Origin of the sequence: Burkholderia mycopellens (assembly GCF_964265025.1) — a bacterium.
Lineage (GTDB): Bacteria > Pseudomonadota > Gammaproteobacteria > Burkholderiales > Burkholderiaceae > Burkholderia.
This window is the reverse complement of sequence record NZ_OZ183804.1, coordinates 403,701-628,074: the sequence shown is the minus strand read 5'-3', so window position 1 is coordinate 628,074 and position 224,374 is coordinate 403,701. Positions and strand designations below refer to the sequence as shown.

General features: G+C 65.1%; 226 protein-coding genes and 7 pseudogenes (1 of these 233 running past the window's edge). 114 read left to right on the top strand and 119 right to left on the bottom strand.

All coding sequences use genetic code 11. The annotated features are described in order from the left end of the window. The 9 genes and pseudogenes from ACPTTC_RS36790 to ACPTTC_RS36750 form a co-directional block, all read left to right on the top strand. Nucleotides 1–81: the end of a TagK domain-containing protein gene (locus ACPTTC_RS36790; protein ID WP_423396209.1), read on the top strand. Its footprint begins 582 nt before the window's first position; only the last 81 of its 663 coding nucleotides appear in the window; its start codon lies off the left edge, out of view; the stop codon is at nt 79–81. Continuing rightward, entirely contained in the window at nt 78–929 is an 852-nt protein-coding gene (locus tag ACPTTC_RS36785) for a type VI secretion system accessory protein TagJ (protein WP_423396208.1), read from the top strand. Before ACPTTC_RS36790 ends, ACPTTC_RS36785 begins: the two co-directional genes overlap by 4 nt. Further along, on the top strand, nt 922–1,479 hold the full coding sequence (tssE, locus tag ACPTTC_RS36780) for a type VI secretion system baseplate subunit TssE (protein ID WP_423396207.1): 558 nt from the start codon (nt 922–924) through the stop codon (nt 1,477–1,479). The genes ACPTTC_RS36785 and tssE overlap by 8 nt, the downstream gene beginning before the upstream one ends. Nucleotides 1,480–1,517: 38 nt before the next feature. Then, complete coding sequence (gene tssF, locus ACPTTC_RS36775; RefSeq protein ID WP_423396206.1) at nt 1,518–3,407, top strand: type VI secretion system baseplate subunit TssF; 1,890 nt, start codon at nt 1,518–1,520, stop codon at nt 3,405–3,407. Further along, nucleotides 3,407–4,474, top strand: coding sequence for a type VI secretion system baseplate subunit TssG (gene tssG / locus ACPTTC_RS36770; RefSeq protein ID WP_423396205.1), 1,068 nt, complete (start codon nt 3,407–3,409; stop codon nt 4,472–4,474). Before tssF ends, tssG begins: the two co-directional genes overlap by 1 nt. Nucleotides 4,475–4,476: 2 nt before the next feature. Further along, nucleotides 4,477–5,595, top strand: coding sequence for an ImpA family type VI secretion system protein (locus ACPTTC_RS36765; RefSeq protein ID WP_423396204.1), 1,119 nt, complete (start codon nt 4,477–4,479; stop codon nt 5,593–5,595). 30 nt (nt 5,596–5,625) lie between these two features. After that, nucleotides 5,626–5,853: a hypothetical protein gene (locus ACPTTC_RS36760; protein ID WP_423396203.1), complete on the top strand. Its 228-nt coding sequence runs from the start codon at nt 5,626–5,628 to the stop codon at nt 5,851–5,853. A gap of 106 nt (nt 5,854–5,959) precedes the next feature. Beyond that, complete coding sequence (locus ACPTTC_RS36755) at nt 5,960–6,997, top strand: hypothetical protein (protein ID WP_423396202.1); 1,038 nt, start codon at nt 5,960–5,962, stop codon at nt 6,995–6,997. Nucleotides 6,998–7,166: 169 nt separating this feature from the next. Beyond that, a pseudogene (locus ACPTTC_RS36750) lies at nt 7,167–7,373 on the top strand (IS110 family transposase); the annotation flags it as partial. A 72-nt stretch (nt 7,374–7,445) separates the two neighbouring features. Here the strand turns inward: ACPTTC_RS36750 and ACPTTC_RS36745 are convergent. The 3 genes from ACPTTC_RS36745 to ACPTTC_RS36735 form a co-directional block, all read right to left on the bottom strand. Next, the gene (locus ACPTTC_RS36745) at nt 7,446–7,646 is read right to left on the bottom strand and encodes an H-NS family nucleoid-associated regulatory protein (protein ID WP_423396570.1); all 201 of its coding nucleotides are present in this window, start codon (nt 7,644–7,646) and stop codon (nt 7,446–7,448) included. Between the two features lie 747 nt (nt 7,647–8,393). Then, nucleotides 8,394–9,866: a M81 family metallopeptidase gene (locus ACPTTC_RS36740; protein ID WP_423396201.1), complete on the bottom strand. Its 1,473-nt coding sequence runs from the start codon at nt 9,864–9,866 to the stop codon at nt 8,394–8,396. Further along, nucleotides 9,863–11,167, bottom strand: a complete 1,305-nt coding sequence (locus tag ACPTTC_RS36735; RefSeq protein ID WP_423396200.1) for an MFS transporter — start codon at nt 11,165–11,167, stop codon at nt 9,863–9,865. Before ACPTTC_RS36735 ends, ACPTTC_RS36740 begins: the two co-directional genes overlap by 4 nt. Before the next feature lie 163 nt (nt 11,168–11,330). Between ACPTTC_RS36735 and ACPTTC_RS36730 the strand changes: the two genes are divergently transcribed. Then, the gene (locus tag ACPTTC_RS36730; RefSeq protein ID WP_423396199.1) at nt 11,331–12,251 is read left to right on the top strand and encodes a LysR family transcriptional regulator; all 921 of its coding nucleotides are present in this window, start codon (nt 11,331–11,333) and stop codon (nt 12,249–12,251) included. A gap of 188 nt (nt 12,252–12,439) precedes the next feature. Here ACPTTC_RS36730 and ACPTTC_RS36725 read toward each other — a convergent pair whose 3' ends face one another. Next, nucleotides 12,440–12,799: a hypothetical protein gene (locus ACPTTC_RS36725; protein ID WP_423396198.1), complete on the bottom strand. Its 360-nt coding sequence runs from the start codon at nt 12,797–12,799 to the stop codon at nt 12,440–12,442. A gap of 200 nt (nt 12,800–12,999) precedes the next feature. On the opposite strand from ACPTTC_RS36725, the gene ACPTTC_RS36720 reads away from it, so the two are divergent. Beyond that, nucleotides 13,000–14,442 carry a sensor histidine kinase gene (locus tag ACPTTC_RS36720; protein ID WP_226198178.1) on the top strand — a complete coding sequence of 481 codons (1,443 nt, stop codon included), beginning with the start codon at nt 13,000–13,002 and terminating at the stop codon, nt 14,440–14,442. A gap of 13 nt (nt 14,443–14,455) precedes the next feature. Here ACPTTC_RS36720 and ACPTTC_RS36715 read toward each other — a convergent pair whose 3' ends face one another. Next, nucleotides 14,456–14,929 carry an acyl-CoA thioesterase gene (locus ACPTTC_RS36715; protein WP_226198179.1) on the bottom strand — a complete coding sequence of 158 codons (474 nt, stop codon included), beginning with the start codon at nt 14,927–14,929 and terminating at the stop codon, nt 14,456–14,458. A gap of 244 nt (nt 14,930–15,173) precedes the next feature. Between ACPTTC_RS36715 and ACPTTC_RS36710 the strand changes: the two genes are divergently transcribed. Beyond that, entirely contained in the window at nt 15,174–16,112 is a 939-nt protein-coding gene (locus ACPTTC_RS36710; RefSeq protein WP_423396197.1) for a response regulator, read from the top strand. A gap of 164 nt (nt 16,113–16,276) precedes the next feature. Here ACPTTC_RS36710 and ACPTTC_RS36705 read toward each other — a convergent pair whose 3' ends face one another. Further along, entirely contained in the window at nt 16,277–16,426 is a 150-nt protein-coding gene (locus ACPTTC_RS36705) for a hypothetical protein (protein ID WP_423396196.1), read from the bottom strand. Nucleotides 16,427–16,534: 108 nt separating this feature from the next. Beyond that, nucleotides 16,535–17,371: an FkbM family methyltransferase gene (locus tag ACPTTC_RS36700; protein WP_423396195.1), complete on the bottom strand. Its 837-nt coding sequence runs from the start codon at nt 17,369–17,371 to the stop codon at nt 16,535–16,537. Between the two features lie 278 nt (nt 17,372–17,649). Here ACPTTC_RS36700 and ACPTTC_RS36695 point away from each other — a divergent pair. Next, nucleotides 17,650–17,793, top strand: a pseudogene (locus ACPTTC_RS36695) (IS3 family transposase); the annotation flags it as partial. A gap of 133 nt (nt 17,794–17,926) precedes the next feature. Here the strand turns inward: ACPTTC_RS36695 and ACPTTC_RS36690 are convergent. The 4 genes from ACPTTC_RS36690 to ACPTTC_RS36675 all read right to left on the bottom strand — a co-directional run bounded on the left by ACPTTC_RS36690 (nt 17,927) and on the right by ACPTTC_RS36675 (nt 21,310). Further along, entirely contained in the window at nt 17,927–18,373 is a 447-nt protein-coding gene (locus ACPTTC_RS36690) for a DoxX family protein (protein ID WP_226198182.1), read from the bottom strand. A gap of 1 nt (nt 18,374) precedes the next feature. Beyond that, entirely contained in the window at nt 18,375–20,267 is a 1,893-nt protein-coding gene (locus tag ACPTTC_RS36685; RefSeq protein WP_423396194.1) for an amidohydrolase, read from the bottom strand. A gap of 19 nt (nt 20,268–20,286) precedes the next feature. Beyond that, nucleotides 20,287–20,454: a DUF1427 family protein gene (locus ACPTTC_RS36680; RefSeq protein ID WP_175969361.1), complete on the bottom strand. Its 168-nt coding sequence runs from the start codon at nt 20,452–20,454 to the stop codon at nt 20,287–20,289. Between the two features lie 169 nt (nt 20,455–20,623). After that, on the bottom strand, nt 20,624–21,310 hold the full coding sequence (locus tag ACPTTC_RS36675; protein ID WP_423396193.1) for a hydrolase: 687 nt from the start codon (nt 21,308–21,310) through the stop codon (nt 20,624–20,626). Nucleotides 21,311–21,620: 310 nt separating this feature from the next. On the opposite strand from ACPTTC_RS36675, the gene ACPTTC_RS36670 reads away from it, so the two are divergent. Together ACPTTC_RS36670 and ACPTTC_RS36665 are read left to right on the top strand one after the other, a co-directional pair. Next, a complete protein-coding gene (locus tag ACPTTC_RS36670; protein ID WP_175958485.1) occupies nt 21,621–21,902 on the top strand; it encodes a XapX domain-containing protein in 282 nt (93 codons plus the stop codon). A 294-nt stretch (nt 21,903–22,196) separates the two neighbouring features. Further along, entirely contained in the window at nt 22,197–23,105 is a 909-nt protein-coding gene (locus ACPTTC_RS36665) for a LysR family transcriptional regulator (protein ID WP_423396192.1), read from the top strand. A 59-nt stretch (nt 23,106–23,164) separates the two neighbouring features. Here ACPTTC_RS36665 and ACPTTC_RS36660 read toward each other — a convergent pair whose 3' ends face one another. Next, nucleotides 23,165–24,628 (bottom strand): mechanosensitive ion channel domain-containing protein, encoded by a 1,464-nt coding sequence (locus tag ACPTTC_RS36660; RefSeq protein WP_423396191.1) that lies wholly within the window; start codon nt 24,626–24,628, stop codon nt 23,165–23,167. A 432-nt stretch (nt 24,629–25,060) separates the two neighbouring features. Next, a pseudogene (locus ACPTTC_RS36655) lies at nt 25,061–26,794 on the bottom strand (winged helix-turn-helix domain-containing protein); the annotation flags it as partial. A gap of 504 nt (nt 26,795–27,298) precedes the next feature. Here ACPTTC_RS36655 and ACPTTC_RS36650 point away from each other — a divergent pair. Beyond that, entirely contained in the window at nt 27,299–27,940 is a 642-nt protein-coding gene (locus tag ACPTTC_RS36650; protein ID WP_423396190.1) for an HD domain-containing protein, read from the top strand. A gap of 146 nt (nt 27,941–28,086) precedes the next feature. On the opposite strand, the gene ACPTTC_RS36645 is transcribed toward ACPTTC_RS36650, so the two are convergent. Further along, nucleotides 28,087–28,512 (bottom strand): DUF3331 domain-containing protein, encoded by a 426-nt coding sequence (locus ACPTTC_RS36645; protein ID WP_175969354.1) that lies wholly within the window; start codon nt 28,510–28,512, stop codon nt 28,087–28,089. Between the two features lie 555 nt (nt 28,513–29,067). Here ACPTTC_RS36645 and ACPTTC_RS36640 point away from each other — a divergent pair. The 8 genes from ACPTTC_RS36640 (at nt 29,068) to ACPTTC_RS36605 (ending at nt 39,893) form a co-directional block, all read left to right on the top strand. Continuing rightward, nucleotides 29,068–29,889, top strand: coding sequence for an alpha/beta fold hydrolase (locus ACPTTC_RS36640; RefSeq protein ID WP_175969353.1), 822 nt, complete (start codon nt 29,068–29,070; stop codon nt 29,887–29,889). Between the two features lie 95 nt (nt 29,890–29,984). Then, nucleotides 29,985–31,484 carry an FAD-dependent monooxygenase gene (locus ACPTTC_RS36635; RefSeq protein WP_423396189.1) on the top strand — a complete coding sequence of 500 codons (1,500 nt, stop codon included), beginning with the start codon at nt 29,985–29,987 and terminating at the stop codon, nt 31,482–31,484. Between the two features lie 424 nt (nt 31,485–31,908). Next, nucleotides 31,909–33,189, top strand: coding sequence for a c-type cytochrome (locus tag ACPTTC_RS36630; protein WP_423396188.1), 1,281 nt, complete (start codon nt 31,909–31,911; stop codon nt 33,187–33,189). Continuing rightward, nucleotides 33,186–33,686, top strand: coding sequence for a (2Fe-2S)-binding protein (locus ACPTTC_RS36625; protein WP_226198193.1), 501 nt, complete (start codon nt 33,186–33,188; stop codon nt 33,684–33,686). The genes ACPTTC_RS36630 and ACPTTC_RS36625 overlap by 4 nt, the downstream gene beginning before the upstream one ends. Then, the gene (locus ACPTTC_RS36620) at nt 33,686–35,947 is read left to right on the top strand and encodes a molybdopterin cofactor-binding domain-containing protein (protein WP_423396187.1); all 2,262 of its coding nucleotides are present in this window, start codon (nt 33,686–33,688) and stop codon (nt 35,945–35,947) included. Before ACPTTC_RS36625 ends, ACPTTC_RS36620 begins: the two co-directional genes overlap by 1 nt. Before the next feature lie 76 nt (nt 35,948–36,023). Continuing rightward, a complete protein-coding gene (locus tag ACPTTC_RS36615; protein ID WP_423396186.1) occupies nt 36,024–36,941 on the top strand; it encodes a LysR family transcriptional regulator in 918 nt (305 codons plus the stop codon). 468 nt (nt 36,942–37,409) lie between these two features. Next, nucleotides 37,410–38,627: an MFS transporter gene (locus tag ACPTTC_RS36610; protein WP_423396185.1), complete on the top strand. Its 1,218-nt coding sequence runs from the start codon at nt 37,410–37,412 to the stop codon at nt 38,625–38,627. Nucleotides 38,628–38,780: 153 nt separating this feature from the next. After that, the gene (locus tag ACPTTC_RS36605; protein ID WP_423396184.1) at nt 38,781–39,893 is read left to right on the top strand and encodes an alkene reductase; all 1,113 of its coding nucleotides are present in this window, start codon (nt 38,781–38,783) and stop codon (nt 39,891–39,893) included. Between the two features lie 86 nt (nt 39,894–39,979). Here ACPTTC_RS36605 and ACPTTC_RS36600 read toward each other — a convergent pair whose 3' ends face one another. The 3 genes from ACPTTC_RS36600 to ACPTTC_RS36590 all read right to left on the bottom strand — a co-directional run bounded on the left by ACPTTC_RS36600 (nt 39,980) and on the right by ACPTTC_RS36590 (nt 45,687). Then, entirely contained in the window at nt 39,980–40,651 is a 672-nt protein-coding gene (locus ACPTTC_RS36600; RefSeq protein ID WP_423396183.1) for a phosphohydrolase, read from the bottom strand. A gap of 96 nt (nt 40,652–40,747) precedes the next feature. Next, on the bottom strand, nt 40,748–42,637 hold the full coding sequence (locus ACPTTC_RS36595; RefSeq protein WP_423396182.1) for an amidohydrolase: 1,890 nt from the start codon (nt 42,635–42,637) through the stop codon (nt 40,748–40,750). Nucleotides 42,638–42,801: 164 nt separating this feature from the next. Continuing rightward, nucleotides 42,802–45,687 (bottom strand): ATP-binding protein, encoded by a 2,886-nt coding sequence (locus tag ACPTTC_RS36590; RefSeq protein ID WP_423396181.1) that lies wholly within the window; start codon nt 45,685–45,687, stop codon nt 42,802–42,804. 397 nt (nt 45,688–46,084) lie between these two features. Here ACPTTC_RS36590 and ACPTTC_RS36585 point away from each other — a divergent pair, with 397 nt between their 5' ends. Then, the gene (locus tag ACPTTC_RS36585) at nt 46,085–46,993 is read left to right on the top strand and encodes a helix-turn-helix domain-containing protein (RefSeq protein ID WP_423396180.1); all 909 of its coding nucleotides are present in this window, start codon (nt 46,085–46,087) and stop codon (nt 46,991–46,993) included. Between the two features lie 213 nt (nt 46,994–47,206). On the opposite strand, the gene ACPTTC_RS36580 is transcribed toward ACPTTC_RS36585, so the two are convergent. Further along, the gene (locus ACPTTC_RS36580; RefSeq protein ID WP_423396179.1) at nt 47,207–47,857 is read right to left on the bottom strand and encodes a DsbA family oxidoreductase; all 651 of its coding nucleotides are present in this window, start codon (nt 47,855–47,857) and stop codon (nt 47,207–47,209) included. A 133-nt stretch (nt 47,858–47,990) separates the two neighbouring features. Here ACPTTC_RS36580 and ACPTTC_RS36575 point away from each other — a divergent pair, with 133 nt between their 5' ends. After that, nucleotides 47,991–48,896 (top strand): LysR family transcriptional regulator, encoded by a 906-nt coding sequence (locus ACPTTC_RS36575; protein WP_423396178.1) that lies wholly within the window; start codon nt 47,991–47,993, stop codon nt 48,894–48,896. Between the two features lie 18 nt (nt 48,897–48,914). Here the strand turns inward: ACPTTC_RS36575 and ACPTTC_RS36570 are convergent, their stop codons facing one another. The 3 genes from ACPTTC_RS36570 to ACPTTC_RS36560 are packed head-to-tail and all read right to left on the bottom strand — an operon-like array spanning nt 48,915 to nt 52,096. Further along, nucleotides 48,915–50,354: an alginate export family protein gene (locus ACPTTC_RS36570; protein ID WP_423396177.1), complete on the bottom strand. Its 1,440-nt coding sequence runs from the start codon at nt 50,352–50,354 to the stop codon at nt 48,915–48,917. Nucleotides 50,355–50,368: 14 nt separating this feature from the next. Further along, on the bottom strand, nt 50,369–51,310 hold the full coding sequence (locus tag ACPTTC_RS36565) for a glyoxalase (RefSeq protein ID WP_423396176.1): 942 nt from the start codon (nt 51,308–51,310) through the stop codon (nt 50,369–50,371). 48 nt (nt 51,311–51,358) lie between these two features. Next, nucleotides 51,359–52,096, bottom strand: a complete 738-nt coding sequence (locus tag ACPTTC_RS36560; protein ID WP_423396175.1) for a YoaK family protein — start codon at nt 52,094–52,096, stop codon at nt 51,359–51,361. Nucleotides 52,097–52,460: 364 nt separating this feature from the next. On the opposite strand from ACPTTC_RS36560, the gene ACPTTC_RS36555 reads away from it, so the two are divergent. After that, complete coding sequence (locus ACPTTC_RS36555) at nt 52,461–53,180, top strand: TetR/AcrR family transcriptional regulator (RefSeq protein WP_423396174.1); 720 nt, start codon at nt 52,461–52,463, stop codon at nt 53,178–53,180. A 114-nt stretch (nt 53,181–53,294) separates the two neighbouring features. Here the strand turns inward: ACPTTC_RS36555 and ACPTTC_RS36550 are convergent, their stop codons facing one another. Continuing rightward, nucleotides 53,295–53,444 (bottom strand): fumarylacetoacetate hydrolase family protein, encoded by a 150-nt coding sequence (locus ACPTTC_RS36550; protein ID WP_423396173.1) that lies wholly within the window; start codon nt 53,442–53,444, stop codon nt 53,295–53,297. On the opposite strand from ACPTTC_RS36550, the gene ACPTTC_RS36545 reads away from it, so the two are divergent. From ACPTTC_RS36545 to ACPTTC_RS36510, 8 genes are all read left to right on the top strand, one after another. Continuing rightward, on the top strand, nt 53,419–53,697 hold the full coding sequence (locus tag ACPTTC_RS36545; RefSeq protein WP_423396172.1) for a hypothetical protein: 279 nt from the start codon (nt 53,419–53,421) through the stop codon (nt 53,695–53,697). The two genes, ACPTTC_RS36550 and ACPTTC_RS36545, sit on opposite strands and share 26 nt — an antisense overlap. A gap of 23 nt (nt 53,698–53,720) precedes the next feature. Then, nucleotides 53,721–53,939 carry a hypothetical protein gene (locus ACPTTC_RS36540; RefSeq protein WP_423396171.1) on the top strand — a complete coding sequence of 73 codons (219 nt, stop codon included), beginning with the start codon at nt 53,721–53,723 and terminating at the stop codon, nt 53,937–53,939. Nucleotides 53,940–54,019: 80 nt separating this feature from the next. After that, nucleotides 54,020–55,162 carry an FAD binding domain-containing protein gene (locus ACPTTC_RS36535; protein WP_423396170.1) on the top strand — a complete coding sequence of 381 codons (1,143 nt, stop codon included), beginning with the start codon at nt 54,020–54,022 and terminating at the stop codon, nt 55,160–55,162. A 225-nt stretch (nt 55,163–55,387) separates the two neighbouring features. Continuing rightward, entirely contained in the window at nt 55,388–55,636 is a 249-nt protein-coding gene (locus ACPTTC_RS36530; RefSeq protein ID WP_423396169.1) for a CsbD family protein, read from the top strand. A gap of 52 nt (nt 55,637–55,688) precedes the next feature. Next, nucleotides 55,689–56,060 carry a hypothetical protein gene (locus ACPTTC_RS36525; RefSeq protein WP_423396168.1) on the top strand — a complete coding sequence of 124 codons (372 nt, stop codon included), beginning with the start codon at nt 55,689–55,691 and terminating at the stop codon, nt 56,058–56,060. A 35-nt stretch (nt 56,061–56,095) separates the two neighbouring features. Further along, a complete protein-coding gene (locus ACPTTC_RS36520) occupies nt 56,096–56,371 on the top strand; it encodes a hypothetical protein (protein WP_423396167.1) in 276 nt (91 codons plus the stop codon). Between the two features lie 221 nt (nt 56,372–56,592). Next, entirely contained in the window at nt 56,593–56,847 is a 255-nt protein-coding gene (locus ACPTTC_RS36515; RefSeq protein WP_226198212.1) for a GlsB/YeaQ/YmgE family stress response membrane protein, read from the top strand. A 130-nt stretch (nt 56,848–56,977) separates the two neighbouring features. Then, nucleotides 56,978–57,955, top strand: coding sequence for a PHB depolymerase family esterase (locus tag ACPTTC_RS36510; RefSeq protein WP_226198213.1), 978 nt, complete (start codon nt 56,978–56,980; stop codon nt 57,953–57,955). 130 nt (nt 57,956–58,085) lie between these two features. On the opposite strand, the gene ACPTTC_RS36505 is transcribed toward ACPTTC_RS36510, so the two are convergent. The 4 genes from ACPTTC_RS36505 to ACPTTC_RS36490 form a co-directional block, all read right to left on the bottom strand. Then, nucleotides 58,086–58,307 carry a hypothetical protein gene (locus ACPTTC_RS36505; protein ID WP_226198214.1) on the bottom strand — a complete coding sequence of 74 codons (222 nt, stop codon included), beginning with the start codon at nt 58,305–58,307 and terminating at the stop codon, nt 58,086–58,088. A 157-nt stretch (nt 58,308–58,464) separates the two neighbouring features. Beyond that, entirely contained in the window at nt 58,465–59,589 is a 1,125-nt protein-coding gene (locus ACPTTC_RS36500; protein ID WP_423396166.1) for a zinc-binding metallopeptidase family protein, read from the bottom strand. Nucleotides 59,590–59,626: 37 nt separating this feature from the next. Next, a complete protein-coding gene (locus ACPTTC_RS36495) occupies nt 59,627–60,082 on the bottom strand; it encodes a hemerythrin domain-containing protein (protein WP_226198216.1) in 456 nt (151 codons plus the stop codon). Nucleotides 60,083–60,508: 426 nt separating this feature from the next. Further along, nucleotides 60,509–61,459 (bottom strand): LysR family transcriptional regulator, encoded by a 951-nt coding sequence (locus ACPTTC_RS36490; protein WP_226198476.1) that lies wholly within the window; start codon nt 61,457–61,459, stop codon nt 60,509–60,511. An 81-nt stretch (nt 61,460–61,540) separates the two neighbouring features. Between ACPTTC_RS36490 and ACPTTC_RS36485 the strand changes: the two genes are divergently transcribed. From ACPTTC_RS36485 to aroE, 5 genes are read left to right on the top strand one after another with little or no spacing between them, the layout of a single operon-like run. Continuing rightward, nucleotides 61,541–62,491: a ketopantoate reductase family protein gene (locus ACPTTC_RS36485; protein WP_226198217.1), complete on the top strand. Its 951-nt coding sequence runs from the start codon at nt 61,541–61,543 to the stop codon at nt 62,489–62,491. Continuing rightward, nucleotides 62,488–62,880, top strand: a complete 393-nt coding sequence (locus tag ACPTTC_RS36480) for a VOC family protein (RefSeq protein ID WP_423396165.1) — start codon at nt 62,488–62,490, stop codon at nt 62,878–62,880. Before ACPTTC_RS36485 ends, ACPTTC_RS36480 begins: the two co-directional genes overlap by 4 nt. Before the next feature lie 2 nt (nt 62,881–62,882). Beyond that, nucleotides 62,883–63,341, top strand: a complete 459-nt coding sequence (locus ACPTTC_RS36475) for a MaoC family dehydratase (RefSeq protein WP_226198477.1) — start codon at nt 62,883–62,885, stop codon at nt 63,339–63,341. Beyond that, on the top strand, nt 63,341–64,561 hold the full coding sequence (locus tag ACPTTC_RS36470) for a CaiB/BaiF CoA transferase family protein (RefSeq protein ID WP_423396164.1): 1,221 nt from the start codon (nt 63,341–63,343) through the stop codon (nt 64,559–64,561). Before ACPTTC_RS36475 ends, ACPTTC_RS36470 begins: the two co-directional genes overlap by 1 nt. Next, nucleotides 64,561–65,403 carry a shikimate dehydrogenase gene (gene aroE, locus ACPTTC_RS36465; protein ID WP_423396569.1) on the top strand — a complete coding sequence of 281 codons (843 nt, stop codon included), beginning with the start codon at nt 64,561–64,563 and terminating at the stop codon, nt 65,401–65,403. The genes ACPTTC_RS36470 and aroE overlap by 1 nt, the downstream gene beginning before the upstream one ends. Before the next feature lie 228 nt (nt 65,404–65,631). On the opposite strand, the gene ACPTTC_RS36460 is transcribed toward aroE, so the two are convergent. Beyond that, entirely contained in the window at nt 65,632–67,092 is a 1,461-nt protein-coding gene (locus ACPTTC_RS36460; protein ID WP_423396163.1) for an efflux transporter outer membrane subunit, read from the bottom strand. 77 nt (nt 67,093–67,169) lie between these two features. Between ACPTTC_RS36460 and ACPTTC_RS36455 the strand changes: the two genes are divergently transcribed. The 3 genes from ACPTTC_RS36455 (at nt 67,170) to ACPTTC_RS36445 (ending at nt 72,125) form a co-directional block, all read left to right on the top strand. Further along, nucleotides 67,170–67,787: a TetR/AcrR family transcriptional regulator gene (locus ACPTTC_RS36455; RefSeq protein WP_423396162.1), complete on the top strand. Its 618-nt coding sequence runs from the start codon at nt 67,170–67,172 to the stop codon at nt 67,785–67,787. Between the two features lie 82 nt (nt 67,788–67,869). Then, nucleotides 67,870–68,988 (top strand): efflux RND transporter periplasmic adaptor subunit, encoded by a 1,119-nt coding sequence (locus ACPTTC_RS36450; protein WP_423396161.1) that lies wholly within the window; start codon nt 67,870–67,872, stop codon nt 68,986–68,988. After that, on the top strand, nt 68,985–72,125 hold the full coding sequence (locus ACPTTC_RS36445; RefSeq protein WP_423396160.1) for an efflux RND transporter permease subunit: 3,141 nt from the start codon (nt 68,985–68,987) through the stop codon (nt 72,123–72,125). Before ACPTTC_RS36450 ends, ACPTTC_RS36445 begins: the two co-directional genes overlap by 4 nt. A gap of 73 nt (nt 72,126–72,198) precedes the next feature. On the opposite strand, the gene ACPTTC_RS36440 is transcribed toward ACPTTC_RS36445, so the two are convergent. Both ACPTTC_RS36440 and ACPTTC_RS36435 read right to left on the bottom strand, forming a co-directional pair. Further along, nucleotides 72,199–72,747, bottom strand: coding sequence for a type 1 glutamine amidotransferase domain-containing protein (locus ACPTTC_RS36440; RefSeq protein WP_423396159.1), 549 nt, complete (start codon nt 72,745–72,747; stop codon nt 72,199–72,201). Between the two features lie 425 nt (nt 72,748–73,172). Then, nucleotides 73,173–73,478, bottom strand: a complete 306-nt coding sequence (locus ACPTTC_RS36435) for a hypothetical protein (protein ID WP_423396158.1) — start codon at nt 73,476–73,478, stop codon at nt 73,173–73,175. A gap of 168 nt (nt 73,479–73,646) precedes the next feature. Here ACPTTC_RS36435 and ACPTTC_RS36430 point away from each other — a divergent pair, with 168 nt between their 5' ends. From ACPTTC_RS36430 to ACPTTC_RS36420, 3 genes and pseudogenes are all read left to right on the top strand, one after another. Further along, nucleotides 73,647–73,901 carry a hypothetical protein gene (locus ACPTTC_RS36430; protein WP_423396157.1) on the top strand — a complete coding sequence of 85 codons (255 nt, stop codon included), beginning with the start codon at nt 73,647–73,649 and terminating at the stop codon, nt 73,899–73,901. Between the two features lie 59 nt (nt 73,902–73,960). After that, a pseudogene (locus ACPTTC_RS36425) lies at nt 73,961–74,110 on the top strand (CBS domain-containing protein); the annotation flags it as partial. A 91-nt stretch (nt 74,111–74,201) separates the two neighbouring features. After that, nucleotides 74,202–74,684, top strand: coding sequence for a PRC-barrel domain-containing protein (locus ACPTTC_RS36420; protein ID WP_423396156.1), 483 nt, complete (start codon nt 74,202–74,204; stop codon nt 74,682–74,684). Nucleotides 74,685–74,791: 107 nt separating this feature from the next. Here ACPTTC_RS36420 and ACPTTC_RS36415 read toward each other — a convergent pair whose 3' ends face one another. Beyond that, nucleotides 74,792–75,685, bottom strand: a complete 894-nt coding sequence (locus ACPTTC_RS36415; protein WP_423396155.1) for a LysR family transcriptional regulator — start codon at nt 75,683–75,685, stop codon at nt 74,792–74,794. A 194-nt stretch (nt 75,686–75,879) separates the two neighbouring features. On the opposite strand from ACPTTC_RS36415, the gene ACPTTC_RS36410 reads away from it, so the two are divergent. Together ACPTTC_RS36410 and ACPTTC_RS36405 are read left to right on the top strand one after the other, a co-directional pair. Next, on the top strand, nt 75,880–76,140 hold the full coding sequence (locus tag ACPTTC_RS36410; protein ID WP_423396154.1) for a DUF4148 domain-containing protein: 261 nt from the start codon (nt 75,880–75,882) through the stop codon (nt 76,138–76,140). 37 nt (nt 76,141–76,177) lie between these two features. Beyond that, a complete protein-coding gene (locus tag ACPTTC_RS36405) occupies nt 76,178–77,389 on the top strand; it encodes an MFS transporter (protein ID WP_423396153.1) in 1,212 nt (403 codons plus the stop codon). Nucleotides 77,390–77,597: 208 nt separating this feature from the next. Here the strand turns inward: ACPTTC_RS36405 and ACPTTC_RS36400 are convergent, their stop codons facing one another. The 5 genes from ACPTTC_RS36400 to ACPTTC_RS36380 form a co-directional block, all read right to left on the bottom strand. Next, complete coding sequence (locus ACPTTC_RS36400) at nt 77,598–78,206, bottom strand: DUF892 family protein (protein WP_423396152.1); 609 nt, start codon at nt 78,204–78,206, stop codon at nt 77,598–77,600. Nucleotides 78,207–78,263: 57 nt separating this feature from the next. Further along, a complete protein-coding gene (locus ACPTTC_RS36395; RefSeq protein WP_226198239.1) occupies nt 78,264–78,419 on the bottom strand; it encodes a hypothetical protein in 156 nt (51 codons plus the stop codon). A gap of 108 nt (nt 78,420–78,527) precedes the next feature. Continuing rightward, on the bottom strand, nt 78,528–79,097 hold the full coding sequence (locus ACPTTC_RS36390; protein WP_226198240.1) for a hypothetical protein: 570 nt from the start codon (nt 79,095–79,097) through the stop codon (nt 78,528–78,530). Between the two features lie 253 nt (nt 79,098–79,350). After that, the gene (locus ACPTTC_RS36385; RefSeq protein WP_423396151.1) at nt 79,351–80,226 is read right to left on the bottom strand and encodes a BON domain-containing protein; all 876 of its coding nucleotides are present in this window, start codon (nt 80,224–80,226) and stop codon (nt 79,351–79,353) included. Between the two features lie 187 nt (nt 80,227–80,413). After that, nucleotides 80,414–80,770, bottom strand: a complete 357-nt coding sequence (locus ACPTTC_RS36380) for a chemotaxis protein (protein ID WP_423396568.1) — start codon at nt 80,768–80,770, stop codon at nt 80,414–80,416. A 287-nt stretch (nt 80,771–81,057) separates the two neighbouring features. On the opposite strand from ACPTTC_RS36380, the gene ACPTTC_RS36375 reads away from it, so the two are divergent. Both ACPTTC_RS36375 and ACPTTC_RS36370 read left to right on the top strand, forming a co-directional pair. Beyond that, nucleotides 81,058–82,656 carry a PAS domain-containing hybrid sensor histidine kinase/response regulator gene (locus ACPTTC_RS36375; RefSeq protein WP_423396150.1) on the top strand — a complete coding sequence of 533 codons (1,599 nt, stop codon included), beginning with the start codon at nt 81,058–81,060 and terminating at the stop codon, nt 82,654–82,656. A 179-nt stretch (nt 82,657–82,835) separates the two neighbouring features. Next, nucleotides 82,836–83,150 carry a helicase gene (locus ACPTTC_RS36370; protein ID WP_175952454.1) on the top strand — a complete coding sequence of 105 codons (315 nt, stop codon included), beginning with the start codon at nt 82,836–82,838 and terminating at the stop codon, nt 83,148–83,150. A gap of 234 nt (nt 83,151–83,384) precedes the next feature. Here the strand turns inward: ACPTTC_RS36370 and ACPTTC_RS36365 are convergent, their stop codons facing one another. The 4 genes from ACPTTC_RS36365 to ACPTTC_RS36350 all read right to left on the bottom strand — a co-directional run bounded on the left by ACPTTC_RS36365 (nt 83,385) and on the right by ACPTTC_RS36350 (nt 90,805). Then, nucleotides 83,385–83,573 (bottom strand): hypothetical protein, encoded by a 189-nt coding sequence (locus ACPTTC_RS36365; protein WP_175952452.1) that lies wholly within the window; start codon nt 83,571–83,573, stop codon nt 83,385–83,387. Nucleotides 83,574–84,016: 443 nt separating this feature from the next. Beyond that, nucleotides 84,017–86,347 carry a putative bifunctional diguanylate cyclase/phosphodiesterase gene (locus ACPTTC_RS36360; RefSeq protein ID WP_423396149.1) on the bottom strand — a complete coding sequence of 777 codons (2,331 nt, stop codon included), beginning with the start codon at nt 86,345–86,347 and terminating at the stop codon, nt 84,017–84,019. A 53-nt stretch (nt 86,348–86,400) separates the two neighbouring features. After that, nucleotides 86,401–88,500, bottom strand: coding sequence for a putative bifunctional diguanylate cyclase/phosphodiesterase (locus ACPTTC_RS36355; protein ID WP_423396148.1), 2,100 nt, complete (start codon nt 88,498–88,500; stop codon nt 86,401–86,403). Nucleotides 88,501–89,107: 607 nt separating this feature from the next. Then, on the bottom strand, nt 89,108–90,805 hold the full coding sequence (locus tag ACPTTC_RS36350) for a M4 family metallopeptidase (protein WP_423396147.1): 1,698 nt from the start codon (nt 90,803–90,805) through the stop codon (nt 89,108–89,110). Nucleotides 90,806–91,579: 774 nt separating this feature from the next. Between ACPTTC_RS36350 and ACPTTC_RS36345 the strand changes: the two genes are divergently transcribed. Then, nucleotides 91,580–92,110: a toxin gene (locus ACPTTC_RS36345; RefSeq protein WP_423396146.1), complete on the top strand. Its 531-nt coding sequence runs from the start codon at nt 91,580–91,582 to the stop codon at nt 92,108–92,110. Between the two features lie 33 nt (nt 92,111–92,143). Here the strand turns inward: ACPTTC_RS36345 and ACPTTC_RS36340 are convergent, their stop codons facing one another. The 3 genes from ACPTTC_RS36340 to ACPTTC_RS36330 all read right to left on the bottom strand — a co-directional run bounded on the left by ACPTTC_RS36340 (nt 92,144) and on the right by ACPTTC_RS36330 (nt 98,342). Next, a complete protein-coding gene (locus ACPTTC_RS36340; protein ID WP_423396145.1) occupies nt 92,144–92,893 on the bottom strand; it encodes an SDR family oxidoreductase in 750 nt (249 codons plus the stop codon). Between the two features lie 253 nt (nt 92,894–93,146). After that, nucleotides 93,147–93,554, bottom strand: coding sequence for a VOC family protein (locus tag ACPTTC_RS36335; protein WP_423396144.1), 408 nt, complete (start codon nt 93,552–93,554; stop codon nt 93,147–93,149). Between the two features lie 432 nt (nt 93,555–93,986). After that, nucleotides 93,987–98,342, bottom strand: coding sequence for a YadA family autotransporter adhesin (locus ACPTTC_RS36330; RefSeq protein WP_423396143.1), 4,356 nt, complete (start codon nt 98,340–98,342; stop codon nt 93,987–93,989). Between the two features lie 1,133 nt (nt 98,343–99,475). On the opposite strand from ACPTTC_RS36330, the gene ACPTTC_RS36325 reads away from it, so the two are divergent. Beyond that, nucleotides 99,476–100,282 (top strand): response regulator, encoded by an 807-nt coding sequence (locus ACPTTC_RS36325; RefSeq protein WP_423396142.1) that lies wholly within the window; start codon nt 99,476–99,478, stop codon nt 100,280–100,282. Nucleotides 100,283–100,303: 21 nt separating this feature from the next. Here ACPTTC_RS36325 and ACPTTC_RS36320 read toward each other — a convergent pair whose 3' ends face one another. Then, nucleotides 100,304–102,496, bottom strand: a complete 2,193-nt coding sequence (locus ACPTTC_RS36320) for a TonB-dependent siderophore receptor (protein WP_423396141.1) — start codon at nt 102,494–102,496, stop codon at nt 100,304–100,306. A 446-nt stretch (nt 102,497–102,942) separates the two neighbouring features. On the opposite strand from ACPTTC_RS36320, the gene ACPTTC_RS36315 reads away from it, so the two are divergent. Beyond that, complete coding sequence (locus ACPTTC_RS36315) at nt 102,943–103,890, top strand: mannuronate-specific alginate lyase (protein ID WP_423396140.1); 948 nt, start codon at nt 102,943–102,945, stop codon at nt 103,888–103,890. Between the two features lie 31 nt (nt 103,891–103,921). Here ACPTTC_RS36315 and ACPTTC_RS36310 read toward each other — a convergent pair whose 3' ends face one another. After that, nucleotides 103,922–104,947 carry an AraC family transcriptional regulator gene (locus ACPTTC_RS36310; protein ID WP_423396139.1) on the bottom strand — a complete coding sequence of 342 codons (1,026 nt, stop codon included), beginning with the start codon at nt 104,945–104,947 and terminating at the stop codon, nt 103,922–103,924. Nucleotides 104,948–105,299: 352 nt separating this feature from the next. Between ACPTTC_RS36310 and ACPTTC_RS36305 the strand changes: the two genes are divergently transcribed. From ACPTTC_RS36305 to ACPTTC_RS36275, 7 genes are all read left to right on the top strand, one after another. Continuing rightward, nucleotides 105,300–106,547, top strand: a complete 1,248-nt coding sequence (locus tag ACPTTC_RS36305; RefSeq protein WP_423396138.1) for a dienelactone hydrolase family protein — start codon at nt 105,300–105,302, stop codon at nt 106,545–106,547. 40 nt (nt 106,548–106,587) lie between these two features. Beyond that, on the top strand, nt 106,588–107,376 hold the full coding sequence (locus ACPTTC_RS36300) for an SDR family oxidoreductase (RefSeq protein ID WP_423396137.1): 789 nt from the start codon (nt 106,588–106,590) through the stop codon (nt 107,374–107,376). Nucleotides 107,377–107,446: 70 nt separating this feature from the next. Then, nucleotides 107,447–108,685 (top strand): styrene monooxygenase/indole monooxygenase family protein, encoded by a 1,239-nt coding sequence (locus ACPTTC_RS36295; RefSeq protein ID WP_423396136.1) that lies wholly within the window; start codon nt 107,447–107,449, stop codon nt 108,683–108,685. A 5-nt stretch (nt 108,686–108,690) separates the two neighbouring features. Next, entirely contained in the window at nt 108,691–109,218 is a 528-nt protein-coding gene (locus ACPTTC_RS36290) for a flavin reductase family protein (protein WP_423396135.1), read from the top strand. 36 nt (nt 109,219–109,254) lie between these two features. Beyond that, on the top strand, nt 109,255–110,211 hold the full coding sequence (locus ACPTTC_RS36285; protein ID WP_423396134.1) for a SphA family protein: 957 nt from the start codon (nt 109,255–109,257) through the stop codon (nt 110,209–110,211). 28 nt (nt 110,212–110,239) lie between these two features. After that, nucleotides 110,240–110,620, top strand: coding sequence for a hypothetical protein (locus tag ACPTTC_RS36280; RefSeq protein WP_423396133.1), 381 nt, complete (start codon nt 110,240–110,242; stop codon nt 110,618–110,620). A gap of 65 nt (nt 110,621–110,685) precedes the next feature. Then, the gene (locus ACPTTC_RS36275) at nt 110,686–111,282 is read left to right on the top strand and encodes a flavin reductase family protein (protein WP_423396132.1); all 597 of its coding nucleotides are present in this window, start codon (nt 110,686–110,688) and stop codon (nt 111,280–111,282) included. Between the two features lie 140 nt (nt 111,283–111,422). Here the strand turns inward: ACPTTC_RS36275 and ACPTTC_RS36270 are convergent, their stop codons facing one another. The 20 genes from ACPTTC_RS36270 to ACPTTC_RS36175 form a co-directional block, all read right to left on the bottom strand. Next, nucleotides 111,423–113,366 (bottom strand): heavy metal translocating P-type ATPase, encoded by a 1,944-nt coding sequence (locus ACPTTC_RS36270; RefSeq protein ID WP_423396131.1) that lies wholly within the window; start codon nt 113,364–113,366, stop codon nt 111,423–111,425. Beyond that, a complete protein-coding gene (gene hflK / locus ACPTTC_RS36265; RefSeq protein WP_423396130.1) occupies nt 113,363–114,406 on the bottom strand; it encodes a protease modulator HflK in 1,044 nt (347 codons plus the stop codon). The genes ACPTTC_RS36270 and hflK (ACPTTC_RS36265) overlap by 4 nt, the downstream gene beginning before the upstream one ends. Continuing rightward, complete coding sequence (hflC, locus tag ACPTTC_RS36260) at nt 114,403–115,440, bottom strand: protease modulator HflC (protein WP_423396129.1); 1,038 nt, start codon at nt 115,438–115,440, stop codon at nt 114,403–114,405. The genes hflK (ACPTTC_RS36265) and hflC overlap by 4 nt, the downstream gene beginning before the upstream one ends. Before the next feature lie 93 nt (nt 115,441–115,533). Further along, the gene (gene hflK, locus ACPTTC_RS36255) at nt 115,534–117,429 is read right to left on the bottom strand and encodes a protease modulator HflK (protein WP_423396128.1); all 1,896 of its coding nucleotides are present in this window, start codon (nt 117,427–117,429) and stop codon (nt 115,534–115,536) included. Between the two features lie 216 nt (nt 117,430–117,645). Beyond that, complete coding sequence (locus ACPTTC_RS36250) at nt 117,646–117,822, bottom strand: hypothetical protein (RefSeq protein ID WP_423396127.1); 177 nt, start codon at nt 117,820–117,822, stop codon at nt 117,646–117,648. Between the two features lie 337 nt (nt 117,823–118,159). After that, entirely contained in the window at nt 118,160–119,122 is a 963-nt protein-coding gene (locus ACPTTC_RS36245; protein WP_423396126.1) for a type II secretion system F family protein, read from the bottom strand. A gap of 36 nt (nt 119,123–119,158) precedes the next feature. Continuing rightward, complete coding sequence (locus ACPTTC_RS36240) at nt 119,159–120,136, bottom strand: type II secretion system F family protein (RefSeq protein WP_423396125.1); 978 nt, start codon at nt 120,134–120,136, stop codon at nt 119,159–119,161. Nucleotides 120,137–120,169: 33 nt separating this feature from the next. Beyond that, a complete protein-coding gene (locus tag ACPTTC_RS36235; protein ID WP_423396124.1) occupies nt 120,170–121,537 on the bottom strand; it encodes a CpaF family protein in 1,368 nt (455 codons plus the stop codon). A 19-nt stretch (nt 121,538–121,556) separates the two neighbouring features. Continuing rightward, nucleotides 121,557–122,765, bottom strand: a complete 1,209-nt coding sequence (locus ACPTTC_RS36230) for an AAA family ATPase (protein WP_423396123.1) — start codon at nt 122,763–122,765, stop codon at nt 121,557–121,559. A 22-nt stretch (nt 122,766–122,787) separates the two neighbouring features. Next, nucleotides 122,788–123,231, bottom strand: coding sequence for a TadE/TadG family type IV pilus assembly protein (locus tag ACPTTC_RS36225; RefSeq protein WP_423396122.1), 444 nt, complete (start codon nt 123,229–123,231; stop codon nt 122,788–122,790). Further along, nucleotides 123,228–123,761, bottom strand: coding sequence for a TadE/TadG family type IV pilus assembly protein (locus ACPTTC_RS36220; RefSeq protein WP_423396121.1), 534 nt, complete (start codon nt 123,759–123,761; stop codon nt 123,228–123,230). Before ACPTTC_RS36220 ends, ACPTTC_RS36225 begins: the two co-directional genes overlap by 4 nt. Before the next feature lie 13 nt (nt 123,762–123,774). Then, the gene (locus ACPTTC_RS36215; RefSeq protein ID WP_423396120.1) at nt 123,775–125,046 is read right to left on the bottom strand and encodes a pilus assembly protein TadG-related protein; all 1,272 of its coding nucleotides are present in this window, start codon (nt 125,044–125,046) and stop codon (nt 123,775–123,777) included. Nucleotides 125,047–125,071: 25 nt separating this feature from the next. Beyond that, complete coding sequence (locus ACPTTC_RS36210) at nt 125,072–125,368, bottom strand: hypothetical protein (RefSeq protein WP_423396119.1); 297 nt, start codon at nt 125,366–125,368, stop codon at nt 125,072–125,074. A 21-nt stretch (nt 125,369–125,389) separates the two neighbouring features. Further along, nucleotides 125,390–127,327, bottom strand: a complete 1,938-nt coding sequence (locus ACPTTC_RS36205) for a type II and III secretion system protein family protein (RefSeq protein ID WP_423396118.1) — start codon at nt 127,325–127,327, stop codon at nt 125,390–125,392. A 104-nt stretch (nt 127,328–127,431) separates the two neighbouring features. After that, nucleotides 127,432–128,271, bottom strand: coding sequence for a Flp pilus assembly protein CpaB (gene cpaB, locus ACPTTC_RS36200; RefSeq protein ID WP_423396117.1), 840 nt, complete (start codon nt 128,269–128,271; stop codon nt 127,432–127,434). 35 nt (nt 128,272–128,306) lie between these two features. Further along, a complete protein-coding gene (locus ACPTTC_RS36195) occupies nt 128,307–129,707 on the bottom strand; it encodes an ATP-binding protein (RefSeq protein WP_423396116.1) in 1,401 nt (466 codons plus the stop codon). Nucleotides 129,708–129,739: 32 nt separating this feature from the next. Then, nucleotides 129,740–130,279 carry an A24 family peptidase gene (locus ACPTTC_RS36190; protein WP_423396115.1) on the bottom strand — a complete coding sequence of 180 codons (540 nt, stop codon included), beginning with the start codon at nt 130,277–130,279 and terminating at the stop codon, nt 129,740–129,742. Nucleotides 130,280–130,307: 28 nt separating this feature from the next. Then, complete coding sequence (locus tag ACPTTC_RS36185; RefSeq protein ID WP_423396114.1) at nt 130,308–130,514, bottom strand: Flp family type IVb pilin; 207 nt, start codon at nt 130,512–130,514, stop codon at nt 130,308–130,310. Nucleotides 130,515–130,605: 91 nt separating this feature from the next. Beyond that, the gene (locus tag ACPTTC_RS36180) at nt 130,606–130,788 is read right to left on the bottom strand and encodes a Flp family type IVb pilin (RefSeq protein WP_089444318.1); all 183 of its coding nucleotides are present in this window, start codon (nt 130,786–130,788) and stop codon (nt 130,606–130,608) included. A 140-nt stretch (nt 130,789–130,928) separates the two neighbouring features. Then, nucleotides 130,929–131,120, bottom strand: a complete 192-nt coding sequence (locus ACPTTC_RS36175) for a Flp family type IVb pilin (RefSeq protein ID WP_423396113.1) — start codon at nt 131,118–131,120, stop codon at nt 130,929–130,931. A gap of 691 nt (nt 131,121–131,811) precedes the next feature. Between ACPTTC_RS36175 and ACPTTC_RS36170 the strand changes: the two genes are divergently transcribed. The 5 genes from ACPTTC_RS36170 (at nt 131,812) to ACPTTC_RS36150 (ending at nt 136,287) form a co-directional block, all read left to right on the top strand. Further along, the gene (locus ACPTTC_RS36170) at nt 131,812–132,093 is read left to right on the top strand and encodes a hypothetical protein (protein ID WP_423396112.1); all 282 of its coding nucleotides are present in this window, start codon (nt 131,812–131,814) and stop codon (nt 132,091–132,093) included. A 78-nt stretch (nt 132,094–132,171) separates the two neighbouring features. Continuing rightward, on the top strand, nt 132,172–133,413 hold the full coding sequence (locus ACPTTC_RS36165; RefSeq protein ID WP_423396111.1) for a glycosyltransferase family 87 protein: 1,242 nt from the start codon (nt 132,172–132,174) through the stop codon (nt 133,411–133,413). Then, nucleotides 133,410–134,789, top strand: a complete 1,380-nt coding sequence (locus tag ACPTTC_RS36160) for a glycosyltransferase family 87 protein (RefSeq protein ID WP_423396110.1) — start codon at nt 133,410–133,412, stop codon at nt 134,787–134,789. The genes ACPTTC_RS36165 and ACPTTC_RS36160 overlap by 4 nt, the downstream gene beginning before the upstream one ends. A 25-nt stretch (nt 134,790–134,814) precedes the next feature. Beyond that, nucleotides 134,815–135,858 (top strand): glycosyltransferase family 2 protein, encoded by a 1,044-nt coding sequence (locus tag ACPTTC_RS36155; RefSeq protein ID WP_423396109.1) that lies wholly within the window; start codon nt 134,815–134,817, stop codon nt 135,856–135,858. 15 nt (nt 135,859–135,873) lie between these two features. Continuing rightward, a complete protein-coding gene (locus ACPTTC_RS36150) occupies nt 135,874–136,287 on the top strand; it encodes a GtrA family protein (protein ID WP_423396108.1) in 414 nt (137 codons plus the stop codon). Between the two features lie 8 nt (nt 136,288–136,295). Here ACPTTC_RS36150 and ACPTTC_RS36145 read toward each other — a convergent pair whose 3' ends face one another. After that, nucleotides 136,296–136,535, bottom strand: a complete 240-nt coding sequence (locus ACPTTC_RS36145; protein WP_423396107.1) for a hypothetical protein — start codon at nt 136,533–136,535, stop codon at nt 136,296–136,298. A 20-nt stretch (nt 136,536–136,555) separates the two neighbouring features. Between ACPTTC_RS36145 and ACPTTC_RS36140 the strand changes: the two genes are divergently transcribed. Both ACPTTC_RS36140 and ACPTTC_RS36135 read left to right on the top strand, forming a co-directional pair. Further along, entirely contained in the window at nt 136,556–137,059 is a 504-nt protein-coding gene (locus ACPTTC_RS36140) for an inclusion body family protein (RefSeq protein WP_175952420.1), read from the top strand. 65 nt (nt 137,060–137,124) lie between these two features. Beyond that, complete coding sequence (locus ACPTTC_RS36135; RefSeq protein ID WP_423396106.1) at nt 137,125–137,646, top strand: AidA/PixA family protein; 522 nt, start codon at nt 137,125–137,127, stop codon at nt 137,644–137,646. A gap of 231 nt (nt 137,647–137,877) precedes the next feature. Here ACPTTC_RS36135 and ACPTTC_RS36130 read toward each other — a convergent pair whose 3' ends face one another. Next, nucleotides 137,878–138,402 carry a GNAT family N-acetyltransferase gene (locus ACPTTC_RS36130; protein ID WP_423396105.1) on the bottom strand — a complete coding sequence of 175 codons (525 nt, stop codon included), beginning with the start codon at nt 138,400–138,402 and terminating at the stop codon, nt 137,878–137,880. Between the two features lie 398 nt (nt 138,403–138,800). On the opposite strand from ACPTTC_RS36130, the gene ACPTTC_RS36125 reads away from it, so the two are divergent. Beyond that, nucleotides 138,801–140,003: an AAA family ATPase gene (locus ACPTTC_RS36125; protein WP_423396104.1), complete on the top strand. Its 1,203-nt coding sequence runs from the start codon at nt 138,801–138,803 to the stop codon at nt 140,001–140,003. A gap of 4 nt (nt 140,004–140,007) precedes the next feature. Continuing rightward, nucleotides 140,008–141,711 (top strand): cobaltochelatase CobT-related protein, encoded by a 1,704-nt coding sequence (locus tag ACPTTC_RS36120; protein WP_423396103.1) that lies wholly within the window; start codon nt 140,008–140,010, stop codon nt 141,709–141,711. Here ACPTTC_RS36120 and ACPTTC_RS36115 read toward each other — a convergent pair. From ACPTTC_RS36115 to ACPTTC_RS36100, 4 genes are all read right to left on the bottom strand, one after another. Beyond that, nucleotides 141,674–143,488: a histidine kinase gene (locus tag ACPTTC_RS36115; protein WP_423396102.1), complete on the bottom strand. Its 1,815-nt coding sequence runs from the start codon at nt 143,486–143,488 to the stop codon at nt 141,674–141,676. The genes ACPTTC_RS36120 and ACPTTC_RS36115 overlap by 38 nt on opposite strands. Nucleotides 143,489–143,568: 80 nt before the next feature. Continuing rightward, nucleotides 143,569–144,981 (bottom strand): HD domain-containing phosphohydrolase, encoded by a 1,413-nt coding sequence (locus ACPTTC_RS36110; protein ID WP_423396101.1) that lies wholly within the window; start codon nt 144,979–144,981, stop codon nt 143,569–143,571. A 137-nt stretch (nt 144,982–145,118) separates the two neighbouring features. Further along, on the bottom strand, nt 145,119–145,568 hold the full coding sequence (locus ACPTTC_RS36105; RefSeq protein ID WP_423396100.1) for a GNAT family N-acetyltransferase: 450 nt from the start codon (nt 145,566–145,568) through the stop codon (nt 145,119–145,121). Between the two features lie 93 nt (nt 145,569–145,661). Further along, nucleotides 145,662–146,099, bottom strand: a complete 438-nt coding sequence (locus ACPTTC_RS36100; protein ID WP_423396099.1) for a tetratricopeptide repeat protein — start codon at nt 146,097–146,099, stop codon at nt 145,662–145,664. Nucleotides 146,100–146,404: 305 nt separating this feature from the next. On the opposite strand from ACPTTC_RS36100, the gene ACPTTC_RS36095 reads away from it, so the two are divergent. Next, a complete protein-coding gene (locus tag ACPTTC_RS36095; protein WP_423396098.1) occupies nt 146,405–147,028 on the top strand; it encodes an ABC transporter ATP-binding protein in 624 nt (207 codons plus the stop codon). A 102-nt stretch (nt 147,029–147,130) separates the two neighbouring features. Here the strand turns inward: ACPTTC_RS36095 and ACPTTC_RS36090 are convergent, their stop codons facing one another. The 4 genes and pseudogenes from ACPTTC_RS36090 to ACPTTC_RS36075 form a co-directional block, all read right to left on the bottom strand. Continuing rightward, nucleotides 147,131–147,304 carry a hypothetical protein gene (locus ACPTTC_RS36090; protein ID WP_423396097.1) on the bottom strand — a complete coding sequence of 58 codons (174 nt, stop codon included), beginning with the start codon at nt 147,302–147,304 and terminating at the stop codon, nt 147,131–147,133. A gap of 176 nt (nt 147,305–147,480) precedes the next feature. Then, a complete protein-coding gene (gene pntB / locus ACPTTC_RS36085; protein ID WP_423396096.1) occupies nt 147,481–148,893 on the bottom strand; it encodes a Re/Si-specific NAD(P)(+) transhydrogenase subunit beta in 1,413 nt (470 codons plus the stop codon). A 13-nt stretch (nt 148,894–148,906) separates the two neighbouring features. Next, nucleotides 148,907–150,499 carry a Re/Si-specific NAD(P)(+) transhydrogenase subunit alpha gene (locus ACPTTC_RS36080; RefSeq protein ID WP_423396095.1) on the bottom strand — a complete coding sequence of 531 codons (1,593 nt, stop codon included), beginning with the start codon at nt 150,497–150,499 and terminating at the stop codon, nt 148,907–148,909. Nucleotides 150,500–151,188: 689 nt separating this feature from the next. Next, nucleotides 151,189–151,989, bottom strand: a pseudogene (locus ACPTTC_RS36075) (IS5 family transposase); the annotation flags it as partial. Nucleotides 151,990–152,214: 225 nt separating this feature from the next. Between ACPTTC_RS36075 and ACPTTC_RS36070 the strand changes: the two are divergent. After that, on the top strand, nt 152,215–153,234 hold the full coding sequence (locus ACPTTC_RS36070) for an AraC family transcriptional regulator (RefSeq protein WP_423396094.1): 1,020 nt from the start codon (nt 152,215–152,217) through the stop codon (nt 153,232–153,234). Between the two features lie 25 nt (nt 153,235–153,259). Here ACPTTC_RS36070 and ACPTTC_RS36065 read toward each other — a convergent pair whose 3' ends face one another. Beyond that, nucleotides 153,260–155,410, bottom strand: coding sequence for a hypothetical protein (locus ACPTTC_RS36065; protein WP_423396093.1), 2,151 nt, complete (start codon nt 155,408–155,410; stop codon nt 153,260–153,262). A gap of 161 nt (nt 155,411–155,571) precedes the next feature. Between ACPTTC_RS36065 and ACPTTC_RS36060 the strand changes: the two genes are divergently transcribed. Continuing rightward, nucleotides 155,572–156,372, top strand: a complete 801-nt coding sequence (locus ACPTTC_RS36060) for an IS5 family transposase (protein WP_423396092.1) — start codon at nt 155,572–155,574, stop codon at nt 156,370–156,372. Here ACPTTC_RS36060 and ACPTTC_RS36055 read toward each other — a convergent pair. From ACPTTC_RS36055 to ACPTTC_RS36045, 3 genes are all read right to left on the bottom strand, one after another. Beyond that, complete coding sequence (locus ACPTTC_RS36055) at nt 156,369–156,764, bottom strand: phosphotransferase-like protein (RefSeq protein ID WP_423396091.1); 396 nt, start codon at nt 156,762–156,764, stop codon at nt 156,369–156,371. The two genes, ACPTTC_RS36060 and ACPTTC_RS36055, sit on opposite strands and share 4 nt — an antisense overlap. A 62-nt stretch (nt 156,765–156,826) precedes the next feature. Then, entirely contained in the window at nt 156,827–157,630 is an 804-nt protein-coding gene (locus ACPTTC_RS36050) for a lipid II flippase Amj family protein (RefSeq protein WP_175952408.1), read from the bottom strand. A gap of 110 nt (nt 157,631–157,740) precedes the next feature. Continuing rightward, nucleotides 157,741–158,646 (bottom strand): LysR substrate-binding domain-containing protein, encoded by a 906-nt coding sequence (locus ACPTTC_RS36045; protein ID WP_423396090.1) that lies wholly within the window; start codon nt 158,644–158,646, stop codon nt 157,741–157,743. A 166-nt stretch (nt 158,647–158,812) separates the two neighbouring features. Here ACPTTC_RS36045 and ACPTTC_RS36040 point away from each other — a divergent pair, with 166 nt between their 5' ends. From ACPTTC_RS36040 to ACPTTC_RS36015, 6 genes are all read left to right on the top strand, one after another. Beyond that, nucleotides 158,813–159,355 (top strand): sugar ABC transporter, encoded by a 543-nt coding sequence (locus ACPTTC_RS36040; protein ID WP_423396089.1) that lies wholly within the window; start codon nt 158,813–158,815, stop codon nt 159,353–159,355. Nucleotides 159,356–159,361: 6 nt separating this feature from the next. Then, on the top strand, nt 159,362–159,688 hold the full coding sequence (locus tag ACPTTC_RS36035) for a hypothetical protein (protein WP_423396088.1): 327 nt from the start codon (nt 159,362–159,364) through the stop codon (nt 159,686–159,688). An 18-nt stretch (nt 159,689–159,706) separates the two neighbouring features. Continuing rightward, nucleotides 159,707–160,552, top strand: coding sequence for an MBL fold metallo-hydrolase (locus tag ACPTTC_RS36030; protein WP_423396087.1), 846 nt, complete (start codon nt 159,707–159,709; stop codon nt 160,550–160,552). A gap of 216 nt (nt 160,553–160,768) precedes the next feature. After that, the gene (locus tag ACPTTC_RS36025) at nt 160,769–161,515 is read left to right on the top strand and encodes an SDR family oxidoreductase (RefSeq protein ID WP_423396086.1); all 747 of its coding nucleotides are present in this window, start codon (nt 160,769–160,771) and stop codon (nt 161,513–161,515) included. Between the two features lie 153 nt (nt 161,516–161,668). Next, a complete protein-coding gene (locus tag ACPTTC_RS36020; RefSeq protein ID WP_423396085.1) occupies nt 161,669–162,523 on the top strand; it encodes a DJ-1/PfpI family protein in 855 nt (284 codons plus the stop codon). A 125-nt stretch (nt 162,524–162,648) separates the two neighbouring features. Continuing rightward, nucleotides 162,649–163,131 (top strand): YybH family protein, encoded by a 483-nt coding sequence (locus tag ACPTTC_RS36015; protein WP_423396084.1) that lies wholly within the window; start codon nt 162,649–162,651, stop codon nt 163,129–163,131. A 100-nt stretch (nt 163,132–163,231) separates the two neighbouring features. Here ACPTTC_RS36015 and ACPTTC_RS36010 read toward each other — a convergent pair whose 3' ends face one another. Both ACPTTC_RS36010 and ACPTTC_RS36005 read right to left on the bottom strand, forming a co-directional pair. After that, nucleotides 163,232–164,179 (bottom strand): GlxA family transcriptional regulator, encoded by a 948-nt coding sequence (locus tag ACPTTC_RS36010; protein ID WP_423396083.1) that lies wholly within the window; start codon nt 164,177–164,179, stop codon nt 163,232–163,234. A gap of 189 nt (nt 164,180–164,368) precedes the next feature. After that, nucleotides 164,369–164,833: a GNAT family N-acetyltransferase gene (locus ACPTTC_RS36005; protein WP_423396082.1), complete on the bottom strand. Its 465-nt coding sequence runs from the start codon at nt 164,831–164,833 to the stop codon at nt 164,369–164,371. Nucleotides 164,834–164,983: 150 nt separating this feature from the next. Here ACPTTC_RS36005 and ACPTTC_RS36000 point away from each other — a divergent pair, with 150 nt between their 5' ends. From ACPTTC_RS36000 to ACPTTC_RS35990, 3 genes are all read left to right on the top strand, one after another. Then, nucleotides 164,984–165,646, top strand: coding sequence for a GntR family transcriptional regulator (locus ACPTTC_RS36000; RefSeq protein WP_423396081.1), 663 nt, complete (start codon nt 164,984–164,986; stop codon nt 165,644–165,646). After that, nucleotides 165,630–166,868 (top strand): dicarboxylate/amino acid:cation symporter, encoded by a 1,239-nt coding sequence (locus tag ACPTTC_RS35995; RefSeq protein WP_226198301.1) that lies wholly within the window; start codon nt 165,630–165,632, stop codon nt 166,866–166,868. The genes ACPTTC_RS36000 and ACPTTC_RS35995 overlap by 17 nt, the downstream gene beginning before the upstream one ends. A gap of 173 nt (nt 166,869–167,041) precedes the next feature. Continuing rightward, nucleotides 167,042–167,446, top strand: a complete 405-nt coding sequence (locus ACPTTC_RS35990) for a hypothetical protein (RefSeq protein WP_423396080.1) — start codon at nt 167,042–167,044, stop codon at nt 167,444–167,446. Nucleotides 167,447–167,649: 203 nt separating this feature from the next. On the opposite strand, the gene ACPTTC_RS35985 is transcribed toward ACPTTC_RS35990, so the two are convergent. Beyond that, entirely contained in the window at nt 167,650–167,964 is a 315-nt protein-coding gene (locus ACPTTC_RS35985) for a hypothetical protein (protein WP_423396079.1), read from the bottom strand. Nucleotides 167,965–168,166: 202 nt separating this feature from the next. On the opposite strand from ACPTTC_RS35985, the gene ACPTTC_RS35980 reads away from it, so the two are divergent. Next, entirely contained in the window at nt 168,167–168,382 is a 216-nt protein-coding gene (locus ACPTTC_RS35980) for a hypothetical protein (protein ID WP_226198304.1), read from the top strand. 108 nt (nt 168,383–168,490) lie between these two features. Here ACPTTC_RS35980 and ACPTTC_RS35975 read toward each other — a convergent pair whose 3' ends face one another. Then, nucleotides 168,491–169,936 carry a DEAD/DEAH box helicase gene (locus ACPTTC_RS35975; protein WP_423396078.1) on the bottom strand — a complete coding sequence of 482 codons (1,446 nt, stop codon included), beginning with the start codon at nt 169,934–169,936 and terminating at the stop codon, nt 168,491–168,493. A gap of 388 nt (nt 169,937–170,324) precedes the next feature. On the opposite strand from ACPTTC_RS35975, the gene ACPTTC_RS35970 reads away from it, so the two are divergent. Further along, nucleotides 170,325–171,059: an ABC transporter substrate-binding protein gene (locus tag ACPTTC_RS35970; protein ID WP_423396077.1), complete on the top strand. Its 735-nt coding sequence runs from the start codon at nt 170,325–170,327 to the stop codon at nt 171,057–171,059. On the opposite strand, the gene ACPTTC_RS35965 is transcribed toward ACPTTC_RS35970, so the two are convergent. Together ACPTTC_RS35965 and ACPTTC_RS35960 are read right to left on the bottom strand one after the other, a co-directional pair. Beyond that, nucleotides 171,028–171,321 (bottom strand): hypothetical protein, encoded by a 294-nt coding sequence (locus ACPTTC_RS35965; RefSeq protein ID WP_423396076.1) that lies wholly within the window; start codon nt 171,319–171,321, stop codon nt 171,028–171,030. The two genes, ACPTTC_RS35970 and ACPTTC_RS35965, sit on opposite strands and share 32 nt — an antisense overlap. 110 nt (nt 171,322–171,431) lie before the next feature. Further along, nucleotides 171,432–174,629: pseudogene (locus ACPTTC_RS35960) on the bottom strand (excinuclease ABC subunit A); the annotation flags it as partial. Between the two features lie 165 nt (nt 174,630–174,794). Here ACPTTC_RS35960 and ACPTTC_RS35955 point away from each other — a divergent pair. Next, nucleotides 174,795–175,865 carry a site-specific integrase gene (locus tag ACPTTC_RS35955; RefSeq protein ID WP_423396075.1) on the top strand — a complete coding sequence of 357 codons (1,071 nt, stop codon included), beginning with the start codon at nt 174,795–174,797 and terminating at the stop codon, nt 175,863–175,865. Nucleotides 175,866–175,926: 61 nt separating this feature from the next. Here ACPTTC_RS35955 and ACPTTC_RS35950 read toward each other — a convergent pair whose 3' ends face one another. From ACPTTC_RS35950 to ACPTTC_RS35885, 14 genes are all read right to left on the bottom strand, one after another. Then, nucleotides 175,927–176,238, bottom strand: coding sequence for a hypothetical protein (locus ACPTTC_RS35950; protein ID WP_423396074.1), 312 nt, complete (start codon nt 176,236–176,238; stop codon nt 175,927–175,929). Between the two features lie 14 nt (nt 176,239–176,252). Continuing rightward, complete coding sequence (locus ACPTTC_RS35945) at nt 176,253–176,645, bottom strand: hypothetical protein (RefSeq protein ID WP_423396073.1); 393 nt, start codon at nt 176,643–176,645, stop codon at nt 176,253–176,255. A 9-nt stretch (nt 176,646–176,654) separates the two neighbouring features. Next, nucleotides 176,655–177,029, bottom strand: a complete 375-nt coding sequence (locus ACPTTC_RS35940) for a hypothetical protein (RefSeq protein WP_423396072.1) — start codon at nt 177,027–177,029, stop codon at nt 176,655–176,657. Continuing rightward, on the bottom strand, nt 177,004–177,276 hold the full coding sequence (locus ACPTTC_RS35935; RefSeq protein WP_423396071.1) for a hypothetical protein: 273 nt from the start codon (nt 177,274–177,276) through the stop codon (nt 177,004–177,006). The genes ACPTTC_RS35940 and ACPTTC_RS35935 overlap by 26 nt, the downstream gene beginning before the upstream one ends. 73 nt (nt 177,277–177,349) lie before the next feature. Continuing rightward, complete coding sequence (locus tag ACPTTC_RS35930) at nt 177,350–177,574, bottom strand: hypothetical protein (RefSeq protein ID WP_423396070.1); 225 nt, start codon at nt 177,572–177,574, stop codon at nt 177,350–177,352. A 3-nt stretch (nt 177,575–177,577) separates the two neighbouring features. Next, nucleotides 177,578–179,017, bottom strand: coding sequence for a hypothetical protein (locus ACPTTC_RS35925; RefSeq protein WP_423396069.1), 1,440 nt, complete (start codon nt 179,015–179,017; stop codon nt 177,578–177,580). Further along, on the bottom strand, nt 179,018–179,674 hold the full coding sequence (locus ACPTTC_RS35920) for a hypothetical protein (RefSeq protein WP_423396068.1): 657 nt from the start codon (nt 179,672–179,674) through the stop codon (nt 179,018–179,020). Nucleotides 179,675–179,842: 168 nt separating this feature from the next. Continuing rightward, nucleotides 179,843–180,064: a hypothetical protein gene (locus ACPTTC_RS35915; RefSeq protein ID WP_423396067.1), complete on the bottom strand. Its 222-nt coding sequence runs from the start codon at nt 180,062–180,064 to the stop codon at nt 179,843–179,845. Continuing rightward, nucleotides 180,061–180,465, bottom strand: a complete 405-nt coding sequence (locus tag ACPTTC_RS35910; protein ID WP_423396066.1) for a hypothetical protein — start codon at nt 180,463–180,465, stop codon at nt 180,061–180,063. The genes ACPTTC_RS35915 and ACPTTC_RS35910 overlap by 4 nt, the downstream gene beginning before the upstream one ends. Next, on the bottom strand, nt 180,462–181,928 hold the full coding sequence (locus ACPTTC_RS35905; RefSeq protein WP_423396065.1) for an AAA family ATPase: 1,467 nt from the start codon (nt 181,926–181,928) through the stop codon (nt 180,462–180,464). Before ACPTTC_RS35905 ends, ACPTTC_RS35910 begins: the two co-directional genes overlap by 4 nt. After that, complete coding sequence (locus ACPTTC_RS35900; protein WP_423396064.1) at nt 181,928–182,464, bottom strand: hypothetical protein; 537 nt, start codon at nt 182,462–182,464, stop codon at nt 181,928–181,930. Before ACPTTC_RS35900 ends, ACPTTC_RS35905 begins: the two co-directional genes overlap by 1 nt. Nucleotides 182,465–182,537: 73 nt before the next feature. After that, complete coding sequence (locus ACPTTC_RS35895) at nt 182,538–183,623, bottom strand: recombinase RecT (protein WP_423396063.1); 1,086 nt, start codon at nt 183,621–183,623, stop codon at nt 182,538–182,540. Between the two features lie 335 nt (nt 183,624–183,958). Beyond that, nucleotides 183,959–184,768, bottom strand: a complete 810-nt coding sequence (locus ACPTTC_RS35890) for a PD-(D/E)XK nuclease family protein (protein WP_423396062.1) — start codon at nt 184,766–184,768, stop codon at nt 183,959–183,961. Nucleotides 184,769–184,823: 55 nt separating this feature from the next. Next, nucleotides 184,824–184,988, bottom strand: a complete 165-nt coding sequence (locus ACPTTC_RS35885) for a hypothetical protein (protein ID WP_423396061.1) — start codon at nt 184,986–184,988, stop codon at nt 184,824–184,826. Nucleotides 184,989–185,168: 180 nt separating this feature from the next. Between ACPTTC_RS35885 and ACPTTC_RS35880 the strand changes: the two genes are divergently transcribed. Genes ACPTTC_RS35880 through ACPTTC_RS35860 form a run of 5 tightly spaced genes read left to right on the top strand, consistent with a single transcriptional unit; the run spans nt 185,169 to nt 188,193 of the window. After that, complete coding sequence (locus ACPTTC_RS35880; RefSeq protein WP_423396060.1) at nt 185,169–185,489, top strand: hypothetical protein; 321 nt, start codon at nt 185,169–185,171, stop codon at nt 185,487–185,489. 22 nt (nt 185,490–185,511) lie between these two features. Further along, complete coding sequence (locus ACPTTC_RS35875) at nt 185,512–186,600, top strand: hypothetical protein (RefSeq protein ID WP_423396059.1); 1,089 nt, start codon at nt 185,512–185,514, stop codon at nt 186,598–186,600. Further along, nucleotides 186,597–187,142: a hypothetical protein gene (locus tag ACPTTC_RS35870; RefSeq protein ID WP_423396058.1), complete on the top strand. Its 546-nt coding sequence runs from the start codon at nt 186,597–186,599 to the stop codon at nt 187,140–187,142. Before ACPTTC_RS35875 ends, ACPTTC_RS35870 begins: the two co-directional genes overlap by 4 nt. Beyond that, nucleotides 187,139–187,591 (top strand): RusA family crossover junction endodeoxyribonuclease, encoded by a 453-nt coding sequence (locus ACPTTC_RS35865; RefSeq protein ID WP_423396057.1) that lies wholly within the window; start codon nt 187,139–187,141, stop codon nt 187,589–187,591. Before ACPTTC_RS35870 ends, ACPTTC_RS35865 begins: the two co-directional genes overlap by 4 nt. Next, the gene (locus tag ACPTTC_RS35860; protein WP_423396056.1) at nt 187,588–188,193 is read left to right on the top strand and encodes a hypothetical protein; all 606 of its coding nucleotides are present in this window, start codon (nt 187,588–187,590) and stop codon (nt 188,191–188,193) included. The genes ACPTTC_RS35865 and ACPTTC_RS35860 overlap by 4 nt, the downstream gene beginning before the upstream one ends. Here the strand turns inward: ACPTTC_RS35860 and ACPTTC_RS35855 are convergent. From ACPTTC_RS35855 to ACPTTC_RS35800, 12 genes are all read right to left on the bottom strand, one after another. Next, nucleotides 188,159–188,521: a hypothetical protein gene (locus ACPTTC_RS35855; RefSeq protein ID WP_423396055.1), complete on the bottom strand. Its 363-nt coding sequence runs from the start codon at nt 188,519–188,521 to the stop codon at nt 188,159–188,161. The genes ACPTTC_RS35860 and ACPTTC_RS35855 overlap by 35 nt on opposite strands. Beyond that, on the bottom strand, nt 188,518–188,697 hold the full coding sequence (locus ACPTTC_RS35850; RefSeq protein ID WP_423396054.1) for a hypothetical protein: 180 nt from the start codon (nt 188,695–188,697) through the stop codon (nt 188,518–188,520). The genes ACPTTC_RS35855 and ACPTTC_RS35850 overlap by 4 nt, the downstream gene beginning before the upstream one ends. Before the next feature lie 13 nt (nt 188,698–188,710). Further along, nucleotides 188,711–188,929: an H-NS histone family protein gene (locus ACPTTC_RS35845; RefSeq protein ID WP_423396053.1), complete on the bottom strand. Its 219-nt coding sequence runs from the start codon at nt 188,927–188,929 to the stop codon at nt 188,711–188,713. A gap of 14 nt (nt 188,930–188,943) precedes the next feature. Beyond that, entirely contained in the window at nt 188,944–189,234 is a 291-nt protein-coding gene (locus ACPTTC_RS35840; protein WP_423396052.1) for a hypothetical protein, read from the bottom strand. After that, nucleotides 189,231–189,467: a hypothetical protein gene (locus ACPTTC_RS35835; protein ID WP_423396051.1), complete on the bottom strand. Its 237-nt coding sequence runs from the start codon at nt 189,465–189,467 to the stop codon at nt 189,231–189,233. Before ACPTTC_RS35835 ends, ACPTTC_RS35840 begins: the two co-directional genes overlap by 4 nt. Then, nucleotides 189,467–189,736, bottom strand: coding sequence for a hypothetical protein (locus tag ACPTTC_RS35830; protein WP_423396050.1), 270 nt, complete (start codon nt 189,734–189,736; stop codon nt 189,467–189,469). Before ACPTTC_RS35830 ends, ACPTTC_RS35835 begins: the two co-directional genes overlap by 1 nt. Further along, on the bottom strand, nt 189,729–190,016 hold the full coding sequence (locus ACPTTC_RS35825; RefSeq protein ID WP_423396049.1) for a hypothetical protein: 288 nt from the start codon (nt 190,014–190,016) through the stop codon (nt 189,729–189,731). The genes ACPTTC_RS35830 and ACPTTC_RS35825 overlap by 8 nt, the downstream gene beginning before the upstream one ends. Next, nucleotides 190,004–190,525, bottom strand: coding sequence for a hypothetical protein (locus tag ACPTTC_RS35820; RefSeq protein ID WP_423396048.1), 522 nt, complete (start codon nt 190,523–190,525; stop codon nt 190,004–190,006). Before ACPTTC_RS35820 ends, ACPTTC_RS35825 begins: the two co-directional genes overlap by 13 nt. Beyond that, on the bottom strand, nt 190,522–190,779 hold the full coding sequence (locus ACPTTC_RS35815; protein WP_423396047.1) for a hypothetical protein: 258 nt from the start codon (nt 190,777–190,779) through the stop codon (nt 190,522–190,524). The genes ACPTTC_RS35820 and ACPTTC_RS35815 overlap by 4 nt, the downstream gene beginning before the upstream one ends. Beyond that, nucleotides 190,776–191,090 (bottom strand): hypothetical protein, encoded by a 315-nt coding sequence (locus ACPTTC_RS35810; RefSeq protein ID WP_423396046.1) that lies wholly within the window; start codon nt 191,088–191,090, stop codon nt 190,776–190,778. Before ACPTTC_RS35810 ends, ACPTTC_RS35815 begins: the two co-directional genes overlap by 4 nt. Beyond that, nucleotides 191,087–191,614 carry a hypothetical protein gene (locus ACPTTC_RS35805; RefSeq protein ID WP_423396045.1) on the bottom strand — a complete coding sequence of 176 codons (528 nt, stop codon included), beginning with the start codon at nt 191,612–191,614 and terminating at the stop codon, nt 191,087–191,089. The genes ACPTTC_RS35810 and ACPTTC_RS35805 overlap by 4 nt, the downstream gene beginning before the upstream one ends. 299 nt (nt 191,615–191,913) lie before the next feature. Continuing rightward, the gene (locus ACPTTC_RS35800; RefSeq protein ID WP_423396044.1) at nt 191,914–192,210 is read right to left on the bottom strand and encodes a hypothetical protein; all 297 of its coding nucleotides are present in this window, start codon (nt 192,208–192,210) and stop codon (nt 191,914–191,916) included. Nucleotides 192,211–193,027: 817 nt separating this feature from the next. Here ACPTTC_RS35800 and ACPTTC_RS35795 point away from each other — a divergent pair. The 5 genes from ACPTTC_RS35795 to ACPTTC_RS35775 all read left to right on the top strand — a co-directional run bounded on the left by ACPTTC_RS35795 (nt 193,028) and on the right by ACPTTC_RS35775 (nt 196,348). Further along, nucleotides 193,028–193,519: a ParB/Srx family N-terminal domain-containing protein gene (locus ACPTTC_RS35795; RefSeq protein WP_423396043.1), complete on the top strand. Its 492-nt coding sequence runs from the start codon at nt 193,028–193,030 to the stop codon at nt 193,517–193,519. A gap of 100 nt (nt 193,520–193,619) precedes the next feature. After that, nucleotides 193,620–194,159 carry a hypothetical protein gene (locus tag ACPTTC_RS35790; protein WP_423396042.1) on the top strand — a complete coding sequence of 180 codons (540 nt, stop codon included), beginning with the start codon at nt 193,620–193,622 and terminating at the stop codon, nt 194,157–194,159. Next, nucleotides 194,156–194,731 carry a hypothetical protein gene (locus tag ACPTTC_RS35785; protein ID WP_423396041.1) on the top strand — a complete coding sequence of 192 codons (576 nt, stop codon included), beginning with the start codon at nt 194,156–194,158 and terminating at the stop codon, nt 194,729–194,731. Before ACPTTC_RS35790 ends, ACPTTC_RS35785 begins: the two co-directional genes overlap by 4 nt. A 7-nt stretch (nt 194,732–194,738) precedes the next feature. Next, complete coding sequence (terL, locus tag ACPTTC_RS35780; RefSeq protein WP_423396040.1) at nt 194,739–196,154, top strand: phage terminase large subunit; 1,416 nt, start codon at nt 194,739–194,741, stop codon at nt 196,152–196,154. Next, a complete protein-coding gene (locus tag ACPTTC_RS35775) occupies nt 196,154–196,348 on the top strand; it encodes a hypothetical protein (RefSeq protein ID WP_423396039.1) in 195 nt (64 codons plus the stop codon). The genes terL and ACPTTC_RS35775 overlap by 1 nt, the downstream gene beginning before the upstream one ends. Nucleotides 196,349–196,401: 53 nt before the next feature. Here ACPTTC_RS35775 and ACPTTC_RS35770 read toward each other — a convergent pair whose 3' ends face one another. From ACPTTC_RS35770 to ACPTTC_RS35755, 4 genes are read right to left on the bottom strand one after another with little or no spacing between them, the layout of a single operon-like run. After that, the gene (locus tag ACPTTC_RS35770; protein WP_423396038.1) at nt 196,402–196,551 is read right to left on the bottom strand and encodes a hypothetical protein; all 150 of its coding nucleotides are present in this window, start codon (nt 196,549–196,551) and stop codon (nt 196,402–196,404) included. Nucleotide 196,552: 1 nt separating this feature from the next. Then, on the bottom strand, nt 196,553–196,930 hold the full coding sequence (locus tag ACPTTC_RS35765; RefSeq protein WP_423396037.1) for a helix-turn-helix domain-containing protein: 378 nt from the start codon (nt 196,928–196,930) through the stop codon (nt 196,553–196,555). 12 nt (nt 196,931–196,942) lie between these two features. Continuing rightward, the gene (locus ACPTTC_RS35760; protein WP_423396036.1) at nt 196,943–197,176 is read right to left on the bottom strand and encodes a hypothetical protein; all 234 of its coding nucleotides are present in this window, start codon (nt 197,174–197,176) and stop codon (nt 196,943–196,945) included. 12 nt (nt 197,177–197,188) lie between these two features. Next, a complete protein-coding gene (locus ACPTTC_RS35755) occupies nt 197,189–197,404 on the bottom strand; it encodes a hypothetical protein (protein WP_423396035.1) in 216 nt (71 codons plus the stop codon). 118 nt (nt 197,405–197,522) lie between these two features. On the opposite strand from ACPTTC_RS35755, the gene ACPTTC_RS35750 reads away from it, so the two are divergent. The 19 genes from ACPTTC_RS35750 (at nt 197,523) to ACPTTC_RS35660 (ending at nt 217,524) form a co-directional block, all read left to right on the top strand. Continuing rightward, a complete protein-coding gene (locus ACPTTC_RS35750) occupies nt 197,523–199,028 on the top strand; it encodes a phage portal protein (protein WP_423396034.1) in 1,506 nt (501 codons plus the stop codon). Between the two features lie 11 nt (nt 199,029–199,039). Then, nucleotides 199,040–199,924, top strand: a complete 885-nt coding sequence (locus ACPTTC_RS35745; protein ID WP_423396033.1) for a phage minor head protein — start codon at nt 199,040–199,042, stop codon at nt 199,922–199,924. Next, nucleotides 199,921–201,417, top strand: a complete 1,497-nt coding sequence (locus tag ACPTTC_RS35740; protein ID WP_423396032.1) for a hypothetical protein — start codon at nt 199,921–199,923, stop codon at nt 201,415–201,417. Before ACPTTC_RS35745 ends, ACPTTC_RS35740 begins: the two co-directional genes overlap by 4 nt. 76 nt (nt 201,418–201,493) lie before the next feature. Then, a complete protein-coding gene (locus tag ACPTTC_RS35735) occupies nt 201,494–202,996 on the top strand; it encodes a hypothetical protein (protein WP_423396031.1) in 1,503 nt (500 codons plus the stop codon). Nucleotides 202,997–203,067: 71 nt separating this feature from the next. After that, the gene (locus ACPTTC_RS35730) at nt 203,068–203,280 is read left to right on the top strand and encodes a hypothetical protein (protein ID WP_423396030.1); all 213 of its coding nucleotides are present in this window, start codon (nt 203,068–203,070) and stop codon (nt 203,278–203,280) included. 12 nt (nt 203,281–203,292) lie between these two features. After that, the gene (locus ACPTTC_RS35725; RefSeq protein WP_423396029.1) at nt 203,293–203,865 is read left to right on the top strand and encodes a head-tail connector protein; all 573 of its coding nucleotides are present in this window, start codon (nt 203,293–203,295) and stop codon (nt 203,863–203,865) included. Continuing rightward, nucleotides 203,862–204,362 carry a hypothetical protein gene (locus ACPTTC_RS35720; RefSeq protein ID WP_423396028.1) on the top strand — a complete coding sequence of 167 codons (501 nt, stop codon included), beginning with the start codon at nt 203,862–203,864 and terminating at the stop codon, nt 204,360–204,362. The genes ACPTTC_RS35725 and ACPTTC_RS35720 overlap by 4 nt, the downstream gene beginning before the upstream one ends. A 1-nt stretch (nt 204,363) precedes the next feature. Further along, entirely contained in the window at nt 204,364–204,810 is a 447-nt protein-coding gene (locus ACPTTC_RS35715) for a hypothetical protein (RefSeq protein WP_423396027.1), read from the top strand. A 34-nt stretch (nt 204,811–204,844) separates the two neighbouring features. Continuing rightward, nucleotides 204,845–205,606, top strand: a complete 762-nt coding sequence (locus ACPTTC_RS35710; protein WP_423396026.1) for a hypothetical protein — start codon at nt 204,845–204,847, stop codon at nt 205,604–205,606. An 11-nt stretch (nt 205,607–205,617) separates the two neighbouring features. Beyond that, the gene (locus ACPTTC_RS35705) at nt 205,618–205,971 is read left to right on the top strand and encodes a hypothetical protein (protein WP_423396025.1); all 354 of its coding nucleotides are present in this window, start codon (nt 205,618–205,620) and stop codon (nt 205,969–205,971) included. A gap of 207 nt (nt 205,972–206,178) precedes the next feature. After that, nucleotides 206,179–208,935, top strand: a complete 2,757-nt coding sequence (locus tag ACPTTC_RS35700) for a hypothetical protein (protein WP_423396024.1) — start codon at nt 206,179–206,181, stop codon at nt 208,933–208,935. Beyond that, nucleotides 208,932–209,831, top strand: coding sequence for a DUF2460 domain-containing protein (locus tag ACPTTC_RS35695; protein ID WP_423396023.1), 900 nt, complete (start codon nt 208,932–208,934; stop codon nt 209,829–209,831). The genes ACPTTC_RS35700 and ACPTTC_RS35695 overlap by 4 nt, the downstream gene beginning before the upstream one ends. Next, nucleotides 209,828–210,934, top strand: coding sequence for a DUF2163 domain-containing protein (locus ACPTTC_RS35690; protein WP_423396022.1), 1,107 nt, complete (start codon nt 209,828–209,830; stop codon nt 210,932–210,934). The genes ACPTTC_RS35695 and ACPTTC_RS35690 overlap by 4 nt, the downstream gene beginning before the upstream one ends. Next, nucleotides 210,934–211,344 carry an NlpC/P60 family protein gene (locus ACPTTC_RS35685; RefSeq protein ID WP_423396021.1) on the top strand — a complete coding sequence of 137 codons (411 nt, stop codon included), beginning with the start codon at nt 210,934–210,936 and terminating at the stop codon, nt 211,342–211,344. Before ACPTTC_RS35690 ends, ACPTTC_RS35685 begins: the two co-directional genes overlap by 1 nt. Further along, a complete protein-coding gene (locus ACPTTC_RS35680) occupies nt 211,345–214,509 on the top strand; it encodes a phage tail protein (protein ID WP_423396020.1) in 3,165 nt (1,054 codons plus the stop codon). A 4-nt stretch (nt 214,510–214,513) separates the two neighbouring features. Continuing rightward, nucleotides 214,514–215,872 carry a hypothetical protein gene (locus tag ACPTTC_RS35675; RefSeq protein WP_423396019.1) on the top strand — a complete coding sequence of 453 codons (1,359 nt, stop codon included), beginning with the start codon at nt 214,514–214,516 and terminating at the stop codon, nt 215,870–215,872. Between the two features lie 20 nt (nt 215,873–215,892). Further along, complete coding sequence (locus ACPTTC_RS35670) at nt 215,893–216,402, top strand: glycoside hydrolase family 108 protein (protein WP_423396018.1); 510 nt, start codon at nt 215,893–215,895, stop codon at nt 216,400–216,402. A 2-nt stretch (nt 216,403–216,404) separates the two neighbouring features. Beyond that, a complete protein-coding gene (locus tag ACPTTC_RS35665; protein WP_423396017.1) occupies nt 216,405–217,076 on the top strand; it encodes a hypothetical protein in 672 nt (223 codons plus the stop codon). Nucleotides 217,077–217,107: 31 nt separating this feature from the next. Continuing rightward, a complete protein-coding gene (locus ACPTTC_RS35660) occupies nt 217,108–217,524 on the top strand; it encodes a hypothetical protein (RefSeq protein WP_423396016.1) in 417 nt (138 codons plus the stop codon). A gap of 4 nt (nt 217,525–217,528) precedes the next feature. Here the strand turns inward: ACPTTC_RS35660 and ACPTTC_RS35655 are convergent, their stop codons facing one another. The 4 genes and pseudogenes from ACPTTC_RS35655 to ACPTTC_RS35640 form a co-directional block, all read right to left on the bottom strand. Next, nucleotides 217,529–217,840 (bottom strand): hypothetical protein, encoded by a 312-nt coding sequence (locus ACPTTC_RS35655; protein ID WP_423396015.1) that lies wholly within the window; start codon nt 217,838–217,840, stop codon nt 217,529–217,531. Between the two features lies 1 nt (nt 217,841). Further along, the gene (locus ACPTTC_RS35650; RefSeq protein ID WP_423396014.1) at nt 217,842–218,546 is read right to left on the bottom strand and encodes a hypothetical protein; all 705 of its coding nucleotides are present in this window, start codon (nt 218,544–218,546) and stop codon (nt 217,842–217,844) included. A gap of 259 nt (nt 218,547–218,805) precedes the next feature. Then, nucleotides 218,806–221,520: pseudogene (gene uvrA / locus ACPTTC_RS35645) on the bottom strand (excinuclease ABC subunit UvrA); the annotation flags it as partial. A 579-nt stretch (nt 221,521–222,099) separates the two neighbouring features. After that, nucleotides 222,100–222,621 (bottom strand): GNAT family N-acetyltransferase, encoded by a 522-nt coding sequence (locus ACPTTC_RS35640; RefSeq protein WP_423396013.1) that lies wholly within the window; start codon nt 222,619–222,621, stop codon nt 222,100–222,102. Between the two features lie 327 nt (nt 222,622–222,948). Here ACPTTC_RS35640 and ACPTTC_RS35635 point away from each other — a divergent pair, with 327 nt between their 5' ends. After that, a complete protein-coding gene (locus tag ACPTTC_RS35635; RefSeq protein ID WP_423396012.1) occupies nt 222,949–223,575 on the top strand; it encodes a GNAT family N-acetyltransferase in 627 nt (208 codons plus the stop codon). Nucleotides 223,576–223,852: 277 nt separating this feature from the next. Here ACPTTC_RS35635 and ACPTTC_RS35630 read toward each other — a convergent pair whose 3' ends face one another. Continuing rightward, nucleotides 223,853–224,362 (bottom strand): hypothetical protein, encoded by a 510-nt coding sequence (locus ACPTTC_RS35630; protein WP_423396011.1) that lies wholly within the window; start codon nt 224,360–224,362, stop codon nt 223,853–223,855. Between the last annotated feature and the right edge of the window lie 12 nt (nt 224,363–224,374).

Sequence of the window (224,374 nt, the reverse complement as noted above, 5' to 3'; positions counted from 1 at the left end):
CCCGCGCTCACCCGGCGCGAACACCACGCGCTGACCGTGGACAGTCCGCTATCCGCCCCCTCACGCAAGGACGAAGGATGACCCGGCTCACCGCCTCCGACACGCCCCACACCCATCGTTTGGGTGAGGCTCCCCTCAGCGAGCAAATCGAGCACGTCTCGGCACGCCTGCGGGCTCAGCCGACCACCGCCTCCCATCGTTGGGCGCTGTTTCAGCTGTTGTGCATCACCGGTGAGTGGACGCGCGCGATCCAGCAATTGCAGACGTGGGCGAAGCTCGAGCCCGGCCACGCGTCAACCGCGCAGGTTTATCGCGACTTGATTCGGGCCGAGCGCTGGCGAAAACTCGTAGTCGAGGGAAGCGAGCGCCCCGGCTTCGTGCTCGAGCCTCCAGCGTGGGTCGATGGGTTGCTGAATGCGCTCCACTTGAATGCCGGCGGACAGATTGAACCAGCCGACGACGCCCGCGAGACCGCGCTCGACACTGCGCCGAGCGTCTCGGTCAGGATCCCTCAAGGAAAGGCCGCCTGGATTGTCGATAGCGATTCCAGTTTCGGTCCCGTCTGCGAAGTCATCACCGCCGGACACTACCGGTGGGTACCGTTCAGCGATCTCGCAGCATGGCGCGTGTCGCCACCGGCAAAGCTTGTCGACTTGGTGTGGGCGCCCTGTACGCTCACGCTCGTCGACGGCGCGCTCGTCCACGGCTTCATGCCGGCACGGTATCCAAGTTCCGAAACGGGGAGCGACGCCATGCGCCTTGGGCGTGAAACGGTCTGGCTGGAGAACGGACGAACCGGCATCACTGCACTTGGGCAAAAGACCTGGGCAACGGATCAAGGCGACTTCAGTCTGTTCGAGCTGGCGAACACCGAATTCGGCGCGCGTATTGCTGACGGCGCGACCATTGGCGAGCGCGTCGATGGTTGAGCGCAAAAAGCTCTCGGCGATGGATGCGATCGCGGTCCGGACACCTCGGCGGGTCAACGCGCATCTGATGCCCACCCTGCTCGACCGGCTGCGCGACGACGCGCCGCATCGGCAGGTCGAAGCGCCAGAGGAATACACGGTCACGCGCAAACAGATGCGGGACATTGTGCAGCGTGACCTCGCCTATCTGCTCAACACGACGAGCATCGAGGACCAGATCGATCGCGCACGCCATCCGCATGCAGCAGCCTCGACCGTGAACTTTGGCGTGCCGCCGCTCGCGGGAGCCTTTATCGCGTCGCGCCAGTGGAACGACGTCGAGCGCATGGTCCGGCAGGCCATCACGGATTTCGAGCCGAGGTTGATTCCTGACTCCCTTGTGGTGTCCCCTCGCCCCTGCAATGACGCCGCCGGCGAACATCACAACGTCCTCGCATTCGAAGTTCGCGGGCTGATTCACATGGATCCGTATCCGCTCGAGTTCATGGTCCAAAGCTCGCTGGATCTCGAAACGAGCGAGATTCGAATCACCGGCATGCGCACCAGCTGAGCGCGGCGCGGCACAACGACAACAACGAGAACACTCCGATGGACCCGCGACTGCTCGACTACTACAACCAAGAACTCATCTACATGCGCGAGCTCGCCGCTGAATTCGCCCATGCTCACCCGAAGATCGCACGGCGCCTCGGCATGCAGGCCGGCGAAGTGGCCGACCCCTACGTCGAGCGCCTGATCGAGTCGTTCAGCTTCATGGCTGCACGCATGCAGATCAAGCTCGACGCGGAGTTTCCGCGCTTTACCGAGCGACTGCTCGAGGTGATCTACCCGAACTACGTTGCGCCCACACCGTCGATTGCCGTTGCGCGCCTGTATCCCGGCCGGACCGAAGGCAACCTCGCCAAAGGGTATCGCATTGCGCGCGGCACTTCGTTCACCGCACGCATTCCCGATGGAGAGAGAACGGCGTGCCAGTTCACGAGCGGACAGGACGTGACGCTGTGGCCGCTCACGATCACCGAAGCGCGCCTTACCGGTATCCCCCCGGACATTCCGGGACTCGCGCGGTACGTCCCGCCCGATACACAGGTACGCGGCGCCTTGCGACTCCGGCTGGCGACGACGGGTGACGTCCGGATCGCTGATCTGCAGGGACTCGACCGGCTCCCGATCTATCTGGCCGGTGATGAGCAGGTCGCTTCCCACCTGTTCGAGCTGCTGCATGTCGGCGCAATCGCCTCCGTGATTGGCGTGCCCGGAGCGTTCGGCGCGCCGGGCCGTCCGCCCGCGGCGGTCACCCAAAACGCGGTGGATCACGAAGGCCTGCGCACCGATCAGAACCTCTTGCCGCTGACGTGGACGAAATTTCACGGGCACAACCTGTTGCACGAGTACTTCGCGTGCCCTGCACGGTTCTGGTTCTTCGCGTTGACCGGCCTGGCCGAGGGCTTTTCGAGGGTGGATGGTCGCGAAGTGGAGATCGTCGTGCTGCTCGACCGCGCACCGGCCGAGCTCGCGAACCTCGTCGACGCGTCACGCTTCGCCCTGTTCTGCACGCCTGTCATCAACCTCTTCAGCAAGCATACCGACCGGATCGAGCTCTCGCCGCGCGAAACCGAATTTCATCTGGTGCCGGCACGGCTTGCGCCCCTCGACTACGAGGTGTTCTCGGTGGAGACCGTGTACGGTCGCGTGGCCGCGACGTCCGCCGAGCTCGAGTTCCGCCCGCTCTACCAGACGCTGAACAACGATGAGGGCAACCACGGGCGCTACTTTTCGACCCGTCGCGAACGAAGGCTCGTGTCCGATTCGGCGCGCCGCTACGGTACGCGCACGCCCTACGTCGGCACAGAAGTATTTCTCTCGCTTGTCGACCAGAACGAGGCGCCTTATAACGAGAACATCCGTTTTTTGTCGGTCGACGCGCTCCTGACTAATCGCGATCTCGCCACGCTCGTGCCGCGCGATGGGGTACACGACCTGGAGACCGCCGAGTCCGCGCCGGTCGAGAGCATTGGCCTTGTCCGAGCGCCAAGTCCGCCGTTGCCGCCGTATGCCGAGCGCGAGATGGCCTGGCGTCTGATCCGCCAACTCAATTTCAACTACCTGCCGCTCGACGATCTTGATCACCGTGAAGGTGGCCAGGGTCTGCGTGATCTGCTTCGCCTATACCTTGCAGACGGCGATTCCGGACAAGGCCGGCAAGTGGAAAGCCTCGTCGGCGTAAAGACGCGCCCGGTGACGCGCAAACTTCCGGGGGCCGGCCCAATGACGTTTGGACGCGGCATCGAGTGCGCGCTGACGGTCGATGAAACAGGCTTCTCCGGCGTGAGCCCCTATCTCTTTGGGGTCGTTCTCGAGCACTGGCTCGCACGGCACGTCTCGATCAACAGCTTTACGCAAACCGAATTGCATTCGATGCAGCGCGGCCGTATTGCGCGCTGGCCCGTGCGCACCGGTACGCGTGGAGTCCTGTGATGAAGCGCGCCACGCTACCCGCGCTGCTGCGCGATAGCACGCTGTCGCCTGAGCTGCTCGAACGGCTGCAGGCCGAACCGTGGCGCTTCGGGTTCCTGTCTCTATTGCGACGTATCGGCGCGAACCCGGCGATCGATCCGATCGGCACCGCACGCCGGCCGCGCTCCGAGCCGTTCCGGCTCGGCCAGCAGCCGAGCCTTGCCTTTGCACCGCGTGAAGTCGCGAGTGCACAAGAAGCCGAAGGGCGACTGAAAGTGCGCCTGTTCGGTCTCGGCATGCTCGGCCCCAATGGTCCACTGCCGATCCACGTCACCGAGATCGCGAAGGATCGTGAAGACAGCCGGCGGGACATGACGACGGTCGATTTCTTCGACATCTTCCATCACCGCTTCTTCACGCTGTTCTATCGCGCATGGGCGTCGGCCCAGTCGGCCGCCGGACTTGACCGACCAGACGAAGAGCACTTTTCGTTTTACGTCGCAAGCCTCACCGGACAGGACGTTGGTGAGTGTCACCGGCGCCCCCTTCCATCACACGCACGTCTGGCCGCGGCGCCGCACCTCGTGCGCGAATCGCGCAATCCGGACGGTTTGCGCGCGACGCTCGAACGCTACTTTGGCGTGCCGGTCGCGATCGAGGAGCACGTGTTTCACTGGATCGAAATCGATGCAGCCGACCGTGGCCGCATGGGACGTCCTGGCGCGGCGGCGACGATGGGACAAGGCGCGATGCTCGGCCGCGTCGCCCCGGATCGTCAGCATCGGTTTCGGATCGTCATTGGGCCAGTCGATCTCGACGCCTATCTGCGCTTTACACCCCAGGGCGAGGATCTGCCGCGGCTTGTCGAATGGGTCCGAGCATTCGTGGGATACGAGCTGGAATGGGAGCTCGAGCTGCGCATCAAGCCTGAGAGTGCGCCGCCGGCAGTGATGGGTGGCCGGCAGCGCATGGGCTGGTCCGGATGGCTGGGACGTCCGGATCCGCATAAACCCATTACCGGCATGCGTTTCGAGCCCGAGCGTTACATGCGCCATCTCGATCGCCGTGCCACTGACTCCGAAATTTGACCATGAGCAAGCAGCAATCCGCCACCCACGGCAAACTCGGCCACGCCCCCGTCACGGGCGCGTCGCACTTCGACTGGCTCACGCCCGTGAGCGACAGCGCGCCTTGCGGCCCGGATCTTGAATACGACCATGATTTCGTGGTCCTCTTCGCGGGCATTGCACCCAGGCAGGACGTGCAATACGGCGCGTTCGTCGGTGGGCCCGATCCGCTCAACTGGAGCGAGATCGAACGCGACTGCCGGCGCCTGATGCTGCGCACGAAGGACATGCGTGTGGCAGCGCTCTACACGCGTTGCCGCACCCGCTTGGGCGGTGCGGTCGGACTCGCGGAAGGTACGGGACTGCTCGCGACATGGCTGCAGACGTTTCCGGACAACATCCATCCACAGGCAGGCGTTGACAATGATCGCGAGGCCGCGCTGGACATGCGGATGAATGCGTTGCAGGGGCTCGCGGACCCAGATGGGCTGCTAGCCGACGTGCGGGAAATCGCGCTGATGAAGTCGACCGCCACGCGGCTGCAGGTGCGGGATGTCGAGCGCGCCTTCGCGCATCCACGCCCGGCCGACGCCATCGCACCCGACTCGGTCGAGCAGCAGCTGCAGGATCTACGTCTGCAGCAGCCGGCGACCATGGCCGCCTTTGACGAGACGATCTCGAACCTCGCTGCGATCAACACGTGGTGCGCCGCCCATCTGGAGTCGTTCCTGCCCGACTTCTCGCCCCTGGTCCGCCTCCTCCAGCTGCTGCAGCAAGGCGACCAACACAACGAATCCGCACCGGCTGATACATCTCCCCTCGACGCCGCCGATCACGACGGCAGCATGACGCCGGGAACGCATGCGACCGAATCCCCGCCGGTGCAGCACAACGGCGAGCGCCTCGACACTGCCGAGCCGCCGTCCGCCGCGGCGCGCACGGATGTCGCGCCCACCGACCGACAAGCGGCGCTGGCATTGATCAGTGCGGCACGTCACTGGTTCGAGACACATGAGCCCAGCAGCCCGGTTCCGGTATTGCTCAAGCGCGCCGAGCAGTTTGTCGGTAAGCGCTACGCGGAAGCGGTCAAGGCAATTCCTGGCGACCTTCTGGCGCAATGGGACGAGGCCGAAGGTCCGTGATAGCGAAAAACTTCGAACGGATCATACAGAATGAAAAACGACAGCTCTTCCGAGTTCCAATTTTCGACGGGCATCGGCGACCTCAAGCGAGTCATCTGGGAACACCCGCCGAAGCCATGTGAGAACGAACCGCGTCAATCGCGAACGAATTCGCGAATGCTCATGCTCACGGCCGCGATTGCGGTTTCAGCATTGCTCACGTGGGTGTGTCTGGATGAGATATTGATTCAGGACAGGCCGGTTCCGGCCCGCCGCTGACATAGGGATTGCGTGTTCGCACGACGCCGGATACGACCGCTGTTCCGCCTGTGTCAATTTTGGATGGGGATGCGGACAAAATCTTGGACTACTTTGGAGGTAGTCCATGTATTCATACCAAGAACGCGTTCGGGCGGCTGAGTTGTACCTGAAACTCGGGAAGCGCAGCAAGGCGACCATTCGCCCGTTGGGTTACCCGACGAAGAATTCTCTCAAGGCGTGGTGTAAGGAATTCGAGAAGCGTGGCGATCTGCAGAGGGGGTATGTTCGCGTAAAGCCGAAGTACTCGGAAGAACAGAGGAACGTAGCAGTCGTCTATTACGTAAAGAAGCGCTCGGAGACGGCGGGCAAAGGCGTCACGCAGTTTGGCCGAGCTCTCTACGAGCTCAACATCGACGCGTTCTGTGCTAACACGAGCCAGGCCAAAGGGCGTGTGGAGCGGGCGAACCTGACGCTGCAGGACCGGCTGGTCAAGGAACTCCGATTGCGCGGAATCAGTACGCGGGAGGCCGCCAATGCGTATGCGCCCTTCTTCATCGCTGACTTCAATCGGCGCTTCGGCAAACCGCCGAGGAGCGACCACGACGCGCACCGATCGCTGCGCGCTGATGAGGATCTGAGGCAGATCTTGTCCTATCGCGTGCCACGCAGGGTATCCAATGCGTTGACGGTGCAGTACGACCGCGTGATGTACCTGCTGGCCGATTCGGCGGTCAATCGGAACCTCGTGCACGAATATGTCGAAGTTGTTGAGTATCCCGATGGCTTGATTGAGGTCCAGGCAAATGGTGTGGCGCTGTCATGCCGGCAATACGATCGCATCACGCGCATCGATCAGGGCGCAGAGGTCGAGAACAAGCGGCTGTCCAGCGCACTGGAAGTCGCGCGGCGCGTCCAGACCATGCGTGACGATCGCCGCGCAGCCGGCTCACCGTCGCGCACTCATTGCGGTGCAGAAGTCCAGGCTAAGAAGGCGCTAATCGGGCTGAAGAAACAGCGTGCGCTCAAGCTTGCTGACCTGAATCAAGCCATTCTTGAGGTCAGCGTCGAAGGAATCAGGGGACGGGGGGCGGCTTCGCCGCCCCACCCCAACCCCATAAACAAAGACAAGGAAAAACCCAAACACCGCGACATTTCAATTTAGCTGGAAGCCCGACAATTTAACTTGGCGTGGACATTGGTTGTAGTGGCTAGATAGATGGAATGGTCGCCTCCCGCCACAACGACCGCTCCAGCGCCTGATCGTGCTTTCTCAGCTCCTGGTGTGGATGTGCGACAGTGCTTTGTCCGTTCTTCCGTTCAGGAAAGATTCCATGGAGCCCACGACGATAGCCATCGACCTGGCCAAGCGCGTTTTCCAGATTCACTTTGTCGATCCGGATGGCAGAATTCACGGCAAGGTGCTCAAGCGTGACCAGATGCTGCCATTCTTCGCCAACCGGCCTGCAGCCCGGATCGTCATGGAAGCTTGCGGCAGCGCCCATCACTGGGCCCGGCAACTGACAGCGCTCGGGCACGAGCGGGTGAAATCGAATGGCGGCATGGTGAGCCAATCGAGACTCCGGTTGCCGCCTGTGCCAAAGCGTCCTCGATTACGTTGGCTCGTCGATCAGGAACTTGTCCCTTTCGCGGCCGGCGATCCAGAGCGGCTCTCGGCCCCGACCGCTCCAGAGCGCGCCAGATATGGGATCGCGATACTTCGGAGAGACCGGACCGCGGCGCTTGATCCGACGTGGCTTGAGTTTCAGTTCAGTGAACAAATCCTCGGGTCTCAGGTCGAACTCGGCAATCATCTGTTGTATTTCCCTAACGGCGTTCGACAGTTCCTGAGTGCGGGCAAGCTCAGCCTGCTTTTGAAGTTCTTGAATCTGGGCTTTCAAATCGCGGTAGGTCGACATGGAATATTCTCGGAGCGAGAGAGTCAAGTGATCGTTATGGTTCGCAGTCGTCTCGACTACTAAATTCAGTAATGCGAATAATAAAAGTTAGAAAACACCACGGTCGAAATGAAGAAAGTGCGCGATCGAGAGGGGAAATCGCGAACCGCCTGAGGGACTTGGTCGCCAAAACAGGCGGACGACAACGGTCAATTAGCTTTGTTGATTCGACCATTTCGAGGAACGACGAGCAACTCTCGTGGATCCGACAAACGATATCCCCAGGGTGACCTCGCACTGCCTTTGGACCAGAGAATGTTGTCGTGGAATATGGTCAGCCATGGGTGCTCACTCTCACAAGTCGCGACTATGGTTACGTTCCGTGGGGTATTGGTCGCACCTCGCCGAACCGCCCTACTTCAAATGGTCCTGCAGCGCTGAGTCATCCAGCGCGATCCGGTGTTCTTTGAGCCCGGGGCCGGTCTCGGTCACGAAATCGACCGCAATATCGAGCCGACACCAAACCTTCGTTTTCGCGTGCACAGTCGCTATGACGAATCATACGATTCGTCAACACGAAGCCAGTCCAACGCCATGTCGGTTCTGCAGGAGATCGCTCCGGGTCTTCAAGCAAAAACGTCGGTTTGGTTCCAGCGGGTGTCGTCAGCCTGTCGTGCGGTGCCGGGGCGCGACACGAACGGCAGGATTGAGTTTTCGCCACGGCAGCTTGGCAGGGTCGGTCTCGATGCCGTCGGCGGTTCGTGCAACGAGCACTGCCTCCGCAATCGGTTCGAAGGCGGCACGGAAATGGACCGAACTCTTGTTCACCAGAATCGCCATCGCTTCGGGCTGGATGCCGACCATCCGATAGAGGTTGCAGTCCAGCAACTGGGTTTTCACACTGCTCACGACCACGCGCACGCCATCGACGCGTAAGCATGCGCATGGTCCCAACCGCAAGTCGACATCGCGCATCATTGGCCCCTCGAGCCGGCATTCACCGTCGGAAAGACCGTCGACGACAAAGGTCGCCTGGAACGCGCGCGGCGTGCCGTCCGCCAGAGTGAGCGTGATCGTGGATCCGACGCCGGCAGCGTGAGCGGCTGCAGCCGCGGCCGGATCGCAAATGATCCCAAGCGCTGCGTGATTCACGCCGTGGCGCAACAGGGCCGCCAACATTTCCGTCGTGTTGGAATCGGCACCCGCCCCCGGATTGTCATGTGTGTCGGCGATCACAACCGGGCGCTTTGCGTTTGCCGCGATTGCCATGGCCGTCATGACAGCATCATCCGGGGACAGGCAGGATGCCCGCCAATCCTCCTCGCAGGAGGTGAACTGCCGATAGAGCCGGTCCAGCGCCTCGTCGAGCGCGGCACCTTCAATGCCGTATCCCCAGATTGTCGGGCCGCACTCGGCAATATCTGCAGCAGGGAAGCCGAGTGCAATCGACAGGTCAACGCCGAGATCCGCCTCAAGGGAGGCAAGGGCCCGGTAGAGGTCTGCCGCAGGTGGGCTCGACGTCGCCATCGCTTCGATTGGAACGAGGAACGGGCCGCGCCGGATGCCGCGGCAATAACGGCCGCGTTCTTGTGCAATCCTTGCGATCAGGCGTGCCGCGCGAGCGCCCGTATCCGCCATGTCGACGTGGGGATAGGTGCGGTACGCAACGAGGCCGTCGGCACTCTCGAACATCTGGGCGGTCACGTTCGCATGCAGGTCCAGCGACGCAGCGATGATGGTGCCCGGGCCAACGGCTTCGCGTAAGCGCCTCAGCAGTTCGCCCTCGCCGTCGTCGACATGCTCGACAACCATTGCACCGTGCAAGTCGAGAAATATCGCATCCGCCTTCGCCGCGCGCGCCCCGTCGACGATCTCGCCGGCGATGCGCTCGAACGCATCCTGCGTCACCGGTCCAGAGGGCGTCGCATGGGCCCACAAACCGGGAATCAAGGTGTCCGCTCCCGGATCGAGTGCTGCGATGAATCCGCCAATGGCGAGATTCGCCTTCTGCAACGCGAGCACCGCGTCGCCCCTGACTATCGGACCATTCGCGCCTTCCGCGAAATCACTGTAGCGCGCGCGCGATGACACAAACGTATTGGTTTCATGCAGAAACCCGGCAACAAAGTACTTCATGAGCGCTCAGCCTCCGTCAAGCGTATGGGGCGGACAAGGAGTAGAAGCGCGCCGAGCGCGAGCAATCCGACGATTACGAACAGCCCCGCTGTTGTACTCCCGGTGATCGATTTCAAGGTGCCGATGATCGTTGGACTGAGGAAGCCGCCAAGTAGCCCGACGGTATTGATGAATGCGATGCCGGTTGCGGCGACCGACGAGCGGAGGTACTCCGGCGGAATAGCCCAGAAGACCGCGTAGGCCGCATACGTCAGCGCGGTTGCAAGCGTGATCGCCACGATCGACACGCCGAATCGATCAACGAACAGTGCGGCGATCGCCAGCGCAACGGCGCCCGCGGCTGCCGCGAACCCGGCATGGCGTCGCCTCTCGAGTGTCCGGTCGGAGCGCCTTGCCAGCAGGTACATCCCGATCATTGCTGCCGTGTAAGGGATGGCCGAGTACCAGCCGATCTCGACGAGGCTGTTCACGCCGCTCGCCTTCAGGATCGAGGGTAGCCAGAAGCCCACGACGTAGACACCGCAAATCAGGCAGAAATAGATCACTGACAGACGGTAAATTCCGACGTCGCGCAGCACCGTCCTCAGCGCCGGCCATCGTTCCTGCATCGATTGTTCGGTATCGCGTTGCGCGATGACCGCCCGCCTCTCGTCCGCCGTCAGCCATCGCGCGTCCTCGGGCGCGTCACTGAGCCAGGTAAGCGCGACTGCGCCGAGAATGAGCGCCGGCACGCCCTCGATCAAGAACATCCACTGCCAGCCGGCCAGCCCAGCTACATCCTTCATGTGTTCGAGTATCCACCCCGACGCAGGCGCTGCGACGATACCGCCGAGTGGCGCCGCGCAGAGCAACAAAGCCATCGCCCGGCTGAGACGCTCGCGCGGGTACCAGCGAGTCAGATAGAACAGCATGCCAGGAGCAAAACCGGCCTCGAACACACCGAGAAGGAATCGGACTAGGTAGAACGACGTTGCGTCGGTGACCAGGAACATCGACATCGACGCGAGGCCCCAGAGCAGCATGATGCGGCTCAGCGTCTTGCGCGCGCCGATCCGGGTCAGGAGCTGGTTGCTCGGAATTTCGAACAGCATGTAACCCAGGAAAAATACGCCCGCGCCGAAGCCGTAGGCCGCGTCGCTCAACGCGAGATCCTGCTGCATTTGCAATTTTGCAAAACCGACATTCACTCGATCGACATACGCGACTGCATAACAGACGGCGAGGAAGGCAAGGACTCGGCGATCGATTTTCCTGTACAAGGCCTGTGCATCATTATTGCCGGCGTCGAACACAATTGACATGAATGTTCTCGGAAATTGAGATGATTATCAGTGTTGTGGATTTTGGATAGGTGCAAACTGTAGCGTCAAATGGTGTTACGCTGGATATCAATATTTTGACTGGGGTGTTGCGATATATCGCAACGCCTGTCGAAGTCAACATCTATTCAATAGAGAATAAAAGATGGCAACTCCGAAAAACCGCCAGATGCAATACTTCGAGATCGTCATGACTGAGCGGTCATTCCGAAAGGCGGCGGATCGACTGCAGGTCGCGCCGTCGGAGGTGAGCCGGCAGATTCAGCGACTTGAAGGCGAGACAGGCCTGCACCTTTTCGATCGTCATTCCTCCGGCGTCGTGGCGACGGAACAGGCAGAGTGCCTCCTCCGTTACCATCGCGGGTGCGAAGCGACTTACGAGGTGCTGCAAAGCGAGCTGGACATGCTTCGTTCGCTTAAGACGGGGCGCGTGGCAATTTCAGCGAGTGAGGGGGTCATACCCGCGCTCACCGAGGAGATTCTCTGGACCTTTGGGAACGAGTACCCGAATGTGCGGCTCGCGGTGAATATCCGTGCGACCGGTGAGATCGTCAGTGACGTGCTGAAGGATGTCGCCCATATCGGGATCGCATACAGCCCGCCGAAAACCGACGGGATATGCGTCCATCGCAGCGTCGTTCATCAAGTCGTCGCCGCCGTGCGGCCCGACCATCCCCTTGCGTCCCAACCGGGTGCAATCACATTTGGCCGCGCGATCTCGTATCCGTTCGCGACGATGCCGCCGATGTATGGTTTAGGCGGCACGATCGACATGCTTGCTCGCAGCGAGCCGGTTCGATATCAGCCCTCCCTCGTCGGTAACACACTCGACGTTCTGCGCCGCTTCGCCATCGCTGGAATGGGCGTGGCTTTCCTGACCGACTATTCGATCGCCGGAGACGTGGCAGAAGGTCGATTGGTCGGCAAGGCGATCGACCACCCTCTTCTCGGGCGCCAGAGCGCCCAGGTACTTGTGAAATCCGAGCGAACGCTACCCTTTGCCGCTCAAGAACTCCTACGACGCATCGAAACGAGGATGTCGACGTTTGCGACTCGCGACGAGTAATAAAATTCGGCCGGGGGCGGCCTGTTGCCTCGATTGTTGGTCGAAAGCGGTGTTCGCGGTTGAACCTGCGTCGCGAAGTGTCACGATGAGGCGACGGCTGCTGCGCCGTCAGGTGATGCCGGCATGCCGCCGGGTGGTCGTCGGAATCCGTACGGGTCGTCACCCCCGGGTATTCGCGAAACCCCGTGTTAAAGCGGGGCATGCGGTGCTTGCCGCAAGCAGGCATCGGTTATCCATCCGACGTCATTTTTTATGACAGGGAACGCGGGCTCCCGGACAGGTGTATCGGGTCGGCTGATTATTCGAGATTTTGCACTCGATCGATGCAATTGCTTCGAAAATTTTATTGCAAATCGGTGATGACTCACCCGCCAGTCGGGCAGTTCGCCGGGTAGACTGTCGTCCTGTTCGAGTTCCTGCTTGACACGATCGACAGCAGCTTTAGTTGCGGAGTGGTTCTTGACATTCGTCATTGCGATAGCTCGCGCGATCGTGATGACGAATGCAATCGAGGGGACATAGCTTGTAGCGGCCAAGTTGAAATCCATGGCCAGCTCCTCATCATGATGGCATTCGACTGTCCTGTTCGGGGCCCGTCGCGGGCGCGATCGACCATCGTGATGCGGGGAGACCCCATGTACAAACCCGCCGCACCCGCTCGCCTGCCGCTGCGTGCTACTTTCGTAAATGGCACCGGCCAAGACAGTTCAGTGGTGCGCGACCAGTGAACATTGTGGATTCACGCATCATGTACTCGATCTTGCCCGCGTTTGTATCTGCGTTGTTTCTCGGGTTCGGCCTCTACGTGCTGGCCACCAAGGGCCTCACGCGCGTATCTGTCCCGTTCGTCTTGATGTGCGCGACGACCTTCGTCTGGCAGGGAACGTGGGCCTTCCTGTTCCAGACGACCGAGGCGGACGTTGCCACCGTGTTGGTCAAGGCAGGCTATCTGTTCATCCTTTTTCTGCCGACGACCTTCTACCATTTCGTGACGGAGATCGTGTCGCGTCGGGACGAGCGGCCGATCCTGTTCGCATCCTATGGACTCTGCGTCCTGCTGGCGGTACTGCTCGTCACGAGCAATGCGGTCGTCGACGGATTTCGCCTGCATTTCTTTGGCCCGTATCCCAAGGCGGGCCCACTGCATCCGTTGCACGTCGTGCAGACGGTACTCCTGGTCGGCCGCAGCGGTTGGCTCCTGATCGACGCTAGACGACAGGAGCGAGCGCGAGACGTCCGGCAACTGCTCACCCAATGTCTCGTCAGCCTGGGCCTCTACTCGCTCGCGGCTACCGACTATGCGGTGAACTACGGAGTCGAGTTCTATCCGGTGGGGGTGCTGGTTATCGCGCTCAGTCTCGGGATTCTCGCGACGTCGATCGTCCGCTACGGCCTGATGGGCCCCTATCTGCTGGCCGCGACGGTCGCGCACGAAGTGGCCACGCCGCTGGCGGCGATCGGCCTGCACGCGGACGAGCTGCGGCGCGTCCTGCCGGTGCTGCTGCGCGGGTATCGGCTAGCGGTGGAGCACCGGTTGTGCGCCGACGGTTTATATCCCGGACAGCTGGAGCGGCTGCCGACGCTCGCGTCGTCGATCCGGCGCCAGGTCGACACCACGAGTACGGTGGTCGAAATGTCCCTGGCGTCCTTTACGCTGGACCGACTCGATCGCCACGGCTTCGCGGCCTATCCGATCCGGGCCTGTGTCGACGCCGCGGTGGAGCGCTTTCCCTTCCGTGTGGGTGAGCGAGACCGCGTATCGGTCGACCCGATCGATCCGGACCTGCGGTTCTCCGGATCCGACTCGCTCGTGATCTTCGTCATCTTCAATCTGCTGAAAAACGCCCTGTACGCGATCCACGCAAACGGCCATGGGCAGATCGAGATCGGGGCCCATCGCAGCAACGGTTACTGCGTGGTGCGTTTCAGCGATACGGGCCCGGGCATCGCTCCCGATGTGCTCCCTCGAATCTTCGACGCCTTCTTCTCAACCAAATCGCACGGTCGCGGCGCTGGCATGGGCTTGAGCTTCTGTCGCCGCGTATGCGAGGCGCTCGGCGGCACCATCGCGTGTGAATCCGTCCCCGGCGTCCGGACCACGTTCACGATTCGGCTGCCGGAGCCCGGTTCGCCGGCGGACCAGGCATTGCGCGATCCGCCGGCGCCCACCCGGCGCTATCGCATCGGGTAAGGCTGTCTCACATTCAGTTCGCGGCGGACGGCAGGATCAGTTCATACGCCTTGACCCGCTCGATGATGCCCGGCGGAAACCGGCGGATCCGCTTGTCGGAACCGGCAAACACGATCTGCTGATACCCCAGCGACACTTGCCGTCCGTCAACGTAGAAGCGAAACAGCAGATAGGCCGAACACTGCCGAACCTCGAACGTATTGAGATAGCAATCGACCCGCTGGAACGGAAACGTCTCGTGGACGTATTCCTGATGCGCGCGCTTCGTCACGAACGACCCGCCGGCCGCCAGCAGGTTGTTGTGGATGCATTCGTGAAACCAGCGTTCACGGCACACGCCCTGCCATTCGAAGTAGCGTGAGAAATAGGTATTCATGAAGGCATTGGAATCCTTGAGGTAAATGTCGACCACGTGATGGAAGGTTTTCTCGGACAGATGTGCCGTTTCGTTGGAAAGGACGTTAAGAATCGTGTCTCGCGTCAGCATGGATAACTCCTTGAATCGCTACTGGCGGTAGCGGCGCATTCCTTCAACGAGAAGGAATGGCCCGATTCTCCCCGTGCATTTAAACTGAGCGGCGCGGTCCAAACGTGTCGAATGCGCGGATGAGGAGCAGTTGATGCGCGTCCCACTTTCGCCGGATAATTAGAGCGGTCGTGCAATGCGACCGTCGTTTGCGGTCATGCGTCTCCGGTGCCGCACGTTCCTCTGCTGATTTATCGAGACTCGAATGCAATCCTTCGTTAGGCAGCCGGTGCTTTATCCCGTGTCCGTGGTATTTGTCGACGACAATCCGGATTTCCTGCAGGCCCTGCGGGGCATATTTCCGGACGAACGCCTGAACCGCTTTTTTACGCAGCCCCAGGCCGCGCTCGACTTCGTATCGTCGCGTGACGCGGAGACACCACCGACCGCCGCGGACTATTTTGGCGCGGAGAAGGCCGGCGGAAATGCGATCGGCCATGATGTGCTCACCGATCTCGCCCGATTTGAGGCGGTGGGCGCGGTAGTCGTCGACTATTCGATGCCGGAGGTCGACGGCATCCGGTTTCTGGCCTCCATCCGTAACGCGGACTGCATGAAAATCCTGCTCACCGGCATCGCCGATGAGCGCGAGGCAGTGGACGCATTCAACGCGGGACTGATCGATTGCTATCTGAAGAAAACCGACGTCGAGATGCCCCGCAAGCTGGCAACCGTGCTGGACAACGCGAAACGCAAGTTCTGCGCAGCCCGCGGGCACATCAGCCTGCATGAAGCAGGAGCGACCTACCGGGATCCGCGGATCGTCAAGTTGATCGATGCGGTGGCCGCGCGGGAAGGCATCGTCGAATACTACTGGCGCCCCAATCAGGACGCGGTGCTGATGTTTGACGCCGCCGGTGCGCCAAGTGTCTTTCTCGCCTGGAGCGAGGAGGACTGGTCGTTCCACTGCGATATCGTGGCCGACGCGGGTGGACCGGCCGAATTGTGCCGCGGGATGGAAGCTCGCCGCATCATGCCGCTGTTCTGGCCATCTCAGGGCTATCGGCCGGGTCTCGCGGACATTCGCTGCGCAACCCCGCTACCCGTTCCGGGATGGAGCGGCACGTTTTATAGCTGGACCCGTCTGGACGATGCGGCCACCGAGCGCGAGCTGCCCACGTTGGCAAAATGGCGTCACGCGTAAGAAATCATCCGCCCGTCCCTGGGCGGAGCGGGTACGCGAGGCGGTGCTGTCGTCGGCTCGGCAGCCACTCGAATCGGAATTATCCCTGTCAATGTTGACAGTTATCATCGGCACGGAATTTTGTTTCAATAGCGCCCTATTCCGAGGGCCACCCACTATTCCAATTAGACGGCACATCCAATCAGGGCAGGCGGTCGATCAGCGATCTGCGCCGCCTCCCGATATCGATCGATTCCCGATCTGATGTTGTCACCACGCGTCACGAAAGCTGCAGCGCGAAGCGATTGCTCTTCGGTGAACTTGCTCTTCTTCACGGCATGACCTCCAAGTTTCGATGACATCGTCATGCCGGAATCTTCCGCTTCCAAATGGGACGGTTTTGTGGGCTAGGGTCAGTCTGACCCAGTGCGGCTTCTGAAAATCTACGCTGCAACAAAACGTACGCTTCGCCATGCATCCGGATCACGGCACACGCCCACGTTGTCAGGCGTCACCTCAACCAGCCCTTGCATGTCACCACGCTCGCGCGGGATACATACGAGATCAAACGACCACGTACCGTCGAATACGTTTTCGAGGTTGCCGAGGAAGTTTTGCCGATTGAAAAGCGGCGTGATGAAATACCAGACTCGATAGTCGAGGGCCGAGAAAAACTCGAGGAACGACTTCGAGCTGTCGCCCGTGTAGTGGTTCAGGTATTCAAGGTACACGATTGGCCGATGTGCTCGTATGGACTCCTGTGCACCTCGAATGGTCTGTGCTTCGAACCCTTCAACGTCTGCCTTCAGAAAATCGAGACGCTGTAATCGCAGTGAATCAATAGTGCGCAGCGCTACCTGTTCGGTTATGGTGTCGCTCATGAAAAGTGACAGGCCGCCGAAATTGTTCGGCACTCGCGGGTCGACGGTCGGGAAATTCACCACCCCTTCCGTATCGCCTACCGCGCACTGTAGCGCTAGTACATTAAGGCGCTCGTTCTGTGCAAGATTTGCGCAGAGCAGCTGATGCGTGAGGCGTTGCGGCTCGAACGCAAACACCGCGCCGGCTTCACCGACTGCATGCGAAAGCATTACCGTATGTGAGCCGATGTTTGCACCAGCCTCGACAACGATATCGCCCTGGCGAACCATCTGGGAAAACAGAAAGGATTCCGGCTCAGACCATTCGCCATATAGCGACAGGCTACGGCCGACAAACTGGTCATTCGAATTGAACAGCATCGTGCCGTAACGGCACTTCTGGCTCGCATAAACTGGCATCGGATCCCCGCAACCTTGATTTTCGTACACTTTATCGGTGTAGACCGGCCTAGCTACGACAGGGTTTTCCGGTCCGCCCCTTATATAATATATCGATGACTCAAGGCGTTGCTGATTGATCCTGGCGCCGACGACGCGTCGCCGCCGTGCGGAGTACCGCCTTACTGGTAAAACGCCAGTCGCCCTTGTCGCAGCGCAGCCGTATCCAGCCGCCGTAGATCTGAATGACGATGTCGTCGTCCCATGCCGCGCGCATGCGGCTCAGGCACGAACGCTGAGCGGCCGCCCAGGAAGTGCCGCGCTTAGGCTACCGGCAGATATCGGCATGGCTGGCACCGGGCGAATTGCGCGTGTGGCGAATGTGGCGAGCCTTGCAACTCAACATTCCGCGGCGGCGTCCTCGCCGTCGTCGCGGCAACGACAATCATAAGGTCCGCAGCTTGGATTCGCGGCCCCCGCTGCCCGAGTATTCCTGCCACGCGCCCGCCTCTCGCGCGCCCGGGATCGCCGTGTCCCGGGCACCGAAAGGTAGCCCCTGCGTTCCGATCCGAACGATCAGGGGCGACCGTCCCGTTTCCAACCTTGAACATCGCCAAGCAGGGTAACGAGCACGAGCGCGGCGATCAGCCCCAGGTGCTCGAAAAAGCTGTTGAGCGCCATGAAACGCGCCACGCCCTCGTGGTTCCAGAAGTCGTTCGCCACCACCATCGCGACGACGGTCAACACGCCGAGTCCACCCGCGCCAATCCACGTGAACCGGCGAAACACCACGCACAGCGAACCGCCGATCTCGACCACAACCGCCAGTGCAGCCCAGAACGCCGGCGGATGCAGGCCGAAGTGCGCCTGCTCCGCGATCGCATCGCCGAAGTGCATCGCCTTGTTGACGCCGCCGATCAGAAAGGCGGACACCAGCGCCAGCCGCGCGAGCGGCGGCACCCAAGGCTGCGCCAGCAGCACACGAATCCACCCTGGGCTATACCGGCCGGTTGTCGCAGACATGTCAGACCGCCCAGCACGAACAGCCGAACGCGCCCCAGAAGCCCTTCGCGTCCGACGTCGGCAACGCGCGGCCCCACGCGCTCGCATGCGCATGCGCGTGCACGTTGCATGCATTTGAACAGCCGCACGCCGCGGCGGCCGCTGCCGCGCGCTGCAACGGCGCGCCGCTGCGCTGCGTCGCGCCCCAGCCACCGTAGCCGCCGTACTCGCGCACCGGCGACCAGTCCGGCATCGCGGGCGGAATCGGCGCATCATGCGACGCGAACGGCCCCGTGCCCCATACGATCTTCCCGCCGACCACCGTCAGCAATGCGGTCGTGTCCGCGATGTCGTCCTCCGCGCACGCGAAGAAGTCGCGATCCGGGACCATCAGGTCGGCGAGCTGCCCGACCGCGATGCGTCCTTTCTTGCCCTCCTCGTTCGAGAACCACGTCACGTATTCGGTCCACATGCGCAGCGCGGTCTCGCGATCGAGCAGGTTGCGCTGCGGGTACATGCGCAAGCCGCCAACCGTCTTGCCCGTGACGAGCCACGCGAGCGACACCCACGGGTTGTACGAAGCGACCCGCGTCGCATCGGTGCCGGCCGACACCTTGAGCCCCTTGGCGAGCATCTTCGCGACGGGCGGCGTTGCTTCGGCCGCCTGCGCGCCGTAGCGCTCGACGAAATACTCGCCCTGGTACGCCATCCGGTGCTGCACCGCAATGCCGCCGCCGAGCGCGGCGATACGGTCCATCGATTTTTCGGAGATCGTTTCCGCGTGATCGAAGAACCAGTTCAGCCCGGCCAGCGGGATGTCCTTGTTCACCTTCTCGAATACGTCGAGCGCGCGGTCGATCGTCTCGTCGTAGGTCGCATGCATGCGCCACGGCCAGCGGTTCTGCGCGAGCACGCGCACGACGCCTTCGAGATCGTCCTCCATCTGCGCGGGCAGATCGGGGCGCGCGACGCGGAAATCCTCGAAATCGGCCGCGGAGAACACCAGCATTTCACCGGCGCCGTTGTTGCGGAAATAGTCGGTGCCGTCGTGATACTTGACGCTCTTGGTCCAGTTCACGAAGTCTTCCTTCTCCGCGTTCGGCTTCTGCGTGAACAGGTTGTACGCGATCCGGATCGTCATCTCGCCCGCGTCGTGCAGCTTGCGGATCACTTCGTAATCGTCGGGATAATTCTGCGAGCCGCCGCCCGCGTCGATCACGCCCGTCACGCCGAGCCGGTTCAGCTCGCGCATGAAGTGGCGCGTCGAGTTGTACTGGTATTCGAACGGCAGCTTCGGGCCTTTCGCGAGCGTCGCGTAAAGGATCGTCGCGTTCGGGTTCGCGAGCAGCAGCCCGGTCGGGTTGCCTGCGGCGTCGCGCAGGATCGTGCCGCCCGGCGGCTCCGGCGTGTCCTTCGTGTAGCCGACCACGCGCAGCGCGGCCGCGTTCAGCAGCGCGCGATCATACAGGTGCAGGATGAACACCGGCGTATCGGGCGCTGCGGCATTGAGTTCGTCGATCGTCGGCAGGCGCTTCTCGGCGAACTGGTGTTCGGTGAAGCCGCCGACCACGCGCACCCATTGCGGCGCGGGCGTAATCGCGACCTGGTGCTTGAGCATCTCCATCGCAAGTGCGAGCGACGGCACGCCATCCCAGCGCAGCTCCATGTTGTAGTTCAGGCCGCCGCGAATCACGTGGCAGTGGTTGTCGATCAAGCCTGGCAGCACGGCGCGGCCGTCGAGGTCGACGATCTTCGTCGCACGTCCGGCGAGCGGCATGACGTCCGCGTCGTGGCCAACCGCGACGAAGCGTCCTGCTGCTATTGCCACCGCTGTCGCGGTGGGGTTCGAGCGGTCGAGGGTCGTGAACCTTCCGTTGCGGAGGATCAGATCCGGTTGGGTCTCGGTTGCAGTCATATGCGTCACCTCGCTTCGATCAGAAGCCAAAGAGCTGTTTGAGGATGGGGATGGCCTGCACGCCGATCAACATGCCGAGCAACCCGACAAGGGCAATCAGCGGCGGCGCCGGAGAACGAACCTTGATTGCGCTGTAAATGACACCGATCAGCAATCCCGCACCAAGGGAAACCAGATAAGGTTCCATACGATCAATTTCTCGGACAGGTTGGCATGCAGGTCGTACGTCCTGGCAAACACGTTGCGGGCGGCATCCGTGCATTGACCACGGACGCCGCCCGCGATTTCGGATTGCCGATGCGGCGTGTTCGCGCGGAACACGCCGCATCGGCATCAGCAGTCGAGGCTGCCTTCGGTCACTTCGCCGGCACGGGCGGGATCGACTCGTGCGGCGTCGCGGTACGCTGCGCGGCCTTGTGGACCATCGTGTACGCGTAATCGACACCCATCCCGTACGCGCCCGAGTGCTCCTTCGCGATCGCCATCACGGCGTCGTACGTCTCGCGGTGTGCCCAGTCGCGCTGCCACTCGAGCAGGACCTGCTGCCACGTGACGGGCACCACGCCGGCCTGCACCATCCGCTGCATCGCGAAGTCGTGCGCGTCCTTCGACGTGCCGCCCGAGGCGTCGGCGACCATGTAGATCTCGTAGTCGCCTTCGAGCATCGCGCAGAGCGCGAACGTCGTATTGCAGACTTCGGTCCACAGGCCGGAGACGACCACCTTCTTGCGGCCGTTCGCGGCCAGCGCGTCGCGAACTTTCTGGTCGTCCCACGAGTTCATCGACGTGCGTTCGAGCGTCTCCTGGTTCGGAAACACGTCGAGCAGCTCGGGATAGGTGTGACCCGAGAAGCTGTCGCTTTCGACCGTCGTGATCGTGGTCGGGATGTTGAATACCTTCGCGGCCTTCGCGAGCCCGACGACGTTGTTCTTCAGCACCTGGCGATCGATCGACTGCACGCCGAACGCCATCTGCGGCTGCTGGTCGATGAAGATCAGCTGGCTGTTATGGGGGGTGAGTACTTCAAGCTTCGGATTGCTCATGACGGTCATGTCCTTTGACGCGGATAAAAACTAGCCTGCCTCGCCGGCAAGCCGGGAGGCGCCCAATGCGCTGTGCCGGGAGGTTCGCCTGCCAGCCGTTGTCATTCAATACGCAAATTCATGGTAACGCCACTTAATCAATTCAATTAATAAAATCCCTAAATTCAGCCCTTAAAAGATCTTAAAAAAATCGAATTGAATGATCGCATCCCAAAAGACCTGCTACGCTATCGAATGAATTCGGGATTTCCGGACAAAACGGTAGTTATCCGTATTTTTCACACGGTTGTCATTCACTTATATCCGAATCATGAAGCCGTATATTTCGTCGCTGCTTGCCGGCATTCTCGCCGGCGCGGTCTATTACCTGATCGGCGTGCAATCGCCCGCTCCGCCCACGATCGCGCTGGTCGGCCTGCTGGGCATCCTTGCCGGCGAACAGATCCTGCCGGTCGCACGAAGGATGCTCGCAGGCATCCACTTGAGAACCGCGTGGAGCGAGGCGAAGTGCAGCCAGCACATGTTCGGCCCCCTGCCCGGCGCCCAGGGATCCGATGCCGCCGCGAAGCAACGTCAATCGACACCGTCGTGACCCACGGTGATTGACCGGAATCGGGCCGGCCGATCGGCGGACGACACGCGGGTAAGCCGGCACGCAAGGCATCCGCGAAAGCCGGGCCCGGCCGGCACGGTTCCCCCGTGCGCTGACGCTTCGGAACCGGTGCACGTCGCCAATACCGGTCGGGCGCTGAAATGGCGCGACGCAATCTTGCCCGGACCAGGATAGCGTTCCGGCGGCGACGCCCGGATGAATTGTTCTGAATCGTATTGGACTCGGCGGTGCTTGGCGATAACATGACAGCCCGACGCCCCCGTGGAATTCATCATGAAGCTGTCATTCGAAGCGCTCGAAGCCCTGGACGCGATCGACCGCACCGGCACGTTCGCCGAGGCCGCGGAGCTCCTGCACCGCGTACCGTCTGCGCTGACTTATCTCGTACAAAAGCTCGAAAGCGACCTCGACGTCGCACTGTTCGACCGGAGCGGGCGCCGGGCGAAGCTCACGCACGCGGGTCGCGTGGTCGTCGAAGAGGGCCGCCGGCTGCTGCATGCCGCCGAACAGCTCGAACTCAAGGCGCAGCGTGCACAGGAGGGCTGGGAAACCGAGGTTCGCATCTGTATCGACGAGATCCTGCCGTTCGAAGCGCTGTGGCCCTACGTGCATACGTTCTACGGACTCGAGATGAACACGCGGCTGCGCCTGTCCACCGAAGTCCTCGGCGGCACCTGGGATGCGCTGATTTCGCGCCGCGCGGATCTCGTCGTCGGCGCGGCGGGCGAGCCGCCCGAACTGCCGGACATCGTCGCGCGGCCGATCGGCACGCTCAGGCATGTGTTCGCCGTCGCCCCGACCCATCCGCTCGCGGCGCTGCCCGAGCCGCTGTCGATGGCGTCGGTCGTCGAGCACCGTGGCGCCGTCATCAGCGATACCTCTCGCGAACTGCAACCGCGCTCGGTCGCCGTCGACGCCGGGCAGCCGTATCTCGCGGTCCCCACGCTTGCCGCAAAACTGGCCGCGCAATGCGAAGGACTCGCGGTGGGCACGCTGCCGGATTGCATCGCGGCGCGCGCGATCGCGCAGGGCAAGCTTGTCGCCCGCAAGGTGACCGGCATGCGCGACACGACGCATTGCTATATCGCGTGGCGCGGCGACGAGGCCGGACGCGCGCTGCACTGGTGGGTCGATCAGCTCGCCCGCCCCGACCTCGTCGACCGGTTCACCGCGCTCGCCTGATTCCGCCGCTCGCCGGTCGCGCGTCTCGACCGAACGTTTCCCCGCGATCTCCGGCCGCATCAGACGAACGAATCGTGCAGGCGCTTCATCTCCTTCTCGAGCCATTCGATCAGTTTGAACGACGCATGCGCCTTCGCGGCCGGCGGGATCATCATCTTCTCCTCGGTCGCGATGTGTTCGGTCAGGGATTCGCACATCAACCGTCCGAGTTCCGGTTTCCTCGCGATCAGCGGCGTCAGGTCGCGGCTGCTCAACTGATAGGCCGTCACGGCGGTCACCGCGTAGACACTCGCATGAAGTTGCGTGCCGGCCAGCACGACGGACTGGCCGATCGCGTCGCCGGGCGCCATCCTCCTGACCTCGATGTCGCCGGTCGCGCCCGGCACGAACACCGACGCGACACCGGCCCCGACGATCGTCAGCAGGCGCGCATCGGAATTCGACGCGTAGATCACCTCCCCTTTGTGGAATACGCGTGACGCCAGCGCCTCGGCCAGCACCGCGAGATCCTCGTCATCGAGTTGCCGGAAGAGTTCGACCGCGCGCAGCAGCCGTTGACCGTGCGACGCCGGCCGGTGCGCCGCGGCCGTCCCGCCAAGCGGGCGCAGCGCGATGTCCGCGGCGGCCAGGTGCCGGTGGGCCAGATCGTAGAGCCGGTTACGCACCGCCACCTTTTTTTGCAGCGCGTCGACATAACAAACGAGTTCGTATTCGACAGAGTTGGTTCCGAATGCCTTGACGATCGAGACCGGCGCCGGACTGGCCAGCACGTCCAGCGAACTGGCGGCAGCCCGGTCGAGCGCATCGACGACGACGGCCGGCCGCACTTCCGGATCGATCTCGATCGTCAGCGTCACGCCGTGCACGCTCGCGGGTTCGCTCAGGTTGACGATCGTCGCCTTCGCCGCCGTGCTGTTCGGCACGACGACCAGGTTGCCGAGGCTGTTGATCATCTTGGTCGCGCGCCAGTTGCTTTCGACAATCCGGCCTTCCAGCTCGCCGATCGCCACCGTATCGCCCAGGCGAAACGGCTGGGTGGTATTCAGCACGAGGCCGGAAAACACGTCGTTCAGCGTGTTCTGGACGGCCAGGCCCAGGATCACGGCCACCGCGCCCGAGGTCGCGACCAGGCCGCTCAGCGGCAGCCCCAGTACGTAGCCGAGCGCGGCCACCGCGGCCGCGCCGAACACGGCGCCCGCGGCGATGTCATGAAACAGCCGCTGGTTGCGCCACGCGCGCGGCAGCAGCAGATGGTCGAGCATCAGGCTGAACACCAGCGCGCACTGCAGCCACCATGCGACGCCGATCCCCTGGATCGCCAGCCGGTCGAACCGGTCGGGCGACGCGGGCACCGCGAGCGGGCTCACGCCGGTTGCGAACAGCACATAGGTCAGCGCGGCGAACGACGCACAGCGCCAGACCGCCTTCGTCGTCGAACGGCCTGGCCCGAGCAACCGCCATGCAACGAGGTCGGCAGCGACGATCGGCGCGCCGTAGGCGACCGTGACGGACAGGTTCAGCATGCCGGAACGGGCCGCATGCGCGCTGCGCGACAGGCGTGGAATTCGCGCGATCGCATGGCGCGCGCTACCCGATCCGGCGAGCGGCCGCCGGCAGCGAATCGTGGCGAGAAAGGTCGGACTGGACAGGTTTCATGCGGTACTCGTTCGATGACGCGCGAAGTCGCGGCGGCAACGCATGTGTCGCTGCCGCCCCGCGCTGGCATTCAGTGGCGGCGACATCGATGCGTTGCGGTACGGTGCGAGCCGGCCTGCTGCGCGCACGCCTGCGAATCGCCGACGGTCTCCGTGCATGCAATGTAGACGCACCGGCCTGCCCGGTCCTGTGTTCAGGCTGAAACGTTCTGAATTCGCCGGCGGCACGCGCCGTTACGATTCGCGCGGCCGCAACCCGGCCCCGCCCGCCTCGCATCCGAACGCGTGCACGTCGGATCACGTGTCGTGTACGACGTGCGTCGGCCCCGAGGCATGGGCGAGCGCGGCGGCATAGGCGGCCAGCAGGCGCACGCGCGCATCTTCGCGCGCCCGTGTCTCGTCCATCGTGCGCATTGCATCGAGCGCTACGCGCGCCCGTTCGCGACATTCGTCCACCAGCGACAGGTCGAACAGGCACGGCACCGCGACAGCCGCCAACGCGATGCCGACCTCGGCATCGCCATTCGGCGAAAACGCCCAGTCGAGCGCCGCGCGCAGATTGCCGAGTTCGCGCCGGATCATGTCGAGCCGCGATTCGGCCTGCGGCCCGTCGTCGTCGCCGCCACCGGGCGCAAGCCTGAACAACGTGTGGAAATAGTTCGCGTGTGCGCGTGCCGCGGCCGCGCATTCGCCGTTGTTCTCGAGCTGCTGCAGCGCATAGGCGCGTGTCGTGGTCAGCAGCCGGTAGCGCGGTGTGCCGTGCGCGCTCTCGAGGCTCAGCAGCGACTTCGAAACCAGGCCGGCGATCGTGTCGAGCAGGTCCGCATCGGCCAACCCCTTCGTTCCGACGATATCGCGCACCGCGTCGATCGAGAAGCTGTCGCGGAACACGCCGAGCCACCGCAACAGCAGGCGCTCCGCGTCCCCGAGCAAGCGGTAGCTCCAGTCGTACATCGCCTGCAGCGTCTGATGACGCGGCAAGGCCGTACGAAAACCGCCGGTCAGCAACCTGAAATGATCGTCGAGATGCGCGGCCAGCACATCGATGCCGAGCACGGCCGCGCGTGCGGCTGCCAGTTCGATGGCGAGCGGGAGACCGTCGAGACGACGGCACACCGACGCCATCAGCGCCACGCTGCGTTCGTCGAGCGGAAAGCGGGGATCGGCGGCACGCGCGCGCGCCGAGAACAGTTGCACCGCGCTGGCGCTCAGGGCCCGAGCATCGTCGGCCCCTTCGTCGGGGACGTCGAGCGGCGGAATCGGACACAGCCGCTCGCCCTGGATACGCAGCGCCTCGCGGCTGGTCGCGAGGACGCGCAATCCGGCGTCGGACTCGGTCAGTGCGGTCGCGATCTGCGCGGCGGCGTCGAGCAGATGCTCGCAATTGTCGAGCACCAGCAACATCCGGCGGTTCGCCACGCTCGCCAGCACCGCTTCGAGCGTCAGCGATCCGGTCGGCTCCACGATGCCGAACGCGCCCGCCAGTGCGTCGGGCACGAATCGCGGACCCGCAACCGTGGCGAGCGACACGAACGCGGCGCCATCCGGAAAGCTCGCCTCGGCCCGCATGGCCGCTTCGAGCGCGACCCGCGTCTTGCCGATGCCGCCCGCACCGACCAGCGTCACGACGCGCGCGGTGTCGAGCGCCGCTAGGACGTCGGCGACGGTCTGCTCGCGACCGACGAGCGCGGTCGGCGCGGCCGTCAGCCGCGACGTCGCGGGACGGGCGGGCGCCGTGACTTCGGCGTGGCCGCCAACCAGCCGATAACCGCGCCCCGGCACCGTGACGATCAGGTTCCGGTCGTCGGCGAGCGCCTTGCGCAACGCGGCGATATGCACCTGCAGGTTGTTTTCCTCCACGATCGTGTGCGGCCACACGCGCTGCATGATTTCGTCTTTCGATACCAATGCGCCGTTCGCACGAATCAGGAGTTCGAGAATTTCGAATGCGCGACTGCCGATACGCAGCAGCTTGCCGTTCGAGCGAATTTCACGTCTGTCGAGAAAAACGTGAAGTGTTCCGATCCGGATCATGGGAATTTTTAATCGATTGCATTCATCGATGCCCTGTCAGAAATGACACCGGTTTGACGGTAATGCTACGGCATTTGTCCGGTCGAATGATTCAAATAATCAGAACTCAAAGAGCAAATTTTTTGAATCGATGAAAACGACGATCGCCGTGACGTCGTGCGCCGCCCTGCCTGGCGCGGCACGGTGCACTGCGGCGCCCTGCATTGTCAATGCGTGAAATGGCCGTTTACCCATGAACGCGTTTCGTAGGACAAGACGGCTGATTGGCTGAATTCAATTTCGTAGTCTCGTGAATTGAAATGACGTTCGGATGGCTTGCGAGAAAAAAGCCGGTAACAACGACGTGCGAGGCGCGGCGAAACCGACTCCGGTCGTGACGGCCGGTCGGATTTTCCATTCAGAACGATTCAGGCGCCGCTCAGGACATTCAGCGGCGCGGCGCGCGACGATGGTTCCAAGGCGCCAGCGTCGAGCGACTGCCGTCACGCCGCGAGGAACACGACCATGGGCAACCGTATCGCCGGCATCCGGATTCCCGACGGCCCGATCGCACGGGAGGCCGCCGCGACCGTGCGTGCCGGCGAGCCGGAACTCCTGTTCCGGCACGCGATGCGCGTGTTCGCGTTCGCGTCGATCATCGGGCTGCGTCGCGGCATCGCATTCGACGCCGAACTGCTGTACGTCGCCGCGCTGTTCCATGACTTCGGACTGACGGAGCGCTTCCGGCATTCGCGCCGGCGCTTCGAAATCGACGGCGCGAATGCCGCGCACGCATTCCTCGGCGGACACGGTGTCGCCGCCGACGATGCGGCGGAGGTGTGGCGTGCGATCGCACTGCACACGGCCTTTGGCATTCACGCGTATATGACGCCGTTGACGGCGTTGCTCGGCGCAGGCATCGAGACGGATCTCTTCGCACGTCATTTCGACGAGGTGAGCCGGTCCGAACGTGACGAGATCGTCGACGCGTGGCCACGCGGCCCGTGTTTCAAGGAACTGTTCCTCGAGGCGTTCGCCGCGGGCACCGCGCATCGCCCCGCGACCGCGTTCGGGAACGTCTGCGCCGACGTGCTCGAGCGGTGCGACCCGGACTATCGTCGGACGAATTTCTGCGGCCTGGTGCTCGGGTCGATATGGACGGAGTGAGCCGGCCGGTCGGCCGGGCCCGCTCCGCCACGTCACGGCAGCAACCGCCGTCGAGCCATGCGCGGGCAAAAACCAGCAGTTCGTCGTTCAATCGTTGCGCGTGCGTCGGTCAGCCACGGTCGACGGACAGGCCGTGCCGTTCCGGGTCAGGAACGGGACAGCCTGACGATGAACCGGTCCAGTTCGGACGCGAGGATCACCTCCCGGTAGTTCGCGGGGCGCTTTGCGCCGCGCCATTGCGGCTTGTAGATCGCATCGCCGGTATGAATCGTGATGCCGGTCAGCGCGCAGCGCCCGAGGGCGCGGGACTTTGCGCTGATCCAGCGCTGCTCGTCGTACCGGCAGCGCGTCGGGTCGCTCCACGAGATCAACACCGACGAATCGGTCTGCCGCTCGGCGGCGACGATCGCGCACCGGCGGCGCACCCCGCCGCTCGACGCGGGCGGCGCGTCGTCGCGATGGCGACGGCGCACGGGGTCCGGGTCGCGAAGCTGCGACGGCGCGCAGCGGCTCGCGGCCGGCGACGGGTCGAGCAGCGTCATCACGTGCTCCCAGCGATTGAATTCGTCCATGGCGGCGTACCCAGGCAAGTGGCGAGGGGTCCGGATGTTGCACACCCGCCCGCGTCGCGAGCGCCATCCGCCGACGCGAACCGGCACCGACCCGCGACGGGATGACCTGATGCTGACGATAGCGAGCCGCCGCTGAAGAGTCTTTATTGCGGGCTTAAATTTTCTGGCCGGCGGGTTCGCGCGGCATGCGCCGCGACCGGCTTCATGAAAATTCAGCGCGATTTCAGTACAGGCCGCAAGGCCGCGGGATAGGCTCCTGTCGGCGTTCGTTCGCTGCCTTCGCGCGCCTGACGGCCCGCGATCGCGAACGCACGCCGGCTGCCGGCGCGATTGCCGCATGCGGGCAGATCCGAACCGTCCAACCAACGCGGCATCGTTCCACCGCACGTTCAAGGAGTCCCAATGCGTCCAGCAGACATCGACGCCGTTCCCTCGGCGCGTCGCCGAGACATGCTGCTTGCCGGCGCGACCGCCGTTGCAGCCGCCGCGCTGCCGGCTGCGGCCGCCGCCGCCGCCCCCAAACACACCGCTTCCGCTCATCAAGGAGCCCATGCGATGAACACGATCACCACCCAAGACGGTACGCAGATTTACTTCAAGGACTGGGGCAGCGGCCGCCCGGTCGTCTTCTCGCACGGCTGGCCGCTGTGCGCCGATGCGTGGGACGCGCAGATGCTGTTCCTCGTGCAGCACGGCTATCGCGTGATCGCGCATGACCGTCGCGGTCACGGCCGCTCGAGCCAGCCGTCGCAAGGCAACGACATGGACACGTATGCCGACGATCTCGCGGCACTGATGAATGCGCTCGACCTGCGCGAAGCCACGCTCGTCGGCCATTCCACCGGCGGCGGCGAAGTCGCGCACTACATCGGCCGCCACGGCACGAAGCGCGTGTCGAAAGCCGTGCTGATCGGCGCCGTGCCGCCGCAGATGGTGAAATCGGCGTCCAATCCCGGCGGCCTGCCGATGGACGTGTTCGACGGGATCCGCAAGAACGTCGCCGAGAACCGCTCGCAGTTCTACAAGGATCTCGCCGTGCCGTTCTTCGGCTTCAACCGTCCGAATGCCAAGGTGTCGCAGGGCACGATCGATGCGTTCTGGGCACAGGGCATGATGGGCGGCATCCATGGCCAGTATCTGTGTGTCAAGGAATTCTCCGAGGTCGACTACACCGACGACCTGAAGAAGATCGACGTCCCGACGCTGATCCTGCACGGCGACGACGACCAGATCGTGCCGATCGACGATTCGGCTCGCCTGTCCGCGAAGATTGTGAAGCACGCGGAGCTCAAGGTAATCCCCGGCGGGTCGCACGGAATGTGCGTCGTCAACGCCGACCGGATCAATGCCGAACTGCTCGCGTTCCTGAAGGCGTAAGCGCAAGCGTCACCGTACCGCGTGCCCGGCCGTCACGCCGGCGCGCCCTTCAGTACGTCTCAGGATTTTTCAGGTCGTCGCGCTTCCGTTGCGGCGTGCGCGATCGCCAGGATCGTCGCTGCGGGATCTCCGCCGATCCGGCGCCGGGCGGCCCTGCCCTGCCCGCGCGCGAAGATCTCGATTTCGCGCTCGCGATGCGCGCGGCCCATTCGCTGTCCGAGGAAATCGTGCTGGAGCGCCTGATCCGGACGCTGATTCGCAACATGATCGTGTATGCCGGCGCTCGCCGTGGCCTGCTGCCCCTCGCCCGGCACGAGCGGCTGTCGATCGAGGCGACCGCGCGCGTCGTCGGCGCAGCCCGTTGCCGGGCATGGCATCATCCGGCGAGCCGTGAGGCCTGGCGCACGACGCCACGCGTCGCGACTCGGCTGGCAACGCACACCGCGTTTCGAACACGGGAGTCACGCACGATGAAGATCGTCATTGCAGGCGGATCGATCGCCGGCCTCGCGGCCGCGCTGACGCTCGATTGCATCGGGCACGACGTCACGGTCTACGAGCGCTCGCGCACCCCGCTGCGCGGCCAGGGCGGCGGCGTGGCCGTGCTGCGGCGCATGATGGCGTTTCTCGAACGGCATGGCCGTCATTGCCGCCAGATGATCAGCGTGCCGACGCATCGGCGGCGCTGGATCGATCGCGACGGCATCGTCACGCGCGACGAACCCGAAATGCTGCCGTTCTCGTCGTGGGACGCCGTCTATCGCTCGCTGTGCGAGACGCTGCCGCGCGGGCACATCCGGTATGGCCGCACGGTGACCGGCTTCGACCAGGACGCGGATGGCGTCGACGTACACGTGGACAACGAACGCATCCGCGCGGACGTGCTGATTGCAGCCGACGGTTCGGGTTCGAACCTGCGCGCGCGCATCTTCCCCGGCTATACGCCATCGTTTGCCGGTTACCTCGCATGGCGCGGCATCGTCGACGAAGCCGAATTCGACACCGCCGCGATCGCGTCGCTGGTCGAGAACATGACGCTTCACAAGGCGCCGGGCGAGCTGTTCATGGCGTTCCTGATTCCCGCGCTCGACGGCTCGCTCGCGCCGGGCGCGCGCCGCTTCAACTGGCTCTGGTATCGCAACGAAGCCGATCCCGACGCGCTGCGCCGCCACCTGACCGATCGGAACGGCCACGTTCATCACGCGTCCGTGCATCCGGGGCAGCTTGCCGACGACACCGTCGCGACGCTGCGGCAACTCGCCGGCGAACGGCTGCCGGCCACCCTGTCGCAACTGGTGCTCGCGACGCGCGCACCTTTCAACCAGGCGATTTTCGACGCACTGAGCCCCGGCTTCGTCGACGGTCGTGTCGCACTGATCGGCGACGCGGCCTGCACCGTGCGCCCCCATACGGCATCCGGTACGTCGAAGGCGGCGAGCGATGCCGTGTCGCTCGCCGAAGCGCTGCCGGTGGACGCGACCGACGTCGTCGCGCGCCTCGAGCAGTGGTCGGCCCGGCGGCGGGAGGAAGTGACGTCGTTGCTCGACAAAGGCCCGCAGCTTGCCGCGGCGTTCGGTCTCGGCACGCCGCGCTGACGCAGGAACGCAAGCGCCGGAACGGTTCGCGCGCCCGTTCAGAACGTTTCAGCGCAGCTTCAGGAAATGGCGTCGGCGCCCGCGTAGACTGCCTCCTCCAACGAGCGCGCGGGCCACGACCCGCGTGCGGCCCCCACCCCTGGAGTAACGACATGATCTCCGCCGCGAATCGCAGCCGCCGGGCAGGCCTGTCATGGCCGCATCGATCGGCGCTGCCGCACCGCCGTCCGGCGGCGCCGACTGGAACGAACGGAACGACCGTCGCGAGCGCGCGCACGCCGGGCCGCACACGTCGGCCTGTCCGCCCTGGCAACCGGATCTGCGGTACCGCGAGCCATCGTCACGCGAACGCACACGGCCGACGCGCCGTGCAATTCCCCGCCTGCCTGATGACGCCGGACGAACCGGTTCGCGTGGAGCGCACATGAAGCACAGACGACTCTGGTTCGGCGCGGCAGGCATCGCGATCGTCGGCCTGGCGGTCGCGATCGGCATCATGGTCCGGCCGTCGATCGCGCCGATCGATCCGCCGGCCCGCGCGTCGTTCGATCCGCAACTGATCAAGGCCGGCGCACGGGTGGTCGCGCTGGGCGACTGCATCGTCTGCCACACCGCGAAGGACGGCAAGCCGTTCGCCGGCGGGCTGCCGCTCGCGACGCCATTCGGCACGATCTACGCGACCAACATCACGCCGGATGCCGACACCGGCATCGGCCGCTGGTCGCAGGCCGCCTTCGCGCGCGCGCTGCGCAGCGGCATCGCCCGCGACGGCCATCCGCTCTACCCGGCCTTTCCGTACATTCACTTCACGCGGATGTCCGACCAGGACATCGCGGCCGCATACGCGTACCTGATGACACGCGAACCGGTTCAAGCGAAGCCCCCGGCGAACGACCTGATCTTCCCGCTCAACTTCCGGCCGCTCGTCGCGTTCTGGAACGTGCTGTTCCTGCGCGAAGGCGCGTACCAGCCGGACCCGTCGCAATCCGCGCAATGGAATCGCGGCAAGCTGCTGGTCGACGGCCTCGGACACTGCGCGTCCTGCCATTCGCCGCTGAATGCGATCGGCGGCGAGCAAGCAGGCAAGGCGTTCGACGGCGGCATCGTCGACGGCTGGGAAGCCCCGCCGCTCAATGCGCTCGGCAACGCGGTCCAGCCGTGGACGCAAGCGCAGCTGGTCACGTACCTGCGCACCGGCCGCGCGAGCGAGCACGGCGCGGCCGCCGGACCGATGCTGCCCGTCACGCGCGATCTCGCGACGGTGCCGGCCGAGGATGTCGAGGCCATCGCGGCCTACATCCTGGCGATCCAGAAGCCGGCCGCCGCACGGCCCGCGACGGCCGTCGCCGAACGCCACGCGACGACGCCTGCCGGCCAGCGCGGTGCGGTGCTGTTCCAGGCGTCGTGCGCGCAGTGCCACGGGCCGGCAGCGCCGATGCAGTCGATCGGCGAGCGGCCGACGCTCGCGTTCGGCACGGCGATCGCCGCCGACACGCCGCGCAACGCGATCCAGATGATGTTCAACGGGATCGGCTGGCATGGCGAGGACACGCTGAACTACATGCCGTCCTACCTCGACCAGTACGACGACGCGCAGATCGCGGACCTCGCCGCCTACCTCCGCGAAACGTACTCCGATCGCCCCGCATGGAGCGGCATCGACACCCTGGCCGCGAAGCTCAGAAAGGAGGACCGCGCGCAATGATCACCCTCACCGTGAATGGCGTGCGGCACACGCTCGACATCGATCCGTCCACGCCGCTCCTTTACGCGCTGCGCAACGACCTGCACCTGCACGGCGCGAAGTTCGGCTGCGGCCTCGGACAATGCGGCGCGTGCACCGTGATCGTCGACGACAAGCCGATGTTCTCGTGCCTGATCCCGGTGGCCGCGATCGGCGAGCGCCGCGTCAGGACCATCGAAAGCCTCGGCACCGCCGAGCATCCGGGCAAGCTTCAGCAGGCGTTCATCGATCATCAGGCGGCGCAGTGCGGTTATTGCATCGCGGGCATGATCATGCGCGCGCAGGCGCTGCTCGAACGCAACCCGAAACCCACCGAACGCGAGCTGCGCACGCACATGGAACCGAATCTGTGCCGTTGCGGCACCCACATGCGGATCCTGGCGGCCGTGCGCCAGGTCTCGGGCTTGCCGGACCCTGAACCGGCAGGCGCTCCGGTCATGATCAGCAAGGGGCTCTGATGAACCCACCCGACGACATCGACGAAGGACGCCGGCACTTCATGGTTTCCGGCGCGCTGTTCGTCGCGTTCAGCCTCGCACCGGCCGCGCGCGCCGCCGCCGAGGTCGTGATCGCGGACGAAGGCGCCGCCGTCCACGTGGCCAAGGCCACCGAAACGCTGGCCGGCAGCCTGAAGACCAATCCGTTGCTGGACGCGTGGATCAAGATCACGCCCGAGGGCAAGGTCACCGTGTTCACGGGCAAGGTCGAGCTCGGCACCGGCGTGCGCACCGCGTTGCTGCAGGTGGCCGCCGAGGAGCTGAACATGAAGCCCTCGCTGATCACGTTCCTGACCGCCGACACCGGCGCGTCGCCGGACGAGGGATTGACGGCCGGCAGCCACACGATGGCGGACAGCGGCTCCGCGTTGCTGAATGCCGCCGCGCAGGTGCGCGGGCTGCTGGTCGACGGCGCGGCGAAGCAGTTCGGCGTCGATGCGCGCCTGCTCACCGTCGCCGACGCGGTCATCAAGGCGCCCGACGGCCGCACGATGCGCTACGGCGACGCGGTGCGCACCGTCGACCTGCATCGCAACGCGACGCCGACGTCGCCGTTGAAGAGTCCGGCCACGTTCGCCGTGATCGGCACGTCGCTGCCGCGCGTCGACATCCCGAACAAGGTCACGGGCGGCGTCAGCTACGTGCAGGACATGGCACTGCCCGGCATGCTGCATGCGCGCGTCGTGATGCCGCCGGTGTACGACGCGAAACTGCTGTCGTTCGACGAAGCCGCGATCCTGAAGCTGCCCGGTGTCGTGCGGATCGTGCGCAACGGCAGCCTGCTCGCGGTCGTCGCGCAGGGCGAATGGCAGGCGGTCGTCGCGCAGCGCGCGCTGGCCGCCGGCTGCCGCTGGTCGCCCGGCCGGGCGCTGCCCGATCGCGCGACGGTTCATCAGGACCTGAAGCGAATCGCGACGCAGCGCATCGAGATCGCCGACACGCATGCGCAAACCGCGCCGGCAGCGAAGACGCTGAGCGCCACGTTCCTGAAGAACTACCTGTTGCACGGCTCGATCGGGCCGTCCTGCTCGGTCGCGCATCTCGAGAACGGCATGCTGACCGTGTGGACCCACTCGCAGGGCGTGTACCCGCTGCGCGACGCACTCGCCGAGATGTTGTCGATGCCGAAGGCGAGCGTGCGCTGCATTCACACGGAGGGCTCCGGCTGCTACGGGCACAACGGTGCGGACGACGCGGCCGCGCATGCGGCGCTGATCGCGGCCGCGATGCCCGGCAAGCCGATTCGCGTCCAGTGGATGCGCGAGCAGGAACATACGTGGGACCACTTCACGCCGGCGATGGTCACCGAGCTCAGCGCGTCGCTCGACGCGAGCGGCCATATCGTCGACTGGCACTACGCGCTGTGGAGCAGTTCGCACAACGAGCGCATCGTCAATGCCGGCCGGCTGCTGCCCGCGCGGATGCTCGAACCGCCGTTCGTCTCCGCGCCGTCCACGCCGATGCTGCAGCCCGAGGGCGGCGGCGATCGCAACGCGATCCCGCTGTACGCACTGCCGAACATGCACATCGTCAACAACTTCTCGCCGACGATGCCGCTGCAGACGTCGGCGATGCGCTCGCTCGGCGCGCATACGAACGTCTGGGCGATCGAAAGCTTCATGGACGAGCTGGCGCACGCCGCCGGCGTCGATCCGGTCGAATTCAGGCTGCGTCACATGCAGGATCACCGCGCGAGCCAGGTGATCAAGCTCGCCGCGACGAAATTCGGCTGGCCCCGGCCGCCGCGCGAACGCAACCGCGGCGTCGGCTTCGCATTCGGCAAATACAAGAACCTGATGGCCTACGTCGCGATCGCGGTCGAGGTGTCGGTCGTCCCGGAAACCGGCCAGGTGACGCTCGAACGTGCGGAAGCGGCCGTCGACGCCGGCCAGGTCGTATCGCCCGACGGCATTCGCAACCAGATCGAGGGCGGCATCATCCAGTCCGCGAGCTGGACGCTGTACGAGGCACTGCAATACGATACGCAACGCGTGCGCAGCTTCGACTGGAGCAGCTATCCGATTCTCCGCTTCGGCGCCGCACCGCAAAGCATCAAGGTGCACCTGATCAATCGCCCGGGCGCACCGTTCCTTGGTGCGGCCGAGGCGTCGATGGGGCCGACCGCGGGCGCGCTCGCCAACGCGATCTCCGACGCGACCGGCCAGCGCCTGCGCGAAATGCCGTTTGCCGGTGAAGGGCTCAGGAAACGCATCGACGCGTAGCGGCATCGCACGACCACGACAAATCGCGCCGGCACGAACCGGCGCGGACAACAAACAGGCTGGAGATTTCTGAACGATGGATACCTTGCTTTCGATGCGCGTGTTTACGCGCATCGTCGAGACGGGCAGCTTCACGCGCGCGTCGGACACGACCGGACTCACGACGCCGCGCGTGTCCGCGCTGCTGAGCACGCTCGAACAGCATCTCGGCTGCCGGCTGCTGAACCGCACCACGCGCCGGATCTCGCTGACCGAGGACGGGCAGGCCTATTACGAACGCTGCGTCGGCGTGCTGCGCGAAATCGACGACATGGAAGCGGCCGTCTCGCAGGCGCGCAACGTGCCGCGCGGCCGGCTGAAAGTCAACCTGCCGCCGGCCATGGCCAAGCAGATCATGGTGCCTGCCCTGCCCGAGTTTCTCGCCGCCCATCCGGGCATCTCGATCGAACTCGGCGTGACCGATCGCCAGATCGATCTCGTCGGCGAGGGTGTCGATTGCGTCGTGCGGATCGGCGCGCTCGACGATTCGGGGTTGGTCGCGAAACGGATCGGCAGCCTCACCACCTGCACGTGCGCGGCCCCCGCGTATCTCGAACGATGCGGCGCACCCGAGACGGTGGACGATCTCGCGCAGCACATCGCGGTCAGCCACATCTCGGCCGATACGGGCCGCCCGCGGTCCTGGGACTACGTCGTCGACGGCGAAACGCGGATCATCCAGATGTGCGGCACGGTCGCGGTCAACGACGCCGACACCTACATCGCGGCCGGCGTCGCGGGCATCGGCCTGATCAAGACCTCGCTGTACCTGGTCGAGCCGTATCTGCAATCGGGGCGCCTGCGCGAGGTGCTGACCGATTTCAACACGCCGCCCCGGCCGATCTCGATCCTGTATCCGCCCAACCGGCATACGCCCGTCAAGCTCAAGGTCTTCGTCGACTGGCTCGCGGGGCTGTTCGCGCAGATTCCGACGCTGCAGGGCAAGCGCGCTTGAAACCGGCGGTCGAAACCCGCCGTTGAAACCGATCGTCCGCGCCGCCGCGCGCACCGCATGAATCAAGTCAATCAAGACGCGGTTCAGGACGTTTCAGTCCGCTCGATCCAGACTGCGCTCATCGGGCTTCGCGATCCGCGACATCCGCGCCGGAGGCCCGTTTCGAGAGGCGCAACATGAAGGTCGCAATCGCCGCGCCGTCCGTCCAGGCCGGTTTAGACGTCCTCTGTCCCGCCTTCGCCGGCGGCCGCATCGCGTCGGCCGGCGCAGGCACCCCCGCATGAACCCGCACACGGTCCGCCCCCTTTGCGTGGCACGCAATGCTCGATTGCGCCCCGGACCCATTCCCTTGTTATCGATCGATCAATAATCTTGACGGCAATGCGGCGGCTTCCGCTTCGCCGCGACGGCAATCGTCACGCCCGCCCGATGAACGGGCACCCGACATCTCTTTCCAAGGAGTCGACCATGTCAGCAGAATCCACCCCGGTTGCGGCCCACGGGCACGCGACCAAGCTCACGCAGGGCCTCATCCTGCTGTTCGCGTTCAGCTGCGGCGCGATCGTCGCGAACCTGTATTACGCGCAACCGATCACCGAACTCATCGCGCCGAGCCTGCACATGTCCGGCGAAACCGCGAGCCTCATCGTGTCGCTGACGCAGATCGGCTATGCGCTCGGCCTGTTCTTCATCGTGCCGCTCGGCGACCTGCTCGAGAACCGCAAGCTGATGATCGTCACGGCCGTCGTGTCGATCGCGAGCCTCGCGGCGGCCGCGGTCGTCCAGACGCCCGGGCTGTTCCTCGCGATCTCGCTGCTGGTCGGCTTCAGTTCGGTCGCCGTCCAGATCCTGGTGCCGCTCGCCGCGCACCTCGCGCCGGATCATTCGCGCGGCCGCGTGGTCGGCACGATCATGAGCGGGCTGCTGCTCGGCATCCTGCTCGCGCGCCCGCTGTCGAGCGTGGTGGCCGACGCGTTCGGCTGGCGCGTCGTGTTCGCGGCCGCCGCCGTGCTGATGACGCTCGTGACGGCCGTGCTCGCGCTGACGATCCCGTCGCGTCAGCCCGATCATCGCGCGACCTACTTCGAACTGATCGGCTCGCTGCTGCATCTGGTCCGCACGATGCCGGTGCTGCGCCATCGCGCGTTCTACCAGGGCCTGATGTTCGCGTCGTTCAGCCTGTTCTGGACCGCCGTGCCGGTCGAGCTGACGCGCCACTACGGGCTGTCGCAATCGGCCATCGGCCTGTTCGCGCTCGTCGGTGCGATCGGCGCGACGTCGGCGCCGGTTGCGGGCCGCCTCGCGGATGCAGGCCATACCGTGCGGGCGACGCTGATCGCGCTGGTCGCCGGCACGCTGGCGTACACGGTTGCGCTACTCCACGGCGCCGGCCTGTACGGCCTCGTCGTCACGGGCATCGTGCTCGATTTCGCGGTGCAGATGAACATGGTGCTCGGCCAGCGCGAGATCTATGCGCTGCATGCGGCGAGCCGCAACCGCCTGAACGCGCTGTACATGACGAGCATCTTCGTCGGCGGCGCTATCGGCTCCGCGCTCGCGAGCCCGCTGTACGAGCATGGCGGCTGGCCGCTCGTCGCCGCTGTCGCCGGCGCGTTCCCGATCGTTGCGCTGGCGCACTACCTCGTGATCGGGCGTCCGCACGCCGAACGCCACGCACAAGCCTGAACCGGCGCCGGCACCGGTTCACGCGCGACTCCCGCCCGGGCCGTTCGCGCGCCGGAACGCTGCCGGCACGTCACCCGCATCACAACCGAACTTTCCGCAGGGCCCGTCGCACGATAAGCGGCGCCGCGCTGCTCCACGCAAAAGGAATCCATCATGTCTTCCCTGCTCAGCCACTACGATCTGCGCGGCCTGCCGCTTCCCAACCGTGTCGTGATGGGGCCGATGACGCGTTCGCGCGCGCCGTCGCGCGGCCAGCCGACCGAACTGATGGCCGAATACTACGCACAGCGCGCGTCCGCCGGCCTGATCGTGACCGAAGCGACCAACGTCAGCCCGGCCTCCGCGTCGTTCGAACTGACGCCGGGGCTCGTCACCGACGAGCAGGCGGCCGGCTGGCAGCAGATCACGGACGCGGTCCATGCGAACGGCGGCCGCATCTTCGCGCAGCTGTGGCACGGCGGCCGCGTGAGCTCGCTGACGCTGCTCGGCGGCGACGCGCCGCTGTCGCCGTCCGGCGTCAACGACGATCTCGAGCAGTTGCAGGTGTGGGCGCAATTGCAGAACGGCTATTACACGAAGATTCACGCGACGCCGTCGCGCGCGATGACGACGGACGAAGTCGCCGCGACGGTCGGCGAATTCCGCCAGGCGGCCGTCCGCGCGAAGGCAGCCGGCTTCGACGGCGTCGAGATCCATGCAGCCAACGGCTACCTGCCGCACCAGTTCCTGTCGTCGACGCTGAACCGCCGCGACGACCGCTACGGCGGCTCGGTCGCGAACCGCGCGCGCTTCCTCGAGGAAATCGTCGACGCGGTCGGCGGCGTGATGCCGCTCGATCGCGTGGGCGTGCGCATCTCGCCGTACGCGAAGTACAACAACGTGCGCGACGCCGATCCGGATGCGACGTACGCCTACGTCGGCCGCATGCTCGACGAAGCCGGCGTCGCCTATCTGCACGCGGCGGACACCAACGGCTGGAGCGGCGAGCCCGACCTGCCGCGTATCGTCGAGCACACGCGCAAGGCCTTCGGCGGCACGCTGATCGTCAACGGCGGCATCGCGCCGGATGCCGCGCATGCGCTGATCGATGCGGGCGACGCCGATCTCGTCGCGTTCGCGCGCGCGTACATCGCCAACCCCGATCTCGTCGAACGCCTCGCGGCGAATGCGCCGCTCGCCACGCCGAAGACGGTCGGCTGGTATGGCGGCGACCGCGCGGGATACGTCGACTATGCGCGTCACGACGTGGCGGCCCGGAACGCCTGAGCCCGCACCGGCGGCAGCCCGGCGCGACAATCGCCGGGCCGCCCCGACGGCCGGCGAAGTCGGCCGGATCGTCCGGAACGAACCCTTCAGGCGTCTTTCCAGCGCGCGCCCAGCACGCGTCCGCAGAAATTCGGCCGGTGAAAATCCGGATCGGCCCGCTCGAGCACATCCGCGCTCCACGTGCCGAACGTCGACGCCGGCCGGTGCGCGACCCCGCGTGCGACCGCGTCGAGAAACGCGTCGCCGAACCCGTCGCCGCGCGGGTACGCGGCGAGCAGCGCCCGCCGCTCGTCGGTCGAATACGCGTCGAAGCCGGTTGCCATCAGGTCGGTCGCTACGGCGGACGCCAGCGCACGCGCGAGCGGCGACACGCGCGCGGCCACGCCGGGCGTCGTATGCAGCGCGATCGCGCGCCACACGTCGTCACGCAGGCGCTGCGACGTCTGATGGCGCAGCAGGAACGCGTGCGCGGCATCGGCGCTGTCGAGCTCGTAGCGCTCGGTCGAGCGGCCATACGCGGGGCTCAGTCCCATGTTCGCGTACATCGCGGCCACGTACAGCGCATCCGCATCGAGTGTCTCGCCTGCCCGGCGCGCAGCCAGCGACGCGAGGACGAACACCCGGCAAGCGTGATCGGTGATCACCCGCGGTAGAGACGCGCATGCCGCTTCGGCGGCCTCGATCGCGATCGGCGTCCGGGGAATGCGAACGCCGGCGACTTCGTCATCGGCCCGTGCGCAGGTGTGCGCAGCACTCATCTCGTCTCCTTCTGCCCCGCGCCGGGGGCGAAAAATTATCCATTCAGCGCGCGACACGTGCCAGGGTTGCCGGCCGGCCCGTTGACCGACGCCATCCTAAAACGCGACACCGGGTTGACCGAATGCTTCGCACTGCTCGACAGCCTCCCGCGCGGCCACATGAAGGCGCTGCGCGAAACGACGCCCGCGGCCGCGCGCGAGACCGGCGTCCGCGCCGTCGCCGGCCGCCGCGCGCGGCTGCGCCGACGCGGCCGGACGACGTTGGCCGATTCCGCCTGCGCCGCCGAATTCGGCCACCGGCGACCACGCGGGGCTGACCGGCAGCGGCGGCGGCGCGAGCGGCGCGAACTCGTCGTCCGCATGCACGACCTTGCCGTCGACGACCGTCAGTACCGACGACAGCGACTTGATCCGCGGTTCGTCGATCGTGAAGTAGTCGTCCGTCAGCACCGCGAAATCCGCATACTGGCCGGGCACCAGCGCGCCCTTGCGATCGTCCTCGTTCGAGAACCATGCACTGCCGACCGTGTAGCGGCGCAGCGCTTCCATCCGGCTGAGCCGGTTGCGTTCGGGATAGAGCGCCGTGCCGCCGACGGTGCGCCCGGACACCATCCAGTACAGCGACACGAACGGGTTGTAGCTCGCGATGCGCGTCGCGTCGGTGCCCGCGCCGACCGGCAGCCCGGCCGCCAGCATCGCGCGGATCGGCGGCGTGCGCGTGGCCGCTTCCGCGCCGTAGCGCGCAATGAAGTACTCGCCCTGGAACGCCATCCGGTGCTGGACCGTCACGCCGCCGCCGAGCGCGGCGATGCGCGCGATGTTCGCATCCGAAATCGTCTCGCAGTGATCGAAGAACCAGCGCAGCCCATCGAACGGCATGTCGCGGTTCACGGCTTCGAGTACGTTCAGGAAGCGGCCGATCGATTCGTCGTAGGTCGCGTGCAGCCGGAACGGCCAGCGGTGCCGCACCAGCAGCCGCATCACCGCGGCCAGTTCGGCCTCGAGCGCTTCGGGCAGATCGGGGCGCGGTTCGAGAAAATTCCCGAAGTCGGCCGCGGAGTACACCAGCAGTTCGCCCGCGCCGTTCATCCGCAGGAACGCGTCGCCGTCGCCGGGCTTCGCCAGCGTCACCCAGCGCGCGTAGTCGTCGAGTTCCCGTCCGGGATGCTGCACGAACAGGCTGTATGCGATGCGCACCGTCAGCTCGCCGCGCCTGGCGAGCGCCAGGATCGGGCCGTAGTCGTCGGGAAAGGCCTGGAAATCGCCGCCGGCGTCGATCGCGCTCGTCACGCCGAGGCGGTTCAGCTCGCGCATGAAGTGCCGCATCGAATTCATCTGGTCGTCGTGACCGAGCTTCGGGCCCTTCTCGAGCGCGGTGTGCAGGACGGCCATGTCCGGTCGCGCGATCAGCATGCCGGTCGGCCTGCCGAGGCGATCGCGCTGGATTTCGCCACCGGGCGGATCGGACGTGTCGCGGCCATAGCCGATCGCGCGCAGCGCGGCCGCGTTCAGCAGCGCGCTGTCGCCCAGGTGCATGATGAAGACCGGCGTGTCGGGCGCGATCGCGTTGAGTTCGGCCACCGTCGGCCCGCGCTTTTCCGCGAACTGGAATTCGGTCCAGCCGCCGACGACGCGCACCCACTGCCGCGCAGGCGTGCGCAGCACCTGGCGGCGCAGCATGGCGAGCGCATCGGCCAGCGTCGGCACGCCGTCCCAGCGCAGTTCCAGGTTGAAATTGAGGCCGCCGCGGATCACGTGCAGGTGCGAATCGTTCAGCCCCGGAATCACGGTGCGGCCGTTCAGGTCGATGCGCAGCGTGTCGGCGCGCGCGTGGCGCATCACGTCGGGCCCGCTGCCGGCCGCGAGGATCCGGCCGTCCTTCACCGCGAGCGCGGTCACGAACGACTGCCGGTCGTCCTGCGTCGCGATCTTGCCGTTGTATACGATGAGGTCCGCCGATTCCGCGGGTTCCGTCGCCTTAAGCACCGTCCGGCCTCCTGCTTGCGCCCAAAGCCGGCACTCGGTCGCACGCGGCATGCACCCGGATTGACGATACACGGACCATCCACTTCCCCTTGAACGTTGAACGATCGGACCGACAGGCCGCGACGCGATCGCGCGGCGGCGTCCTGCACGGGTCCGGCGCGCGGTTACGCCACCTGCTGCATCGCATCCGCCGCCTCGTGCCGCATGCGCGTACGGGCCGTCGACGGCATCGTCTCCGGGCGCACGAAGTTCTGCACGCGCGCCAGCCGGCGAACATCGAACGCGCGCGATTGCGGATCGAAATGCCCTGGCAGGTTGGCGAGCAGCAACGAAGCCTGCGCGGTACGCCCACGCTCGATCAGGTGATCGGCGAGATCGAGCGTGCCGCGCAGCGCCCACATGGCTGCCCCTTGCCCGTTCGCGGTATGGATCCCCATCAGCAGATGACGGTGCCCGTCGGCTTCGCAGGCAATCGCGAGGTCCGCATCGGCGGTGCGGGCCTGTTCGAGCATCGCGAGCCCCCGGGCGCGCAACAGCTCGGGCACGAACAGATGCTCGCCGTGCGCGCGACAGCGCGCGAGCGTCGCGTCGAGCTTCGTGCATGCCTCGGCCGCGCGGCCCGTGCGCGTCAATCCTTCCGCGTACGCGACGGTCAGCGGTGCGAGCACGCGCCGGAATCCGCTCGTTTCGATGCGCCGCAGCGCGGGCTCGAGCCGCGCGAGACCGGCACCGGGATGCCCGGTCTGGATGTCGAACTGCCCGGCCAGACATTCCGCGTGACTGAGCCAGATGTCGAACCCGTTCGCCTCGGCGGTCGATCGCAGCGTGCCGAGGTAGTCGGAAATCACGTCGTGATCGCCATAGCGCAATGCAATCGGTACGGCCGCGGCGCCGATCACGACGCACAACGCCAGGCCCGACCCGGCGCGGCGCGCGCATTCGACCGCCTGCGCCGCCAGTCGCATCGCATATTCCGGATCGCCCTGCATCCACACGAGCCGCGTCAGCATCGTCCGGCCGAGCGTCGCGACGTCGATCCCCAGCGCCGCCTCCGCGCACGACGGATCGCCGGCCTCGGCCAGCTCGGCCGTCGCCGCCTCCAGCCGCTCGCGCGCCTGCGCGTGCTCGCCGAAGTAATGCAGCGAGGTCGCGACCATCGCATTCGCCAGCAGCCGCTGCGACCGGTCGCCCCGCCGCTCGGCGGCGCGCTCGAAGCGCGTCGCGTAGCGCAACGATTCGTGGATGTCGGAGCGCGTCAGCATCGTGTTCCACAGCCCGACCAGCGCACACGCATCGACTGCCTCGTCGCCGATCCGGCCCGCGAGCGCGAGCGTCCGGTCCCACATCGCGGCGGCCGTATGCGTGTCGCCATCGGTATGCAGCAGCGCCGCCGCATAGGCCGCGCGCAAGCGCATCTCGCGCGCCGCGTCGACGGACGCGCCCTCGCCGGCCTCGATCGCGTCGAGCGCTCGCCGCGCCGGTGTCGCACATTCGCGCATCCGCGCCGGCTCCAGCAACGCGCGCGCCAACGCGTCCGCTTCCAGCGCCTGCGGCTCGGCCGCCACGGGCGGCGCCGGAGCATCGGCGGCGAGACGCAGGCTCGCGCGGTCCGCGGCTTGTGCCTGCGCCTGCATCCGCGCTTCCCCTTCCTCGCGTTCGTAGCGCGCATGACGCTCGGCGATGGCGTCGAATTCACCCTCGTTGTGCAGCTTTTCGAGCGCATACGCACGCGTCGATTCCGTCAACCGGTAGCGCGCCTGCGCGCCGTCGAACTCGACGGTCACCAGCGACTTCGCGACCAGTTCGCCGAGCACCGCGATCATCTCGGCGGCCGACATGCCGGGCTCCATCGCAACCTCGCGGGCGGCATCGAACGTAAACGGGCCGATGAAGCACGCCATCCGACGAAACAGCGACCGCGCGGCCGCATCCAGCAGCACATAGCTCCAGTCGAACGTCGCCCGCAACGTCTGGTGGCGCGGCAGCGCCGAGCGCAGCCCGCCCGTCAGCAGGTTCAGCCGGTCGTCGAGACGCGACGCGACGATCTCGAGCCCGAGCGTCGCGACGCGCGCGGCAGCCAGTTCGATGGCAAGCGGCAGCCCGTCGAGGCGCCGGCAGATGTCGCCGATCAGCCGGATGCCGGCCGAATCGACCGCGCAGTCGGGCGTGGCGGCACGGATCCGCGCCAGGAACAGCTCGACGGCCGAAGAGCGCTCGATCTCGTCGACGGATGCAGCGCCGTCCGGCACCGCCAGCGGACTCACGCGAAACACGGCTTCGACCGAGATATGAAGCGGTTCGCGACTCGTCACGAGCACGCGCTGCGATGCGGCGCGCGACGTCAGCGTATCGACGAGGTCGGCAACCAGATCGACGACGTGCTCCGCGTTGTCAAGCACAAGCAGGCCCGGCGACGCGGCGAACGCATCGCCGATCCGGTCGATGCCCGGCAAGCCATCCGTCTCGAGCCCCAGTTCCGCGGCAATCGCGAGCAACACGTCGTCGCGCGTCGCGGCACTCGCCAGCGCCACGAACAGGACGCGCTCGCCGGAGCGGCTGCGCCGTTCGTGCGCGACGCGGTCGGCCAGGCTCGTCTTGCCGATGCCGCCCGCACCGACCAGCGTGACGACCGGCGCACATTCGATCATGGCGACGATCTGCTCGATCTCGGCCTGGCGTCCGACCAGCGGAACCGGACGGGCAGCCACGACGGCGTCGTGCGGCAACGCGGTCGCGCGCGGCGCCGCCTCGTGCACGACGGCGGGATTCGCGATCAGCAGGTAACCGCGGCCCGGCACCGTCTTGATCAGGTCACGGTTCGCGCCCAGCGCCTTGCGCAACGTCGCGACATGCACCTGCAGCCGGTTCTCCTCGACGATCAGGCCCGGCCAGACGGCATCCATGATGTCGTCCTTCGACACGACGGAACCGTTGGCGCGATGCAGTACTTCCAGTATGTCAAGCGCGCGTGCGCCAATACGCAACGACGCACCGTGGCAGCGAATGTCTCGCTGCTCGAAATCCACCGACAACGTCCCGATCTGGATCATGGCCGCCTCCAGGTTCCCCACGATGACCGCCATGTGAACACGGCAGTTCACCGGGGCGGGAGTGCGCACCTGGCCAGCCCTGCAGGCCGGGTGCTAATCTCAAAAAAGTGGGTCGAGTGTAAACGCCGTATAAATAAAAATCTTGAAGGAAAATGCGCTGGCGACCTCCGCATGGGCACGCCACCGAACCCGCGTCGCGCCAAGACCAATGACGCAATATCGATCGGAATGCGCGTGCGCTCGCGTGCCGGGCCGGCGCGGCGCGGATCGGTTCGCGCCCGCATTTTTCGTCAGCCAGCGTACATTTGTTCAAGTTATCTTTGGACTGTCGCGCGCACCGTATAAACTGCGCGTAAAAATGCTCGCGCGCCGTACCCCATCGAAGGATTGTTCCACCATGCCAGCCTCCCTCGTCGCGCCGCAGGCGCCGCCGCCGAAAGACACGCTCGGATGCCTGTCGAGCCTGTTATCCAAGGATATTGAAAGGTCGGTCGGCGGCCTGAAGCTCCATCGCAAATGCATGCGCGACGAGCAATTCGAGCGCATCGAGATGGCGGCCAGCGATCGCGGCTTCCTGATCGGCGTCTCGCTCAACAGCGGGCACCGGCGCACGATCTACGGCGGGGCCGGCAAATCCGAGCGGCGGTTTCAGCACAACTCGATCTACATTCGCGATTTTTCCCGGAATTTCCGTGCCGACCTGTACGGCAAGTTCGACTTCGTGCTCGTCGAGCTGTCGCACGGCTACCTCGACCGCCTCGGCCGCGAGCACGACGGAACGGAAATCGGCGGCCTGACCTGCGCGCCCGACGTGCAGGACGCGGTGCTGGGCCATCTCGCACACGCCGTCGCCAACAGCCTCGACGCGCCGGGCGCGCTGAACACGCTGTTCGTCGAGCAGATGGGCCTCGCGATCGGCACGCACCTCGCATGCCGCTACGGCAATCCGCACGCACGCGACCTGCAACGCAAGGGCCTGCTGTCGCCGGCCAAGGCTGCGCGTGCCAAGGAACTGCTGATGGAAAAGGCGAATCTCGGCGTGTCGATCGAGGAGGTCGCGAGCGAATGCGACCTGTCGCGCGGCTATTTCATCCGCGCGTTCTCGCGGACGACCGGGCGCACGCCGCATCAATGGCTGCTCGAACAGCGCGTGACCCGCGCCCGGCAACTGATCGAGACGACCGACATGACGCTCGCGGAAATCGCAGCCGTCTGCGGCTTCGCGGACCAGAGCCACCTGAACCGTGTGTTCGCGCGCATCGTCGGCCATCCGCCGGGCGCATGGCGGCGCGAACGGTCCCGCTGACACCACCGCCACGCGCGCGCGATGCCCGTCATCGAAACGGTGTCGTGTCGTAGTTGACCGGCACCCAGTCGTAGGGCTCCCCGTCCCTGCACAAACACCCGAGCCCGGGAACCGCGATGTGCGCGACACCGAGCTTGCCGGCCGGGTTCGCAATCATTCGTAGCGGGACATGAATCGTTCTGCCAGCCGTGCCCAGGCAGCGCCGGCCCGGATTCAGGCGATCTCGCCGAGCGCGCGCTGCGCGTCGATCAACGCGTCGCGAAAGACGGCAGCCGGCTGTGCGCCGCTGACGACCGACCGCCCGATGCGCGTGGACGGCACCGAAGCGATGCCTTCACTCACCGCCTCCGCCTCGAGCGCAACCACCGCGTCGAGCCCTTCGCCGGACGCGAGGAACGCACGCACCGCGTCGCCCGCCAAACCGGCGCCCGCCGCAATCTCGACCAGCACGTCCGCATCGCCGATATCGCGGCCGTCGCGAAAATACGCGGCAAACAGCGCATCGACGAGCGCGACCGCACTGCCGCGTTGCTGCGCGAACCAGACGAGCCGGTGTGCAAGCCGCGTGTTCGGCGTGCGCGCGATTCGCGCATGATCGAACACGAGGCCCGCCGCGCGGCCGGCTTCGGCCACATGCGCGTCGAGTGCCTGCGAGCGCGCCCAACTGCCGAACTTCGCACTCCGGTATGCCTTGCGGTCGATGCCGCCGGCCGGCATCGTCGGATTCAGTTCGAATGGCACGAACCGGACACTCACGTTGCCGGCCACGCCTGCTTCGTCGAACGCTTGCGCGAGCCGGTGCTCCGCGATCCAGCACCACGGGCAGATGAGATCGTAGGTCACCGTGACTTCGAGGGGTTTCATCGCACGCTCCTTCCTGTACATTGCCAGTCCTGAAGATAGCGCTTACGGGCCGGCGATAGAATGCGAACGGCACGCAACGCATCGTTGCGATATACACAAAGGCACGAAGTCACGAAGCGACAAAGGCGACGACATGGACAAATTCTCCGCGCTGCGCGCGTTCGTGGAAGTAGCGGAAGCCGGCGGCTTCTCGAGCGCGGGCCGGCGTCTCGAACTCGCGGCGTCGTCGGTGGTGCGCGCGGTGGACGCACTCGAAGCGTCGCTCGGCACCGTGCTGCTGAACCGCACGACGCGGCAGGTCACGCTGTCCGATGCCGGTGCCGTGTACTACACCCGCGCGAAGCGGCTGCTCGAGGAACTCGCGGAAGCCGACGCGCTGGTCGCCGATCGCGGCGACGAGCCGTCCGGGCCGCTGCGCGTGTCGGTGCCGGTCGCGTACGGCGTGCGCCGCATCGCGCCGCACGTCGCGGCCTTCCTCGCGCGCTATCCGAAGCTCGACCTCGACCTGCAACTCACCGACGAACGCGTCGATCTCGTCGCCGGCCGGATCGACGTCGCGATCCGGCTCGGCGAAGCGGCGCCGTCCGCGGAAGTCGTCGCGCGGCAGCTCGGCACGTTCCATCGTTATGTCGTCGCGAGCCACGACTACCTCGATGCGCACGGCACGCCGTCGACGCCGGGCGAGCTGGTCGACCATGCTTGCCTGCGTTTTCACTTCGGCGGCGACCAGCGGGCCTGGGCGTTTGCCGATGCGCACGGCACGACGAAAGTGCTCGTCGCCGGGTGCCTGAAGTCGAATCACAGCGAAGTGCTGCGCGATGCCGCACTCGACGGCGCCGGCATCGCGCTGCTGCCCGACTGGCTGGTCGATGCCGACGTCCAGTCGGGCCGCTTGCGCAGGCTCTTCGAACAGTACGACGTCACGCCCGATGCGGCCCGCTCGGTCGTCAGCGCGCTCTACCTGCCGAATCAGCGCGGCTCGAAGCGCGTCACGGCATTCATCGATTTCGTCGAGGCGCTGGCAGGCGCGCAGCACTGAGCCGCGCGGCGCGCCGCATTACCAGCCGAACTTCGCTTCCATGCCGACATAGTCGGCATTGCGCGCACCGAGCGCGCGAATCGAGTCGGCGACCTGGAAGTGCACGGCCTCGACGGCCAGCGCCACGTTCGCACTGACGAGCCAGTCCACGCGGGCCTGCGCATACATGCCCGTCCACGAACCGCCCTTGCCGGCCGTGCCCGGCACCGGCTGCATCCCTTGCCCGTAGATTGCGTCGGCCGTCGTCTCGCGCCACTGGAAACCGACCGCGGTCAGCACCGTCACGTTGCTGGCGGGCTTGAACGTCAGCGACGGCTTCACGTGAATCAGGTTGCTGTAGCCGGTGTAGCCGGCGAGCGTGAAGTAATAGCCGTTCGGGAACAGCGGGTTGAAGGTGCCCATGCGCCCGTCGCCGGGGTGCTTGTCGCCCGACGCGCCGTCGACCTGGATGCCGATGCGCGGCGTGCCCGGCGTCTTCGCGAACGTGTAGCCGCCCAGCGCGCCGAACGCCCATGCACCGATCGTGTCCTGCCCGATGTGCCCGGTCTGCAGCATCGCCTCGACGTCCCAGTCGAGCCGGCCGGATTTGCCCGCGTAGCGCATGTCGAATACGTCGCGCCGCTCGTTCCCGGCCCCGGCCAGATAGCGCGCGTTGTCGCGCGTGTAGCGCGACCAGTAGCCCGACAGGTCGCCGGGGCCGATGCCGTTGCGCTCGATACGCACGCCGTCGAATCTCAGGTGCCGGTTCGACACGTCGTCGAACACCGCGTCGTTGCGGTACTGCACCGGGCGCGTCACATAACCGATCAGCCGCCATTTGCCGATTTCGTAATCCGCCCACAGCGCGTCGAACGCCTGGCGCACGTTCGGCCCGTCCCGCACCGACACGAAACGCTGCAGGTCGAAGGCCATCTCCTGCCGGCCGATGCGGGTCTTGAACGTGCCGCCGCCGACCTGGTCGACATACGCGACGAACGCCTGCTCGATATCGAGCTGATCCTTGTCGACGGACCCGACCGTATCCTTGCCGAACGGCCGCGCATCGACGAACTGGACGAACGCCTGAAAGTGCCCGGCATAGCGCAGGTCCGCATGCACCGTCGCGCGCTGGATCACGTAATTGTCGTCGTGCGCGGCGCCGAGCCCGAACAGCGGCGCGTTGTTCAGCTCGAAGCGCTCGCGCAGGTTCGCGCCGAGCGACAGGTAGGTCGACGGGTCGCCGCCCAGCGGGATGTACTTCAGCGAATCGAGCGGCGCGCGCGGCACGCACGGATTCGCGAGCACCGACCAGTCTTCCTGCCAGCGGTTGAACAGCACCGTGGGACGCTTGGCGGTACACGCCGTGCCGGCGGTCGAGGCCGGCGCGGCTTCCTCGGCACCGGCCGCCGTACCTGCGTACGTCGCGACGCCGCCCGCCAGCACGGCGGCCGGCAGCACGCGCCGCCACGCCCGTCGCATCGGCCGACGATCCATTATTTCGACCGCGCGTGGATCTCGGCGACATAGCCGCCCGGGAACTGCACGAGCGCCGCATCGCGCCCGTCCGACGTGAACGTCGGCACCAGCACGGTCACGCCGGCCGCCTTGGCTTTCTCCAACGTGGCGGCCAGGTCCGGCACTTCATAGCCGGTCATCTCGCGGCCGAACGGATAAGGCAGATGGCCGTCCGTGGCCAGCACGGTCATCTTGCCGAAGCCCGACTCGATGCGGATGCGACGGTACGTGTCGTTCGGCCGGCCGATCTCGACGCCCGGCGCCTTGCGCACGTCGGACACCACCTTGCCGCGCGAGAACGCGACGAAGTCGTGCACCAGCTTGCTCGCGCTTTCCGGCGACACGTACACGCGGTTTTCCGGCACCGTCTGCAGCGGGTCGTATTTCGGCGCCTGCGTGTGCCAGTACAACTGCATGTTCACGCCGCCCGGCCAGCGGATGATCGCGTCGCGGCCGATCGGGTCGGGGAACGTGTCGACGACCACGTCCGCGCCGTGCGCGCGCGCCGACTTCATCGCGACGTCCATGTCGGTGACGAGATAACCGGTGCGCTCCGCACAGAACGGATACGGGATCGGCGTCTTGAAGCCGAACACCGAGATCGTGCCGGCCGGCGTGAACACGAGCTGCGACATCGTCTGGCTCGGCGTCGGCGTGACCTGGAACACGCCCTGCTGCGACTTCTTGCCGCCGAAGGTCGCGACGAAGCTGTCGGTGAAGCGGTCGAAGTCTTCCGGCGCGACGCACACGTGCGTCGTGTCGTATTGCGGGCCGACGGTGACGGCCGGCACCTTCGCGGACGAGGTCTCCAGCAGGCGGGTTTCGTCGGCCTGGGCCGGCGCGGTCGCCAGCAATGCGCCGAGCACGGCCGTCGACGCGGCCGTCATCCGCAATACTTGTCGCAACTTCAGTGCAATCATCGAATTCTCCTGGAAAGTGGCAAGCGCGGCCGTATGGCGCGCGCGCATTCAGCGTGGCGCCGGCCCCTCGTCGGGCCGGCCGGATTGATAAGCGAGGAAGCACAGCGCCGCGAGCGGCAACGCCAGCGCCCAGAAGGCGGCATACAGATAGGCCGTCGCCCCCGCGCCTGCCCCGAGCGCGAAACCGGCGACCGGCGGCAGCGTGCGCCGCAGCCGCACGCGCGCGGCTACCCGTTCGGCCGGCGCGGCGATCGGCACGAGCCAGTCGAACGCATCGATCACCGCCTGCGTGACATTGCCCGTCATCACCGTATTGGCGACGACCGAGCGGGCCGTCAGCCGGCCGTGCGCGTTCTGGACGCCCATCGCCGCGGCGCCGAGCAGGCCGCACAGGATCGTTTTCGGCGCATCGGCGTCGGCGATCGGCGAAGCCATCACGCCGGCCAGCATGAACCCGGCCAGCAGCACGGCCTGCAGCGCATACAGCGAACGCGCGCGCACGCCGTGGCCCAGCGACCGCATCCGGTGGTCGAGCACCCGCGCGCCGACGATGCCCGCGATGAAGGCCGGAAACGCGAGCCACTTGATCGTGAGCCCTTGGCCGACCCCGGCCAGCCCCGAGCCGATCAGGATGAAGTTGCCGGTGACGTGCGCGGTGAACAGGCCGAACAGCGCGACGAAGCCGAGCGTGTCGACATAACCCGCGATCGACGCGAGGAACACGTCCTCGCCGCGCACGCGATCGGGCGCCGCGGCGGTGCCCGCGGTTACTGGCTGCGGCGGCATGACGCGGCTTCCTGGAAGGTGTCGGCAGCGCCGGCGCACGTCGTGCCTGCGCGCGGCGAGATGAGATAACGCATGCTCCACTCCGGTTTCGCCGGCCGGCCCGGATCGCCGACTGGCGTCCGGACCATGCGGCGGTTCGGAAGCTAGACTAGTTAAGGCGCGTCTTAAAGTCATGGGCGGACGGCCTGAATTTTTCTGAATTCGCCGCCCGAGCGCCGGACGGCGCTGCCGGCCCGATTCGTCGCGGGACGACCCCGCAACGTGCCCCGCACCGCGACAAAAGCCGCGCCGCGGTCGTATTCGACGCCCCAACCATGTTATTTTTCGATCGATAGTTAAGCAGCGTGCCATCAGGAGCCGATGAATGACCGAAAGGAAACGCAGCACGCCGGCCCGCGAGCGCGGGACGGACGCCGACGGCAACGCCGTCACGCCGGGCCGCCGGCTTGCGCCGGAAGCGCGCGAGCGTCAGATCGTCGAGAAGGCGATCGAGCACTTCGCGACACACGGCTTTTCCGGCAGCACGCGTGAGCTCGCACGGCAGATCGGCGTCACCCAGCCGCTGCTGTACCGGTACTTCCCGAGCAAGGAGGCGCTGATCGATCGCGTGTACGACGAGATCTACACGTGGAATCCCGACTGGGAAAAGCTGATCGCCGATCGCGCGGTGCCGCTGCAGGAGCGGCTTGTCGCGTTCTACCGTGCGTACGCTCAAACCATCCTGCGGCGCGAATGGATCCGCACCTTCATCTTCGCGGGGCTCAGCCGCGAGGGGTTCAACACGCGCTACCTGTCGCGGCTGCGCGAACGCGTGTTCCTGCCGGTGCTGCGCGAGCTGCGGCACGAATACGACCTCGCCACGCCGGCAACCGAGACCCAGCGCAATGCGGAAATCGAACTGGTCTGGAGCCTGCACGCGAGCATCTTCTATTTCGGCGTCCGCAAGTGGGTCTACGGCCTGCCGGTGCCAGACGATCTCGACACCGAAATCGAACGGCTGGTCGACGCGTTCCTGCACGGCACGCCCGCCGCGCTGAAGCAGCTCGCGCCGGGCACGGCCGCCCGCCGCCGCCGGCGCGCCTGACGCGGCGGCCGACGGTCGCGCCACGCGTTCGCCACGTGTCGCGCCGCCCAGCAGCGGCCGGATTGCGCAACACGCCACGCAGCCCGATCTCGACTTCGCACACGTCGCCGGCCTTCATCCAGAGTTGCGGTTGCGCGCCTTCCCGATACCGGCGGGCATGCCCGTGACGATCACGTTGCCGGCCGGCAGCCTCATCACGTCGCTCGGCAGCACGACCCGCGTTTCGACGTCGAAAATCATGTCCGACATCGACGCCTCGTGCATGACCGCGCCGTTCGGGCGCGTCTGGATTCGCAGCCCATTGCAGCCGCGCGGCAGTTCGTCGGCCGCACGCGCAGCCAGACGAATTCAGAACAATTTATCCGACCCGCCGATCGCTTCGCCTATCCTCGAAAGACATTGGCACCCGCCCCCGAACTGTGCGCAGACTGAACCGAACAAGGATCGTCACATGACCACCGCCACGCCTTCGATCGCCCATCACACCGTCATCGCGAATGGCATCCGCCAGTACTAGATCGATATCGACGCCCGGACGCCGTGCGCGGCGCACTGGCCGACTATCGCGCGAATGCGGAGGACGTGAAGCAGGATCTCGCCGACGTCGAGGTGAGGATCGCGTGCCCGACCATCGCGATCCGGGGCGACGATTTCCATGCGATCGGCAAGATGTTCGACATGAATTCCGTCTGCGCAGCATGGCGGCGAACCTGCGTGCCGAGCCCATCGCGCAGCAGGACGAGCAGCCGGCGCGCGTGAGCGCGCTGCTGCCCGAGTGCCTGAACCACCGGGAAGGCTGAATCGCCGTACACATCACGGATCATCGGGAGGAAGGCATCATGAGCGACGTTTCGGGCCCGCTGGCGATCGTCGTCGGCGGATCGGTGGGCGGGCTTTTCACGGCGACCGCGCTGCGTGCGGCCGGATGGCGCGTCAAGGTATTCGAGCAATCGCCGAACGACCTCGACAGCCGCGGCGGCGGTATCGTGCTGCAACCGCCGATCGAGCGCGCGTTCGCGTTCGGCGGTGTACCGGTGCCGCGCGATGGGGGCGTCGATTCCGTCGACCGGATCTATCTCGACGGGCACGACCGGATCGTGCAACGCTACTACATGCCACAAACGCAGACCGCATGGAACGTGATCTACACGGCCCTGAAGCGCGCGCTGCCTGCAGGCGTCGTACACGCCGGCGTATCGTTCGAGCGGTTCGAGCAGGAAGGCGATCGCGTGATCGCGCATTTCGCGGACGGCCGCGTCGAGCAGGCCGACCTGCTGGTCGGCGCCGACGGCGGCCGCTCGAACGTTCGCGCGCAACTGTTGCCCGATGCGCGGCCCGCGTACGCGGGTTATGTCGCCTGGCGCGGGCTCGTCGACGAGCACGATCTTCCGAGCACGGTGCTGCAGGTGCTGCGCGAGCGCTTCACGTTTCAGCAAGGCGACGCGCATCTGTTCCTCACCTATCTGGTGCCCGGCCGCGACGGCGCAATCGAACCGGGCAAACGGCGCGTCAACTGGGTCTGGTACCGGCGGCTCGCGCAGGATCGCCTGCCGTCCCTGTTCCTGGCGCAGGACGGTACGCAACGCGACGGTTCGCTGCCGCCCGGCGCGATGAGGGACGACAACCGGCTCGAACTCGTCGACGCGGGCTGCCGGATGCTCGCGCCGACGCTCGCCGCGCTCGTCGGGGCGACGCGCGCGCCGTTCGCGCAGTCGATCCTCGATCTCGCGGTCGACCGCATGGTGTTCGGCCGCGCGGTGTTGCTCGGCGATGCGTCCTGCCTCGTCCGGCCGCACACGGCCGCAGGTGTCGCGAAAGCGGCGGAGAATGCCGTCGGTCTCGCCGAGGCGCTACGCGGCGTCGAGCGCGGCCCCGCGTTCGACGCCGCGCTGTCGCGCTGGGAAGGGCTTCAGCTCACGACCAACGCATCGCTGTCCGAACTCGGCATCTCGCTCGGCGACCGGATCATGGGGCGCGCCTGAGCCGCCCCCGGCCGCGCGCGCCGCGTTCGCCCCCAACCGTCGGCAGTCAATGCGACGCGATTCGTCACCGCCCCCCTCAAATGCACTACCCGTCCCGGTGCATTTGAACATGACCCGTACGCCGCGGCCTCTCTACACTGAGCCACGGGATATCGGATGGCTTCACGGATGTGATCCAGCGTTGTCCCGATAGTCAGGCAACCCGATTGAATGACGAGGTCGATCATGTTCGAAAAGACGGAAGGCACGGTACAGAAGCTCGCAGGCAAGGCGCAGGAAGCGGTGGGGGACGCCACGGACCGTGCCGACATGCAGTTCGAGGGAAAAGCGCGTCAGGTGGCCGGCGCGGTTCAGCAATCCTATGGCGAGGCGCTCGAGCAGGTGCGCGACGTTGCCGCAAGCAACCCGATTGCGGCGCTGGCGACCGTCGCGGCGGTGAGTTTCATCGTCGGCGCAATGTGGTCGAAGCGCTGATCGGCTGTCGCGAGCCCGACGGCATGCGTTGAGGTCATCATCGGAGCATGTCATGGTTTTGCTTTCAAGAATCAGGAAATGGCAGGATGTCGCGCAATTCTCGGTCGCGCGCCTGACCGATTACGCGAGTCTCGCGGCGATCGAATTCGATCTCGCCAGGAAGTACTTCCTGCGCGATCTGATGCTGTACGCGCTGCTCGGCCTGAGCGTCACGTTCGGGCTGGCCTTCGTGTGCGTGGCGGCGATCGTCAGCGCCGCGCGAACGCCGTACCTGATCGAAACATCCTGGGTCGTCGCCGGGTTCTGGGTGTGCGTGTCCATCGCATCGTTCGCGGCGGTGCGCATGCGTGACGAGCGCGGCACGTTTTCCGTCCTGACCGAGGAATTGCAGCGCGACATCCAGACCGTCAAAGAGAGCCTGTGATGAAAAGCCGAATCCCCGACGGTTCGCCGGAATCGATGCGGCGTGTCCTGCTGGCCCGCATGGCGGCGACCCGGGCCGAATTGTCCGCGTCGAACCACGTCACCGAAATGACTCGGCGAGCCCGTCCCGGCGACATCGCGGAATATCCGGCGGTGAAGCTGCCGACCCTCGGCGGGTCGACCGGCGCGGCCGTCGCGGTGGCGCTGGCCGGTTTCGTCATCCTGGGACCGCGGCGGCTCGTGACGACAGCCGTTCGCGCCGGGCTGGTCACGTTGATCGGGCGAATGACGCGGGACATCATGCAGCAGTAGATCGGCGCAGACCGAGGTGAGTGCCGGAGCGGCCGCTGCTATCGGAGGCCCGGCGCGCTGACCGGTCCGATTTCTTCGGGCCATTTCAATCGTGCGGAACGGTTTCGCCGTGTAGTGCAAAAGGAGGCGATTCCGTTGCGCGTTCTGTCCTATATTGCGTGGACCGCCGAACAGATCCCGTTTCACGAATCTGTCGTCGATCCGAAGGAAATGGAAACATCATGGACGTACATGGTTTGATCGTATGGCTGATCATCGGCGCAATCGCCGGCTGGCTCGCGGGAGTACTGGTCAAGGGTGGAGGTTTCGGCTTGCTGATCGACATCGTGGTCGGCATCGTCGGCGCCGTGATCGGCGGCTGGCTCGCCGGGTTGCTCGGCATCGGCTTCAGCGGCATTCTCGGCTCGATCATCATCGCCGTCATCGGCGCCGTGATCCTGCTGTTCGTGATCCGTCTGTTCAATCGCGCGGCCTGACGGCCGACCGCGTGCCCTTCGTCACCATCCGGCATGCGACGCCGCATGCCGCTCACTGATCATGCCGCGAAAACCGGTGAGTCTCTGGCTGAGATTGAATCCGTTCGCTTCGCCGCCCAGGAGAAAGGCCGTGCGACGCACGGCCGCGCCACGCGCGAAGCCCGCTTCCAGCAAGCAGCCCGCGCTGTCCACCGACGGCGTATGGGCCCGCTCGTTCTTTTCGTCGCCGCCGGCGCCCGGCCGTTTCGTCAATCACGTCACCTACTCGCTGTATCGTCCGCGCAGTGCGCCACGCCATGGCCCGCTCGTCGTCATGCTTCATGGCTGCAAGCAGACGGCCGAATCGTTCGCGCTCGGCACGCGGATCGATCGTGCCGCCGATCGCTTCGGCTTTTCCGTACTCTTGCCCGAACAATCGAAAAGCAGGCACCCCCATCGCTGCTGGAACTGGTTCGACCCGCCCGAGCCGGCCGCCGGCTCGGACGCGGATGCGATCGCGTCGCTGATCCGCGCGATCGTCAGGCAGCATGCGTTCGACCCCGCCCGCGTCTACGTCGCGGGATTGTCCGCCGGCGCGGGGCTTGCCGCGCAACTCGCACTGCACGAGCCCGCGCTGTTCGCGGCCGTGGCGCTTCATTCAGGCGCCGTTTCCGCTGCCGCCCGCTCATCGCTCGACGCATTGAAGGTGATGCAGTACGGCAGTCGCGGCGATCCGGTGCAGCTCGTCGATGCGGCCGTCTGCGTGCGTGACTACCCCGGCATGCCGGCGCTGATCGTGCACGGCGAACGGGACGGCGTCGTTGCGAAGATCAACGCGGAACAGGCGGCGCGACAGTGGCTGCGCGTCAATCATTTCATCGACGCGGAGGGCGAGCCCATCAGCGGTACGCGCACCGTGTCGGATCGAGGCGACCGGCTGGTCGTCGACCATCGGCGTGGCGGCCGCTGCATCGTGCGTGTCTGCATCGTCCGCAGGCTCGGTCACGCGTGGAGTGGCGGCGACGCTCGCGTGCCGTTTCATGCCGCGGAAGGGCCGGACGCAACCGCGATGATGTGGTCGTTTTTCCGATACCGCCGCCGCGACGCCGCGGCGATCGCGAGCACCTGACGCCGCATCGTCGGCGCGGATCTTGCGCCGTTCGACGAAGGGGCCGCAGGGGCGCCATCCGGATTGTCGCTACGGCCACCCGGCGGGAACGGACGAGCGGCAACAGGTTGCGGCCGCTCGTCCCGTCGCGTCACTGCGACGCGGCGGCCGCCGCACTCGCCTCTTTCGCCTTCTTCGCCGCATGGTGATGGCCGATCGCACATCCCGCCGCCGCACCGACCACGCCATGATGGCCGGCGACGTGCCCGGCCACCCCACCCACCGCCGCACCCTTCAGGCATCCGGCCGCCTGAGCCGACAGGGAAGCGGCCGACAACGCGATGCACGCCACTGCGATCGAGAGGAACTTCATCGGGAATTCTCCTTGAAAAAAGCGGGGCGCCCGCGCAGGCCCATCCTGCGTGAAAACGCACTCGCCGTTGGCACGAAACATTTGCGACATGCACGACGCGCATGCCGCGTGTCTTGTCTGTATTCGAATCGTGTCGGGCCTCGCCAGGCGCGGACGTCTATCGCACGCTGTCCGGCTCCGCCCCGCTCCCCGCCGCATACGCGACGAGCGACGGCTGGGCCGCCGTCGCGTCGCTCGATGCAGCCACGACATCGTGCACGAAGCGCAGCTTCGCGACGACGGCAGGCGCCAGCACGAACGGATACGCGTCCGGCGTCCCCATGCTGCGGTTCAGGCTGTTCAGCGCGTAGGTCAGCGGGAACCAGCGCCGCATCAGGCTGCTGAAGCTCGCTTCGTCGACGGACGTCTGGTCTGCCAGCGTCGGCAGGCTCGCGTCGTCGGGGGCAAGCACGAGCCCGCACGCGGTCGCGGTATCGAGCGTATCGACGATATGCAGGTAGTGCGCCCACGTTTCGGCCCAGTCTTCCCACGGGTGCATCGTCGCGTACTCGCTGACGTACGCGTTCTCCCAGCCTGCGGGTTCGCCGTTGGCATAATGTGCGTCGAGCGCCGCCTGGTAATCGGCGCGCTCGTCGCCGAAACAGGCGCGAAACGATTCGATCCAGCGGCTGCCGCTCACGAGGCGGTCGAAGTAGTAGTGGCCGATTTCATGCCGGAAGTGACCGAGCAAGGTGCGATAGGGCTCGCGCATGTCCGCGCGGATCCGCTCCCGCTTCGCGTCGTCCGCTTCGTCGAGGTTCACCGTGATGAGGCCGTTCGCATGGCCGGTCATGACGCGCTCGGTGTCCGACGACGCCTTGAATGCGAAGCTCATCCCGCGTGCCGGTTGCTGCGCGCGCGATTCCACCGGCAAGCCCAGCACGAGGAGCGTATAGAGCAGCCGTCGCTTCGCGGCCTCGAGCCGGAACCACAGCAGCCGGTTGTCGGGAGACGACAGGTTCGGGATCGTCTCGGTGAGCACGCATGCGCGGCACAGCGTGTCGTCGCTTTCCGCCGGAATCATCCAGTTGCAAACGTGCTCCATCGCGTAGTTGGCGCATTGCCGATAGCGTTTCCCGGGCGCGGCCGCGTGCAGGCTGCGCCATGTTCCGTCGCCCGCGGGCTCGAACGCGCCGACTTCGCCGACGTCCGGCAGATAGCCGAGCAGTGCATCGCAGCGCTCGCACTTCACGTTCTCGAAGAACACCAGTTGCGAACATTGGCCGCAGTGGAAGGTTTTCATGATGTGCCGTCCGGGTAGAGGATGACGTCGCCGGCCGCTATTCGTCCGCCAGCCGCGCGTGCATGCGCCGATAGTCGTTCCGGTATCGCTTCGCGAGCGCCGACTTTTCCGTATCGCGCAGGATCTTTCCGGAAATCTGGAAGAAGATCTTCTCTTCTTCTTTCAGATGATCGTGCAGCTCTCCTGACAGTTTCCTGGCGGTCGCCAGCCAGCCGCGCGCGCCGGAGTCGCGGCCGCGCAGGGTGTCGACGATCTCGTCCATCCGGTGATGATCGGCAAGTGCATCGCGCGACGGATGAAGCCCGCGGTCGTCCATCAGGATCGGAGCGTACAGAAAGCGCTCCTCGGCGGCCTCGTGCGCGCCAAGCTCGATGCGCAGCTGTTCGAACAGGATACTCCGATCCGGGCCTGGCCTTGACCGTAACAGCCGGCGCATCAGCGTGCGCTGGATCTCATGGCTTTCGCGCAGTGCATCGAAGATCGTTTCGGACATGCGGGGCTCCCGGGTGGTCGGCATCCGGCGCAGTGCGCCGTGGATTCGACATGGTCACAAACCTTCGTGCTCCGCAACAGTTGCAAATGCACTAGTGCATACCGACGCTGCCGACGACGATTGACCCTCGACTTCCTTCCGACGCGTGCTACACGGCATGCGCTGCGGTCGACGATGCCGTGATCAAGACATTCGACGAACTTCGCCATGGCGATACGGAACTACTGTATGACAACCAGGCGGCTCTCGTCGCTGCTGCGATGGCAACGCTAGCGGCAGCAGTGCCGCGCGAGGAGGAAGCGCCCAACGAATACACCGTCGCCGGAGCACATGCGGAAGCGCTGGCCGCGGCCGCCCGGGATGTCGGTGCGCGAGCGAACATCCGATCGTCGAGCATCGGATCTTTCGACGGCATTCAATCGAGCCTCAATGCGGTTCCGGCGCGTCGCCTGCCGATCGATGCGCGGCACCGAACAATCGAATCACGAGGCCGCGCAGCCAGCGGTTGCCGGCCTCATGGTGATAGCGCGCGTGCCAATGCTGCCGCACCGCAAAACCGTCAACCGGAATCGGGCATGCATGAACCGCCAGGTCGCTGGCGTGCGCCAGCGTCTCGCCGATATGACGGGGGAGCGTCGTGATCAGGTCGGTCGTCTGGACGATCGCCCCCAGCCCCAGAAAACCGGGCAACTCCAGCACGACGTCTCGTTCGATGCGCGCCTGTCTCAACGCCTGTTCGAGGAGTTGCGCACCGGTTCCCGCCGTAATGGCGACATGCCCTTCGGAACGATACTGCTTTGCCCCGAGGCGCCCGCGAATTCTCGGATGATGCCGGTTCGCGAGGCACACCCAGTCCTGGTCATACAGTTTCTGCTGATAAATGCCGCCGCCCAGCCACGGCACATAGCCGATCGCGAGATCGGCTTCGCCGGATTCGAGCGCCCGTTCCGTATTGCCGTCGATTCGTGCGGCTTCCAGCCGGACGCCAGGGGCCTGCGCCCGGACATGGGCCAGCAAGCGCGGAAGCAGCGTGACGTGGCTCGCGTCGGTCATGCAGATGCGAAAGCGTCGCTGGGCCGTCGCGGGATCGAACGCAATCTCCCATGCAGTGAAGCGCCGCAGGGATTCGAGAATTTCCCGGCACGGCCCGATCAGCGCGTCGGCTTGCGGTGTCGGCGCCATGCCGCCAGGCGTGCGAATGAACAGCGGATCGTGCAGGTATTCCCGCAAGTGCCCGAGCCAGATGCTGATGGTCGGCTGGCTCTGGCCGAGTTGCTCGGCCACGCGCGTAACGCTGCGTACGTCGTACAGGAGATCGAACAGTTGAAGCAGCTTCAGGTCGGGCAGGTCGGCTGGCATCGTCGCACTATTGTCCAAGGCAATGACGTCATTATATTCATTGCATTGTCGATATGAGCGGCGACTCCTATCGTGAAGCCATACGTCAAGGAGAAGCCATTGAAAATCGCGATTCTGGGGGCCGGCGCACTGGGCTGTGCGATCGGTGCCACCCTCACCCAAGGCGGTCATGAGACCTGGCTGATCGACCGCTCGCCCGCGCACGTCGATGCGATGCGGCGCGACGGACTGCGGGTCGACGATGCGGGCGGCACCCGGCAGGTGCGCGTGCGCGCGACGACTCGCGCGGACGATGTCGGCGTGGCCGACCTGGTGATCGTGCTGGTGAAGTCGTTCCACACCGACGCCGCGATCCGCGGCGCCCAATCGCTGGTGGGGCCCGAAACCGCCGTGCTGTCGCTGCAAAACGGGCTCGGACACGAGGACATCCTGATCGACGTCGTCGGCCGCGAGCGCGTGCTCGCCGGCAAGACTTACGTCGGCGGCGTGCTTCGCGGCGCGGGACACATCGAATCCGGCGTGATCGGCAAGGCCACCCATATCGGCGAACTCGACGGCCGCATCACGCCGCGCGTGCAGGCGATTGCCGCCGCGTTCAATGCCGCCGGCCTCGCCACGACGATCAGCGACAACATCGTCGGCACGATGTGGGACAAGCTGCTGGTGAATGTCGCGACGGGCGCGCTGACGGGCCTGACCGGTCTCACCTACGGGCAGCTTTACGACGAGCCGCTGCTGAAGGCGACGTCGCTCGCGGCCGTGGCCGAGGCGATCGCGGCGGCGCAGGCGGCGGGCGTCAAGCTGTCGATGACCGATCCCGAACAGGCTTGGACGCTCGCCGCCGAAGGGCTGCCGGCCACTTTCAAGACGTCGATGCTGCAAAGCCTGGAGAAGGGTTCGATCACCGAAATCGACTTCATCAACGGATCGGTCGTGCGCTGGGGGCAGCGCTACGGCGTGCCGACGCCGGTCAATGCAACGCTGGTCGCCTGCATCAAGGGGCTCGAACGCGCGATGGCCGATCGCCAACGCAAGGAGGCTGCCGCATGAATGCCCCGAAAGCCTATCTCGAACACGTTGCGATCTGGGTGAAGGACATCCGCTGGCACATCCGTTTCTTCGAGGAAGTGCTGGGCATGACCCTGCGCGAAGTGGACGGCACGCTCGACGCGCCGCGCCAATACTGGACGCTCGGCGGCCTGCAGTTCATCCACGCGCCGGAACACGAAGGCCCCGAAGGCCGGCTCGCCCATCTCGGCGTGATGTGCGAAGACCTGGAAGCCGCGCTGGCCGCCGCACAACGATTCGGCGTGACGGAGATGCCCCAAGGGTGGAACTGGCTTCGCCTTCCCGACGGGCTTGCCGTCGAACTGATCCAGGCCAGACCGGCTTCCTGCGTCGCGCAGGCGCTGGCCATCGACCCGCGTGCGGGAGAGTGATGATGACGATCGTCGAGAAATACTGGGACGACGCCCGCGAGGGCGACACGTGCACGAGCCCGAGTTACACGGTGACGCGCGAGCGCATTCTCGCGTACGCCGACCTCACTGGCGACCATACGCCCGTCCACGTGGACGAGGAATACGCAAACGCGAGCCATTTCGGGTGCCTCGTCGCGCACGGGCTGTTCGGCTTGTCCATCGCCGACGGGCTGAAAACGCAGAGCGACTATCGCTTTCTGCCGGGCATGTCGCTCGGCTGGACCTGGGATTTCCTGCTGCCGATCAAGGTCGGCGACGTGCTGCACGTGAAGTTCCGCGTCGGTTCGATGCGGGCGAGCAAGAGTCGCCCGGACTGGGGCATCGTCGTGCTGCCGTCGGAGCTGATCAACCAGGACGGCCAGGTGGTTCAACGCGGCGAGCATCGCCTGATGGTGCCGCGCCGCCCGGAGGCACTGTAATGCAGGCTCGTCCACTCGAAGGCATTCGCGTCATCGACTACAGCCACTTCCTTGCCGGCCCGTATGTCGGGCGCTGTCTCGCGGCGCTCGGCGCCGAAGTCATCAAGGTCGAGCGCCCCGGGACGGGCGACGCCGGACGCCAGCACGCTACCGTGCTCGACGACCAGCAAAGCGGCTACTTTCTGCAGCTCAACATGGGCAAGCGCGGCGTGAGCGTCAACATGAAAGACGCGCGCGGCAAGGCGTTCATGCAGCGGCTGTGCGACTCCGCCGACGTCTTCATCGAGAACTACCGGCCGGGCGCGCTGGACAAGCTCGGGCTCGGCTATGCCGAGTTGTCGGCGCGCAATCCCGGGCTCGTCTACTGTTCGATTTCGGCGTACGGTCACACCGGCCCCGATGCGCATCGCGCAGGCTTCGGGCTAATCGCCGAAGCCAAGAGCGGGATCATGCAGATGGTCGGCACGCCCGGCGACCGGCCGCCGCTGCTGCGCATTTCGCTCGGCGACATGTACACCGGCATTCATGCGGTCGCGGCCATCAATGCCGCGCTGCTGGGGCGAGTGAAGAGCGGCCGCGGTCAGCATGTCGACATGGCGCTGTACGACACGCTCGTGTCGATGCACGAATACGCGGTGCAGTGCTATACGCTGAAAGGCGTGCTGCCCGAGCAGACCGGGCACGACATGCCCACCTCGACACTCTATGGCGTGTTCCGTGCCGCGGACGGCGATCTCGTGATCGCCGCGCAAGTCGACGACGCGTGGAAGCGCTTCGCCGAACTGATCGCGACGCACGGCGGCCCGGCGGACTTCGGCGCCGACACGCGGTTTCACGACAGCACCGGACGCAACGCGCATCGCGCGGAGATTCTGTCGGTCGTCGAGCCGTGGGTCGCCGCGCGCTCCGTCACGTCGGTACTGGAACTGCTGGACGGCATCGACGTGCCCTGCGCGAAGGTGCAACGCATCGACGAGGTATTGAACGATCCGCAGATCCAGGCCAGAGGCATGGTCGTCGAGCAGCAGCATCCGCGCTACGGGACGCTGCGCCTGCCCAACCTGCCGTTCCGGTTTTCCGATTGCGATACGACGATACGCGAGGTCGCGCCCGATCTCGGGCAGCACAACGCGGAAGTCGCGCGCTCCCTCGGATTCGATTCGGCCGAAATCGACGCGATGCAGGCCGATGGCGTTCTCTATTCAAAAGTGAGCCAATGATGACCGACCCATACGCGGTGATCGGCAATCCGATCGGTCACACGAAATCCCCGCTGATCCACGGCCTCTTCGCACAAGAAACGCATCAGGACATCCGCTATACGGCGATCGAGGGGCCCGTCGAGCCGGCAGGCGCCTTTGCTGCAGCGGTACGCGCGTTTTTCGACGGCGGCGGCAAGGGCCTCAACGTCACCGCGCCGTTCAAGCTCGATGCGTTCGCGATGTCGGACGAACGCAGCGAGCGTGCGCGGCTCGCGGGCGCGGCCAACGCGCTCAAGTTCGACGGCGGCCGCATCCTGGCGGACAACTTCGACGGCATCGGGCTGGTTCGCGATATCGAAGCGAACCTCAACCTTCCGATGGCCGGCAAGCGGGTATTGGTGCTCGGTGCGGGCGGCGCCGCGCGCGGCGCCCTGTTGCCGTTCCTCGAGGCCGGACCGGCCGAACTCGTCATCGCCAATCGCGACGTCGACAAGGCACATGCGCTGGTCGCGCAGGTCGCGCAGGTCGCGGCACGCGGTTCGCCCGTTGCCTGCTCCTACGCGGACCTCGCACGGATGGGGTGTTTCGACCTGGTCGTCAATGCGACGTCGGCCAGCCTGACCGGCGACCTGCCGCCTGTCCCGCCGAGCGTGTTCAGTCCGAAGGGGACCGCCTATGAGCTCGCCTATGGCAAGCGTCTCACGCCGTTTCTCCGGCTCGCGAAAAATGCCGGTGTTCACGGGATCGCAGACGGCGTCGGGATGCTGGTCGAGCAGGCGGCCGAAGCGTTCGCCTGGTGGCGCGGCGTACGCCCGAAGACCAGCGCGGTGATCGACCGGCTTGCCGTGCCCTTCGACTGATCTTGAAGTTCGGAGATTCCGCCAATGGCGTTCTGTGGTTGCGCCCAAGCATCGCAGCGGATTCGACGAGCACATCCCGCTCGGCTTTTGCCGGCTGGGCTTCCGAGGGCTTCCGCGTGAGCAGTGCCGCGATCACGGTTAGCAGAAACTTCGAACACCCACGACATCATCGAGAACGCATACCCGTCAATGGCATGCCAACGATCAAACTCCCGGTACGGGCGGCCGCTATCGACTGGCGACCGCATCCGGCATGCCGGATTGCCAGCCGCCACCTAATGCCTTGAAAGCGGCGACTGCCGCGCGTGCGGATTCGGTTTGCGCCTGCACGCGCTCGTCGGACGCGCGCAGCAGGCTTTCGTCGGCCTGCAACACTTCGATCAGGCTGACGACGCCTTTCTGGTACGCCGCGAACGACGCGGCCCTCGCGCGGCCGAGCGAATCCACGCCGTCGGCGAGCACGGCCGCCTGTTCGTCGCGTTTGACGAGAGCCGAGAACGCGTTCTCGACGTCCTCGGTGGCGTGCAGCGCCGCGAGCCGATACGCAGCAAGCATTTCGGCATCCTGCCCTTTGGCCTGCGCGATCTGCGCATTGATGCGGCCGAAGTCGAACAAACGCCAGCGCAGGCCGAGCACGCCGGCAGCCTGGTTCGCGCCGCCGGCGAACAGGTTGCCCGCGCCCATCGTCGTCGCGCTACCGATCAACCCGCTCAGCGAGAACTTCGGGTAATACTCTGCAATGGCCACGCCGATGCGCGCGTTCGACGCGGCCAGACGCCGCTCGGCGACGATCAGGTCGGGCCGCCGCCTGAGGAGTTCGCCAGGCGTTCCTGTCGCCGCGATCCGCGGTGCAACCGGCACGTCGCCGCCGTCGAGCCATTCCGCTCGATACGTACCGGGTTGCGAGCCGAGCATCACGTCGAGCGCATTCATCGCCGCGTCCAGCGCCGCTTCGAGCACCGGCACCGTTGCGCGAACCTGGGCGAGCGCGCCTTCGGCCTGCCTGACCTGAAGCTCCGCGGCGAGCCCCTTTCCATACAGCAGATTGAGGGTCGACAACAGATCCTGCTCGGTCTGCACCTGGTGCCGCGCGACCTTCAGCCGGCCCTGCAACCCGCGAATCGTGATGTAGACGTCCGCCGTCTGCGCGGCCACGGCAAGGCGCGTGGCGACCGCCGCCGCTTCGGAGGCCTGATAGTCGGCAAGCGCGGCCTCCCGCCCGCGGCGCAGCCCGCCGAACACATCCAGTTCCCAGCTTGCATTGAAATCGGTCTCGTAGTCGTTGCCGTGACGGTCGAAACCGGGCGTCGAATTCAGCACGCGCCCCAACGGCGTCTCCACCGACTGATAGGCGCGCGCGGCTTGACCGGTCACGTTGCCCGACGGCAACAGCGCCGCATTGGCCGCACCGAGCCCCGCGCGCGCTTGCGCGACGCGGGCCGCGGCCTGCGCGAGATCGAGGTTCTGCGCGAGCGCGAGCGTGACGAACCGGGTCAACTTCGGATCGCCGAAACCCGTCCACCATGTCGCGAGCTCGGCTTCGGCCGCCGCGCGCCGCTGCTCCACGGCGCTCTGGCCCGGGAAGCGCTGCGGCATGGCGACGTCCGGCCGCACATAGTCGGGACCGACGGCGCATCCCGCTGACAGGAGCGCGGCAAGCACCGCGGCAACGATGGGTTTCGGTAGCATGGCGGTTCTAGCAAAGATCAGGTAGTGACTATAATACCAAATAGTCACTCGTTGTCCATCCCAGCCAGCCGCAATCCATGACAGAAAACACCCCTTCCCCGGCTCCCGCGCGCGGCCCGGCCGATCACGACGTGCGGGATCAGATCGTGGCCGCCGCCACCGAGCACTTCAGCCGGTACGGCTATGAAAAGACGACGGTATCCGACCTCGCGAAGGCCATCGGTTTCTCGAAGGCCTATATCTACAAGTTCTTCGAGTCGAAACAGGCGATCGGCGAGATGATCTGCGCGAACTGCCTGCACGAAATCGAAACCGACGTGCGCGCCGCCGTCGCGGAAGCGGAACGGCCCACCGAAAAACTGCGACGCATGTTCAGGGTCTTTACCGAAGCGAGCCTGCGGCTGTTCTTCCGCGACCGCAAGCTGTACGACATCGCCGCGTCGGCCGCCACCGGCAACTTGCCGTCGGTGCAGGCCTACGAGGCACGCGTGCAGAAGCTGCTGCAGGAGGTGCTGCAGGCGGGCCGGCAAAGCGGCGAGTTCGAGCGCAAGACGCCGCTGGACGAAACCGCGGCGGCGATCTACCTCGTGATGCGGCCCTACCTGAATCCGCTGCTGCTGCAGTACAACCTCGACACGACCGACGCCGCGCCGGCGCAGTTGTCGAGCCTGGTGCTCCGCAGCCTCGCCCCCTGAACCTAAACCAATTGTGACCATTGACTATATTGGTCACTAGATACACAATGGAAGCCCCGATTACTTCGTCAGTGGGTCTTCCATGGTCCGGCGTCGCCTCGCTCTTCTCACAGTCGCCTCGGCACTGCCCGTCGCGCTAGCCGCCTGCAGCGGAAAAGCGCCTTCCGATCCGCGAACGGACGCGCCGCTGGTGCGTACCGCCATCGTGCAGGCAGCCGCGCCCGCGTCCCGCTCGTTTACCGGAACCGTCGCTGCACGCGTGCAGAGCGACCTCGGGTTCCGGGTGTCCGGCAAGGTGCTGGAGCGGCTCGTCGATGCCGGACAAACCGTCCGGCGCGGCCAGCCATTGATGCGGATCGATCCCGTCGACCTGAAGCTCGCGGCGCGCGCACGCGACGAAGCAGTGGCCGCGGCACGGGCACGCGCGCGGCAGACCGCCGAGGACGAAGCGCGCTACCGCGACCTGCGCGGCACCGGCGCGATATCGGCATCGGCCTATGACCAGGTCAAGGCGGCGGCCGATGCCGCGAAAGCCCAGCTGAGCGCCGCCGAAGCCGACGCCGACGTCGCGCGCAATGCGACCGGCTATGCGGAACTCGTGGCGGACGGCGACGGCGTCGTGATGGACACGCTCGCGGAGCCCGGCCAGGTCGTCAACGCCGGCCAGCCGGTCGTGCGGCTCGCGCACGCCGGCAGCCGTGAAGCCGTGATCCAGTTGCCGGAAACGCTGCGCCCCGCGGTCGGCTCCGTCGCGCAGGCCGAGCTGTTCGGCAAGCCGGGCTTGCGTGTCCCCGCGACGCTGCGCCAGCTCTCCGATACGGCGGATGCGCGAACCCGCACGTTCGAAGCGCGCTACGTGCTGCAAGGCACGCTGGCCGCCGCCCCGCTGGGCGCGACCGTCACGATCCGCATACCGGACGACGCCCGCGCCGCGCCGCAAGCCGGCCTGCAGGTGCCGATCGGCGCGCTGCTGGACACGGGCAAAGGGCCTGGCGTGTGGGTCGTCGCCGGCGATCCGGCCAAGGTGGCGTGGCGGCCGGTGAAGCTCGAGCATCTGGACGACGACAGCGCCCGCGTGTCCGGCGCGCTGAACCAGGGTGAACGCGTCGTCGCACTCGGCGCCCACTTGCTGCGCGAAGGCGAAACGGTCCGCATGTCGCCGCAGGCGGTCGCGGTCGCAAGCGAAGGAGCCAGGCCGTGAGTGAGCGCCGCTTCAATCTGTCGGCGCTCGCGGTGCGCGAGCGCGCGATCACGCTGTTCCTGATCTGCCTGATTTCAATCGCCGGGCTCGTGTCGTTCTTCAAGCTGGGCCGCGCGGAAGATCCGGCATTCACCGTCAAGGTGATGACCATCGTCACCGCATGGCCGGGCGCCACCGCGCAGGAAATGCACGACCAGGTGGCCGAAAAGATCGAAAAGCGCATGCAGGAACTGCGCTGGTACGACCGCACCGAAACCTACACGCGCCCCGGCCTCGCGTTCACGACGCTGACGTTGCTCGACAGCACGCCGCCGTCCGAGGTGCAGGAGCAGTTCTATCAGGCGCGCAAGAAGATCGGCGACGTGGCGAACGACCTGCCGGCCGGCGTGATCGGCCCGATGGTCAACGACGAATACGCGGACGTCACGTTTGCGCTGTTCGCGCTGAAGGCCAAGGGCGAACCGCAGCGCCTGCTGGTGCGCGATGCGGAGATGCAGCGCCAGCGGCTGCTGCATGTGCCGGGCGTGAAGAAGGTCGACATCATCGGCGAACAGGCGGAGCGCATCTACGTGCAGTTGTCGCATGACCGGCTCGCGACGCTCGGCGTGAGCCCGCAGGAGGTGTTCACCGCGCTCAACGGCCAGAACGCGCTGACGCCGGCCGGCTCCGTCGAGACGCGCGGGCCGGAGATCTTCATTCGCGTGGACGGCGCATTCGACCAGTTGCAGAAGATTCGCGATACGCCGATCGTCGCGCAGGGCCGCACGCTGAAACTGTCGGACATCGCGACCGTCGAGCGCGGTTACGAAGACCCGTCGACGTTCATGATCCGCAACAACGGCGAACCCGCGCTGCTGCTCGGCGTCGTGATGCGCGACGGCTGGAACGGGCTCGACCTCGGCCGTGCGCTGGACCGCGAAGTCGGTGCCATCAACGCGGAAATGCCGCTCGGCATGAGCCTGACCAAGGTCACCGACCAGTCCGTGAACATCAGCTCCGCCGTCGACGAGTTCATGGTCAAGTTCTTCGCCGCACTCCTCGTCGTGATGCTGGTGAGCTTCGTCAGCATGGGCTGGCGCGTGGGCCTCGTCGTCGCCGCGGCCGTGCCGCTGACGCTGGCCGTGGTGTTCGTCGTCATGGCCGCCACCGGCAAGAACTTCGACCGCATCACGCTCGGCTCGCTGATCCTCGCGCTCGGGCTACTGGTCGACGACGCGATCATCGCGATCGAAATGATGGTCGTGAAGATGGAGGAAGGCTACGACCGCGTGGCCGCGTCGGCGTATGCGTGGAGCCATACGGCCGCGCCGATGCTGGCCGGCACGCTGGTCACCGCGGTCGGCTTCATGCCGAACGGCTTCGCGCGCTCCACCGCCGGCGAATACACCAGCAACATGTTCTGGATCGTCGGGATCGCGCTGATCGCATCGTGGATCGTTGCAGTGGCCTTCACGCCGTACCTCGGCGTGAAGATGCTGCCGAACCTCAGGAAATTCGAAGGCGGTCACGATGCGATCTACGACACGCCCCGCTACAACCGCTTCCGGCAATGGCTGACGCGCGTGATCGCCCGCAAATGGCTCGTCGCCGGTTCGGTCGTCGCGCTGTTCGTGCTCGCGATACTCGGCATGGCGGTCGTCAAGAAACAGTTTTTCCCCATCTCCGATCGCCCCGAGGTGCTGATCGAGGTGCAGATGCCGTACGGCACGTCGATTTCGCAAACGAGCACCGCCACGTCGAAGATCGAAGCGTGGCTCGCGAAGCAGAAGGAAGCGCGGATCGTCACCGCGTACGTGGGCCAGGGCGCGCCGCGCTTTTATCTGGCGATGGGGCCGGAGCTGCCCGATCCGTCGTTCGCGAAGATCGTGGTGCGCACCAACAGCCAGGACGAGCGCGACGCGTTGAAGGCGCGCCTGCGGCGGGCCGTCGCCGACGGCCTCGCGCCCGAAGCGCGCGTGCGCGTGACGCAGCTCGTGTTCGGCCCGTATTCGCCGTTCCCGGTCGCGTATCGGGTCACGGGCCCCGATCCGGACAAGCTGCGCGGCATCGCCGCCGACGTCGAGCGCGTGATGACCGGCAGCATGATGATGCGCACGGTCAATGCAGACTGGGGGACGCGCGCGCCGACGCTGCATTTCACGTTGCAGCAGGATCGCCTGCAGGCGGTCGGATTGACGTCTAGTGCGGTCGCGCAGCAGCTGCAGTTCCTGCTGACCGGGGTGCCCGTCACCGCGGTGCGCGAGGATATCCGGACCGTACAGGTGATCGCGCGGTCGGGCGGCGATGCGCGGCTCGACCCGGCACGGCTCGGCGACTTCACACTCGCCGGCGCGAACGGGCAGCGCATCCCGCTGTCGCAGGTCGGCAAGGTCGACGTGCGGATGGAAGAGCCGATCATGCGCTGGCGCGATCGCGTGCCGACGCTCACGGTGCGCGGCGACATCGCCGACGGCCTGCAGCCGCCGGACGTGTCGGCCGCGATCACGAAACGGCTTCAGCCGATCGTCGCCGCGCTGCCGAGCGGCTATCGAATCGAGGAAGCCGGCTCCATCGAGGAATCCGGCAAGGCCACGAAGGCGATGCTGCCGCTCTTCCCGATCATGCTGGCGGTCACGCTCGTCATCATCATCTTCCAGGTGCGCTCGATCTCCGCGATGGTGATGGTGTTCATGACGAGCCCGCTCGGCCTGATCGGCGTGGTGCCCACGCTGATCCTGTTCCGGCAGCCGTTCGGCATCAATGCGCTGGTCGGCCTCATCGCACTGTCGGGGATCCTGATGCGCAACACGCTGATCCTGATCGGCCAGATTCACCAGAACGAACAGGCGGGACTGGATCCGTTCCAAGCGGTCGTCGAAGCGACCGTGCAGCGGGCGCGCCCGGTGATCCTGACCGCCATGGCGGCCGTGCTCGCGTTCATTCCGCTCACGCATTCGGTGTTCTGGGGAACGCTCGCGTACACGCTGATCGGCGGCACGTTCGCCGGGACGATCCTCACGCTGATGTTCCTGCCGGCGATGTATGCGATCTGGTTCAGGATCCGGCCCGGCGACTCCGCCGCCGCCCGCCACGGCGGCCATGAACCGGCATCGTCAGGCGAGCCCGCACTTCAGCCGGTGCTGGACGCGCGCGACTGATGCCCCCTTCATCCTGTCGAGGGAAGCAGTCGTGTCGAATTCCACCGGACGGATGGCGTCGGCCGACACGGGTTCACGCACCCTGCGGCGCCAGGGAGTCGATCAGCGCGCCGTTGAAGGCAGGCAGGTCGTCGGGCTTGCGGCTGGTGATGAACGGGCCGTCACGGACGACTTCCCGGTCGACCCACTTGCCGCCTGCATGACGGATGTCGTCCTGAAGGCTCGGCCAGCTCGTCATCGTGCGGCCTTCCACGAGACCGGAGGACACGAGCAGCCAGCCGCCGTGGCAGATCGCCGCGACCGGCTTGCCGGCACCGACGGCCGCCGTCACGAACTCGCGCGCCGCCGGCACCATCCGGATCGCGTCGCCGTTCACGACACCGCCGGGCAGCACGACCGCGTCGTAATCGCCCACGCGTGCATCGTCGAACGTGCGGTCGACCTTCACGCGCTTGCCCTTTTCGACGTGCCTGAAGCCCTGGATCTCGCCACGCTTCTGCGAAATCACGTCGACCTGCGCGCCTTCGGCCGCGAGTGCACGCTGCGGCTCGACGAGCTCGGCTTCCTCGAAGCCGTCGACCGCCAGGATTGCCACCTTGCAATGAACCAGCCTTCCGCTCATGAAACCCTCCGTCCGTGACGCGGCACGGGTCGTGCCGCGCCGGTCTCGCAGCAAGCGGCGTGCCGGTTCTGCTAACGGGATGTGCTCGAACGCGGGCCGGCCAGCGCGGCGCGCTCGCTCGCGGTGCGTGCCGGCTGTCGTGTCGACATCGGCGAGCGCACGCGGCGTTTCCGCGGCGCCGCCGATAAACGGGTACCACCGTCCGCAGCATCGGCGATGACGCATTCACGTTTCAGCACCCGGCCGGACGCGCATCGATGCGGTGATGCGCTGCCGCGACTGCGCAAAGCCTTCCCACGGATCACGCGTCAACGTGTCGAACATCCACGACGCCCGCATGTCCGCTGTCACGTCCATGCGGGCGGCGCTGCGCGACGTGCCGTCTCTTCGCTACACCGTTCGCTGCAAATCTTGCAAGCGCGCTGCTACGCGTCGTACGCGGCCATCACGAGCCACAGCTCGCGGCCGTCGTCGCGCACCTGCGCGGCGAGCGCATACGGATCGGCGGGCTCGCACGCACACTGCAGCGCGAACCGCGCGGGTTCGGTCGAGCCGAACGTCTCGCCGCCGAGCGGCCGCACGTCGGCCTTGCCTTCGAACATCCGGCGCTCGGGCCGGTAAATCAGCGGTTCATGCTTCCATTCGTTGAAACGGCGCTTCAGCGAATCGAATCCGCCGCCGCATACGTTGACCTCGTAGCGCACGCCCGGGTGTCGTTTCGGAATCTTCATCGTGCCTCCCGCTCGAAGTGCGCGGGGCTGGCACCTTCCGCACCACGCACCGCTGTCATCGGCCTCGTGGCAAAGCGCGTGCCGCTCATGGCCGGCGCGAACCCGTCGCATACCGGGCACGGCCGTTGCGAACGGGACACGCCATCGCCATCGACATGGAGGTTCGCGATGAAGGATTCGACCCGGTCCGGCCACGATGCGCCGGCACACGAGCGGCAACCCGATCCGTCGCCGCCGCTCAAGCATCGCGACCGCGCGCGTACGCGCCATTCGGAACGTCATATCGACAAGCAGCTCGAGGACACGTTTCCCGCGAGCGACCCACCCGCGATCGGCGGCGTCACCCGCATCGAGCCGGGCACGTCGTCCGGCACGCACGATGAAAGGCCGCGGCAGGACGAGCGCGAACGCCGCGACACATGACGGCCCACGGCACGCGGCTTGCTGCATCCGTGGCGCACGTGTCGATCCATTGCACGACTGAACAGTTGCGTCGCCTGCCGGTCGCCGATCACCACGAGGGGCCGATCGGCTTGCTGTCGCTCGCAGGCATCGCGACACGCATGGCCGGCCCCGAGCAGGACGCTATCGCGAACACGCTCGAGGGCGTGTCGCAACCGAAGCAGACGTGACGGAGCGCCCCTCGCCCCGTCGCGACAACCCCGCGCGACCCGCAGGGCCCTCCCCGGGCACCGTCGCGCCCCATGCAGCCTGGAGGAAACCATGCAGACTTCCGATCAAGGTCAGACTCGCATCATCGGCAAGGGCGCCGCAACGGCGGCCGGCCCCGGCCCCGACGTGATGGCGGCCGATACGCTGGAAGGCAACAAGGTCTATACGACCGACGGCGACGATGTCGGCAAGATCAAGGACATCATGCTCGACGTGCGCTCCGGCCGCGTCGCCTATGCGGTACTGTCGAGCGGCGGCATCCTCGGCATCGGCGACAAGTTGCACGCGATCCCGTGGAGCGCGCTCACGCTCGACACCGAGCGCAAATGCTTCCTGTTGTCGGTGTCGTCCGAGCGGATCCGCAACGCACCGGGCTTCGACAAGGACCACTGGCCGGCGATGGCCGATCCGCAATGGGCGGGGCCGCTGCACGAGTTCTACGGCAGCGCGCCGTACTGGCGCGCCGGCGACGAGCTCGGGCTGACCGACCCGACCGAGGAACTGAACGATCCGCGCGCACGCGACCGTCACTGATCGCGATGACGCGGCGCCGGTTCGCCGGCGCCGCCGCTTCGCACGCCCCGCTCGCGCGGGGCGTTTTTCCGCACGCCGCGGCGATGTCGGTCGCGACGCACGACGCGCTAGGCGCGATGCCGCAACGCGTCGATCACGACGGTGAACGCGCGCGACGCCGGGCGACGGCTCGGATAGTACGCGTGGTAGCCGGGAAAGACCGGGCACCAGTCCGGCATCACGATCCGCAGGTTGCCGTTGCGAACATGCTCCAGCACGACGTCCTCGGTGACGAACGCGATGCCGAAGCCGTCGAGCGCTGCCTGGACCATGTGCGGCTGCGTGTTGCAGGTGATCCGGCCGTTCACGCGCGCCAGGACGGCGTTCTTGCCCTTCTTCAACTCCCACGCATAGATGCCCTTCGCCGTGGCGAGCCGCAACGTGACGCAATCGTGATCGAGCAGATCCTGCGGCTTCTTCGGCGGCTTGCGGCCGTCGAGATAGGCGGGCGCCGCGACCATCGCCATCCGGACATCGGGGCTGATCCGCACGGCGATCATGTCCTTCGCCACCTGGTCGCCGTACCGCACGCCGATGTCGTAGCGCTCTTCGACGATGTTCGACAGCCCGTAATCGACCGACAGCTCGACGCGGATATCCGGGTAGTCGGGCAGGATCTTCCTGAGTTTCGGCCAGATGATCGTATCGATCGGATGCTCGGTGGCCGTAATGCGCACCACGCCGGCCGGCTTGTCCCTGAAATCCGACAGCGCGGCCAGTTGCGCCGTGATCTCGTCGATGCGCGGGGCCACCGCCTGGAACAGCGCTTCGCCCGCGTCGGTCATCGACACGCTGCGCGTCGTACGCGTCAGCAGCCGCACGCCGACCCGCGCTTCGAGATCGCGAATCGTATGGCTCAGCGCCGATTGCGACACGCCGAGCCGCGTGGCTGCGCGCGTGAAGCTGCGGTCGCGGGCCACCGCGAGAAAGACGATCAGGTCGTTCAAATTTTCACGCGCCATGTCGAAAAGCTCCGGTCGGGACGGACGCCAATCGTAGCACCGCCCGTGGCGATTCATCAGTTTGGCTCATAAGTCCAAGCGCGCCGTGCTACTTAATCGATCCGGAGCGGCTCGCTAGACTGCGAAGCCATCGACCCGATGCGTCGCGGCAGCGCCCGGACGCACCGGCTACCCGTTTTTCGGAGCCGAACCTCATGCCTACCCGCTTTCTCACGATCCTCGCCGCGCTTGTCGCGTCCGCTCCGCTATTCGCGCAATCCGCACCGGGCCTGACGCGCGAACAGGTCCGCCAGGACATGTTGCGTTACGAGGCCGCCGGCTTCAATCCGGCGCGCCTTAACCCGCGCACCTGGGTCGACGACGCGCAGGCCGCGGCGGCCAGGGTGCAGGCCGGGCGCGATGACGACGCGCGCACGCAACTGGCCGGGCACGGCATCACGACGCGTTGCGATTGAGCGCGCGACGGCCCCTCTTTCCGATCCTGTTCCCGACATGCAATCCCTCTCCACACCCGATCGCGGCACGGCACCTGACGGCGCGGCCGCGTGGGGCGCCGTCCTCGCGATGTCGCTCGGCGCGTTCGCGCTGGTCGCGTCCGAGTTCATGCCGGTCAGCCTGCTCACGCCGATCGCCGGCGACCTGCACGTCAGCGAAGGCCAGGCCGGCCAGGCCATCTCCGTATCGGGCGCGTTCGCGCTGGTGACGAGCCTGTTCATCGCATCGCTCGCCGGCCGGCGCGATCGCAAGCCATTGCTGCTGTTGCTGACACTGCTGACCATCGTGTCCGGCACGCTCGTCGCGTTCGCGCCGAACTATGCGTCGTTCATCGCCGGCCGCGCGCTGATCGGCGTGGCGATCGGCGGCTTCTGGTCGATGTCGGCCGCCACCGCGATGCGCCTCGTGCCGGCGCGGCACGTGTCGCGCGCGCTGGCGATCGTGAATGGCGGCAATGCGCTGGCGACCGTCGTCGCGGCCCCGCTCGGCAGCTTTCTGGGGGGAATCGTCGGGTGGCGCTGGGCCTTCTTCTGCGTCGTGCCGGTCGCCGCGATCGCATTGGGCTGGAAGCTCGTCAGCCTGCCATCGATGCAGTCCGCGCCGCGCGGCACGTCCGCCCATGCGCTCAGGCTGCTGGCCCGGCCGCCGGTCGCGCTCGGCATGGCAGCGGTCAGCGTGTTCTTCATGGGCCAGTTCACGCTGTTCACGTACCTGCGTCCGTTCCTCGAAACCGTCACGCATGCGGGCACCGTCACGCTGTCGCTGATCCTGCTCGTGATCGGCGTCGCGGGTTTCGCGGGAACGGTCCTGATCGGCGGCGTGCTGGAACGCGGGCTCTACCGGACACTCGTGGTCACGCCGGCGCTGATGGCCGCGATCGCGGTGGCGCTGATCTTCTGCGGCGGATCCACGGCGGCAACCGCATGCCTGCTCGGCGCATGGGGCCTGCTCGGCACCGCGGCGCCGGTCGGCTGGTGGACGTGGCTCGCACGGACGCTGCCGCACGATGCGGAAGCCGGCGGCGGATTGATGGTGGCGGTCGTGCAACTCGCGATCGGGCTTGGCGCGACGATCGGCGGCATGCTGTTCGACCTGCACGGCTACCGTGCGACCTTCGCGATGAGCGCGGTGCTGCTTGCGCTCGCCGGCGGGCTGGCCGTCGTCGCGGGCAAGTCAGCCCGACGCGCCGCCGCGCGCACCGGCAGTTGACGCCCGCGCCACGACGCCCCCGCGGCTTTTTTACAAGCGCCGTGTAAGCTCCCCGTCCGGCTTCGCACGACCGTTCGCCGCGTCCGGATAGCCCGGCAGCCGGTGCGGCGTGCCCCCGCGTTCCATGCGCTGCTGGCGCCGATCGTCGGTATCGCGATCTGCGTGGAGCCCGGCCGACCGCGTCGCGGCCGTGCCGGACCCGCCGGGCTCACATCATCTTGCCGCGCGAACGTTCGGCGCGCGCCGCGTCGGCCGCCGATTCGACCTTCTTCACTTCCTCCGGCGGAGGCAGCACGGCCTTGAAGCCCATCGACTCGATCCACATCTCGCGCGCCCAGCCCCGCGTGTGATACAGGTGATGATCCTCGTCGACCTCGACCTCGTCGTGCGCCTTCTTCAGCGTCTTCGCGGCGTCGCCCGACAGCTGGTCGGCCGCGTAGCCGATCAGCTCCCAGTTCAGGTGATCCTTCGTCTCGGCGAGTACCACGCACTCGGCCGCGACGATCTGCGCGGCGGCCGGGTCGGCCTGCTTGCGCGCCTGCTCGATCGCATGGACGAGCGCCTTCCCGATGGCCGCCACCGCGCTGCGGCCGGGCGTCTGTGCGTCGGCGTCCATGCCGAGCGTCTCGAACACCTTGCGCAGCACCTCCTGGTGATGCAGCGTCTCGCGATGGTACTTCTCCCATTCCTTGTGCAGATCCTCGTCGGTCGCGCATTGCAGCGCGGCCTCGTAGATCTTCGCGCCGCCAAGCTCGGTTTCGTATGCCTGGCAGAGCAATTCGCGGATGCCTTCGTGCTTCGGTTGCCGATGGGCCATGACTGACTCTCCAAAAAGACGGGCCGCGCGCGCGGCCCGGGGTTGAACGGGCACGCGTCAGTGCGCGCCCATCTTGCGTTCGAGCGCCTGCGCCATGCTCAGGTGATGCCGGAGTGTCGGCAGCGTGGTGCTCGGCTGCGGATGCATGCCGCGCCCGGTGCCCGGCTGGTGGTCCTGTTTCTGAGGCGGCGGCGTCTGTGCGGCAGTCATCATTCGGATTCCTCCCTGAACGGCTGTTGTCGATTCATCGCACCGCAAGCGGCGTGCCGTGCGCGGCAAACGCGTGTGGTGCGTGCAACGCTGCAGGCGGGCGTGAAAAATTCAGCGCGTCCCGCCGCCCGATGCGGCCTCGCCGGGCCGGCGTACCGGATCGAAGTCGCGCCACTTGCCGTCCTGCCAGTCGCCCTTGACGCGCTCGATCGACGACGCGCCGGTCGCGCGCAGCACGTCTTCCGCCGTATTCGCGGTGTCTGCCGCCACGCGCACGGCGAGAATCACGCCGGTTTCGCTCTGCGCAAGCGTGCCCTTGCCTTCGGCAGGCTCGCCGCGCATCCGGCCCAGCGCGCCGCCCAATGCGCCGAGGTACGCGCCGGCCAGGGCGGCGGCGGCCGGGACGAACCAGTAGCGCACGCCGATCGCGTAGACGATCAGCCCCGCGACGATGCCGACCGCCAACCCGCGGATCGCGCCGATCATCGCGCCGCGCCCGCCCGGCTTCGCCGCCGTATCGGCATAGACGTCGCCGCCGATCGGAAAACGCGCGTGCTGTCCGCCCGGATTCAGAAAGAAGATCGATACGTCGTCCGGGCCGAACGCGCGCTCGTAGAGGTGACGCGCCCCACCTTCCGCTTCGTCGAACGTCGTGAAGCGGCCTGCGACGATCATCGCCATGGCTGTGCTCCTCGTAACGGTAGTGGCGCCGCGGGCACCCGCACGCGGCATGCCAGACGACGTTTCGAACGCGGCGAATCGCTGAACCGGTATCGCGTTGCACAAATCACGTCGCGACGTCGTGCAATGCCGCGCCGCGCTCGCGCACCAACCGCTTGATGCCGGAACGTCGCGGCGCCCGAGCGGCCGCCGTCTGTTCCTGTCGTCATGCGCGCCGGTTGCGGTCCGGTCACGCCGTCTCGTGCACGGCCGCTCAGTGATGCGGTTTGCGCTCGCGGTCGCGACCGACGGTGCCCGGTTCGGGATCGAGTCCCGCAGGCTGCGTCGGCGTCACGGTTCGCTGGTCGGGAGTCGGCGCCATGCCCGACTCGTGCTCGCCCTCGCGACGAACCCGCACGCGGTTCTCGACGTCGCGCACGCACATGCAGCCGTCGGCCAGGTCCTCGATGCCGTGCTTCATCCACCGCGCCGGCACCGTGCCGTCCAGTTCGACGCGGCCGTCTTGTACCTGCACCGTGACGTCGCTCACGTCGATGTCGAGTGCATGCGCGAGCCGCTCGCAAACATCCTCTCGGATCCGCTCGTCCGAGCGCGTATAGCCTTTCGGCCCGCGACGCTCGCGCAGCGCGTCGCGTTCGGCCTCACTGCCAAAACGCGACATGTCGGACGCGTTACCGCCGTAGCGCGGGTTGCCGCGCGGATCGCCATAGGCGCGGTCGCGGTCGTACCCGCCCATCCGGTGATGCCCGCGAAACTCCGGGGGGACGCCTCGGTACGGGCTGTCGGGCCAGTCGCCGCCCTGCGCGCGTCGGTCGCGCTCGCCGTAGCCGGGATCGGGTGCCCGCGCCGGCTGGCGCGGGAAGTCGCCCTGCCCGCCCGCATCGGCCGCGCCGCGCCGCTGGTCGACCGTTCGCGCCGCGCGTTCGCTCCATTCGCTACCCCAGTCTTCCGGACCGACGTCCTCGCTCGCGAAGCGGCGGTACGCCGAGTCGTCGCCCTCGTCCGGCCATCGCGCCGGGTCGTCCGGGAAGCCGCGCTCGCCGGCGCCCCGGTATGCGCGTTCGTTGCGCTCCTGCCAGTCGGGCGGGCCACCGCGTTCGCCGTGCCGTCCGGGATATCGTCGTTGCATCGTGTCCCTCCTCGATCGCGCCTGCGCCGCGCACGGCCCCATGCCGCGCCACGGCGCGCGTCGGTCAGCTCGAACGCAAGTCGCGTGCCGATGTCATGGCCAATGGATGACAGACGCGCATCGCGATGTCGATCCGCTACCGGACGCGCCAATCTGCAATGCGATTGCAGTTTTTGCGTGCCGGGCGTCACGGCGCGCCGTCATCGCCCGATTCGTCCCGGTCATTCGCTTCCTCCGTGCGATCCGGCCCGCTCAGCCGCTCGGTGCGGTCAGGCTGGATATCCGCGCCTTCGTCAGGCGTCGAATCGCCGTCCGCCGACGCGCGCCCGCCCGTCTCGGAGCGGTCCGTATCGCTATCAGGTGATGCATCGCCGCATTCAAGCGCGTGATTGTCGAGGGGCGAATCGACGTAGAATCGATGACGTCGCGCGCCCGCCGCGTCGCTGCCACAGTCGGCCGGCTCGCCCGGCCCCCGTGCGCGACCGTCGCGGCCGCGATCGGCGTTGCCGTCGTCCGGACCGGCCGGTTCGTTGTCGGGGTTCAGCGTGCCGTTCGTGCCGTTCTCTTAGCCAGGCTGGCGGCCGCGTGCGGCAGGGCGGCCGCCGCGCGGCGCGCGGGCCGGAAGGCCCTGCAATCGTCATGCCGCATCGCACGCCGGAACCCACTGCCCGCTGCCGCCACGACGGCCGGCACAACCGATGCGCGCCCATTGATCAGCCGAATTGAGTTCCCTTATGCTTCCGGGGTGCCGATCCGATTCGTACTGCCGCCGCCGCACGCCCGACGGTGGCCGGGCGGCGTTGCCCCGCCCGCCTTCGACCTGCCGCCCAGATGACGAAACACAACATCGATCCTCGCTCGCACCCACCGCCGCTCGGGCAATCCGACGCGCGCGACCTCTTGCACCGCTTCGCCGAGTTCCGGTTCCAGACGGTCGTCGAATCGATTACCGACTACGCGGTGTTCATGCTCGATCCGCACGGCAATGTCGCGACATGGAACGCGGGTGCCGAGCGCATCAAGGGCTATCGCACCGCGGAAATCGTCGGCCACCACTTTTCGCGCTTCTATCCGCCCGACGCGATCGCGGCCGGCCGACCGTCGCACGGGCTCGAAGAAGCCGCCGCGAACGGCCACTTCGAAGACGAAGGGTGGCGCGTGCGCAAGGACGGCTCGCAGTTCTGGGCGAGCGTGACGATCACGCCCGTGCACGATCACACGAACCAGCTCTGCGGCTACATCAAGATCACCCGCGACATGACCGAACGCAAGCGGCTCGAGGAGCTCGAAGCGTCGACGCACCGGCTCAGCGTGTTCATCGCGATGCTTGCGCACGAGCTGCGCAACCATCTCGCGCCATTGCGCCATTCGGTCGGCATCCTGCAGAGCGTGGCCGATCCGGCACCCGCGCCCGCGCTCGCGCAGTGCCTCGACGTCGTGCATCGTCAGGTCACGCAACTGACGCGGCTCGTCGACGACCTGCTCGACGTCGGGCGCATCACGGCGGGCAAGGTCGAGCTGGACGACCGGCCCGTTACCGTGCGCGACATCGTGTGCCGCGGCGTCGAAAGCATCCAGTCGAAGCTTGCCGCGCGCGGGCAGCACATCCACGTCGACCTGCCATCCGATGCCGTGCCGCTCCACGGCGACGATGCGCGGCTCGTCCAGGTGCTGCACAACCTGCTCGACAATGCCTCGAAGTTCTCGCCGCTCGACGGACGCATCGACGTCGGCGCCAGGATCGAGGGGCCGGTCGTCGCGATCCGCGTGACCGATCGTGGCGTCGGCATCGCGCGCGACGCGCTCGAAACCATCTTCGACCTGTTCGAGCAGGAAAGCGGGTCGGGCCGGCGGCCGTCCGAAGGCTTCGGGCTGGGTCTCGCGATCTGCCGGACCTTCGTCGAACTGCACGGCGGGCGGATCTCGGCCGAAAGTGCCGGGCCCGGTCACGGTGCGACGTTTACGGTGCGCTTGCCGATCGACCGCATGGCGCGTGCGGCACACGGCGACGTGCGCAGGCCGGTCAAGTCTGCGCAGACGGGCAGCGCGCCGCTACGTATCGTCATCGTCGACGACAATCGCGATTCGGCCGACACGCTCGCCGTCCTGCTGCAGGTGAAAGGACACGCGCCCCGCGTCGCCTACAACGCGAACGACGCGCTGGCGCTCGCCCGCGACTACGCACCGCAGCTGATGATCCTCGACCTGACGATGCCCGACGTCGACGGCTTCACGCTGCTGCAGGAACTGCGCGCGATTCACGCACTGCGCAACGCGACCTGCGTTGCGCTGTCCGGTCATGCCAGCGCGGCCGACCGCGCACGCACCGAACGCGCAGGCTTCGACGAGCACCTCGTGAAGCCTGTTGAAATGGACGTGCTCGACGCGCTGTTGCAGCGCGTTGCGCGCCAGGTTCGCGACACACCGTAAGCACCTGCTCGGGCCACCGCGCGACACATCGCCGCGCACGCGCGGCGGCGGCCCGTCTCGTCAGAAATCGGCCCTGCCGGACTGCCTCGCGGCGACTGCGGCCATCGCACGACATGGCGCGATTCTCGGTGGATCCTCGCGCAGCGTTAGAATAGCGCCCCTTCTCATAGGAGCCGAAAATGTCCTGGTTCGTTTACGAAGTGCCCGAATACCACGAAGACGCTGCGCGCATCGAGCCCTTCAGCGACCTGCGTAGCCGTGTGCTGAAAATCAGTGGTCCGGCCATGGCCGACGAACTGGAAAGCGTTCGCGAGAACGCCGCGGCGACGGCGGACAGCCCCGAGCGCCCCCTGCGTACTCCGGAAAATCCGCATGTCTTTCCGATTCCTTACGCTGACTCCATGATCCTGGTCGGGTTCATCTTCGATCTGAAACGCGAATTCCGGCAACTGGTCGTGTCACCTGTGGAAATGCCCTGGCTGAAAGACGCATAAAGGGTGAGCCGTACTGGTTGGTTCGCCGCTAATCACCTCGTATCGCATCGCCGCTTGTCCTCGCTTTCCGGCTGGATTTTCCAGCACTGCGATGGCCTCGCGCACGCTACCGACCGTTGTCTGAATGTCAGTGGCGGCCCCCCTCGCGGGCGCGTTTCGCATGGATCGAAACGGGGAGCCCGCCGGACGGCGAGATCGGCGCTGTCGTGCAGCGGCGCGTCCGGCGGAACCGGGTTACCGCTCGCTGACCTTCATGCGCGGCAGCCATTCGGCCTCGGCGCCTTGCGTGCCTTTCAGATGGGCGGGAATCGCGTCCTGTGCGTGCGCGCCGAGGCGACGTGCGGCCTCGGTATCGAGATGCCGGCCGTCGAACGTCGATTGGCGACGGGTAATCATGTTGATGCGAAGACGTTTTGCCGCCATGGTCGGTATTCCTTGAGAAAACGGTACCTCGCCGACTAGCGAAGTACCATAGATTTACGCGAGAAAGATGTCGCTGCGATGACGCGGCACGTGACGCCCCCGGCATTGCGTCGCTGCGTCAGCGATCCGCACCCTCCCGTCCCACCTGCCGCGGCGCCTCAAGATCAGGATGGACCGGCATGGCAGCAGGCAACTCATGATGGACAATAAGCAACGCTTCGAGTTCAGTGCGCTCGGCGACCGTCAAAGTCCACACGTCGCCGCTCCCTGCCCCTCCGCCCTTTTACCGTTCCCGGCGGATTTCCGTCTCATCCATCCGGGTGCCGGTCGTTCCACGATTTCGTCGCGCAATCCCCGATCAAACATCCGGTGCGCGCGCTGGCGTGCGAGCGTGCGTGATTGACACGGGCACTCGTTCAGGATCCCGATCGAATCGTTCGTCCTCACGCCTGCCTGGCCGTGGCCTGCGCCGCCAGCGCGGCCCGCTCGATCCAGCGAATGGCCGGCGCATCCTGCTCGCCCGGCGCGGGCCGGCCGATCAGGAAGCCCTGCACCTCGCGGCACCCGGCATCCGTGATGCACGTCAGTTGCTCCTCCGTCTCGACGCCTTCCGCGACAGTCGTCACGCCGAGACGCTTGCCGAGATCGGCCACCGTGCGCACGACGGCCGCGCAGTCCGGGCGCGTGACCGCATCGCGCACGAAACTGCCGTCGATCTTGATCTTGTCGAACGGGAACGCGCGCAGATGCGCGAGCGACGAGAAGCCCGTACCGAAGTCATCGAGGGCGACGCGCACGCCCATCGAACGCAGTGCGCGCAGGTCCGCGATGGCCTTGCCCTCGTCGTGCAGCAACGCGGTTTCCGTTACCTCGATTTCCAGCCGGTCGGGCGCGAGGCCCGCGCCGGCCAGCGCCGCCGCGAAGGTCGGCACGATCGTGCCGTGGCCGAGCTGGCCTGCCGACACGTTGACGGCGACGCGTGCGCCGTCGGGCCAGCGCGCCGCCTCCCGGCACGCCTGCACGAGCACGAAGCGGCCGAGCCGGTCGATCAGGCCGCCGCGCTCGGCCACCGGAATGAAGAGGCCTGGCGAAATCCAGCCGGAGCGCGGGTGGTGCCAGCGCAGCAGCGCCTCGCGCGTCGTGATCTGGCGGGTCCGGACATCGACGATCGGCTGGTAGAACACGTACAACCCCTGGTTGTCGTCCAGCGCGACGCGCAGCTTCGATTCGAGCGCGACCCGCTCCTGCGCGCTCGTTTCCATGTCCGGCGAGAACATCCGGTAGGTGCCCTTCCCGGCTTTCTTGGCCGCATAGAGCGCCATGTCCGCGCGCGACAGCAGCACGCCGGCGTCGTTGCCGTGATGCGGCGCCAGCACGCAGCCGATCGATGCGCCGATGCGGAACGGCCGGTCGGGCGACGGCGCATAAGGGGCGACGAGCGCGTCGACGAGCCGCGCGGCCGCGCCCATCGCACCGTTCGCGTCGGTGTCGCGCAGCAGCACCGCGAATTCGTCGCCGCCGATGCGCCCGAGCATCATCCCCGGCTCCGGGCACTGGCCGCGCAGGCGTTCCGCGACCTGGCGCAGCACCTCGTCGCCCGCCGAATGCCCGCACGCGTCGTTGATCAGCTTGAAGCCGTCGAGATCGATGAAGAGCAGCGACAGCACCTTGTCCGAGCGGCGCAGGCTCGCGTCGAATTCGGCCAGGAAGGTTGCGCGGTTCGGCAGCCCCGTGAGCGAATCGTGATGCGCGAGCTGGTGGATGCGCGCCTCCGCCTCGGCCTGCTGCGTGACGATCGACCATGACAGCATCGGGCCGATGTAGCGCCCCTGGGCGTCGCGCACGGCCGAGACCTGGATGTCGAGCACTTCCGGCCCGAGCGGAATGCGGGCGCGATGCGGCAGGTTCGCCGGATCGGCGAGCAGGCGACGCTGGTGCTGCGGATGCGGGTGGAAGAAGTCGATCGATGCGCCAAGCACATCGTCAACGCGGATCGGCAGCAGGTGCTCGATCGAGCGCAGCAGGTTGCGCGATGTCGCGTTCAGGTAGTTGATGCGGAACGTCTCCAGGTCGGCCGTCATCACGGCCACCGGCATGTCGTCGATCATCCGCATCAGCCGCGTCTGCGCCTGCTCGCGCAGGCGGGATTCGGCCTGCGCATCGACGGTGCGCAGGAAGCTCCGGTAGTTGACCGAGATCACGGCGATCAGCGCCGCCGACACGAAGAGCATGTTGACCGCGGTGGCGATGAGTGTCGGCTGGCGCGTCGAGAGAAAGAACGCGATGAACGCGACGTTGGCGATCACGGCCACGATCAGCGCGGCCGTGCGCAGGTACATCAGGCTCAAGATGCAGCCGATCACCGTGATCGCCATGTAGAACGCGACCTGGGCCTTTTGCCACGCATCACCGTACGGGAACAGCAGCAGCGCCCAGGTGGTGAACGTCACCACGACCGGGATCACCAGCCAGTTCGTGACCGTGAGCGCGCGCATCACGGCGTCCGGCGTCGGCTCCAGCAGCCGGGTGCGGCGCCAGTGCAGCAGCCGCGCGAACACCGCGAGCGTCATCGCGGCCGGCATCGCGACCGACAGCCACCACGGCGTGCTGCCCAGGTGCGTGACGGCGAGACTCCAGGTGCTCGAGATGAGGATCAGGTACGACACCGGGATCTGGCCGGCGAATACCCGGTATTGCGCCGCGAGCAGGTCCGGGTTCCGGGCCGGCGCCGCGATGCTTGCCAGTCTTGCCATCCGTGCGTAGAGGATTTTCATGTGAGCCTGCCGGCTGCAACCCGGCGTCGGGTTGCCGTGTCCGGCGTCGAGGGTTACCCGAGCGGGCCCGGGTCGATATCGGCCTTGACGGCCGATTCGGACGCGGGAACCGGCGTGCGGACGCGGTTGCCGCCGGTCAGCGCGATCTGCCCGCTGCCGACGATTTCGTTGAGTGGTGCGGGCCTGCCGAGCAGGAAGCCCTGTGCTTCGTCGCAGCCTTCGTCGGCCAGCAGCGCAAGCTGGTCGCGCGTCTCGATGCCTTCGGCCAGGATCGGAATGCCCAGGCTCTTGCCGAGCGCGAGCACGGCGCGGATGATCGCGCGATCCTGCGGTTTCGCTTCCGCGTCCTCGACGAACGACTGGTCGAGCTTGATGCGGTCGAACGGGAACGAGCGCAGCGTATCGAGCGACGAATAGCCGGTACCGAAATCGTCGAGCGCGATGCTCACGCCCAGCGCCTTGATCTGCCGAAGCGTGTCCAGCGCGCGCTCGCGGCCGGCGAAGATCGTCGATTCGGTCAACTCCAGCTGCAGGCGCGACGCCGGCAGGCAGGTTTCTTCGAGCACGTCCGTCACGAGCGCCGTCAGGTCCGCGTGCATGAACTGCACGGCCGATACGTTCACCGCGACCGCGTAAGGCGGCTCCCACGTCGCGGCCCGTGAGCATGCCTCGCGCAGCACCCACGCGCCGATGTCCAGGATCACGCCGTTTTCCTCGGCGAGCGGAATGAACTCGGCGGGCGGAATCGTGCCGAGCGTCGCATGCTGCCAGCGCAGCAGCGCCTCGTAGCCGCGGATCTCGCCGGTCGCGAGCGAAGTCTGCACCTGGTAGTGGACGCTCAGCTGGTTGTCGGCCACCGCGCGGCGCAGGTCGGCCGCGAGGCTGCGGCGCGCGCGGACGATCAGGTCCATCGCCGGCTCGTAGAAGCAGATCGATTGCGTCACGCTGCCCTTGGCGCGGTACATCGCGAGGTCCGCGTTGTTGATGAGGATGGCCTTGGTGGTGGCGTCGTCCGGATAAATGGCGACACCGAAGCTCGCTCCCGGCACGACCTCGTAGTCGTCCAGCCTGACCGGCTTGTAGAGCGCCGGCTCGAGCCGCTCGAGCAGGCTCGTCAGGCACGTGTCGCCGTCCATCCGGCAGAGCGCCGCGAATTCGTCGCCGCCGATGCGGGCGACGAATTCGCCTTCGCGCAACAGGTTCGCCATGCGGCGCGCAAGGATGCGCAGCACCTCGTCGCCGGCGTGGTGGCCGCGCAGGTCGTTGATTTCCTTGAAGCGGTTCAGGTCGATGCCGATCAGCGCGAGCTTCGTGCCGCGCTCTTGCGCAAGCGCGATTTCGAGGTCCAGCCGCTCGTTGAAGCTGGCCCGGTTGGGCAGCCCGGTCAGCATGTCGCTCAGCGCCAGCCGGCGCAGGTGTTCAAGCGATTCGGCCCGCACGTCGCTGTCGATCACGTAGCTCACGAGCCCCGTGCAGACAATCACGAGCGACGTGCCCGCGACCGCCAGCGCCAGCGGACGCAGCTCGCTCATCTCGGTCCATGTGCCGTCGAGCATCAGCGGCGTGATGCGCAGCGCGGACATCCCGGTGAAATGCAAGGCGAGGATCGCGAGCGACAGCACGCCGGCCATCAGGTTGACTGCGTGCGGCGACGGCCGCATCGCGAGGTGCAGCGCGAGCGCGGCGAGGGTCATGGCCAGCAGCACCGACGCGATCAGGTAGCCGACGTCCCACGACACGATACCTTCGACCCGCCACGCGAGCATGCCGGTGTAGTGCATCAGCACGATCGCCACGCCGACGACCGCGCCGCCGAGCGCGGGCGCAACCTTGACGATGCGACAGGTCGTCAGCGCGAAACCGATCGTGCTGCCGCCGACCGCGATGAACAGTGACACGAGCGTGAGCGGCATGTTGAAGTACACGGGGGCGCCGGCGTCGAAGCCGAGCATCGCGATGAAGTGCGTGCACCAGATCGCCACGCCGGCCGAAATGGCCGTCAGCACGTGCCAGCCGAGCCGCTGCGTGCCGGAGGTGTTCACCGCGCGCTGGAACAGCCGCGCCGTGACCCATGAGCCGCCCCCGCACAACAGTGCGGCAAGCAACACCAGCCAGTGATTGTGCCGATGAACGATGCACCCGAAAACTGTCACCAAAACCTTTCTTCCCCTATCCGTCGCATGGGCTGATGCCGTTCCTGATCGACGCGGCGGGGGCAATGCCGCTTCGATCAGGCGCGCCTTCAAGATATCGGCTTGCGATGAATAAACTGAACGCCACGCGGCTGTGCGCAAACGATTGCCCGGCAGATATTTTTTCCGGGGAAATCGTGGAGCGCGGCGGGATGGGGTAGCGGAGGATCGGCCGAGGGTTTACCGATCAACCGGACGGTGTAGGCGATGGGGCAAGTGGCCGGGTTCCGCCGCGGTTCACCGTCAGGTTTTTTTAAGGTATGTCAAGGACTACCGGGGAACGCCGTGCGGATCTTGACGGAGGAAGAAGTATTCGTCGTCGCAGCACCCGCGCGCTGCTGCTTCATGCCTGACCGTCTACGCGGCGTGACGCCAAATCAATGAAACAGGCGGCATCCGTATGGGTATCGGGCCGGTTCCAACGATCGACCGCCTGCCATCGCAGGCGGTCGATCAACAGCTGTCCGTCATGCGCCCGAGTATCGCGTGGCATCGATCGGCGCCACCTCCTCCGACACGCAATGTCGCCACGCGATCACCGGGCTTCAGCGCACTCACGCAAGCTCGGTCAATTCACCCCGACTGCACTCCACGCGCGAGCGACCGTTGCGCTTTCGGCCGAATTCACGCCGTACAGGTCGTTCGCCGCCTGGATCGATGCACGTCGCGCGTTCGGGTAGCTGGAGTTGGCGTTCAGGTACACGGTCAGCGTCCGGTACCAGATCTTGCCGGCCTTCTCGCGGCCCAGGCCGCTGAAGGTCGTGTCGCCGTTGCACACCAGTTGCGCCTTCGTCAGGCCGGTATCGGTCGACGGCACCGTCGGGCCTTCGGCCAGCAGGTAGAACAGGCGATTGCCGACACCCGACGTGTAATGCGGATTGTGGCGCGGATTCGACCACGAGAATCCACCGGACGGGTAGCAGCTGAACGAGCGTCCGTCGAGATCCTGCTTGTACATCTTGCGCAGGCCGCCGCTCACCACGCGCGCACCGATCACGTAGTTGCCGGGATCGTTCGGGTTGTTCGCGTAGTACTTCACGAGCGTGCCGAAAATGTCGGACGTCGACTCGTTCAGCCCGCCCGGGTCGCCGGAATAGTTCAGGTTGGCCGTGGCCTCGGTCACGCCGTGGCTCATCTCGTGACCGGCGACGTCCACTGAGACGACCGGTTTCGGCAGACTGCTGCCGGGCTGGCCGTCACCGTACACCATCACGTGCGAGGACAGCCATGCCGCATTCGCGCCGGTCGTGCCGCTGCCGGTATCGAATACGACGTGAGCATAGCTCTTCACGCCGCGGCCGTCGTTGAAGATGCCATTGCGGTTGTGCGCAGTCTTGTAGTAGTCCCAAGTGAGTGCGAGACCATAATCGATGTCTGCGGCGACGGTCTGCCGGTCGGTGGTCGTGTTGTTGCCCCACACGTTCGTGCTGCTCGTGAAGATCGGCAGGTCGGTCGCCTGTTCGACGTCGTCCGAGGTCAGGCCGCGGCCGTCGTAGACCGAGCCGGAGCCGCGGCTCGGATCGAGCATCCGGTACGCGTTCGTGCCCGTCTGGTCGGTGGTGAGCGTCAGGTTGCCGTAGTACAACGAGCGGCCGGTGCCGGTCGCGGCGGCGGTCTTGATCAGGTCCTGTGCGTCGAGCACGGCGCCCGTGCGCGCATCGACGTAGTACTGCACGGCTTCGCCATGCGCATCGGTCGCCTTGCCGTACACGCGCACCGCATAGGCCAGCGTCGGCGTCACGTCGCGTGCGAACACGACGAGTTCCGCGTCATTGACGCGGCGCACGTCCGAGTTGAAATGCGCGGCAGCGATGCGCCTGACCCGGGCGGCGCCGATGTCCGGTGCGTTGCGGATCACCGAGCGGTCTCCGACCTTGCCGATCGTGCCGGCAAGACTGATCGGCGCGAGCTGGGTCACGCTCGCCTGCTTCAACTGCCCCTTGCTCGAATGGACGACAACGTCACCACCGATCACGGGCAGGCCCGCGTAGAAGCGGTCGAAGCGTACGTGCTCGGTGCCATCGGGATCGACGATCACGTCGCGTACCTGGAACTGATCGCCATCCGTCGGCGCGCTCGCTTGCGGCCCTGCGAACTTCAACGCGCGTGGCATGCCGCCGACTGCGAGACTGAAGGCGGACGGATTCTGCTGGATCAGTTGCAGGGCCTTGTCGACCGTGGCCGACTGGTCGCCGGCCTGGGCAAAGGCGCTGAGACTCGCGACGGTAATCGCGGTGACGGACAGCAGACGAGACAGTTTCTTCATGTAATCCCCCGGTTATGGATGGGTGATGTTCGAGGAATGCATCAAGGACAAACTTTGATGTAAGACATGTCACGAACCGCAGAGGGATGCTAGAAGGTCATTTTTATAATTACAAGATATTTTCTGACAGATTAATTGTTTCTGTCGTTGGTGTTAATCGAGTCATGATTTGGTGAGGAATTTGAAATGATCTCGTCGGCCACGATGGCGGTATCGGCGCCGTTGCGTCGGCGGGATGTACCCGGCAAGCCCGGTGTGGCGGGGCAAGGCCGAGTGTGGCGTGGGTCGGGCGGGGTGGACGACGTGACGCCGGAGCATGGTCGCGGAGACTGTTTGCCTTATTAAATACTGATTTTGATTGTTGCCATTTCGGGTTTGGCGATGCGACTCTTCAACGCCCATTCGATTCCGTTTTTTTAAGGCGCCTTTCAATTCGTAGTGAAAGCCCGACGAACGACGCAAGAGAAAGCGCCTGCTACGAATATTCGGTTTGAGTGATACCGCCGATAGCATGCGTGCGCGTCATGTCTTCTCGCATCGGAATGCCCGCGCAAACAGGAGGCTATTGTCCTTGCCCCGGTTTGCCGGCGTAGAGGGACTGGATTCGAGATGACCTGCGCGGCAACGAACGACGGGCTCGCCCCACTACTGCAGACAGGTTGGCGAGGCGAGCCCGGCCGTGGCCGATATTCATTGACGCACCGCTGCAGCCGAGCGGCCGCTTCGTGCATCAGGCACAATCCTGGGTTTCCACATTCCACCGAGGTCAAAACCATGCGCTTCGTCGTCGTTGGAACCAGCGGAGCGGGGAAATCCACGTTTTCCAGCGCACTGGCGGCGGCAGCAGGCTGCCCGTACATCGAGCTGGATCGACTTTACTGGGGCCCCGACTGGACCGCCGTGCCGCCGGAACAGTTCGAGAACGCCGTGCGGGCCGCGACGGCCGGCGACCGGTGGGTCGCCGACGGGAACTACAGCGCCGTGCGCGACGTGCTCTGGTCGAGCGCCACCCACGTGATCTGGCTGAACTTCGGGCGGCGCACGGTATTCTCCCGGGTGCTCTGGCGCACGTTGAGCCGCGGGCTCATGCGCACCGAGCTTTCGCACGGAAACCGTGAGTCGCTGCGGATGGCATTCTCCCGGGAGTCGGTGCTGCTGTGGTCATACACCACGTTCGCAAGGAATCGCGTCAAGTTCGCCGGCCTGCGTGACGACCCGAAGTACGCGCATCTGCAATGGACGGAAATCACCCGGCCTTCGCGCACCCGCGCAGTCATCGACACGCTGGTCCGCGCCAGCCGCTGAGCGCGGCGCATGCGCTGTTGCACCGACGGGACATCACTTCACGGCCGCATTGCCTCCGTCGGCGAACAGCGCCGAGCCGGTCACGAAGCTGGCCATCGGGCTGGCGAGGAACAACGCCGCCGATGCGATCTCGTCGGGGCGGGCGATACGCTTCATCGCGTGGAGCCCGGCCGCCCACTCCTTCTGCTCACGGTCTCCCCCCATCGCGGTATCCACACCGCCCGGCAACAGTGCGTTTGCGCGAATCCCGCGTGCCGCATAGTCCGCGGTGATGCCCTTCACCAATCCCATCAAGCCGGCCTTGGAAGCACCATACGCGGCCATGCCGGGAAGCCCGACGCTGGTTCCGACAAAGCTGGACGTGAAAACGATCGTCCCGCCGCCGCGCTCGAGCATCGCTGGAATCTGGTTGCTTGCCCCCAGGAACGCCGCCGTCAGGTTGGTCGACAGCGTTTGCTGCCAATCGTCGAGCGAGATGTCGGCGAGCGGCTTGAGCGGCCCGACCGTTCCCGCGTTGTTGATCGCGATGTCGAGGCCACCGAACTCGCGAAGGGCCGTCGCGACGAGCCCTCGATGCGTATCGACGTGACCGACGTCGCCGGCGCATGCGCACGCCTGCCCGCCCTGACGACGGATTTCGTCGGCAACCTGATTCAGCGAGGTTTCGCTTCGCGCATTCAATACGATTGACGCGCCGTGCGCCGCGAACAGCAGCGCGATCGCACGGCCGATGCCGGTCGAGGCGCCGGTGACGATGGCGACTTTTCCTTCGAGCAAGATCATGGTTTTTACATCCCGTGAGTGAAGTTGGTCACGGCAATGTAGATGACTGTGCGCAGGCAGACACTCCGTTTCTTGCTTTTGAAGTCCTGCGCAACGGCGAACCCCGCATCGGGTTGCGGACGGTGCGGATCGGCCGTGTCGCGTACTGCCGCGATCGGTCGTGGACAGAAATCACCGGGTGCTCTCGCACCCGCGCAGTCATCGACACACTGATCCGCGCCAGCGGTTGAGCTCGGCGCGGCGCTTGCCTGCGTCAGTCGTCGAACGTACCGCGATATTCCGGTGCGGCATCCGCGCGCGTGTTCAGCTCGAACATCACGCCGCCCGGTGCGCGACAGAAGAAGCGCGAGCCGCGCCCATTGTTGAAGACGTCCGTCACCATCTCGACGCCCTCATCCCTGAAGCGTTCGAACAACGTGTGAACGGCATCGAGGCTCGGCAGTTCGAACCCGACGTGGAAATTCGTCGGCCATGCCGGTACGTCGTCGCTGACGTGATCGATCACCACGTCGAAGCCCGGGCGCTTGAGGATCCAGGATTTCTCCCAGCTTCCCGCGATCGTGAAGCCGAGGTGGCGCTCGAAGAATCGGGCCGTGGCCCGTGTGTCGGCCGAGGGGAAGCTCAGGTGATTGAGCTTCATGGTTTGCGTCATGGCGGTCATTGCGAGTCCCTGTCATGCGTGGATCGGCGGAGGCCCCATGCCGTTCCGCCCGACGAATTCAGAATACGGGCCGCCCCTCACATCCGACAACTCGCATTGGACGCATGTTTCGACCGCGCGCGAACCCGCGTGAAATCGAGGGTTGAGGCGACGTTGCGACCGCGGCGGATCGCGCTACTCGCATTCGGTCGGGATTGGCCGGAACACCGTCTATCGACGCCTCCTGCCGACGCCATTTTTCCGGTGTGTGCCGTGTGAGACTCGCGCGCAGGGCAAGCGGCGTGGCCTGCCGGACGCGCTCGGCGCAACCCTGTCGATCGTCGCGGCGCATCAAACGCCGATGGCCCGAGGCAGACAAGTCCACCCCGGGCCACGGATTTCCCGCCGGTGCCGGGCATCACAAACACTGCCCGGCACTGGCGTAGAACGACGTCAGAACTGGTAACCCGCGCCCACCACCGCGCCGAAGTCCGAACGCGTGTTGCCTGTCACCGACGCCTTGACGACCCAGCGGTTGCTTTCCGTCACGTACGAGTACCCGGCGGCGAAACCCTGCTGGCCGTGATAGTTCGACGTCGCCGCCGAGACCATCGAGCGGCCCGCGCCCGTCGGTTGCGGCAGGCCGGCCACGGCCATTGCCGATGCCACGCCGCCGTACATGTCCTTCTTCAGGTCGTTGAACGAGTTGTATACCTGGCCGATGCGCTGGTCGGTGTAGCCCTTCGCCTGATTCGACGCGGCCGACAGGTTGTCGTTCAGCTGCTGCACGTTCACCGCATCGGTCGGCGCCGTGCCGGCCGCGACGTTCGTGACCTGGCGTTCGCCGCCCTTCGAGCCGACCGAGAACGAATTGTCGCGATCGGCGACGGAGCCCTGGCCGACCGCCACCGCGTTCTTGCCGGTTGCGGTTGCCGTCGACCCGATCGAACCCGCATCGGCACGCGCGATCCACGTGGTGTTCGCATCGGTCACCGCCGCGCGGATCTGGTCGTTGGCCGCCACGTTCTTCAGCGCCGAGTTGAACTGGCCCATGTTGACCGCGTCGTTGTCCTTCACGCCCGCCGCGACACCGGTCAGCACGCGGTCGCCCGCAGTGCCGGAGAAGTTCACGCTGGTGCCGCCGGTGTCCTTCCCGACCGTGATCGCGCCGTTCGGATCCTGCTGCTGCACGAGGCCGGCCTTGCCGTTCGCGATGTTGGTCACGCTCCCCTGCAGGTTCGTGATATCGGTCGTGTTCTTCGCGACCTGCTGGTTGGTCGCGTAGAGCTGCGAGCCGTTCACCGCATCCGTGCTGGTGGCGCTGAGCGTCCCGGCCTGCACGTTGGTGATGCGCGTGCCGCCGGCGCCGCCGAGCGTGATCGAGCTCTTCGAGCTGTCGTCGTACTGCACCGCGAGCGCGCCGAGCTGGTTGAGACTCGACTGGACGCCCTTCAGCTGCTTCACGTTCACCGCGTCCGTATCGTCGGTGCCTGCGGCGACATTCTTCAGCACGACGGCCGCATTCGCGTCGCCGCCGACGAGCGATACCGAATTCAGCCGGTTGCCGTTCGCGTCGACATCGTACTTGACGACGTTCTTCACGGCCTCGCCCGCCTGGTTGGACACCTGCGTGATCTGCTGTTCGAGCGACGACTTCACGCCCGACAACTGGCCGCCGTTCACCGCGTCCGTGCTGCCCGCGGCGATGGAGCCGTCGGCCACGTTCGTCAGCTTCGTCGGTGCACCGCCGCGCGCCGCGTTGTATGCGCCGGCCTTCGGGTCGAACTGGAGCGCGTCCTGCTGCAGTCCGGCGATCGCCGCCGTGTTGCCGGCGATGTTCGTTTCGGCGTTGCCGATGCGCGTTTCGTGATTCTCGAGCGTCGTCGTGTTGCTGCCGACACGGCCGTCGAGGTTCGTGAGCGCGTCGCCGACGTTGTTGAACGAACCGCCGCCGACTTTATAGGCCGGCGCGCTGATCGAGCCGTCCGGATTCGCCGTTGCACCGCCGCCCAGCGCGGCTGCCGTGCCGTCGGTCGCGCGGCGCAGTTGCGCGCCGTTCACCGCGTCCGTGCTGCCGGCCGCGACGTTGCCTTCCGCGACGTTGGTCAGGCGCACCGGGCTCCCGCCGTTACCCGCGCCGAGCGAAACCTGCTTCTTGCTCGCGTCGTCGTACTTCACGGCGAGCGCATCGAGCTGGCTCGTGCCGTTCTGAACCGCCGCGTTCAACTGGTCGACGTTGACCGCGTCCGTTCCGTTCTTGCCGGCCGCGACATTGCCGATGCGTTGCGGGCCGTTGCCGCCATGGCTCGCGTCGTAGGTGCCGAGGTTCGCGTTCCACTGGAGCGCGTCCTGCTGGAGCGCGGCGATGTTGCCCGTATTCGTCGTCACCTGGTTGCCAAGCGTCGTCACGCTGTTGCCGACGTTCGTGATCGACTGGTTGAGCGTGTCGGTGGCCTTGCCGAGCTGGCCGACGTTCACCGCGTCGCCCGTGGCAATGCCGTCCGCCACGTTGTGCAGCGCGACCGGCGACTGCGCCCCCTTGCCGCCGAGCGTCACACCGCTGTGCGCATCGTCGTCGTACTGCACCGCATTCTTCGTCGCGTTGCCGATCTGGTTGTTGATCGACGTGCTCAGATTGCCGAGCGTCGTGTTGATGTTGTTCGTCACGCTCGTGCTGAGCGACGACAGGCCGCCGTTCAATTGCCCGACGTTCACCGCATCGGTGTTCGCGACACCGGCCGCGACGTTGTGCAGCGTCGTGCCGTTCGTACCGGCGAACGTCACCGAGTCGAATCCGCTCTGGCCGTCGTACTTCACGTTGCGTGCGTCGGCTGCCTGCAGGTTGCTGATAGTGGTGGTCGCCGTGCTCAGCGACGTGTTGATGCCGGTGACGCTGGTCTGCAGGTTCGTGATGTTCGACGCCGCCGTCGAGATCGACGCTTGCAGCGGTGCGACACTGCCCTTCAGCTGGCCGACGTTGACCGCGTCGGTGTCGGCGACGCCGGCCGAGACGTTACCGATGCGTTGCGGGCCGTTGCCGCCATGGCTCGCGTCGTAGGTGCCGAGGTTCGCGTTCCACTGGAGCGCGTCCTGCTGGAGCGCGGCGATGTTGCCCGTATTCGTCGTCACCTGGTTGCCGAGCGTCGTCACGCTGTTGCCGACGTTCGTGATCGACTGGTTGAGCGTGTCGGTGGCCTTGCCGAGCTGGCCGACGTTCACCGCGTCGCTCGCGGCAATGCCGTCGGCCACGTTGTGCAGTGCGACCGGCGACTGCGCACCCTTGCCGCCGAGCGTCACGCCGCTGTGCGCATCGTCGTCGTACTGCACCGCATTCTTCGTCGCGTTGCCGATCTGGTTGTTGATCGACGTGCTCAGATTGCCGAGCGTCGTGTTGATGTTGTTCGTCACGCTCGTGCTGAGCGACGACAGGCCGCCGTTCAGTTGCCCGACGTTCACCGCATCGGTGTTCGCGACACCGGCCGCGACGTTGTGCAGCGTCGTGCCGTTCGTACCGGCGAACGTCACCGAGTCGAATCCGCTCTGGCCGTCGTACTTCACGTTGCGTGCGTCGGCTGCCTGCAGGTTGCCGATATTGGTGGTGGCCGTGCTCAGCGACGTGTTGATGCCGGTGACGCTGGTCTGCAGGTTCGTGATGTTCGATGCCGCCGTCGAGATCGACGTCTGCAGCGGTGCGACGCTGCCCTTCAGCTGGCCGACGTTGACCGCATCGGTGTCGGCGACGCCGGCCGCGACGCCGTTGATCGTCGTGCCGTTGCTGCCGTCGAGTGCGATCGCCGCATGCGAATCGTCGGTGTATTTCACGACGTTCTTCGTTGCCGTCACGATGCTGGTGCTGAGGCTGTTGCCCACGCTGGTCACGCGCTGGTCGACATTCGAGATCGAGGTCGACAGCGAATTGCCGACCGACGTCACGCGCGCGTCGACAGTGGCGATGCTCGTGCTGAGTGCGCCGTTCACGTTCTTCAGCTGCTGCACGTTGACGGCGTCCGTATCGGCCGCGCCCGCCGCGACGTTCTTGAGCTGGCGCTCCTTGCCGATCGCGCCGAACGACACCGCGCCGCCAACCGGCGCGGCCGTGCCGCCGAACACCGGCGTACCGCCATTGTTCGCACCAACGCTGCCCGAGCCGATCGCCACCTGGTTGTTGTCGTTCGTCTGCGCGCCTGCGCCGATCGCCACGGATTGCGTGCCGCCGGCGCGCGTCTGCGTCGCCGCGTCGTACGCCGCGCCGCTGGACACGCCGTCGCTCGACGTCGGATTGGCGCCGCCGATCGCAACCGAACGATCGCCGCTGGCGAGCGCCGAGTGGCCGAGCGCGATCGAGCTCGTGCCGTGCGCATCCGCGACGTTGCCGAGCGCCATCGAGAAATCGCCGACCGCGGCCGACTGGCGGCCGATGGCGAGCGCCGTGTTGCCTTGCGCGACGGCTACCGTGCCGATCGCCATGGCCGAGTTCGCCAGCGCCTGCGCGCCGACGCCGACGGCAATCGCACCGCCGCTGCTGGTGCCGCCCTTGCTGCTCGCATTCGACTGGTCGCCGATCGCGATGCCGCTGGCGCCGGCCTTGGCATTCGTTCCCATCGTGACGTTTGCCGTGCTTACCGCCACGTAAGTCCCGCTCTTGGTCGACACGCACAGCGGGTTCGTGCCGTCGATGCACTGACCGCTCAGCGCGTTGTCCGGGTTGCCGCGGTCGACGAAATTGTCCGCGTGCGCGGCGCCGGCGATCATGACACCTGCACCCGTGAACATGGCGGCGGCCAGCGCCGAAATCTGCTTCCTCTTCATGGTCTTCTGCTCCGTTTTGTAGCGTTTGGTTTGAATACGGACTACTTACTTTTTGTTGAAGACTTCAGCTGCGGTTACGATTGCGACTTCAGTTCGGAACCCGGCTCTCATGCCCGGCCCGGGCGTGCCGAGGGCGACACGCGTCGTCCGCCCGTCGCGACGGGACGTTCGAAAGCCCGGGCACGCCGTTCGTGTTACGGCCCGTTCCGTTAATCCAGGCAATGCATTAGGAATGCATATCGTTTTATATGGACGAATTCGTCCATCGACTGAATCCGGAGATTCAACCCGTCGTTATGGACACCCCTGATTTGATGTCGCGTTGAGCGCGACCAACCCCGCTTCTTTTATTTCATCTACGACAACCGGATTTTCACTTGTGCCCAACGGACTTTCGCCCGGATACACATCGAATGATGCCTCGGCCCCGAATCGCACAACATCCGTCACAACCCACCGTGCCTCGTGCTGCTCGATGCAACCCTGCTTTCAAAGTTCGGACGAATTATGAGACACGATCTCGAATTATTGAAGGCAACATTCTTTATAGATTGTAAAATTCAATATATTCAATGCGTTACGTTAAAAATGCGCATCTCGCAAACGATTTCGCTCCGCCGGAATTAATCAAGATGTTTTTCCCGGCGTACAAATACTTTGCTGAAGCGGATTAATGATAATTTCCGGCAGAAAATTTCCACCGAAAAGTTGCCGCGCGGCACGACTGGTCACGGCGGCGGGAATGAAAATGGCGGAAATGGACAGACACCCACGTGCCATACTGAGAACGCAAACCACAATACACGATGAAGATTCAAAAATCTGAATGAAGCGAATAGAGTCAATGCGTCTGGCAAGAATCTAAATATGCCCCTACAATTCGGCTCGAATCGGTACCGGCAGCCGCGCCCTTTTCGGCGCGCGACAACGGCAACGCTCCGCGCCTTTACCGGATCCGTGATCAAAACAAGCCATGCCGGGTATTACGCCGACCGGATGTCTGTCGCGTAGCTGGGCGAAATCCGAATATCGATACGTTTGTGCGTCGCCATAGAGCGGCTTCCGACGACTATCCGAACCGGGCCGGCCACCCGCAGGAACGCAGCCAGCAGCCATTCCAGAACAGGTGCACGATGCATCCATCGATCTCCGCATTGGGCGACGCCCATATCCTGATCGTCGACGATCAGCCCGACCAGCTTCGCTTGCTGATCGACATCCTGCGCGGCACGGGGTGCCGGATCAGCATTGCGTCCGACGGGCTCCAAGCGTGCCAGCGCGCGCAGGCGCTCATGCCCGACCTGATCCTGATGGATGTCCGCATGCCGCGGATGGACGGTTTCACCGCTTGCCGGCTGCTTGCCGCCGATCCGCTGACGTGTGCGATTCCGGTGATCTTCCTGACCGTGGCCGGCGCGTTGCACGAACGCCTCGAGGGGTTCGACATCGGCTGCGTCGACTACGTGGTGAAGCCGTTCGAGCCCGCCGAAGTGCTCGCGCGGATTCGCGTGCAGCTCGCACGGAAAAAGCGCGAGCGGCCGGTCGACACGGAAAGCCCGTTCGTGGCCGGCAAGGACGACGACATCATCGTGCGCGCGGCCATCCGCCACCTGGCACGGACGCTGAACGATCCGCCGACGGTGGAGCAACTGGCACGCGCGGTCGGCACCCACGAGAAGCGGCTGTCACGGGCGTTTCGCGACAATCTCGGCCAGACGGTGTTCGAGTATCTGCGACACGAGCGGCTGCGGATCGCGCAGGATCTGCTGGACTCGACGTCGCTCAGCATTGCCAGCATCGCGAAGGAAATCGGTTTTTCCACGCCGGCGAATTTCGCGACCGCATTCCGCGAACGTTTCGGCCTCACGCCGACCGAGTGGCGACGCCAGCGTCAGGCCGGCGAGCACGCCGCGCGTCGGGAACCGCAACGCGACGCGTAGGACCGTTCCGCGCGCTCGCGATTACCAGGTGGTTTTCGCGGTGGCCAGCACGGTCCGCTCGTTGCCGAACACGCAGACGGCGTACGACTGGCAGCCGCTGACATAGCGCCGGTCGAACAAGTTCGCGATGTTCAGCGCGAACCGCCAGTGCGGCATCTCGTAGTGCAGGGCCAGGTCGACCAGCGTCACGCTCGGCACGGTCAACGCGTTGTCGGGCGCGCCGGCCGCCGCGCTCTGGTAGCGCACGCCGCCGCCGATCCCGAGGCCCGACAGGACGCCCGTACGCCAGGTCCAGTCGGCCCACGTCGACGCCATCTGCCGCGGCAGCGGCACGGCCACCGGCCAGTGGTTCAGCGACGCATCGTTCGCCTGCACGTTCTTGACATCCTGATACACATACGACGCGACGACCGACAGCTCGCGGGTGACCTTGCCGAGCGCGCTCAGCTCGATCCCGCGCGAGCGCACCTTGCCGGTCTGCACGGACGTCGTGCCGGTCGGGTCGAGACTCGCCGGTGTCGGCGTCACGACGCTGGTCTGGTCGATCTGGTAGACGGCCGCGCTCAGCATCAGGTTCCTGCCGGGCGGCTGCCAGCGCAGCCCCGCTTCCGTCTGCTTGCCGCGGGTCGGCTGAGGCAAACCGCCGCCGAACATCCTCACGCCGATGACGGGATCGAACGACGTCGAATAGCTCACGTACGGCGACAGCCCCGCGTCACCCTGATAGGTGAGCCCGACGCGCCCGGAGAACGCACTGACGTCCTGCTGCGCCTGTGTGCCGGCCGTCCGATCGTCGAACCGCTCATTGACGAAATCCTCGCGGCCGCCGAGCGTCAACGTCCAGCGCCTCCAGCGGACCTGGTCCTGCGCGTACACACCGAACGCGTTCATCGCCGTGTACTGGTCGACGTGGCCAAGCGACGTCGGGCCGGAGAAAATCGCGTCCGTGACGGGCCGGTAGACGGGGTGGTACAGGTTGAGCGACGGCGCGAGCGCGAGCCACACGCTGTTGGTCGTCGTCTGCCGGTCATATTGCGCGCCGAGCAGCAGCGTATGTTCGAACGGCCCCGTGCCGAAGCGCGCCTGCGCGTGGTTGTCGAGATCGAGCCGGCTGTAGTTGAGCTGGAACAGCCCCGCGAAACGCATCATGTCGGTGGTGCTGCGGGGCATGAAGCCGTTGCCGAACACCGTCGCGTCGTCGAGCGACAGGTGCGACCAGCGCATGTCCTGATGCAGCGACCAGATGGCGTTCACGCGGTGCTCCAGCGCATAGCCGAGCGACTCCTGCTTCTTCCGGTAGTCGTTGAACCCGGGGGCGCCCATGTAGATGTCCTGCGACAGACGGCCGTTCGGGTTCGGCAACACCGTGCCCGACGCGGGCAGGAAGTTCGACGAAATATCGCCGCTGTCCTGCAGGAACGTCGCCGAGAGCGTCAGCGACGTATCGGCGTTCGGCCGCCAGCGGAACGACGGCGCCAGCGCGACGCGCCGGTTGCCGTTCGGGCCGGTTACCGCATTGCCGTCGCGCGCCACCCCGACGAAACGGTACGCGTAGCGACCGTCCGGGTCGAGCGCATCGCCGACGTCGAGCATGAACTGCTTGCGCGCGTCGTTGCCGATCTGCACGCCGGCTTCGCGGACGCGTTCGCCGTCGGCGAGCTTCGTGTGGACGTCGACGATCGCGCCGGGCTCGCCTGCGCCGTACAGCACCGACGTCGGCCCGCGCAGCACGGCGATCGAATCGATCGTGTCGGGGTCGACACGCCAGTTCGCGATGATGGCCGTATTCGGCGCGGCCACGCCGTCTACATACAGCGTCGGCGTGAAGCCGCGCAGCGCCGCATACCAGTCGGTGCGGCTGTCGGCGCCGAACGTCGCGAATCCCGGCACATAGCGCAGCGCCTGGTTCAGATCGGTCGCGCCGGTCATCTCGATCTGCTGCGCGGTCACGAGATTGATCGTTTGCGGGATCTCGGCCACCGGCGTGCCGGTCTTCGTGCCGGTCGTGGTGCGCAGCCCGACGAGCCCGCTCGACGCGCGGTCGGCCTTTCCCGTCACGTCGATCGTCGGCAGCACGGCCGCAACCGCGCCGGCCGGCGGCGTGGCTGCCGCACCCGATGCCTGCGCATGTGCACTGCCCGCCGCCGCCACGTACAACGCGCTCCCGGCGGCAATCGCCCTCGCGCGTCGCGCCGCCCCCGTCCCCGTTACCATCGTTCCATGCTCCATCGTGCTGGTGGCCGATCCGGCCTGATCGCGGCGCGACGCACCGTCGGCGTCCGCCCCGTGTTGTCTTCTTTGCGATGCTGGTTGCGCGCGCGTCGGCATGCACTGGCCCATGGCGTCGGTCGCGAGCGCAGCGATGATACCGGGCGAACATAACGCAGTCTTTAAAAAAGTGCGGCGGGGTTCGGTGCGAGGAAAGCGGAACCGGTTCGGCATCGTTCCGGACGGCTTTCGCCAGGCAACGCGGATGAAAGACGCGGACGCTAAACTGCGTGCGCCGCCGGCGTGACGGCAGGTTGCACGGCCCTGCGCGCGTCACCGGGCTTCGCCGCGTCTTGCCGGCCGCACGCGTCCGACGTCGCGGGGTCGTCAGGCCGAAGGGCGGCTTCCCTGTTTGTCCCACCACCGTCATCACCGAGGACGCTATGCGCCGCATGCCGACCCGACCGCTGTCCGCTGCGTTGCTCGTCGTGGGCTTGCTCTTCGCCACCGTGTCGCCGGCCCGCGCCTGCGACATCCCGGCAGCCGTCACGACGATCGATCCGCCCGGCTACTATGACGACGCCGCCGGCTATGCGCGCGCCGTGAAGCCGATGCGCGATTTCATTGCCCGGCTCAATGCGTCGGCTGACCAGGGGGACTGGTCGTGCGCAGCCAGCCTGCTGGAAAGCTGGGCGCGCGCTGATGCCCTGATGGGCCGAATCACCGGTTATCAGGGCTACTACGAGCGTTCGTGGGCCGGCACCGACTTCGCGATGGTGATCCTGCGCATGCCGCGCGACGTGCGCGACGCGAACCGCGCGCGGTTCGACACGATCGATCCGTGGCTCGAACGCATCGCGATCGCCACCCGCGATGCGGAGGCGATCAATCATTTGCACAACAATCTCGTGTACTGGGCCGGGCTCGACCTGATCGCCATCGGCACCGTGACCGGCAACTCGAGCCTCGTCGACTCGGGGCTGCTGCGGGTACGCGAAGGCATCCGCGACATCGGCCCCGACGGGGCGCTCGCGCGCGAAGTCAAACGCGGCAACCGCGCGCTGCACTATCACACGTTCGCGCTGCTCCCGCTCGTGTTCGCTGCGGAACTCGTGCAGCGGCGCCATATCGATCTCTATCGGGAAAACGACGGCGCGATCGGCCGCCTGGCGAACCTCGTCATCCATGCGGTCGATGATCCCGCCAGCTTCACGGCCATCACGCCGGTCAAACAGGACCTGTTTCCGTGGACGTTCCGCGATGAGCTGAGCTGGGTCGAGCCGTACTACGCGCGCTTTCACGACGCGCGGCTGCCGGCGATCATCGCGCCACGCCGCCCGTTCACCGAATGGCGGCTCGGCGGAAACGTGACGGCAGCCTGGGGCGTGCCGCTGCCGTAGACGATCCGCGAGTAGGTTGCCGCGTGACCCGCTAGGCGCGCACGCGCCGCATCCTGAGCGTCGCCGACGGCGACTCGCCGAACGCGCGCTTGTACTCGATCGCGAACCGCCCGAGGTGCGCGAAGCCCCATTTCAGCGCGATGTCCGTCACCGATGCGAGCCCCGGCGACTCGTCGGCCAGCAACGCCTCGCGCACACGTTGCAGCCGCAACTGCCGCACGAAGCCCATCGGTGTGATGCCGTGGCGTTGGCGGAAGCCTGCGAACAGCGTGCTCGGGCTGACGCCGGCGAGTTCGGCGAGCCGCTCGATCGTCAGCGGCTCGTCGAGATGGGCGCGGATGTAGTCCTCGACGCGCCGCACGTAGAACGGTGCCAGCGCCACCGGCAGGTGTCGCGTGCCGTTGCGCGCGCTGTTCGGGTGGCCGTGCAGCAGCAGGTTGAGCAGCGTCGATTCGAGCTGCTCGAAGGCGAGCGGGTGCCGCAGCGGATGCGCATCCGTCGCGATCGCGCCCGCGAGGATCGGCAGCATCTGCGTCAGACACGTCCCCTGCGGCGATGACAGGCTGAATTCCGGCTCGAATTCGACCGGCGCGTGGCGATCGTCGCCGAAATGCCGCCGGGCGTGGCGCTCCATCACTTCGCGCTCGATGCGCAGGATCACTTGCGGGCACGCGTCGCCCCAGCGCATCTTCAGCGACAGCGTCGGCGAGATCAGCGACGCGGTGCCCGGCGACGACACGAAACGCGCCGAGCCGCACTCGATTTCCGCGTCGCCGCGCAGCGGGATCTGCAACAGGAAGAAGTGCTCGAGCGGCCCCGGCTCGATGCTGACGCCACCGCCATAATCGAGCAGGTTCAACGACAGGTTGCCCCAGCGCGCGTGATGCATGCAGCTGTGCAGCGCACGCGATTCGCCGGTCGGCGTGAGCCGGTGCGGCTTGAATACGTCGGCGACACGTGCGCGAACCTCGTCCACGTCGTTCGACTGCAGCATCAGGTTGTCGTGATTGAAACAGGCGGTGTCGGCCAGCCAGCCTGTTCCGGAAAATTGCGCCATCGATGTTCTCCCGTCATGCTCGATTGCACTCGCGCCGTGCATGCGTTCCCGGTATGGGGGCATCCGCCGCACGATCCGGATAGCGCCCGGAGTATCCGGACAGTCCGGCCGCCAAAGCACGCAAGTCCCGCGCAAACAACGCAAGAAGCGGACCGTTCGCGCATCGTAGAAAACTGTGCGGGGCTTCCGCATCCGCACATACCCGCAGTCAGCCGCGCGCCGGCCCACGCGCGGCGGCCGGTGCAACAGGTTTCCGGAATTCGCGGATACCGGCCGAAGAAAGCGGATAGAAACGCCCATTTCGTCCGCCAATACTGGGCTTGTCACATAGATGAACCCTATGGAGGGACACATGCAAGGACGTCACATCGAGATTCCGTCGCCGGACGGCGGCACGTTTCGCGCGTACCTGAGCACGCCGGCCGCCGGCAAGGGGCCCGGCATCGTGCTGTGCCACGAGATCTTCGGCGCGAACGCGACGATGCGGGAAGCCGCCGACTACTACGCGGAGGAAGGCTATACGGTGCTCGTGCCCGACCTGTTCTGGCGTCAGGCGCCGGGAACCGCACTCGGCTATGCCGCGGCCGATGTCGAACGCGCGATGGCCCTGTACCGCGAATACGACGAGGACAAGGGCGTCGAGGATGTCGGCGCCGCGCTCGGGGTGCTCAGGCAGTTGCCGGAATGCACGGGCGAAACCGGCGTGCTCGGCTACTGCCTCGGCGGCAAGCTCGCGTATCTCGCCGCGTGCCGGCTGCCGGGCGTGGCCGCGGCGGTCAGCTACTACGGCGTGGGCATCGAGCAGGCGCTCGACGAGGCGTCGCACCTGCGCGGCCGGCTCGTGCTGCAGATCGCCGGGCAGGACCGCTTCTGCCCGCCCGACGCGCAGCAGCGCATTGCCGACGCGCTCGCCGGGCGCGACGGCGTCGAAGTGCATACGTATCCAGGCGTCGATCACGCGTTCGCGCGCGTCGGCGGCGATCATTTCGACAAGGCCGCCGCAGTCATGGCCCACCAGCGCGCGATCACCGCGTTCCGCGCCGCGCTCGGCCCGCGCTACGACCTGTCCACACTGTGGGAAGCGCACCTCAAACACGAATTCGACACGCGCAACGTCGATGCAACGATGGCGACGATGGTTGCCGAGCCGTACGTCAACCATATCCCCACGCTGACGGGCGGCGTCGGCCACGACGAGCTCAAGCGCTTCTACACGCATCATTTCGTGCATGCCAATCCGCCGGACACGACGATCACGCCGATCTCGCGCACGATCGGCGCGAGCCAGATCGTCGACGAGCTGCTGTTCTGCTTCACGCACACCACCGAGATCGACTGGATGTTGCCGGGCGTCGCGCCAACCGGCAAGCGCGTCGAGATTCCGCTCGTCGCGATCGTCAAATTCCGCGGCGACAAGCTTTATCACGAGCATATCTACTGGGATCAGGCAAGCGTGCTCGTGCAGATCGGCCTGCTCGATCCGGCGGGCCTGCCGGTCGCGGGCGTCGAGACGGCCCGCAAGCTGCTCGACGAAACCGTGCCGTCGAACGGCCTGATGCGCCGCTGGCAGGACAGCGAGCCGTCGACGGGCGCGCATTGACGCGGCCCCTCCCTCACTCAACGATTTCCGGAGACACCCCATGACTGCCCTTGCTGGCAAAGTCGCGATCGTCACCGGCGGCGCCACGCTGATCGGCGCCGCGGTCGCGCAGGACCTGAGCCGCGCCGGTGCGTGCGTCGCGATTCTCGATCTCGATGCCGAGAACGGCGCGCGCGCGGCCGCCTCGCTCGGCGAACGGGCGATGTTCGTCGCGCTCGACATCACCGACGATCGCGCGATCGAGCGTGCGATATCGGCCATCGCCGACCGGTTCGGCGCGATCGACGTGCTCGTCAACCTCGCGTGCAGCTACGTCGACAACGGCATCCAGGCGACCCGCAACGACTGGCTCGCCGCGATGGACGTCAACGTCGTATCGGCCGCGATGCTCGCCAAGGCCGTGGATCCGCACATGGTGCGGCGCGGCGGCGGCGCGATCGTGAACTTCAGCTCGATCTCGGCCCAGTGCGCGCAAACCGGCCGCTGGCTGTACCCGACGTCCAAGGCGGCGATCCGCCAGCTCACGCGCAGCATGGCGATGGATCTTGCACCCGACCGCATTCGCGTCAACTCCGTGTCGCCGGGCTGGACGTGGTCGCGCGTGATGGACGAGTTGACGCACGGCGACCGTGCAAAGACCGATCGCGTCGCCGCGCCGTTCCACCTGCTCGGCCGCGTCGGCGATCCGTCCGAGGTCGCGCAGGTCGTGACGTTCCTGTGCAGTGACGCGGCGAGCTTCGTGACGGGCGCCGACTACGCGGTGGACGGCGGCTATGCCGCGATGGGCCCCGAACAGGCGGTACCGGCCATTGCGCGCCTGGCGGAGTGACCGCGCCTCACCGCCGCTTCCCTTCATCAACACGATTCCGGCCGGCATCCGGCCAACCGAGGACAGATCCATGAGACGCATCGCCATCGTCGGCGCCGGCCAGTCCGGCCTGCAACTCGCCTTCGCCCTGCTCGAGCAGGGCTACCACGTCACGCTCGCGACCAACCGCGACGCCGAACAGATCCGCACCGGCAAGGTCATGTCGAGCCAGTGCATGTTCCACACGTCATTGCAGATCGAGCGTGACCTCGGCCTGAACACCTGGGAGGAAGCGTGCCCGTCCATCGAAGGGATCGGCATCGCGGTGCCGCATCCGGACGGCAACGGCCGCAAGGTGATCGACTGGTCATCGCGGCTGACCCGCTACGCGCAGTCGGTCGACCAGCGCGTGAAAATGGCCGACTGGCTCGACCGCGTGCGGCGCCGCGGCGCGGACGTGCGCATTGACGACATCGGCGTACCCGAACTCGAGGCACTGGCGCGCAGCCACGACCTCGTGCTGCTCGCGGCCGGCAAGGGCGAGATCGTCAACCTGCTCGGCCGCGACGACGCGCGCAGCGCGTTCGACCGCCCGCAACGCGCGCTGGCCCTCACCTACGTGAAAGGGATGACGCCGAGCCAGCCGTATTCGCGCGTGCGCTTCAACCTGCTGCCCGGCATCGGCGAGTACTTCGTGTTCCCCGCGCTGACCACGACGGGCCCGTGCGAAATCATGGTGTTCGAAGGCATTCCGGGCGGCCCGCTCGACTGCTGGGCCGACGTCAAGACACCCGAGCAGCATCTGGACCGGAGCCTGTCGTTCCTGCAGCAGTACGTGCCGTGGGAATTCGAGCGCTGCCGCGACGTCGAGCTCACCGATCCGAACGGCACGCTGGCCGGGCGCTTCGCGCCGACGGTGCGCAAGCCGTTCTTCCGGCTGCCGTCGGGCCGGACGGTGTTCGGGATGGCCGATGCGGTGGTCGTCAACGATCCGATCACCGGCCAGGGATCGAACAACGCCGCGAAATGCGCGAAGGCCTATTTCGACGCGATCATCGCGCGCGATGCCGCACCGTTCGGCGAAGACTGGATGCAGCAGACGTTCGAAGGCTACTGGGCTTATGCGCAGCACGTCGTGCGCTGGACCAACTCGCTGCTCACGCCGCCGCCGCCGCACATCCTCGAACTGCTCGGCGCGGCCGGCCAGCTTCCTTCGCTCGCCGCGGCGATCGTCGACGGCTTCGACGATCCGCGCCGGTTCTCGCCGTGGTGGTTCGAGCCGTCGGCCTGCGCGGCGATGATCCGCGAACACGGCGCACGCGCGGAGTAACCGGCATGGAAACGACCGCTACCGATCGCCCGGCCCTCGACCCGATGCAGTTGCGCGCCGCGTTCGGGCAATTCCCGACCGGCGTGACCGTGATCACCACGTGCGCGGCCGACGGACGCAAGGTGGGCCTCACCGCCAATTCGTTCTCGTCGCTGTCGCTCGATCCGCCGCTCGTGCTGTGGAGCCTGCGCAAGGTCGCGCCGAGCCGCCCGGATTTCGTCGCGGCCACCCATTTCGCGATCAACATCCTCGCGCACGACCAGATAGCCCTGTCGCGCCGTTTCGCGACGCCCTGCGCCGACAAGTTCGACGGCGTGCTTCACGTGGATTCGGCGACCGGCGGCGTGCCCTGCCTCGACGGCGCAAGCGCGCGCTTCGTGTGCCGCAACGTCGGTCATTACGAAGGCGGCGATCACCTGCTCTTCATCGGCCAGATCGAGCAGTTCGACGCGTTCGGCCGTGCGCCGCTGGTGTTCCATGCGGGCCAGTATCGCGCGATCGCCGACCACCCCGATCTTTTTCGCGCCGTTTGATTAGTTATACAAATAAATACCCAGGAGGTGGTGAACATGAAACTCGGCTCTCGCGTACTCGTCGTCGCAGGCCTCACGATCGCCGGCATGGCCGCCAGCGCGCCTGCCGGCGCGGCCGACCTGCCGGCGGTCAACCTCGGCATGACCAGCTTCCTCGACGGGATGCCGCCGGCCGGCTCCGGCTGGTACGGCACGCAGTACCTGCAGGCGTACACGGCCAGCCGCGTCAACGACAATGCGGGCAACAAGGTCGGGCTGCCGAAGCAGGACATCGACCTGTTCGCGGGGCTCAGCCAGCTCGTCTATCAGTCGCCGCTGACGTTCGCGGGCATGCATCCGGGACTCGACGTGATCCTGCCATGGATCGCGTCCGCGCGAACCGACGACGGCATCGGCCATGTCGCGCTGAATGCGCGTGCGGGCTTCGGCGACCTGCTGATCGGCCCGTTCATCCAGTTCGACCCGGTGATGGGCGCACAAGGCCCGCGCTTCGCGCAGCGCGTCGAATTCCAGTTCATCGCGCCGACCGGCGCGTACGACCCGTCGCGCGCGATCAATCCCGGCAGTCATTTCTGGTCGTTCGATCCGTACTGGGCGGCGACGCTGTGGCTCACGCCCAAGTGGACCGTGTCGTGGCGGCTGCATTATTTGTGGAACGCGACCAACCACCAGCCGGCCACGTCGCTCGGCCCGGACGTGACGTCGACGCAGGCCGGCCAGGCTATCCACGCGAACTTCGCGACCGAGTATGAAGTGCGCCCCGGCCTGCGGCTGGGGCTCAACGGCTACTGGCTGCGCCAGACCACCGACATGAAGGAAAACGGGCAGGACGTGCCGGGCACGCGGGAGGCCGTGTTCGCGATCGGCCCGGGGGCCATGTACAGCGTCTCGCCGCAGGATCACCTGATGTTCAACGCCTATTTCGAGACCTATGCGCGGAACCGGCCGCAGGGCACGCGGCTGGTGCTGCGGTATGTGCATCACTTTCAGTGACGGAGACGGGGGGCGTTGAGCGGCACCCGTGTGTGTCGGTGCCGCCGGTGCCGGCGCCTATATCTCCATCATCGTCGACGAACTCACCGCGCTGCTCGCGATACGCGAGGCGTACGAATCGCTGCAGTGTGAACATAAAGAGATCCGCGGTGCGCTACGCCCGGTCACGGCGGAGCGCGATCTCGCCGAGGAACGGCTGCGTGCATACCGCCGCGAACTGTTCGGCGCAAAGGGCGAGGCACGAGACTCGGATCGGCCTGGTCTGTTCAACGAAGCCGAAGCGATCGTATCGCCCCCCACCGCTACCTTACCTGGCTGTTCCAGCGTCTGCCGCAGGCGAAAGCCGTTGACGGCTACGACGCGCCGTTACCCTGGAAGAGGCCTGCCGATATGCATTGACGTTTCATGAAGCACTGAAACGATGTGGCCCAGATGATGTCGACAATGGGAGGTGAAAACACTCCTTCGACTATCATGGAAACTCGCAGCATCAGCCTCCCCGTTTTATATTTCGGCACACCTGTCGCCCTCGTTTCCAGCCTGAATCCAGACGGCACCACCAATCTTAGCCCGATCTCATCCTACTGGGCGCTGTCCAATACGTTAGTGATTGGTTTGAGCGAAACCGGTCAATGCCGCCGCAATCTGGAACGATGCGAAGAGTTGGTACTCAACTTGCCAGACGCACCGCTTTGGGCGAACGTCGAGGCCATCGCAGCAACTTCCGGATCTGAAGCCATGCCTGATACAAAGAAGCAGATGGGGTATCGATTCGAACGCGACAAATTCAAGCGTGCAGGACTCACTACGAAAGCTAGCGAACGCATCGCTCCAATGCGAGTCGCTGAATGCCCGATACAGATTGAAGCGAGCCTGGTCCGCATCCATCGGATAGGTAACGAGGCTGACGCGATGATTGCGGCCGAGCTTAAGGCACTACGGATACACGTGCATGCCGAACTGCTATCCCCCGAAGATCGAATCGATATCGAGCGATGGCATCCGCTGTACTACGTGTTTCGTCAATACTTCTCACTTGGGGAGCACCTGGGAAAGAATTTCAGAGCATAGCAAGCGTCGTCGCCGATATGCCTCTCGATTCTCAGGGACGTCGTAGATGGATTGCCTACCATCGACAACACGATCGCAAGCGGTCAGTGACCCACGCTCTACCATGCGGCAAACGGCGACGGCGCCTCTTTACACTCCGCTCACGTGCCGCGAACGTCCTCGTCGATCCGCAGCAGCCGCCCTGCATTCGCGATCACGATGAACGTGCCGACGTTGTGCAGGATCGCCGCCCACACCGCGCCGAGCATCCCGGTCGCGGCGAGCGCGATCACCGCGAGCGTCCACGCGAGGCCGATCGCCGCGTTGGTCGTCGCGGTGCGCCGGCATTGGCGGCCAAGGCGGATGCAGGTCGGAATCCGCTTCAGGTCGTCGCCCAGCAGCACGACATCGGCCGACGCAATCGCGATGTCGACGCCGCGCTCGCCCATCGCGATGCTCGTCGAGCCGGCCTTGATCGCCAGCACGTCGTTCAGCCCGTCGCCGACGACGAGCGGATGCAGGCCCGCGCCGATCTCGCGCATCACGTAGTCGAGCTTGTCGTGCGGCAGCGCCTGCGCGACCACCGTCTCGATGCCCGTCTCGGCCGCGACCTTGCTGGCGACGCGCTCGAGGTCGCCCGTCAGCAGCGTCTGCCGCGCCAGACCGAGCGCCCGCAACTCGGCGAGCGCTTCGCGCGCGTCGGGCCTCATCGTGTCGGCGAACCCGAACCATGCGAGCAGCCGCCCGCCGAGCGCGAGGCCGACGAGCGGCCCGTCGAATCCTTCCGGGGCGGCAGGCAAGCCTCCGACGTGGTCGGCCAGCAGTGCCGGACGACCGAGCACGGCCGTGCCGTCCGGCGTGTCGGCGACGACGCCGAGCCCACGCAATTCCCGCGTGCGTTCGAACGGCGCAACGGCCGCGCCGGTGACGCCGAACGCGGCGGCATCGCGAACGAGCGCCCGGCTTGCCGGGTGCGCGCTGCTTTCGCCAAGGCGCGCGGCCAGCGCACGCGCCTGCGCGGCGTCGACACCGGGCTGCAGCCACGCCTGCCGGACCTGCAATTCCCCGCGGGTGAGCGTGCCCGTCTTGTCGATCACGAGCGAATCGACCTCGGCGATCTTGTCGAGGAACGCGGCATTGCGAAACAGGATGCCGTGCCGCGCGCCGACCGCGATCCCGGCAATGGCCGTGGACGGCGCCGCGAGCACCAACGCGCACGGGCACGCGGCCACGATGACCGCGAGCATCGCCGATGCATTCGCGGACGTGAACCAGACGATCGCCGCGATCAGCAGGACAAGCGCGAGATACGCGCCCATGTGCCGCTCGAGCACCTGCGTGACGGGCGGTTTCGCCTGCTCCGCGTGCTGCATCAGCGCGATGATCTTGCCGAGCGTCGAATCCTTGCCGGTGTGGGTGACGTCGATACGCAGCACGCCGTCGAGATTCAGCGCGCCGCCATACACCGTGCTACCGGAATCGACGTCGTGCGGCACCGATTCTCCGGTGATCGGCCCGTTGTCGACGCTCGACGCGCCCGCCGTCACGATGCCGTCGACCGGAATGCGCGCGCCGGCCACCACTTCGATGCGGTCGCCCGCACGCAGCGCGTCATACGCGACTTCGGTGACGCTGCCGTCGGCGTCGATGCGGCGCACGCGGCCGGCCGTCAACTGGCCGAGCGCGCGGATCGCTTCCTGCGAACCGAGCACGCTGCGCTCTTCGAGCGCATGGCCGAACGTCATCACGATCGGCAGCAGCGCGGCCGTCGTCATGTCGCCGATCGCCCATGCGGCCAGCATCGCGAGCGCGATCAGGCGATCGGTCACGCCGTGCAGGCTCGGCGCGCGCAGGCTGTGCCACGCGCTCGCGAACACCGGCCCCGCGACGATCAGCGACGCGAGCGCGGCGAGCAGTTGTGCAAGCGTGTCGCCGCCGGGCGCCAGCATGCGCCACGCGAACGACAGCACGAGCAGGCCGCCCGCGAGCAGCGCCAGCGCGATCTGCCGCGTGATCGTGCGGCGCTCGTCGGAGGACAGCGCGTAGACCGTCTTGCCGGCGGGAGCGGCGTCCGGCTGCACGGCCGGTTCGGCGAACGAATTCATCGGGCGTTTCCGGGCAGGATCAGGTTCGAGGTGTCGTGCGGATCGATCGTCGTCACGCGCCCGGCTTTCGACAGCACGCGCTGCACGCGATCGCGATACAGCCGCGCCAGCAGCCCCGGATCGCCGTTCTCGCGCAGCGTCGCATCGAGTTGCCGGATTTCCAGCGTGTCGGTCTGCGCGGTGGCGACGCGTTCGGCCGCGTGGGCCTGCGCGTCCTGGATGATCCGGTCGGCATCCTGCTGCGCATCCTGCCGCCGCTGTTCGGCGGCGGTGCGCGCTTCGGCGATGGTCCGCTCGGCGACCTGCAGCGACGTCAGCACCGCGTTGAACGCGTCGGCGGCCGCACCGGGAAACGCGGGCTGCACGTCGACGCGCGCGACTTCGACGCCGAGCCCCGCGTGCGCCGCGTCGAGGGCGCGCAGGTGCCGCGCGATCGCATCGGCGAGATCGCCGCGCAAGCGTTCGCGACGCGCGGCCATCTGCCGGTCGGCGGCGAGTTGCTCGGGGCGCGCGACCAGGATCGCGTCGAGATCGCGGCTCGCCGCGACCTCGACGGCCGACGCGGAGACGATCCGCTCGAGCGCCGCGTCGAGACGGTCCCGCTGCAGCACGTACGCGTATGGATCGCTGACCCGGTAATAGAGCACCGCGCTCAACGCGACCGCGCCGCCGTCACCGGTCAGCACGTAGCCGGAACCGGCCAGCGCGTCGGGCAGCCGCGCGACACCCTGCGCGGACGGCGCGAGCGCCCGCGGATCACGATCGAGCGAGCGGATCCGCTGTTCGAGCACGCGCGCGGCGCCCGGCACGAGCAGGACCGATTCGAACGGCTGCGGCCAGGCGAGCACGAGCCCGGCGTCCTGGGTGCGCACGAGCGCGCCGAAGCGCATCACGACCGCGCGGCTGTCCGCCGGAATCCGCCGGATGTTCGAGCCGGCCCACGCGCACGCGGCGAGCACCGCGAGCGCGGCGACGAACCAGAACGACAGGCGCACGGCCTGCGCGCCCGGCCCCAGCGGCGGTGCGGACGGTTCGCTCATCGCCTGGCCTTGTGCGCGTTGGGCGCGGGTGCGGCCTGCCCCGACGCGTCGCCCGGCCCCTGCACGAGCACGCGGAACGGCGCGGCGTCGGTGCGCAGGATCAGGTTCGTATTGGTGCCGACCACCGCGTTCAGTGTGTCGAGCGAACGCAGCATCGTGTACAGGTGCGGGTTGCCCGCGTAGCTCTTGCCATAGATGTCGGCCGCGTCCTTGCGCGATTGCGCTTCGATGCCGGCCGCTTTCACGTTCGCGTCGGCCAGTGCGATGCGCGCGTCGCGCTCGGCGTCCGAGCGGATCTGCGCGGCCTCGCGATTGCCGTCCGCGGTACGCTGCGCGGCCACGGTCTCGCGTTCGGCGCTCATCCGGTCGACCGTCGCGGCAAGCGTGACGGCCGGCAGCGTGAGCCGTTCGAGCCCGACCTGGGCGACCCGCACGCCGTACGCCGCATAGAGCTGCGCGTCGATCTGCCGGCGCAGCGCGTCCTCGAATTCGCCGATCTTCACCTGGGCCGGATCGGTGTTCACGAGCGACGCGAGATCGTATCCGGCCGACGTCGTCTGCAAGGCGGAGCCGACGAGCGAGCGGATCTGCCGCGCCGCTTCGTCCGGCTCGTTGCCGACCGCACGCATGAAACGCCCGATGTCGCGCGCATCGGCCGGCACGCGCCACGCGACGTAAGCCTCGACGATGATGCGCAGCCCGTCGCGGGTGCCGACGTCCTGCAGGCCGCTCGACGTGGTGTGCAGGCGCAGGTCGACGGGCGTCACCGCATCGATCGGTGCAGGCAGCCGCCACGCGAGCCCAGGTTCGAGCAGCACGCGCACGGGCCGCCCGAACCGCGTGACGACCGAGGCCTCGCCGGCGCGTACCTGCACGAAGCTTGCGACCGCGAGCGCGACGAGCACGCACAGCAGCGCGATGGCGACGCGCAGGCGAAACGCGCCGGGCGGCTGCGGTGCGCCGTGATGCGCGTGATGATGGTGGCCGTGGCCGTGGTGCGCATGATCATGCGCGTGCGAATGAAACAGACTCACGATGTCGCCCCGGGTGCGGCGTCGCCCGCGTGCGGGGCGGCGGCACGGCCTGCCGCCGTGTTGCGCCGCCCGCGCGGATAATGCCGCGACATGTCAATGGATGCCGGCCAGATCGCCGGCAGGCGTGTTGCGAAGATCGACGGTCGCCCGCGTGCCGTCGGCAAGCCGGTCGTCGATGATCGTCATGCGCGCGTTGCTCAGCCCACGCTGCAGCCGGTCGAGGTAATACTCGAACGGAAACGCGGGGCCGCCGAGCCGGTACGCGACCAGGTCGGCGTCGAAATCGATCTGCTGCACGCGCGCCGACGACACCGTGTCGCCGGCCTGCGCTTCAGCGTGCGCGACCCGTTCGAGCGCCTGCTGCTGCGCGTTGCCGAGCAGGCCGGCCGCGAAGCCGCGCGCCTGCGCGACGCTACCCTGCGCGCGGATCTGCGCGGCCTGCACGTCGTGGAAGGCGGCGGCCGCACCGGTCGGCGGATGCACGCTCTCGATCACGACCGCGATCACGTCGACCCCGCTTTGCAGCCGGTCGAGCTGCTGCTGGATCGCGCGCTTCAACTGGTCGGCCATCGCGGCCTGGTTCGTTTCCAGCAGCGATTCGAGCGTATGCGACGCGAGGTAGTGCACGAGTTCGCGATTGGCGCTCGTGCGCACCGTGCTTTCCGGGTCGATCGTGCGATAGAGCGCCGCGCGCGCATCGGCATCGGTCAGGCCGAGACGGTAGTCGACCCGCACGTCGGCGTTGACGATCTGGAAGTTCTGGCGGTCGCCGTTCGCGCCGGCGATCACCTGGGTGGTTTCCCACGGATGCGGCACATCCCATAGACGGTCGATGCGTTCGGGGGTCGGGCCGTCGGCCGGCACGGGCGACGTATCGGCGCTGCCGTCATTCGCGCTGCCCGCGATCGCGACCTGGTGCACCGCGCCGTTGTCGACGATGCGCGCGCGCCCGAACGGCCAGGGCAGGCCGACGTGCAGGCCCGGCTGCCAGACCGCGACCGGCGCGCCGAACCGTTCATAGACGGCGCGCTGCTCCGGGTTCAGCACGACGACGGCGGTGAGCAGCCATGCACACGCTGCGGTGGCGGCGAGCGCGGCAGGCAGCAGCCGCACGAAGCTGCGCCAGCCCCAGCTCTGCCGCAGATCGATGCCATAACGATGGCGCAGCTCCGCGCCGAGCGACGCGAACGGCGACGGGCGCCGGCTCAGCAGCCCGGCGATCGCGCTGGTCGGCACGACGGCGCCGCGCGGCACCGCAAACCACGTCAGCACGCCGCGCAGCGCCAGTTCCGCGGCGACGGCTGCATTGAGCAGCGCGACCGCATGCACGAGCCAGTCTGCGGTGCGGTGCCGGAACGCGAACCAGGCGGCGGCGAGCGCACCCGCGAGCGCGGTGACGAGCGCGACGCGCAGCACCCGCTTGAGCGACGCGGACACCGCCGAACCGCTGGCCGCCGCCGCATGATGGCGCTCGGCGACGAGCGTCAGAAAAGCGAGGACGATGCAGGCCGCGCCGGCCGCGAGCGTGGGTTCGGGCGCCGCCATCGCGCGCACCAGCATCGCGGGCGACGGCGGCTGCCACGCGAGCGCGGCCAGCGCGGCGGAGAGCACGCCGCCGGCGGCGACGGCCCACGGCCGCCAGTCGATCGCGGCGGCGATCGCCGGCCACGGGTTGTCGTCGTGCTCCGGCTCCTGCTTGCGGCTGAACGCGCTGCGCAGCCAGTCGCCGATCAGCGTGATGGCCGTCCCTTCCGGGAGAGGGCGGCGCGCACGGTGGGCGAGCAGCACGCCGATCGCGACGACGAGCACGTTGCACCATGCGCTGGCGAGCGGCGCGCACCAGCGCAGATCCGCGGGCAGGACGTCGACGGCGCCCAGCGTGCCGAGCGCGACGACCAGCAACGCGGCGGCCCCTGCGACCGGCGCGAGTGCGTCGCGGCCGGCCGGGCTGCCGGGATTGTCGTCGTTGCCTTCCGCCTGTTGCCGCATCGGGGTTCCTTACGTACGCATTACAAAATGAGCAGGAGTCCGTGCGGAAATCTGCGAGCGGCAATGTAGCGCGCTGGATGATGAAACTCAAGGTATCGATGCGATTGACATGACCGGCGAAACAATCGTGCGGATCGGATTTTTCTGCCGCATGGCGGGCCATGCGTCCTTCCACCGCCCGCGCCGCGAATCCTCCCGGATTCAGATCAGATGCCGTTACGTAGCCGGCCCGATCTCCAGCACGCGGCCGGAGATCGGCACGAACGCGATGCGGATACGCTCGCCGTTACACAACGGGTCATAGACGGCCTTGTCGATCCGGAAGCGCCGACGCGGCACGTCGGGACCGTCGTCGGCAACGTTCAGGTTATCGCGCGGCGCCGATCCTGTCATCGCCGCGATGGCGTTCGAGAGGCGCTGGAGCGCCGGCCGCGATCCGCCGCCTCCGCGTCATCGCGCACAACGCGATGCCGGCAAACGTCGCCGGCATTCAGGTTAGCAGTAGGGGGCAGCCGATCAGGCTGTGGACTACGGCTAGTTCCATGGTCGACCATGGGCCCAGGATGCCTTGACGCCGCTATGGTCAACCTGTCTCGCGGCGCCGCCTGGTGAGGGCGCTTCCATGAAGCCCGTTACCGTGCCGGCCGGCGGGGGTGGCCGTCCGGCACGCAGAACCTTTATCGACGATTCAGGCGATCGCGTCGATCCCGGCATGACGCCGGCTCGCCGCTCACGGCGACATCCCGACGAAGGTCGGCAGCAGCACGCGATAGACGTGAATCATCGCCGGCCCGAGCAGCACCAGCATCAGCGACGGAAAGATGCAGAAGATCAGCGGGAACAGCAGCTTCAGCGCGATCTTCGCGGCCCGCTCCTCCGCGCGCATCCGGCGCCGCGTGCGCAGCATGTCCGACAGCACGCGCAGCGATTCGCTGATGCTCGTGCCGAACCGGTCGGCCTGGATCAGCATCGCGCAGAACGACTCGATGTCTTCCGTGCCGGTACGCAGCGCGAGATTGCGCAGCGCCGCCTCCTTCGTGAAGCCGGAGCGCATCTCGAGCAGCATCAGGTCGAATTCGCTCGAGACCACCTCGCTGCTGAAACGCAGCTCCTCGCTCACCTTCATCAGCGCGGCGTCGAGCCCCAACCCCGCTTCGACGCACACGGTAAGCAGGTCGAGGGCGTCCGGAAAATCCTCGAAGATCTTCTGCTGGCGCACCTTGATCCGCTGCGATAGCACGATGTTCGGAATGTAATAGCCGAACCCGGCCAGCACGACGAGGATCACCGACAGGATCGCGCGCTCGTCGCCGAGCCGGGTCGTGATCAGCACCAGCAGCGCCGCGCACGGCAACGCGAGCGCGAGTACCGTCTTGGCGGTGAAATACAGCGCGGCCGCGCTCGGGTTGCGCCAGCCGGCATTCATGAGCCGGACGCGCAGCGGCGAACTCTCCCAGCCCTCCTTCGGCACCGACAGCTTCGAGATCGGGGTGGACAGCTCCACCAGCTTCGCGACCCAGCGCGACGCCATGTCGTCGCCGTCGCCGGAAGCCACGCCGGCGCCGCCGGCCTGCTGGATGCGGCGCTGGATATTGCGCGGCGCGAACAGCAGCATCGCGACGAGCGCGCCGCCGGCCACGAAGAGGAACAAGCCGCCGAGCATCACGGCGTGGACTACGCTCAGGTTTGGCATGACAGCCTCGCAACGGTTCGTGATTCGATTGGCGCGTCAGACGCGAATGCGGACAATTCGGCGGATCCAGAGCAGACCAAAGGCCATCGACACCAGCATCACGCCGATCATCCTGATCCCTGCCGGATCCTCCCAGAGCACCGACAGGAACTCGCGGTTGAGCAGCGCGATCGCCCCCGCGGTCCCGAACGGCAGCAGCCCGAGAATCCACGCCGACAGCCGCCCTTCCGCCGACAGCACGCGCACCTTGTCGAACAGCTTGAAGCGCTCGCGGATCAGCGCGGAGATGCTGTCGAGCAGCTCGGCCAGGTTGCCGCCGGTCTCGCGCTGGATCAGCACCGCGATCACGAAGTAGCGCAGATCCTGCACCGGCACGCGTGTCGCGAGGTTCATCAGCGCGTCGTGCAGCGACACGCCGTAGTTGACCTCGTCGAACGTGATCCGGAACTCGCCGCCCATCGGATCGGGAAACTCTTCGCTCACCATCCCGAGCGTGCTCGTGAACGAATGACCGGAACGCAGCGCGCGCGAAATCATGTCGCAAATATCCGGCAACTGCCGTTCGAGCTTGCGCATGCGCCGCCTGCGGCCGCGCATCACGTACATCGTCGGCAGGCAGCCTGCAAACAGCGCGATCGGCAGCGCGGCCAGTTGCGGCAACGTGGCGAAGCTCAACGCCAGCCACGCGAGCGCCGGGAACACCGCGCTGAGCACCATCAGCTTCGGCAGCGTCCAGTCGAGGCCCGATTGTTGGATCAGGAGATCGAGCGCATGCACGCGCGGCACGCGCAGCAGCCACTGATCGAACGGCTTCGACTCGTCGAGCATCCGCTTCTTCAGGATCGACAGCCGCTCCTGCTGCACGTTGCCGCCGGCCGACATCGCGCGAATCCGCGACTCGATCCGGCGCGCGGCGGTGCCGTGCCGCGCGTTCCACCATTGATACGCGCCTTCGATCGTCAGCACGACCGCGACGAACGTGAGAATCACAAAGGCGTAAAAGATCGTGTTCATGCGGCCTCCCCGGCAGCAAACGGCGCCATGTCGTCAGTTCGTCTCGTAACGCTGCGACGGATCGTAGAGCGCATCCGGCAGGTTGATGCCGAACCCCTGCAGCCGCTCGACGAACTTCGGCCGCACACCCGTCGCGCAGAAGTGGCCGCGCACCGTACCGTCGCGGTCCACGCCCGTGCGCTTGAACGTGAAGATCTCCTGCATGTTGATGATGTCGCCTTCCATCCCGGTCAGCTCCTGGATACTGACGATCTTGCGCTTGCCGTCGGTCAGCCGCGCCGCCTGCACGACCACCGAGATCGCCGACGCGATCTGCTGGCGCATCGTCTTCGGCGGCAGCGCCAGGCCGGAGATGCTGATCATGTTCTCGAGCCGCGTCAGCGCGTCGCGCGGCGTGTTCGCGTGGATCGTCGCGAGCGAGCCTTCGTGGCCGGTGTTCATCGCATTGAGCATGTCGAGCGCTTCGGCGCCGCGCACTTCGCCGAGGATGATCCGGTCCGGGCGCATCCGCAGCGCGTTGCGCACCAGGGTGCGCTGCGTGATCTCGCCCTTGCCCTCGATGTTCGGCGGGCGCGTTTCGAGCCGCAGCACGTGTGGCTGCTGCAGTTGCAGCTCGGCGGCATCCTCGATCGTCACGATCCGCTCGTTGCGCGGAATGAAGCCGGACAGGATGTTGAGCAGCGTCGTCTTGCCGCTGCCGGTGCCGCCCGATACCAGCACGTTCACCTTCGCGCGCGACAGCGCGTCGAGCAGTTCGGCCATCGGCGGTGTCAGGCTGTGGTAGCGCACGAGGTCGTCCATCTTCAGCGGGTTGACCGCGAAGCGGCGAATCGACATCAGCGGCCCGTCGATCGCCGACGGCGGGATGATCGCGTTCACGCGCGAGCCGTCCGGCAGCCGCGCATCGACCATCGGGCTCGATTCGTCGATGCGGCGCCCGACACGCGACACGATCTTCTCGATCACCTTCATCAGGTGCGCGTCGTCGTAGAACGTCACGTCGGTGAGTTCGAGCTGGCCGCTGCGCTCGACATAGACCTGCCGGTACGTGTTCACGAGGATGTCGGAAATGCCGGGGTCGCGCAGCAGCACTTCGAGCGGACCGAAGCCGAACATCTCGTCATACACGTCGATCGCGAGCTGCCGCCGTTCGATATCGTTCGCAGGCATCCGTTCGTCGTCGAGGATGCGCGAGATCAGCGCGGCGATTTCCTGCCGGACCTGATCCTGCTGCATCCGCGACAGGCGCTCCAGCTCGACGCGCTCGAGCACGGCCAGGTGAATTTCGCGGCGCAGTTTCTGGTACGCGTCGCGTACCGACGAATGAGCCGGGCCGGCCGGCTCGCTGCCCGCCGCCAGCGGCGGGGTCCGGTGCAACGACATCTGTTCGCGCAATGACATGATCGATTCCCCGAAAGAATTACATGGACTTGAGCTTCGGCGTGACCTTGCGGCCGAAAAGCCTGGACATCAGCGGTTCGCTGCGCACGGCGCCGGGTCCCGCGCGCACCTCCCCTTCGACGAGCTGTTTCGCGTAACCCTGCAGCGCACGCGTGACCGCCGCGCCGCGTGCGAGCCGCGACACCGGATGGCCCTGGTTGATCGCTTCGAGCACGGTGTCGGCGTCGTCGGGAATCGTGCAGGCGGCCTTCAGGCCGAGCACTTCCTCGAGCGCGGTACGGGTCCGGTCGCTCGTGCGCGTCGCACGGTTCAGGACGAGCCGCATCTGGTCGGTCGAGTAGCCGAGCGACACGAGAATCTCCAGCAGCCGGCGGCCGGCGCGCACGTGCGGCATCGTGGGCTGCATCACGAGCTCGATCTGGTCGCTGCGATCCAGCGCAACCATCGACAGCGGATTCACGCCAACGCCGATGTCGAAGATCACGAAGTCGTAGCGCGGCGCGGCAACGCCCAGGATCCATTCGAGCGCGTCGTCACGCATCTCCGCAGCCTTGACCGGATCGCCGGCGCCCGCGAGCACGTGGAAGTTCTCCGTCACGTGCGCGACGCTCGCATCGAGGAACGCGCTGTCGAGCCGCTCGATCTGCGCGCACAGCTGCGGCAGCGTCGACGGCGGCGTTTCGTCGCTGACGAGAAAGGCCGCGTCGGCGAACTGCTGGTTCAGGTCGATCAGCAGCACACGGCGCTTGAAGCCCTCCGCGATCTCGAATGCGACATTGCTGGCCGCGAAGCTCGTGCCGGACCCGCCCTTGCACGACATGAACGACACGATCCGCGTATCGTCGGTGTCGCACCGCGTGCTTTGCGCGGCCGCGCGTTCGAGCGCATTGCCAAGCGCCTGCGTGTCGAGCGGCCACTGCAGCACGTCGCGTGCGCCCGCGCGCATCGCGTCGAGCAGCACGTGCGGCGACGTGTCCGCCGTCATGAGGATGCAGGTCAGCCCGGCGTGAGCACGACAGATCCGCTCGATTGCCGCCAGCTCGAATGCGTCGAGCGACGTGCCGTCGACCAGCAGGATGTCGAACGCGTCCAGTCCGTCGGTGCGATGCTCGATCTGCGACGGGCGGCCGTTCGCGCGCGTGGCGCGATAGCGTCCGCAGTCGGCCACGAGGCGCGCGATCTGCGAGAGGCGCGCGGTGTCGTCGGAAGCTACGAGGATGTTGATCATGTCGTGTGCCTCGCCTGTTCGATCAATTGCAGTTGGCGCCGCCGGTCGCGGAGGTCAGGCTTTCGCGCGGCAGTGTGGTCGTGAACGGCGGCATCGTCACCGAGACGTTCATGAATGGGATCATCGTCTTGACCGTGACGTTCGTGACGCTCACGGTCACGAACGAGCATGAGGTCACGTCGCAGTTGGCCGGCGAGTAGTTCACCGACACGTTTGCGTTCGACAGCAGCGGCAGCAGCGCCGTCACGCGCTTCGCGACGCCGGCGGCGTTGACGTCGCAGACCACCGCCGTGCGTGCGCCGAGGCGCACGGCTTCGCTTGCGGTGTTCCAGTAGAACAGCACTCGGCCGAATTCGAAGATGCCGATCAGCAGCATGACCAGGATCGAAGCGATCAGCCCGAACTCGACGAGTGCCGAGCCGCGCTGGCCGCGCCGGCGTGACAGCGGGAAACGGCGCGCGTTCATGACACTTGCCTCATCACGGTGACGATGTTGCCGAACGTGATCGACGTGATCCCCGGGTACACGGGGATCGGCTGGTACTTGTAGCCCTTGATCTTCACTTCGACGACGTTGATGGCGCCCGTCGCGGTACCGCTCGCCGCGTTGTTGTTCGCGTCGTAAGTCGGCAGGTTCGCGAACTGCGACGGGTCGGACGTGTCGTTGCAGCCGGTGGTGTGCTGCGCGTCGCAGACGGTCACCATCGACGTCGTGAGACCGGGCACGAGCTCGGTGCCGGATGCACCGCACGTCGTGCTGCCGTAGACGACGAGGCACTGCGCCGCCGACACCGGATACGCGCTGTCGGTCGGCAACCAGACCGACAGGTAGCGCGCCGCATCGCGCGTCGCCTTGGTCAGCGTCTCGTACTGGTAGATCGCGCGGCCGAACTCGGCCACGCCGGTCGCGAGCAGGATCATCGGCATCAGCACGATCGCGAACTCGACGGCAACCACGCCACGAGTGCGCGAACGGCGAAACGGGTGCTTGTTCATGGTCGTCTCTCCGCTATTGGACGAGCATCGGAACCTGGGTCCCCGACGCGCTGCCGCTGCCGGGCATCCCGTGCGTCGCGCACGGGTTGTTGCCCGAGACCGACGAGCCGAGGTATTCGAGGTGTGCGACGATCCCGCCCTTGCCGGGGCTGAACGGCAAGGGGTCGAGCATCAGCACGCAATCCCATTGCGTGACGTGCACCTTGCCGCTGGCGCCGTTCAGCGACGAGCAGTCGCCTTCCGGGGCGAGCGCGACGCGGCGGTCGCCGCCGTAGGTCTGGTAGTTGCTTGCCGTCGCGGTGCCGTTGGTTGCGATCCCGCTGCCGGCCGGCGGCGTGCCGTCGCCCTGGTAGGGCTTGAAGTTGGTGCGGTCGGTCACGAACTGCGTGTACGCGTCGCCCTTGATGCCGGCCGTTCCGGGCGGCCCGTAGTTCGGTCCGACATACGCGTAGCCGGTGAAGTCGGGCTGGCCGCTCGATCCGTTCGCACCGTTCGTATAGATGCCGAAACGCGTATTCCAGGCGCGCAGCGACGCCGACTTCAGGCCGGTCGAACCGAGGTCCGGCGGGCTCGTGATGTTGCAGGTGTTGCCCGACAGCTCGCTCGCGATGGTCGGTTCGTTCGTCGAGCCGTCGAGCGCGGCCCAGCCGAAGTTGCCGGGCCCGTAGGTCGTCGACGAACCGGACAGGGACGTGATCCAGTCGCCGACGTTGTAGGATGGCGCGCCGGTCGCGCGGCACACGAACACCGGAATCGCGCAGGTCGTCTGCCCGCCGCCGACCGTCGCGATCGCGCTGGCCGACACGGTCGCCGCGTTCGCGAGCTTCGTGCCCGGCAGCACGTTCAGCACCTCGATGAACCAGTTCGCGATGTTGCTCAGCGACGCGGTGCACTGCACGTACTTGATGTTTGCCGGCGTCGTGACTGAGTTCTTCGTCAGGAACGGATCGGTAAGCGAATCGCTGAACGTGACGTTCGCATTCGTCGACAACTGCACCGACTGGTTCTGGAAGAACACGAAGTTTAGGTGGCCGGCGGCAATGCCATCGGCCTCGGCCACGGACAGGCTGATGGCCCCTGTCAGGTCACGCGCAGCCGACAGCGCGCACGCATCGGCGCTGTTCTGCAATTCGCTGCGCGTGACGTACAGCTTGCCGAGATCCAGCGCGAGGCCGACGAACCCGATCATCACCGCCAGTGCGAGACCGACGATGATCGCGACGGCACCGCGCTGGCGATGCCGGCTGCGACGCATGGCTTTCGGATAGCGAACTGCGCTGTTCATGGCGTTCTCCCTGAGCGTGCCGTCGTTACTGGGTGGCCTTGCCGACCCCGATCACGAACGCGTTGACGGGCGGATCGATCTGCTTGAACGACTTGTCGTAGTTGTCGAGCGCCGAAGCAGCCGCGCTGCCGTCGACCACCGTCGTCGCGGCCGCGTGTTCGGCGGCATGCGGATCGATGATCTGGGCCTGCGTCACGGCGCGGACCGACTGGCCGAAGCGGGTGTCCCACACCGGGGTCGACGACATGCAGCCGGCAAGCGCGAAGGCGAGCGGTGCGGCGAGCGCCGCGCGGCGCACGAATACGAGGTAGGCGGATTTCATGAGTGTCCCCTTGGGATGGCATCAACGATCGGTGGACTCGGATTCCGAGCGGGCGATCTGCGCGTGGGCGGCCGCCGGGATCCGTTGCTTCGGTCCCGCCGGCGCGGCCGGTGCGTCGCGGCCGGCCGCCGCAAGGCGCGCGGCGGCGGCTTCGATGTGCGCGACGCGGGCCGCGTTGGCTGCGCCGGCCGCGTCGTGCTGCGGCGCGGCGGCCGCCACCGGCGCGGGCGTCTTCTGCGGTTCGGCCGGTACCGGCGGCTGCGCGTCCGAGCCCTGCGGGGCGCGCGGTGCGGGCAGCGCGGCGGCCTGGCCGGCCGGCGCTTCCGATTGCGGCGCCGGTGCCGGTGCGGGCGCTTGCGCCGGTGCCTGCGGAGCGGCAGCTGCGCCGTTCGACGGTTGTGCACCCGGCTTGCGAACCCCGCCGCGGCCTTCCATGTTGCCCGTCGCATACACGTCGGCTTCGTTCGGCTTCGAGAAGCTGTCGGTCGGCAGCGGCACGTCGGCGGTCTGCAGCGGCTTCACCAGGTGCGGCGTGATCAGGAAGATCAGCTCGGTGCGGTCCTGCTGGAACGACGTGCTGCGGAACAGCGCGCCGAGCACCGGCATTTCGCCCACGCCCGGGAGCGCCTTCAGCGCGCCTGTCACGTTGTCCTTGATCAGCCCGCCGATCGCGAACGATTCGCCGTCGCTCATCTGCACCGTCGTCGACGCGCGCCGTGTCGTGATCAGCGGCAGGATCGACGTGCCGCCGATGTTGGTCGAGCTCAGCGTGACGCCCGTCTGCGACAGCTCCGACACTTCCGGCGCCACCTTCAGGCTGATCCGGCCGTTCGCCAGCACGGTCGGCGTGAACTTCAGCGCGACGCCGAACTCCTCTTCCTGCAGCGTGATCGACGACGTGCCGTTGCCGCTGCTCTGCGGGATCGGGATGAAGATCTTGCCGCCGGCGAGGAACGTCGCTTCCTGGCCGCTGATCGTCACAAGATTCGGTTCCGCGAGGATCTTGACCAGGTTGTCGGTGTTCTGCGCGTCGGCCGCGAGGTTGAACGGCTTGTTGTTCGCCTTGCTGAACGCGATTCCGCTTGCGACGCCCGCGAGCAGGTTGCTGACCAGCGCACCGCTCCACGAACCGAACCCGCCCTGGATGTTGAGCGCGCTGCCCATCTGGTTCATCAGCGTCTTCGACACCTCGGCCACCTTCACCTCGAGCATCACCTGCTGCGGCGACGTGACGGCCAGCATGTTCAGCACACCGCCACCGCTTTGCTTGCCGCCCGCGGCCGGGTCGCCGGCGCCGGCGCTGTCGCCATACGCATGCGCGATCTGCACGGCCTGCTGCGCGGCCTGCGAGCTCGACACGGTGCCCGACAGCACGATCGTGCCGGCCGCGGTCGTCACGCGGATATCGCGCTCGTTCGGCATCAGCTGCTGCAGCGACGCCTGCAGGCCGCCGGCATCCGCGCCGACCGCCACGTCGATCACGCGGCATGCGCCGCTCCTGCCCTGCACGATCATGTTCGTCGTGCCGACCGACAGCCCGAGGATGTACAGCGTCTGCGGCGACACCATCGTGGCCTGTGCGACGGCCGGATTGCCGATCGTCCGATTGCGGACCGGCTCCGGCATCGGCACCAGCAGCGACTTGCCGAGCGGCACGCTGATGCTGGTCGAATCACGCACGGCGCCGACGCAGTTCGGCCCGCGCAGCGGTCCCGCCGACGCGGCGGGCGCGGCGGCCGCGACCGGCCCCATGCTGATCGTCATCTGCATCGGCCCCTTGCCGATGGTGGCCGGCGCGCCGGCGCCGCCCTTCGTCAGCGCGCCCGCTTCGACGCCTTCCTGCGCCAGTGCGCCATAGACGGTCAGCCATCCTGAACAGAGGATCGCGGCCATCATCGTGCCCCGTGCGACGCGTGTACGCAGCGGCCCGGTACCTGTGCATTGCGGTTTGAGCTTCATTTCGTCTGATCCCCCGAGAGTCCGGCGCTGCGCCGGTTATCGACTTCCAAGGCCGCCGTGTCTCACTGACGGCCGATCTGTTTGTCTGGATGGGTGCGCCTGCGTCAGAAGCATTCGACGCTGCCCCTCACGCCCGTCAGCACGCCGACGCAGTCGCGCCGTACTTCCGGCGCCGCGTGCGATGCGACGTGCACGCGTACCGTCCGCACATGGGCCGGCGCCGGCGGCGCTTCGGGCGCGGGCTCCTTGCCGAGCAACGTCAGCTTGGTCGCACCGCCGGTGTTCAGCGTCTTCTGGTCGACCTGGTTGCGCAGCACGAGCGACAGCGTGCCGACACTGCGCGCGAGGTCGAGCCGTTCGGCCTGGTCGGGCGTGACTTCCAGCGTGACCGCGTTGACGACCTTCGGCGCCGTGTCGTCGCGGCTCACTTGCTGCGCGACGGCGAGCACGAGGATGTGCTCGAGCACGATCTTCGAGATGCTCTGCCCGTCGGTCTTGCCTTGCTGTTCCTGCGTGTTGACGATCACGTCGACGTAGTTGCCCGGCAGCGCGAAGCCCGCGACGCCAACCACGTCGTTCACGCGCACCGTGATCGCGCGGCTGCCATCCGAGATCACCGCGGACAGCCCGCCCTTCGTGCCGACCGGCGCGAGCTTCGATTCGATCACCGGCTCGTCTCGCGACAGGCTGGTGCGGACCACGCGCCCTTCGAGCGCCTTGGTATCGGTGAACGCACCGGCCGGCACGCTGCCCGCCGGCCAGCTCACCATGCGGATCTGGTTCGGCCCGAGCGGTTCGCCCAGGTTCAGGTCGACGGCCGCCACCGCAACCGGCGTGACCGAGCTCGTGGATGTCTGCATCAGCCAGTGCGACGCGAACACAACCGCGGCAAGACCCGCGACCATCGCTACGACCAGCATCAGGACCGCTCGACTGTTTTTCATGGCAATGCTCCTCGACGAATCGTGAAAGAAACGGCTCAACCGGTGACGTAGGTGCGCCCGCCGCGCTCGATGGGCGGCGGATGGCAGCCGTCCCGTTCAGGCACCGCGCCGAAATAGCTCGCCCATGCGTCGTACAGCGCGTCGTGCGTCACTTCGGGCGGATCGCCGCGGTAACGCGCGCCGGCGGCCACGAGACGCAGCAGGTCCGCCGGGAAACAGGCGAGAAACGCCTTGCCGGTCGGCAGATGCAGCCGATGCAGCAGGTAGTCGAACGCATCGCTCGCCGATACGAGCCCCAGCGATGCGCAGGCCGCGTTGTACACCGCGCGGTAGTCGTCGATCGACAGCGCGCCGACGTGCAGCTTCGAGCCGAGGCGGCGCAGGAATGCGTCGTCGCCCAGCTGCTCCGGCGACAGGTTGCTCGAGAACACCGGCCAGACGTCGAACGGCAGCACGAAGCGGTTGCCGGATTCGAGCGTCATGAAATCCACGCCGCGATCGAGCGGGCGCAGCCAGCGATTGAGCAGGTCGCGCGGCTCGACGCGCTGGCGGCCGAGATCGTCGACGACGTACATGCCCATGTTCGCCTTCATGTGCGGGGGCGCCTGGTAGAAGCCGGCGGCTTCGTCGCGGCGCAGGTCGAGCTCGTCGAGCGTCAGTTCGCCGCCGGACATCACGACGGGCCGATGGCACAGGCGCCAGCGGCGATCGACCGACTGGCCGCCGGGTTGCGATGCCGCGTCGACATGCACGAGCGGGTCGTAGACCTGGATCACTTCGCCGGCCGCGCAGACCGCGTGCGGCACCGGCACGTAGCCGTGCATCAGCGAACCGAGCCGCTCGGCGAGGAAGGTCTTGCCGCTGCCGGCCGGGCCATAGATCAGCAGCGGGCGGCCCGCGTTCAGCGCCGCGGCCGCGGCGTCGAGCACCGACGTGTCGATCACGATGCCTTCGAAGGCGGCCCACACGTCGTTCTGGCCGACGTGCAGCTTGCGCACCGAATGCGCGGCCACGCACGCGAGATACGCGTCGAGCGGCACCGGCGCGGGCCCGCTGTAGCCGCTGCGCGCCCGTTCCTCGAGCGCACTGACACGGCCCGCGTCGGTCAGGCGGAACGTCACGTCGAGATCGGTCGCACCGCGATGCGTGAGCTCGACGAGATGCTCACGCACGAGGAACGCGAAGACGTCATCGAGTACCGCGAGCGGCAGGCAGTGCCGCTCGACCAGGTCGCCGTACGACGGGCGGCCGAGCATCAGCGTCGACTTCAGCACGAGCCCGGCAACGAACGTCTTGCTCAGTCCCGTTTCGTCGAGCGAGCGCGGCGCCGCCGGCAGCTGCGCGCCCAGCTTCGTACGCGCCTCCCGCGACGGCAACGGATCGGGCAGATGGGCGACCTGCGCGTCGCGTCTCGGTTCGGTATGAGTCGTGTTCATGGTCGTTCCATCCTCGTTGCGGGTGCGTCGCGCTACGCGTACGACGCAAACAGCATGACCAGCGTGCCGGCCGCGATCGCGACGCCATACGGCAGCGAGCCGACCGACGTGATTGCCGCGGAGCCGTCGGCGGCCTCCGCACGCGTGCCTCGCGCGTGCCGCGCGAGCAGCGCGCGGACGTTCGCCCACATCTGGCGCATCCGCCCGCGCAACAGCACGGCCGCGAGTGCGCCGATCCCGCCGGCCACGAAGGTGGCCAGCACGATGTAAAGCGTCATTTCCGCGCCGACCCACGCACCGATCGCGAGCATCAGCTTCACGTCGCCGGCCGCCATCCCGCGCAACAGGTAGAACGGCACCAGCAGCGCGAAACCGGTCGCCGCGCCGGCGAGCCAGCCGAGCGCGCCTGCCAGGACGCCGTGCAGCAGGCACTGGGCGGCCAGCGCACCGGCGAGGCCGAGCGCGACGAGGCGATTCGGAATGCGGCGGGCCGCGATGTCCGTGCCGGCCGCGACGACCGCGAGCAGCGTCACGCACAACGGAATCGGGTAAGGCGGCGCAACGGGTAACATGGCGAACCTCGCGGAGCGAATCGAAGGATCAGGAAACCATCGCCAGCGCGGTAGCCGCGGCGGCCAGGACGGCCGTTGCGATCACCACGGACGTATCGGCAAGCGAGCCTTTCAGCGTGATTGCGATGCCCAGCACCGCGACGGCCAACGTCGCAGCGAGGAACGCATACTCGATCGACGCCATGCCCTGCTCGTCGCCGATCCCGAGGCTTGCGATACGCGCCCTGGTTTGCATGATGGTCTCCGGTACCGGGTGATCAGATGCGTGGGAGCGGCTCGAACGCTGCACCGGCCGAGCCGTCCGCACGCTCTGCTTGTCAACGGCCTCAAACGGCCGCGGTCAGGTCGGCAGCGATCGTGGTGAACACGGTCTTGAGTTGCGTACCGACCGCGGTGACTGCCACGATGATGCCGACTGCGATCAGTGCGGCGATCAGGCCGTATTCGATGGCGGTCACGCCGTCTTCATCGCGAACGAAACGGGCGGCTTGTTGAATGAACTTGGACATGATGATCTCCTTGCGTGGTGACTTTCAAAGCCCTCGCGTGCCGGCTGGTCGGATGACCTTGCATCGATACGTCGAGAGCGGGTGTTGATGCCGTGTGGTGCCGACGAGCGATTCGGATGCGCCGTTCGTCGTACCGTCCATCAAAGTGCTGTTACCGCCGAGTCCAGACTTGAGGCAATCGTGCTGAACACGGTCGACAGGTCCGTACCGATCGCCGTCAACGCAACGACGATGCCGACCGCGATCAGTGCCGCGATCAGGCCGTATTCAATGGCCGTCACGCCGCCCTGATCCTGAGCGAACCAGGCGATCTTTTCGATGACTCTTGACATAAATAACCTCCTTTCGGACTGCTACGAATTACCCTTCGTCCTTCAGGACGTCGGGACGGGCACCACCGGCACTACTCGAAAAATCGGAACGCGCCGCTCAGCCGCGGGAACGGGGATGCACACCCCTGTCCGTGCGAACGGGTATCAGTGAGGCAGAGCGCGAGAGAGGCGTGTACGGTGCGACCGGCCGGATGAACCGGACGATCCGATCGACCTGAACGGCACGACTGCCGTTCGACGCATGGAATCCAGTTGAACGGGAGAGCAACTCCCCGCAAAGCTGCAATGTGTCTTTGACGCGGTTTGCGAGCCGCGATGTGCTGTGGTCTTTCATTTTTATTCCCCGTCTTTGGCCATGCCAATTTCTTATTGCCCTGACGATACCGGGCCTCATGGGTCATTCGACGAAAGCTCGTGCGGTTGATCGACCTGGAGCTGCGTATTCCCCGACGCGCTCCGGCCCGCCGTTCCGCAGGTGATTCCGAAGCGGGTTCCATCTGCTCTTTGCCGGAACCGCCTGGTCGTCACCTCGTCGACTGCCGTGCCAACGCTTACGCAAAGAGCGGGCCACCCGGAGCGAAATCGAGGCGCATCAAGGGTTCCGGCGATGCCAGCGTTCCCCGGCCCGGGGCCCGATACGCGAAATGTTTCAAATTTGACATAGGTTTTCCCGCAAGCGTCGTAAGCCGGAATGCCCGCCGCCGCGCTGCGCAAAGGGTCAAAAATTTTTACTCGGGACTTTCCCGAACGCGCGAAGCGGCCTGCGTGTCATGCCGCCGGCAGGATGCGGCGCCGGTCAAAATGGCCGAATGTTTCAAAGCAGAAACATGAAATGCCGCCGCATCGATTTTTCAACCCGGAAAACGCGGTTTTCACCTGCGTCATCGGTCAATCCAGATACCGGCTTTCAGTGAGCGGTTTGCATCACGCGGTTTTTTCTTCAACAATGAATTCACCGGACAGCGCCATTTGAGCGCGATTCGATCCGCAGGCACGACAACATCGAACGGCTGCGACACGCCAGGCAGCCTCTACACACATACGGGGAATCATGTACACAGCCGATCGTTGGACGCGCGTTCGCGCCATGCGCCGTGCTCAATGGCTGACAGCCGACCGGATCATTCCGTACAGCTGCATCATGCTGATGCTCTTCGTCGCGTTGGCGATCGTGTGGGGTGTCGTGTCCGATGGCTTTACCTCGAGCGACACGGTTCGCCCGGGTATCGACTTCTCCGTGTTCTGGACCGCATCGCATCTCGTGTTGCAAGGCCATGCCGCATCGGCCTACGACGCCTCGTCATTCCTGCAGGCCGAATCCGCGCACTTCGGTGCGTATCTGCAGCATCGGCCGCTTCCCTGGCTCTATCCGCCGACGATGTTGCTGTTCATCGCGCCGGTTGCCCTTGTGCCTTTCCTGCCCGCTTACGTTCTCTTTTCCGCGGGCAGTCTTTTATGCTACGCGTTCGCCATCTCGCGGTTGTCGGGATTGCGCGCGCATCTTCCCGTGCCGCGCGCCGCGGCGCTCGTCGTGATCGCGTATTCGGCGGTGTGCCTGTCCGCACTGTTCGGCCAGAACAGCATCCTGACCGCCGGCCTCGCCGCACTCGCGCTGCATCTGCTCGGCAAGCGCCCGGTCGCGGCCGGCGTGCTGATCGGGCTGCTCGCGATCAAGCCGCAACTGGCCGTCGTGTTCCCGTTCGCGCTGATCGCGGCGCGTGCGTGGCGCGCGTTCGGCGCAGCGGCAATCAGCGCGACGCTGTTCGCGGCGGCCGGGATCGCACTGACCGGGGCCGGCGCGCTGCATGGGCTCGGCGAGGCCGTGTCGACGGTGCGCGACCAGCATTTCATGCTGCCGTCGTACTGGCTCGCGTCGCCGACGCCGTTCGCCGCGCTGCGCCTCGCAGGCATGTCGGTGCCGGTCGCGCTCGCCGCGCAGGCGGCGGTCGCCCTGCTCGCCATCGCGGCGACCGTCGACGTGTGGCGCCGCACGCCCGACATGCGCTTGCGCGGCGCCGCACTCTCCGTCGCCACCTTGCTGACTACGCCTTATCTGTGGCACTACGAACTGACCTGGCTCGGGATCGCGATCTTCTGCCTGATCGCCCTTGGTTTCGAGGAAGGCTGGCGGCCCGGCGACCAGGCGGTGATCGTGCTCGCCTGGCTGCTGCCGATCTTCGAGATGCTGAACCGGTTGATGAAGCTGCCGCAGATCGGCCCGGTCGTCCTGCTTGCCGTGCTGTTCGTCGTCGTTCGCCGCACGGTGCGGCACTCGCCCCGGAATTCGCGATGAAGACGCCCCTTTCCGTTCGCCACGCCCATCCTGCGACGGATGTCCATCCGGAACTCCCGATCGCGGGCCCGCGCCGTTACCCTCACTGGCTCAATCGCGAGCGCGTGCGCGTCTATGCCGGCGGGGCGTTGCTGGCCGAACTGCTGTGCGTCGGCATCTACATCGCCCGGCTGTACTTGCAGCATGGCGCTTCGCTGGTCCCGCTGTCGCAGGATTTCTCCGCGATCTGGAGCGCGGCCTGGCTCGCCGCGCACGGGCGTGCCGCCGACGTCTGGCATTTCAACGCGCTGTTTGCGATCCAGCAACTCGCCGTTCCGGGAATCAATCTCGAGGACGGCGTGCTCCTGTGGCTCTATCCGCCCAGCATGCTGTTGCTGGTCATGCCGCTCGGCTGGCTTCCGTACACGCTGGCGGTCACGCTCTGGCTCGGCGTTACGTACGCGCTGTTCGCCGTCGTCATGCATTCGACCGTGCAGCGCGGCACCGCGTGGCTGTGCGCGCTGGCCTTCCCTGCCGCATTCGTGACCATCGTCGTCGGGCAAACCAGCCTGTTTACCGCCACGCTCGGCGGCCTCGGCCTGCTGCTCCTGAATCGTCGCCCCGTGTGGGCCGGAATCTGCTTCGGCATGTTGATGATGAAGCCACAGATGGCCATCCTGTTCCCGCTCGCGCTGCTGTGTGCCGGCCAGTGGCGTGCGCTGGCCGCGTGGGCCGCGACGATCGCCGCGTGTGTCGCGCTCGCCGCGCTCGCGTTCGGCACCGACTCGTGGATCGCCTTCGCACACGGGATGCACGATGTCTACCAGGTCGTCGGCGCCGGCCATGCGAAGCTCACGCGGATGCCTACCGTGTTCGCGCTGGCCGCGCTGGCGGGCTGGCCCACCTACGTCGCCAGCGGCCTGCAGCTGCTGTCCGCGGCGCTCGGGGCGCTCGCCGTCGTCCATGCATGGCGCGGCGCATGCTCGTACGCGCTGCGCGCCGCAACCCTCGCGTGCGCCTGCCTGCTCGTCAGCCCCTATCTATACGACTACGACCTGACCTGGTACGGCATCGTGATCGCGTGGTACGCACGCTACGCGTGGACGCACGGCTGGCGGCGTTTCGATCGCGAATGGCTGATGCTGCTGTGGCTGACGCCGCTCGCGGGCCTCGTGGTCGTGCCGCATCTGTCGTTCCAGTTCATGCCGCTCGTCACGCTGGCGTCGCTGGGGCTGCTCGTCAGCCGGATCGGCCGGGAACGACGCGACGTGCCGTCGATGCCGGACGCACGCGATCACTCGACCGAAACCGCGTTCACCCATCAGGCCAGAACGCACCACCGCCCGGCGTACGGATTGCGCCGCACCGGCCGACCCACCATCGGCATGCATCGGTGAAACGGACTTCACAAGGGGAATCATCATGCGGGAATCGCTCTATACGCCGCTCGTATCGCTGGTCGTGCCGTTCTATAACGAAGGCGAGGCCGTCGAGCGCTTCTTCGACGTCGTGATTCCGCTGATGACGTCCATCGACGCGATCCGTTTCGAAATCGTCTGCGTGAACGACGGCAGCCGCGACGACACACTCGAACGGCTGATCCGGATCAGCACCGGCGAGCGGCGCGTGCGAGTGATCGATCTCACCCGCAACTTCGGCAAGGAAGCCGCGCTCACGGCCGGCCTCGACGAAGCGCTCGGCGATGCCGTGATTCCGCTCGACGCCGACCTGCAGGATCCGCCCAGCCTGATTCCGGTGATGATCGAGCACTGGCGCGACGGCGCGGAAGTCGTCGCCGCGAAGCGCAGCAACCGTGCGTGCGATTCGTTCGCGAAACGCACGGCGGCCGCGATCTACTATCGCGTGCACAACCTGCTGTCGGACGTGAAACTGCCGGAGAACGTCGGCGATTTCCGGCTGATGGACCGCAAGGTCGTGAACGCGCTGCGGAACCTGCCCGAGCGGCATCGCTTCATGAAGGGGCTGTTCGCGTGGGTCGGCTACCAGACCGTGATCGTCGAATACCAGCGCGACGCACGCAGCGCCGGGCACTCGAAGTTCTCCGGCTGGAAGCTGTGGAATTTCGCGCTGGAAGGCATCACCAGCTTCAGTACCGTGCCGCTGCGCAGCTGGACCTACATCGGCGTCGGCATCGCCGCGCTCTCGTTCCTGTACGGCTTGTTCATCATCGTTCGCACCTTGCTGTTCGGCAATGCGGTGCTCGGCTACGCGTCGCTGATCTCGGTCACGCTGTTCATCGGCGGGATCGAGCTCATCGGGATCGGTGTCGTCGGCGAATACATCGGGCGCATCTACGACGAGTCGAAGCAACGGCCCGTCTACCTGATCCGCCGCCGCTACCAGGCACACAGCAAGGTGATCGACCTCCGGGTCGCGCGCGATGCGCGCCGCCAGATCGCACGCCGGCGCACGCAGCCGGCCCGTGCGCGGATCGGCGCACGCTGACGCACGCCGGCGGCCATGATCGGCCTGCTCCATGGCGAACGCACGCGGCTCGTGCGCTTCGGCGTGTCCGGGCTCGGCTCGACCGCGATCCACACGCTGGTCGCGGCGGCGCTGTTCGCGCGGCTCGATGCGACGCTGGTGACGGCGAACGCGATCGCCTTCCTCTGCGCGACGGCGTTCTCGTATCTCGCGAATACGCTGTGGAGCTTCTCGTCGACGGTGGGCACCCGCAACGCGGTGCGCTTTCTCGCGGTCACGCTGGCCGGCTTCGTCGAAACGATGCTGCTCGCGCGGGCTGCCGAAGCGCTCGACATGTCCCGCGGGATGAGCATCGTCGCGATCGCGCTGCTGGTTCCGCCGACCACGTTCGTGCTGCACCGGTTCTGGACCTACCGGCAAGTCATCCCTCTCCCCGCCGCCCGAAAATAAGCGGCCACTCAATTAAGAGGTTCAATATCGCAACATTTTAGTAATGCATCAAATCGATTGACTTCAATTTTAAAATTACCGCCTGAAATAATATTAAATACCCTGTTTACTTTTACAGCTTCCAGAATTAACCGAACGGGATAACCTGCATTCGCCATCTCGACTGCACATGGCTTGATCGGAACAAAGCCTTTCAGGACAAGGCGATGGCGGCCGCACGAAGCAATTCGCGCAACAACAAGTCCCATTCATTCAAACGGGAGCTTCTATGTCACGCGTTACCGATGTGCTCGTCTCTTTCGATACCGAAACCATTCTCAAAAAATATCCTAATCCCAGCAAGAATCCGAATAGCCCGACGCTGATCGACTGGAAGCACGTGTACATGGTCACCAACCAGGACAACGTGGTTTCGGGTCAGGCGGGCGGCGAACTCGACCTGAAGGCGCAAGTCGGCGACCTCATCCGCTGGCGGGAAACGAGCCTGTCGCTCGGCTTCGAGAACCAGGTGGTGTTCTACAAGTTCATCGGCAACGTCGGCAACGAACTGATCTCGACGCCCACGCCGCGGGTCGCGGAAGCGTCGATTCCGGTGCCGAACACCAGCAAGCCGGACGTGCCGACCTGCCAGAAGGTCGCGAACTACTACTGGTCGTCGGAATGCCTGAAGGTCGGCCGCGTGACCTATCACTTCCAGTTCCAGATCATCGATCGCAACTGCCAGAGCCAGGGCTGCTTCTCCTGGGATCCGTTCATCTCGATCCATAACTGATCGCGGCAGGCGGGCGGCCGCGCGGCGGCTGCCCGCGTCACCCAATTGTTGCGGAGGAAGCGCTCATGCCTGGTCTTCGTTGCGATGTGCTCGTGATCGTCGACGCCGTCACGCTGCTGTCGGCCTACCCCGAGGCGAGCCGGGACCCCGACGCGCCGACCGCGATCGACGGCCGGCACCTCTACGTGGTGAGCCCGGGCGACACCGCGCAGCTCGGCCACAACGACAGCCGGCTCTTTGCGGGCCTGTCGCCCGGCGACCAGCTGCACCTGCGCGAAACCGCACTGGCATTGCGCGCCGAAGCCAGCGTGCTGTTCGTCCGGTTCGCGCTGAAGGATGCGGGCATCGTCACGCCGATCGAAGCCGAGGTTCGCGATGCGGCCACCCCGGTGCCGGTCGCCGACGACCTGCTGCATCCGTCGTGCCAACCGATGAAGGACCACTACTGGCACAGCGACGTGCTGGCCGCGGGCGCCACCACGTGTACGGCCGATTTCGCCGTGTTCGACCGCGACTGCGCCGTATCCGGTTATTTCCGCTGGGAAACGTCGATCGAAATCGCCGGGGGCCGGCCGGACGCGAAATAGCCCGGTTTCAACCCGTTGTCGGATCGTCACGGCAACTTCTCGCTGCTACCGAAACCCGCGTTCCTGGCGATCTTCCGTGCGAATGCCGCCGACCGGCAGGACCTGGAACGCTTCATCGACGATGCGCCGGAACCGGCAGCGCCCCATTGCCGCCCGGTACGGCGGCCTGTTCATGGGCCGCGCGTTGCCCGTCGGCTGGTGCGTCGCACGCGAAGTGGCGGCCACGCACCGTCACACGCTACGTCCCAACAGCTGCCCCGGCCAGCCGTCCACGTCGAAGGTTGAAATTCGCTCATACCCGCAGGACTCGTAGAAGCGCACCAAGGCGCCCGTCCCGCCGCCATAGCAGTCCACCCGCAAGCGCCCCACGCCGGCCGCCCGGGCGCGCTCATCCGCGAAGGCCATCAGGCGCCGGCCGACACCCCGCGCCCGTGCATCGCGCGACGCCACCAGCACGCGCACATAGATCTCCGGCTCGTTCGCCGGCGGCACGTAGGGCATGGACTCGCCAAGGATCAATGCGCCCAGGACGCGGCCTTCCCGATCCTCCGCGACCCACGCGTCGGGCAGCGCACAGGCTTCGGTCACGAGCGCGATCCGCCTGGGTTGCGTCGACCATGGCTCGCGGCCCCATTGCCCATCGTTGCCGATGGAAACGAACCACGCTATCACGTCATCGAAGATCCCCAGCACGGCCGGCGCATCGAGCGCACCGGCGCGACGAATCACCCGTTCGTCCATTCCTGTCTCCGTCACGGTCAACCCTCCTTCGCCGGATTCGACGACCGGCGCGCAATTGGATGTCCTGCCGAGCCGCCCGAGGACGCGCGCTCGAAACCCGGCGATCAAGCCCGCTACGGTACTGAAATTCCCCCCGGTTGATCAAGGCGTGACGGCCCGCGAGCCGCAACCTTGCCGGTGGAGCGGCGCGTCAAAAGCGATTCGGCGCCAGGCCGAGGGGGCCGAACAACCATGCCGCAACGCATACCCCATCGCGCTCGCCTGATCCGGCCGGCCGATGCGCCGCCTGCGCCGCACCGGATCGCAGCGAATCGATTCCCGCGCGAATGCCCTCCTTCACGACAAAAAAATCTACAATCGACGCGATGCATCGCAGGCATGAAGCGCCGGCCGCCCCACTCTCGCTCGCCACCATGAACGCACCCGCTGATTCCCCGCCGTCCGCCCCGTCGGTACTCGGCGTCTATCGTCAACTGGCAGACCCGTCCGCCGGGCAATGGATCGTCAGCCGCTCCGAACGCGCGCACCTGTACCGCATCCAGCATCACCGGCCCGACGGCAGCACATCGGTCGATACGGTCGTCGATGCGGACAACCTCGATGCGAAGCTGCACAAGTGGATCCAGGAAGGCTTCGTCCGGCGCGAAGCGAGCGACCGTGCGACGCCCGCCCATCGCGGCGCGTTCATGCCGGACCTGCGCCGCGCGCACGCTGCGCGAGCGGCGGCAGTCGGCGCTGCGGCGCACGTCGTGCAGGTGGGCGGCGTGCCGATGCCGCGCGGCCCGGGCGGGCCGCTCGTGCCGCCGCTGAACCCGGCCTACCTGTTCACCGCGCGCGCGACGAACGTGCTGGAAGACATCGTCGAGAACCGCCGCATCCTGCTGATCGGCCACACCGGCACCGGCAAGACGAGCCTCATCGAGCAGGCCGCCGCGCTGGCCGGCCATGGCGTGCTGCGCTCGAACATGAACGGGCAGACGACGGTCGGCGACTTCGTCGGGTTCTGGACCGTCAAGGGCGGCGAGACGATCTGGGTCGACGGCGTGCTGCCGACCGCGATGCGTGACGGGCTGTGGCTCATCGTCGACGAAATCGACTTCGCGGAACCGGCGATCCTCGCGGTGCTGACGGCCGTGCTCGAACCGGCCGGCCGCCTGTTGCTGAAGGAAAAAGGCAACGAGATCGTCGTCCCGCATCCGTCGTTCCGGCTGTTCGCGACGGCCAATGCGGCGGGCGCGATGGGGCAGTTCCGTCATCTGTACCAGGGCGCCAACGTGATGAACGAGGCGTTTCTCGACCGCTGGCGCGTCTACCGCCTCGACTACCTGCCGCCCCCCGACGAGGCGCGCGTGCTGCAGCGCACGTTCGGCGCGGCCATGACTGCGGCGATGGCCGACACGCTCGCGGCCATCGCGGCCGACTGCCGCGCCGCATTCGTCCGCGAGGATCTGGCCAGCGCGTTCTCGACGCGGCGCCTGATCGACTGGGCCGAGCTGATGCTGCGCACCGGCGACCCCGAATCGGCCGCCGGGCCGACGATCTATGCGAAGGTCAGCGCGGAAGACGCCGACCTGATCCGCAGCATCATCCGCCACTACATCGACGTCGAGGCCTGACGGGATGGACCGGGACGACGACGCGCGCTCGCTTCACCTGACCCGGCTGGCCCGCACGCTCGCGCAACGGCACGGCATCGAGGTACGGTTCGCGCGCGACGGGCAGGATGCGCGGCAAGACCTGCTGGTGCTGCCCGACACGCTGCTCGCCGGCGACGTGGACGACGACGCGATCACCGGTCTCGTCGACCTCCACGCGGCGCGCGCCCGCTTCGGCGCGATCGATGAGGTTGCCGCGCTGGCGTCGCCCGCGGTGCGGGCCGTTGCGCAGGCGATCGACGATCGGCGCGCGGCCGCTCGCCTCGCTTCGATCTATCCCGGCGCGATGACATTCCTGCGGCGGATGCGGGTCGCGGCGGCCGCCGACACGCTCCATCGGTGGCCGCGCATGGCGTGGCGCAACCGGCTGATGTGGCGCATCGAGCGCGCGCTGTGGGACGAGCCGCCGCCCCCCATCGAGCGCGTGCCGTCGCTCGACGCGACGATGGCGGCTTCGGACGATCTCGTCGACGAAGCCCGTGCGGCGACATCGACCGCCGACAGCATCCGCGCGGCGCACCGGATCGTCGAACGCGTACGCGCACTGGCGTCGGCCGGCGCGAACAACATGATGTTCACGGCCGATCCGGGCAGCACGATCGACGGCGACAGCATCGCTGCCGAATTCGAATCGGACGAACAGGGTGCGCCGGACGACTCACGTGCGCCGGTTTCGGCCGAATCGAGCGCCGGTGCGATCGCCGACACCGAATCGTCAGCCGAGGCGCCGTCACCGGGCGATGCAACGCCCCGCACGATTCCCCTGTCCGCCGACAACCGGCCGCTGCTGTCGGTCCCGCTGACCACCGCGTTCGACACGGTGACGGACTTCACCGGCAAGGGCGAACCGGCGCGCTGGCATCGCCTGCGAAGTGCGGCCCGCGCACGGACCGAGCCGCTCAAGCGGCAACTCGAACGTGCGTTGAAAGTGGACGAGCAGACGCGCTGGAAGCGCGAACAGGAGCGCGGCGAGCTCGACCGGATGTCGCTCGCCCGCCTCGTCACCGCGCCCGGCTATCGCACGCCGTTCCGCGTCCGGCGTGCGGCGCCCGGGCGCGACGCGGCCGTCAGCCTGCTGATCGATTGCAGCGGGTCGATGGCCGGCAGGAAGATCGAGCTCGCCACGCTATGCGCGGCGGCGCTGTGCGATGCACTGACGCAGCTCGGCTTCGCGTGCGAAGTGCTCGGCTACAGCTCCGTCGAGGATGCCGCGATGCGCGCGCACTACCAGCGCTGGATCGACGCCGGCCGCGACACGTTCGGCTACAACCGGTTCGTCGAACGGCTCGACCTGCGCGTCTACAAGCGGTTCGATTCCGACAACCCGAGCGGTCTCGCCTGCATCGAATGCGGCCACGAGAATCCCGACGGCGAGGCGTTGAGCTGGGCTGCCGAGCGGCTGCTGGCGAAGCGCGCGCGGCGGCGGATCCTGATGGTGCTGTCGGACGGCTATCCGGCAACCGGCGACGGCAACCCGGCGATCCTGCGCTCCGACCTGCGCGCACGCATCGACGCGCTGCGCGAGCGGCGCGTCGAACTGATCGGCGTCGGGATACTCGATGATTCGGTCGAGGCGTTCTATCCGGTCAGCGGCGTGGTCGAGCATCTGCACGCGTTGCCGGGCGCGGCGTTCAGTGTGCTTGGCGATACGCTGCTGGATCGGCGCTAGCCTCCGCCACGCCTGCGGTTGCAGTCGAACCCGCACTCGCATTGCCGCCGGCGCGCCGGATCGGTATTCGCACGCAGAACGTCGTGCCGCGGCCGGGCTCGCTCGTCACGTCGATGGTGCCGCGATGGCGCTCGACGATGCCGTGCGATACCGACAATCCGAGCCCCGTGCCCTGCCCGACCGGCTTCGTCGTGAAGAACGGATCGAAGATCCGCCGGACGACGTCCGGCGTCATCCCCGTTCCGGTGTCGCTGATCGCGATCGTCACCTGCTCGCCATCGCTCGACGTGCGGATCGTGATCACCCCGCGCTCGGGAATCGCGTGCGCCGCGTTCACCAGCAAGTTCATGAAAACCTGGTTCAACTGCGACGGCAGGCATTCGACCTGCGGCACGTCACCGTAATCGCGCACGATGTCGGCCTTGTACTTGAGTTCGTTGTGGACGACGTTGAGCGTGCTTTCCAGGCCCGCGCGGAGATCGACCACGCTCCACTCGTCGCTCGCCGGACGCGAGAAATCGCGCAGGTCCTGCACGATGCGCCGCACGCGCAGCGCGCCGTCGATCGATTCGTCGATCAGGGTCTCGATCTCGCCGCGCACGTAGTCCAGGTCCGCCGCGCGGCCCATTGCCGCCAGCGCGTCGCGCGCGGCCGGGTCGAGCTGCGGCAGCGCGGCTTCATGCGCGGCGATCACGTCGAGCAGACCGTGCACCCACGTCTTCAACGTATTGAGGTTCGCACTGACGAAGCCGATCGGATTGTTGATCTCGTGCGCGACACCGGCCGCGAGCTGACCGATCGACGCGAGTTTTTCCGACTGCAGCAGTTGCTCGTGGGTGTCTTCGAGTTCGTGCAACAAGCGCCGCTGCTCGTCCTTCTCCTGTTCGAGCCGTGCCTGCGCGACCTTGCGCTCGTCGATCTCGGTCGCCATGATCTCGCGCGTGTGCTGCAGTACCGTCGTCGTCTGTTCGTAGCGATGCAACGCGCGTTCGAGTTCCGCGGTCCGCACCCGCACGAGCCGCTCGAGCGTATCGGTCATGCCGCGCAGGAAGGTTGTGCGCGCATCGAATCGGCTCAGCAACAGCGTGACGACCAGCGTCCCCATCGTAAACAGCGCGACGGTCGTCGCGAGCCACGGCGTGTCGACCCCGTTCGCGGCCCCGCACCGTGCGTCCGGCGCGAAATGGGCGGCCGCCATCGCCGTGTAGTGCATGCCGGTGATGGCAATCCCCATCACGAAGGCCGCGCCGACCCGCTGGGCGGTCGCATGGCGCGCGTGCTGCACGCGCAGCGCCTGCGCGATCCACAATGCGGCGGTCGACGCGATCACCGCAATGCCGATCGAGGCCGCGAACAGCACGGCATCGTAGCGAATGCCGGGCTCCATGCGCATCGCGGCCATCCCCGCGTAATGCATGCCGGCGATCCCGCCGCCCATCAGCGCGCCGCCCGCGAGCAGCCGCCGCCAGCCCAGCCGCGCACGCGTGACGACAGTCAGCGCGAAGTACGACACGAGCACGGCAATCGCCAGCGACGCCCCCGTATCCGGCAACGCGTAGCCGAGCGGAATCGGCAGCGAGAACGCGAGCATGCCGACGAAGTGCATCGACCAGATGCCGGCACCCATCGCCACCGCGCCGCCGCCCAGCCACGCCCGCTTGAGCTTCGGGTTGTCGAGCAGCGAGATGAAGGCGGCCAGGTCGAGTGTCGTATAGGAGGCCAGCGTCGCGATCGCGAGCGACAGCAGGACCAGCGGGAGATTGTAGGTGCCGTACATGATCGAGCGCCCGAATCGAGGTGAGTGCGTTGCCGCGGCGCCCGGTCGCGCACCGCGGCCATCAGGCCGCGCGGCCGGGCTCAGGCCGGTGCCGCCCCCGCGTTCGACGCCGGCTTCGCGGCCGCCTGGCCGGCCAGCACGAGGATGTCGAACGACGTCCCCTCGCGCGTCTCGAAGCGGCGCACGAGTTCGATCTGGTGCGCCGACATCACGCTGCCCTTGGTCATCAGCAGCACGCCGCGATGCGTGCGCAGATCGTCGGCGAGCTGCATCCCTTCGCGCAGCTGCGCGGACTTGATCTCCGCGACGGACGCCGCGATGCCGAGGCCTGCCGGGTCCCGCATCAGTTCGACCAGGCTATCGACGATCAGCGCGTCGTAACGCACGCCCGCCTGCGAGTGCAACGCGTCGATCGCCTGTTCGACCGAATGCGGCGTGCCGATGTCGCCATTCCTCAGCCCTTCGAAATCGCGCGCGATCGCCACGATCCGCGAGCCGAGCGGGATCGCGTCGCCTGCCAGCCCGTCCGGCGTGCCGCGTCCGTTGAAGCGTTCGTACTGGTGCAGCACGATCGACGCGACCTTGTGCAGTTGCGCGACCGGCGTCAGCACCATCTGCGCGCGCAGCGGATGCTGCAGGAACAGGCCGTGTTCTTCCGCCGTCATTTTCGCGAGCGGCTTGTGCAGCAATTCGTCCGGCAGCGACAACTTGCCGATGCCGTGCAGCAGCCCCGCGAAATAGACGTCCTGTGCATGCAGCTCGCTCATCCCGGCGGCCAGCGCGAGCCGCCGCGCAATCTCGCCGACCCGCATCGCGTGACCGCTGGCGGACCCGCAGCGCATCTCGATCATGCTCGCGCAGACCTGAACCATCGCGGTGAAACTGCTTTTCAGGTCACGTTGCGCGGCTTCGAGGAACATCACGGTCTGGCCGAGCTCTTCGGTGCGCGCACGAACCTGCGTTTCGAGTTCCGTGTTGAAACGGCGCAGCGCTTCGTTCTGCGCTTCCGTCAGCGCGGCGAGCCGGGCCGCTTCACGCCGCAAGCGCCGCTGCTCCAGCGCCTGTTCGAGAGTCAGCAGCAGGTCGTGATCGTCCCACGGCTTGTTCAGGTAGCGATAGACGCCGCCGTCGTTGACGGCCTGCACGACCGACGCGATCTCCGCATAGCCGGTCAGCAGGATGCGCATCGTGTCCGGGTAGAGCGCCCGGGCCCGCGCCAGGAATTCCGCGCCGCTCATGCCCGGCATCCGCATGTCGGACACGATCAGGTCGACTTCGGTCGATGCCAGTATCTCGAGGGCCGCCTCGCCGCTTTGCGCGGTCAGGATCTCGTAGCCGGCAGGCCGGAACACGCGCCTGAGCGCCGACAGCATGCTTGGCTCGTCGTCGACCAGCAGGATCGACGGTACGCCACCCGCATCGTCGGATGTCGCCGGCGCCCCGCTCGTTTCAGGCGATACCGCATTCGGTCCGTTTGTTGCAGATGTCGTCATGATAGGCCTCGGATCGTGTATTTATATTCTCTCTGCATCATCGGCATACACCGCGCATTCCATATCCGGGAAAACGCTGATGCGCTCGTCCGGAACACGCCGCGGATGCGTTACCGCGGCGCGCGACCGCATGCGATCTACCCCGCCGTCGAACCCGGTTCGCGCACGTAGAAGATGTCCCACTCCGCTTCGTCCGCCTGCACGAAGCCGTGCCGCGCATAGAAGCGGTTCGAATCGCTGCCGCGCAGCGCACCGACGTGTACGGGCACGCGCATCTCGTCCGCCTCGGCAAAGATCCTGCGCAGCACGGCCGCGCCGATGCCCTTTCCCTGATGCTCGGGCACGATGTACAGATGATCGAGCAGCCAGTGGTCTTCCTGCCGCCGAACCACGAAAAAGCCCGCGTTCACTCCATCGGCTTCGATGAAGCGGCACAGCGCCGGGTCGAACGACGCGAGAAAGCGTTCGCGCGCACGCCGGGGATCGAAGCGGCCGATGCGTTCGAGGCTGTCGCGCATCGCGGCGATGCGGATCGCAACCAGCGTTTCGGCGTCGGATCGGGTGGTGACGGGAAAGGTCAGGTTCATGGGCAAGTCGCGCTCACGCGGAGAAAAGGCCCGGCGTCGCAGCGCAAGCGTCGAAGCGTTCTCGCGACGCCGGCCGCCGGCACGAACGGCGCGTCAGGGCGTCTCGATGCCTTCCGCCCGCGTCGCCAGGAATCGCAGGTACTTGCCGTCCTCGTCCTCGAACAGTTCCGGCCCGCCACCCATGTACGCGCGCATCAGCTCGTCGGCCGCGCGGTCGAGATCGCCCAGTTCGAACTGGCACTGACCGAGCCTCAGGTGCAGGAACGGGTTGCCGATCGCGTTCGGGAAATGCATCGACTTGGCGAGCGTGTCGCGTCCGGCCGCGTAGTCCGCTTGAAGAAAATTCGCGTCGCCGATCGCGGCCATCAACCAGGTTCCGGCTTCCCAGTTGGTCTTGGGTTCGGGAAGCAGGTCGAATCCCGCCCGGAATTTCGTCAGCGCGCCCGCGTAGTCGCCGTCTTCCATCAATGCATCGCCCGCGTCGCTCAGCGCGCCGATCCGTTCGTACAGTGCGTTGTCCAGTTCTGCCATGTCGAGTCCCTGTTCCGGAGTTGAAATCGGCCCGGTGTGGCCGGTGGTTGCGATGCAATCGCGGTGATTGTGTGCGGTTTTGCCGCCCGGGTCGGTCATCCGGATGGCATTCATCCAGCATACCCGAGCCGTATGACCCGCGCGCCGCGACTTTGGGCTCGCCTTCGTGTGCCCTGGCGCACCGCGCCTCGCATTACACTATCTGCCGCAACGCTACGCGTCCCGACAATCCGTGCTGCCGGGCATCCAGCTGACCGTGGTCCAGGTCACGCTCGCCCGGCAAATTTTCGTTTGACTATCGATCCATGCTCCGCTTCGACAATCTCGGCAAGCGCTACGACAAGCGCGTCATCTTCAAAGGACTCAGCCACGCATTCGGTGCCGGATGCGTGGCGCTGTGCGACGAAACCGGCAGCGGCAAATCGACGTTGCTCGCCATTCTCGCCGGCGCGATCGACGCGGACGAAGGCGAGGTGTGGATCGGCGGCCATTCGCTGCGCACCGCGCCGCACGATGCGAAATCCGCGCTGGCGTATGTGCCCGACGATTGCCTGGCGTATCCGTCGCAGACCGGCCGCGAGTTTCTCGGTCTCGTGGCGGCCGCCAGGAATGCCGTCGTCGACACCCGCACGCTCGAGCTGGCGGATCGATTCGGGCTTGCACCGCATCTGGAGAAGCGCTTCGAGCAGATGTCGTTCGGCACGCGCAAGAAACTGTTCCTGACGGCGACGACGCTCGGCACGCCCACCGTCGTGATCGCCGACGAACCGGACAGCGGGCTCGATGCCGCGTCGCGTGCGGTTCTGATCGATCTGTTCAGGACCTTGGCGGCAGACCGCACCGTCTTCTTTTCGAGTCACGATCCGGCACTGGCGCACGCCTGCGACGCAAGGATCACTGGTTTCGCGGCGCTTGGATTCGCCGGATAGACGGGTTCATCGCCGGCGCGGTCACGGGGATGGACAAGGCCCGGCTGCGTGACATGGGAAGGAAAGGCGCCCGTATCGTTCGCGGCAAGTACGGTATCGCCGTCAGGCGAGACCTTGGTGTTCGTCAAGTGTTCGTGCGGTCAGGCGCGACCGCGCCTTGGGGCGGAAAGGACAGCGGCCGACCAGAACCATTTCGGCAACCCGCGAAGCACCGGCGATCGTCACGCCAGCGATGCGGCGGCGTCCCGTTCCGACGGCATCATGCTCGTTGAGCATCGATCCACGCGCCGGCAATCGATCGCTGTCTTTTACCGGCAGACAGTGCGAAACGTACCACCCCGCTTCGCACTGCCGTGCCTTCCCCGATGCGCATGCCCGGCGTGCCGGGCCCCGATCAGCCGACTATCCGACGGCGTCGTTCGACCCGCGCACGCACCCGGCCCTGCTCCCCGTCAGGCCTTCAACGCCCCGAACACCTCGTCCAGCATCTTCTTCGCATCGCCGAACAGCATCCGGTTGTTGTCCTTGTAGAACAGCGGATTGTCGACGCCCGCATAGCCGGACGCCATGCTTCGCTTCATCACGATCGAGGTCCTGGCCTTCCACACCTCGAGCACCGGCATCCCGGCGATCGGGCTCGCCGGATCTTCCTGCGCCGCCGGGTTCACGATATCGTTCGCGCCGATCACCATCGACACGTCGGCTTCGGGGAAATCGCCGTTGATCTCGTCCATCTCCATCACGATGTCGTAAGGCACCTTCGCCTCGGCGAGCAGCACGTTCATGTGCCCTGGCATGCGCCCGGCCACCGGATGGATCGCGAAACGCACGTCGACGCCCTTCTCGCGCAGTACCTTCGTGAGTTCGTGCACGGTGTGCTGGGCTTGCGCCACGGCCATCCCGTAGCCGGGCACGATGATCACGCTCTTCGCATCGCGCAGCAACTCGGCCGTCTCCAGCGCGCTCACCGCCACCACTTCGCCGGCCGGCTGGGCACTGCCGCCCGCCGCCGCGGGCGCACCGCTGCCGGTGCCGAAGCCGCCGGCAATCACGCTGATGAAGTTGCGGTTCATCGCGCGGCACATGATGTACGACAGGATCGCACCCGACGAGCCCACCAGCGCGCCGATCACGATCAACAGGTCGTTGCCGAGCATGAAGCCGGTGGCCGCCGCCGCCCAGCCCGAGTAGCTGTTGAGCATCGACACCACGACCGGCATGTCCGCGCCGCCGATCGCCATCACCATGTGCACGCCGAACAGCAGCGACACCACCGTCATCACGATGAGCGGCGTCATGCCGTCCTGGATCGTCTCCGCATGCAGGAAGGCGCGGCCGAACACGATCACGATCACCAGCGCGGCCAGGTTCAGCCAGTGCCGCGCCGGCAGCAGCAGCGGCTTGCCGCCGATCTTGGCGGAGAGCTTGCCGAACGCGATGACCGAGCCCGCGAAGGTCACCGCGCCGATCAGGATGCCGACGTAGATTTCCACTTCGTGGATCGCGTGCTCGGCACCGGTGAACTGCACCGACGTATCGATGTAGCTCGCGAAGCCCACCAGACACGCCGCCAGACCGACCAGGCTGTGCATCAGCGCGACCAGCTCGGGCATCTGCGTCATCTGCACCTTCTTCGCGGCGTAGAGGCCGACCGCGCCGCCGACGACCAGTGCAGCCACGATGTACGGAATGCCCCCGGCCGAGACGCGCGGGCCGAGTACCGTGGCGATCACGGCGATCAGCATGCCGATCATGCCGAGCAGGTTGCCGCGCCGTGCGGTCTCGGGATTGGCCAGCCCGCCCAGGCTGAGGATGAACAGAATGGCCGCGCCGATATAGGAGACGGTAGTCAGGTTGGAAGTCATGGTTGTCGTCTCCTTACTTGCGGAACATCGCCAGCATGCGTCGCGTCACCGCGAAACCGCCGAACATGTTGACGGCCGTGAGCGTCAGCGCGCCCACCGCCAGGCCCAGGATCAGTCCTGACGGACGGCCCTCCGCCGCCGCGTCGCCCAACGGCGGCGCGACCTGTACCAGCGCGCCGATCGCGATGATCGACGAGATCGCGTTGGTGACGCTCATCAGCGGCGTATGCAGCGACGGCGTGACGTTCCAGATCACCATGTAGCCGACGAAGCAGGCCAGCACGAAGACCGTGAAGTGCGACAGGAACGTGGCCGGCGCGAACTGGCCGACCAGCAGGAACGCCAGTGCGCCGACGGCGAACACGATGGCGAGCGACTTCGCCGACATCGGCGCGCCGCTGCCGTGACCGTGCCCCTTGGACGCGCTTGCCGCGACCGGCGGCGCGGCGGGTTTCGGCGCGGCGGCCGGCTGCTGGATCGGCGGCGGCGGCCAGGTGACGTTGCCTTCCTTGATGACCGTGAGGCCGCGGATCGCGTCGTCGGCGAAGTCGACGTCGATCGTGCCGTCCTTGGTCTTGCACAGCTCTTCGACCACGCGCAGCAGGTTGGTCGCATAGAGTGTCGACGACTGCCGTGCCAGGCGCGACGCGAGATCCGTGTAGCCGATGATGGTCACGTCATGGCGCACCACGGCCTCGCCCGGCACCGTCAGCTCGCAGTTGCCGCCTTGCTCGCCTGCCATGTCGACGATCACGCTGCCCGGCTTCATCGATTGCACCATCTCGGCCGTAATGAGCTTCGGCGCGGGCTTGCCGGGAATCAGCGCGGTGGTGATGATGATGTCCGCGTCCCTGGCCTGCTGCGCGTACATCGCGCGCTGCGCCTGCTGGAAGCCTTCGCTCATCACCTTCGCGTAGCCGCCGCCGCCCGAGCCCTCTTCCTCGTAGTCGACCTTGACGAATTCGCCGCCCAGCGACTTGACCTGATCGGCCACTTCCGCGCGCGTGTCGTTGGCGCGCACGATCGCGCCGAGGCCCGCGGCCGTGCCGATCGCCGCGAGGCCGGCGACGCCCGCGCCGGCGATGAACACCTTGGCCGGCGGCACCTTGCCGGCGGCCGTGATCTGCCCGTTGAAGTAACGGCCGAATGCGTGGGCCGCCTCGATGACGGCGCGGTAGCCGCTCACGCCGGCCATCGACGTCAGTGCATCCATCTTCTGCGCGCGCGACAGCGTGCGCGGCAGCGAATCGATCGCCAGCACCGTGGCCCGCTTCGCGGCCAGCTGCTGCATCAGTTCAGGGTGCTGGGCCGGCCAGACGAAGCCGATCAGCGCGCCGCCTTCGCGCATCAGCGCGACTTCCTCGCTGCTCGGCGGGCGCACCTTGAGGACGATATCGCTGCGGCCCCATAGATCGGCAGCCGTCGCCACGACTTCGGCCCCGGCCGTGCGGTAGTCGTCATCGCTGAAGTTCGCGCCGGCGCCGGCGCCGCTTTGCACGGCCACCGAGAACCCGAGCTTGATCAGCTTCTCGACCACATCGGGAACGGTCGCTACGCGCCGCTCCTCGTGGGCCGTCTCCAGAGGGACCCCAATCAGTAGTGTCATATCATGAACTGTCAGTAGTGGCCGTCGCAAGGAATTACGGCCTGCGTTTCAAGTCACCCAACCCAATCAATCCGCGTACGACTTTGCTCCGCGCGCAGCTTGGCACTCCCGCGCAGATTTCACAAACGTTCGATCCTCTAATCGACCCTCTAATCGATCGTCTTGTCGGAGCAAACCGGGTCATGCGCTTGCCTGATTACCCTGACGAATATCCGGCATGTGTTCCGACCGGACAAGGCCCGCTGAGCATATCCCGTGCCAGGGTCTTTCCGAAATTTATATTTTGAATCGATGCGCATTCAATCCATGAATCCCCTGCCTGGACACGAAGGCGCGGCAACGCCCATTCACCCGCCAGAGCCGCGCTGGCCGCCCCGTCAACACGGCAATTCGTTTGAAACGTGAATAAATGGCGATCGGCATAAAAACACCGGAATCGGTTTCATCGAGAATTCCCCGCGTATCGGCACAATGCCATTTGTCGCGCGCCGACGACATAATCCGCGGGGCCGACGCGCTTCATTGCCGGCGAATTCAAAGGGGAAGGCTCACTGACTGCCCGGACCCCATCCGGTGACGATCATTCGCGCTGCGCGTCGACGTGCGCACGTATGCGGCGCGCGCCTTCCTCCGGCGTGCAGGTCGATGTGTCGATGCGCAGCGAGTACGGACGTGAATAAGAGTCGCCAACACAAGTCATCCACGAATCCGGAGCAGATGACGGCGGCAGCCAGAGCGAGCAAAGCGGCATGAATATCGAGGCGGCGCTCGAAGCGAATCCGGCGCTTGCCGAAACCAGCAAACCAGGCATGTGTGCGCTCGACGACCCCACGATGACGCCCGAGCCGCTCACTGCTTTCGATACCACGGCGGGCAATACGGGCCTTGATGCCGCGCTGTCTCAGGTAGCGCCGGCAACGAGCGAAGTCATACCCTTTGCCGGCGTGCAGTTTGCTCGGCCGCTCGCGCGGCTGCCCGTTCAGGCCCGATACCGCAGGAATGGAATCAAGCGTGGGCTCGAATGCCATCGAATCGTGCCGATTGGCTCCCGTGATCATGACAGCCAGCGGGATGCCGCGTGCATCTACGACGATGTGTCGCTTCGATCCGAGCTTGCCTCGGTCCGTCGGGTTGGGGCCGGTTTCTTGGCTCCCGGGGCTGGAGACGCTGGCTCCATCTAGGCTCGCACGCTCCCAATCGATCTGGTCGTGCTCTCGCAGTCGACGCAGCATCGCCAAATACAGTCGATGCCATACGCCGGCCGCTTGCCAGTCTCGCAGACGTCGCCAGCATGTCATGCCACTGCCGAAGCCCAACTCCTGCGGAAGGCCTTCCCACGGAATGCCCGTCTGCAAGACATACAAGATACCGTTCAGCACTGCGCGATCATCGACTGTGCGCCGCCGACTCCCCCTGGGCGATGGCGTGAACTCCGGAATCAGCGGCTCCAGCGCCACCCATAATTCGTTACTGATTCTGCGTCTTGCCATGCCGTAGACGATACGGCGCTCGCAGCATCATGCCCACGTTGTGTTAGCCGCTCTTAATTGCGGTTTACGGCAACGCCGGAAATATTCCCCAGCTCGCAAACGTATCTGTATACCATTGTCGGATATACATCGAACCGCACTCCTAGTGAGTGCACATAGTGAGTACACAAATTGATTCAGATTCAATAGCGCCACGCTCTCCTCACCTCAATCGCACGGGATGCCATGTCGACCTGTCTTGTCGCCGCAGTCGATCCGGAGCTTCAGGGCAAACTTGTCGACAGCGAAAGATCGCTGCTGCACGTCAATCCCGCCGCAGCCGGCGTGGTGTCGGCATGGCGCGCCCCGCCGGCCATGCTCGACGACTGGCGCGTACTTGCAGCGGTGCGCTTCATGGAGCAGCGCCTCGATGGCCAGATGCGACTCGACGACATCGCCGCCCAGGCGGATCTCAGTCCGCATCACTTCCAGCGCTACTTCAAGAAGCTGCTGGGGCAGTCGCCGGCCGCCTATCGCCGCCGTATCCAGCTGGAGCGTGCCGCCTTGCATCTATGGATCACCGGCCATCCGGTGATCGATATCGCGTTCATGGCAGGATATGCGAGCCACGAGGCGTTCGTCAGAGCCTTCTATGCTCAGTTTGGGCGCGTTCCGTCGGAGTACCGCAGTCATGCTCGCCAACAGGTAAGTTTTCCGACTGCCGAGGAGCGGGGACGCGTGGCGGAAATCCGGGTGTGCGAGCAGCAGCAGGTTCCGTTGCTGGCGATGCGTTTTTATGGACCGTATGCGAGCGTGGAAACGCACTGGCAACGGTTCGTGGAACGCCTGCAAGTATTGGGGATCGCACCCGAACGGTTCCAGGCGATCGGCATTGCGTACGACAGTCCGGAGATCGTGCATAACGCATTTATCCGCTATGACTGCGCGATTGTCACATCCGATTACGATCACCGCCGTTCGGGCCTGGCGCGTTTGCCGTTCAGAGCAGGAGCCTACGGAGTGCTCTCGCACGATGCGCCGTACGACCAGATATTTTCGACCTATCGGGTCTTGAGCACCGCGTGGCTGCCGACGATGGCGGACGAATTGCGCATGGAACTCACCTGTGCGTACGAGTGTTACCGCGAACCGCCGTGGTTGAATGTGGGCGGTTCGCAGCGCTTCGATCTGATGCTGCCGGTTGCCTGGCTGCGGGCACCGTCGCGCCCCACAGGTGCCCGCGCCAGGACCGGAAACGTAGTTTAGCCGCCGACCACGGGGACGCAGGCTATCACGCGGTCACGCCTGAAACGGCGCTTGTGCCGGCCTGGCCGGCTTCGCCGAGCGCGCGGGAAAACTCGATCACCGAGAGATCCTTCACACCGCCAGGTATGCCAGGTGTATCGTCGTTTCTTCCACACATGAAGATAGTTAGATTCGACGCTCCCGTCACGATGCTGCCCGCCCCGTAACGAAAATGCGGGTCCCTGATCTTCGTTCGGTTTTCCGCCAGGACATGCCGGTTCGACAGCAACGTTATCGCGCGCTTATCGAGGTCGATGCGGTACAGACCTGCCCAGTCGTCGATCGCCTTGGGGTTCAAATCGCTGCCCTCCAGATCGCCCGCCAGACTCAGCAGATAGAGCGAACCGTCTTTGGCCCTCAGCAGATTCATGTTATCCGAGCCGTGCTCCGTTCTCGCCTCGAACAGCGGCTCGAGCGCGAATTCGGGGTCGTCGAGAAGACAATTGTTACTGAGATAAAAATGGACAGTCTTTGACTGGTTGATCGCGACAAGGTATCGCAGATCGTCAAACGAGCCGACATCGACGACTGCGATCGACGCGACACTGATACCTGGCTTGAGCAGCGCGGGCATGCGGATCGGACGATGCAGGTCGTTCAGACCGCCAAGCCAGAAGATGTTCAGGTAGCTCGAACCCGGATCGGTGGCCGGCCACTCGCGCTCCACTTCGACAAGCAGGTAGTCTCCCACCAGTTGACAGCCACCCGGATGATTCCACCAGTCCGGCTTCGTCGTGGTTCGAAGCTCGCGGCGTTCGACGGCCGCGTCGCGATTCACGATACGGATTTCTCCGTTCGGCTGGGCGATGTCGCGAGAGTCGTGGGTGAGAAGATCGAACTGGTTCCAACGGGCCATGCCCTGATAGTGGCTAATCCCGAAGTCGTATTCCATGTGGGTGTACGTATGCCGATAGACGCCGGAGCCGTCGATGTTCAGCCGCTCGAATGCCTGTCTCGGATCGGTCAGCCGGTTCACGGAGAGCCGCCCCGTGTCGGAGCTTTGCGCGAGGCTGCGGCCGTCGTTGTGCCAGAGGCCGCCGGGCACGTCAGTCCGGTTGTCGCACCACATCACGACGCGCGGCTCCTGATTGGTGTCGATGCCGAGCACCTGAAGATTGCCATCTGCGCCGCCCGCCAGCCTAACGGAGATCGCCTGCGCCGATGCGGGTTGCGCTTTGGGCGTCTGCCACTTGCCGTCACCGTCGGTCCACGCGAGCGGCAGTGCGCGACCGCCGGCCTGGACGCCGACGAGATACGCTCGCTTGCCGAACAGGATCGAATGCATCGCTACATAGCTATAACCTTGCGGCGTGACCGGCGTGAACTCCTGGTGCCAGTTGCCGTCAGCGTCTTGACGGGAAATCCTGACGATCTGTCCTTGGTTCGTTAGCCCGAAGACATAAAGATTGTGATGAATGTCGTGCTGAACGAGTATCTCCCGATAGGACGCGCCGGCGTTGGAGCCGAGACGCTGGCTGCGCTCGCCCACTGGATTCCATTGGTGCGAGCTGTTCTGCCACGCGATCAGGTAGGCGAAGCCATCCGTTGCGCCTATCCCGATCAGTTGCGGAAGATCGTAACGTCCGCTGCCGCTACCAACGCCCAGCTGAAGTGTTCGGTACTGCCGTTGACGCGTCAGTGGCTCGTTGCCGCCTGCGTGCCAGCTACCGTCATTCGACTGCGTGACGGCAAGGTACGGAAGCCGGTCGCTCTGTCCCAGGCCGATGACTTGCAAACCGTTGGTGCCGGGCCCGCAGGCTAGCTGTTCGACGTAACCGCGATCGGGGCCCAACGGGCCTGCCGCATAGCCGCTGGGCGCTCGCCACTCGCCGTTGTAGTACGCCGGCAGGTAAAGGCGGTGCGTGGACGAATCGGTGCCCAACGCCTGGAGAAATCCGCCGTTGCCCGCTACGAGCTGAATCTGACCGTACGACCGCGCGCCGGCGAAGGCGAGCGCGTTGTAGCTCGGCATCATCCATGCACCGGACTGCGCCTGCCACGCGTAGCCGTAGAGTCGCCCAGGCGACTGGGGGTCGTTGCCGATTCCGATTAGCTGGGCTATGAAAGGGGCATGGTCCGGCCGGCCGCCGAACGAACCCGCCGTTAGACTGACCGCGGTGGGGAATTGAGTGCGCATGTTTTTCTCCTTGGCAAAGATACTGTGAGCACGTGGAGCTGTGGAGCGCGCCACCTGCGATGCCGTCGAGCGGACGCGGGGCGTGTCGGTCGAGAATCTATCAAGCGGTTGAGGGCGCGGCTTGATAATTCTTGCGGTCCGTATCGGGCCGAGCAGCGCGTATGCATTGCGGGTACCTTGATGCTGCAACCGGGTCCTCGCCGATGCATCAATCACCGTCGCCCAGGGGTAGTCGGCGGCGCACAGTCGATGATCGCGCAGCGCTGAACGGTATCTTGTATGTCTTGCAGACGGGCATTCCGTGGGAAGGCCTTCCGCAGGAGTTGGGCTTCGGCAGTGGCATGACATGCTGGCGACGTCTGCGAGACTGGCAAGCGGCCGACGTATGGCATCGACTGTATTTGGCGATGCTGCGTCGACTGCGGGAGCACGACCAGATCGATTGGGAGCGTGCGAGCCTAGATGGAGCCAGCGTCTCCAGCCCCGGGAGCCAAGAAACCGGCCCCAACCCGACGGACCGAGGCAAGCTCGGATCGAAGCGACACATCGTCGTAGATGCACGCGGCATCCCGCTGGCTGTCATGATCACGGGAGCCAATCGGCACGATTCGATGGCATTCGAGCCCACGCTTGATTCCATTCCTGCGGTATCGGGCCTGAACGGGCAGCCGCGCGAGCGGCCGAGCAAACTGCACGCCGGCAAAGGGTATGACTTCGCTCGTTGCCGGCGCTATCCGAGACAGCGCGGCATCAAGGCCCGTATTGCCCGCCGTGGTATCGAAAGCAGTGAGCGGCTCGGGCGTCATCGTGGGGTCGTCGAGCGCACACATGCCTGGTTTGCTGGTTTCGGCAAGCTCCGGATTCGCTTCGAGCGCCGCCTCGATATTCATGCCGCTTTGCTCGCTCTGGCTGCCGCCGTCATCTGCTCCGGATTCATGGATGACTTGTGTTGGCGACTCTAAGCCGGATGCCCGAATTGCGATCGAGCCATGCCTTCGGCTCGATCCGGTCTCGCGCGTTCGCGCTGCTCGAGGATGTCGAGCGGGCACGTAACGCCGATCACGAAGGTCTGACGCGGCGACAGCGCGGCGATGCACTCGTCGAGCGCGGACCAATCCCGAAGCACAAGGTCCAGCACGATCTCGAAATGGCTGGCCGCGATGCGCGCGAGCGTCGACTGCAGGTTGAGCAGGTGAAGTCTCAGCGCCTGATTCCGTTCTTCGTCCGATCGCATGTCACGCCGGCGCGACATTTCGACGAATGCGTCGAGCAACACATGAAACGTCGGCACGCCCGAACTTTGCTGGAGCGCCCGCGCCAGACTGATCTTCCCTGCACTGGTCGGGCCGTGCAATACGACGGCGACGGGTTTCATGGTGATGGTCCGGTGAGATTGCCGGTTGCCCGGTTGCCGAGCTAGATCAGCTCGGCGACGCGCACGATGACGAGCGCGGCCGGCACGAGCACCGCCTGCGCGCACACCGTGCCGAGCACGCGCGCGAGCGCGAGTGTCGTGATGGCGCGCCGAAAGCTGTTCTCCGAAATCCGCCCTTCGATGACGTCGTCGGTCATGACGGAAACCTGCGGGTCGATGACGACCGCCAGCACGACGGTCGCGAATCCGTTGATGACGGACGACAGGTTCGCGCATGTCACTCGCAGGTCGGGCTTCAGATAGCCCGCATACAGCGACGCGAACACGCCGACCGTCCAGATCGCCATCGCGGCAACGTTCAGCGCAATGACGCCCCATGACACGCCGATGTTCGCGGTCAGTTGCGTGACGTTCTGGCTGGACGGCAGTCGCGCGCCGACGCGGAGATAGTTGATACCCGCACGACTGCACGCGTGCAGCAGCAGGCGGGGAATCGAGCGGTTCACCTGGAAGTGTTCGACAGCGCGACTGAAATAACGCTGGAACGTCGGGATCAGGAACGACCCGGCGATGGTCGCCGCGGTGGCGGCGAGCAGGAACCACCGGAAGTCGGCCAGCAATCCGCTCCCCATCCGGTGCGCGATGTCCATTTCAACCCGTTTCGCGATGAACGGCCCCTGAAAGGAATTGGCCGTTCGCGACACCAGCGCGATGATCCCGAACAACGAAAACGACAACGCAATGCGACGCGTGCGAACGCCGGCGATGCGCACCGCATACGCCAGTGTCGCGATCACATGGATGACGAAGGTAAGCCCGCAGATGATCCAAAGCTGACTGTCCATGCTGGTGCCGCGTGCGTGACGGGATCACGAGTGTACCCGAGCGCAAGCCGCGCCCGGCGCGTCAACCTGAAGAAGCCGTTTGCGCAGCGGTAACGGTTTGGCGACGCGCGTCAGTCGCGACCGTGTGGCGCCGATGCCCGCGCTTCATTCAGGATCCAGGTCGCGAACGCCTGCAACGGCCCGTCGGCCAGTTCGATCGGCTCGGGCAGGACGAGGCAGAAGTTTTTCGTCACCGCCGTGCCCACCGGCCACGGTGCGACCAGGCGGCCCTGCTCGAGCTCCGCGTCGATGTAAAGGCGCGGCACCAGCGCGACACCCAGGCCGGCCAGCGCCGCCTCGATCAACATCGAATGAAGGTCGTAACGCGCGCCGACCGCGGAATTGCTCAGCACGATGCCGGACTCTTGTGCATAGGCCTGCCACGCGTCCGGGTTTTGTCGCCGGTGAAGACGTGGCAATGCATCCAGCGACGGGTTCGCCCCGGCGCCGGCGAGCAGCGCCGGACTGCAGACGGGCACCAGCACTTCCTCCAGCAGCGGATGCAGATGCATCCCCGCCCATGCCGGATGCGCGAAATGAATCGCCGCGTCGAAACCGCTCCCGGCCAGCAGGAACGGTTCCATCCGCTCGGCGATATGCACGGTGATGTTCGGATGCCGATCCTGAAAGTGTTTCAGCCGGGGAATCAGCCAGCGGGTGGCAAAGGTTGGAATGGCGGCGATATCGATACTCGCGCCTTCGATCGGCTGCCCCATCAGGTACAGGCTGTCCCGTTCGAGCCGATCCAGAATCTCGCGAACCTGCACCGCATAGCGCGCGCCGTTCGGCGCAAGCCGTACCCGATTGCCGATCCGCTCGAACAGGGTAACGCCCAGGAACGCCTCCAGCCGGCCGATCTGACGGCTGACGGCGCCCTCGGTCCGCGCTAGTTCCTCGGCGGCTCGGGCAAAGCTGCCGTGTCGGGCCGCGGCTTCAAACGCCTGGAGCGCGGCATTGCTTGGGATCTTGCGGGACATGGGCGTCGTGTTGGTCAGGGTGTGTTCGCCATCAGCTTGAGTAAATATCACTGAAGGCTGACTTAAATTCGTTTTATGGCGCGAAATTGCGAGCTTAGCATTACGTTACCGCACTGAACATCCGACGTTCCCGGATGGATGTGCATCCTGCCCAAAGGACAATCCCATGATCTACACCGTGGAATGCAGCTTCGCCGACCGCGACAGCGAAGCCGAATGGAACGACTTCTACACGCATGAAAAGCTGCCCGCCCTGATCTCGGTGACGGGGTTTCACACGTCGCAGCGGTTCCAGGCGATCACGGGCGGTTGCCCTGTCTATCTGGCGATCCATACGATCGACGGCCTCGATGTCCTGACCGGCGACGAATATCGCCGGAAAGGCGGCGGCAATTTCGCGAAATGGCAACACCACATCACCGACTGGCATCGGAATCTCTATGGCGATATCGGCCTCGCGCCGGCGGTAAAGGAAGGTGAACACCTCGCACTGAGTGCCGGCGGCCCCGATCCGTTGATTCGGTCGGGCCTCGAACCGCTGGCCATGCAGGCCGTTGCGCTGGAGAAGTTTCCGGAGCGACGTTGGCTCGCCGTCGTGCCACCGCAAAGCACACTGCTCGTCGAGCCGCTCCCGGAAGGCGTTCACCTTTACGCGCCGATGACGCAGCAGTTGACAAGCACACATTCCCTGTCGATGGCGCAGGAGTAGACCACGATGCCGAACGTCACGTTCTCGCTCGATGCGAAGCGGATGCCGGCTGATGAAAATCTCGCCGAGCTGTCGCGCGACTGCGTCGAGCTCTGTACGCATGTGCTCGAGGCGGAACTCAAGAACGTCCACGTCATTTTTGTGGCGGTTCGCCACGGGCATGGACACCCCGTCTTCGCGGACATCCGCTATCGCGACGGGGCGTCTCGCACACCAGCGGTCATGGAACGGTTCATGGCAGCGCTGGATCAGGCGATCGCTCGCCGCACCGGCCTCACGGCACGCATTCGGTGTTTTGGCTACACCGCGTCGAACATTCACGCTCGCAATTAGCCGATTCGGAGAAACACGATGTCCACCCTTACCTTTCCGAGCCAGCAACTCGGGAATTTCACGATTACCGCCATCAGCGACGGGTATCTCACTGCCGGCCTCGACTTCCTGTCGAATATCGATCCGGACGAGGCGTCGAGCATGCAGCGGGACGCGGGACAGAAGGAGCCGTCGGCGGTGCATATCAATTGCTATGTCGTACGCGGAGCGGGCCGCACCGTGCTCATCGATGGCGGGGCTGGCGGGTTCAAGCAATGGGGAGGCCAACTCCGGACGAACCTGGTGCGTGCCGGTATCGAACCCGCTGCGATCGACACCATCCTGCTTACCCACGCCCATCCCGATCATGTCGGGGGGCTGGTGAATGGCTCGGGCCAGGTCGCGTTTCCGAACGCGGAACTGGTCGTGCATCAGCGGGAGGTCAGGTTCTGGCAGGACGACGGAAACCTCAGTCGCGCCAGCGAGCGGGCTCGCGGCAACTTCGCGAAGGCGCGTCAGGTGTTCGATGCCTATGGCGACAGGCTTCGCATGTTCGAGGACGGACACGTGCTCCCCGGCATCGGCGCGCTGCCGCTGCCGGGACACACCGATGGCCACACCGGATATGTTCTTGAATCCCGCGATCAAGGCCTTCTCGTGTGGGGGGACGTGGTTCATTTTCCGCATATCCAGATTCGGCGGCCGGACGTATCGATTGCCTTCGATCACGATGCATCGCTGGCAGCTGCCACCCGATCACGGCTTCTCGATCGGGTCAGCTCGGACGGGCTCCTGATCGCCGGCATGCATTTGGGTGAACTCGGGTTCGCCCGGGTCAAGCGCACGAATCGAGGATATGAATTGCTTTACGAGCGTGAAGCATGAAGCCACACGTATCCAGATACGCGACGCCACCGTCCAACGCCAATATCCATTGGTCGCCCGATTGAGCCGAGTGACGCTTTTTGAGGGTTATTAGACCTTTGCGCCATTCGCCTCGCGTTCCATACTTCGCGTGGACGGTCGAGCCGAGAAAGGGACAAACGCGATTGCGTTTTGAGCTTTCGGCCCGATCAATCACGACGGAGAAAGGAGCAGAAAATGAGGCTTAAAAACAAGTCGGCGTTAATCACAGGTGGTACCAGTGGCATCGGTCTTGCCACCGCGAAGCTGTTCATTGCCGAAGGCGCCCGGGTAGCGGTGACGGGTCGCGACGATGCGGTGTTCGAGCGCGTGAAGGCCGAACTCGGCGAGCATGCGCTCGTTCTCAAGGGTGACGTTCGTTCGATCGAGGACATGCGGGCAATCGCCGCCGAGATCAAGGAGAAGTTCGGCGGCCTGGATATCGTGTTCGCGAACGCCGGCTGGGCGTTCCCGTCCGCAGCCAACGACATCGACGACGCGCTCTACAACGAGATCATGGACATCAACGTCAAGGGCGTGGTGTTCACGCTTCAAGCGGTGCTGCCGGACCTGCGCGAGGGCGCGTCAGTCATTCTCAATACCTCGTTCGTCGCGCAGACCGGCAAGCACGGCATCTCGCTGACGGCAGCCGCGAAGGCCGCCGTCCGATCGCTTGCCCGCAGTTGGTCCTACGAGTTTCTCGACCGGAAGATCCGCTTCAACGCGATCGCGCCAGGCGCGATCGACACGCCGCTGCTCTCGAGGTGGGGCATGCCGGACGAATGGGTTCGCGATCGCAAGGCCGAGTTCGCCGAAGCCATTCCGGTGGGCCGCATGGGCAAGGCCGAGGACATCGCCAACGCCGCGCTCTATCTCGCCAGCGACGAATCCTCGTACGTCGTCGGCGCCGAACTGGTCGTCGATGGCGGCGCCTCGCAGCTTTGAGCCCGCGGCGCCCGATTCCCGAGCCCTGCATGTCATCGCGGCTCATCCCCCTATCCGATCTCACGTTCGCCACGCATTGCGTCGCGGCGGTTATTCCATCCGGCCCAGCCTGGTTGCGCTCGCACAAGGGCCGACGCGCAAGGAGAAATGATCTTGACCGACAGTAGCGAAAACAAACCGTCCGGACAGCCACTCACCCTGGCCGGTCGTTCCCGCCGCGATGTGCTCAAGTTTGGGAGCATCGCCACGCTCGGCGCCGTCCTCGGCGGCGGAGCCCTGCTTGGGCACGCCACCCCTGCGCTTGCACAGACCGGCAGCGCCGGAGAACTTGCCCCGAGTGACCCGCTCAATATCCTGATCGTCAATTACGACGGCGGAACGCTGCTCGACTTCGCCGGCCCCAGCGAAATCTTCCATCGGCTACCGAATACGAACGTTCGCTATGCGAGCCTCAATGGCGGCAACGTGACGCTCGAATTCGGCGTCGTGTACGGCAAGACCGAGCGGCTGGCCGATATCGACAGGACCGACGTGTTGCTGGTCCCCGGCGGGTCCGACCTGTCGGCGCCGATGCGACCCGCGTATCAAGCGCAGATCCGGCGTCTGGCGGAAAGCGCCAAGCACGTGACGTCCGTATGCAACGGATCGCTCGTGCTCGCCGCAACGGGCGTCCTCAAGGGCAAGCGAAGCGCCTGCCATTGGGCCTTCGTCAACAAGCTGGCCGAATATGGCGCCATTCCCGTGCCCGATCGCTTCGTCGAAGACGACAACGGCCGGTTCATGAGCGGCGGCGGTGTGACGGCCGGCATCGACTTCGCTCTGCGCGTGGCCGCGAAACTGCGCGGTCAACAGGCCGCCGAATTCACGCAGCTCGTGATCGAATATGATCCCGCGCCGCCGTTCCACTCCGGCCATCCGAGAGACGCGCGGCCGGACGTCATCGCGATGGTCGACAAGGAACTGCCCGGTGCATCCAGGGGGCTCGCACGCATACCCGGCGTTCGTTGAAACGCGTGCGGGCAATGTGAGCCAGCCCATCTGCAAGCCGCGATGAACACCTCAACCGACATTGCCTGCCTCACCCTACAATTTTCGCAGTCCTCTCAATTCAAGCCACGATTGGAAACCGTTCGATGAAAAACACGCGTATTTTCACTGCTGCGCTTGCAGCCAGCGTCACCTTTTTTGCGTTTGCTGCGCCGGCGACAGCCGGTGGTGCGCAACGTCCGCCCGAAGCGGCCATCAAAGCCGAGAATGCGCGATGGGCGAATGCCTTTGCGCGAGGGGATTACGAGGCGATCGGCCGCCTCTACACCACCGACGGCACGCTTTTGCCGCCCGGAGGCGACAAGGTAACCGGGAGCAGCGCGATCGTCGAATACTTCACCAAGGGGTATGCCGGATCAAAGCCCGCGACCGTTTCGTTCAGCAATTACGAGTTCTACGGTAACGACCGGATCGTGACGGAAGTTTCGGATGCGGAGATCCATGACCCCGATGGAAAGCTCAAATACCGCGGCAAGCAGATTCTCGTCTTTCTGAAAGAGGGCGGCGCGTGGAAGTTGCATCGCGACATGTGGAACGATTACGGCCCGCTGACCACGGACGACCATTGAGCATCCGGCGAAACGAATAGCGACCTGCCCGGAGCGCCACTAGTCCGTTAGAAGGACCTTGGCCAGGCGGCGCGCTGATCGGCCGGCGGCCGACGGTCGATCAGCGCGCGCCGTTCGAGCGGCTCTCGCGTCGAATCGCTTGCGGCGGGTGCCCGTGCAGCTTGATGAAGGCCCGCCGCATCCGTTCCGGATCGGTGAATCCCACCGCCAGCGCAATCTGTTCGATCGGTTCGCTGCCACTCTGCAGGCGCAGCCGCGCCGCCTCGACTCGCAAGCGCTCGACCGCCTTGGCGGGAGTTTCGCCGGTTTCCCGGCGAAATGCGCGCCCGAACTGTCGCACACTCAAACTTGCGGCCTCGGCGAGCCGTTCGACCGGCAACGCTTCCGCCAGATGCTCCCTCGCAAAATTCAGCGCGATGCGGATGCGATCCGATTCCGGCTCCATCTGCGACATGGCCGAGAATTGGGACTGACCGCCTGGCCGACGATACGGAACCACCAGGAGCCGGGAGACAGCGCGCGCAACTTCCGCGCCCATGTCTTTTTCGATCATGCCGAGCGCGAGGTCGATTCCGGACGCGATGCCCGCCGACGTCCAGATGCGGCCTTCCTCGATATAGATACTGTCGCCCTCGACCCGGGTGAGCGGGAAGCGCGACTGCAATTGAGCAGCGTATCGCCAGTGCGTCGTCGCTCTCAAGCCGTCCAGCAAGCCGGTTTCCGCAAGCAGAAACGCCCCCGTACACACGCTTGCCACTCGCGCGGCCCGCGCGCCAAGTTTCCTGGCGGCGGCGATGTTCTCCGGCGTCTGCATCGGGCCGATATCGCCGCCCACGAAAACGACCGTGTCGAACGTGCGCCTGCCGATCGGCCTCGTCTCGATTGAAACGCCCGTATTGCCCAAAACCGGGCCGCCGGACTGCGAGATGACATGGAGATCATAGGGCGTATGGGCCGCCGCAGTGATCACCTGATTGAAGGCCGACAGTGGCCCGCCCAGATCAAGCGCGTCGTAGCCACGGCAAACAAAGAATCCGATTCGATGCATGACGAAATCATCAACTGAGAACACCGGAAAGGCGCATTTTACGAGGAACCCTCAAATTGCGCCACCCGGCCTGAAATGAGGGAAAAATGTCGTTTGCGATCAGCCCCAATCGGAGACGGCTTATCGTTGAAGGCTAAACGAGACCACGCAGACAGCGTCAGGTTGTCTGACGTCGGTAGCGGACGAAAATCAGCACGCGATCTGGAACTGCATTAAATAGAACCTCATGTCGTCGCGACCCGGCATTGAAACCGGTACCGGATCGCGATTAAAGCCGAGCATTTCGTAGAATGGGTATGCCGATTCGCGCGCCGTGCACCAGAGCAGCATTCCATGCTGTTCGCGGACATGGCGAATGGATATATTGACCAGAAGGCGTCCGAATCCCAGACCGCGTACCGATGGATGGACGGCCATGCCGCGAAGGCGCCAGGCTTCAGCGTTCAAAATACCGGATTGCCCCTCTTTACACACTGACGCCACAGCAACAATGCCGCGGTTATCACGAACGGCAAAGTGCCGTGTCGTTGGGGCGAGGTCTCCGTGCAGGGCGCTCCCCTCCTCATCTCCGGCCATCAAGATTGCGGCCCTGAGGGGATAGGTTTCTTCCGCACGAACGGCGCAGATGGTAAAGCGCACATCTTGTGAAGTCATTTAAATATCCGCCCCTTTCGTCACGCTGATTTTCTTCAGGTTCTCTTTCGGCAACCCTACTGGCAAAAATAGCAGTTGCCGGGCACAACCAGTAAGGGTAATTTCCTATCAGCCATCTCTTTTCTAATCATACGATAACTGCGATCACAGATGACGTCGAAAATCTCGACCGATGCAGAGCTTGCCTACGACGAGATCCGAGCGAGGATTTTTGACGGGCGCCTTGCGCCTGGGCAGAAAGTATCCCATCGAGGCCTGTCGGACGAACTTGGCTTCGGCCAAATGCCCGTGCGCAGCGCATTGCATTTGCTCGAGTCCGAAGGGCTGGTCGTCGTGATCGAAAAGAGTGGGACCTATATCGCATCGCCGACGACGAGCGATCTCCGAGAAATCTTTGAAATGCGGCTCGCTCTCGAGAGCACCGCTGCGTTTCTTGCAGCCAGGTCGGGCGTAACGGCTGACCTTCGCGAGGCGGCAGAGAAAATGCAGCAGCTGATTGACCAGGACGTCGCGGACATCATGCTCGAGCAACGCGTCGGCTGGGTGTTTCATCAAGCGTTGTTTGCCGCCGCAAGGAACGCGCGAATCTCGACGGCGTATGGTCTATTGCGGGCTCAAACCTTGGCCCTGAACGAACTTCCGCGGAGTGACGCCGAAACCGTTCGGCGCGGCACGATCGAGCACCTGCACATCTTTCACGCAATCGAAGCGAACAACGGCGAGCTTGCACGTCAGCACATGTGGAATCACATCGTCGACGGTACTCCCGCACGGATAAAACTACTAAAGGCGCGGCATGAACACGAAAAATAAGGGGCTTTCCCTCCCGATACAAATGCTTGGCGGGCTTGTCCTGGGCGTCGCTTGCGGCGTGTTTGCCCCTGGCTTTGCCGCGAAGCTGGGCTTTCTAAGCACCATGTTCGGCCACGCGATCAAGATGGTCGTCATGCCATTGATCTTCCTGTCGGTCACGGTCGGGGTCTTTCGTGCGGGCCGACTTCGCGAGCGGCTTGGAAAGGTCGCACTATCCAGTATCGGCTTCTTCGTTCTCATGACGGGCCTGGCGGCATCGCTCGGCCTGCTGCTCAACTTTGCATTTCGACCGGGTCTCGGGGCGAGCGTCATTCACTCCGGATCGATGCCCGCAGCACTCGCGTCCAGCATCGACTGGACGAAATTTCTCGTCGATTTGATCCCCGCAAACATCGTCGCCGCGCTCTCTGCAGGGAACTCGCTCCCAGTACTCGTTTTCGGAGTCATTTTCGGTGCGGCATTGGCGGCTGCCCCGGAGCGGGCCGAGCCTGCGATTGCCGTTTTCGAGGCGCTGCTGTCGGGACTGTTCAAGATGACCCAGTGGGTGATCGCATGGTCGCCGCTCGCGATCTTCGCCGCGATCGCGCAGCTGCTGTCGGCCAAGGGTTTTACCGGCGTGCACTCGCTTGTCGAACTTCTGGGCGTGGCCTATCTCGGCATGGCGATTCTGGCGGTTGTCCTCACCCTCGTCATTCGCGTCGCCGGCCAGTCGCCGCTCGCCGTTTTCAGAAAGGTGAAGGAACCCCTGATCCTGGGTTTCACGACGCGTTCGTCTGAAATTACCTACCCGTTGCACCTGAAGAAGCTGGTTGAATTGGGCGTTCCCTACGGCGTGGCGTCCACGATCTTGCCGCTCGCATATATTTTCAATCGCGACGGCGCTGTCCTCTACACGGCCCTTGCGGTCGGCTATCTGGCCGACGCATATCACCTTGCCTGGTCCTGGCCGCTGGTGATTACGATTTTGATCTTGACGATCATCACCATCGACGGCGCAGCCAATGTGCCCTCCGGGGCGATCGTAGCCATCACCATCGTTCTGACGTCGATCGGGTTGCCGGCCGATGCGGTGCTGCTGCTTTTGGGCGTCGACGCCTTTTTCGACATGGGGAGAACCGCCCTCAACGTCTACGGGAGCACGGCGGCAGCGGCTGTTGCGGTGAGACTTTCCGGTTCGGACAGTCTCGCTGCGGAAACCGTGACGCGTCAGGCAAGCGTGTAAGTGCTTCGGAAGCTGCGGGCGCAGGGCGCTTCGATGTTGCGCCCGCCCATTGCAAGGCGCTGGAGCACATCCACTCGAGCATCCAGGTGCGACGACGAGAACAGGATTGGATGAACGTTCGTTTTTATTGATCCTCGGTTAGTAGAGCGATGCATGTTTGCAGGAGAAACAGTATGGTTGGTTCGGAATCTGCAGATTATTTTATGCTGCGCTTAGGCACGCCGCATCCGACGTGGGCGTTGACTGATGACAGCAACATGATCGGCATTGGCGATTGTGACGGCGTGATGAGTGCCATGTTCGAGCTGGATCGCGACCAAGTCGCACGGATTAGAGGATTGGGCCAGTCGGTGGAGAGAATCAGGTGTATTTGCGAACGCGCCGGCCGTGAGCTGCACTTTTATCTCCATGGCAGACAGGTGTCTCAAGGCGTGTGGGCCGGGGTCGCGTCGGCCGATCCTGACTATTTACCGACTGCCGCGATGATCGCAACATGGGACGTACCCAAGCAGCCCTACGATGCCTTCAAGCTTCCGGGCGTGAGTGCCCGTCTGGCCGCATGCGCTAGCCCAGCCTAAACTGCGATCACAGATTGTTGCGCACGCCGTTCAGTGTCTACGGTCCTGGCACACCTCAACCTCGGATCGCCAGGACCATTTTGCTGGCCAGTTCACCGGCCAGCGTTTTTCATTCATGGGGATGCGGTCATTGAGCAACGCCCGTTCATCGCGAGGCTCAATCACGAGACTGCGCGAAAGAAATGCTTCCCAGTCCCTGTCAATTACCGCATTCCCGCCCAAGCCCCCTGCTCGCCCCGGGCACTCCCCGTTCGAACAAAATCCGAAACATTCAGCGACACCGTATCGGCCTTCGCCTTTGAGCGCGTCTTCCGTGCGACCGCCAGGATCGGCGCCAAATGCTCGTAAAAGCATTCGAGCTGTCGCGCGTCAGAGGCCAGTCGCTCAAGGTCGCACGCCTTCTCGAGAATCAATCGAGCAATATGAAAACGCTGAAGCCCGCGGCCGACTCGAATCTGAAACACGACGCCGTCGCTGCTATGCGGCACCCCCGCCCACACAAGCGAACTGCGATCCATAAAGCCTCCGAACAATCCTAATCGTCACATCAATATGCCAGTCATCTCCGACGTTGCATATTTGTATTTCAAAATTGTGGCGATTCACACGTTGGCATATTCGCGAGACTCGAATATTGCGCCGCAGCAAAAGTGCTCGTAGACTGGGTTCGCGCGTCCGATGTAGTTGCCCCGCAGTCGCCCTACGACGGGAGAGCACGCCATGACGACTTCTTCACCCGCACTGGCCCAAGCGCCTCATGCCCTCCACGTGTTCCAGCAAGATGGAGGCTGGCACTGGGGCATCACGGTTCCTCGCTCCGCGGGATCCGGCTTCAAACTGATCGCATTCAGTACCGACATCTTTTCCACGGAAGACACGGCCCAACGCGACGGCGATCGGGCGTTGGCGTCGATCGTCGCAAGTGATTTGCATTGAACCCGGCGAATCGGGCAGTTGCACTGTCCTTGAGTTTTCACAGCCAGCAGCGGCGGCCCCCAAAACGCCAACCATGCCTCCATGGCTGGCACGCCTCATCCCAACGAATCAGGACGGGCGCTTGCCACGGCCGCCAGCAGGTTTGCCAGCCGGCTTGCGCGCGCCCGCGGCCGGCTGGCCGGCCGGTTTGCTGCGTGGCTTCTGCGCGCTGAACGGACTGCCACTGGACGAGCGCTTGCCCTGACCCGCAAGCCCAGCGCGCGGCGCCGCAGCCTTGTGTTTGTTCTCACCACTTTGCGGACGCGGCTTTTTACCGGGCGCCGACAGGGCACCCGACGCAGCTTGCGGCACTTTCGGCTTCTTGGGTTTTTTGGGTTTCTTGATGATCTGGCCCGTCGCGCTGGTTTCCGGCACGCGGTGTTCAGCCTCGAAACCCGGCTCTTCTTCACGGCGCAGCGTCTGCTTGATCAGCGCCTCGATCGCCGCCAGTTGCGGCGCTTCGTCGGCACACACCAGGGACACCGCCACACCGCTGGCGCCGGCGCGGCCGGTACGGCCAATACGGTGCACATAGTCTTGCGCCACGATCGGCAGGTCCACGTTGATCACCAGCGGCAGATCGTCGATATCCAGCCCGCGCGCGGCCACATCGGTGGCCACCAGCATCTGTACTTCGCCCGTCTTGAAGCGTTCCAGCGCACGCAGGCGCGCCGGTTGCGGCTTGTCGCCGTGGATGGTGTCGACCGCATAGCCCGCTTCGTCCAGCATGGCCGCGAGGTAATCCACGCCATTGCGCGTCTTGACGAATACCAGCGCATGCTCCCACTTGTTCTCGGCGACGAGGTGCATGAAGAGGTCGGGCTTGTTCCGCTTGTCCACCGTCACCACCCACTGCTTGATCTTGCTGGCCGTGGCATTGGGCGGGCTGACGCTGATATTGACGGGGCTCCGCAGAATGGTCGCCGCCATCGCGCGGATGTCGTCGGTAAACGTGGCGGAGAACAGCAGGGTCTGGCGCTGAGCGGGCAGCGCGGCAAAGACGGCGTTGAGCTCACGCGCAAAGCCAAGATCCAGCATGCGGTCGGCTTCGTCCAGCACCAGCGCTTGCACCTGGTCGAACTGCACCGCGTTCTGGCGATTGAGATCCAGCAGACGGCCCGGCGTGGCCACGAGCACATCCACGCCCTTGCGCAACTTCATCATCTGCGGGTTGATGCTCACGCCACCGTAAGCGGCCAGAAATCGCAAATCGAGGCCCTTGCCGTAAGCGACGAAGCTTTGCAGCACCTGTTCAGCAAGCTCACGCGTGGGCACCAGCACCAGCACACGGGCGCGGTTGCTGGACACCGCCGGGCCGTGTTGCACCAGCCGCTGCAGCAGCGGCAGCGCAAAACCCGCCGTCTTGCCCGTGCCGGTCTGGGCCCCCGCCATCACGTCCTTGCCACCGAGCACGGCAGGAATCGCCTTGGCCTGCACCGGCGTAGGGGCCTGGTAATTGAGGTCCTGCAAATTACGCAGCAAGGGATCGATCAGGCCAAGCGAGGCAAAAGACATGGACGTATTCCGGACTAAAACCGTAATTCTAGCGGTTGCCGGGCGAATCAAAGCCCACTGCTCCCGGCTGGACGGCGCCGACGCGGCGCGACGACACGGCCAACCGCCCGCTGCCGCCGGCGCGGAGCAAGCAAATCCCCCTCTTTTCCCGCATCCACTCGCCTGTCGCATCCGTTCAACCCCTTCACCCCTTCGCCCATCGATAACCGTTCGGGCCACAAGACGAGGGGGAAGGCGCATCTATCGCGTCTCCCGGCTGGCGACGAAGGCAGGCTTGCGCCGCTCGACGCCGCTCCATGACGAAAGCCCGGTGATAAGCTCGATGCCGACGCACCGTCGTACCTCGACGCGCCCCAAACCCTGACCCTACGACCGCAACGAGCCTCCCATGCCCCTCGCCCCTTCCGTTCTCTCCGCGTTCACGCCGACCGGCAAGCTGCGCGCGTCGATCAACCTCGGCAACCCGATCCTTGCGAACCGCGACCCGGCGACGGGTGAACCGTTCGGCGTGTCGATCGACCTCGCGCGCGCGTTCGCCGAGCGCCTGTCGGCCGAACTGGAGCTCGTGGTGTTCGACACCGCCGGAAAGTCGGTGCAGGCGCTGACCGACGAGCGTGCCGATTTCGGCTTCTTCGCGGTCGATCCGCTGCGCGGCGAAACGGTCGCGTTCACTGCGCCGTACGTGCTGATCGAAGGGTTCTATCTGGTGCGTGACGCATCGCCGATCCGCACGAACGCGGACGTCGACCAGCCGGACAACCACGTGACCGTCGGCAAAGGCAGCGCCTACGACCTGTTCCTCACGCGCGAACTGAAGGCCGCGCAGATCGTGCGTGCGCCGACGTCGCAAGCCGTCGTGCCAACCTTCCTCGAACAGCAACTGGAAGTGGCGGCAGGCGTGAAGCAGCAGCTCGAGGCCGATGCAGCGAAAACGCCCGGCCTGCGCCTGCTCGACGAGCGGTTCATGGTGATCCGGCAGGCCATGGGCGTGCCGAAGAGCCGCGGCGAAGCGGCCGCGGCGGCGCTGAACGCGTTCGTCGAGGAAATGAAGGCGTCGGGCTTCGTCGCGGATTCGCTGCGGCGGCATGGCATCACCGGCGCATCCGTCGCGACGCAAGCGTGATTGAATAGGGCGCGGCGCAGCGATCCAGGGCGGCGGTCGCCTCGCTTGCCGGCCGCTCGACTTCGCGCGGATCATCATCCCCATCGCCCTCGTTGGTGGCGATGCTGCCCAGCGGCTCCACGATGAAGCCATGCCCTGACGCTTCCGGCGACGCAAACTCCCGCGGATGAATGGCCCCGCTGACCGGCCGGAATCCCAGGCAATTGGGCCGGGCCAAATCGGCCGGCGTCTCCGGCTCGCCGTGACGCTTGAAAGAAAACACCCCTCGAAGAGGGGTGCGTGGGCCGGATCGCGGTGCGCCCCCAGCCACTTGCAAGTTGGCTGGGGGACATCATCGCCCGACAGCGGGGCCGTCGATACGAATCGTCACGCTCACCCTACCCGCGCTTCCCCTTCGCGCTCGGCCTCCCCCTCATCCGCACCCGTGCGCGCCAGCACCGGCTTGAGCGCCTGCCCGGTGTGGCTCGCGCTCACCTGCACGAGCGCTTCCGGCGGCGCCGCCGCGACGATCGTGCCGCCGCCCACGCCGCCTTCCGGCCCGAGATCGATGATCCAGTCGGCTTCCGCGATCACGTCGAGGTCGTGCTCGATCACGACGACGCTGTGCCCCGCATCGACGAGCCGGTGCAGCACGCGAATCAGCTTCGCGACGTCCGCCATGTGCAGGCCGACCGTCGGTTCGTCGAGCACATACAGCGTATGCGGCGCCTTCTGGCCACGCCGCGTGATGTCGTCGCGCACCTTCGTCAGCTCGGTGACGAGCTTGATGCGCTGCGCCTCGCCGCCCGACAGCGTCGGCGACGGCTGGCCGAGCGTCAGGTAGCCGAGGCCGACATCCTTCATCAGCTGCAGCGGGTGCGCGATGTTCGAGATCGGCGCGAAGAATTCCACCGCCTCGTCGATCTCCATCGTCAGCACGTCGCCGATGTTCCGGCCGCGCCACGTGACGGCGAGCGTTTCCGGGTTGAAGCGCTGCCCGTGGCACACGTCGCACGGCACCTTCACGTCGGGCAGGAAGCTCATGCCGATCGTGCGCACGCCTTGCCCTTCGCACGCGGGGCAGCGCCCGTCGCCGGTATTGAACGAGAAACGCGACGCCGTGTAGCCGCGCGCCCGCGCTTCGAGCGTATCGGCGAACAGCTTGCGGATCGTGTCCCACACGCCGATATAGGTGGCCGGGCACGAACGCGGCGTCTTGCCGATCGGCGTCTGGTCGACTTCCAGCACGCGATCGATCTGCTCCCAGCCGCTCAGCGACTCGCAGCCCTGCCACGCATGCGTGACGTTCAGCGACGGCCGCGGTGCGCTGCGCGCGAGCACGCTCGAACGGCGGTTGGCGCCCGGCGTGTCCTGCTGCGCGGCCTTGCGTGCGCGGCGCGTGGCCGGCGACGACAGCACCGAGCGGCCGACCGCGTCGAGCAGGTTCGTCATCAGCACGTCGCGCGCGAGCGTCGACTTGCCCGAACCGCTCACGCCCGTCACCGCGACGAGCCGCGCGAGCGGAATGCCGATCGTGACGTCACGCAGGTTGTGCAGCCGCGCGCCATGCACGGTCAGCCAGGCTTCCGGCACCGTGGCGCCGCCCTTCTTGCCCGGCAGGCTCACACTGCGGCGCGGCTGCAGCGGGTGCGTCATCGGCTGCGCGAGCAGGCGCCCCGTCACCGAATCGGCCTGCGCGGCCAGATCCGCGACCGCGCCCTGCGCGACCAGCGTGCCGCCGCGCTTGCCCGCGCTCGGGCCGACGTCGATGATGTGATCGGCCCGGCGAATGGTGTCCTCGTCATGCTCGACGACGACGAGCGTATTGCCCTTGTCGCCGAGCTTGCGCAGCGCGTCCAGCAGGATCTGGTTGTCGCGCGGATGCAGGCCGATCGTCGGTTCGTCGAGCACGTAGCAGACCCCCTGCAGGTTGCTGCCGAGCTGCGCGGCGAGCCGGATGCGCTGCGCTTCGCCGCCCGACAGGCTCGGCGCCGCGCGATCGAGGCTCAGGTAACCGAGCCCGACTTCCTCCAGAAACGCGAGGCGGCTGCCGATCTCGCTGACGATGTCGCGTGCGATCTGCTCATCGCGCCCCGTCAGTTCCAGCCCGTCGATCCAGCGCCGCGTGTCGGACACCGTCCATTGCGCAACCTCGACGATCGGATGCGCGTCGAACGTGACCGCGCGCGCGGACGGGTTCAGCCGCGTACCGTTGCAATCCGGGCATGGCTCGTTGCCCACGCCTTCCGGTTCCTGCTCGTCGGACGGCAGCGTCTGCTCGCGGCCTCGATCATCCCCGGCGAGCACGGTGTCGTCGTACGCCGCGCGCTGTTCGCGCGTGAGCGTGACGCCGGTGCCGACGCAGGTCGTGCACCAGCCGTGCTTGCTGTTGTACGAGAACATCCGCGGGTCCAGCTCCGGGTAGCTCGTGCCGCACACCGGGCACGCGCGCTTCACCGACAGCACCTTGACCGTGCCGACACGCGCGGTCGAATGATCGTTCTGCATCGCATCGTGCAGCCCGTCGAGCGGCGCGAGCAGATGCATCACGCCCTTGCCGAGCTCGAGCGTCTCGTCGAGCACGCGCCGCAGTTCGGCCTCGTTGTCCGGCGACACGACGATGTCGGCCACCGGCAACTCGATCGTGTGCTCGCGGAAGCGGTCGAGCTTCGGCCACGGATCGACCGGCACGAACTCGCCGTCGACCCGCAGATGCGTGCTGCCACGCGCCTTCGCCCACTTCGCGAGATCGGTGTAGACGCCCTTGCGGTTGACGACGAGCGGCGCGAGCAGCCCGACGTGCTCACCGCGATGATCGCGCAGCAACTGTGCGGCGATCGATTCGACGGACTGCGACGTGACCGGCGTGCCATCGTGGATGCAATGCTGCAGGCCGAGCTTCACGTACAGCAGCCGCAGGAAGTGCCAGACCTCGGACGTGGTCGCGACCGTGCTCTTGCGGCCGCCGCGCGACAGCCGCTGCTCGATCGCCACCGTCGGCGGAATGCCGTACACCGCGTCGACTTCGGGGCGGCCGGCCGGCTGCACGATCGAGCGCGCATACGCATTCAGCGATTCGAGGTAACGGCGCTGGCCTTCGTGGAACAGGATGTCGAACGCGAGCGTCGACTTGCCGGAACCCGACACGCCGGTGATCACGTTGAACTTGCCGTGCGGGATATCGACGTCGAGCGATTTCAGGTTGTGCTCGCGCGCGTTGACGATCCGCACGACATCTTCGCCTTCGATCGCACGCCGCTCGCGCGCCGCGTTCAGCACGGCCTGCAGCGGCTTGCCTTCGTCGGCGACCGCCAGCTCGGCATCCATCGCGCGGTCGTATTGCAACAGCGCCACGCCGGTATGCGATTCGGCGCAGGCCTTCACGTCGTCCGGCGTGCCCGCGCACAGCACCCGACCGCCGCCGTCGCCGCCTTCCGGCCCGAGATCGATCAGCCAGTCGGCCGCGCGGATCACGTCGAGGTTGTGCTCGATCACGATCAGCGAATGGCCCGCCGCCAGCAGCTTGCCGAACGCCTGCATCAGCTTCGCGATGTCGTCGAAGTGCAGCCCGGTGGTCGGCTCGTCGAACATGATACGACGTTTGCCGTGTTTCATTACGTAACCTGTTGATTTTTAATGTATTCCAGTGTGAAGCAGTGTGGGGATTTGCACCCGTGTTGATGTTGGGTGCAGCTCCATCGCAGCGCACCGCGTGTATTCTGGTAGCTCCCATAAAACACGTGATGGAGTACAAAAATGGCGACCTACACGACTCGCAATGGCAACACGCGCGCATACGTCCGGAAGCTCGGACAGTCGCTTACGGCGACGTTCGACACGCGCATCGAAGCCGAATCATGGGCCGAAAGCATCGAGGCCCGAATCATCGCAGGCGAGGTCATCCGGCGCGACGACTTCGGCGAGAATCCCCCCGTTACTGCACTGCTCGACCGCTACATTAAGGAAGTGTCTCCGGGCAAGGGAAGCTATCGGTTTGAGAAGCTGACCGCGTGCCGAATGATGGAGTACGACACGTTCAAAAAGCGCGTGTTGAACTTCATGCCCGCCGACTTGCGCGCCTACCGCGACATGCGACTGAACGGCGACCCGAAGTACGACGGCCGCAAGATTTGCGGCTCGTCGTGCATCCGCGAGCTGTCGTTTCTGTCGTCGGTGTTCACGCACGCGATCAAAGAGTGGGGTGTTCCCCTCAAACAGAATCCCGTCTCGCTGATTACGTTGCCGAAGAAAAACCCGGCGCGCACGCGCCGCGTGACCGACGACGATATCGCGCAGCTCGCGGCAGTGCTCGACGGGTACGACGGCACGACGACGCCTAAGACGAGCAAGCAATGGGTCATGTGGGGCTTTCTCTTCGCGATCGAGACGGCCATGCGGCGCGGCGAGTTTTGCAACGTGACGTGGGGGAGCGTGCACCTCGACAAGCGGTACATTCATCTCGCGAAAACGAAGAATGGCGACGCCCGCGAGGTGCCGCTTTCTAAGCGTGCGCTCGCGCTGCTGATGCTGCTGCCGAAGGGGACAGCTGACCAGAAAATGTTCAAGCTGACCGACAACCGCTATACGACGTTGTTTTGCGCCGCAAAGAAAAAATGCGGCCTCGGTGATTTGCACGGGCACGACTCGCGCCGCGAAGCTGCTACGCGCGTCGCGAAGAAGCTGAAAAAGACGGTTGGCGACGGCGACGTGGCGCTGCTCAAGCTGTCGGCGTTCACCGGCCACAAGTCGCTCGCGATGCTGAAAATCTATTTCAACATGACAGGCACCGAAATGGCTGACGCGCTCGACGCGCTCGACGCCGCATAACGAAAGAAGCTCGCACAGTGAAAAGCGCCCCTCGCGGGGCGCTTTTTTTACGGCTCACGCATCAGTGCGCGGGCGTCTTACGGGGTCGGCCGACTTGAGGCTTGCGCGGCTCGCGCGGCTGCTCGGGCTGCTGCACGATCGCATTCGGGTCGCGCTTGCTGCCGTCACGCGCCCATGCCATCGCGACAGAACGCAGCCAGCGCGGGCGCTTCAATCCGCTGATGCGCGGCGGCAAGCGATCCGGATGCGTGGTCGCATAGCCGCGAATCGTCTCGGGCTTGTACCCAAGAAACTTCCCGAGCTGCGCGGGCGTCCACACTTCGTCATCGTCGGCCGGTGCTGCATGCGTTACTTGTTGTTCGTTCGTGTCCATTGCGTACCTCTGCGCTAGTTCGTGGCTTTTGCCGCGCGCCCGATGCACTCGGCGATATATCGATTGACCATTTCCCGCAAGTCGTCTTTCTGCTCGCGCGTCAGCTTGTCGAAATTCGGCGGCAGGAATCCCATTACCGGCTGCTCGATCACGTCCGGCATGTCGTCAGTGACGAACTCCCAATCGAAGCCGCCGCGCGCGCCTTCTTCGGCAATCTCGAACGCCAAACATTTCAGCAAGCCCGCGATCGTGTCGGCACGGTCGCGAAGGCCCGACGACACATACGCGACTGCCGCGACCGCGCCCGCGAAGAATGTCAGGCGCACGTCCTCGCGCAGCGCGGCAGGCAGTTCAGGGCACACGCACGAGGATTCATAACGCCGATACTCGTTTTGCAGCATTCCCATGTGCGCCTCCTAGTCGTTCCGCACGTGCGTGCGTTCCAGTTCATACCGCGCCTTCAATACGGCGTCCGCACGCTCGACCTGCTCGCGAGTCCAGTGCATCAAGTACACCTTGACAGGCGGAAGCGCCGATTGGCCCTGCTGGTCGTTCAGGTAGAACTTGTAATACTTCGTCGTCGGCTCGACGTGCCAGCCTGCGATCAACAGCGGGATAACGTCGTCAGGATTGACGCCCCCGCAATAGCTGCACGTGCGCGGCGGCTTCGTGCACACGTCGGGCCAGTCGCTGTCGTCGCGCGACCAGCGATCGTCGCGCCATTCGTCCTCGGGCGTCGCGACGGCGACCAAGCGGCGGGGACAGTTAAAGCGTTGCGGCGTGCTGTTCATTGCGCACCCCCTCGACAATCGGAAGAAAGTAAAACGTCGTCCCGCCCGTCTCGCCGACGTGCACGCGGGACAGCGCGCCGTGCTCCCACATCACAAGCGTCAAACCCCGAACGCGCGTGTAATCCGTATCGAGCACGTTCGCGATTTCCTTGTTCGTCATGCCTTGGTTGCCGTTCTCGGTCAGCAGCTCAAGCACTGCATCCCAGGACAACGGGCTAGGCTCGTCGATCATTTCACGTTGCTTCATTGTCAGCACCCCTAACAGAAAGTCAGCCTGCGAACCCCTGACGTTCGCTACTCGCTTTTTCAGGGATTCGCGCTCAAATCCACGATTCGACTATCTGCGGCTCGTCGCGCGGGTCGCGGGGGATTCGATACAGGCCGAACGGCCTGAGCTGCGCGCGCACTTCGTCGAGCGTGTCGCCGACGAGCACATCACGCGGGGACGTAACGACGCCCCCCGTGCTGCTGGCGCGCAGTCTCCGCGCGACGTACCCGTTCGGGTAGTCGGTCGGCCGTTCGTAGATGACCCATATCGAAAACATTGCCTACTGCACTCCGTTCCCGCTCGACACATACGCGTCAAGCCACTTTTTCAACGCCGATACCGTGCCGCTAATCGAGACGAAGTGGATACCTGCGGCCTTCGCTTCACGCTTGAACCGCGAGCCGCCCCAATCGTCCATGATGAGCACAAGATCACGCGCGCCCTTGTCCTTCAGTTTCACCCCGCCCTCTTCGCGGTGCTTCGCAAAATCCAGATCGAGCTGTGCGCCGAATGAATGCTTGATCTCGGCGATTTGCTGGTTCAGCAGACCGCAAATCAAGACCTTCGGCTTGTGGGCCGGGCGCTTGACCGTGAGCGGTACTTCAATCTGTGCTGCGGTGCTGGCGGTCAGCGGCACGTCGAAACTTGCCTTCGCTGCCTTCACCAGCCCTTCAATCTGTTCCTCAACGTCGGCGTAAAGCGAAGCGCCGATTTCATCCATCAGCGTGCGGGCGACCTTTCGCGCGAACAGCCGCGCGATGCCCTCGAAACTGATGTTCGCGAGCCGCTCGTTTACGGCTTCGTCGATCGTCTGTTCACGCTCGGCCGCGACCTGTGCCGCGATGCGCTCTGCCTCTGCGCGTTCGCTCGCCTCGCGCTCTTCGGCTTCGCGCTGCCGGGCCTCTTGCTCGGCTCGTTCGCGCGCGAGTGCTTCGGCCGCTTCTTGGTCTTGAATCTCTTTCCACAACGGGTCAATCCACTTCACATCGCCGAACGTCATGATCGTGCGCTGGCGGTCGTCCGGCAGCTCGTATTCAGCAGCCTTCCGGATCGCTTCGAGGGGCTTCATCCCTTCGAAGCCGCGCATCAGGTCAAGCGACTTGCGCGCAATTTTCAATTTCTCTTCGTCGTTCCAGCGCACGACGTGCCTACGGTCGTCGTGCTGCTCTGCCTGCGCGTTCAGCGCTTCGCGCTCGGCGGCCAGCTTCGCGTAATCGAGCGTCGCGGGCGGCTCGCTGCTCGACGGTGAAGCGTCATCCAGCTCCAGCGCGGCCTGTTCCTGGGCCGCTGCGGGGCTCGTCTCTGCCGGTGCGTCTACTGCTGCCGTCTCCGCCACGATCGCCTCCTGTGCCTTCGCTGCCAGCTCTGCGCGCATCTCCAAAAAGTACCCGCTCAAACTTTCCCGCAACCGCGATTGCGGATTGCCAGCCGCGCTGTAAAACGGGCGCTGGCGATTCGTCAGCAGCGCGACCGCTTGCGCGCGGTCGGCCGCCTGATAGTCCGAAAGGTTCGGCTCGATCGCTTGCAGCTCGATCGCTTTTTCGACCACGGCCCGCCACTCCAACTCAGTCCATGTAATGCGTGTTGATGCCAGTACCTCTATGTTCGACGGCTTGCGTGCTGCTGACTTCCGAGCCGTCAAGTCTCCTGCGCCTGCGTTCTTTGCCTTGCCGCCGTTCACTGCGATGTGTCGAGCCATTTGATAGGGGTGCATGGCCATTTACTCACTCCTGATAGGTTCATTTTCCGGTGGCAGATATGCCGCGATACTTCGTGCCCGTAACATCACGGCACCTCGTTTAACTGCATCGTCTCCTGCGTACTGCATTAACTTCACGACTCCATCATTAATCGCGTTGATTGCTTCATCCCTTGTCGCATATCGCCCCTCTTTGAACCAACGCACATCAGTCGGCTCACCGAGTTCAAACAAAAGGGAATTCGGCCCCTCGAACACGCGAGCGGTTGCCGATACCCATTCGATTACGACGCCGGGATTTACTTCGTCGAGTCCGTCAGGCTTGATCGCCTGTTCGGGTTTGCCCTTATTTCTGCGGTGTGCCTTCGGCAGCGCGAGGAACGGACAGACCTGCACGGCGTAAAGCGCGCAGTCTCGATGTGACGGGGGTTCCGAATGAACGCGGTTCATTGCCCCCTGCGCGCCGATCAGGAAAGATCGGTAACGCCCGAGGCCGCCCCCGCAAATCCAGCATCTTTGACCGAGAACGGCTTGCTCGACCTTCCGAGCGTCCGCGATGCGAAAGTCGGGCAACCCCCCGACGAGTGCGACGAACCACGGCACGGGATAGCCGCGCGCGTCGCGCGGCAGCGCCGCCATGTGATGCGGGATGGGAACCCGCGAACTTTCCGTTTTCATATATAAAAATCATCGGTGCACCTGTCCCGATTTGGTGCTATCGCCGGAACGTGATTCTATCCGCAGTGGAAAGAAACGTATGGAGATAGATTCGAATCAGTATGGTGGCGTGGTAGTTAATCAAAGTAACAAGGTGTTACTAAACGTAAATCGCGTTTTTCACCCTCGTTAACACTGCTGTACATCGCGCGAAAATATGACCTCGGTGCCCTTGTCGATCGTGTGCCGGACACCGGCTCGCCGGATCGTTCCCCGCTTGACGAGCACGCCCAGCGTGTACGAGACGCGATCCGCGCCGGGCGCGCGCGCGCGTATCTGCGCAGCGGTCAACGTGCGGCCCGGCAGCAGCACCGACAGCACAATTTCAGCTTCTTGGTTGATCCGGGTCATTTGATCCTCCCGAACAGCATTGACAGGTGCCGGTAAAGTGTGCGTGCGTCCTCGACGCTGACTTGCATGGCTTCGCGCCCGATCGGGATGAGGATCAGCATGTCGCCGACGGTGGCGTGACCACTGGCGGGCCTCTGGCGCTTCTCTCGGGTATTGGCTGGCGGCGAGTCGGTCACGTATCGATACAGGTACGAGACGCCGCGCCCGAATGTCGGGTCACGCTCGCGCGAGACGCACCCCCGGTCGAAAAGCTGCGACAGGGACGACGCCGCGACGTTTTTGGGCACGTCGAGCCGGTCGGCGATCATCACGCTCGTAAAGCCTGTCGGGTGCTGCTCGCGGGTCGCGCGCATGTATTGAAGGATGCGCTGCCCGAGCGCCGACCTTTCGGTTGAACTCATACCGCCTCCCGCTTGCGTTCGTTTTCGCCCGTGGCGATCCAGTACGCCTCCATGAAGCCCGGTTCGTTCGGCGGCAGCGTGCGCAGCGTCGCGAACAGGAACGCGCCATCGAGTTCGGTGTGCTGTACGAGGTGTTCAAGCCAGTGCAGCGCCTGATTGCGGCCCGCGCCGTCGAGCACGTCGAATTCATCAGCCGCGACGAAGCGCAGGCCCGAGAAGTGCGCGACCGCGACGGCGAGCGTCAGATCGGCCCGCCACTTTTCCGATTTCGACAGCAGGGTGTAGGGGCGACCGTTCGCCGTGATCCCGAGCGCGGGGGTGAGCGCGACCTGTGCAAAGCCGTTCGACGCGGCGAAATTGCGCAGCGCCGCATTGAACGGCACCAGCGCCCGCTGTAGCAGCTCGGTCGGCAAGCCGTCCGGCGCGGCCAGGTCTGCTACCCGCGTCCACTGCTGCACGTCGCGGTGATACCCGGCAGCGGCTTCGGTGCGCTTCTCGGCCTCGACCGCATGCGCTTGGTTGATTTCTTGCTCGCGGCGCTGCACGGTCAGGGCGTCGAGCACTGAACGCAGCTCGTCGGCATGCTTGCGCGCCGCCGCATACTCACCTTCGAGGATCACGAGGTCATTGCGCTTCGCATCGGTCGGCGGCTGGTACGCGTCGAGCCTGTCGCCTTGGATCATGAGCAAGCCGCCGCAGTGGGCGCACGGCTGCGCTTGCGCCGCGCGCGCGGCGAACCGCATCCGTTCCTCGATCGCGCCGAGCGCCCGTTGAACGCCTTCGAGTTCGGGGCCGACTTCGGACATGCGCAAAACGAGGTGGTCGAGATACTCGGCCGAGAATTCGGGGACGGGCGCAACCCAGCCTTCGGCCTTGCGCGAGCCGTAGGTTTCGCCCGTGATCGCCTTCCATGCCGCGCGCCCAACTTTCGCCTGTTCGGTCGCGTAGTCGTGCAGCACGTCGAACCCGCCGTGAACCATGCTTGCGGCTTCGCTCGCGTACAGCTCGCCGACCTCGCGCTCAATCAGGATTTGTTCAACCGCGTCCGGCGTGATGTTCGCGCCGAGCAAGCCGAACAGCAGCATGCGCCGCTCGTCGGCGGGCACGCTCGCAAACAAGGTCGGATCGAGCACGTAAGGCAGGTATTCCGGTTCCGGCATCGGCGGGCCGTCGCTCGTCGAGATACCGTCAGGCAGCGACACGCGCTTGATGGTCTTGCCTTCGTCATGTTCCACGTGAAGCGCGATGACAGCCTCACGCGTGCCTTCGGAGACGAGCATCGGCCAGTCCGACGACTTGATGACGCGCGCGCCGTCGCCGTGGAAGGCGATGCGCAGCGCTTCGGCTACTGACGACTTGCCCGCGCCGTTCGAACCGCAAATGATCGCGACCGGCTCTTTCGGTTCAACGTCGATCCGGAACGCGCCGCAGAAATTGCGGACAGCGAGACGAGTGACTTTCATTATTCGTCCTCCCCGCTCGGTGCAGGCGGCACGCTCGGCGGCTGCTGCGAGCGGCGGCGCACTTGCTCAAGGATGCTGTTCGCGTCGCCGTTGCCCTCGCCGCCATCGAACATATCGCGTTGCCGAATGTCCTTCTGCGGCGCGTCGGTGCCGCCCATGTGCTGATTCGCGTCCGCCACGACGATCAGGCATGCAAGCCCTTGCGCGTGGCACAGCTCCATTGCGGACGGATCGCGCTTCGCGAGGCTGAACACGGCTTCAACCTTGTCCGCGAACGTCACGCGCTTCAATTCGGCCGCGACGGTCATCCGGTCGGCGCTCGCGATCATGCGGACGGCTTCGCGCACGTTGTCGGTTACGCGCTTTTTGATGCGCTCCAGAATGTCTTGCTGCTCGTCATACCCGACCTTGATCCAGATATCCGGTAAGAGGCGCAGCTCCTGCACCAGTGCGCCGATCAGGTCGCCCGCGATCGTTTCCGTCGTCCGAACATGCACATCGGCCAGCTTTTCGTCTTTTCCGTTTTCGTGCGTCATGACTTTCTCCGGGCAAAGCGAGGCCCGCAGCGCGCACCATGCGCGCTGTCAGGACTCAAATCGATGGGGGTGACTACTCGATATTGCGGGCGCTGCGCGTCGGGCGTGCGGGCTGGAACTCGGCCACGCGGGCCTCGTACAAATCAGCGAGCGGGGCCGCTTCGCTATCCGGCAGCGCGCCCAACATTTCGACGGCTTGATTCAGCTCTTGAACGCTGCGCGCATTCTTCATCGCGGCTTCGATCGAGCCATAAGTGGGCGGCGTCGGTTCGTTCAGCGCGGGCGGCGGGCCGCGATCGTCGTCGGCGTCGTGCGTGATATCGCGTTCAACCGGCTGGTCGGGTTCGACCGCAACGAAATTGCCATCGATCGTGAAGCCTTCGCCGAGCTGCGCCTCGGCGTTAAGTGCGTTCGCCAGCTCGACCGACATCGGCAGGTACTTCAACACTTGCAGCAGCGGCACCTTGCGCGCGTACATTTCCCAATTCTTGTGGGAATAGTGTTTCTGGCCGACCTTGTTGTGCTTGTCGCGATGCTTGCGCACGCGCACGATCGGCCACACTTCAATGATCGGCCATTCGCTACCGTTCGCCCGGCCGACCGCGTACACGTGCGTGATCTTGTTCGGGTCGTCCTCGCCCTGCGGCTTGTGCGAGATAAAGGGCTTGTCACCGAGCGCATAGTCGAATTCATCGCCTTCGAACACTGCGCCCGTCCACGCCGACGCGCGGCCCGCCCGTGCGACCAGATCGACCAGCCCGCGCCAGCCCGGCACGAACTGCGCTTCGTGCACGCCCTTGTGAGTGTTGAAGTACGGGACTAGATAGCCCTGGCCGAGCACGCCGATTTCAAGGCCGAGCTGCGATGCTTTGATGACCTCGCCGAACACGCTTCGGAGGGTGCACTTCCGCAGGTCGGGATTCTGCGACAGCGACGTTAGGGCGAGGCGCGTAATGCGGTCGCTGTTCAGGTGCTTCGGCAGCGCCATGCGGAGCTGGTCGGCGTTCTTTTTGAAAAACGCTTCGACCTCCGAAAGCGAATCTGCCGTCCGTACCGCGCGCGACTGCTCGTCGCTTTTCTTGAGTTCCTGAATATTCGGCATTCCGATATCTCCTAGTCGTTCCACGTCGCCGGGTCGGCGGCTTCTGCATTGCCCCATGTGCACGGGCCGCACAGACGGCCCTTGTAGACCAGCTTTCCGTTACGCCAGCCCTCGACCGTGGGCGACTCGCCGCACACAAGACACTCGCCGTCCGGATCAGGTAGCCACTGGTCAACCTTCGTTACTTCGTCCACGTCATTTCCTCTTCGCGATGAATGCCGCAACGGCGTCGTTCACTTCGGCGCTGCTGAACGCGGCGGGCGGCCGCTTCGATTTCCTCGGCGTGGGCTTCACGCCGATTTCGCCGCTACCCCACTTGACCTGTGCATTTCTGACGCGCGTAGGCGGGCGCGCGACGACGCTATCGGCGTCGCTCGTTTCGCGGTCGCCGTTCATTCGTGGAAAATGCAGTGATCCCAGCGGGCGCAGAACTTCGGCGAGCACAGCAGCGAGCGCGGGTTAGGCGGGAACAGGCCCGAGCGGAACATATCGGCCGCATACTCGATCAGCCCTTTGGTTTCGGGCGTGCCGACCATCACGCGCTTGGCGTCGAACACTGGCGAGACAGCTACGCGCGCATTGCTCGATGTGAGCATTCCGACAATCTGCGCGCCGTCGGTCGGCTGGCCGGTCGAGTGCTCGTCAAGCATTTGGTAGGTGCCGCACTGCGCGCTATGGCCGCGCGTCGAGACGTGCCCGCCGATGATGGCCCGGCTGCTACTTTTCAAATCAACGATCCGGCGACGGTTCGTGCTGAGTGCGACGCGTGCACGATCCATCGTTCCGGTGAGCTGCACGATTACGCCGCCGCCGCAGTCGATATCCATCGGCGTGAACGCGGCTTCGACCGACTCGTATTGCATCGTCGGCGCGATGACCGTGCAATATTTCGTGTGCAGCTTGAGGCCGATCGACTGCGCCTCGCGCATCGTCAGGTCATCGGCGGACGGGTCAACGTCGTATTCCGGGCGCTTGAGTTTTTCGACCAGCACATCGGCCGCGTCGCCGGGCTTGATGCGGTTGCCGTCAAGCGCGGCTTGATCGAAAACGGCCGTGCTCGCATGCAATGCGCTGCCGAGCGCCGCCCGCAGGCCGACAGGCTTGCGGTGCTGCTGCAAGACCTCCCACTCCCACTTGTACGCGCAATCGAACAGCGCGCCCCAAGACGACGCGCGAACCTTAGTACGACTAACAACGTTCATGGCATGACCTCGCTAGAGGGTGATTGAAGGCGGGAACCGTGCGGGACGTGTGGCTTTACGCCAGCTTGATATAGGCGAACTGGCGACGGATCGAACGCGGGATGACCGCCGTTCCGATCGGCACGCGCGGCGTCAGCCGCTTGCGTTGCTCGTACCAAGACCGCCGCTGGGCGGGCGTGAGCGCCCGGAGAAACGACCGATGGCGAAAGAGTTTTTCCATGTTAATCAACGCTATTACATTCGATTGAAAGAATGCAGCCCGTGACAGCAATTGACGAACGCGTTTATAAATAAGCGTCACCTTGACCTTTGGTGAATCGCTGCACATATTGAACGCGTGGTGGAATCATAGGCCACAGTTTAAAAAAAGCGAAAGAGTTTTTTTAAAAAGAGGTGCTACATGCAAGTCCTGCGGATCATCAAGGAAGTCGGCGGGAGGCCCGCCATTGTTAGGCTCACGGGGCTTCACGTCTCATTGATTTCACACTGGATTAAACAGGATTACATTCCTTCCCACTGGATTCGATTTTTTATCGCGTTGAAACCGGAATTGGATTGGCCTGAATTACTCGACGGAAATACACTGGAATACACTGATTTAATGAATCATGAGCATGTCATCCGAACCCGGTTATCCCAACTTTCTCGATTGCGAAAGCGCGTGAAGAAGCTGCAAGCGGTGGCGGCGCAGATTGTGCCTGCTGACGAACTCGCCAATTGAACGCACGCAATCGAGGTTAACCATGAATAAGAGCGCAACGCGCTACCGCAAGGTGCGCCCGTCGATGTGGGGCGACCAGAAGTTTCGTGAGCTGTCGATCATCGCGCCGAGCGGTCAGGCGCTTTGGTTGTACCTGCTGACCGGGCCGCACACGTCGTCGATCCCCGGCGTGCAGTGGATCAGCGTGCTCGCGATGGCCGAAAAGCTGCGCTGGTCGTCCGACGACTTGCGCGGCTGTCTCGCGGAGATTTCCGACTTGGGGATGGCGCAGTTTGACCCCGATACCGGTTTTCTGTACCTGCCGCACGCGATCGAGTATGACCCGCCGTCGAACCCGAACGTCGTTCGCGGCTGGGCGAACGCATGGGCCGAGCTGCCTGAGTGCGACCTCAAGCGCGCCGCGTATGACGCGCTGCGCGCGGCTGTCGTCGAGCGCGGCGAGTCGTTCGAAGCTGCGTTCGACCGGGCGATCAGCAAGCCCGGCGAGCGGCCGAAACGAAACGGTTCCGCAAACGGTTCGGGTAACGGTTCCCCGAACGGTTCCGGGAACGGTATGGCAAATCAGGAGCAGGAACAGGAACAGAAAACCTTAAAACCTAAAGTCAAAAACAAACCTATGTCGATTTCGAAGTCGCGCGAACCGGACAGCGCGGCGGAAGCGATCGACGAAGTGCGCGAAATTTTCGAGTATTGGCAGCTCGTCATGTCGTCCCCGCGCTCGCGGCTCGACGACAACCGGCGCGGGCTGATTCGCCGGGCCATCGCGCACGGCTACACGGTGCCCGAGCTGAAGGAAGCCATTCGCGGCTGCTCGCGCTCGCCGTTCCACATGGGCCAGAACGACCGGCAGACCGCGTTTAACGGACTCGACCTGATTCTGCGCAACGCCGAAAAGATCGACGAGTTCCGCAAGATCGACGCGCATCCGCCCACGGCGATGACGATCCGCAACGGTGTGCAGCCGCAGCGACTGACCGCAGCCGAGCGCCGCAGGCTCGAAAGCGACGCGAACATGCGCGACTTTCTCGGCATCGATGACAGCGCGGCGAACGGCCACGCGCGCCTGAAGCCGGATGACCCGTTCACGATCGACATGGACAAGCCGCAATGATCGAGGCCGACCGTCAAGATTTCGTCGCTGCGCTGCGCTGCGTTTTCGAGACGTACAGCAAGCCCTTGCCGACGAAACCCATCACTGAAATGTGGTGGAAAACCCTGATGCCGTTTCCCGCTGAAGTGATCGCTGATGCGTTCGAACAGCACATCGGCGCGAGCGGTTACGTCCCGGTGCCGTCCGACATTCGCGCGCTTTGCATCCAAGCGCGCAAGCATCAGGTGGACGAAAGCGCCGCCCGGCTGACCTACACGCCGGAACGCGATTCCGAGCTGGTTGAGCGCGGACTCGAAACGCTGCGCGCGATCGTCACGCCGCTGACGAACAGGCCCGGCGTCGAATGGGCGTTCAAGCTGCTCGACCGTGGCACGTCGGCGAGCGGTGCCCCCCTGACGGACGAAGTGGCCCGTGCGGCTGGCGACGCGGTTCTCAGTGCCGCTGGTAGGCAGTTGATCGAGGGAGTACGCGACGACGACCTGCGGAGGCGCTACAGGGCCATTTATCGCGCCGTTGAAAAACAACGTCGGGAGGCACCGTGAGGACGATCGAAGCTGAACCGGGTTTCGCCGTGTCGTTCGTCGTACCTGGTGCGCCGGTTCCGAAGGGCCGCGCGCGCGTGACGCGCTTCGGGACGTACACGCCGAAGAAAACCCGGCATTACGAGCACGACGTGCGGCTGCTCGCGCGCGCCGCGTGCGGGATGGTCGAGCCGTACATGGGCGCGGTGCATATCGATCTCGTCGCGTATGTGCCGATCCCGAAGTCGTGGCCGAAGTGGAAGCAGCAGGCCGCACGCGACGGCACGCTGTACCCGATCAGCAAGCCCGATCTCGACAATCTCGAAAAAGCGGTGACGGACGCGTGTAACGGGCTGGTGTATGCCGACGACGGGCAAATCGTCGATTGCACGAAGGCAAAGCGGTACAGCGATAACCCGCACGTGTGGGTGCGGATCGCATCAATGGGCTACACGGGGGACGAGCAATGAACGACACGCTTTTCATGAGCATCCCGCGCGCGCTGCATTTCGCGTATCTGATGCAGGCGTTCGACGCCGTGCCTGAGTCGATCCTCGCGAACGTGTTCCGGCGATTCATGCAGGAATCGGACGTATGGGAACCGCGCAAAGCAAAGACGGTCGATTTTCGCGGGCTGACGCGCGTTGAAGTTTTCGCCGAGTGCGCCGGGATTCGCGCGGCTGTCGTGCGCGAGTGCCCGCCGCTTGAGCGCTGCGTGATCGCGTGTCGATACGAGCTGACCGATTACGCGCAGCGTCAGGGGGGCCGCGTCGCGTACTTCACGCGTCAACGCGCCAAGGCGTTCGAAGCACTCGCGCATCACGCGCGTGTCGTGTGGATGCCGCACGTACCGCAGGACGTGATGCTGCTGCTCGTCGCGCATTCATTCGTGAGCAAGCGCGAGACGCCTATCACGCTGCGACGCATCGCTGATGAGTACGGGCACAGCCACACGCATTGGCACCGGCAATCGAACAAACTGGCCGATGAGCTGGCGAGCGTCGAGGCTCGCGCGCTCGACGCAGTTACGCCGTACTTCACTCGCCAATGTCACGGCTATTCAGTCGCTTGAACATGCAAACGTCAGGGGCGCGGTCTGCGACGTGCAGATAGCCGCGCCGCTTCAATGCTTCGAACACGATCGGATTCAACACGTTCTCAACGAACACGCCTTGACGGCCGAGCATCAGCGCCGCGCGCTCGCACTCTTCGACGAGCACCGAAAAAATCCCATGCTGCCGATAGCGTTCGTGCACTTCCACGTTAGCAATATCGAGCGTCATGAAAGGCTCGCCGTCGAAAAAGCGCGCGGCACAGCGAACGTACACCGTCGCGATCGTGCAATCGATGAATGCGCGGTTGGTGCCATGCAATGCGTCAGCGATGCGTGCTGCGATCATATCCACTCCCATTCATAGCGCTTGCGGCGCAAGATCGCGACGACTTCGGCGCTCGGTCGGTTGACCATCCACCACAAGATCGGCGCGGCATAAACGCACTGCCACGTGTCGTCGTGCTTCTCCCAGATCGCACCCGCGACGAAATGAGGCGCGACGACACGCAGCAAGCGTTTCATTTCGGCGACGTGTTCATTCCAGCTCGCCGTTCGCGTTGCGCTTGCGGCGCGGCTTGAACGGACGTTTGCGACCTTCGATTTCAAGCGTGGTGATGCCATACGCGGCCATCTGTTCGCGGATCGTTTCGATAACTTCGGCTTTCTCGGCAGCGCGTATTTCTTCGATCTTTGCCTGAAGCTCTTCGTGTTGACGCAACAGTGCGGACAATTGTTGATCGCGTTTCGTTGCCATACGTGCTTCTCCTGTCAGTGAGTCGTGGGGGGTGAGTTCGTTTTGCATGTGCGCTCCCAAATAGCGCGCATCACCTGCATGTCGTGATCGCGCGCGAACTCGCGTGCTTCGTCGTCGGTCGGCTCGCGAAGTGTGCCGTTGTCGGTGAACACGGCGTATTGACCGCATCGGATGCAGATCGACACGTCGCCGGGTTCAGGCGTGATGTACTGCTGAGACGACGCATAACCGACGTGCCCGGTTTCGTCGCGCGCATTCATGTGCTCGGTGTTCTCTTTGCCGCAGTACGGGCAGAACGTTTTCATAGCTTGTCCTTCATCTCCGTTTCGACGTTGCCGCGTACCGCCAGCGCGTTCAAGTCGTCATAGATCGCTTGCTCGGTTTCGCCGAACACAATGAAAAATTCATAGCCGGGTAGCCCGATTTGCTCGGCGTCGAACTTGATCGGCTTGCCAGCCTGCAAGCGCGTGATGTTTTCGCGCGACAGGCCGAGGATGACCATTTTCCCGTTCGTTGTTTCCGCAACAGCTTTGAGCATCAGTGTTTCTCCTTTGCTTCGCTCGCGATATCTTCACGAAGCTGCGCGGCGACGGCCTCAAGCAGCTCGGCGAAGCGCGGCATATGTTCGCGTTTCGTCGTCAGCAGCGTGCAGCCGCTGCCGTTTGAGCCATTGACGACGACAAGCAGCACGCTTTCCGCTTCGGTGAAGCCCATGACCGCGCCTGCCTCTTGGTCGTATCGGCCGTTCATCTCTTCAAGCGTGCCGTCGCCGACGAAGCGGCCGCGATATCTCGGTTCATCAGTCATCGATCACCCCCACTTTCACAAAGTCAGCATCAGGACACACGTACACGTCGCCAAGAATCGGTTGATCGATCGAGAAACCGGCGAGGTGATAGATGCGCGTCGCGGTCGAATTCAGCGGCAAGCGCTTGTCGATAAACGTGTCATCGAAAATCATCACGTGCGTTTCGTCGATCAAGCGCGAATCCACCACTTCAGTACCGAGCAGCTTTTCGATTTCCTCAATCGACAGCGGCGCGTCAAAGTCGAGCGTCGTTCCGTTACAGCGGATCAGGCGTCGCATGGTTCCTCCCACAGCTGCGCGGCGAGCACCGTGCATTGAAGTTTCGCGTAGGCAAGATTTCGATACCGTTCAAGCCCGGCCGGAAAGCATTGTTCGATTTCGATCGGCGACAAGTGGCCGAGCCGCGCTTGCATGCCCGGCTGAAAGTCGAACGCGTGGCCGCAATCGAAACCCAACCACCACAAATCATCCGGCTCGCCGGGTTCCGGCACGTGGCAGACACCTTGCCCCGTCTCCGGATCGAAGTACGGCGAGCAATGATCGGAGTACGTCAAGCCGCCGTGCACGTCGATATCCATGCGCTCCTGTGCTTCGTTGTACTCAACGCCGTATAGCGCATGAGAAGGTGGTACGCCGACATAGCCGCACCAGTTGCCGAACGGGCCACGATGCAGCATGCACACAAGGCGCGTCTCTTCATCCGTCCACTGCACTTTGTCCGGCTCGATGTCCCATTCGCCGGACGGCCAGCCGGTACGGTCAACAAATTTCCATTCTTGTTCTTTCATCGTCTTTCCTTCGAAAGTGCCACGTCGAGATACGACTCGGCGAGGTAGATGAGCACCAGCGCGGCCATGCCAGCGGTCGCGCGCGCCGACTCGGAATCGTTTGCGTCAAACCGCTTGCAAAGCACATCGACGCACCAATCGAGATTGCGCTCGATCAGGTGCGCGCCGTGCGCCAACACGTGCGCGCTTTCGAGTGCGTCGAGGTGCACTAGCTCGCGCTCGACCTCTTCGGCTTCACGTGTCTTGTGTTTCATTTCTTGCCTCGCTCAACCGCATCGATGATTTCATCGCGCAGCTTCGCTGCCTTGTCGTGCAACCGACTATGGCGACGCCATTCCATTTCCATGCGGATACCGTGCACCGCAACCAGCAACGCCGAAAGGATGATGATCGCGAGAATGATCGATTCGAACGCCAGCATCGCGTCGTCGCCGTCTTGCGCGAAGCCGTGCGCGTTCCTGAGTTCGTGGTAGATCACCATCACGTCGAAAAAGAAAATCACGCACGCAACACACAACAGCCCCCACGGTCGCGGCGGTTTCGGTGGTAGCGGCGGAATGTTCATTGCAGGCGGTCGCTCGATCGACGCGGCAGCAAGTTCAACAGCGGCGTCGTTTGATCGATTTGGCCCATGCAGACCTCGCCCACCGTGGTCTTGCCGTCGATCGTCTCAACCTCTTTGATGCCTGCCCATGCGCCTGCATACGTCTCAAGCGTGATGTAGACGACGACCCGCGCGTTCGGCACGTCCTCCGGCCGCTCGTATCGTTTCGCCATCGCTTGCGCTTCGTCATAGGTGCGCGCTTGAGCGCCGATCGTCGTCCGGCCGATCATGACGAATTCGGCGTTGAATTCGCCCGCGAGCTTCGTGATGAGCAAGCCTGCGATCGACGACGGCAATTGTTCGAGTCCGCCGACCGGCATTGAAAAGTTCTCGGTCAAGCTGCCGATCACAACGAACGGCGACACCGTGCCGTGCTTCTCAAGCGCATCACGGACGGTTTGCGTCATTGCTTCGATGTACGGCGTATAGGCGACAGGCGGCGGCACAGCCGCATGCTCGCGCATGCGCTTTTCGATGGTGTCCATTTCTTCTCTCAGGTAAACGGTTTGCCAAACGGTTAGCGAAACGGTTTCGGAAACGGTATCGGAAACCGTTTGCTAAACGGTTCCCGAAACGGTTTAACCGAATATCTCGCCGCGTGCGAAACGTTCAAGGACGTTCAGCACATAGCCTAGATCGTTGTGGGTATGCAGCCAGGACGGATTACGGCTCGTCGGCCGTGCGCCCGCGTGTGCGCGGGATATCTGGCACACGCGGGCGTCATCGAGGATCGATTGCGCGCACTCCTGCCACTGGTGCACGTCGATAGGCGGCTGGCGTCGAGTCACCAATTGATCGTCTCCCGGTTCGGGTCGCCGTTTTCACGACGGCGGCCAGAATCAGGATGACGATGCCAACCAGTCGGCTCACCTTCGCCGTCCCATGCGTCAAGGGAGGCTTTCGCATCGGCGTAGGACGAGTAGCACCACCGGTCGCCGTAGCCGTGGACAGTCATGTCCGAAAGGATTGCGTAGGTGAAAAGCAGCCGAGAAACAAGGGCGTCTCGGCCATTAGTGAAAACCCGGTAATCCGTGTAGCCGTCCTCGGCTCGCCACACGCGGGTCATGTCGTTCGAATTCATTTCGTTCCGTTCGTGTTATGGGTCACGTAGCGTCGCGGTTTGTTCACCTGTTGGCGGCGAATCATTTTTTTTTGATTTCTTCACATGATTTTACATTTGTTTAGATTTTGCCTGATTGCCGCTCCGTGACACGTTAGGGTATGCCCTAATGCCGCAAGGCCCGCCGGGTAAGTGGGTACTCACTTGCGCTCCTGTTACAAACCACCTAGCATTCGGCCAAAGTGGACAAATTGTCGGCAATGGCGATGCGTTCAAGCTGTATTCAAACCTGTACGGCTTTGAATCTCGATCGATGCGCCGACAACGATTCGCATCAGCTCACACAGCCGATTAGGCGTGCTGAACAGTGAGTGCCGCGTGTGTGCTAGATCCGATTTGAATGAGTTCACATCGGGCGATTATGTGGGAAGGCGAAATGACTCCGTTTCGGCCTTAACCCCCCGCCCGCTGTAGCTCGACCAGTTGCGGCGGGTTGCTCGACGAGTCGCCCGTGCTGTCGCGTAGTGAGGTGAGCGTGAGGGCTGGACATGCCGCCCCGGCTCGCATACAGCCTCACCAGCAGCCCGCCGCGCCCCTCTGGCTATGCTGATATCCCCCGCGCCTGCCATCGTCTCTACGGGGCTGTATTCCCGTGCTGTTCATTCGACATGAGCCGACGACCGTAGACGTATGGCGGGAGACAGCCCGAAAACTGCACCCGAACAGGCGCGGCAGCTCGGCGGTGCGGCCCTAAGTAGCGCGTGAACAAAATCGGCGGCCCCCCGCCTGTCACTGGTCACTTTTCACTCGCGCTGTATTTCGTAGCTCGGGAGTCTCCATGCTCGCTGTCACGTATCGCTCGATCGACGAATTGATCCCGTATGCGCGTAACAGCCGCACGCACTCGGATGCGCAGATCGCGCAGATTGCTGCGAGCCTTCGCGAGTTCGGGTGGACGAATCCGGTGTTGATCGATGACGAGTGCAACGTGATTGCCGGTCACGGTCGCCTGCTCGCCGCGCGCAAGCTCGGGCAGACCGAAGCGCCGACGATCAGCCTGTCGCACCTGACCGAGACGCAGCGCCGCGCGTATGTGATCGCCGACAACAAGCTTGCCGAGCAAGCTGGATGGGATACCGAACTTCTGGCGCTTGAACTCGGCGAGCTGAACGAAACATTTGACGTGTCGCTGCTCGGGTTCAAGCCCGAAGAAGTCGCCGACCTGTTGGTCGGGCCGACGTTCGGCCCGGCCGACGCAGACAGCCAGGGCAAGCTTGACCAGAAAGCCAAGTGCGTGTGTCCGAACTGCGGCCATGAATTCGAAAAGTGATTTGCGCCTTGACTGGTGCTCGCACGAAGCTGCGACGTATGCCGTGATGCACTGGCATTACAGCAAGCGCATGCCGATGCCGCCGCTAGTGCGAGTCGGTGTGTGGGAACGCGACAAGTTCATCGGCTGCGTGCTCTTCGGTCGGGGTGCATCGCCCCAGCTCGGCACGCCCTACGGCCTCACGCAGCTTGAGTGCTGCGAGCTGGTGCGAATCGCGTTGACGAAGCATGACGCGCCCGTGTCGCGGATCGTGAAGTTAGCTATCAAGCTGCTGCGCACGAACTCGCCCGGCCTGCGCTTGATCGTCAGCTTTGCTGACGCGAATCAAGGGCACCACGGCGGGATTTATCAAGCCGGGAACTGGCTGTATCTCGGCCGCAGCGCGCCGAGTGTCGAGTATTTCCACGAAGGCCGCTGGAAGCATCAGCGCGAGGTCAGCGGCGGCGCCTTCGGCGGTGAGCGCAAGATCGCCGACCCGGCCGGGCTGCCGAAACGCGCGACTGTCGGCAAGCATCGATATGTGATGCCGCTCGATGACGAGCTGCGCGCGAAGCTGCTGCCGCTGTCTCTGCCGTATCCGAAACCCCCTATGCGTGAGAAGCAAGCGATGGCCGGTTCCACCGGTACAGCGGCGGTGTGACGCCGACCCTCACGCTCCATCTTTCAGGTGTCGCCATGACCGAGCAAGAGAAGCCGCGCACGCTTGCCGACTGCGAGCCTATTCCGCCGGATCGCAAAAGCGCGTTCAAGCGCACGCACCCGCGCATCCGAGACGGGCAGCTTGAGCCGTTCGAACCGACGCACGACCAGCGCATGACCGTGCGCGTGATGACCGCGTGCGGGATGAAACTTGACGTGATCGTGCAGCACATCGTCAACCCCGATACCGGGCTCCCTGTCACGCCTAAGACGCTGCGCAAATATTTCTCGAAAGAGCTGAAAGACGGTCGCGACGTTGCGAACGCAATGGTTGCGCAGTCGCTGTTCAAGAAGGCGATCGGCAATAGTCCGCAAGCTGTCCAGGCGTGCATTTTCTGGCTTCGTTCTCAAGCTGGCTGGCTCGCCCCGGACTCGATCGAGATTTCCGGCAAGGACGGCAAGCCGCTGACCGGTGGCGAGCGTCAGAACCTTGTCGTCTATCTCCCTGACAACGGGCGCGACGCAGCGAACGCGCACGGCGATGGCACGCAGACCCTCAAGCGGCGCTCCTGAGAAGCGCTTGCAGCCGCAGGCCGGGCCGCAATCGATGTTTCTATCGACGCCCGCGGATATCGCCATCTACGGCGGCGCTGCCGGTGGCGGCAAATCGTTCGGCCTGCTGCTCGATCCGCTGCGCCATGTGTTGAGCGTGCGCGGCTTCTACGGCGTGTTCTTTCGCCGCACCACGACGCAGATTCGCAACCCCGGTGGTCTGTGGGACGAGTCGCAATCCATCTACATGCAGCTCGGCGCGAAAGCGCGACAACATGAGCTGGAATATCTGTGGCCTGCTGTCGGCTCTAAGCTGAAACTCGCGCACCTCGAACATGAAATGTCGGTGTACGAGTGGCAGGGTGCGCAAGTGCCGTTCATCGGGTTCGACGAGCTGACGCACTTTTCGCGCAACCAGTTCTTTTACATGCTGTCGCGCAATCGCTCGACGTGTGGTGTACGCCCCTACGTGCGCGCGACGACGAACCCGGACGCCGAGTCGTGGGTGTCCGAGCTAATCGAATGGTGGATCGATCAGCAGACCGGCCTACCGCTCGACGATCGCGCCGGTGTGCTGCGCTGGTTCGCGCGCAAGAATGACACGATCGAATGGGCCGACAGCCACGAAGAGCTGATTGATCGACTCGGGCCGGACTGCCTCCCGAAAACGCTCACCTTCATTCCCGCGCAGATTTACGACAATCCCGTTCTGCTCGCGAATGACCCCGGCTATCTCGCGAACCTGCAAGCGCTGCCGTATGTCGAGCGCATGCGACTGCTCGGCGGTAACTGGAAAATCCGTCCGACTGCCGGGCTTTACTTCCGCCGCGATTGGGTCAAAGTCATCGATGTGGCTCCCGCGAATATGGACGTGGTTCGCTACTGGGATTTGGCCGCGACCGATAAGACGCAAGACAATGACCCCGACTGGACTGTCGGCGTCAAGCTCGGCAAGTACCGCGACAGCAATCGCTGGTGTGTGCTGCACGTGTGCCGCCTGCGCGGCTCGCCGCACAAGGTCGAGGAAGCAATCCAGAACATCGCGATTCAAGACGGCCCGCGCTGCCGCATCGGGCTACCGAAAGACCCCGGCCAAGCCGGGAAGGCGCAAGCGCTCGCGATGATCGGTGCATTGTCCGGCTACATCGCGACAGCGCGCGCCGAGCGCGGAGACAAGATTACGCGCTTCGGCCCGTTCTCTGCGCAGTGTGAAGCCGGGAACATCGATTTCGTGCGCGGCCCGTGGCTTGAGGAATATTTCTCTCAGCTCGAAGGATTCCCCGACGCGCCGCACGACGACGATGCGGACGCCAGCGGCGGCGCACTCGGCTTGTTTCTCGACGCGAAAACCGGCTTTCTCGATTACTTCGCCGGTGTCGTCGCGAAGAAGCGCGAGCGCGAAGAAGCGGCCCGCGCAGAGGGTAACGTCGTCCGGATTCGGTGATGGACGCCGCCGAGACGCTACTCGTCGTGCTCGTCGTGCACGCACTGCTCGGGGCCGGTCTGTTCATGGTGTCGATCGCGCAGATCGAGCCGATCGCGCAGTCGGTCTATCGCGGCATCGCGATTGCATGCGCGGTCGTCGTCATCGTCATCTATCTTTCGCCGCTGCTGCGCAGCACATACACGTGTCAGTGACAGCCGAAAAAAAGCCCGCTGCGATGAGCGGGCTTTTTCGTGTGCTGCGTCGTTCATTCATGCACGCCCCGGTCATCGCCGGTCGGCAGCGTGTGCACGACAGTTTGAAGCGCCGCGACGAGCGGCACAAAGACAGCATGCGCGCCGTAGCCGATGCCCCCGGCGAGCACGATCGCGATTGCGATTTTTGCGAAGAGTGTCATGTTAAGCCCCGGTCTTGATGAGGAACAGCTCAAAAAATGCGGCGTGCATAGCGCGCTCGCCGAGTTCCCATTTCTGCCACGAACGCACGTTGACGTGTACGAGCGCCCCGGCCTCGGTCTGCGATAGCCCGGCATGCTCGCGTGCTGCGCGCACGTCGGCCGGCGTCGGCACGACTGACGGCTGCGCGATGCGGCCCGACTCGCGATGCAGCGCTTTCGCGATGTATTCCCGGCGCGGCTTCGCAGCGCCGGACAGCAGCGGGTCACGGTCGACAAACTTCTGCGCGTTCGCGAGCGTGCGGTGTGTGTCAGCTTGCTTCGCAAGCCACGCGCGATAGTCGAACAGCATCGCGCTTGCTACTTCATGAAGTTCGGTCATGTTCGCCCCCGGTCAGTCGTTCGGATACTGCGCTTCGTGCGCGATGTACGCGGCGAGCATGTCGCGGCGTGCTTCGTAGCTCGCGATCGGCCACACATCGCAATCGGTCGTCGCAAACCACATCCCGGCGCGGTCGCCCGTCTCGATCCCGGCAATGTCTTGCAGCTCGCAAACCGCGTCGTTCAGATCGTCGTACTCGGCGCAGCGTTCGATATCTGCGGGCGTGACAGCTTGAGTGTTTTTCATGTTCGTCCCCGGTTACAGCTCTTCGAAGTCAGAAAGCGCGCCAATTTGCATGCGCGCATCGCGCTTGTGGACGCTGATGCGATAGCCGTGCATCGGAAGGAAGTTATCGACGATGTGCGGGCATGCAACGTCGAACTCAGGGCGCTTCATCCATTCGGTTGTGAACAGGTGAACAGCGCGGCCAGTGTGCCCGCGATCAAGTGCAACGCTGATTCGATATTCAAACATTTCAGTCTCCCGGTTAGCCGCGCGCGCGTGCGCGGTACGGCCAACCATAGACGCCCATTGGGCGTTACCCGTATGAGTATAAACCCCTGCCCAATGGGCGTTAGATGAGGGCGCGATCATGCCTGACACGAAGGGCGCGAAAGTTACGCCGCTCGGCCCCGGCGTCGTCAGTCGTGCAGTGCAGGCACTGCGCTATGTCGTGACGGGGCGCGGCCCGGTTGCGAACGCACCGACTCCGCAAGGCGTCACCGAAGCGGGCGTGATTCATCCGGTCAAGACCGTGATTGATGGTGTCGGCCCCGAGAACTTCATGGGGCCGCTGAACCCGGTTCAGCCGGTCGCACAGGACGCGGTGTGGGGTCGCCGTTACGACTACCCGGTCGGGTACAACCAGCGCTTTACGCCGCGCGGCGATGAGCTGGTCGATTTTCACTCGCTGCGCATGCTCGCCGATACCTGGGATTTGCTGCGCATCGTCATCGAGACGCGAAAGGATCAGCTCGAACAGCTCGACTGGCAGATTCGGTATCGCGATCAATCGAAGCAGCCCGACAAGCGCTGCGCCGATATCACGTCGTTTCTGATGTACCCGGACAAGGTGAACCCTTGGAGCGATTGGGTACGCATGCTGATTGATGACCTGTTCGTGATTGACGCGCCGTGCTTGCTGCCGCGACTCACGCGCGGCGGGCAGCTCTACGCGCTCGAAATTATGGACGGCGCGCTTATCAAGCCGCTATACGACGTTGCAGGCCGCACGCCGATGCCGCCTGACCCGGCCTATCAGCAGATCATCAAGGGGCTGCCTGCCGTTGAATACACGTTCGACGAGCTGATTTATCGGCCGCGAAACCGGCGATCGTGGAAGGCATACGGCTATAGCCCCGTCGAGCAAATTCTCGTCACGATCAACACCGGCATTCGGCGCAACCTCGCGACGCTTCAATACTACACAGACGGTTCGCTGCCGGACTCGATCATCGGTTTGCCCGACACGTGGAACTCCGAACAGATCAGGCAGTTTCAAGAATATTGGGATGAGCTGCTGGCAGGCAACACGGCCGAGCGTCGCAAAACGCGATTCATGCCGGGCGGCGGGCATTACGTCGAGACGCGTGAGCCGGGCCTCAAGGACGAATTCGACGAATGGCTGGCGCGCGTCGTGTGCTACGCGTTCAGCGTCGAGCCGACGCCGTTTATCAAACAGCAGAACCGCGCCACGGCGCAGACCGCGCGTGAACAGTCGATCGCCGAAGGTCAAGCCGCGCTCAAAAAGTGGTTGAAAACGCTGATTGATGGCGTCATCACGAAATACTGGAAGGCGACCGATATCGAGTTCGTGTGGAACGAAAACGATGCCGTCGATCCGCTGCAACAGGCGCAGATCGATCAAATCTACTTGATGAATCAGGTAATCGTCCCGGACGAAGTGCGCGAAAACTTGGGCCTCGATCCGCTGCAAACCCCCGAGTCCACCACAGTGCTGCCGCGCCCGAGCGGTACGCAAGGTTTGAAGCCCGATGAGGACGACGGCGGCGGACGCGCCCCCCGCAAGGGCGACGATAACGACAACGCAACCGAGAAGGTTGCCAAGGCCGCAGGTGAAAAAAAAAAGGCAGCTTGATTCGGCTTGTCATGCCTGACCCTGAGAGGCGCGAGGTCGCAGTACAGCGCGCGCGCATCAAGCGGACGATGCAGCGCTTTCTAACCGAGCTGTCGCACGACATTGCGCGGCAGGCCGGGCCGAAGCTCGACAAGCTGCGCGCCGATGTGCACAAGGCTGCGAAAGGTGACGACGATGACGAAACCGACTCGACCACGCCGCTCGACGAGACAAGCGCCGCAGCAGCGGCCGATGCACTCGACGACGAGCTGGACTGGTCATCCTTTGAAACACTCCCCGACGAAATTTTCGACCCCCTCGCACGCACATACAAAGGGTCGCGCGCGCAGGCGGTGATTCAAGTCGGCGAGCTGCGCGACGGGCTGACCGATAGCGAAGCGCGCAGCGCAGTGAACTTTGACGTTGTGAACGATGCGGCGGTCGAGTGGGCCGAAGGCCGCGCCGCAGAAATGATCGGCATGAAACGCGTTGATGGTCGGCTCGTCGATAACCCGGATGCACGGTGGCGGATCGACGACACGACGCGCGAGGCGATCAAGTCGCTGACGCGTGACGCACTGATGCAGGGCTGGTCTGCCGAACAGTTCACGAACCAGATCATCGATGACTCGGCTTTCTCCTACAACCGGGCCAACATGATCGCGCGCACAGAGGCGCGCTTTGCGAATTCGAACGGCACGCTAGACGCGTGGCGATCGGATGGCCGCGTCGAGAAAAAGGCATGGAGCACCGCCGAGGACGACAAGGTTGAGGAGGTCTGTCAAGGCAACGCCGAAGCGGGCGACATTCCCCTTGATGACGCGTTCCCGAGTGGCGACGCCGCCCCGCCTGCTCACCCTAATTGCCGCTGCGTGATTGTCGGCACCACCTACGCGAATGATGAGGACGAATCATGAGCCTGAAAATTTTTGTGCCGCTCACGAAAGTAGACGTTGAAAAGCGGCTGGTCTACGGAACGCTCGCGGCCGAAGAAATTGACCGCTCTGGCGAGGTGCTCGACTACGCGTCGAGCAAGCCGCATTTCGCCGCGTGGTCGGGCGATATCGCGAAGGCGACCGATGGCAAGTCGGTCGGCAATCTGCGCGCGATGCACGGCAAGGTCGCGGCTGGCAAGTTCACCGATTTGCAGTTTGACGACGAGCACCGCCGCATTGAAGCGGTCGCGAAAGTCGTGGACGACACAGAATGGAACAAGGTGCTCGAAGGCGTCTATACGGGCTTCTCTATCGGCGGCAAGTACGGCAAGACTTGGGACGACCAAGGGCACCGCCGCTATGAGGCGATCCCGGCCGAAGGGTCGCTCGTCGATTACCCGTGCATTCCGTCGGCGACGTTCAAGGTGGTGAAGTCGGACGGTAGCGAAGAAATGCGCAAGTTCACGGGCGCGACCGAAACCCTGCAAGCGATTGACCAGCTCGCCGAGCTGCTGAACAAAGGCGATATCGATCCGCGCGAAGTTCTCAAACTTGCGCTCACCGATTTGCAGAAACGCGATTTCAGCAGCGACCAGCGCAAGAAGGACGCCGACGAGCACAAGGCGATGCCGGATGGTTCGTTCCCCATCGAAAACAAATCCGATCTCGAAAACGCGATCAAGGCATACGGGCGCGCGAAAGACCCGGAAGCCGTGAAGAAGCACATCAAGGCCCGCGCGAAGGCACTCGGCGCGGAGGACATGCTCCCGGACGATTGGGAAAAGATGACCGCCGCCACGACCGTGGCGAAGGCTGAAAATGGTGACGGTGATGGCGACGACGACGATAACGGCGACGATAAATCCGGTGGTGCTGACGGTGACGACGCCGACGATAACGGAAGTGCCAAATCTGGCACCGCCGACAAGAAAGGCGACGCCGACAAGACCGACGACAAAGACGATGACGCCGCTAAAGCTGCTGCCGCCGCAGCACTCGAAAAGATCGGGGCGCGCAACAGCGCTGCCGACCTCGCGCATTTGCAAGCCGCCCATGATTCGCTGGTGAAGGCTGGCGCGATGTGCGCGGGCAGCGACCAGCACGACGACGCCGACGACCTGGACGACGATTTCGAAATGGCCGCAGGCGTTGACGAGCTGTGCAAGGCCGCCGGGCTTGAACTCGTCGATGGCAAGACCGGCTTGGAGAAGGCCGCGCAGCTCGTCGTTTCGCTCGCCAAAGCGCACGCCCGCATCAAGGAACTTGAGGACATGCCCGCGCCGACCAAGGGCGTCCTCAAGTCCATGAACAAGGCCGCTGATATGAGCGTGAACGACGGCGGCGGTAACACGACGATGGACGATGAGCTGGCCCTCGCGGCAAAGGCTCAAGTCGATGGCGACCCGCTGCCGATGGTCAAGTTCATCCACAAATACGGTGCCCGCGCTGTTCGCCCGAACGCGCCGAGCAAATGACAACCACCTAACCCCGTAGTTTTCTCAGGCCGCGCCGCGCCCCCGTGAGGCGCGGCTTTTTTTTTGGAGAATCAAAATGGGTTCCCTGAATATGGCAGAGCTGCAAGCGCTTGTGAAAAGCGCGCTTGCGGCCGACATGGGTGTTCCGCTGAACAAAGCGAACACCGTGACCACCAGCACCGGGCTGGTGTCGTATGACCTGCAAGCCCCGGCAAAGAACCTGTACCCGGTTCTCACGCCGATCCGCAACAGCCTCCCGCGCGTGCCCGGCCGTGGCGACACGGCGACTCGCTGGAAAGTGATTCGCGCGATTCAGGGTTCGGGCTATGACTCGATCGGCTTCGTGCCGGAAGGTCAACGCGCTGGGCGCATGAGCTACAGCGCCGTGAACGCGCTTGCGTCGTATGCGACGCTCGGCGAAGAAGAAAGCGTGACGTTTGAAGCCGAATCGGCTGGCCGCGAGTTCGAGGACGTGCGCGCGACCGCAGCCATTCGCCTGCTTCAAAAAATGATGATGAAGGAAGAGGACGCGATTCTCGGATCGAACCTCTCGATCGCACTCGGCACGCCGGGCGCACCTTCGGTATCGAGCGCATCGACGGGCGGCACGGTCGCGGCAGGCACTTACAACGTCATCGTTGTGGCGCTCGCCTATACCGCGTACCGCGTCGCGACTGTCTCGGCAACGGGCGTGCCGACGAGCCAAAGCGTGACCGGCGCAGACGGCCAAACGTTCACGCTGAACTCGGGCAGCTCGATGAAGTCGAGCGCGACGAGCACGGGCGCGATCACCGGCAGCACGAACACGATCAGCGCGAGCGTTGCGCCGGTCACGGGCGCGATGGCCTATGCGTGGTACGTCGGCACCGCAGGCAATGAAACGCTGCAAGCAATCACGACGATCAACAGCGTGGCCCTCACGTCGCTTTCGACCGGCAACCAGAACGCCAGCGCGATCACCGCTGATTGCTCGCAAAACTCGCTCGGCTATGACGGCCTGCTGTCGTGGGCGCTCAACCCGACGAATGGCGCGTATGTCAACACGTTCGCAACCGGCACCGCTGGCACCGGTACTTTCCTCACGGCATCGTCGCGCGGCTCGATCAACGAGATTGATACCGCGTTCCGCCGCATGTGGGATTTGTACCGCGTGTCGCCCGATATCCTGTACGTCAACGCGCAGGAATATCAAAACATGCTCGCGAAGATTCTGAACTCGTCGAGCGGCCCGCTGCTGCGCTATACGCGTGACGGTAACTCGCCCTACGCGATTTTCGCTGGCGGCAGCATCGAAGCGTACTTCAACCCGTTCGGCGCGAACGGTGGCTACAAGGTTCCGATCTTGATCCACCCGACCATCCCGCCCGGCACGATCCTGTTCTGGACGCAAAACCTGCCGATGCAATACCAGAACAACGAAGTCCCGCAGGTCGCAGAGGTTCACCTCCATCGCGACTACTACGAAATTGACTGGCCGCTGAAAACGCGCGCCTACGAAATGGGTGTGTACGCCGAAAGCGTGCTCGCGGTGTACGCCCCGTTCGCAATGGGCGTGCTGAACAACATCGGCAACGGTTAAACCCTGCAAGTGAGCGTGGTTGGGCCGCCCCTCTGGTCGGGGGCGGCTTTTTCATTTTCGAGGGGAACGTGATGGCTCTGGTACGCATGAAAGCGCCCGACTGGCTGAACTCGATTTCGATCGCAGGCGTACTGCTCGAAATTAAAAAAGGCTTCGTCGAGGTTGAAGAGGAATTCGTGGCCGAAGCGCAAGCGCACGGCCTGATGCTCAAGGATGACGCGGGCCTCAACCCGGCATGGGGCGAAAAGGCTCCTGCCGCCGCTGACACGCCCAAGACCGAGTAAGCGAGGTGTGACATGGCCGCGAACGACCTGACGACCCTAGCGGCCGTCAAAGCGTGGTGCAAGGTCACGACGACGAACGACGACGCGCTGCTGTCGTCGCTTATCACCGCCGCGTCGCAATACATCGAAACGTACTGTGACCGCGAGTTTGTTTCGCAACAGTTCACCGAAGTCCGCGACGGCAAGGGCACGCGCGCTATGTCGGTCGCGCACTACCCGATCACCGCTGTTGAGTCGGTCATGATCGGCTCGCTCGTCATCCCGCCCGCGCCCACGGTCGGCTCGCCTAACTGGCCCGGCGTCGGTTACGTGTTCAACGATACGAGCATCAAATTGCAGGGCTACCTGTTTTGGGCTGGCATCGCCAATGTTCAGCTTGTGTACACGGCAGGCTTTACGACGATCCCGGCTGACCTCGCGCAGTGCGCAAACGAGCTGGTCGGCTTGCGGTATCGGCAGCGCGATCACATCGGCCTGTCCGGCGCGGTCGGCGTCGATGGTCAGCACATCGTCTATGACGATTCGGCGCTGTCGCCTGCACAGGCGGTCTTGCTGTCGCAGTACAAGAAACAGGTGCCGGTGTGATTTTCGACAGCGAGGTAACGGGCGATCAAGCCGTGGTCGCCCACTTCCGGACGATGCCGGAACGCCTTCGCTCGGCGATGCGCGATGCGATCTATGACGACCTGATAAAGCTACAGCGCCACGTCGTCACGCAGAAACTTGCGAGTCAGGTATTGAACCGCAAAACGGGCACGCTGGCGGCTTCGATCACGCCGTACATGGAGTTCGGTGACCCCGATCAAGTCGTCGGCGTGTTGGGCGCAAATACCCCATATGCGCGGATTCTTGAATACGGGGGTGTTGTCAATCATCCGGGCGGCACTGCCTACCTGCCGACGGCGGGCGGCTTCGAATTCATTTCGAACAAGGTTGCGGCCGAGCTGCCGAACCTGCCGCGCACGCTCCCGCACGCTATCCCGATCCGCGAACACTCGTACATGCGCAGCTCGCTTGCCGACTTGCGCTCGACGATCGTTGATGACCTCAAGCGCGCTGCACTGCGCGCGATGAAGGAATGACATGAGCATCCAGCGCGAACCCATCTATGCGGCTTTGTTCGCGCTCGTCCAGTCTGCCGTCGCGCCGTATGCGGTGACGATCGGCCGACGCTTTCAGCTCGCGTCGCAAGTGCCGCCGAGCGAACAGCCTGCCGTTTTTCAAGTGCAGAAAAGCGAGCGCATCGCGCACGAGCGGCGCGGCCTGCCGAAGAAGTACCACCTGTTTGTCGATCTCGTCGTGTACGCGCAAGCGGGCGACAGCGCAGCTATTCCCGCCACTGCCGTGAACACGATTCTCGACGCGATCGATAACGCGCTCGCGCCCGCGCCGGGCGACCCGATGAATAACCAGACGCTCGGCGGGCTGGTTGAGCACGCGTGGATCGAAGGCGAAGTGTTGATTGTGGAAGGCACGTTGCAGGATCAGTCGGTCGCAATCGTGCCCGTTCAGATGTACGTGACCGGCTGAAACCACCGCATTACATTTCAACGGAGTAGACGCCATGCAAACCCTCTTTGGCGCGGGTGCAATGTGGGGCACGCCGCTTACTGATTCGCAGGGCAACGCCATCAGCAACCCGACGCCGGTTCGTTTTGGCGTCGCTCAAGAGATTTCGATCGATATCGATTTCTCGACGAAAGAGCTGTACGGCACCCTTCAATTCCCGGTCGCGATTGGTCGCGGCACGGCCAAGATCAGCGGCAATATCAAGAATGCGCAGATCAACGGCCGCGCTTGGGCGTCGCTGTTTTTCGGTCAGCCGCAATCGTCCGGCATTTTCGCCGACGTGCTCGACGTGACGGGCGAGCTGATTCCGTCGAGCGGCCCCTACACGATCACCGTCACCCCGCCGAGTTCGGGCACGTGGTCGGCCGACCTGGGCGTGCTCGACTCGAACGGCAACCCGATGCAAGTCGTCGCGTCCGGCCCGACCACGGGCCAGTACAGCGTGAGTGCTGGCGTGTACACGTTCGCCGCTGCTGATGAAGGCAAAAAGGTTTTCATCAACTATCAATACACCGCGTCGAGCACGACGGTACAGAACCAAGTCATCACCTCGCAGCCGCTCGGCTATACGCCGACGTTCGCGCTCGACGTGTTCCTGCCGTACAACGGGTCGAGCGTGACGGCGCACCTGTTCAACGTCGTGGCTTCGAAGCTGGCGATCCAGACCAAGCTGGATGATTTTGTCATCCCGCAAATGGATTACAGCGCGTTCGCAGACACGCAAAACCGCGTGATGCAAATCAGCACGACGCAATAACGGGGGCGATGATGGCTGAACTTATCGACGGCGTTTCTGTGGTGCTGGCGGGTCGGACGTTCGTTATCCCGCCGCTCAATTTCAAGCTGCTGCAAACCCTCGCCGAGCCGCTGGCAGTGGTCAACAAAGGCGGCTCGTTTGTCTCCGACCCGGAGACGCGCGCCGCTTTCGTGACGGTGATTCTCGCGAGCATCAATCGGAATTACCCGGACGTGACCAACGATCAATTGCTTGACCTGCTCGACGTGGCGAACGCGCAAAGCGCCATGCTCGCGCTGCTCGGCATTTCGGGATTCAAGGCGAAGGCAGCGAACGGAGACGCAGGCACGGGGGAATCGACTGGCACGGCATCTACAACGACCTAGCGCTTGCCTACGGCTGGTCGTGGGAATACATCGATCAGCGCATGACCGTGCCCCGCTGGAACGCGATTCAAACCGCGTGGGCGACTGCGCCGCCCCCGCACGTGATGCTCGCTGGCTTCTTCGGTTTTGAGCGTCGCGGCAGTGCAGAAAGTCAGGAATCGATCATCGCCTCGCTAATGCAGTCCCCGCCTGATGGAGTCTCCGTAAATGGACGAAGTTAACGTAAAGGTCACGGCGGACACTAAGCAGGCGACGGACGCCGAAGTCAACCTCGCGGACGTGACCGAAGAAACCACGAACCGCATGCAAGCCTCGCTCAAGGCATTGGGCGAGCGCTCGCGTGCGGTGAGTGAATCCGTCTCCGAGAACTTCAAGGAAATGGCCGCGTCGGCGAAAGAGTCCGCCGCGCTGCTGAACGAAAACCTCGAAAAGATCGAGGGGAAACTCAACGCCGTTTCGAAGTTCGCCCGCACGCTCGGCGAAGTGGCGATTGCTGGTGCAGTTGGCGATTGGGCCGTCGAACAGGTCAAGTCGATCGGCGAGTATGGCGAGGCGGTCGAGTTCGCGTCGCAGAAAACCGGCATCGCGACCGACGAGATTCAAAAGCTCGGCTACGTCGGCAAAGTCACCGGCCTGTCGTTCGACGAGATGCAGCACAGCATGGCGCTGCTGTCGCGCAAGCTGGCCGAAGCCCAGGGCGGATCGAAGGAAGCCGCCGCCGCGCTCGCATTGATCGGCATCAGCGGCAAAGACCTGAAAGAGCTGACGCTCGATCAGGTGTTTTCGCGCATGGCCGAGTCGTTCCACGAACACGCGGACGGCGCAGAAAAATCGGCCCTCGCAATGGAGCTGATGGGCCGCAACGGCCAGCAAATGATTCCGACGCTCAACAAGGGCGCGGAGGGCTTCAAAGAATTTGGCGATGCAGCAACCGAAGTCGGCGCGGTGATCGATAAGGAAACGATCGCGAAGATGGCCGAACTCGGCGAGCACATGCACCAGCTCGAAGCGGACGGCAGCGCGGTTGCCACTGCATTCAAAGGCACCCTTGCGAGCGCTTTCGATGCTGTCGTTAAGTCGCTCGATGACACGATCCGCAGCGGTGACGGCGCGCGCGAAGTGATGCACGACCTCGGCGAAGGCATCAAGGTTGTGGTCACGGTTGTGATTGGCGCGGTCACTGCGCTGTCGCAGTTCACCGACCTCCTGAACGGTATCGCGATGGCAGCGAACGCCATCGGCAAGGGGGATTTCTCCAGCGCCGGGCATGCGCTCGCAGACGGCTGGAACAAGGCCAAAAACGAAGGCGACAAGTTCCTCGGCACGTATCACAAGATTTGGGACGAGCAAGCCAAGCACGTCGCGCCGGAAGGCGGCGAAGGCGGCGGGAAACCTAAGTTCGGCGTCGTGCCCCGTGGCGGCAGCAAAGGCAGCAGCAGCAAGGGCGAGGCAGCGGTGGCCGCCGCCGAAGCAGGCGCACAGCTCGCGCTCCTGAAAGAGATGCTGACCGAAGAGGCCCGCGCGAATCAGGATGCGTACAAGTCCGGGACGATCAGCCTCCAACAGTATTACGAGGAACGCGCAGCGATCGAAAAGCGCGGCCTGCAAGCGGAGATTGAGACGAAGCGCGCCGAGATGGCGACCGTCAACGCGATCAAGCCGAAAGACGCAAACGAGGCGCTACAGCTCAAGGCGAAGCAGATCACGATCAACGGTCAGCTCGCCGTGCTTGAGGCAAAACTCGCCGACTCGCAAGTGCGCAACGCGCGCGAATATGCGATGGCGCTGCGCGACCAGAACGACCAGCTCGCCAAGATCGCCGCGAACAAAACCGTAGCGCTCGGCACGCAGTCGATCGCGCAAGAGAAAGCAATCAACGATGAGCGTGTCGCGCTCGGGCAGATCAGCGCGCGCGAAGCTTTGCAGACGGAAACCGATCTCGAAAACCAGCGCTATCAATTGCAACGCGACGAGCTGGAAAAAGAGATCGAGCTGGCCCACAACAAGCCGGTCGAACTTGCCAAGATCAACGCGCAGATCGAAGAAGCCGAAGCGACGCATCAAACCAAGATGACCGAACTTTCGGCCAAGGCCATCCAAGACCAGATGAAATATCAGGTTGAGGGTACGCAGGCCGTCGAGTCGTCTTTCGAAGGGCTGTTCGAACACATCGCGAGCGGGCAGGAAACGGCGCGCAAGGCCGTGATGGATTTCTTCACGGCGATTGAGCAAGGCTTGGCGAAAATCATGGCGAAGGGGCTGACTGAAAACCTCTTCGGCGGCGGCAACGCGAGCACGGGCGGCGGGCTGCTCAATGGCTTGATGACGCGCCTATTCGGCAACCAAGGCGTGAACACGACGCCGAGCGCGGGCGGCACGACCGGCACCGGCGCGGCCGAGTCCGGTATTGCTGCCGTGTTCAAGGGGCTATTCGGCGGCGGCGGCGGTGGCTCGTCCACGCTCGCGGGCATCAACAGCGCGCAGATGACCGTCGCGGCCATGCAGACCGGCACCGCGACGATCCCTATGGCGACGGTCGCGACGATGACGGTCGCGAACATGGTGACGGCTGGCGGCGGCGCGGGCGGTATCGGCTCGGCGCTCGGTGGCTTGTTCGGCGGCGGGTCGAACGCCTACGGCTTTTCACTCGACGGAACCGGCGTTCCTAGCGCTCTGGACGCGGCGTCTAGCGGCGCGGGGTTCGCGCTGCCCGGAGGGCTGGGCGGCATCGGCGCGGGTATCCCGATGTACGACAAGGGGACGAACTATATCCCGCAAACACAGCTCGCGATCGTGCACCGTGGCGAGGCTGTCGTGCCTGCTGCCTACAACCGCCCGCAGGGCGGAAACGTCGTCGTTACGAATCACTTCTCACTCGGCCAAGCGACCGACCTGCGGACGCAATCGCAGATTGCGACGCTTGCCGCAGGCGCGCTCAATCGCGCAGCACGGAGGAACGGATGACCGCGCCCTTTCTGGAAACGCCGCGATTCCCCGATGACCTCGCGCGCTGGGCGCTCGGCGGCGTCAACTATTCGACGATCGTTATCGGTTCGACGAGCGGACGCGAAACGCGTAACAGCCTTTGGCAGTACGGCCGCGCGCAGTGGGATTTGCAGAACGTCGAGCGCGCCGAAGGCGTCGCCGGGAATGCCTACGTGCTGCAAACCCTCCGCAATTTCTTCCGGGTCTGCAAGGGTCAGGCGTATGGCTTTCGCATGCGCGATTTCACCGACTACAGCGACGAAGGGAACGGGCTGATTGGCCTGCCGCTCGCGCTGCTCGCGCCGGGCGCTGCGCCGTCCGGAACGGGCGCGGGGCTGCCGACCTTGCAGCTCTACAAGCAATACATCGCAAGCCCGCTGTCGGACTATCGCGTGATCCAGAAGCCGTATCCCGGTAGCGTGACGATCAAGCGCAACGGCGTGACCGCGAGCGGCGCGACGCTCGACACCACGACGGGGCTTGTTACGTTCGCCGCAGACAGCAGCGCATCGATTACGGGCGTCAGCGCGGCGGCGTCGTGCGTGCTGTCGTTCAGCGCGATTCCGACCGGCGCGGCGGTCGGCAAGACCGTATATGTCACGGGCGTCACGGGCACGGCCGGAACGCTGCTCAATAACGCAGGCTGGTCGATCGTCGGCGCGACGAGCACCACGCTAACGATCAACGCGAACACGACCGGGCTTTCTGGCTCGGGCGGCACTGCATCGATGTACCCGCAGAGTACCGACACGCTCACGTGGACGGGCATGTTTGACACGCCGTGCCGGTTCGCGACGGATGCGTTCGAACCGGTTTTCGATCCGTCCGGCCTGTACACGTTCCAGACGCTCAAAATCGTTGAGGTGCGGCTGTGAGAACTATTTCGCCCGCGCTGCTCGCGCACTTGCAAGGTGACGTGCGAACGATCGCGACGCTCTGGAAAATCACGCGCACCGACAGCAAGGTTTTCACGTTCACCGACCACGATGCGCCGATCACGATCGGCGGCAGCACGTACCTGTCCGCCGCGTACACGTCGAGCGCGATCGATACGCCGTCCGATATGTCGGTGAGCAATCTTGAGGTGAACAGCGTTTTCGACTCGGCGAGCATCACGCAATACGACCTCGACGCGGGCCTGTGGAACTCGGCAGCCGTGCAGATCATGCTGTGCAATTACATGGACGCCACACAAGGCACCGTGCAGATTGCGGCGGGCATTCTCGGCGCGGTAAAGATTCTGAACGGCCGGTATCAAGCCGAGCTGCGCGGCACGACGCAGATCATGCAGCAGGGTTACGGCGATCACTTCCAACCGAGCTGTCGGGCCACGTTCGGCGCAACCGGCGTTCGTCAATGCAATATCCCCGGCGGGCTTGGCCCCCTGACGTTCACGGGCACTGTCAGCGCGGTCGCAATCCCGAATGTGTCGTGGCTCGATCCGTCACTCACGCAGACCGGGCCTGTCGTCCCGTACACCGACACGCGCGGGCTTGTCGTCCCGACGACAGGCGCATACACGATCCAGATCGTGCCGCCTGACGGGGGCGCGTTCGTCGCGAACACGCAGGTAACGGACATTCAAGGGAACGTCTATACGGAGGTCGGCGGCAGTCCTGGCGGCAGCCAGTACAGCGTAACGAGCGGCGGCCTGTACACGTTCAACAGCTCGCAGGCCGGGCAGATGGTGTTCATTAACTACACGTACACGATCGGCTATTTCGCCTACGGAAAAGTCACGTGGTTGACAGGCGCGAACGCGGGCTACTCGATGGAGGTGCACACGTTCGCGCCGGGCGTCGTCACGCTCGCGCTGCCGATGGAATACGCGATTGCGATCGGTGACACCTATTCGATCGTCGCGGGCTGTGACAAGCAATTCGGCACGTGCAAAAACCGATGGAATAACGTGCTGAACTTTCGCGGCGAGCCCTACGTGCCGGGTATCGACACGATCATCCGGCCGCAGGTGTCGTGATGTGCACGCGCGCGGAATTCGTCGCAGAGGCCCGCACGTGGCTTCACACGCCCTTCAAAGCCCAAGGCCGACTCAAGGGTATCGGCGTCGATTGCGGGGGGCTTGTGGTGTGCGTAGCGAAGCACTACGGCCTGACCGAGTTCGACGTATCCGGCTACAAGCTGCGCATGGGTGAGGTGCTGGCCGAGTATTGCGACGCGCACATGGAGCGCATCGCGATTTCGGACGCCGACGCGGCGGACGTTCTACTTTTCGAATGGAACGGCAAGCCGTCACACATCGCGATTCTGACGAACCGCGATCACGTCATCCATGCCTTTGTCCCGAATAAAGAGGTGGTTGAGCATCGTCTCGACGATCGCATGCGGTCATTGATCCGCTGCGCCTATCACGTCCCCGGAGTCGAATAAATGCAGCTCGTCCTTAGCGCCGCAGGCGCGATCGTCGGCGGCGTGCTCGGCGGGCCGCTCGGCGCACAAATCGGATTCGTTGCCGGTGGCTTGATCGGCGGCATTCTCTTCCCGCCGAAGCCGCCGTCACTGCACGACCTCACGATTCAGGACAGCGCATACGGTCGATGGATTCCGACTTGCTACGGCACGTTTCGCGTGAGCGGAAACGTTATCTGGGTATCGCCTGTCACCGTCACCGAACAGGACAAGAAAAAGGCACCCGTCGAGGCTGCGCAAATGTCGATCGCGATCGCGCTATGCAACGGCACGATCAGCAGCGTGCGGCGCATTTGGGCTAACCACAAGCTGATTTACGACGTATCGAACCCGTCGAACTTTCAGGCGATCAGCGGCTCGGCCGCGATGGTGACTGATTTCGTCGTGTATCCCGGCAACGAAACGCAGATGCCTGACCCGACGATGCAATCGTATCTCGGCGTCGGCAACGTGCCCGCGCATCGCGGCATTGCTTACGTCGTGTTCAATAACTTGAACCTGCTGCCGTATGGGAACGTGATCCCGACGTTTGAGTTCGAAGTGACGACGAACGCAACGCCGATTTTGGTCGAGGCTGTCGCGTCTCAGTTCCCCTACATTTTCAGCGATACGTTTGAGGGGCCGGGGCCGGGCGCGTGGCAGATGCCGAACATCACGGCGAACGGCGGCGTTGCAATGGGCGTCGCGAACAACCCGTTCGGCGCGGGCCGCGCGATCGAAGCGCAAATGACGGCCTACGGCGCTACGCAATTGCCGACCATTACGCACACGTTCGGCTATAACCCCTACGGCGATGCGAAAGGCACGTCGGACGTGCCCGGCTATATCGACAACATCAACAAGCAATGGGTCGAACAGACCGGCTGGTGGTCGTCGTTCGCGCCGGACGGGTTCCCGCCCAACTGGACGAGCTACTGGCGGAACAGTAACTACCTCTACACGTCGGGCGTGCCGATCGTCGGTAGCCCTGCATGGTCGGTCTATAAATCGACGATCCCGGCCGCGTTCCCCGAGCCGATGCCCGCAGGCGTGACGGTCGCGACTAGCGTAGCGGTGACGGGGGGCTTTTCGCTCTTCGGCGGGACGGCCAGCTACGTCTATGCGCAAGGCGGTGACGGGAATATCTATCGGCTGAACAAGAGCGACCTTTCGACGGCCGCGACGTGGGCGAACCCGTATGCAGGCGTGACGAATGGCTGCGTGCTCGACGACGACCACATCTATTTTTTCTACGTCGCCGAATTCATTTTGTTCCAGCCGAGCGAAGGCACATTTACCGTGCTCGGCACTGTCTCGCAGCCGTATATCTATCACCTCACCGCGATCAGCCCGAACCTGTTCATGTTCGCCACGACTGGCTCGGACTTGCAGATCGGATCGCCCTACGAACTTTGCTACATCGCGATTGGCGGCAACGGCTCCGACGTTACGCTCGCGTCGATCGTCTCGGATATCTGCCTGCGTGCGGGCCTCACGTCGGGACAGTTCGACGTGTCGCAGCTCACCGACCTCGTTTATGGCTACGGCATCACCTCTTACAGCAGCGCGCGCGACGCAATCAAGCCGCTGATGGACACGTACTTTTTCGACGCGGTAGACGATGGCGGTGTCCTCAAGTTCGTGAAGCGCGGGAGCGCGTCGGTCGCGGTGTTCCCGTGGGCTGACCTTGGCGCGGCGCGCGATCACTCGGCGTCGTTCACGAACGATCCGATTCAGCAGGCCAACGAGTTCGAACAAAGCGCGCCGCGTTCGTTGACGCTCACTTACGCGGGCAAGAATAACGACGGGCAGGCCGCATCGCAGCGCGCGTTTCGTTCCCTGACGAACTCGAACCTTGATGCGGCTGCACAGGTCGGCATTGTGTTCGACGACGGCGAGGCACTGACGCGCGCGCAAGCGATGATGTGGTCGCTGTGGCTCGGCCTGAAAAAATTCCAGTTCACGACGACGCTCGCATATCTGAATTACGAGCCTACCGACGTTGTTTCGCTCACCGATCAAAACGGCTATCAGCACGTCGTGCGCCTGACGAAATGCCAGTACGACGGCGCGGGTGTCCTGCAATGGGATGCCGAGTACGAATATCCGTCGATCTATCCGAACTTCGCGAACTTCAGTGCGATGGGTTCGCCGCCTGCGGGCTTCACGCCGCAGACGATCGACTACAACGGGCCGTCGATTCTCACCGTGCTCGACGTGCCGCCGCTGCGCGACTCGGATAGCTCGCCGGGCCTCTATCTCGCTGCGTGCGGCTTCGCGTCGTCGTGGCCCGGTATCTCGATCGAAGTGTCGCGCGACGGTACGACATACAGCAGCTTGGCGAACGATGCGACGGCCGCTGTGATGGGAACGACGACGACCGTGCTTGGCAATTTCTACGGTGGCAACCAGCCCGACGAGCTGAACACTGTAACGGTCAGCCTCTACAACGGCGGCCTGTCGTCGGTGGATTACGCAACGTTCCTGAGCGGCGCGTCTTACGCGTACATCGGCGGCGAGCTGGTCTTGTTCCGCAACGCGACGCAGACCGGCGCGAACACCTACGTTTTGTCGGGCCTGCTGCGCGGCCGCGCGGGCACCGAGTGGGCGATGGGAACGCACACGGCAGGCGATACGTTCGTCTTTCTCGACGCCACGAAGCTGATTACGGAAAACATTCAAGTAAGCGACCTGCGGAACACGATGTATTTCGAATATCAGCTCTTGAACCTGTTCTTTAACGTCGTCAACCCGGTAGTCAAACAGGTGGTCAACGTCGGGCGCGTCAAGCCGCTGTCGCCGGTGCTGTTCAACGCGGGGCACGGCAGCGCGTCGAGCACGTCGGATATCTCGCTGTTCTGGTTCCGGCGTGCGCGCGTGTTCGGCCAGTGGCTCGACGGAACCGATGTTCCGCTGGACGAATCGAGTGAGTCGTACCAGCTCCAAGTCTTGAACGGTTCGACCGTCGTTCGAACCGTCATCGTCAACGGGCCTTTCACCTCGCCCGCGCAACCGACCTACACATACACCGCCGCGCAGATCACGGCCGATGGTTTCTCGACTGGCAACACGATCAATTTTTCGGTCGCGCAGAACAGCGACCAAGGGCTGCTCGGGTACGCCGCGACCACAAGCATTGTGAGGTAATGAAATGAGCAACAGCACCACGCTACTCGACACGATCGCGGTCAACCAGTCGAACAAGGAAGCGGTGATTAACGCGCTGCTCGACGCGGCGTCGCCCGGCATGCTTTGGGGCCGACACGCATCCGCGTGCAGCGGCCTCACGTGGGGCTTTTACGGCGGGCAATACGGCTCGAACGCGATCGCGAACGGCACGGTAACGCTCACGGCAAGCGCGACGAATTACGTCTATGCAGACAATGCAACCGGCGCGGTTTCGGTCAACACGTCGGGCGTGCCGAGCGGAAAAATTCCGCTCTACTCCATCGTCACGGGCACCACGACGGTGACGAGCTATACCGATATCCGAAGCTATGCGCCGATGAGCCAAGTCGGTTCGTCCTTCGGCAACCAAACCGCCAACTATGTCTTTGCCGGGCCGACGAGTGGCAGCGCAGCGGCCCCGACGTTCCGCGCGCTGGTCGGCGCGGACATTCCGGTGTTCGGCGCGTCGGGTGCATCGCACTCGACAGGCGGCGTACCCGATCCGGGTTCGACCGCAGGCGCGACGCGTTTCCTGCGTGAGGACGGTTCGTGGCAAGTGCCGTCGGGCGGCGGCGGCGGCGGCATGACGAACCCCATGACGACGCTGGGCGACATCATTACGGGAGGCGCGGCTGGCGCGGCCGGACGGCTCGGCGTCGGTTCGAATGGCCAGGTGCTGACCGTGGTTTCCGGCGTGCCTGCATGGGCGGCAGCAGGCGGCAGCACGCCGAAAGACGCGCTCGGCTACTACCTCGCGAACAACCCGACCGTTTCCGGCTTCACGGTTGCGCAGCAGACCGGCAGCACAGGGTCGATTGCGAACCTGTCGAGCGGGCGCGGTTTCTCGATGACGGTTCCGGCGACGAACGGTGCAGATAACAACACGTTCGCATACGTGACCGCGCCGGGCGGCTCGTCGTGGACGATGACGGCTTTCCTCGTGGCGTCGGTGCTGCGAGGCAACGCGACGAACTTCGGTCTAGCCGTGCAGGACTCGAACCCGAACACCGCGATTTTCTGCCTCGACGGCTTTACCGAAGCGGTCAGCTATGTGACGTGGATCGGCATGAATTCTTTTAACAGCCGCGCGACTGGCTCCAATACCGGCGCACTTGAACCGGGTAAAGCAATCTGGATGCGGCTGCAATACACGTCGGGCGGGAACTTCATCTACTCCCTGTCGCCGGACGGCGAAACGTGGGGCGAAGTCTACCGAGTCGGCGTTACCGCATGGCTCACGGGTGCGCCGACGAAGTGCGGTGTCTGGTGCAATACGAACCTCGGTTCGGCGAACGCGAATTTTCAAAACGTCCTTTCGGTCATGCACTTTACGGCGGCGTAACGCGCATCAAGGGGTGTGCTATGGATACTTTCGATCAAGCGTTCGCGCTGGTGGTCGGCGCGGAGGGCGGTTTCTCGACCGATCAAAACGATCCGGGAAACTGGACGGGCGGTCACGTCGGCGTCGGCGTGTTCAAGGGGACGAAGTACGGCATCAGCGCGGCGTCGTATCCGAACCTCGATATCGCGAACCTGTCGGTTGACGACGCGAAAGCGATCTATGGCACCGACTACTGGTCTGCTGCGTGCTGCGACCAGATGCCGTGGCCGCTCGCCCTCTTCATGTTCGACTGCGCGGTTAATCAGGGCGTCGGCACCGCAAAGATGACGCTACAGCAAGCGCTCGGCGTCGTCGCGGACGGCGTAATCGGCCCGGTCACGCTCGCCGCCGCGCAGAGCGCGGACGTTGAACACGTCGCGCTGTTCATGGCGCAGCGCGGCATCCGATACACGCACTCGCCGATCTTTCCTAGCAATGGGCTGGGCTGGTTTAAGCGGCTCTTTGTGATGTGCCTGAACCACGGGGGGTAATCATGGCTTGGGGCGATGTGGTCAACGTGCTGGAACAGGTCGCGCCGACGATCGCGACCGTCGCAGGCACCCCGCTGCTCGGCGGCGCGGTCGCGGCGCTTGAGCAAGTGTTTGGGCTGACGCCCAAGGCCGACGAATCGATGCAGGCCCGACAGGATCAGCTATCGACGGCGATCGGCGGCGCGACGCCCGAGCAATTGATCGCCTTGAAAAAGGCCGATCAGGACTATGCGGCGCGCATGGCGGAACTCGGGTTCAAGAATAACGAAGCGCTCGCACAGCTCGCCGTGACAGAGGAACAGGCGTATGTGGCCGACGTTGAGGACGCCCGGCGCGCGAACGCGGCGAATCAGCGTGTTTTCTGGCTCGGCGTCGCGGTGCTCGGCACGTTTGCCGCTGTCTCGTTCGGCGCGCTGTTCGGCGCTGCTGCGCTGCTGACGGGAAAGATGCCGCTTCCTGACGCTGCGACGGTCGGCATGGTGTCGGCGTTCATCGGGACGATCATCGGCTACGTGGCGAGCAACGCAACGCAAGTCGTGTCGTTCTATTTCGGATCGAGCAAGGGCAGTGAGCAAAAGAGCGAAGCGATGGCATCGGCCTTTACGCAGGCTTTTGGCGGCTCTGCTGCGCCGGGCAAGGGAGTATCAGCACGAACGACCGGCAGCGCCTCCTAGACCCCGTATCGAGCCGCGCAAGGGGATTCCCATGACGAACCCGCACCCGACGCCGCAATCCGTGCGCGACGATATCGAAGCGCTCGAAAAGCTGTTCGATTCGAAAATCAACACGCTGCGCTTCGAAGTCGTCACAGGACTGTCGAACCTCAAGGAATTGAAGCGGCACGACCTCGACAGCATCACGGCGTATCAAGCGGCGATCCATGACGAAGTGAACCGCCGCCTGTCCGATCTCGAAAAGAACATTGACCGTCTCGACCACGCCAACCGCGACTACGTGCTGCGCGAGGTGTACGAGAAAGATGAGGAACGCTTGTATGCCGAGCGGCATGAGCAAGCGTCGAACCGTGAGAACGGACAGCGCGCGGTCATCATTGCCCTAATCTCGGCCCTAATCGCGATCTTTAACACGATCGTTGTCGTACTCCTGCGGTTCGCCCACTGAATCGTCAGTCAACGTCCGGCCGACGTACAGGCGACCAATCGTGTGATTGCGCCTCTGCGAACTTGAGGCGCTCGCGCAATTCGGGGTGTACGCCTGCCTGTAAAAGCAGCGCCATCCCGCCAAGTCGTCGCGCGTCCTCATCGGTAATCGCGCATCCATCATTCGGCTCGGCATGCGGCGGAATCGTGATTGCAACGCCTGCATTCAATTCGCGATCTAGGACGGCTTGCACGTCCTTTCGGAACACGGTGCACAACGTCACCTGTTCAGTATCTTCGTCGTAAAAAACGATGGTCGCGCGTCTCGGTTTGTTCATCTCACATTCCTCTACAAGTTTGGTATTTGTCGAAAGCCCGTTGTTTGCATAGCGCGTAGGTACGGGGGTCTTTGTACATCGCACTGGCAGCCGCGCACATCTCCATATCTATTTCGTACCGGGCATAACACTGTTCCTCTTGGAACGGGTCAACGGCCGCAACGTCCAGCGCGTCGCCTAACGGTGAATCGTCCAGTGAGAACGGTTCAGCGTCGCCGAGCGGCGTGCTATCGACCAGCCCCGATGCGGTATCGGCAACGCTGCTACCTGCTGCCCCCACCACGCTTTCCAAGTAATCGATCAATTCGCCTACCGACACGTCGGACGGCTGCGCCCAGCTCGGGATAGGTTTATCCAGCGGAAGCGATGCCGCAGGCGCGACGCTGGCGAAGCGGCTGGCACGCGGGAAAGGCGGCGTCGATGGCTGACCGCCAGCAAAACCGCCGACGGCTTTACGTTCAATCTCGACCACCACGCGCCCGTCCTCAATGGCTGACCTAAGCACGTCGAGCGGTGCGCCACGGTGCGCGTCTAGCCCCAATTGACGGATGTACGTTAGTGCGTTCGTCGTCACGCCCTCATACTTCGGCCAGTGCAGCATTAATTCAGAGACGGCGGCGCGTTGACCCGCCGTTAAGGGGGCCGCTCCTGCGCGGGTTAGTGTCGCGCGTTTCCCTGCACCTAATTCGATTGTTATTGAAGCCATTCAACACTCCGCCGTTACTGTCGGGCGACTGTACCTTGCGGGCGCACTACGGCACAACCTGCTTGTTTTATCAGGCGAAAAAAAGCCCCGCATAAAGCGGGGCTCAAACTCGCACAGTTCCCATAAAACACTCTGGCGAGGTGCTACGGGACGCAGCATAACCGGCGTGGAAACAGGCGTAAACCGATGTGTTTTCGGCGGGTGCACTTTACTGCACCAATGCCGCCGTAACCTGTTGATTTTGTTGCATAAGCGCTACATCGAACATGAACAGCTTCGCCCGCGCGATGCGCGCCTCTTCCGTGACGACCCGGCGCCCGTTGACGGCTGCCGCCGATTCGGCGAGGAAGCCGGCCAGCTTCAGGCGCTGCGCTTCGCCGCCCGACAGCGTCGGCACCGGCTGGCCGAGCTTCACGTATTCGAGGCCGACGTCGACGATCGGCTGCAGCACGCGCAGCACCTCGGCGTCAGCCGCGAAGAACGCGGCCGCTTCGCTGACCGTGAGGTCGAGCACGTCGGCGATGCTCAGCGCGCGGCCGTTGCGCTCGATGCGCACTTCGAGAATCTCGGCGCGGTAGCGGCTGCCGTCGCAGTCCGGGCAACGCAGGTAGACGTCGCTCAGGAACTGCATCTCGATGTGCTCGAAGCCCGAGCCGCCGCAGGTCGGGCAACGGCCGTCGCCCGAGTTGAAGCTGAACGTGCCGGCACCGTACCCGCGTTGCAGCGCGAGCGGCGCCTTCGCGAACAGCTTGCGGATCTCGTCGAACGCGCCGACGTAGCTCGCCGGGTTCGAACGCGTGGTCTTGCCGATCGGCGACTGGTCGACGAACACGACGTCGCCGACCTGGTCGGCGCCCGTGAGGCCGCGGTACGCGCCCGGCGACTCGGTCGCCTTGCCGTGGTGCCGTGCCATCGCCGGATAGAGCACGTCCTGCAGCAGCGTGGACTTGCCGGACCCCGACACGCCCGTCACGCAGACGAGCCGCTGCAGCGGAATCTCGACCGTCACGTCGCGCAGGTTGTGTTCGTTCGCGCCTTCGAGCACGATGCGCGGCGTGTTCGCATCGACCACCCGGCGCGCCCAGTTCGACGCGTGCGCGACGTGCTTGCGGCCGCCGAGATATTCGCCCGTCAGCGTGTGCGCCGACCGGATGTCGCCCGGCGTGCCGTCGTAGACGATCGTGCCGCCGCGCTCGCCCGGGCCGGGCCCCATGTCGATCAGCCGGTCGGCCGCGAGCATCACCGACGGATCGTGTTCGACCACGACCAGCGTATTGCCCGCGTCGCGCAGCCGCTGCATCGCCTCGACGATCCGCGTGAGATCGCGCGGATGCAGCCCGATGCTCGGCTCGTCGAGCACGAACAGGGTTTTCGTGAGCGACGTGCCGAGTGCCGTCGTCAGGTTGATCCGCTGCACCTCGCCGCCCGACAGCGTGCGGCTCTGCCGGTCGAGCGTCAGGTAGCCGAGCCCCACGTCGCACAGGTATTTCAGGCGTGTGCGCACCTCGGCGAGCAGCAGCTTCAGCGCGTCGTCGAGCAGCGCGCTCGGCAGCGAGATTTCATCGAAGAAGCGACGGATGCGCTCGATCGGCAGCAGCATCAGGTCGTGCACGGTCAGGCCCGGCAGCGCTTCGAGCTGCGCGCGGCTCCAGTCGACGCCGCGCGGCATGAAACGGCCGGCGGGCGCGAGCACGCCGTCGGCGTTTTCCTTCGAGCCGAGCCGCCATTGCAGCGATTCCGTCTTCAGGCGCGCGCCGCCGCACACGTCACACGGCGTGTAGCTGCGATATTTCGACAGCAGCACGCGGATATGCATCTTGTACGCTTTCGACTCGAGATAGCCGAAGAAGCGCTTCACGCCGTACCACTGGCTCTGCCACTTGCCGTTCCAGTCCGGCGACCCGTTGACGACCCAGTCGCGCTCGGCGTCCGACAGCTCGGCCCACGGCGTGTCGCGCGGAATGCCGGCTTTCGCCGCGTAGCGCATCAGGTCGTCCTGGCACTCCTTCCAGGCGGGGGTTTGCATCGGCTTGATCGCGCCGCCACGCAGCGTCTTGCGCGCGTCGGGGATCACGAGGCCGAGATCGACGCCGATCACGCGGCCGAAGCCGCGGCAGGTTTCGCACGCGCCGTACGCCGAATTGAACGAGAACAGCGCCGCCTGCGGCTCCGCGTAGCGCAGGTCGCTGTCGGGATCGTGGAGCCCGGTGGAGAAGCGCCACACCTGCGGCTCGGCGGCCGCGCCATCCGGGCTTTCCGGCTCCGCCGCGAGCACGTATACGTTCACGCGCCCGCCGCCGCGCTTCAGCGACGCCTCGATCGCCTCGACGACGCGCACCTTGTCGGCGCCCTGCACGCGGAAGCGGTCGGCCACCACGTCGAGCACCTTGCGCGGCCCGGTGGGCGACGCGACCTCGCGCTGCGCCTGCACGCGCGTATAGCCGCTCGCCGACAGCCACTGCGCGATTTCTTCATCGGACACCGCCTCCGGCAACTCGACCGGGAACGTGACGACGACGCGCGGATCGTCCGCCTGGGTGCGCGCGACGAGATCCGCGTAGATCGTCTCCGGCGTGTCGTGCCGCACCTGCCGCGCGGTCTTGCGGTCGAACAGCTCGGCCGCGCGCGCGTACAGCAGCTTCAGGTGATCGTTCAGCTCGGTCATCGTGCCGACGGTCGAGCGCGAACTACGGACCGGGTTGGTCTGGTCGATCGCGATCGCGGGCGGCACGCCGTCGACGCGCTCGACCTGCGGGCGATCCATCCGGTCGAGAAACTGCCGCGCGTACGCGCTGAACGTCTCGACGTAGCGCCGCTGCCCTTCCGCGTACAGCGTGTCGAACACGAGACTCGACTTGCCGGAGCCCGACGGACCGGTGACGACCGTCATCTCGCCGGTGCGCAGGTCGAGATCAAGATTCTTGAGGTTGTGCTGACGCGCTCCGCGAATGCGGATCAGATTGCTGGATGACAATTTGCCTGCCCGTCTGAATGAGTTAGCCAGATTTCACGGTGCCGGAACGCTGCGGCGGATGCCCGCAGGCGCGGCGCACGAGCCGCAAGGTTGTACCCGTGCGGCTCGATTTCGACGGACACTATACTGTATATTCATACAGTTTTCCATGACGACCCTGGGGGCGTCATGGGCAGGCGGCCGGCTATCGGGATTCACTTCACCTGGAACGCTGTTCGCTGAAGCTGGACCCCGGTCTGGACATGGCACCTGCCCCGATGCGTTCGTGGCCCGCCATCCTTGGTCGGAGCGATTGAGACCCGATTCAAGGCGGCCGTCGAGATGGGGAGGACCGGGAACGGCCAAGTCCAGCCATGTCGACACGTTCGACATCGAGGCAGCGCCTCCGCCGGCGGCATTTTTAAATATCCGCTGCAACGCTTCCTCCGTCTTTCCCCTGGCGCCTGACGAAGTTCGTTTCGATACCGTCATTTTCGACGATTCGTGCAGTGCAGTCGAATGACCGGTTGAATCCGCAACCGACTGACGGCGATAACGAACAGTCGCGAGGTATCGAACTCAATGGGACAACGATCTGCCTTAGATGGATATTGCGGCCGGTAGCGCACGCTCCATCACGATTGCTTGGGCGGCGAAATCCATCGCTGGTTTGCGAAGCAACTCAACGAAGCCTTCGCGTTTCCAGAATTCGAACGCTCTCGGATTGGTATCGATGACTGCAATGCGTAATGCGCGACATTGCCAGCCCATTCCGATTGCTTCGGCGAGCCGCAAAACCTGCGGGCCCAAGCCCCGTCCCTGCGAACTCTCCCGGAATAACAGCAAGCCGATGAAAGCGATGTCGACCTCTGGATAGCCCCGCACCATTTCCATACATCCAACCGCCTCGACATCCTGAGAGATTTCGTAGACGAATTTGTCCGAGTGGCTTTTGCCGGGCGGTAGCGCATCGAGTACCTCGATGGCGGCGTTCGGAGGGGGCAGCCTGCCTTCCACGGCCAGACTATAGCCTGGCGCACCTTCGAGCACAGCTTGCAGACGTTCCACGTCGTTCGACGACTGGCGGTCGATTAGGCGTAGCGTAGGCGTGGACATGGTCATGGCGGTTCGGGCGAGAATCTGCGATGCCGATTGTGGACGATCAGGGCGTCGAAGTCGAAGGGCCGCTTCTGGCAGCCGCCGCCGGTCGTGGTCTCACGCAACTGGCCGAACGGCGAACTTCGAGCGGTCCCGTACGGCCCGCAGGTAAACTTGGGCTGCCAAAGCAACTTTTCCCGGTCACATGAGCACGCAATCCGCAGCAGCATCTGCAACCGTCACTCCAATGATGCAGCAGTACCTGCGCCTTATCTGACACGGCTTCACGGCAAAAACTACGCTTCAGGTTACGCCGATTGATTCAACGAGCGCCTACTGCCCGAACCGAACATGCACGATGCAAAACTCTCGGTAGCACCATTGCCGCATCAGTCTTTTGAATCGGCGCTGGCTTTGCTAGAGGCAGCGTTTGAGCAAGACCCGACCCTTGCCTGGTGCCTGTTCGCTGAAAACAGGGGATTCGACGAGCGCCGCACAAACTATCTAAGAAGCTATTTGAGGTATCACCACGATGCACTCATGCCTGCTTTGGGCGCGTGGCGAAACGGTGACCTCGTTGCCGTGAGCTACTTTGCGCCGGCATCCTGCGCCGAATCCCCCGACAACCTAGCCGAGCTGGGACATCAGATTGCAAGCGGCTGCGGTGAACTATCGTTGGCAAGGATCGATCTGCTTCGCGAGAGTTCCGCCTCGAACTCGCCAGGTTCGAATTCAAGCTGGATCGAGTTCATCGGTGTGTCCCCGATGCTGCAAGGCGAAGGGATCGGATCGACGCTCCTGAATGCAACGTTGGCCCATCTTCGCGAGATCGAACCATCCGGGACGATTTCCTTGGAAACCGCGGAGTCGCGCAATATTCCCTTCTATATACGCCATGGATTTGCGATCACGGAACGCATTGAACGTCGGGGACTGACGCAATATCGTCTATCAATCAACCAGCCCCCCCCTGCTTAGAACGGGCTCCGTGATGCCGATCACCGAAACACGGCCCTGTCCGGGAGCCATTGTCGTACTTATCGAACGCCTGCTTCCGACTGCTGGTCACGCAACTAGCCGAACAACGAACTTCGCGCGGTCGCGTTCGAGTGGCTGGTAAACTCGGGCAGCCAAAGCAACTTTTCCGGGTCACATGAGCATGCAACCCACCGCAGCACCTGCAACCGTCACTCCAACGATGCCGCAGTACCTGCGTCTGATCTGACAGGGTCGCCGGATAAATCTACGCCAAAACTTACGCTCGACCACCAATACCTGTTGGCATATCTCGGACGTACGGGGCTACGAAGTCGGCATCGAAAGTGCCCCTCCATGAACGCACGCTCATCGAGGTGGTGTAGAAATACTCATAATTTGCGCGTGGAATTTCGTCCGCAGGAACCGCAACGCTTGAAAAAACCCCGTCTCGTATGGTTGCGTCCCCCGTGCAAATGTATGAGACCACGGCAAGTTGTTCGTTGAGTATCCTCCGAATGAATTCAACCGCACCGGCGGCTTCGTCAGCATTACCCAGCATGGAGAAAAAATGCCGATGGGTTGTTGCGTAGAAAACCGTCACCTCGTCGTTGTACAAGGACGAAACCTCCAAGGGGCCACCTTTCGATGCCGCGAGCGCAGGCACCCGAACATTGAAGTAGTTCTCACCAGCGTTGGCGACGATAGACAACTGGCTCCTCCAGTTCGGGAAGACCGATAGAAGGTCTCCCGCCATTTGGCGAGAGAAAGGCTCAAGCAATTCGATCATGGCGGCTCCCGT

Coding starts and splice junctions, on each gene's coding strand:
- ACPTTC_RS36190 (WP_423396115.1), bottom strand. CDS start 130,279: ATGTTACCCGTTGCGCCGCCTTACCCGATTCCGTTGTGCGTGACGCTG.
- ACPTTC_RS35910 (WP_423396066.1), bottom strand. CDS start 180,465: ATGAGTTCAACCGAAAGGTCGGCGCTCGGGCAGCGCATCCTTCAATAC.
- ACPTTC_RS36675 (WP_423396193.1), bottom strand. CDS start 21,310: ATGAGCAATCCGAAGCTTGAAGTACTCACCCCCCATAACAGCCAGCTG.
- ACPTTC_RS36410 (WP_423396154.1), top strand. CDS start 75,880: ATGCCTACCCGCTTTCTCACGATCCTCGCCGCGCTTGTCGCGTCCGCT.
- ACPTTC_RS36545 (WP_423396172.1), top strand. CDS start 53,419: ATGTCCGACATCGACGCCTCGTGCATGACCGCGCCGTTCGGGCGCGTC.
- ACPTTC_RS36145 (WP_423396107.1), bottom strand. CDS start 136,535: ATGGGACTTGTTGTTGCGCGAATTGCTTCGTGCGGCCGCCATCGCCTT.
- ACPTTC_RS36245 (WP_423396126.1), bottom strand. CDS start 119,122: ATGCCAAACCTGAGCGTAGTCCACGCCGTGATGCTCGGCGGCTTGTTC.
- ACPTTC_RS36525 (WP_423396168.1), top strand. CDS start 55,689: ATGGTTTTGCTTTCAAGAATCAGGAAATGGCAGGATGTCGCGCAATTC.
- ACPTTC_RS35745 (WP_423396033.1), top strand. CDS start 199,040: ATGCCTGACCCTGAGAGGCGCGAGGTCGCAGTACAGCGCGCGCGCATC.
- ACPTTC_RS35735 (WP_423396031.1), top strand. CDS start 201,494: ATGGGTTCCCTGAATATGGCAGAGCTGCAAGCGCTTGTGAAAAGCGCG.
- ACPTTC_RS36150 (WP_423396108.1), top strand. CDS start 135,874: ATGATCGGCCTGCTCCATGGCGAACGCACGCGGCTCGTGCGCTTCGGC.
- ACPTTC_RS35950 (WP_423396074.1), bottom strand. CDS start 176,238: ATGGACACGAACGAACAACAAGTAACGCATGCAGCACCGGCCGACGAT.
- ACPTTC_RS36660 (WP_423396191.1), bottom strand. CDS start 24,628: ATGCTGAACCTGTCCGTCACGGTCGCCTACGGCGCGCCGATCGTCGCT.
- ACPTTC_RS36610 (WP_423396185.1), top strand. CDS start 37,410: ATGTCAGCAGAATCCACCCCGGTTGCGGCCCACGGGCACGCGACCAAG.
- ACPTTC_RS35830 (WP_423396050.1), bottom strand. CDS start 189,736: ATGACTGATGAACCGAGATATCGCGGCCGCTTCGTCGGCGACGGCACG.
- ACPTTC_RS35750 (WP_423396034.1), top strand. CDS start 197,523: ATGCCTGACACGAAGGGCGCGAAAGTTACGCCGCTCGGCCCCGGCGTC.
- ACPTTC_RS36010 (WP_423396083.1), bottom strand. CDS start 164,179: ATGCATCGAATCGGATTCTTTGTTTGCCGTGGCTACGACGCGCTTGAT.
- ACPTTC_RS36420 (WP_423396156.1), top strand. CDS start 74,202: ATGCAGACTTCCGATCAAGGTCAGACTCGCATCATCGGCAAGGGCGCC.
- ACPTTC_RS35930 (WP_423396070.1), bottom strand. CDS start 177,574: ATGTTTTCGATATGGGTCATCTACGAACGGCCGACCGACTACCCGAAC.
- ACPTTC_RS36725 (WP_423396198.1), bottom strand. CDS start 12,799: ATGGATTTCAACTTGGCCGCTACAAGCTATGTCCCCTCGATTGCATTC.
- ACPTTC_RS35980 (WP_226198304.1), top strand. CDS start 168,167: ATGACGACTTCTTCACCCGCACTGGCCCAAGCGCCTCATGCCCTCCAC.
- ACPTTC_RS36590 (WP_423396181.1), bottom strand. CDS start 45,687: ATGATCCAGATCGGGACGTTGTCGGTGGATTTCGAGCAGCGAGACATT.
- ACPTTC_RS36060 (WP_423396092.1), top strand. CDS start 155,572: ATGCATTGCGGGTACCTTGATGCTGCAACCGGGTCCTCGCCGATGCAT.
- ACPTTC_RS36345 (WP_423396146.1), top strand. CDS start 91,580: ATGCGCTTCGTCGTCGTTGGAACCAGCGGAGCGGGGAAATCCACGTTT.
- ACPTTC_RS35975 (WP_423396078.1), bottom strand. CDS start 169,936: ATGTCTTTTGCCTCGCTTGGCCTGATCGATCCCTTGCTGCGTAATTTG.
- ACPTTC_RS36140 (WP_175952420.1), top strand. CDS start 136,556: ATGTCACGCGTTACCGATGTGCTCGTCTCTTTCGATACCGAAACCATT.
- ACPTTC_RS36335 (WP_423396144.1), bottom strand. CDS start 93,554: ATGACCGCCATGACGCAAACCATGAAGCTCAATCACCTGAGCTTCCCC.
- ACPTTC_RS35905 (WP_423396065.1), bottom strand. CDS start 181,928: ATGAAAGTCACTCGTCTCGCTGTCCGCAATTTCTGCGGCGCGTTCCGG.
- ACPTTC_RS36480 (WP_423396165.1), top strand. CDS start 62,488: ATGAATGCCCCGAAAGCCTATCTCGAACACGTTGCGATCTGGGTGAAG.
- ACPTTC_RS35800 (WP_423396044.1), bottom strand. CDS start 192,210: ATGAATTCGAACGACATGACCCGCGTGTGGCGAGCCGAGGACGGCTAC.
- ACPTTC_RS35850 (WP_423396054.1), bottom strand. CDS start 188,697: ATGAAACGCTTGCTGCGTGTCGTCGCGCCTCATTTCGTCGCGGGTGCG.
- ACPTTC_RS35740 (WP_423396032.1), top strand. CDS start 199,921: ATGAGCCTGAAAATTTTTGTGCCGCTCACGAAAGTAGACGTTGAAAAG.
- ACPTTC_RS35855 (WP_423396055.1), bottom strand. CDS start 188,521: ATGATCGCAGCACGCATCGCTGACGCATTGCATGGCACCAACCGCGCA.
- ACPTTC_RS35825 (WP_423396049.1), bottom strand. CDS start 190,016: ATGCGACGCCTGATCCGCTGTAACGGAACGACGCTCGACTTTGACGCG.
- ACPTTC_RS35775 (WP_423396039.1), top strand. CDS start 196,154: ATGGACGCCGCCGAGACGCTACTCGTCGTGCTCGTCGTGCACGCACTG.
- ACPTTC_RS36115 (WP_423396102.1), bottom strand. CDS start 143,488: ATGTACGGCACCTACAATCTCCCGCTGGTCCTGCTGTCGCTCGCGATC.
- ACPTTC_RS36325 (WP_423396142.1), top strand. CDS start 99,476: ATGCATCCATCGATCTCCGCATTGGGCGACGCCCATATCCTGATCGTC.
- ACPTTC_RS35730 (WP_423396030.1), top strand. CDS start 203,068: ATGGCTCTGGTACGCATGAAAGCGCCCGACTGGCTGAACTCGATTTCG.
- ACPTTC_RS36000 (WP_423396081.1), top strand. CDS start 164,984: ATGACGTCGAAAATCTCGACCGATGCAGAGCTTGCCTACGACGAGATC.
- ACPTTC_RS35710 (WP_423396026.1), top strand. CDS start 204,845: ATGCAAACCCTCTTTGGCGCGGGTGCAATGTGGGGCACGCCGCTTACT.
- ACPTTC_RS36025 (WP_423396086.1), top strand. CDS start 160,769: ATGAGGCTTAAAAACAAGTCGGCGTTAATCACAGGTGGTACCAGTGGC.
- ACPTTC_RS36785 (WP_423396208.1), top strand. CDS start 78: ATGACCCGGCTCACCGCCTCCGACACGCCCCACACCCATCGTTTGGGT.
- ACPTTC_RS35650 (WP_423396014.1), bottom strand. CDS start 218,546: ATGGCTTCAATAACAATCGAATTAGGTGCAGGGAAACGCGCGACACTA.
- ACPTTC_RS36110 (WP_423396101.1), bottom strand. CDS start 144,981: ATGACGACATCTGCAACAAACGGACCGAATGCGGTATCGCCTGAAACG.
- ACPTTC_RS35885 (WP_423396061.1), bottom strand. CDS start 184,988: ATGGAAAAACTCTTTCGCCATCGGTCGTTTCTCCGGGCGCTCACGCCC.
- ACPTTC_RS35820 (WP_423396048.1), bottom strand. CDS start 190,525: ATGAAAGAACAAGAATGGAAATTTGTTGACCGTACCGGCTGGCCGTCC.
- ACPTTC_RS36315 (WP_423396140.1), top strand. CDS start 102,943: ATGCCGACCCGACCGCTGTCCGCTGCGTTGCTCGTCGTGGGCTTGCTC.
- ACPTTC_RS36605 (WP_423396184.1), top strand. CDS start 38,781: ATGTCTTCCCTGCTCAGCCACTACGATCTGCGCGGCCTGCCGCTTCCC.
- ACPTTC_RS36215 (WP_423396120.1), bottom strand. CDS start 125,046: ATGAACAGCGCAGTTCGCTATCCGAAAGCCATGCGTCGCAGCCGGCAT.
- ACPTTC_RS36555 (WP_423396174.1), top strand. CDS start 52,461: ATGACCGAAAGGAAACGCAGCACGCCGGCCCGCGAGCGCGGGACGGAC.
- ACPTTC_RS35655 (WP_423396015.1), bottom strand. CDS start 217,840: ATGAACAAACCGAGACGCGCGACCATCGTTTTTTACGACGAAGATACT.
- ACPTTC_RS36710 (WP_423396197.1), top strand. CDS start 15,174: ATGCAATCCTTCGTTAGGCAGCCGGTGCTTTATCCCGTGTCCGTGGTA.
- ACPTTC_RS35895 (WP_423396063.1), bottom strand. CDS start 183,623: ATGGGGCAATGCAGAAGCCGCCGACCCGGCGACGTGGAACGACTAGGA.
- ACPTTC_RS35665 (WP_423396017.1), top strand. CDS start 216,405: ATGGCTTGGGGCGATGTGGTCAACGTGCTGGAACAGGTCGCGCCGACG.
- ACPTTC_RS35815 (WP_423396047.1), bottom strand. CDS start 190,779: ATGAAACACAAGACACGTGAAGCCGAAGAGGTCGAGCGCGAGCTAGTG.
- ACPTTC_RS36735 (WP_423396200.1), bottom strand. CDS start 11,167: ATGTCAATTGTGTTCGACGCCGGCAATAATGATGCACAGGCCTTGTAC.
- ACPTTC_RS36530 (WP_423396169.1), top strand. CDS start 55,388: ATGTTCGAAAAGACGGAAGGCACGGTACAGAAGCTCGCAGGCAAGGCG.
- ACPTTC_RS36645 (WP_175969354.1), bottom strand. CDS start 28,512: ATGGACGAATTCAATCGCTGGGAGCACGTGATGACGCTGCTCGACCCG.
- ACPTTC_RS35635 (WP_423396012.1), top strand. CDS start 222,949: ATGCACGATGCAAAACTCTCGGTAGCACCATTGCCGCATCAGTCTTTT.
- ACPTTC_RS36180 (WP_089444318.1), bottom strand. CDS start 130,788: ATGTCCAAGTTCATTCAACAAGCCGCCCGTTTCGTTCGCGATGAAGAC.
- ACPTTC_RS36035 (WP_423396088.1), top strand. CDS start 159,362: ATGCCGAACGTCACGTTCTCGCTCGATGCGAAGCGGATGCCGGCTGAT.
- ACPTTC_RS36105 (WP_423396100.1), bottom strand. CDS start 145,568: ATGAACCTGACCTTTCCCGTCACCACCCGATCCGACGCCGAAACGCTG.
- ACPTTC_RS36640 (WP_175969353.1), top strand. CDS start 29,068: ATGAACACGATCACCACCCAAGACGGTACGCAGATTTACTTCAAGGAC.
- ACPTTC_RS36570 (WP_423396177.1), bottom strand. CDS start 50,354: ATGCGACGGGCGTGGCGGCGCGTGCTGCCGGCCGCCGTGCTGGCGGGC.
- ACPTTC_RS36220 (WP_423396121.1), bottom strand. CDS start 123,761: ATGAACAAGCACCCGTTTCGCCGTTCGCGCACTCGTGGCGTGGTTGCC.
- ACPTTC_RS35670 (WP_423396018.1), top strand. CDS start 215,893: ATGGATACTTTCGATCAAGCGTTCGCGCTGGTGGTCGGCGCGGAGGGC.
- ACPTTC_RS35920 (WP_423396068.1), bottom strand. CDS start 179,674: ATGAAAACGGAAAGTTCGCGGGTTCCCATCCCGCATCACATGGCGGCG.
- ACPTTC_RS36450 (WP_423396161.1), top strand. CDS start 67,870: ATGGTCCGGCGTCGCCTCGCTCTTCTCACAGTCGCCTCGGCACTGCCC.
- ACPTTC_RS36185 (WP_423396114.1), bottom strand. CDS start 130,514: ATGCAAACCAGGGCGCGTATCGCAAGCCTCGGGATCGGCGACGAGCAG.
- ACPTTC_RS35660 (WP_423396016.1), top strand. CDS start 217,108: ATGACGAACCCGCACCCGACGCCGCAATCCGTGCGCGACGATATCGAA.
- ACPTTC_RS35880 (WP_423396060.1), top strand. CDS start 185,169: ATGCAAGTCCTGCGGATCATCAAGGAAGTCGGCGGGAGGCCCGCCATT.
- ACPTTC_RS35990 (WP_423396080.1), top strand. CDS start 167,042: ATGGTTGGTTCGGAATCTGCAGATTATTTTATGCTGCGCTTAGGCACG.
- ACPTTC_RS36755 (WP_423396202.1), top strand. CDS start 5,960: ATGTATTCATACCAAGAACGCGTTCGGGCGGCTGAGTTGTACCTGAAA.
- ACPTTC_RS36730 (WP_423396199.1), top strand. CDS start 11,331: ATGGCAACTCCGAAAAACCGCCAGATGCAATACTTCGAGATCGTCATG.
- ACPTTC_RS36205 (WP_423396118.1), bottom strand. CDS start 127,327: ATGAAGCTCAAACCGCAATGCACAGGTACCGGGCCGCTGCGTACACGC.
- tssE (WP_423396207.1), top strand. CDS start 922: ATGGTTGAGCGCAAAAAGCTCTCGGCGATGGATGCGATCGCGGTCCGG.
- ACPTTC_RS36400 (WP_423396152.1), bottom strand. CDS start 78,206: ATGGCCCATCGGCAACCGAAGCACGAAGGCATCCGCGAATTGCTCTGC.
- ACPTTC_RS35900 (WP_423396064.1), bottom strand. CDS start 182,464: ATGACGCACGAAAACGGAAAAGACGAAAAGCTGGCCGATGTGCATGTT.
- ACPTTC_RS36600 (WP_423396183.1), bottom strand. CDS start 40,651: ATGAGTGCTGCGCACACCTGCGCACGGGCCGATGACGAAGTCGCCGGC.
- ACPTTC_RS36475 (WP_226198477.1), top strand. CDS start 62,883: ATGACGATCGTCGAGAAATACTGGGACGACGCCCGCGAGGGCGACACG.
- ACPTTC_RS35755 (WP_423396035.1), bottom strand. CDS start 197,404: ATGTTTGAATATCGAATCAGCGTTGCACTTGATCGCGGGCACACTGGC.
- ACPTTC_RS36375 (WP_423396150.1), top strand. CDS start 81,058: ATGACGAAACACAACATCGATCCTCGCTCGCACCCACCGCCGCTCGGG.
- ACPTTC_RS36515 (WP_226198212.1), top strand. CDS start 56,593: ATGGACGTACATGGTTTGATCGTATGGCTGATCATCGGCGCAATCGCC.
- ACPTTC_RS36370 (WP_175952454.1), top strand. CDS start 82,836: ATGTCCTGGTTCGTTTACGAAGTGCCCGAATACCACGAAGACGCTGCG.
- ACPTTC_RS35795 (WP_423396043.1), top strand. CDS start 193,028: ATGCTCGCTGTCACGTATCGCTCGATCGACGAATTGATCCCGTATGCG.
- ACPTTC_RS35685 (WP_423396021.1), top strand. CDS start 210,934: ATGTGCACGCGCGCGGAATTCGTCGCAGAGGCCCGCACGTGGCTTCAC.
- ACPTTC_RS36680 (WP_175969361.1), bottom strand. CDS start 20,454: ATGGAACCTTATCTGGTTTCCCTTGGTGCGGGATTGCTGATCGGTGTC.
- ACPTTC_RS36405 (WP_423396153.1), top strand. CDS start 76,178: ATGCAATCCCTCTCCACACCCGATCGCGGCACGGCACCTGACGGCGCG.
- ACPTTC_RS35845 (WP_423396053.1), bottom strand. CDS start 188,929: ATGGCAACGAAACGCGATCAACAATTGTCCGCACTGTTGCGTCAACAC.
- ACPTTC_RS36175 (WP_423396113.1), bottom strand. CDS start 131,120: ATGTCAAGAGTCATCGAAAAGATCGCCTGGTTCGCTCAGGATCAGGGC.
- ACPTTC_RS36310 (WP_423396139.1), bottom strand. CDS start 104,947: ATGGCGCAATTTTCCGGAACAGGCTGGCTGGCCGACACCGCCTGTTTC.
- tssF (WP_423396206.1), top strand. CDS start 1,518: ATGGACCCGCGACTGCTCGACTACTACAACCAAGAACTCATCTACATG.
- ACPTTC_RS36395 (WP_226198239.1), bottom strand. CDS start 78,419: ATGATGACTGCCGCACAGACGCCGCCGCCTCAGAAACAGGACCACCAG.
- ACPTTC_RS36015 (WP_423396084.1), top strand. CDS start 162,649: ATGAAAAACACGCGTATTTTCACTGCTGCGCTTGCAGCCAGCGTCACC.
- ACPTTC_RS36050 (WP_175952408.1), bottom strand. CDS start 157,630: ATGGACAGTCAGCTTTGGATCATCTGCGGGCTTACCTTCGTCATCCAT.
- hflK (WP_423396128.1), bottom strand. CDS start 117,429: ATGCGGCAACAGGCGGAAGGCAACGACGACAATCCCGGCAGCCCGGCC.
- ACPTTC_RS35840 (WP_423396052.1), bottom strand. CDS start 189,234: ATGAAAACGTTCTGCCCGTACTGCGGCAAAGAGAACACCGAGCACATG.
- ACPTTC_RS36435 (WP_423396158.1), bottom strand. CDS start 73,478: ATGAAGATTCCGAAACGACACCCGGGCGTGCGCTACGAGGTCAACGTA.
- ACPTTC_RS35875 (WP_423396059.1), top strand. CDS start 185,512: ATGAATAAGAGCGCAACGCGCTACCGCAAGGTGCGCCCGTCGATGTGG.
- ACPTTC_RS35970 (WP_423396077.1), top strand. CDS start 170,325: ATGCCCCTCGCCCCTTCCGTTCTCTCCGCGTTCACGCCGACCGGCAAG.
- ACPTTC_RS36550 (WP_423396173.1), bottom strand. CDS start 53,444: ATGCACGAGGCGTCGATGTCGGACATGATTTTCGACGTCGAAACGCGG.
- ACPTTC_RS36360 (WP_423396149.1), bottom strand. CDS start 86,347: ATGAAAATCCTCTACGCACGGATGGCAAGACTGGCAAGCATCGCGGCG.
- ACPTTC_RS36120 (WP_423396103.1), top strand. CDS start 140,008: ATGGACCGGGACGACGACGCGCGCTCGCTTCACCTGACCCGGCTGGCC.
- ACPTTC_RS36455 (WP_423396162.1), top strand. CDS start 67,170: ATGACAGAAAACACCCCTTCCCCGGCTCCCGCGCGCGGCCCGGCCGAT.
- ACPTTC_RS35765 (WP_423396037.1), bottom strand. CDS start 196,930: ATGACCGAACTTCATGAAGTAGCAAGCGCGATGCTGTTCGACTATCGC.
- ACPTTC_RS36350 (WP_423396147.1), bottom strand. CDS start 90,805: ATGAAGAAACTGTCTCGTCTGCTGTCCGTCACCGCGATTACCGTCGCG.
- ACPTTC_RS36070 (WP_423396094.1), top strand. CDS start 152,215: ATGTCGACCTGTCTTGTCGCCGCAGTCGATCCGGAGCTTCAGGGCAAA.
- ACPTTC_RS36165 (WP_423396111.1), top strand. CDS start 132,172: ATGTACACAGCCGATCGTTGGACGCGCGTTCGCGCCATGCGCCGTGCT.
- ACPTTC_RS35925 (WP_423396069.1), bottom strand. CDS start 179,017: ATGGCCATGCACCCCTATCAAATGGCTCGACACATCGCAGTGAACGGC.
- ACPTTC_RS36295 (WP_423396136.1), top strand. CDS start 107,447: ATGAGACGCATCGCCATCGTCGGCGCCGGCCAGTCCGGCCTGCAACTC.
- ACPTTC_RS36285 (WP_423396134.1), top strand. CDS start 109,255: ATGAAACTCGGCTCTCGCGTACTCGTCGTCGCAGGCCTCACGATCGCC.
- ACPTTC_RS36440 (WP_423396159.1), bottom strand. CDS start 72,747: ATGAGCGGAAGGCTGGTTCATTGCAAGGTGGCAATCCTGGCGGTCGAC.
- ACPTTC_RS35955 (WP_423396075.1), top strand. CDS start 174,795: ATGGCGACCTACACGACTCGCAATGGCAACACGCGCGCATACGTCCGG.
- ACPTTC_RS36340 (WP_423396145.1), bottom strand. CDS start 92,893: ATGATCTTGCTCGAAGGAAAAGTCGCCATCGTCACCGGCGCCTCGACC.
- ACPTTC_RS35675 (WP_423396019.1), top strand. CDS start 214,514: ATGAGCAACAGCACCACGCTACTCGACACGATCGCGGTCAACCAGTCG.
- ACPTTC_RS36745 (WP_423396570.1), bottom strand. CDS start 7,646: ATGATTGCCGAGTTCGACCTGAGACCCGAGGATTTGTTCACTGAACTG.
- ACPTTC_RS36125 (WP_423396104.1), top strand. CDS start 138,801: ATGAACGCACCCGCTGATTCCCCGCCGTCCGCCCCGTCGGTACTCGGC.
- ACPTTC_RS35770 (WP_423396038.1), bottom strand. CDS start 196,551: ATGACACTCTTCGCAAAAATCGCAATCGCGATCGTGCTCGCCGGGGGC.
- ACPTTC_RS35810 (WP_423396046.1), bottom strand. CDS start 191,090: ATGAACATTCCGCCGCTACCACCGAAACCGCCGCGACCGTGGGGGCTG.
- tssG (WP_423396205.1), top strand. CDS start 3,407: ATGAAGCGCGCCACGCTACCCGCGCTGCTGCGCGATAGCACGCTGTCG.
- ACPTTC_RS36495 (WP_226198216.1), bottom strand. CDS start 60,082: ATGTCCGAAACGATCTTCGATGCACTGCGCGAAAGCCATGAGATCCAG.
- ACPTTC_RS36135 (WP_423396106.1), top strand. CDS start 137,125: ATGCCTGGTCTTCGTTGCGATGTGCTCGTGATCGTCGACGCCGTCACG.
- ACPTTC_RS35915 (WP_423396067.1), bottom strand. CDS start 180,064: ATGACCCGGATCAACCAAGAAGCTGAAATTGTGCTGTCGGTGCTGCTG.
- ACPTTC_RS36275 (WP_423396132.1), top strand. CDS start 110,686: ATGGAAACTCGCAGCATCAGCCTCCCCGTTTTATATTTCGGCACACCT.
- ACPTTC_RS36670 (WP_175958485.1), top strand. CDS start 21,621: ATGAAGCCGTATATTTCGTCGCTGCTTGCCGGCATTCTCGCCGGCGCG.
- ACPTTC_RS36155 (WP_423396109.1), top strand. CDS start 134,815: ATGCGGGAATCGCTCTATACGCCGCTCGTATCGCTGGTCGTGCCGTTC.
- ACPTTC_RS35890 (WP_423396062.1), bottom strand. CDS start 184,768: ATGAACGTTGTTAGTCGTACTAAGGTTCGCGCGTCGTCTTGGGGCGCG.
- ACPTTC_RS35870 (WP_423396058.1), top strand. CDS start 186,597: ATGATCGAGGCCGACCGTCAAGATTTCGTCGCTGCGCTGCGCTGCGTT.
- ACPTTC_RS36665 (WP_423396192.1), top strand. CDS start 22,197: ATGAAGCTGTCATTCGAAGCGCTCGAAGCCCTGGACGCGATCGACCGC.
- ACPTTC_RS36225 (WP_423396122.1), bottom strand. CDS start 123,231: ATGAACGCGCGCCGTTTCCCGCTGTCACGCCGGCGCGGCCAGCGCGGC.
- ACPTTC_RS36365 (WP_175952452.1), bottom strand. CDS start 83,573: ATGGCGGCAAAACGTCTTCGCATCAACATGATTACCCGTCGCCAATCG.
- ACPTTC_RS36505 (WP_226198214.1), bottom strand. CDS start 58,307: ATGAAGTTCCTCTCGATCGCAGTGGCGTGCATCGCGTTGTCGGCCGCT.
- ACPTTC_RS36320 (WP_423396141.1), bottom strand. CDS start 102,496: ATGGTAACGGGGACGGGGGCGGCGCGACGCGCGAGGGCGATTGCCGCC.
- ACPTTC_RS36160 (WP_423396110.1), top strand. CDS start 133,410: ATGAAGACGCCCCTTTCCGTTCGCCACGCCCATCCTGCGACGGATGTC.
- ACPTTC_RS36065 (WP_423396093.1), bottom strand. CDS start 155,410: ATGCGCACTCAATTCCCCACCGCGGTCAGTCTAACGGCGGGTTCGTTC.
- cpaB (WP_423396117.1), bottom strand. CDS start 128,271: ATGAAAAACAGTCGAGCGGTCCTGATGCTGGTCGTAGCGATGGTCGCG.
- ACPTTC_RS36230 (WP_423396123.1), bottom strand. CDS start 122,765: ATGATCAACATCCTCGTAGCTTCCGACGACACCGCGCGCCTCTCGCAG.
- ACPTTC_RS36240 (WP_423396125.1), bottom strand. CDS start 120,136: ATGAACACGATCTTTTACGCCTTTGTGATTCTCACGTTCGTCGCGGTC.
- ACPTTC_RS36470 (WP_423396164.1), top strand. CDS start 63,341: ATGCAGGCTCGTCCACTCGAAGGCATTCGCGTCATCGACTACAGCCAC.
- ACPTTC_RS36210 (WP_423396119.1), bottom strand. CDS start 125,368: ATGAAATCCGCCTACCTCGTATTCGTGCGCCGCGCGGCGCTCGCCGCA.
- ACPTTC_RS36290 (WP_423396135.1), top strand. CDS start 108,691: ATGGAAACGACCGCTACCGATCGCCCGGCCCTCGACCCGATGCAGTTG.
- ACPTTC_RS36040 (WP_423396089.1), top strand. CDS start 158,813: ATGATCTACACCGTGGAATGCAGCTTCGCCGACCGCGACAGCGAAGCC.
- ACPTTC_RS35760 (WP_423396036.1), bottom strand. CDS start 197,176: ATGAAAAACACTCAAGCTGTCACGCCCGCAGATATCGAACGCTGCGCC.
- ACPTTC_RS36620 (WP_423396187.1), top strand. CDS start 33,686: ATGAACCCACCCGACGACATCGACGAAGGACGCCGGCACTTCATGGTT.
- ACPTTC_RS36390 (WP_226198240.1), bottom strand. CDS start 79,097: ATGGCGATGATCGTCGCAGGCCGCTTCACGACGTTCGACGAAGCGGAA.
- ACPTTC_RS35940 (WP_423396072.1), bottom strand. CDS start 177,029: ATGAACAGCACGCCGCAACGCTTTAACTGTCCCCGCCGCTTGGTCGCC.
- ACPTTC_RS35695 (WP_423396023.1), top strand. CDS start 208,932: ATGACCGCGCCCTTTCTGGAAACGCCGCGATTCCCCGATGACCTCGCG.
- ACPTTC_RS36080 (WP_423396095.1), bottom strand. CDS start 150,499: ATGACACTACTGATTGGGGTCCCTCTGGAGACGGCCCACGAGGAGCGG.
- ACPTTC_RS36430 (WP_423396157.1), top strand. CDS start 73,647: ATGAAGGATTCGACCCGGTCCGGCCACGATGCGCCGGCACACGAGCGG.
- ACPTTC_RS36330 (WP_423396143.1), bottom strand. CDS start 98,342: ATGAAGAGGAAGCAGATTTCGGCGCTGGCCGCCGCCATGTTCACGGGT.
- ACPTTC_RS36520 (WP_423396167.1), top strand. CDS start 56,096: ATGCGGCGTGTCCTGCTGGCCCGCATGGCGGCGACCCGGGCCGAATTG.
- ACPTTC_RS36585 (WP_423396180.1), top strand. CDS start 46,085: ATGCCAGCCTCCCTCGTCGCGCCGCAGGCGCCGCCGCCGAAAGACACG.
- ACPTTC_RS36045 (WP_423396090.1), bottom strand. CDS start 158,646: ATGTCCCGCAAGATCCCAAGCAATGCCGCGCTCCAGGCGTTTGAAGCC.
- ACPTTC_RS36300 (WP_423396137.1), top strand. CDS start 106,588: ATGACTGCCCTTGCTGGCAAAGTCGCGATCGTCACCGGCGGCGCCACG.
- ACPTTC_RS36625 (WP_226198193.1), top strand. CDS start 33,186: ATGATCACCCTCACCGTGAATGGCGTGCGGCACACGCTCGACATCGAT.
- ACPTTC_RS36650 (WP_423396190.1), top strand. CDS start 27,299: ATGGGCAACCGTATCGCCGGCATCCGGATTCCCGACGGCCCGATCGCA.
- ACPTTC_RS36100 (WP_423396099.1), bottom strand. CDS start 146,099: ATGGCAGAACTGGACAACGCACTGTACGAACGGATCGGCGCGCTGAGC.
- ACPTTC_RS35725 (WP_423396029.1), top strand. CDS start 203,293: ATGGCCGCGAACGACCTGACGACCCTAGCGGCCGTCAAAGCGTGGTGC.
- ACPTTC_RS36575 (WP_423396178.1), top strand. CDS start 47,991: ATGGACAAATTCTCCGCGCTGCGCGCGTTCGTGGAAGTAGCGGAAGCC.
- ACPTTC_RS36765 (WP_423396204.1), top strand. CDS start 4,477: ATGAGCAAGCAGCAATCCGCCACCCACGGCAAACTCGGCCACGCCCCC.
- ACPTTC_RS36095 (WP_423396098.1), top strand. CDS start 146,405: ATGCTCCGCTTCGACAATCTCGGCAAGCGCTACGACAAGCGCGTCATC.
- ACPTTC_RS36005 (WP_423396082.1), bottom strand. CDS start 164,833: ATGACTTCACAAGATGTGCGCTTTACCATCTGCGCCGTTCGTGCGGAA.
- ACPTTC_RS35995 (WP_226198301.1), top strand. CDS start 165,630: ATGAACACGAAAAATAAGGGGCTTTCCCTCCCGATACAAATGCTTGGC.
- ACPTTC_RS35680 (WP_423396020.1), top strand. CDS start 211,345: ATGCAGCTCGTCCTTAGCGCCGCAGGCGCGATCGTCGGCGGCGTGCTC.
- ACPTTC_RS36560 (WP_423396175.1), bottom strand. CDS start 52,096: ATGCCGCCGCAGCCAGTAACCGCGGGCACCGCCGCGGCGCCCGATCGC.
- ACPTTC_RS36385 (WP_423396151.1), bottom strand. CDS start 80,226: ATGCAACGACGATATCCCGGACGGCACGGCGAACGCGGTGGCCCGCCC.
- ACPTTC_RS36715 (WP_226198179.1), bottom strand. CDS start 14,929: ATGCTGACGCGAGACACGATTCTTAACGTCCTTTCCAACGAAACGGCA.
- ACPTTC_RS36565 (WP_423396176.1), bottom strand. CDS start 51,310: ATGATTGCACTGAAGTTGCGACAAGTATTGCGGATGACGGCCGCGTCG.
- ACPTTC_RS35985 (WP_423396079.1), bottom strand. CDS start 167,964: ATGGATCGCAGTTCGCTTGTGTGGGCGGGGGTGCCGCATAGCAGCGAC.
- hflK (WP_423396130.1), bottom strand. CDS start 114,406: ATGAGCGAACCGTCCGCACCGCCGCTGGGGCCGGGCGCGCAGGCCGTG.
- ACPTTC_RS36460 (WP_423396163.1), bottom strand. CDS start 67,092: ATGCTACCGAAACCCATCGTTGCCGCGGTGCTTGCCGCGCTCCTGTCA.
- ACPTTC_RS36690 (WP_226198182.1), bottom strand. CDS start 18,373: ATGTCTGCGACAACCGGCCGGTATAGCCCAGGGTGGATTCGTGTGCTG.
- ACPTTC_RS36500 (WP_423396166.1), bottom strand. CDS start 59,589: ATGAAAACCTTCCACTGCGGCCAATGTTCGCAACTGGTGTTCTTCGAG.
- ACPTTC_RS35945 (WP_423396073.1), bottom strand. CDS start 176,645: ATGGGAATGCTGCAAAACGAGTATCGGCGTTATGAATCCTCGTGCGTG.
- ACPTTC_RS36685 (WP_423396194.1), bottom strand. CDS start 20,267: ATGACTGCAACCGAGACCCAACCGGATCTGATCCTCCGCAACGGAAGG.
- ACPTTC_RS35715 (WP_423396027.1), top strand. CDS start 204,364: ATGAGCATCCAGCGCGAACCCATCTATGCGGCTTTGTTCGCGCTCGTC.
- ACPTTC_RS35640 (WP_423396013.1), bottom strand. CDS start 222,621: ATGACCATGTCCACGCCTACGCTACGCCTAATCGACCGCCAGTCGTCG.
- ACPTTC_RS36760 (WP_423396203.1), top strand. CDS start 5,626: ATGAAAAACGACAGCTCTTCCGAGTTCCAATTTTCGACGGGCATCGGC.
- ACPTTC_RS35805 (WP_423396045.1), bottom strand. CDS start 191,614: ATGGACACCATCGAAAAGCGCATGCGCGAGCATGCGGCTGTGCCGCCG.
- ACPTTC_RS36305 (WP_423396138.1), top strand. CDS start 105,300: ATGCAAGGACGTCACATCGAGATTCCGTCGCCGGACGGCGGCACGTTT.
- ACPTTC_RS36700 (WP_423396195.1), bottom strand. CDS start 17,371: ATGCCAGTTTATGCGAGCCAGAAGTGCCGTTACGGCACGATGCTGTTC.
- ACPTTC_RS35705 (WP_423396025.1), top strand. CDS start 205,618: ATGGCTGAACTTATCGACGGCGTTTCTGTGGTGCTGGCGGGTCGGACG.
- ACPTTC_RS36615 (WP_423396186.1), top strand. CDS start 36,024: ATGGATACCTTGCTTTCGATGCGCGTGTTTACGCGCATCGTCGAGACG.
- ACPTTC_RS35860 (WP_423396056.1), top strand. CDS start 187,588: ATGAACGACACGCTTTTCATGAGCATCCCGCGCGCGCTGCATTTCGCG.
- ACPTTC_RS36415 (WP_423396155.1), bottom strand. CDS start 75,685: ATGGCGCGTGAAAATTTGAACGACCTGATCGTCTTTCTCGCGGTGGCC.
- ACPTTC_RS35935 (WP_423396071.1), bottom strand. CDS start 177,276: ATGAAGCAACGTGAAATGATCGACGAGCCTAGCCCGTTGTCCTGGGAT.
- ACPTTC_RS35630 (WP_423396011.1), bottom strand. CDS start 224,362: ATGATCGAATTGCTTGAGCCTTTCTCTCGCCAAATGGCGGGAGACCTT.
- ACPTTC_RS36580 (WP_423396179.1), bottom strand. CDS start 47,857: ATGAAACCCCTCGAAGTCACGGTGACCTACGATCTCATCTGCCCGTGG.
- ACPTTC_RS36720 (WP_226198178.1), top strand. CDS start 13,000: ATGTACTCGATCTTGCCCGCGTTTGTATCTGCGTTGTTTCTCGGGTTC.
- ACPTTC_RS36630 (WP_423396188.1), top strand. CDS start 31,909: ATGAAGCACAGACGACTCTGGTTCGGCGCGGCAGGCATCGCGATCGTC.
- ACPTTC_RS36030 (WP_423396087.1), top strand. CDS start 159,707: ATGTCCACCCTTACCTTTCCGAGCCAGCAACTCGGGAATTTCACGATT.
- ACPTTC_RS35700 (WP_423396024.1), top strand. CDS start 206,179: ATGGACGAAGTTAACGTAAAGGTCACGGCGGACACTAAGCAGGCGACG.
- pntB (WP_423396096.1), bottom strand. CDS start 148,893: ATGACTTCCAACCTGACTACCGTCTCCTATATCGGCGCGGCCATTCTG.
- ACPTTC_RS36235 (WP_423396124.1), bottom strand. CDS start 121,537: ATGTCATTGCGCGAACAGATGTCGTTGCACCGGACCCCGCCGCTGGCG.
- ACPTTC_RS36170 (WP_423396112.1), top strand. CDS start 131,812: ATGCCCGCCGCCGCGCTGCGCAAAGGGTCAAAAATTTTTACTCGGGAC.
- ACPTTC_RS36250 (WP_423396127.1), bottom strand. CDS start 117,822: ATGACAGGATCGGCGCCGCGCGATAACCTGAACGTTGCCGACGACGGT.
- ACPTTC_RS36195 (WP_423396116.1), bottom strand. CDS start 129,707: ATGAACACGACTCATACCGAACCGAGACGCGACGCGCAGGTCGCCCAT.
- ACPTTC_RS36090 (WP_423396097.1), bottom strand. CDS start 147,304: ATGCTCAACGAGCATGATGCCGTCGGAACGGGACGCCGCCGCATCGCT.
- ACPTTC_RS36535 (WP_423396170.1), top strand. CDS start 54,020: ATGAGCGACGTTTCGGGCCCGCTGGCGATCGTCGTCGGCGGATCGGTG.
- ACPTTC_RS36270 (WP_423396131.1), bottom strand. CDS start 113,366: ATGAATTCGTTCGCCGAACCGGCCGTGCAGCCGGACGCCGCTCCCGCC.
- ACPTTC_RS36740 (WP_423396201.1), bottom strand. CDS start 9,866: ATGAAGTACTTTGTTGCCGGGTTTCTGCATGAAACCAATACGTTTGTG.
- ACPTTC_RS35835 (WP_423396051.1), bottom strand. CDS start 189,467: ATGCTCAAAGCTGTTGCGGAAACAACGAACGGGAAAATGGTCATCCTC.
- aroE (WP_423396569.1), top strand. CDS start 64,561: ATGACCGACCCATACGCGGTGATCGGCAATCCGATCGGTCACACGAAA.